The organism is Pseudomonas sp. 58 R 3, from assembly GCF_900006605.1.
Taxonomy (GTDB): domain Bacteria; phylum Pseudomonadota; class Gammaproteobacteria; order Pseudomonadales; family Pseudomonadaceae; genus Aquipseudomonas; species Aquipseudomonas salomonii.
Genome location: NZ_CVTT01000085.1, coordinates 56,977 through 253,278 on the forward strand (window position 1 = coordinate 56,977; position 196,302 = coordinate 253,278).

At 60.3% G+C, this 196,302-nt stretch carries 177 protein-coding genes and 1 pseudogene (1 of these 178 only partly in view); 89 read left to right on the forward strand and 89 right to left on the reverse strand.

Features of this window, described 5'->3' with window-relative positions:
* Positions 1-414, reverse strand: the 5' portion of a protein-coding gene (locus BFP92_RS27930; protein ID WP_065931978.1) for an SURF1 family protein. The gene continues 351 nt to the left of window position 1, outside the view; 414 of the gene's 765 nt are visible here — the first part of the coding sequence; the start codon lies at positions 412-414; the stop codon falls past the left edge of the window.
* Between the two features lie 43 nt (positions 415-457).
* Here BFP92_RS27930 and BFP92_RS27935 point away from each other — a divergent pair, with 43 nt between their 5' ends.
* Positions 458-661, forward strand: a complete 204-nt coding sequence (locus BFP92_RS27935; protein ID WP_016969525.1) for a twin transmembrane helix small protein — start codon at positions 458-460, stop codon at positions 659-661.
* Between the two features lie 6 nt (positions 662-667).
* On the opposite strand, the gene BFP92_RS27940 is transcribed toward BFP92_RS27935, so the two are convergent.
* Genes BFP92_RS27940 through coxB form a run of 4 tightly spaced genes read right to left on the reverse strand, consistent with a single transcriptional unit; the run spans position 668 to position 4,972 of the window.
* Complete coding sequence (locus BFP92_RS27940) at positions 668-1,555, reverse strand: cytochrome c oxidase subunit 3 (protein WP_065931979.1); 888 nt, start codon at positions 1,553-1,555, stop codon at positions 668-670.
* Between the two features lie 35 nt (positions 1,556-1,590).
* Positions 1,591-2,142, reverse strand: coding sequence for a cytochrome c oxidase assembly protein (locus tag BFP92_RS27945; RefSeq protein ID WP_056860996.1), 552 nt, complete (start codon positions 2,140-2,142; stop codon positions 1,591-1,593).
* A gap of 60 nt (positions 2,143-2,202) precedes the next feature.
* A complete protein-coding gene (gene ctaD, locus BFP92_RS27950; protein WP_053253655.1) occupies positions 2,203-3,786 on the reverse strand; it encodes a cytochrome c oxidase subunit I in 1,584 nt (527 codons plus the stop codon).
* A gap of 58 nt (positions 3,787-3,844) precedes the next feature.
* Entirely contained in the window at positions 3,845-4,972 is a 1,128-nt protein-coding gene (gene coxB, locus BFP92_RS27955; RefSeq protein WP_065931980.1) for a cytochrome c oxidase subunit II, read from the reverse strand.
* A gap of 368 nt (positions 4,973-5,340) precedes the next feature.
* On the opposite strand from coxB, the gene BFP92_RS27960 reads away from it, so the two are divergent.
* The gene (locus BFP92_RS27960; RefSeq protein ID WP_065931981.1) at positions 5,341-5,988 is read left to right on the forward strand and encodes a hypothetical protein; all 648 of its coding nucleotides are present in this window, start codon (positions 5,341-5,343) and stop codon (positions 5,986-5,988) included.
* Positions 5,989-6,056: 68 nt separating this feature from the next.
* Here the strand turns inward: BFP92_RS27960 and BFP92_RS27965 are convergent, their stop codons facing one another.
* From BFP92_RS27965 to BFP92_RS27990, 6 genes are all read right to left on the reverse strand, one after another.
* The gene (locus BFP92_RS27965; protein ID WP_065931982.1) at positions 6,057-7,598 is read right to left on the reverse strand and encodes a SulP family inorganic anion transporter; all 1,542 of its coding nucleotides are present in this window, start codon (positions 7,596-7,598) and stop codon (positions 6,057-6,059) included.
* Between the two features lie 85 nt (positions 7,599-7,683).
* Positions 7,684-8,415: a carbonic anhydrase gene (locus BFP92_RS27970; RefSeq protein ID WP_065931983.1), complete on the reverse strand. Its 732-nt coding sequence runs from the start codon at positions 8,413-8,415 to the stop codon at positions 7,684-7,686.
* A 226-nt stretch (positions 8,416-8,641) separates the two neighbouring features.
* Complete coding sequence (locus BFP92_RS27975) at positions 8,642-9,700, reverse strand: PA0069 family radical SAM protein (RefSeq protein WP_065931984.1); 1,059 nt, start codon at positions 9,698-9,700, stop codon at positions 8,642-8,644.
* A gap of 81 nt (positions 9,701-9,781) precedes the next feature.
* A complete protein-coding gene (locus tag BFP92_RS27980; protein WP_065931985.1) occupies positions 9,782-11,080 on the reverse strand; it encodes a cytochrome c in 1,299 nt (432 codons plus the stop codon).
* Positions 11,081-11,092: 12 nt separating this feature from the next.
* Positions 11,093-12,877 carry a GMC family oxidoreductase gene (locus BFP92_RS27985; RefSeq protein ID WP_065931986.1) on the reverse strand — a complete coding sequence of 595 codons (1,785 nt, stop codon included), beginning with the start codon at positions 12,875-12,877 and terminating at the stop codon, positions 11,093-11,095.
* Between the two features lie 2 nt (positions 12,878-12,879).
* Positions 12,880-13,632, reverse strand: a complete 753-nt coding sequence (locus BFP92_RS27990) for a gluconate 2-dehydrogenase subunit 3 family protein (protein WP_017137910.1) — start codon at positions 13,630-13,632, stop codon at positions 12,880-12,882.
* 274 nt (positions 13,633-13,906) lie between these two features.
* Here BFP92_RS27990 and BFP92_RS27995 point away from each other — a divergent pair, with 274 nt between their 5' ends.
* On the forward strand, positions 13,907-14,593 hold the full coding sequence (locus tag BFP92_RS27995; protein WP_065931987.1) for a dual specificity protein phosphatase family protein: 687 nt from the start codon (positions 13,907-13,909) through the stop codon (positions 14,591-14,593).
* Between the two features lie 7 nt (positions 14,594-14,600).
* Here BFP92_RS27995 and BFP92_RS28000 read toward each other — a convergent pair whose 3' ends face one another.
* Positions 14,601-14,876: a YheV family putative zinc ribbon protein gene (locus BFP92_RS28000; protein WP_017137912.1), complete on the reverse strand. Its 276-nt coding sequence runs from the start codon at positions 14,874-14,876 to the stop codon at positions 14,601-14,603.
* Entirely contained in the window at positions 14,873-16,924 is a 2,052-nt protein-coding gene (gene prlC, locus BFP92_RS28005) for an oligopeptidase A (protein WP_065931988.1), read from the reverse strand. Before prlC ends, BFP92_RS28000 begins: the two co-directional genes overlap by 4 nt.
* A gap of 101 nt (positions 16,925-17,025) precedes the next feature.
* Here prlC and BFP92_RS28010 point away from each other — a divergent pair, with 101 nt between their 5' ends.
* Both BFP92_RS28010 and BFP92_RS28015 read left to right on the forward strand, forming a co-directional pair.
* Positions 17,026-17,568: a gamma carbonic anhydrase family protein gene (locus BFP92_RS28010; RefSeq protein ID WP_056860985.1), complete on the forward strand. Its 543-nt coding sequence runs from the start codon at positions 17,026-17,028 to the stop codon at positions 17,566-17,568.
* Positions 17,565-18,224: an HAD family hydrolase gene (locus BFP92_RS28015; protein ID WP_065931989.1), complete on the forward strand. Its 660-nt coding sequence runs from the start codon at positions 17,565-17,567 to the stop codon at positions 18,222-18,224. Before BFP92_RS28010 ends, BFP92_RS28015 begins: the two co-directional genes overlap by 4 nt.
* Positions 18,225-18,309: 85 nt before the next feature.
* Here the strand turns inward: BFP92_RS28015 and BFP92_RS28020 are convergent, their stop codons facing one another.
* The gene (locus tag BFP92_RS28020; RefSeq protein WP_065931990.1) at positions 18,310-19,353 is read right to left on the reverse strand and encodes an aminopeptidase; all 1,044 of its coding nucleotides are present in this window, start codon (positions 19,351-19,353) and stop codon (positions 18,310-18,312) included.
* Positions 19,354-19,496: 143 nt separating this feature from the next.
* Here BFP92_RS28020 and BFP92_RS28025 point away from each other — a divergent pair, with 143 nt between their 5' ends.
* Positions 19,497-19,919, forward strand: a complete 423-nt coding sequence (locus BFP92_RS28025) for a PA0061/PA0062 family lipoprotein (RefSeq protein ID WP_065931991.1) — start codon at positions 19,497-19,499, stop codon at positions 19,917-19,919.
* Here BFP92_RS28025 and BFP92_RS28030 read toward each other — a convergent pair whose 3' ends face one another.
* Positions 19,920-20,159 (reverse strand): DUF1161 domain-containing protein, encoded by a 240-nt coding sequence (locus BFP92_RS28030; protein ID WP_056860983.1) that lies wholly within the window; start codon positions 20,157-20,159, stop codon positions 19,920-19,922.
* Positions 20,160-20,555: 396 nt separating this feature from the next.
* Positions 20,556-20,984, reverse strand: coding sequence for an OsmC family protein (locus BFP92_RS28035; protein WP_056860982.1), 429 nt, complete (start codon positions 20,982-20,984; stop codon positions 20,556-20,558).
* A 217-nt stretch (positions 20,985-21,201) separates the two neighbouring features.
* Between BFP92_RS28035 and BFP92_RS28040 the strand changes: the two genes are divergently transcribed.
* Complete coding sequence (locus BFP92_RS28040; RefSeq protein WP_058420546.1) at positions 21,202-22,203, forward strand: LLM class flavin-dependent oxidoreductase; 1,002 nt, start codon at positions 21,202-21,204, stop codon at positions 22,201-22,203.
* Positions 22,204-22,265: 62 nt separating this feature from the next.
* On the opposite strand, the gene BFP92_RS28045 is transcribed toward BFP92_RS28040, so the two are convergent.
* Positions 22,266-22,490: a DUF1161 domain-containing protein gene (locus BFP92_RS28045; RefSeq protein ID WP_017137921.1), complete on the reverse strand. Its 225-nt coding sequence runs from the start codon at positions 22,488-22,490 to the stop codon at positions 22,266-22,268.
* 115 nt (positions 22,491-22,605) lie between these two features.
* Complete coding sequence (locus BFP92_RS28050) at positions 22,606-22,821, reverse strand: dodecin (RefSeq protein ID WP_065931992.1); 216 nt, start codon at positions 22,819-22,821, stop codon at positions 22,606-22,608.
* 155 nt (positions 22,822-22,976) lie between these two features.
* Here BFP92_RS28050 and BFP92_RS28055 point away from each other — a divergent pair, with 155 nt between their 5' ends.
* Positions 22,977-23,303, forward strand: a complete 327-nt coding sequence (locus tag BFP92_RS28055) for an ElaB/YgaM/YqjD family protein (protein ID WP_003187304.1) — start codon at positions 22,977-22,979, stop codon at positions 23,301-23,303.
* Here the strand turns inward: BFP92_RS28055 and BFP92_RS28060 are convergent.
* On the reverse strand, positions 23,300-24,196 hold the full coding sequence (locus tag BFP92_RS28060) for a LysR family transcriptional regulator (RefSeq protein WP_065931993.1): 897 nt from the start codon (positions 24,194-24,196) through the stop codon (positions 23,300-23,302). The genes BFP92_RS28055 and BFP92_RS28060 overlap by 4 nt on opposite strands.
* Positions 24,197-24,305: 109 nt before the next feature.
* Here BFP92_RS28060 and trpB point away from each other — a divergent pair, with 109 nt between their 5' ends.
* The 3 genes from trpB (at position 24,306) to BFP92_RS28075 (ending at position 26,939) form a co-directional block, all read left to right on the forward strand.
* Positions 24,306-25,547 carry a tryptophan synthase subunit beta gene (trpB, locus tag BFP92_RS28065; RefSeq protein WP_058420548.1) on the forward strand — a complete coding sequence of 414 codons (1,242 nt, stop codon included), beginning with the start codon at positions 24,306-24,308 and terminating at the stop codon, positions 25,545-25,547.
* Positions 25,547-26,356, forward strand: a complete 810-nt coding sequence (gene trpA, locus BFP92_RS28070) for a tryptophan synthase subunit alpha (protein ID WP_065931994.1) — start codon at positions 25,547-25,549, stop codon at positions 26,354-26,356. The genes trpB and trpA overlap by 1 nt, the downstream gene beginning before the upstream one ends.
* Positions 26,357-26,495: 139 nt before the next feature.
* Positions 26,496-26,939 carry an anti-virulence regulator CigR family protein gene (locus tag BFP92_RS28075; RefSeq protein WP_065931995.1) on the forward strand — a complete coding sequence of 148 codons (444 nt, stop codon included), beginning with the start codon at positions 26,496-26,498 and terminating at the stop codon, positions 26,937-26,939.
* A gap of 195 nt (positions 26,940-27,134) precedes the next feature.
* On the opposite strand, the gene BFP92_RS28080 is transcribed toward BFP92_RS28075, so the two are convergent.
* The 6 genes from BFP92_RS28080 to BFP92_RS28105 form a co-directional block, all read right to left on the reverse strand.
* Positions 27,135-28,439 (reverse strand): MFS transporter, encoded by a 1,305-nt coding sequence (locus tag BFP92_RS28080; protein ID WP_065931996.1) that lies wholly within the window; start codon positions 28,437-28,439, stop codon positions 27,135-27,137.
* 181 nt (positions 28,440-28,620) lie between these two features.
* Complete coding sequence (gene dgoD / locus BFP92_RS28085; RefSeq protein ID WP_065931997.1) at positions 28,621-29,769, reverse strand: galactonate dehydratase; 1,149 nt, start codon at positions 29,767-29,769, stop codon at positions 28,621-28,623.
* Between the two features lie 48 nt (positions 29,770-29,817).
* Positions 29,818-30,438 carry a 2-dehydro-3-deoxy-6-phosphogalactonate aldolase gene (locus BFP92_RS28090; protein ID WP_065931998.1) on the reverse strand — a complete coding sequence of 207 codons (621 nt, stop codon included), beginning with the start codon at positions 30,436-30,438 and terminating at the stop codon, positions 29,818-29,820.
* Between the two features lies 1 nt (position 30,439).
* Positions 30,440-31,399: a 2-dehydro-3-deoxygalactonokinase gene (locus tag BFP92_RS28095; RefSeq protein ID WP_065931999.1), complete on the reverse strand. Its 960-nt coding sequence runs from the start codon at positions 31,397-31,399 to the stop codon at positions 30,440-30,442.
* A 162-nt stretch (positions 31,400-31,561) separates the two neighbouring features.
* Positions 31,562-31,888: a DOPA 4,5-dioxygenase family protein gene (locus BFP92_RS28100; protein ID WP_056860973.1), complete on the reverse strand. Its 327-nt coding sequence runs from the start codon at positions 31,886-31,888 to the stop codon at positions 31,562-31,564.
* Positions 31,889-31,918: 30 nt separating this feature from the next.
* A complete protein-coding gene (locus tag BFP92_RS28105; RefSeq protein WP_065932000.1) occupies positions 31,919-32,869 on the reverse strand; it encodes a choline sulfate utilization transcriptional regulator in 951 nt (316 codons plus the stop codon).
* A gap of 103 nt (positions 32,870-32,972) precedes the next feature.
* Between BFP92_RS28105 and betC the strand changes: the two genes are divergently transcribed.
* The 3 genes from betC to BFP92_RS28120 all read left to right on the forward strand — a co-directional run bounded on the left by betC (position 32,973) and on the right by BFP92_RS28120 (position 37,087).
* The gene (gene betC, locus BFP92_RS28110) at positions 32,973-34,487 is read left to right on the forward strand and encodes a choline-sulfatase (protein ID WP_065932001.1); all 1,515 of its coding nucleotides are present in this window, start codon (positions 32,973-32,975) and stop codon (positions 34,485-34,487) included.
* 18 nt (positions 34,488-34,505) lie between these two features.
* On the forward strand, positions 34,506-35,420 hold the full coding sequence (gene choX / locus BFP92_RS28115; RefSeq protein WP_065932002.1) for a choline ABC transporter substrate-binding protein: 915 nt from the start codon (positions 34,506-34,508) through the stop codon (positions 35,418-35,420).
* Between the two features lie 98 nt (positions 35,421-35,518).
* Positions 35,519-37,087: a SulP family inorganic anion transporter gene (locus BFP92_RS28120; protein ID WP_065932087.1), complete on the forward strand. Its 1,569-nt coding sequence runs from the start codon at positions 35,519-35,521 to the stop codon at positions 37,085-37,087.
* A 114-nt stretch (positions 37,088-37,201) separates the two neighbouring features.
* Here the strand turns inward: BFP92_RS28120 and aroE are convergent, their stop codons facing one another.
* Positions 37,202-38,020, reverse strand: a complete 819-nt coding sequence (gene aroE / locus BFP92_RS28125) for a shikimate dehydrogenase (RefSeq protein ID WP_065932003.1) — start codon at positions 38,018-38,020, stop codon at positions 37,202-37,204.
* Positions 38,020-38,952 (reverse strand): oxygen-dependent coproporphyrinogen oxidase, encoded by a 933-nt coding sequence (hemF, locus tag BFP92_RS28130; RefSeq protein WP_065932004.1) that lies wholly within the window; start codon positions 38,950-38,952, stop codon positions 38,020-38,022. The genes aroE and hemF overlap by 1 nt, the downstream gene beginning before the upstream one ends.
* A gap of 186 nt (positions 38,953-39,138) precedes the next feature.
* On the opposite strand from hemF, the gene BFP92_RS28135 reads away from it, so the two are divergent.
* Positions 39,139-40,116: an NADPH:quinone reductase gene (locus BFP92_RS28135; RefSeq protein WP_065932005.1), complete on the forward strand. Its 978-nt coding sequence runs from the start codon at positions 39,139-39,141 to the stop codon at positions 40,114-40,116.
* Between the two features lie 130 nt (positions 40,117-40,246).
* On the opposite strand, the gene BFP92_RS28140 is transcribed toward BFP92_RS28135, so the two are convergent.
* The 3 genes from BFP92_RS28140 to BFP92_RS28150 form a co-directional block, all read right to left on the reverse strand.
* A complete protein-coding gene (locus BFP92_RS28140; RefSeq protein ID WP_056860965.1) occupies positions 40,247-40,804 on the reverse strand; it encodes an L-threonylcarbamoyladenylate synthase type 1 TsaC in 558 nt (185 codons plus the stop codon).
* A gap of 58 nt (positions 40,805-40,862) precedes the next feature.
* Positions 40,863-41,966, reverse strand: coding sequence for a DNA-processing protein DprA (gene dprA, locus BFP92_RS28145; RefSeq protein ID WP_065932006.1), 1,104 nt, complete (start codon positions 41,964-41,966; stop codon positions 40,863-40,865).
* Positions 41,967-42,029: 63 nt separating this feature from the next.
* Positions 42,030-42,797 carry a peptidoglycan-binding protein gene (locus BFP92_RS28150; RefSeq protein WP_065932007.1) on the reverse strand — a complete coding sequence of 256 codons (768 nt, stop codon included), beginning with the start codon at positions 42,795-42,797 and terminating at the stop codon, positions 42,030-42,032.
* 135 nt (positions 42,798-42,932) lie between these two features.
* Here BFP92_RS28150 and def point away from each other — a divergent pair, with 135 nt between their 5' ends.
* The 5 genes from def to BFP92_RS28175 all read left to right on the forward strand — a co-directional run bounded on the left by def (position 42,933) and on the right by BFP92_RS28175 (position 47,515).
* A complete protein-coding gene (gene def, locus BFP92_RS28155; RefSeq protein WP_065932008.1) occupies positions 42,933-43,439 on the forward strand; it encodes a peptide deformylase in 507 nt (168 codons plus the stop codon).
* A 69-nt stretch (positions 43,440-43,508) separates the two neighbouring features.
* A complete protein-coding gene (gene fmt, locus BFP92_RS28160) occupies positions 43,509-44,462 on the forward strand; it encodes a methionyl-tRNA formyltransferase (RefSeq protein WP_065932009.1) in 954 nt (317 codons plus the stop codon).
* Entirely contained in the window at positions 44,459-45,769 is a 1,311-nt protein-coding gene (gene rsmB, locus BFP92_RS28165; protein WP_065932010.1) for a 16S rRNA (cytosine(967)-C(5))-methyltransferase RsmB, read from the forward strand. Before fmt ends, rsmB begins: the two co-directional genes overlap by 4 nt.
* Before the next feature lie 21 nt (positions 45,770-45,790).
* Entirely contained in the window at positions 45,791-47,164 is a 1,374-nt protein-coding gene (trkA, locus tag BFP92_RS28170) for a Trk system potassium transporter TrkA (RefSeq protein ID WP_056860960.1), read from the forward strand.
* A 39-nt stretch (positions 47,165-47,203) separates the two neighbouring features.
* Positions 47,204-47,515 carry a tetratricopeptide repeat protein gene (locus tag BFP92_RS28175; protein WP_065932011.1) on the forward strand — a complete coding sequence of 104 codons (312 nt, stop codon included), beginning with the start codon at positions 47,204-47,206 and terminating at the stop codon, positions 47,513-47,515.
* Between the two features lie 150 nt (positions 47,516-47,665).
* Here the strand turns inward: BFP92_RS28175 and BFP92_RS28180 are convergent, their stop codons facing one another.
* Together BFP92_RS28180 and tag are read right to left on the reverse strand one after the other, a co-directional pair.
* Positions 47,666-48,553 carry a lysophospholipid acyltransferase gene (locus BFP92_RS28180; protein ID WP_065932012.1) on the reverse strand — a complete coding sequence of 296 codons (888 nt, stop codon included), beginning with the start codon at positions 48,551-48,553 and terminating at the stop codon, positions 47,666-47,668.
* Positions 48,554-48,593: 40 nt separating this feature from the next.
* On the reverse strand, positions 48,594-49,151 hold the full coding sequence (gene tag, locus BFP92_RS28185; RefSeq protein WP_065932013.1) for a DNA-3-methyladenine glycosylase I: 558 nt from the start codon (positions 49,149-49,151) through the stop codon (positions 48,594-48,596).
* Between the two features lie 81 nt (positions 49,152-49,232).
* On the opposite strand from tag, the gene glyQ reads away from it, so the two are divergent.
* From glyQ to BFP92_RS28205, 4 genes are all read left to right on the forward strand, one after another.
* Positions 49,233-50,186 carry a glycine--tRNA ligase subunit alpha gene (gene glyQ / locus BFP92_RS28190; RefSeq protein WP_003187265.1) on the forward strand — a complete coding sequence of 318 codons (954 nt, stop codon included), beginning with the start codon at positions 49,233-49,235 and terminating at the stop codon, positions 50,184-50,186.
* Entirely contained in the window at positions 50,183-52,237 is a 2,055-nt protein-coding gene (gene glyS / locus BFP92_RS28195) for a glycine--tRNA ligase subunit beta (RefSeq protein WP_065932014.1), read from the forward strand. Before glyQ ends, glyS begins: the two co-directional genes overlap by 4 nt.
* Positions 52,237-52,776, forward strand: coding sequence for a D-glycero-beta-D-manno-heptose 1,7-bisphosphate 7-phosphatase (gene gmhB, locus BFP92_RS28200; protein WP_170875881.1), 540 nt, complete (start codon positions 52,237-52,239; stop codon positions 52,774-52,776). The genes glyS and gmhB overlap by 1 nt, the downstream gene beginning before the upstream one ends.
* A gap of 82 nt (positions 52,777-52,858) precedes the next feature.
* Positions 52,859-53,629, forward strand: coding sequence for a lysophospholipid acyltransferase family protein (locus tag BFP92_RS28205; protein ID WP_056860956.1), 771 nt, complete (start codon positions 52,859-52,861; stop codon positions 53,627-53,629).
* Between the two features lie 180 nt (positions 53,630-53,809).
* On the opposite strand, the gene BFP92_RS28210 is transcribed toward BFP92_RS28205, so the two are convergent.
* Both BFP92_RS28210 and BFP92_RS28215 read right to left on the reverse strand, forming a co-directional pair.
* Positions 53,810-56,089, reverse strand: a complete 2,280-nt coding sequence (locus tag BFP92_RS28210; protein WP_065932015.1) for a CHASE2 domain-containing protein — start codon at positions 56,087-56,089, stop codon at positions 53,810-53,812.
* 3 nt (positions 56,090-56,092) lie between these two features.
* Positions 56,093-57,055: a FecR family protein gene (locus BFP92_RS28215; protein WP_239694333.1), complete on the reverse strand. Its 963-nt coding sequence runs from the start codon at positions 57,053-57,055 to the stop codon at positions 56,093-56,095.
* Between the two features lie 260 nt (positions 57,056-57,315).
* On the opposite strand from BFP92_RS28215, the gene BFP92_RS28220 reads away from it, so the two are divergent.
* The gene (locus tag BFP92_RS28220) at positions 57,316-58,038 is read left to right on the forward strand and encodes a response regulator transcription factor (RefSeq protein WP_056860953.1); all 723 of its coding nucleotides are present in this window, start codon (positions 57,316-57,318) and stop codon (positions 58,036-58,038) included.
* A 104-nt stretch (positions 58,039-58,142) separates the two neighbouring features.
* Here the strand turns inward: BFP92_RS28220 and gyrB are convergent, their stop codons facing one another.
* Genes gyrB through dnaA form a run of 4 tightly spaced genes read right to left on the reverse strand, consistent with a single transcriptional unit; the run spans position 58,143 to position 64,345 of the window.
* Positions 58,143-60,560 (reverse strand): DNA topoisomerase (ATP-hydrolyzing) subunit B, encoded by a 2,418-nt coding sequence (gyrB, locus tag BFP92_RS28225; RefSeq protein ID WP_017135133.1) that lies wholly within the window; start codon positions 60,558-60,560, stop codon positions 58,143-58,145.
* Positions 60,561-60,564: 4 nt separating this feature from the next.
* Positions 60,565-61,668, reverse strand: coding sequence for a DNA replication/repair protein RecF (gene recF / locus BFP92_RS28230; RefSeq protein ID WP_065932017.1), 1,104 nt, complete (start codon positions 61,666-61,668; stop codon positions 60,565-60,567).
* A gap of 20 nt (positions 61,669-61,688) precedes the next feature.
* Positions 61,689-62,792, reverse strand: a complete 1,104-nt coding sequence (dnaN, locus tag BFP92_RS28235) for a DNA polymerase III subunit beta (protein WP_017135131.1) — start codon at positions 62,790-62,792, stop codon at positions 61,689-61,691.
* 38 nt (positions 62,793-62,830) lie between these two features.
* On the reverse strand, positions 62,831-64,345 hold the full coding sequence (gene dnaA / locus BFP92_RS28240; RefSeq protein WP_056860951.1) for a chromosomal replication initiator protein DnaA: 1,515 nt from the start codon (positions 64,343-64,345) through the stop codon (positions 62,831-62,833).
* A 586-nt stretch (positions 64,346-64,931) separates the two neighbouring features.
* Between dnaA and rpmH the strand changes: the two genes are divergently transcribed.
* The 5 genes from rpmH (at position 64,932) to mnmE (ending at position 68,860) form a co-directional block, all read left to right on the forward strand.
* Positions 64,932-65,066, forward strand: a complete 135-nt coding sequence (rpmH, locus tag BFP92_RS30850) for a 50S ribosomal protein L34 (protein ID WP_003213577.1) — start codon at positions 64,932-64,934, stop codon at positions 65,064-65,066.
* Positions 65,067-65,082: 16 nt separating this feature from the next.
* On the forward strand, positions 65,083-65,487 hold the full coding sequence (rnpA, locus tag BFP92_RS30855) for a ribonuclease P protein component (protein ID WP_026013533.1): 405 nt from the start codon (positions 65,083-65,085) through the stop codon (positions 65,485-65,487).
* The gene (gene yidD, locus BFP92_RS30860) at positions 65,480-65,725 is read left to right on the forward strand and encodes a membrane protein insertion efficiency factor YidD (protein WP_073636650.1); all 246 of its coding nucleotides are present in this window, start codon (positions 65,480-65,482) and stop codon (positions 65,723-65,725) included. The genes rnpA and yidD overlap by 8 nt, the downstream gene beginning before the upstream one ends.
* A 2-nt stretch (positions 65,726-65,727) precedes the next feature.
* Complete coding sequence (gene yidC, locus BFP92_RS28250; RefSeq protein WP_058420571.1) at positions 65,728-67,410, forward strand: membrane protein insertase YidC; 1,683 nt, start codon at positions 65,728-65,730, stop codon at positions 67,408-67,410.
* 79 nt (positions 67,411-67,489) lie between these two features.
* Entirely contained in the window at positions 67,490-68,860 is a 1,371-nt protein-coding gene (mnmE, locus tag BFP92_RS28255) for a tRNA uridine-5-carboxymethylaminomethyl(34) synthesis GTPase MnmE (RefSeq protein WP_065932018.1), read from the forward strand.
* Between the two features lie 19 nt (positions 68,861-68,879).
* Here the strand turns inward: mnmE and BFP92_RS28260 are convergent, their stop codons facing one another.
* The 3 genes from BFP92_RS28260 to BFP92_RS28270 all read right to left on the reverse strand — a co-directional run bounded on the left by BFP92_RS28260 (position 68,880) and on the right by BFP92_RS28270 (position 72,860).
* Positions 68,880-71,318 (reverse strand): TonB-dependent siderophore receptor, encoded by a 2,439-nt coding sequence (locus BFP92_RS28260; RefSeq protein ID WP_065932019.1) that lies wholly within the window; start codon positions 71,316-71,318, stop codon positions 68,880-68,882.
* Positions 71,319-71,409: 91 nt separating this feature from the next.
* Positions 71,410-72,354 carry a FecR domain-containing protein gene (locus tag BFP92_RS28265; protein ID WP_065932020.1) on the reverse strand — a complete coding sequence of 315 codons (945 nt, stop codon included), beginning with the start codon at positions 72,352-72,354 and terminating at the stop codon, positions 71,410-71,412.
* Positions 72,354-72,860, reverse strand: a complete 507-nt coding sequence (locus BFP92_RS28270) for a sigma-70 family RNA polymerase sigma factor (protein WP_065932021.1) — start codon at positions 72,858-72,860, stop codon at positions 72,354-72,356. The genes BFP92_RS28265 and BFP92_RS28270 overlap by 1 nt, the downstream gene beginning before the upstream one ends.
* Positions 72,861-73,414: 554 nt before the next feature.
* On the opposite strand from BFP92_RS28270, the gene mnmG reads away from it, so the two are divergent.
* The 18 genes from mnmG to BFP92_RS28360 all read left to right on the forward strand — a co-directional run bounded on the left by mnmG (position 73,415) and on the right by BFP92_RS28360 (position 91,167).
* Entirely contained in the window at positions 73,415-75,307 is a 1,893-nt protein-coding gene (mnmG, locus tag BFP92_RS28275; RefSeq protein WP_058420583.1) for a tRNA uridine-5-carboxymethylaminomethyl(34) synthesis enzyme MnmG, read from the forward strand.
* Complete coding sequence (gene rsmG / locus BFP92_RS28280) at positions 75,304-75,948, forward strand: 16S rRNA (guanine(527)-N(7))-methyltransferase RsmG (protein WP_058420576.1); 645 nt, start codon at positions 75,304-75,306, stop codon at positions 75,946-75,948. The genes mnmG and rsmG overlap by 4 nt, the downstream gene beginning before the upstream one ends.
* Before the next feature lie 18 nt (positions 75,949-75,966).
* Positions 75,967-76,764: a ParA family protein gene (locus BFP92_RS28285; protein ID WP_056860944.1), complete on the forward strand. Its 798-nt coding sequence runs from the start codon at positions 75,967-75,969 to the stop codon at positions 76,762-76,764.
* Between the two features lie 9 nt (positions 76,765-76,773).
* Positions 76,774-77,646, forward strand: coding sequence for a ParB/RepB/Spo0J family partition protein (locus BFP92_RS28290; RefSeq protein ID WP_017135124.1), 873 nt, complete (start codon positions 76,774-76,776; stop codon positions 77,644-77,646).
* A 148-nt stretch (positions 77,647-77,794) separates the two neighbouring features.
* Complete coding sequence (locus tag BFP92_RS28295) at positions 77,795-78,202, forward strand: F0F1 ATP synthase subunit I (RefSeq protein WP_010565865.1); 408 nt, start codon at positions 77,795-77,797, stop codon at positions 78,200-78,202.
* Positions 78,203-78,218: 16 nt separating this feature from the next.
* On the forward strand, positions 78,219-79,088 hold the full coding sequence (atpB, locus tag BFP92_RS28300) for a F0F1 ATP synthase subunit A (protein ID WP_017135123.1): 870 nt from the start codon (positions 78,219-78,221) through the stop codon (positions 79,086-79,088).
* A 133-nt stretch (positions 79,089-79,221) separates the two neighbouring features.
* Entirely contained in the window at positions 79,222-79,479 is a 258-nt protein-coding gene (gene atpE, locus BFP92_RS28305; protein WP_002555987.1) for a F0F1 ATP synthase subunit C, read from the forward strand.
* 56 nt (positions 79,480-79,535) lie between these two features.
* Positions 79,536-80,006, forward strand: coding sequence for a F0F1 ATP synthase subunit B (locus BFP92_RS28310; protein ID WP_056860942.1), 471 nt, complete (start codon positions 79,536-79,538; stop codon positions 80,004-80,006).
* 12 nt (positions 80,007-80,018) lie between these two features.
* Entirely contained in the window at positions 80,019-80,555 is a 537-nt protein-coding gene (locus BFP92_RS28315) for a F0F1 ATP synthase subunit delta (RefSeq protein ID WP_017135121.1), read from the forward strand.
* A gap of 21 nt (positions 80,556-80,576) precedes the next feature.
* Positions 80,577-82,121: a F0F1 ATP synthase subunit alpha gene (gene atpA, locus BFP92_RS28320; RefSeq protein WP_017135120.1), complete on the forward strand. Its 1,545-nt coding sequence runs from the start codon at positions 80,577-80,579 to the stop codon at positions 82,119-82,121.
* Between the two features lie 50 nt (positions 82,122-82,171).
* Complete coding sequence (gene atpG, locus BFP92_RS28325) at positions 82,172-83,032, forward strand: F0F1 ATP synthase subunit gamma (protein WP_010207685.1); 861 nt, start codon at positions 82,172-82,174, stop codon at positions 83,030-83,032.
* A 27-nt stretch (positions 83,033-83,059) separates the two neighbouring features.
* Positions 83,060-84,439, forward strand: a complete 1,380-nt coding sequence (gene atpD, locus BFP92_RS28330) for a F0F1 ATP synthase subunit beta (protein ID WP_056860940.1) — start codon at positions 83,060-83,062, stop codon at positions 84,437-84,439.
* A 44-nt stretch (positions 84,440-84,483) separates the two neighbouring features.
* Positions 84,484-84,900, forward strand: coding sequence for a F0F1 ATP synthase subunit epsilon (locus BFP92_RS28335; protein ID WP_032885166.1), 417 nt, complete (start codon positions 84,484-84,486; stop codon positions 84,898-84,900).
* A 123-nt stretch (positions 84,901-85,023) separates the two neighbouring features.
* Positions 85,024-86,391 (forward strand): bifunctional UDP-N-acetylglucosamine diphosphorylase/glucosamine-1-phosphate N-acetyltransferase GlmU, encoded by a 1,368-nt coding sequence (gene glmU, locus BFP92_RS28340; RefSeq protein WP_065932022.1) that lies wholly within the window; start codon positions 85,024-85,026, stop codon positions 86,389-86,391.
* A gap of 228 nt (positions 86,392-86,619) precedes the next feature.
* A complete protein-coding gene (locus tag BFP92_RS28345; RefSeq protein ID WP_056860938.1) occupies positions 86,620-87,387 on the forward strand; it encodes a DeoR/GlpR family DNA-binding transcription regulator in 768 nt (255 codons plus the stop codon).
* 10 nt (positions 87,388-87,397) lie between these two features.
* Positions 87,398-89,230 (forward strand): glutamine--fructose-6-phosphate transaminase (isomerizing), encoded by a 1,833-nt coding sequence (glmS, locus tag BFP92_RS28350; protein ID WP_056860937.1) that lies wholly within the window; start codon positions 87,398-87,400, stop codon positions 89,228-89,230.
* Positions 89,231-89,422: 192 nt separating this feature from the next.
* Positions 89,423-90,004: a LemA family protein gene (locus tag BFP92_RS28355; protein ID WP_065932023.1), complete on the forward strand. Its 582-nt coding sequence runs from the start codon at positions 89,423-89,425 to the stop codon at positions 90,002-90,004.
* Positions 90,001-91,167 (forward strand): hypothetical protein, encoded by a 1,167-nt coding sequence (locus tag BFP92_RS28360; protein WP_065932024.1) that lies wholly within the window; start codon positions 90,001-90,003, stop codon positions 91,165-91,167. Before BFP92_RS28355 ends, BFP92_RS28360 begins: the two co-directional genes overlap by 4 nt.
* Positions 91,168-91,320: 153 nt before the next feature.
* Here the strand turns inward: BFP92_RS28360 and pbpC are convergent, their stop codons facing one another.
* From pbpC to BFP92_RS28405, 9 genes are all read right to left on the reverse strand, one after another.
* The gene (gene pbpC / locus BFP92_RS28365; RefSeq protein WP_065932025.1) at positions 91,321-93,630 is read right to left on the reverse strand and encodes a penicillin-binding protein 1C; all 2,310 of its coding nucleotides are present in this window, start codon (positions 93,628-93,630) and stop codon (positions 91,321-91,323) included.
* A complete protein-coding gene (locus BFP92_RS28370) occupies positions 93,611-99,427 on the reverse strand; it encodes an alpha-2-macroglobulin (protein ID WP_065932026.1) in 5,817 nt (1,938 codons plus the stop codon). Before BFP92_RS28370 ends, pbpC begins: the two co-directional genes overlap by 20 nt.
* Positions 99,428-99,706: 279 nt before the next feature.
* Positions 99,707-99,907 (reverse strand): DUF3077 domain-containing protein, encoded by a 201-nt coding sequence (locus tag BFP92_RS28375; RefSeq protein WP_065932027.1) that lies wholly within the window; start codon positions 99,905-99,907, stop codon positions 99,707-99,709.
* Positions 99,908-100,472: 565 nt separating this feature from the next.
* Positions 100,473-101,405, reverse strand: a complete 933-nt coding sequence (locus tag BFP92_RS28380; protein WP_017135107.1) for a phosphatidate cytidylyltransferase — start codon at positions 101,403-101,405, stop codon at positions 100,473-100,475.
* 1 nt (position 101,406) lies between these two features.
* Entirely contained in the window at positions 101,407-102,027 is a 621-nt protein-coding gene (locus BFP92_RS28385; protein WP_065932028.1) for a lysophospholipid acyltransferase family protein, read from the reverse strand.
* 9 nt (positions 102,028-102,036) lie between these two features.
* Positions 102,037-102,480: a hypothetical protein gene (locus tag BFP92_RS28390; protein ID WP_065932029.1), complete on the reverse strand. Its 444-nt coding sequence runs from the start codon at positions 102,478-102,480 to the stop codon at positions 102,037-102,039.
* The gene (locus BFP92_RS28395; protein ID WP_065932030.1) at positions 102,470-103,768 is read right to left on the reverse strand and encodes a phosphatase PAP2/dual specificity phosphatase family protein; all 1,299 of its coding nucleotides are present in this window, start codon (positions 103,766-103,768) and stop codon (positions 102,470-102,472) included. The genes BFP92_RS28390 and BFP92_RS28395 overlap by 11 nt, the downstream gene beginning before the upstream one ends.
* Positions 103,769-103,770: 2 nt before the next feature.
* Complete coding sequence (locus BFP92_RS28400) at positions 103,771-105,525, reverse strand: bifunctional alpha/beta hydrolase/class I SAM-dependent methyltransferase (RefSeq protein WP_065932031.1); 1,755 nt, start codon at positions 105,523-105,525, stop codon at positions 103,771-103,773.
* Between the two features lie 11 nt (positions 105,526-105,536).
* Positions 105,537-106,160 carry a CDP-alcohol phosphatidyltransferase family protein gene (locus BFP92_RS28405; RefSeq protein ID WP_065932032.1) on the reverse strand — a complete coding sequence of 208 codons (624 nt, stop codon included), beginning with the start codon at positions 106,158-106,160 and terminating at the stop codon, positions 105,537-105,539.
* A gap of 480 nt (positions 106,161-106,640) precedes the next feature.
* On the opposite strand from BFP92_RS28405, the gene BFP92_RS28410 reads away from it, so the two are divergent.
* The 8 genes from BFP92_RS28410 to cfaB all read left to right on the forward strand — a co-directional run bounded on the left by BFP92_RS28410 (position 106,641) and on the right by cfaB (position 115,822).
* The gene (locus BFP92_RS28410; protein ID WP_065932033.1) at positions 106,641-108,566 is read left to right on the forward strand and encodes a protease modulator HflK; all 1,926 of its coding nucleotides are present in this window, start codon (positions 106,641-106,643) and stop codon (positions 108,564-108,566) included.
* Positions 108,567-108,578: 12 nt separating this feature from the next.
* Positions 108,579-109,571 carry a protease modulator HflC gene (locus BFP92_RS28415; protein ID WP_065932034.1) on the forward strand — a complete coding sequence of 331 codons (993 nt, stop codon included), beginning with the start codon at positions 108,579-108,581 and terminating at the stop codon, positions 109,569-109,571.
* Positions 109,568-110,602 carry a protease modulator HflK gene (locus BFP92_RS28420; protein ID WP_056860926.1) on the forward strand — a complete coding sequence of 345 codons (1,035 nt, stop codon included), beginning with the start codon at positions 109,568-109,570 and terminating at the stop codon, positions 110,600-110,602. Before BFP92_RS28415 ends, BFP92_RS28420 begins: the two co-directional genes overlap by 4 nt.
* Positions 110,599-112,485 (forward strand): cation-translocating P-type ATPase, encoded by a 1,887-nt coding sequence (locus BFP92_RS28425; protein WP_065932035.1) that lies wholly within the window; start codon positions 110,599-110,601, stop codon positions 112,483-112,485. Before BFP92_RS28420 ends, BFP92_RS28425 begins: the two co-directional genes overlap by 4 nt.
* Before the next feature lie 117 nt (positions 112,486-112,602).
* On the forward strand, positions 112,603-112,857 hold the full coding sequence (locus tag BFP92_RS28430) for a BufA2 family periplasmic bufferin-type metallophore (RefSeq protein ID WP_017135097.1): 255 nt from the start codon (positions 112,603-112,605) through the stop codon (positions 112,855-112,857).
* 67 nt (positions 112,858-112,924) lie between these two features.
* Positions 112,925-113,770, forward strand: coding sequence for an MNIO family bufferin maturase (locus tag BFP92_RS28435; protein ID WP_065932036.1), 846 nt, complete (start codon positions 112,925-112,927; stop codon positions 113,768-113,770).
* Complete coding sequence (locus tag BFP92_RS28440; RefSeq protein ID WP_065932037.1) at positions 113,761-114,549, forward strand: HvfC/BufC N-terminal domain-containing protein; 789 nt, start codon at positions 113,761-113,763, stop codon at positions 114,547-114,549. Before BFP92_RS28435 ends, BFP92_RS28440 begins: the two co-directional genes overlap by 10 nt.
* Positions 114,550-114,637: 88 nt before the next feature.
* Positions 114,638-115,822 (forward strand): C17 cyclopropane fatty acid synthase CfaB, encoded by a 1,185-nt coding sequence (cfaB, locus tag BFP92_RS28445; RefSeq protein ID WP_065932038.1) that lies wholly within the window; start codon positions 114,638-114,640, stop codon positions 115,820-115,822.
* A 75-nt stretch (positions 115,823-115,897) separates the two neighbouring features.
* Here the strand turns inward: cfaB and cls are convergent, their stop codons facing one another.
* Positions 115,898-117,337, reverse strand: coding sequence for a cardiolipin synthase (gene cls, locus BFP92_RS28450; RefSeq protein WP_065932039.1), 1,440 nt, complete (start codon positions 117,335-117,337; stop codon positions 115,898-115,900).
* Between the two features lie 130 nt (positions 117,338-117,467).
* Between cls and BFP92_RS28455 the strand changes: the two genes are divergently transcribed.
* The gene (locus tag BFP92_RS28455; protein ID WP_065932040.1) at positions 117,468-117,989 is read left to right on the forward strand and encodes a DUF3617 domain-containing protein; all 522 of its coding nucleotides are present in this window, start codon (positions 117,468-117,470) and stop codon (positions 117,987-117,989) included.
* Here BFP92_RS28455 and BFP92_RS28460 read toward each other — a convergent pair.
* Genes BFP92_RS28460 through folE2 form a run of 7 tightly spaced genes read right to left on the reverse strand, consistent with a single transcriptional unit; the run spans position 117,986 to position 123,611 of the window.
* Positions 117,986-119,323, reverse strand: a complete 1,338-nt coding sequence (locus BFP92_RS28460; RefSeq protein ID WP_065932041.1) for a dihydroorotase — start codon at positions 119,321-119,323, stop codon at positions 117,986-117,988. The two genes, BFP92_RS28455 and BFP92_RS28460, sit on opposite strands and share 4 nt — an antisense overlap.
* Before the next feature lie 3 nt (positions 119,324-119,326).
* Positions 119,327-119,887 carry a gamma carbonic anhydrase family protein gene (locus BFP92_RS28465; protein WP_017135756.1) on the reverse strand — a complete coding sequence of 187 codons (561 nt, stop codon included), beginning with the start codon at positions 119,885-119,887 and terminating at the stop codon, positions 119,327-119,329.
* Entirely contained in the window at positions 119,884-120,297 is a 414-nt protein-coding gene (gene hisI, locus BFP92_RS28470) for a phosphoribosyl-AMP cyclohydrolase (RefSeq protein ID WP_065932042.1), read from the reverse strand. Before hisI ends, BFP92_RS28465 begins: the two co-directional genes overlap by 4 nt.
* Complete coding sequence (locus tag BFP92_RS28475; protein WP_065932043.1) at positions 120,294-121,172, reverse strand: metal ABC transporter substrate-binding protein; 879 nt, start codon at positions 121,170-121,172, stop codon at positions 120,294-120,296. The genes hisI and BFP92_RS28475 overlap by 4 nt, the downstream gene beginning before the upstream one ends.
* Before the next feature lie 11 nt (positions 121,173-121,183).
* Entirely contained in the window at positions 121,184-122,050 is an 867-nt protein-coding gene (locus BFP92_RS28480; RefSeq protein WP_065932044.1) for a metal ABC transporter permease, read from the reverse strand.
* Positions 122,050-122,718: a metal ABC transporter ATP-binding protein gene (locus BFP92_RS28485; RefSeq protein WP_065932045.1), complete on the reverse strand. Its 669-nt coding sequence runs from the start codon at positions 122,716-122,718 to the stop codon at positions 122,050-122,052. The genes BFP92_RS28480 and BFP92_RS28485 overlap by 1 nt, the downstream gene beginning before the upstream one ends.
* Positions 122,715-123,611, reverse strand: coding sequence for a GTP cyclohydrolase FolE2 (folE2, locus tag BFP92_RS28490; RefSeq protein WP_065932046.1), 897 nt, complete (start codon positions 123,609-123,611; stop codon positions 122,715-122,717). The genes BFP92_RS28485 and folE2 overlap by 4 nt, the downstream gene beginning before the upstream one ends.
* A gap of 128 nt (positions 123,612-123,739) precedes the next feature.
* Here folE2 and BFP92_RS28495 point away from each other — a divergent pair, with 128 nt between their 5' ends.
* The gene (locus tag BFP92_RS28495) at positions 123,740-124,951 is read left to right on the forward strand and encodes an N-acetylmuramoyl-L-alanine amidase (RefSeq protein ID WP_065932047.1); all 1,212 of its coding nucleotides are present in this window, start codon (positions 123,740-123,742) and stop codon (positions 124,949-124,951) included.
* On the opposite strand, the gene BFP92_RS28500 is transcribed toward BFP92_RS28495, so the two are convergent.
* The gene (locus BFP92_RS28500; protein ID WP_065932048.1) at positions 124,948-125,316 is read right to left on the reverse strand and encodes a glutamine synthetase; all 369 of its coding nucleotides are present in this window, start codon (positions 125,314-125,316) and stop codon (positions 124,948-124,950) included. The genes BFP92_RS28495 and BFP92_RS28500 overlap by 4 nt on opposite strands.
* A gap of 126 nt (positions 125,317-125,442) precedes the next feature.
* Between BFP92_RS28500 and dksA the strand changes: the two genes are divergently transcribed.
* Genes dksA through BFP92_RS28520 form a run of 4 tightly spaced genes read left to right on the forward strand, consistent with a single transcriptional unit; the run spans position 125,443 to position 128,729 of the window.
* On the forward strand, positions 125,443-125,847 hold the full coding sequence (gene dksA, locus BFP92_RS28505; RefSeq protein WP_065932049.1) for an RNA polymerase-binding protein DksA: 405 nt from the start codon (positions 125,443-125,445) through the stop codon (positions 125,845-125,847).
* A gap of 27 nt (positions 125,848-125,874) precedes the next feature.
* Complete coding sequence (gene zigA, locus BFP92_RS28510; RefSeq protein ID WP_017135764.1) at positions 125,875-127,080, forward strand: zinc metallochaperone GTPase ZigA; 1,206 nt, start codon at positions 125,875-125,877, stop codon at positions 127,078-127,080.
* Positions 127,080-127,724 (forward strand): DUF1826 domain-containing protein, encoded by a 645-nt coding sequence (locus BFP92_RS28515; protein WP_065932050.1) that lies wholly within the window; start codon positions 127,080-127,082, stop codon positions 127,722-127,724. Before zigA ends, BFP92_RS28515 begins: the two co-directional genes overlap by 1 nt.
* A gap of 42 nt (positions 127,725-127,766) precedes the next feature.
* Entirely contained in the window at positions 127,767-128,729 is a 963-nt protein-coding gene (locus BFP92_RS28520) for a CobW family GTP-binding protein (RefSeq protein WP_065932051.1), read from the forward strand.
* Here BFP92_RS28520 and BFP92_RS28525 read toward each other — a convergent pair.
* Complete coding sequence (locus BFP92_RS28525; protein ID WP_058421086.1) at positions 128,723-129,118, reverse strand: DUF3301 domain-containing protein; 396 nt, start codon at positions 129,116-129,118, stop codon at positions 128,723-128,725. The genes BFP92_RS28520 and BFP92_RS28525 overlap by 7 nt on opposite strands.
* A 117-nt stretch (positions 129,119-129,235) precedes the next feature.
* Here BFP92_RS28525 and pdxY point away from each other — a divergent pair, with 117 nt between their 5' ends.
* Complete coding sequence (gene pdxY, locus BFP92_RS28530; protein ID WP_065932052.1) at positions 129,236-130,108, forward strand: pyridoxal kinase PdxY; 873 nt, start codon at positions 129,236-129,238, stop codon at positions 130,106-130,108.
* Positions 130,109-130,176: 68 nt separating this feature from the next.
* Here the strand turns inward: pdxY and BFP92_RS28535 are convergent, their stop codons facing one another.
* Positions 130,177-130,662, reverse strand: coding sequence for an acyl-CoA thioesterase (locus BFP92_RS28535; RefSeq protein ID WP_003213461.1), 486 nt, complete (start codon positions 130,660-130,662; stop codon positions 130,177-130,179).
* A gap of 291 nt (positions 130,663-130,953) precedes the next feature.
* Here BFP92_RS28535 and BFP92_RS28540 point away from each other — a divergent pair, with 291 nt between their 5' ends.
* Positions 130,954-132,717 (forward strand): cation:proton antiporter, encoded by a 1,764-nt coding sequence (locus BFP92_RS28540; protein WP_065932053.1) that lies wholly within the window; start codon positions 130,954-130,956, stop codon positions 132,715-132,717.
* A gap of 15 nt (positions 132,718-132,732) precedes the next feature.
* Here BFP92_RS28540 and BFP92_RS28545 read toward each other — a convergent pair whose 3' ends face one another.
* From BFP92_RS28545 to uvrD, 3 genes are all read right to left on the reverse strand, one after another.
* A complete protein-coding gene (locus BFP92_RS28545) occupies positions 132,733-133,140 on the reverse strand; it encodes an SMI1/KNR4 family protein (protein WP_017739032.1) in 408 nt (135 codons plus the stop codon).
* 135 nt (positions 133,141-133,275) lie between these two features.
* Positions 133,276-134,148, reverse strand: a complete 873-nt coding sequence (locus BFP92_RS28550; RefSeq protein WP_056860905.1) for a Tim44 domain-containing protein — start codon at positions 134,146-134,148, stop codon at positions 133,276-133,278.
* 295 nt (positions 134,149-134,443) lie between these two features.
* A complete protein-coding gene (gene uvrD, locus BFP92_RS28555) occupies positions 134,444-136,627 on the reverse strand; it encodes a DNA helicase II (protein WP_065932054.1) in 2,184 nt (727 codons plus the stop codon).
* A gap of 279 nt (positions 136,628-136,906) precedes the next feature.
* Between uvrD and BFP92_RS28560 the strand changes: the two genes are divergently transcribed.
* The 3 genes from BFP92_RS28560 (at position 136,907) to BFP92_RS32250 (ending at position 141,209) form a co-directional block, all read left to right on the forward strand.
* Positions 136,907-139,780: a putative bifunctional diguanylate cyclase/phosphodiesterase gene (locus BFP92_RS28560; RefSeq protein ID WP_065932055.1), complete on the forward strand. Its 2,874-nt coding sequence runs from the start codon at positions 136,907-136,909 to the stop codon at positions 139,778-139,780.
* 162 nt (positions 139,781-139,942) lie between these two features.
* A complete protein-coding gene (gene hexR / locus BFP92_RS28565; RefSeq protein ID WP_003177007.1) occupies positions 139,943-140,809 on the forward strand; it encodes a transcriptional regulator HexR in 867 nt (288 codons plus the stop codon).
* 205 nt (positions 140,810-141,014) lie between these two features.
* The gene (locus BFP92_RS32250) at positions 141,015-141,209 is read left to right on the forward strand and encodes a PA3496 family putative envelope integrity protein (RefSeq protein ID WP_074854535.1); all 195 of its coding nucleotides are present in this window, start codon (positions 141,015-141,017) and stop codon (positions 141,207-141,209) included.
* Here BFP92_RS32250 and BFP92_RS28575 read toward each other — a convergent pair.
* Entirely contained in the window at positions 141,139-142,113 is a 975-nt protein-coding gene (locus BFP92_RS28575; protein WP_065932057.1) for a LysR family transcriptional regulator, read from the reverse strand. The genes BFP92_RS32250 and BFP92_RS28575 overlap by 71 nt on opposite strands.
* Before the next feature lie 196 nt (positions 142,114-142,309).
* On the opposite strand from BFP92_RS28575, the gene BFP92_RS28580 reads away from it, so the two are divergent.
* Together BFP92_RS28580 and oadA are read left to right on the forward strand one after the other, a co-directional pair.
* Positions 142,310-143,725, forward strand: coding sequence for an acetyl-CoA carboxylase biotin carboxylase subunit (locus tag BFP92_RS28580; protein WP_003213442.1), 1,416 nt, complete (start codon positions 142,310-142,312; stop codon positions 143,723-143,725).
* 11 nt (positions 143,726-143,736) lie between these two features.
* Entirely contained in the window at positions 143,737-145,560 is a 1,824-nt protein-coding gene (oadA, locus tag BFP92_RS28585) for a sodium-extruding oxaloacetate decarboxylase subunit alpha (RefSeq protein ID WP_056860900.1), read from the forward strand.
* Positions 145,561-145,643: 83 nt separating this feature from the next.
* On the opposite strand, the gene BFP92_RS28590 is transcribed toward oadA, so the two are convergent.
* The 3 genes from BFP92_RS28590 to BFP92_RS28600 form a co-directional block, all read right to left on the reverse strand.
* Positions 145,644-146,915, reverse strand: coding sequence for an autotransporter outer membrane beta-barrel domain-containing protein (locus BFP92_RS28590; RefSeq protein ID WP_065932058.1), 1,272 nt, complete (start codon positions 146,913-146,915; stop codon positions 145,644-145,646).
* Between the two features lie 167 nt (positions 146,916-147,082).
* A complete protein-coding gene (locus tag BFP92_RS28595) occupies positions 147,083-147,913 on the reverse strand; it encodes an amino acid ABC transporter permease (protein ID WP_065932059.1) in 831 nt (276 codons plus the stop codon).
* A complete protein-coding gene (locus BFP92_RS28600) occupies positions 147,910-148,731 on the reverse strand; it encodes an ABC transporter substrate-binding protein (RefSeq protein WP_065932060.1) in 822 nt (273 codons plus the stop codon). Before BFP92_RS28600 ends, BFP92_RS28595 begins: the two co-directional genes overlap by 4 nt.
* A gap of 113 nt (positions 148,732-148,844) precedes the next feature.
* Here BFP92_RS28600 and BFP92_RS28605 point away from each other — a divergent pair, with 113 nt between their 5' ends.
* On the forward strand, positions 148,845-149,744 hold the full coding sequence (locus tag BFP92_RS28605) for a homocysteine S-methyltransferase family protein (RefSeq protein ID WP_065932061.1): 900 nt from the start codon (positions 148,845-148,847) through the stop codon (positions 149,742-149,744).
* Between the two features lie 3 nt (positions 149,745-149,747).
* Here BFP92_RS28605 and BFP92_RS28610 read toward each other — a convergent pair whose 3' ends face one another.
* From BFP92_RS28610 to BFP92_RS28620, 3 genes are read right to left on the reverse strand one after another with little or no spacing between them, the layout of a single operon-like run.
* Positions 149,748-150,428, reverse strand: coding sequence for a GNAT family N-acetyltransferase (locus BFP92_RS28610; RefSeq protein ID WP_065932062.1), 681 nt, complete (start codon positions 150,426-150,428; stop codon positions 149,748-149,750).
* A gap of 10 nt (positions 150,429-150,438) precedes the next feature.
* Positions 150,439-150,885 (reverse strand): GNAT family N-acetyltransferase, encoded by a 447-nt coding sequence (locus BFP92_RS28615; protein WP_065932063.1) that lies wholly within the window; start codon positions 150,883-150,885, stop codon positions 150,439-150,441.
* On the reverse strand, positions 150,882-151,520 hold the full coding sequence (locus tag BFP92_RS28620) for an FMN-binding negative transcriptional regulator (protein WP_065932064.1): 639 nt from the start codon (positions 151,518-151,520) through the stop codon (positions 150,882-150,884). Before BFP92_RS28620 ends, BFP92_RS28615 begins: the two co-directional genes overlap by 4 nt.
* Positions 151,521-151,607: 87 nt before the next feature.
* On the opposite strand from BFP92_RS28620, the gene BFP92_RS28625 reads away from it, so the two are divergent.
* Positions 151,608-153,146: a MocR-like pyridoxine biosynthesis transcription factor PdxR gene (locus tag BFP92_RS28625; RefSeq protein WP_065932065.1), complete on the forward strand. Its 1,539-nt coding sequence runs from the start codon at positions 151,608-151,610 to the stop codon at positions 153,144-153,146.
* Here the strand turns inward: BFP92_RS28625 and BFP92_RS28630 are convergent.
* The 7 genes from BFP92_RS28630 to BFP92_RS28660 form a co-directional block, all read right to left on the reverse strand.
* Positions 153,100-157,773, reverse strand: a complete 4,674-nt coding sequence (locus BFP92_RS28630) for a dermonecrotic toxin domain-containing protein (protein ID WP_065932066.1) — start codon at positions 157,771-157,773, stop codon at positions 153,100-153,102. The two genes, BFP92_RS28625 and BFP92_RS28630, sit on opposite strands and share 47 nt — an antisense overlap.
* 146 nt (positions 157,774-157,919) lie before the next feature.
* Entirely contained in the window at positions 157,920-162,518 is a 4,599-nt protein-coding gene (locus BFP92_RS28635) for a dermonecrotic toxin domain-containing protein (protein ID WP_065932067.1), read from the reverse strand.
* A 139-nt stretch (positions 162,519-162,657) separates the two neighbouring features.
* Positions 162,658-163,749: a polyamine ABC transporter substrate-binding protein gene (locus tag BFP92_RS28640; RefSeq protein WP_065932068.1), complete on the reverse strand. Its 1,092-nt coding sequence runs from the start codon at positions 163,747-163,749 to the stop codon at positions 162,658-162,660.
* Positions 163,746-164,780, reverse strand: coding sequence for a histone deacetylase family protein (locus BFP92_RS28645; protein ID WP_065932069.1), 1,035 nt, complete (start codon positions 164,778-164,780; stop codon positions 163,746-163,748). Before BFP92_RS28645 ends, BFP92_RS28640 begins: the two co-directional genes overlap by 4 nt.
* 132 nt (positions 164,781-164,912) lie before the next feature.
* A complete protein-coding gene (locus tag BFP92_RS28650) occupies positions 164,913-165,899 on the reverse strand; it encodes an AraC family transcriptional regulator (RefSeq protein WP_065932070.1) in 987 nt (328 codons plus the stop codon).
* Positions 165,900-165,949: 50 nt separating this feature from the next.
* On the reverse strand, positions 165,950-166,927 hold the full coding sequence (locus BFP92_RS28655) for an asparaginase (RefSeq protein ID WP_065932071.1): 978 nt from the start codon (positions 166,925-166,927) through the stop codon (positions 165,950-165,952).
* Between the two features lie 76 nt (positions 166,928-167,003).
* Positions 167,004-168,449, reverse strand: coding sequence for an alanine/glycine:cation symporter family protein (locus BFP92_RS28660; RefSeq protein WP_065932072.1), 1,446 nt, complete (start codon positions 168,447-168,449; stop codon positions 167,004-167,006).
* Positions 168,450-168,642: 193 nt separating this feature from the next.
* Between BFP92_RS28660 and BFP92_RS31875 the strand changes: the two genes are divergently transcribed.
* Positions 168,643-168,810, forward strand: coding sequence for a hypothetical protein (locus BFP92_RS31875; RefSeq protein WP_163005450.1), 168 nt, complete (start codon positions 168,643-168,645; stop codon positions 168,808-168,810).
* Between the two features lie 32 nt (positions 168,811-168,842).
* Here the strand turns inward: BFP92_RS31875 and aspA are convergent, their stop codons facing one another.
* Positions 168,843-170,267 carry an aspartate ammonia-lyase gene (aspA, locus tag BFP92_RS28665; RefSeq protein ID WP_017135792.1) on the reverse strand — a complete coding sequence of 475 codons (1,425 nt, stop codon included), beginning with the start codon at positions 170,265-170,267 and terminating at the stop codon, positions 168,843-168,845.
* 182 nt (positions 170,268-170,449) lie between these two features.
* Between aspA and BFP92_RS28670 the strand changes: the two genes are divergently transcribed.
* Positions 170,450-171,364 (forward strand): LysR substrate-binding domain-containing protein, encoded by a 915-nt coding sequence (locus BFP92_RS28670; protein WP_065932073.1) that lies wholly within the window; start codon positions 170,450-170,452, stop codon positions 171,362-171,364.
* A 39-nt stretch (positions 171,365-171,403) separates the two neighbouring features.
* On the opposite strand, the gene BFP92_RS28675 is transcribed toward BFP92_RS28670, so the two are convergent.
* The gene (locus BFP92_RS28675) at positions 171,404-172,033 is read right to left on the reverse strand and encodes a hypothetical protein (protein ID WP_065932074.1); all 630 of its coding nucleotides are present in this window, start codon (positions 172,031-172,033) and stop codon (positions 171,404-171,406) included.
* Between the two features lie 374 nt (positions 172,034-172,407).
* On the opposite strand from BFP92_RS28675, the gene purE reads away from it, so the two are divergent.
* The 4 genes from purE to BFP92_RS28695 all read left to right on the forward strand — a co-directional run bounded on the left by purE (position 172,408) and on the right by BFP92_RS28695 (position 174,963).
* Positions 172,408-172,899, forward strand: a complete 492-nt coding sequence (gene purE / locus BFP92_RS28680) for a 5-(carboxyamino)imidazole ribonucleotide mutase (RefSeq protein ID WP_003195648.1) — start codon at positions 172,408-172,410, stop codon at positions 172,897-172,899.
* A 12-nt stretch (positions 172,900-172,911) separates the two neighbouring features.
* Positions 172,912-173,997 carry a 5-(carboxyamino)imidazole ribonucleotide synthase gene (locus BFP92_RS28685; protein ID WP_065932075.1) on the forward strand — a complete coding sequence of 362 codons (1,086 nt, stop codon included), beginning with the start codon at positions 172,912-172,914 and terminating at the stop codon, positions 173,995-173,997.
* Positions 173,998-174,102: 105 nt separating this feature from the next.
* Positions 174,103-174,348, forward strand: coding sequence for a GlsB/YeaQ/YmgE family stress response membrane protein (locus BFP92_RS28690; RefSeq protein WP_015886585.1), 246 nt, complete (start codon positions 174,103-174,105; stop codon positions 174,346-174,348).
* Between the two features lie 78 nt (positions 174,349-174,426).
* Positions 174,427-174,963 (forward strand): DUF3299 domain-containing protein, encoded by a 537-nt coding sequence (locus BFP92_RS28695; protein WP_017135795.1) that lies wholly within the window; start codon positions 174,427-174,429, stop codon positions 174,961-174,963.
* Positions 174,964-175,093: 130 nt separating this feature from the next.
* Here BFP92_RS28695 and BFP92_RS28700 read toward each other — a convergent pair whose 3' ends face one another.
* Both BFP92_RS28700 and BFP92_RS28705 read right to left on the reverse strand, forming a co-directional pair.
* A complete protein-coding gene (locus tag BFP92_RS28700) occupies positions 175,094-175,993 on the reverse strand; it encodes a D-hexose-6-phosphate mutarotase (RefSeq protein WP_065932076.1) in 900 nt (299 codons plus the stop codon).
* Between the two features lie 57 nt (positions 175,994-176,050).
* On the reverse strand, positions 176,051-176,455 hold the full coding sequence (locus BFP92_RS28705) for an acyl-CoA thioesterase (RefSeq protein WP_003176975.1): 405 nt from the start codon (positions 176,453-176,455) through the stop codon (positions 176,051-176,053).
* A 565-nt stretch (positions 176,456-177,020) separates the two neighbouring features.
* Between BFP92_RS28705 and BFP92_RS28710 the strand changes: the two genes are divergently transcribed.
* The 8 genes and pseudogenes from BFP92_RS28710 to BFP92_RS30875 form a co-directional block, all read left to right on the forward strand.
* Positions 177,021-178,310 (forward strand): MFS transporter, encoded by a 1,290-nt coding sequence (locus BFP92_RS28710; RefSeq protein ID WP_065932077.1) that lies wholly within the window; start codon positions 177,021-177,023, stop codon positions 178,308-178,310.
* A 330-nt stretch (positions 178,311-178,640) separates the two neighbouring features.
* Positions 178,641-179,630 carry a phosphate ABC transporter substrate-binding protein PstS gene (locus BFP92_RS28715; RefSeq protein WP_003213401.1) on the forward strand — a complete coding sequence of 330 codons (990 nt, stop codon included), beginning with the start codon at positions 178,641-178,643 and terminating at the stop codon, positions 179,628-179,630.
* Between the two features lie 487 nt (positions 179,631-180,117).
* Positions 180,118-182,151: an ABC transporter permease subunit gene (locus tag BFP92_RS28720; protein WP_170875882.1), complete on the forward strand. Its 2,034-nt coding sequence runs from the start codon at positions 180,118-180,120 to the stop codon at positions 182,149-182,151.
* A 15-nt stretch (positions 182,152-182,166) separates the two neighbouring features.
* Complete coding sequence (pstA, locus tag BFP92_RS28725) at positions 182,167-183,837, forward strand: phosphate ABC transporter permease PstA (protein ID WP_017135800.1); 1,671 nt, start codon at positions 182,167-182,169, stop codon at positions 183,835-183,837.
* Positions 183,838-184,028: 191 nt separating this feature from the next.
* The gene (gene pstB, locus BFP92_RS28730) at positions 184,029-184,862 is read left to right on the forward strand and encodes a phosphate ABC transporter ATP-binding protein PstB (protein ID WP_058421111.1); all 834 of its coding nucleotides are present in this window, start codon (positions 184,029-184,031) and stop codon (positions 184,860-184,862) included.
* A gap of 71 nt (positions 184,863-184,933) precedes the next feature.
* Positions 184,934-185,695: a phosphate signaling complex protein PhoU gene (phoU, locus tag BFP92_RS28735; RefSeq protein WP_053258703.1), complete on the forward strand. Its 762-nt coding sequence runs from the start codon at positions 184,934-184,936 to the stop codon at positions 185,693-185,695.
* A gap of 168 nt (positions 185,696-185,863) precedes the next feature.
* Entirely contained in the window at positions 185,864-186,760 is an 897-nt protein-coding gene (locus BFP92_RS28740) for a response regulator (RefSeq protein ID WP_065932078.1), read from the forward strand.
* A gap of 177 nt (positions 186,761-186,937) precedes the next feature.
* Positions 186,938-187,096 (forward strand): annotated as a pseudogene (locus BFP92_RS30875) (hypothetical protein); the annotation flags it as partial.
* A 4-nt stretch (positions 187,097-187,100) separates the two neighbouring features.
* Here BFP92_RS30875 and BFP92_RS28745 read toward each other — a convergent pair.
* The 3 genes from BFP92_RS28745 to phoB all read right to left on the reverse strand — a co-directional run bounded on the left by BFP92_RS28745 (position 187,101) and on the right by phoB (position 190,767).
* Entirely contained in the window at positions 187,101-188,441 is a 1,341-nt protein-coding gene (locus BFP92_RS28745; RefSeq protein ID WP_065932079.1) for a hemolysin family protein, read from the reverse strand.
* Positions 188,442-188,709: 268 nt separating this feature from the next.
* Positions 188,710-189,996 (reverse strand): phosphate regulon sensor histidine kinase PhoR, encoded by a 1,287-nt coding sequence (gene phoR, locus BFP92_RS28750; RefSeq protein WP_218178145.1) that lies wholly within the window; start codon positions 189,994-189,996, stop codon positions 188,710-188,712.
* Positions 189,997-190,077: 81 nt separating this feature from the next.
* Positions 190,078-190,767: a phosphate regulon transcriptional regulator PhoB gene (gene phoB / locus BFP92_RS28755; protein ID WP_003195617.1), complete on the reverse strand. Its 690-nt coding sequence runs from the start codon at positions 190,765-190,767 to the stop codon at positions 190,078-190,080.
* A 154-nt stretch (positions 190,768-190,921) separates the two neighbouring features.
* On the opposite strand from phoB, the gene BFP92_RS28760 reads away from it, so the two are divergent.
* On the forward strand, positions 190,922-191,299 hold the full coding sequence (locus BFP92_RS28760; protein WP_065932081.1) for a COG4315 family predicted lipoprotein: 378 nt from the start codon (positions 190,922-190,924) through the stop codon (positions 191,297-191,299).
* A 120-nt stretch (positions 191,300-191,419) separates the two neighbouring features.
* Here the strand turns inward: BFP92_RS28760 and ubiA are convergent, their stop codons facing one another.
* Both ubiA and BFP92_RS28770 read right to left on the reverse strand, forming a co-directional pair.
* Positions 191,420-192,310, reverse strand: a complete 891-nt coding sequence (gene ubiA / locus BFP92_RS28765) for a 4-hydroxybenzoate octaprenyltransferase (protein WP_065932082.1) — start codon at positions 192,308-192,310, stop codon at positions 191,420-191,422.
* Positions 192,310-192,873: a chorismate--pyruvate lyase family protein gene (locus tag BFP92_RS28770; protein WP_056860873.1), complete on the reverse strand. Its 564-nt coding sequence runs from the start codon at positions 192,871-192,873 to the stop codon at positions 192,310-192,312. The genes ubiA and BFP92_RS28770 overlap by 1 nt, the downstream gene beginning before the upstream one ends.
* Positions 192,874-193,068: 195 nt before the next feature.
* Here BFP92_RS28770 and BFP92_RS28775 point away from each other — a divergent pair, with 195 nt between their 5' ends.
* The 3 genes from BFP92_RS28775 to BFP92_RS28785 all read left to right on the forward strand — a co-directional run bounded on the left by BFP92_RS28775 (position 193,069) and on the right by BFP92_RS28785 (position 194,888).
* Positions 193,069-193,236 (forward strand): rubredoxin, encoded by a 168-nt coding sequence (locus tag BFP92_RS28775; RefSeq protein ID WP_003213373.1) that lies wholly within the window; start codon positions 193,069-193,071, stop codon positions 193,234-193,236.
* 36 nt (positions 193,237-193,272) lie between these two features.
* The gene (locus BFP92_RS28780; protein ID WP_058421114.1) at positions 193,273-194,421 is read left to right on the forward strand and encodes an NAD(P)/FAD-dependent oxidoreductase; all 1,149 of its coding nucleotides are present in this window, start codon (positions 193,273-193,275) and stop codon (positions 194,419-194,421) included.
* A gap of 191 nt (positions 194,422-194,612) precedes the next feature.
* Complete coding sequence (locus BFP92_RS28785; RefSeq protein ID WP_003213368.1) at positions 194,613-194,888, forward strand: HU family DNA-binding protein; 276 nt, start codon at positions 194,613-194,615, stop codon at positions 194,886-194,888.
* Between the two features lie 204 nt (positions 194,889-195,092).
* On the opposite strand, the gene BFP92_RS28790 is transcribed toward BFP92_RS28785, so the two are convergent.
* The gene (locus BFP92_RS28790; protein ID WP_065932083.1) at positions 195,093-195,539 is read right to left on the reverse strand and encodes a hypothetical protein; all 447 of its coding nucleotides are present in this window, start codon (positions 195,537-195,539) and stop codon (positions 195,093-195,095) included.
* Positions 195,540-195,552: 13 nt separating this feature from the next.
* The coding region (locus BFP92_RS28795; RefSeq protein WP_177343875.1) for an RHS repeat-associated core domain-containing protein at positions 195,553-196,302 on the reverse strand (750 nt) is incomplete at its 5' end.

Here is a 196,302-nt window from a genome sequence, read left to right on the forward strand (position 1 = left end):
TTGTTCAGGCGTGGTGAACACGGGCGGCGTGCGCCGATCCGGCCAGGGCAGCCAGCCGCGATTGAGTAACAGCCATTCGCCGCTGGCCTGGTCATGAAAGGGCTGCAAGAGCTCAACACCGGGCTTGCCGTCGCGCATACGGTTGTCGAGCAGCACGCTGTGTTCGGCGTCGAATTGGCCGCGCAGGCGCACACGGCGAAAGGCCGGGTCAGCCATGCCCTGAAGCTGAACGCTGCTGACCGGCTCAGCCACGCGCCGTTCGGCATAGCTGTCCACCAGCCGCTGTTTTTCATGCCCGCGAGCCAGTTGCCAGAACCCCAAACCCACCATCAACGGCAGTAATACGAGCACCACCAGCGTGGGAACGAGCCCTGGGCGAAAGTCTTTTATGGCGCTGGCTATACTTGTTTTCATTGCCCGCCTTTTCATTGCCCGCCCATCCGAATGGAACCTGACCATGCTCAAAGCAGCCATTGCCCTGATGCTGATCGCGACTGTCGTGAGCCTGTTCAGTGGCTTGTTCTTTCTGGTCAAGGACGAGGGCAACTCCAACCGCCTCGTCACTGCCTTGACCGTGCGTGTTGTACTGGCCGCGATCACCGTGGGCTTGATCGCCTGGGGCTTTTTCAGCGGCCAGTTGGTCTCTCATGCACCGTGGTAAAACGCCTCACAGCACGTAAACGAAGAAAAACAGGCCGATCCACACCACATCCACAAAGTGCCAATACCAACTGGCCGCCTCGAAACCGAACTGGTGCTCGGCATTGAAGTGCCCCTTGAGGATGCGCATCAGCATCACGAACAGAATGAGGGTGCCAATGGTCACGTGGGCGCCGTGAAAGCCGGTGAGCATGAAGAACGTCGCGCCGTACACGCCCGAGCCGAGGGTCAGGCCCAGCTCTTTGTAAGCGTGCATGTACTCCTCGGCCTGAAAGCCCAAAAACGCCCAACCCAGCAGCACGGTCAGCGCCAGCCAGATTTTCAGCGCGCCGCGATGGCCTTTGCGCAAGGCATGGTGGGCGATGGTGATGGTCACGCTGGAGCTGACCAGCAAGATCGTATTGACCAGCGGCAAGCCCCACGGGCTGATGGTGCCTTCGGGCGGCGGGTACAGTTTTGGGTCAGGGTTGTTGAGCAGCGGCCAGGCAAATTCGAAGTTCGGCCACAGCATGTGTGCGACGCCCTTGGAGCCTTCGCCCGCCAGCCATGGCGCGGACATATGCCGCACGTAAAACAGTGCGCCGAAGAACGCGATAAAGAACATCACCTCGGAAAAGATGAACCAGGTCATGCCCCAGCGGAACGAGCGGTCCATCTGCGCGCTGTACAAACCGGCGCGGCTTTCCTTGATCACCGCGCCGAACCAGCCGAACAACATGTAGGCCAGCAACAGCCCGCCGACGAAAAAGATCCACGGGCCGTGGGATTCCGGGCGCGCCGCCTTGAGGTCGTTGAACCACACGGCCAGGCCGTACACCGTGATCAACATGCCAAACGTAGCAATTATTGGCCATTTGCTTTGCGCTGGTACGTAGTACGTATCATGAGACGACATGTATTCGCTCTCCTGATTGAGGGGGCAAACAGTAGCTAGCCGCCGGTACGGACGGCCACCGGCGGTTGGCGCGCAGTGATGTCAAACAGCGTGTATGCCAGGGTCAGATGCTTCACATCCTTGGGCATGGCGCGATCGACGATAAAGCGCACGGGCATTTCAATGCGCTGACCTGGCTGCAGCACTTGCTGGGTGAAGCAAAAACATTCGGTCTTGTGGAAATACATCGCCGCTTCGGCCGGGGAAATACTCGGTACAGCCTGGGCAGTCATGGGTTTGTCAGTGGGGTTGTAGGCCACGAACAGCATCTCGGTGACGGCGCCGGGGTTGACCACCACCTCATCGGCTTTGGAGTGGAATTCCCAGACCATGTCGATGGCATTGGTGGACATGAACTGCACGCGCACCTGACGCGTAGGGTCCACCAACTGCTCACCTTCGTACTGCCCGGCGGTCTTGCCGTTGATGCCGAACGCCTTGCACATCACGTCGTAGATCGGCACCAGGGCAAAGCCGAAGGCGAACATGGCCACGACCAGAATCAGCAGGCGAGTGACCAGGCGCTTGATGGGGACGGACTCAAGCATGGCGCTCACCCAAGGCGAATGCGGTCCCACACTGACGGTGTTCACAGCGCGATAAAGCGTTCACTTGACCTCCGGCGGCGTCGTAAACGTGTGGTACGGCGCAGGCGAGGGGACGCTCCATTCCAGGCCTTCAGCGCCATCCCACGGCTTGGCCGGCGCCGGCGGGCCGCCACGGATGCACTTGATCACGATAAACAGGAAGAAGATCTGCGTGGCGCCGAACATGAACGCGCCAATCGAGGAAACCATGTTGAAGTCAGCGAACTGCAGGTTGTAGTCCGGCACCCGGCGCGGCATGCCGGCCAGCCCCACAAAGTGCATCGGGAAGAACGCCATGTTCATGCCCACGAAAGACAGCCAGAAGTGCAGCTTGCCCAGGGTTTCGTCGTACATGTGGCCGGTCCATTTCGGCAGCCAGTAGTAGGCCGAGGCGAAGATGCCGAAGATCGCGCCGGGCACCAGTACGTAATGGAAGTGCGCCACCACAAAGTAGGTGTCGTGGTACTGGAAGTCCGCCGGGGCAATCGCCAGCATCAGCCCGGAGAAACCGCCGATGGTGAACAGAATCACGAAGGCCACCGCAAACAGCATCGGTGTCTCAAAGGTCAGCGAGCCTTGCCACATGGTGCTGACCCAGTTGAACACCTTCACGCCCGTGGGCACTGCAATCAGCAGCGTGGCGTACATGAAGAACAACTCGCCCACCAGGGGAATGCCCACCACGAACATGTGGTGCGCCCACACGATGAACGACAGGAACGCGATGCTCGCCGTGGCGTAGACCATCGAGGTGTAGCCGAACAGCGGCTTGCGCGAAAAGGTCGGGATGATCGAGCTCACGGCGCCAAACGCCGGCAGGATCATGATGTACACCTCAGGGTGGCCGAAGAACCAGAACACATGCTGGAACAACACCGGGTCACCGCCACCGGCGGCACTGAAGAAGCTGGTGCCGAAGTGAATGTCCATCAACATCATGGTCACGCAACCGGCCAGCACCGGCATCACCGCGATCAGCAGGAAGGCGGTGATCAGCCAGGTCCAGACGAACAGCGGCATCTTCATCAAGGTCATGCCCGGCGCGCGCAGGTTGAGGATGGTGGCGACCACGTTGATTGCGCCCATGATCGAGCTGATGCCCATCAGGTGAATGGCAAAGATGAAAAACGTCACGCTTTCCGGCGCGTAAGTGGTGGAGAGCGGGGCGTAGAAGGTCCAGCCGAAGTTCGGCCCGCCGCCCGGCGTAAACAACGTCGAGACCAGCAGCAGGAACGCCGCCGGCAACAGCCAGAAACTGAAGTTGTTCATGCGCGGCAAGGCCATGTCCGGGGCGCCGATCATCAGCGGGATCATCCAGTTGGCCAGGCCGACAAACGCCGGCATCACCGCGCCAAACACCATGATCAGGCCGTGCATGGTGGTCATCTGGTTGAAGAACGCCGGCTGCACAATCTGCAGACCGGGCTGGAACAACTCGGCGCGAATCACCATGGCGAATGAGCCGCCGAGCAGAAACATGGTGAAGGCGAACCAAAGGTACAGGGTGCCGATGTCTTTGTGGTTGGTGGTCAGCACCCAGCGCATCAAGCCTTTGGCGGGGCCGTGGGCATGGTCGGCATGACCATGGTCGATCACAGTGCTCATGGCCGTTCTCCTGCAAAGGAAGGGGCTGTGCGGTTCAGGGCATACGCAGTTGAGGCCGTCATTTGCTTTCCGCCTGTTTCAGAGCCAGCACGTCTTTGGGCGTGACCATGTCGCCTTTGTTGTTGCCCCAGGCGTTACGCTCGTAGGTGACCACGGCGGCGATATCGACTTCCGACAACTGTTTGCCGAACGCCGCCATGGCGGTGCCGGGCTTGCCGAAGTACACGCGGTGCAGGTGATCTTCCTTGGGCCCGATGGCAATCGGCGAGCCTTTGAGCGCCGGGAACATCGGCGGCAGGCCCTGGCCTTCGGCCTGGTGACAGGCCACGCAGGTGGTGTGGTAAACCTTGTCGCCACGCGCCACCAGTTCGTCCAGCGTCCACTCTTTGGAGGTCAGTTCCTTGAGCTTGGCGGTCTCTGCTTTGCGCTCGCCCAGCCAGGTGTCGTAGTCGGCCTTGGATTTGACCTCGACCACAATCGGCATGAAACCGTGGTCCTTGCCGCACAGCTCGGCGCACTGGCCACGGTAGATGCCGGGCTTCTCGACCCGGGTCCAGGCCTCGTTGACGAAGCCGGGGATCGCATCGCGCTTGACCGCAAAGGCCGGCACCCACCAGGAGTGGATCACGTCGGCGGCCGTCACCAGAAAGCGCACCTTGGCGCCCACCGGCAGCACCAGCGGCTGGTCGACTTCGAGTAAATAGTGCTCGCCTTTGGTGGCCTGGTTATGGATCTGCTCGGCGGGCGTGGCCAGGTTGCTGAAGAACTCCACGTCCTGGCCCAGGTATTTGTAGTGCCACTTCCACTGATAGCCGGTGACCTGGATATCGATATCCGACTCACTGCTGTCGTAGATGTTGATCAGGGTTTTGGTTGCCGGGATGGCCATGGCCACCAGGATCAGCAAGGGCACTACGGTCCAGAGGATTTCCACGGTGGTGCTCTCGTGGAACTTGGCCGCCACCTGGCCCGTGGACCGGCGGTGCAGGATCATCGACCAGAACATCGCGCCAAACACGACGATGCCGATCACCACACAGATCCAGAAAATGGTCATGTGCAGGTCAAACACGGCGTGACTGACTTCAGTAGCCCCTGGCGCCATATTCGTTGTCCAGGCGGCGTGCGCCTGGCCGAATACTGACCACAACAGTAGGCCCATCCAAACGTGTGGATGTCGCGTCATTGCGGGTTCCCCTTTATGTTTCTTGTTATCCCGCCGGTTTGCACCTGCGGCGAAGGGAGCGGCTTCCATACTGCTTACAACCGCCAAGCCTTGCCTGCGTCATGCAGTTGGGCGTCATCAGCTAATTGCGTACAAATCCGAGTATAGACAGCCGGGGCAACCCCGCAATGTGTAGGGGCAAATGAGCAGAAACAGACGGGCGGCCCCAATAAAACCGGGGGCGCAAACGTTTATCCGACGAACGATGGCATTTCGATATAACGCACACGCATAACCATGAAATAATTATGACAAATGCATCTTAGGCGCTCGTATAAACGAGCTACCTTATCCTCTCCTTTTCCTACGCCTGTTTCACTGGAGCCTTCATGAACACCGCCGCATTGCGCGAGCAGATTTCCCGTGCCCATCAACACGAAGCCACTACGGGCCAGCTTGCCCTGCAACTGGAAAAACAATTGCCGCATCTGCATTCGGCCATCTCCCTGGCTGACGGTGATAGCAACATTGTCATGTCCCGCTTTGTCACTGCCTACATCGAACTGGTTCCAGACTTGCTGGAAGCGGCCAACGATGTGGCCCGCGAAGCCGGTATCGAAAGCCAGATCAAACCGGTGCTGAAAATCGCCGAGCATTTCTTCCTGCAGCCGCCTGCAATCCTGGCCGGCCATGAAGGCCTGGACGGCCTGCTGGATGAGGCCTACCTGGCTCACCGCTTGGTTGAAGAGGTCAACGACCTGTATATCAAGCATTTCGGCCAGCCGTTGATTCCGGCAGATACCACCGTCGCCAACTTGATTGCCCATCAACTGATCGGTGAGCAATTCGCCAATCAGCTGGATGAAGCCGTGCATTTGGCGGTGGATGAGATGCTCAACGAAGAGAGCTTTGCGCTGGAGTCGGTTGAGGCGTATCGCGAAACACTCAAGAGCCCGAACACGGAAGCGGCGTGGAAGCGCTGGCCGTGCCTGTCGCGGCAACTGGGCGTTGAGTTGTCGCTGGATCAGCCAGCCTGATTTTCCGAGTGAACATAGAACCACTGTGGGAGCCGGGCAAGCCCGGCTCCCACAATTTTTTGTGGAGTTCAGACAGGCGCCGAACCTATCCCCACCGTCGTCCGCACCCGGCCTTCGAGCCTGCGCTTCAACCCCCGCGCCTCGATCACCAGCGTCGAGCCCTTGGCCGCATTCGCACGGCCCCATTCCTCCAGCAACTCCAGACACGAATGGTCGATGTAGCTCAGGTTGCTCAGCGGCACATGCAAGGTGGTCCCCGCAGGCACCGTCGACAGCACCTGAGTCAGCGCCGGCACTTTCAGGAAGGTCGCCGCACCGGTCAATCGCAGCTCCATCTCACCGTCCTGGGGCAAATCGATCAGGCTGACTTTCAATCGCGAAGCTTTAAACGCGAGCTTCAGCAACGTGAGCCCAAAGCCCACCAACACGCCGGTCAGCAGGTCGGTGAAGATGATTGCCAGTGCCGTAGCGGCGTAGGTAAACATCGGCATCCGCCCATAACGGCCCAGCGCGCGAAACGCTTTGACGTCCACCAGCTTGATCCCGGTGTACACCAGCACGCCTGCCAAACTCGCCACCGGAATGCTTTGCAGCACGCTCGACAGCAGCAACACAAAGCCCAGTAGCCACACACCGTGGAACATCGCCGACAGCCGCGTAGTGGCGCCGGCCTGCACGTTGGCCGAGCTTCGCACGATCACGCCGGTCATCGGCAAGGCGCCAACCAAACCACAGAGCATGTTGCCCACACCTTGGGCAGACAGTTCCCTGTCGAAATCAGAACGCGGGCCGCTGTGCATCCGGTCGACCGCTGCCGCAGACAGCAGGGTTTCGGCGCTGGCAATAAACGCCACGGCGAAGGCGGCGATCAGCAGTTGCGGATCGGCCAGGTTCAGCAGGTCGCTGGGGCGTAGCCAGTCGATGGCGTCGGCGAGATTTTCCGGCACCTCTACGCGCTTGACCTGCAACGCCAGCACCAGACTGGTTACCGTCGCCAGGCCCACGCCCAGCAAGGCACCCGGTACGAAACGCAGTGTTTGCGGACGGAATTTATCCCAGCAGTACATCACCAGCATGGTCGACAGGCCCAGCAAGCCCGCCTGCCAACCAAGACCGCCGCCCAGCGTCGGGATCGCTTCGGCCACGGCCGCCGGGAAGCCCGCCAGGTTATCCAGCCCCGAAGGTTTAGGCGCGCCGTCGAGCATCACATGCACCTGCGACAGCACAATCAATACGCCGATACCTGCCAGCATGCCGTACACCACCGCCGGCGCCGTGACCCGGAACCAGCAGCCCAGGCGCAAGCGCCCGGCCACCAGTTGCAGGAAACCAGCCAGCAACAGGATCGGCCCGAGCATCATCATCCCGTGTTGCCGCACCAGCTCGAACACCAACACCGCCAAACCCGCGGCAGGGCCACTGACCTGCAGCGGCGAGCCCGCCAGCCAGCCCACCACCAGGCCACCGATAATCCCGGTGATCAGCCCCTTGGCCGGCGGCATGCCGGACGCGATCGCAATACCCATGCACAAGGGCAGGGCGACCAGAAACACAACCACCGAGGCCAGCAGCTCCCGTGGCAATACAGCTTTCAATTGAGCAGCACGCATGATGGCTCTCCCGAGGGATTCGCCGGGCGCGGCAAAGCCTGGCTGCATCCATGGCAGCCACCGCTTGACCCGGCAGGGAAGTGTTTTAGAAGCGCGCTCTAGGCGTCGCGCAAGGAATCGGCTCGGTGCCGTTCAGCGGTCTGAATGCCGCCTGGTCTGCATCGTAAGCGCGGATTTCGCTGGTCTCGATGTTGTAGATCCAACCATGGATAAACAAATGACCATTGGCCATGCGCGAAGCCACGGAAGGGTGGGTACGCAGATGCTGCAACTGGGCGATGACGTTTTCTTCGGTCAGCACCTTCATGCTCTCGCCTTCATTGGCGCAGTCGCAATTGTCTTCGACCATGGACTTGGCGACTTCGGCATGACGCAACCACGCGCGTACCGTCGGCATCTTTTCCAGGCTGTCGGGGTTGAGTACTGCGCGCATGGCGCCGCAATCGGAGTGCCCGCACACGATGATGTGCTGTACGCCCAGGGCGAGTACCGCGTACTCGATGGCGGTGGAAACCCCGCCGTTCATCTGACCGTAGGGCGGCACCACGTTGCCGACGTTACGCGTCACGAACAAATCGCCGGGGGAGCTTTGGGTGATCAGCTCCGGCACGATGCGCGAGTCGGCACAGGTAATAAACATCGCCCGTGGGCTCTGGGCCGTGGCGAGTTTCTTGAAGAGTTCTTCCTGCTGCGGGAAGACGTCGTGATGGAAATGCAAAAAGCCGTCAACGATGTGCTTTAACGCTGCATCGGCAGACTCCGCCACCTGAGGGGCTGAAGCCGACGCAGCCAACGGCTGTTTATCCTTGTCACTCATGATTCATCCTCTTGATTAATGCAGGGGAGTGTTCAGGTCAGTTCGACGTCTGGCCATCGGAAAAGTTGAAAAACTAAACAACCCAAGGCGTCGACTCATCAGTCACTCGCTGAACAAGGTAACCGCCGAAACTTAACTCAAACTGAATGAACCGCTCTAGAACGCGGGTTTCAGTGATGTCAAAACGCGACTATTCCTACAGAATGACGCCATCGTTCTCTTCAGTTTACAACAATGCCATCTGCCTGCCCGGCGGGCAAAACGCCGTGCAATCCAGATTAAACCCTTCCCTTCGATTGAGCCCCAGCCGCTTGATCGCCCTGTTGAAACGCTGCGCCAGCAAATCGGCAAACGGCCCCTCACCACGCATGCGCACGCCGAAACGGCTGTCATACACCTCGCCGCCGCGCACCTGACGCACCAGGCTCATCACATGGGCCGCGCGTTGCGGGTAATGCGCCGCCAGCCATTCCTCGAACAGCGGCGCCACTTCCAGCGGCAGCCGCAGCATCATGTAGGCGGCGCTCTGCGCACCGGCAGCGTGGGCTTCGGTCAGCAGGCTTTCCAACTCGCTGTCGTTAATCATCGGAATCATCGGCGAGCACAGTACACCCACCGGGATACCTGCCTCGCGCATCACCCGAATCGCCCGTAAACGCGCCTTGGGCGCCGCCGTGCGCGGCTCCAGGATGCGCTTGAGCTCGTCGTCCAGGCTGGTGAGGCTGATCATCACCGCCACCAGCCGCTGGCGCGCCAACTCGGTGAGCAGGTCGAGGTCGCGCAAGATCAGCGAGCCCTTGGTGATGATGGTCACCGGGTGCCGATAGCGCAGCAGCACTTCGAGGGTTTGCCGGGTGATTGTGTAGTCGCGCTCGATAGGCTGGTACGGGTCGGTATTGGAGCCCAGGTTGATCGGCGCACACACATAACCAGGCTTGGACAGCTGTTGTTCCAGCACCTCGGCGGCGTTGGTCTTGGCAATCAGCTTGGTTTCGAAATCCAGGCCTGGCGACATGTCCCAATAGGCGTGGCTGGGCCGCGCATAGCAGTAGATGCAGCCATGCTCGCAGCCGCGATAGGGGTTGATGGAGCGGTCGAACGGCAAATCCGGCGAGTTGTTGCGGGTGATGATGCTCTTGGCCGTTTCGATACGCACTTCGGTGCCCTGGGTCGGCGGCACTTCCTGGAACCAGCCGTCGTCTTCGGCCACGCTGACGGTCGGCGCAAAGCGGTTGTGCAGGTTAGTGGCCGTGCCCCGGCCACGGGGCGGCAACGCAGTAGTCATGAAAACGCCTCGATACTGTTTTTATATACAGTATCGAGGCGCGAGGTTTCTGACCAGTGCCGTTTGGCGGCCAGGGCAGGATCAGTGCTTTTGCGTGACCTGCCCCAAGTCGTCACCCGACGTGCTGCGCATATCGCTCTTGCGCAGGTCGGCCACGTCACTGGCTTTGACCGGTGCGCCTTGATTGCCCCAGCTGCCACGGACGAAACTGACCACATCCGCGACTTCCTGGTCCGACAGACGCCATGCGAACGCCGGCATGGTGAAGGTCGACGGCGCTGTGTGGGTGGCCGGCAAGGTGCCGCCGTTCAACACGATGTTGATCAACGAGGTGGCGTCCGCCGTCTGCAACACCGGGTTACCTGCCAGCGCCGGGAACACCCGCGTGTAGCCATGGCCGTCGGTACGGTGGCACGCCGCGCAGTTGTCGATATACACCGACGCGCCCGGCTTGCTGTCGTCACCTTTCCACAGCGCCTCGGCCACCTGCTTGTCGTATTGATGCGGCTGGTCCTTCGGGTCCACCGCCGGCAGGCTCTTGAGGTATCGCGCAATCGCGGTGAGGTCGTCCTGAGACATGTACTGCATGCTGTGCACCACCACATCACTCATGCCGCCGAACACTGCACTGCGGTCACTGCGGCCGGTCTTGAGGAACTGCACCAACTGCTCCTCGCTCCAGCTGCCGAGGCCGTCCTTGTGGTCGCCGCGCAGGCTTTTTGCGATCCAGCCTTCCAGCGGCGCACTGCCGGACAGGAACGCGTTGCCGTCAGTAGCGCTGAGGGCTTTTTCCTGCATGGTCAGGGCACGCGGGGTGTGGCAAGCGCCGCAATGGCCGAGGCCTTCAACCAGATAGGCACCGCGAGCGACCACCGGGTCGGCTGCGGCTTGCGCCTGATGCTCCTCGACCGCCGGCGCGAACATCCAGCGCCAGGCCGCCAACGGCCAACGCATGCTCAAGGGCCAGGGAATATCGCTGTCCTTGTTCTCCTGGGCGACGGGCTCCACGCCCTTCATGAAGTATGCATACAACGCCTGCATGTCGCTGTCGCTGACACGCGCGTAGGACGGGTACGGCATCGCCGGGTAAAGCGTACTACCGTTCTTGGCGACGCCATGGCGAACGGCCTTGTCGAAGTCTTCGAAGCTGTAGTCGCCCAGGCCGGTTTTGTCCGGGGTGATGTTGGTGGAATAGATCACGCCGATCGGGGTTTCCATCGGCAGCCCACCGGCGAAGGGTTTGCCACCCTTGGCGGTGTGGCAGGCCACGCAGTCACCGGCGCGGGCCAGGTATTCGCCCTGCTTGATCAAATCGTTTTCAGCCGCGCTCACCGAGCAACTGCTGAACAGGGCAAAACTCGCGATAACAAATGCTTTCATGGTCATCGCTCCTTATGCCTGAACCAGTGGGCCGGGGTTTTTCAGGTACTGCTCACGGATCGCCCGCGCCGACCAGTAGGCCAGCGCTGCCACCAGGCCGGTAGGGTTGTAGCCCAGGCCTTGTGGGAAAGCGGATGCGCCTGGGACAAACACGTTGTGTACATCCCAGCTTTGCAGGTAACGGTTCAGCGCACTGGTTTTCGGGTCGGTGCCCATGATCGCGCCACCATTGAGGTGGGTGGTCTGGTAGGACGCGGTGTTGAATTGTTCACCGACTTTTTTGCCCAGCACAGCAATGGCCTTGGGGTTCATCGCCGCGGCGACCTTGCCCATTTTCTCCATCATGAAGCGGTTCATCTTGATGTCGTTTTCCTGCCAGTCGAACGTCATCCGCAGCAGCGGCAGGCCGTAGGAGTCGCGGTAAACCGGGTCCAGATCCAGGTAGTTGCTCCGGTAGGATTGATGCGCGCCATGGGAGTCCATCGACACTTGGTGGGTGTAGTAATCGGCGGTGGCGCGCTTCCAGGCGCTGCCCCACGCCGGCGTGCCCGGCGGGTTGGACGTACCGGCAATCGGCCGGCTGCCGGCCTGGTTGACCCACATCGGCGAGCCGCCCACGAAGCCGTGCGGGCCGTGGTCGAAGTTGTCCGCGTTGAAGTCATCGATGGCCACGCCATTGCCACCCGCACCGATGAAGTTGTTGGTGTGGGTGTCCTTGTCGAAAAAGGCCTTGATGGTGCCCATGTTCTGATAGGCAAAGTTGCGGCCCACCACGCCCTCATTGGTAATAGGGTCGTAAGGTTTGCCGATGCCCGAGAGCAACATGAGGCGCACGTTGTTGAACTGGAAGGAGGCGATGATCACCAGGTCCGCAGGCTGCTCGCATTCGCGGCCCTGGGCGTCGATATAGGTCACGCCGGTGGCCTTGCTCTTGGTGCTGTCGAGGTTGACCTTGAGCACGTGGGAATTGGCCCGCAGCTCAAAGTTCGGCACCTGACGCAGCGCCGGCAGGATGTTTACGTTCGGCGAAGCCTTGGAGTACATGTAGCACACGTAACCACTGCAGAAACCGCAGAAGTTGCACGGCCCCATCTGCGCGCCGTAAGGGTTGGTGTAGGGCCCCGAAGTATTGGCGGACGGCAGGTTGTAGGGTTTGTAGCCGACGTCGGTAGCCGCTTTCTGAAACAACTGCGCAGACACGGTGTTTTTCTGCGATTCCAGCGGGAACGGGTTGGAGCGGTCCGGCGCATAGGGGTTGCCGCCACGACCTTCGCCGACCAGTTGGCCTTTGACGGTCCAGGCCTGGCCGGAGGTGCCGAAGACTTTCTCGGCGTAGTCGAAAAACGGCTCCAGCTCTTCATAGCTCACGCCGAAGTCCTGGATGGTCATGTCTTTGGGGATGAAATTTTTGCCGTAGCGCTCTTCATAGTGGCTGCGCATGCGCAATTCGATCGGGTCGACGCGAAAATGCACGCCTGACCAGTGCAAACCCGCACCGCCCACGCCATTACCCGGCAAGAACGCACCCAACTGACGGTTGGGCAGGGCGACGTCATTCACGCTGGGGCGAATGGTCACCGTCTCCTTGGAGATGTCCTGAAAGAGTTTTTTACGCACGCTGTAGGTCAGTTCGTCGATGACCTGGGGATAGTTGCCGTCCGGGTAGGTGTCCTGCATCGGGCCGCGCTCCAGCGCTACCACGTTGAGGCCAGCTTCCGTCAGCTCCTTGGCCATGATCGCGCCGGTCCAGCCGAAACCGACGATCACCGCGTCCACTTTCTTCATGATGGTCGCCACGTTTATGCCCTCTCGCCGCGAATGGAAACAGCCGGGAAGGGGTATTGCTCGTTGCGTTCAACCCAGTCCATGAAATCGGCGCGGGCGCCGGGGAAGCCGATCATGGTCCAACCGACCATGCCTTTGTTGCCACCGTGGATCGGGTCGCAGAAGAAGCCTTCCTTGGTGTTTTGCAGCAACAGGTTGAAGAACATCTTGGCCGGTACGGCCTCGAAATGCGCGGTCATCTCGCCGCCGCCCGCCTCCATACGGCGCAGCATGTCATCCTGGGTAGCGCTGTCTTGCGCAGCAAAAGCTTTACCGTTGAACGCCTTCGACCACGCATCCGTGGCGGCAATGCCCAGGCGATAGATGTCTTTGGGCACCAATTTGCTCTGCCAGCCCATCTCTGGCGCCGCATCGGCGTTGAACGGGCCTTGCATGAACCACAGCGCGCCAGCGGCATACGGCGTGTTCATCTGGCGGTCGATGTATTCCGGCGCGCCGGCTTCCAGGGCGCCTGGGCCTTGGGCATCCGCGGGAATCAGGCGGGCGACGGCAGCGTTGATAAACGCCCACTCTTCGGCGGTGAAGTAACTCGGCTCGTAGGCTTTGTCGCTGGCGGGCGTTTTGGCGGGCGCGGCCTGCACCGGCTCCGGTGTGGCCATCAGCATCGAGCCGCCAAGGCCGGTGCTGGCAACCGTGACCACCGGGATCAAGGTCAAGGATTTGCGTAAAAAGTCACGTCGCGGGTTGTCCTGATCTTGATCAGACATAGGTGCACCTCATCATGTGGTCACGGGTTTATCCGCCGCTTCTGGGAGCAGCGTGATGGTTTGCCAGAGCATTGGATCCAAAGGGATAGCACACACTGGCAATCAATAGTTACAAATGATAGCAGCCTAAGCATTAAGAGAAATCGATTCAGCGCGAAAAACAGCGGATCAGATGGGCGGATTCACGATTCTTTGACAGCCGCCTCACACAGCATTGACCCCTCGCAGGCGACTCTGTGACCCATCAGCCCTATCCCATTCGGTCTCAACGCGCATGTTCACGATTCGATTACTGCCCGCCCTTGGCCTGGCGTTCATGGCACTGTTCACCACACTGCAGGCCCAGGCCGACGAGGCTGCGTCGATCCGCTCGCCTGAGTGGGCACAGCCTGTGGGCGACCAATTCAACCTGCACCAGATGACGCCCACGCTGTATCGCAGTGCGTTGCCGGACAGCACTGCGCTGCCTGTGCTGCAAAATCTGAAGATCGGCACGGTGATCAACTTCCTGCCGGAATCTGATGCGCCCTGGCTGAAGACGTCTGGTATCAAACAGGTGCAGCTGACGTATCGCACCAACCATGTCGACGATGCCGACGTGCTGGCGGCACTCAGGGCCATTCAGGAAGCCGAAACCCAGGGTCCGGTGCTGATGCACTGCAAACACGGCTCCGATCGCACCGGCCTGATGGCGGCGATGTATCGGGTGGTGATTCAGGGGTGGAGCAAAGAGGATGCGCTGAACGAAATGACGCTGGGCGGCTTTGGTTCAAGTAACGGCTTTAAAGACGGTGTTCGCTACATGATGAAGGCGGATATCGACAAGTTGCGTACCGCGTTGGCCAATGGCGACTGCAGCACCAGTGAGTTTGCGTTGTGCTCGATGAAAAGCTGGATCAACACGGCCGGTAGCGGCCGTGTCGACCCCAAGAAAGACACCGAATTAGTACTCACACCTTAAGCAGGTATCAGTCCTTTTTCAGCTTGGGATTAGGGAAAAACTGCACCGCCTGCACCTTCGGGTCCGCGGGCGCCTTCAACGCCGACGTATTGACCCGCGTGCCCAATTCCTTGGGCACCGAATTGCCTTGTTCATTCAGCGTGTCCGAATAGCCGCAGGCCACACATTCGCGGTGCGGCACATCGTCTTCGGTCCACATTTTCAACTTGTCCAACTCTTCGCACGCCGGGCAGACCGCCCCGGCGATAAATTGCTTTTTGGTCACCACAGGCCCATCACTCATGCTGCTGCGTCCTCACTCAGGCCGCTGTGGCGCAAGAGTGCGTCAATCGACGGCGCACGTCCGCGGAAGTCGACGAACAGCACCATCGGCGCCTGGGAGCCACCGCGCGCCAGGATCGCTTCACGGAATGCCCGACCGGTTTCGGCATTGAGCACGCCGTCTTCTTCAAACTTGGAGAAAGCGTCGGCAGACAGCACTTCGGCCCACTTGTAGCTGTAGTAACCCGCCGCGTAACCGCCGGCGAAGATGTGCGCAAAGCTGTTGGGGAAGCGATTGTAGGCTGGCGGACGCATCACCGAGACCTCATCGCGCACGCCTTCAAGCACCTGCGCTACCGTGCGGCCATCGCCGTGGGTGGCGTGCAGTTCGAAGTCGAACAGCGAGAATTCCAGCTGACGCACCATCATCAGGCCGGACTGGAAGTTCTTCGCCGCGAGCATTTTTTCCAGCAGGTCCTGGGGCAGCGGCTCGCCGCTTTCATAGTGGCCGGAGATCAGCGCCAGGCCTTCGGGCTCCCAGCACCAGTTCTCCATGAATTGGCTCGGCAGTTCCACCGCATCCCAGGCCACGCCGTTGATGCCGGACACGCCCGCGTGTTCAACACGGGTCAGCAGGTGGTGCAGGCCGTGGCCGAATTCGTGGAACAGCGTGGTCACTTCATCGTGGGTCAGCAGGGCAGGCTTGCCGCTGTCGGCCGGGGTGAAGTTGCACACCAGGTTCGCCACCGGGCTTTGCAGCACGCCGTCGACAGTGCGGCGGCGATCGCGCGCGCCGTCCATCCAGGCACCGCCCCGCTTGTTGGCGCGGGCGTACAGGTCGAAGAAGAAGCGGCCGACGTGCTGGCCGTTCTCCTTGATTTCAAACAGGCGAACATCCGGGTGCCAGGTGTCGAAGCCTTTTTGCTCGGCGATTTCGATGCCGTAGAGGCGCTGCACGATGGCAAACAGGCCGCTCAGCACTTTGTCGATCGGAAAGTAAGCGCGCAGGGCTTCCTGGGACACGCTGTAACGTTGCTCGCGGAGTTTCTCGCCGTAGAAACCGCTGTCCCAGCTTTGCAGGTCGGCGCAGCCTTGTTCAGCGGCGTAAGCCTTGAGCTGTTGCAGGTCCTGGGCGGCAAACGGCTTGCTGCGCTTGGCCAGGTCGCGCAGGAAGCTCAGCACCTGGTCGCTGGACTCGGCCATTTTGGTGGCCAGGCTCAGCTCGGAGAACGACGCGTAACCCAACAGTTTGGCCAGCTCCTGACGCAGGTCGAGGATCTGTTCCATCACCGGGCCGTTATCGTTCTTACCGGCATTCGGGCCTTGGTCCGACGCACGGGTGCAGTAGGCCGCATAGACTTCTTCACGCAGGGCGCGGTCTTGGGCGTAGGTCATTACCGCGTAGTAGCTAGGGAATTCGAGGGTGATCAACCAGCCATCAAGGCCTTTGGCCTGGGCGGCGGCGGCCATTTGCGCCTTGGCCGAATCAGTCAGGCCGACGAGGGTGGCTTCGTCGGTGACGTGCCTGGTCCACGCCTGGGTGGCGTCCAGCAGTTGGTTGGAGAATTTGCTGCCCAGCTCCGACAGCTTGCTCTGCACTTGGGCGTAGCGTTTTTGCTGCTCAGGCGGCAAATCGATACCCGACAGGCGGAAGTCGCGCAGCGAATGTTCCAGAATGGTTTTTTGCGCCACATCGAAACCGGCGGCTTCCGGGCTGTTGGCCAGGGCTTCGAAGGCCTGGAACAGTTCGCGGTTCTGGCCCATCTCGGTGGAATAGGCGCTCAACGCCGGCAGGCAAGCCTCGTAGGCTTCGCGCAGTTCAGCGCTGTTGCACACGGCGTTGAGGTGGCTGACCGGGCTCCAGGCGGCGCCCAGGCGGTCATTCAGTTCGTCCATGGCCAGTACCAGACCGGCCCACGTAGGGTTTTTGCCCTGGCTTTGCAGGATGCCTTCGATGGCAACGCGGTTGTCAGCGAGGATTTGTTCGATGGCCGGCTGCACGTGCTCGGCACGGATCGCCGAGAACGGCGGCAGGTCGTAGGACTGCAAAAGTGGGTTGTTCGCGCTCACGGTGGGTACCTTGGCTGAAGAAACTGATAAGACAAAGATGGGGCCATCTTAATTACAATCAACACCCACCGCAGCTATCAACCTATAAGAGAGAGGCTATCGTGACCCTTCGCACCTATCAGAACCACACGCCAACCCTGGGCGCCGGGGCTTTTGTCGATATTTCGGCGGTGGTGATCGGCGATGTCGAAATCGGCACCGACAGCTCGGTTTGGCCATTGACCGTGATTCGCGGCGACATGCACCGCATCCGCATCGGTGCGCGCACCAGCGTGCAGGACGGCTGTGTGCTGCACATCACCCACGCCGGGCCGTTCAACCCGGACGGCTTTCCACTGCTTATTGGCGATGATGTGACCATCGCCCACAAAGTCATGCTGCACGGCTGCACGGTCGGCAATCGCATCTTGATCGGCATGGGCAGCATCGTGATGGACGGCGCGGTGGTGGAAGATGACGTGATCATCGGCGCCGGCAGCCTGGTGCCGCCCGGCAAGAAACTGGAGAGCGGTTTTTTGTACGTGGGCAGCCCGGTTAAACAAATCCGCCCACTGACTGACAAAGAGCGTGCCTTCTTCACCTACAGCGCCGCGAACTACGTGAAGCTCAAAGATTTGCACCTGGCGGAAGGATTCGACCGATGAGCCTGAACTACTCCACCGTGCTGTTCGACCTGGACGGCACCCTGACCGACCCGCGCGAGGGCATCACCCGCTCGATCCAGTACGCCCTTGGCAAACTCGGCATCGACGAGCCGGACCTGACCAAGCTGGAACACTTTATCGGCCCGCCGTTGCTGCAAGCCTTCATGCAGTTCTATGGCTTCGATGAGGCCAGAGCCTGGGAAGCGGTGAATTTCTATCGCGAGCGCTTCAAGGTCACCGGCCTGTATGAAAACCGCGTATTCGACGGCGTGCTGCCGTTGCTTGAGGAGCTGAATGGCCAGGGCCGCCAGCTGTATGTGGCCACGTCCAAGCCGTGGGTGTTTGCCCGTGAGATCGCCCGGCATTTTGATTTTGCCAAGCACTTCAAGGTGATCTACGGCAGCGAACTGGATGGCACGCGCACCCACAAGGTTGAGCTGATTGCGCACCTGATGAGCGAAGAAGGTTTGGACCCGGCGACCACCTTGATGATTGGTGATCGCAAACATGACTTGATCGGCGCGCGCAGCAATGGGCTGGATTCGGCAGCAGTGGGGTATGGGTTTGGCAGTTTTGAGGAGTTGAATGCCGAGGCGCCGACTTGGCATTTTGAGACGCTTGAGCAGATGCATCAGGCGTTTTTGCAGCGCCCTTGAGGCCGCTATCGCAGGCAAGCCAGCTCCCACATTTGACCGTGTTCACAATTCAAACTGTGGGAGCTGGCTTGCCTGCGATGAGGCCCTAACGGCCACCACCTTCCAACTGCCGCAACGCCGCCTTACGCTGCTCCACCGGCAACCCACCCAGCTTCTCCACCGCCGCAAAGAACTTCACCCAATCCCCGCCTTGCTGCGCGAACAACGCCGCAAACGCCGGCACCCACTGGTCATACAGCCCGAACGGCAACAACCGCGCATTGTTCATCGGCTGGTTGATCCACACGTCATACCGCTTGTCACCGCCCCATTGGCTGTCGCGCATGTGCCGGTATTCACTGCGCAAACGCTCGAACTCTGCCGCCTTGGCCTGGCGCATCACATCCACCGCCAAGGGCTGTGCGTACAACGCCTCCAGGCGTTTGCGGGTATCGAGCACCAGCCGGATAAATTGGTCGCGCTGCTGCAACGCCGCATTGCTCAGCGGCGCCAGGCCCCGCGCCGCACGCCACTGACGGGTGCCTTCCTGCTCGACGAAGTTGGCGTAGGACTCGTTGAACTCAGTGTCGTCCTTTACATAAAAACGCTGGTGCGCCAGCTCGTGGAAAATCAGCGTGGCCAGGCGCTCGTCACCCCAACTCATCATCGAACTCATGATCGGGTCGTTGAACCAGCCCAGGGTGGAATAGGCTTCGACGCCGCCAATCGACACATCCATGCCTTGTTGCTGCAATAACGCCGCTTCGCCGCGTGCTGCGCCCTGGCTGTAATAGCCGCGATAGGCCACACACCCAGCGATGGGGAAGCAGTGGGTCTCAGGCGACAGGGAAAACTCCTGCGTGGCGAACACATTCCAGACCACGTAAGGCCGGCCGATGTCGGCGTACAGTCGGTAACTCTGGTTGTCAGGCAGGTGCAGGTGCTCACTGGCAAAGGTGCGGGCCTTTTGTGATTGCTCCAGGTGGTCGCGCAATGCCTGTGGACGAGCAGGGTCGGCGATGACCTCGGCAACCGGCTCCCGAGCCCGCAGCAACTGCCATTGGCCGCTGGCCAACTGGCTGTAATAACTCACACTGGAACAGCCGCTGAGCAGCAGTACCATCAACCCTGGAAGAAAACGCCTGACCATGCACCGACCGCCCCTGGGTTATTTGCCCGCCAGACTATCCTGCCTGCACGGAATTTTTCCATGCCGTGGCGTGTTTATACTGATACAGCGTCTGTTGCCACAGGCTGCCAGGTTCAATTCTTACCCACCGTTGAGTGCCCGCCATGCGCCAGCTCTTGCTACCCGTCACCGTCTTATTGCTCAGCGCCTGCGCTTCGACCCCCATCCCGCCGGTCGACCCGCACCAGGCCTGGATCGATTTCGCCACGCCGACACCCGGCGCCAAGCTGGTGATGGCCCAGCGCCTGGACGGCAAGAACCTCAACGACGGGCGTTTCTTTCAGGTGCCGCCGGGCAGCCATGAGCTGATGGTGCGCTTTGATTTCGAGGTGAACACCGGGACAGGCTTTGGCGGCCTGGACCAGACCCATGACCGAACCTGCTTCATGACCCTGCAATACGACAACTTCCAGGCAGGCCAGCGCTATGTGCTGGAGGGGCGCTCGCTGGCCTTTACGCCCAATATTCGGCTGTACAACACGGCGCGTCAGCTGTTGGCTGAGGAGCGCAGTGTTAACTGCATCTGATCAGTCGCTGTTCTTCTGATAGATGATGCGCTTGGTGCCGTTTTCGCAGGAGCCGACGATCATGGCGCTGTCATGATTCTTGGCTTCTTCGGCGGTAATGATTTCCAGGGTGTAAGACGGAATCGCCTTGGCCTGGATGTTTACCTCAATTTCTTTCCTGAGCTCTTCACAATCTTTTGGCGCGGCCACAGCCGAAGTGGCCAATACACCGCAAATGATCGCCAAGGCAAAACGTTTCATGTGTGAAGCTCCGTGAATGCACTGCGCACGGGTGTGCGCCTAGGCTATTCGACCACATTTTGGAAACGCGAGTTCTGATTTAACGCACAACAAACTGTGGGAGCGGGCCCGTGTGGGAGCTGGCTTGCCTGCGATGGCAACGTCTCGATACAACTGGCTAACCGAGGGGAACCTATCGCGGGCAAGCCCGGCTCCCACACAAGCCCGCTCCGACAGCGGATCAGATCGTTCCCACGCTCTGCGTGGGAATGCCGCCTGGGACGCTCCGCGTCCCGCCCACAGCATTCAAGTTCTGCGCAGGTGTGACGCAGAGCGTCACGGGCTGCATTCCCACGCGGGAGCGTGGGAACGATCTAAACACAAGCCCGCTCCCACATGGGGATCTTGCTGTGTGAGTTAGACCAACGTGGCATCCAGGCTGATTTTTGCGTTCAGCACTTTCGACACCGGGCAGCCTTCCTTCGCCTTTTTGCTCAGTTCCTCGAACTGCGCCTGACTTGCGCCGGGGATCTTGGCTTTCAAAATCAAATGCACGGCGGTAATCGCAAAGCCGCCCTCAACCTGATCCAGAGTCACCTCAGCCTGGGTGTCGATGCTGTCAGCCTTAAGGCCGGCATCGCCAAGAATCATGGAAAACGCCATGGAGAAACAGCCCGCGTGAGCCGCGCCGATCAATTCTTCAGGGTTGGTGCCCTTGCCGCCTTCGAAACGGGCCTTGAAGCCGTAGGGTGCTTCGCGCAGCACGCCGGTTTCCGTGGAGATGGACCCCAGGCCAGTTTTCAGATCACCTTCCCAATGCGCGGATGCTTTTTTAACGATACTCATAGCTCTCTCCTCGAACGGTGGTTTTGCGTCAGTAAGGGTTCTGAGGATAGACGGCCCGGCAAAGTTCATCTTGTCGGAGAAACCTAGCGATTCAGTAGGAAATTTCGCAGGCTGCTATTGAATCTCGGGTATATGCCCTCATTGCATAGAGCATGCACATGAAGCGGCAGGTTTTGGTTCGTCTATAAGCCTGCGCACCTAATGGAGAAGCAGGCTTATGAAATCGCTGTCCGACGTGAAGTTCTCGACCCTCGACCTCGTGCCTGTGCGCGCCAACGGCAGCATTGCGCAGTCGCTGCGCAACTCGCTGGACCTGGCCCAGCACGTGGAAAAGTTCGGCTACAACCGTTTCTGGGTGGCTGAACACCACAATATGGACGGCATCGCCAGCTCGGCCACTTCGGTGTTGCTGGGTTATTTGGCCGGTGGCACCTCGACGATTCGTGTCGGCTCCGGCGGCGTGATGCTGCCCAACCACGCGCCGTTGGTGATTGCCGAACAGTTCGGCACCCTGGAAAGCCTGTACCCCGGCCGTATCGACCTGGGCCTGGGCCGCGCACCTGGTTCCGACCAGATGACCGCCCGCGCCCTGCGCCGTGAGCGCTCCGGCAGCGCTGACGAGTTTCCGGAAGATGTGGCCGAACTGATGGCCTACCTGGGCCCGCGCACGCCCGACCAACGGATCATCGCCGTACCCGGCACAGGCACCAACGTGCCGGTCTGGTTGCTCGGTTCCAGCCTGTTCAGCGCGCAACTGGCCGGTGAGCGCGGCTTGCCCTACGCCTTCGCCTCCCATTTCGCACCCCGTTTGATGCACGAGGCGATTCGCGTGTACCGCAATCACTTCAAGCCTTCAGCCGTGCTGGACAAGCCCTACGTGATGCTCGGCATTCCGCTGGTGGCCGCCGATACCGACGAGCAGGCCGACTACCTGGCCACTTCGGTGTACCAACGTATTCTGGCGCTGATGCGCGGGCAAAGCCTGGTGCAGCGCCCGCCGGTTAAGACCATGGACGGCCTGTGGCTGCCCCATGAAAAAGACGCGGTGGGCAGCTTTTTGGGCCTGGCCATGGTCGGTAGCCCGGCGAAGATTCGCGCGAAGTTGGACGTGTTGATCGAGCAGACCGGCGCCGATGAGCTGATCTTTACCAGCGACCTGTATGAGCATGCCGACCGGATTCATTCCTACGAGCTGCTGGCGCAGGTGATGAAGGGCTGATAACCCGCAGGCGAAAAAAAACCGACGCACTCGCGTCGGTTTTTTATGTCTGCAACACGGGATTAACCGCGCTTGTAGACGATTTCCTTGGTGCCGCCTTCGCAGCTGCCAATCACTTTGCCATCGGCTGCCGCGCCTTTGTCGACAACATCCAGCGAATAATGCTGAACACCTTTAGCGTCGAGCTTCGCCGCGAGCTCACCTTTCAGCTCTTCACAAGGCTTGCCCGCCGCCAGGGCAGTGCCCGCAATGCTCAACAAACCTACCGCTAACAGGAACTTCTTCATCCGTTACTTTCCTTGCGCTGATCGAAAAGAGCGTGCCGACGCTTGTGGCGTCGGCACCCAATGGTTGTAGCGCAGGTTATGGCAATCGGCCAGTCAGCAAGTTCAACTCACGGGATCAACTACTGGCAATTCGGAATCCCACCTTGAGCGTGACCTGGAAGTGCGCGGCCTTGCCGTCCTTGATGTGACCACGGGTTTCGGTCACTTCAAACCACTCCAGGTGCTTGATGCTCTTGTGCGCTTCGGCGAGGGCATTGTTGATGGCCTCTTCGATGCTGGTGGTCGAGGAACCGACCAGTTCGACTTTCTTGTAGGTGTGATGATCAGACATAACGTTTCTCCTGAGGTCTCTAGTCAGCGTAGCAGTGAATGTTCGTACTGCTTCTGGCGACCATTCCCACTCGAAAGTTCAGAATTACTGCACTTTCTGAAAACCCAGGAGTCGGTATCTACACATGCCACTCAATCACTTCAGGAGAGTTCCACATGGCCAACACTTCTTTACGCAAAGCGTCGCTGGAAAGCATGGAAGCCGAGATTTCGAGCCTGCTCAAGTCCCTTGAGAGCCTCAAGGACGATGCGTCCGATGAGTCGCGCAAAACGCTGAAGGCCCTGAAAAGCAATGCCGAGAATGCCCTCAAGCATTCCCGCCACCTGATCAGCGATGCCTACGAAGAAAGCAAAGTCAAAATCCGCGAAACCAGCGCGGCAACCCGTGACTACGCACAAGAGCACCCATGGACTACCGCCGGCGTTGCCGTTGGCGCGCTGGGCCTGTTGGCGGCTTACCTGCTGTGCAAACGCGGTGACTAAACCGGTTGGCGCAACAGCTCAGCCTTGAGCCACTGCGCCAGCTGACCCGCGCGCCCATCTGCGGCGCGCTTGGGTAGCCACAACGCCAGGTGCGCCGGGGTTTCGCTGAAACCCCACGGCGCCACCAGGCGACCCGCGCGAAGGTCCTCTGCTACCAGCGGTTGCGGCGCGATCGCCACACCCAAACCCGCCACCGCCGCCTCCAGCAAATAATACAAATGCTCAAACCCCTGGCCGTGCTTCAACGCGCCGGGCTCAATGCCGTGTTGCTGCGCCCAACTGGGCCAGGCCTGCGGGCGCGAGGTGGTGTGTAACAAGGCTTCACCGCACAGGGCGTGGGGCGGCGCCTGGCGCAGGCGTTCATAACCGGCAAAACGCGGGCTCATGACCGGGCCAATGCGCTCGCTGGCCAGCTCATACACTTGCATGTCCGCTGGCCACGGCGGCTCGGCAAAAACCAGCAGGGCATCCAGGCCAGGGCGCCTTGGGTCGAGGTCACCATCACCCGCCGATAGATGCAAGCGCAAGTCGGGCAAGTCTGCGTTCAAGCGGCCCAGGCGCGGAATCAACCAGCGCGCCAGCAAACTGCCCGAGCAGCCGAGCACGAAGGGCGCGTCGGCGCTGGCCTGGGTCAGCTCGGCGCAAACATCCCTTAAACGCTCGAACGCTTCAGCGCTGGCGTCCCTGAGCCGGACGCCTGCATCTGTGAGTTTAATGCCGCGCCCTTCCTTGGCGAACAGGCTGACGCCCAAGTGTTCTTCCAACACCTTCAACTGGCGGCTGACCGCACCATGGGTCACATGCAGTTGCTCAGCCGCCTGGCTGACGCTGTTCAGGCGGGCGGTAGCTTCAAACGCACGCAGGGCATTGAGGGGCGGTAGGTCTCGGCTCATCTGTGAGTTTTCCTGACAGGTTGCGGCGATCTTATCGGTTTTCAGCGTCGAGCGTCAGGGGTAGAGTGGCCGTCATTGCCTCTCCTTACCTTCTTTCCTGGAGCGCCCCATGACTCAGTCCCAGACCGACCTTCGCAACGGCCCCGACGCCAACGGCCTGTTTGGCGCGTTCGGTGGCCGCTACGTCGCTGAAACCCTGATGCCGTTGATCCTCGACCTGGCCCGCGAATACGAAGCGGCCAAGATTGATCCTGCGTTCAACGAAGAACTGGCCTACTTCCAACGCGACTATGTCGGGCGTCCAAGCCCACTGTACTTCGCCGAGCGCCTGACCGAGTTCTGTGGCGGCGCCAAGATCTACCTCAAGCGCGAAGAGCTCAACCACACAGGCGCGCACAAGATCAACAACTGCATCGGCCAGATCCTGCTGGCACGGCGCATGGGCAAAAAACGCATCATTGCCGAAACCGGCGCGGGCATGCACGGCGTGGCCACCGCCACCGTGGCGGCGCGCTTTGGCCTCGATTGCGTGATTTACATGGGCACCACCGACATCGAGCGCCAGCAGGCCAACGTGTTCCGCATGAAGCTGCTGGGCGCCGAAGTGATCCCGGTCGTGGCCGGCACCGGCACCCTCAAAGACGCGATGAACGAAGCCTTGCGTGACTGGGTGACCAACGTCGACAGCACTTTCTACCTGATCGGCACCGTGGCCGGCCCACACCCGTATCCTGCGATGGTGCGCGACTTCCAGGCCGTGATCGGCAAGGAAACCCGCGACCAACTGCAAGCCCAGGAAGGCCGCCTGCCGGACAGCCTGGTGGCGTGCATCGGCGGTGGCTCCAATGCCATGGGCCTGTTCCACCCGTTCCTGGATGACACCAGCGTCGAAATCATCGGCGTTGAAGCCGCCGGCCACGGCATCGAAACCGGCAAGCACGCCGCCAGCCTCAACGGCGGCGTACCCGGCGTGCTGCACGGCAACCGCACCTTCCTGCTGCAGGACGACGATGGCCAGATCATCGACGCCCACTCGATTTCCGCCGGCCTCGACTACCCAGGTATCGGCCCTGAACACGCGTGGTTGCATGATATCGGCCGCGTCCAATACACCTCGGTGACCGACGACGAAGCCCTCGAAGCCTTCCACAAATGCTGCCGCCTGGAAGGGATTATTCCTGCACTGGAAAGCGCCCATGCCCTGGCTGAAGTGTTCAAACGTGCACCGACCTTGCCCAAAGATCACCTGATGGTGGTCAACCTGTCGGGCCGTGGCGACAAAGACATGCAGACCGTGATGCACCATATGGAACACTCTCAACAAGAGCAGTCAAAGCAGGAGAAACACTGATGAGCCGCCTGCAAACCCGTTTTGCGCAACTGAAAGAACAAAACCGCGCCGCCCTGGTGACTTTCGTCACCGCCGGCGACCCGGGTTATGACACCTCGCTGGCGATCCTCAAGGGCTTGCCCGCCGCCGGTGCCGACGTGATCGAGCTGGGCATGCCCTTCACCGACCCGATGGCCGACGGCCCGGCGATTCAACTGGCCAACATCCGTGCGCTGGAAGCCAAACAGAACCTGCTGAAAACCCTGCAGATGGTCCGCGAGTTCCGCAAAGACAACCAGGACACCCCGCTGGTGTTGATGGGTTACTTCAACCCGATCCACAAATACGGCGTGCCCACGTTTATCGCCGACGCCAAAGAAGCCGGTGTCGACGGCCTGATCGTGGTCGACATGCCGCCTGAGCATAACGGCGAGCTGTGCGACCCGGCCCAGGCCGCAGGCATCGACTTTATCCGCCTGACCACGCCGACCACCGACGACGTGCGCCTGCCAACCGTGCTCAACGGCAGCTCCGGCTTTGTGTATTACGTGTCGGTGGCCGGTGTGACCGGTGCCGGTGCCGCCACCCTGGAACACGTCGAAGAAGCCGTGACCCGCCTGCGTCGGCATACCGACCTGCCGATCAGCATCGGCTTTGGTATTCGCACCCCACAACAAGCCGCCGCTATCGCTCGCCTGGCAGACGGTGTGGTGGTCGGTTCGGCGCTGATCGATCACATCGCCACTGCGAAAAATGATCAGCAAGCAATCGATGGTGTGTTGAGCCTCTGCGCGGCGCTGTCGGAAGGTGTCCGTAACGCCCGTAAGTAAGCGGCGTGTAGCAATGGGTAAAGTTCTTGATACAGAGGAATCATCTGGGCAATCCAGTACCTAAACTGACATGACCAAGGGATTTCGAGCCTCGTTCGAAATCCCTTTTTTTGTTCGTGCAGTACTGAGGAAAGCCCCCATGAAAATGCCTAAACGCTTGATCGCAGGTCTCGGCGTGTTGATGCTCGGCGCAAGTGCTTTGGCGCAAGCCGCGCCGCCCGATCAACGCGGTGATGGCCCAGGCCGTGGCGGCCCGCAAGGCCAGTACGAGCAACACGGCGACGACCATCGCGGCCCGCAGGATAACCGTCGTGGCCCGCCGCAGGATTTCGGCCCGGTGCGCCAGATGATCCGTGACAACCACAACGACTTCCGTCGTGGCGCGCCACCGCCTCCAGGCGTGCGCCTGGTGCGGGGCCAACCGCTGCCGCGCAACTACTACGGCGAACGCCTCGACAACCGCGCCCTGGCCCATCTGCCGCAATACCCAGGGTATGAATGGCGCCGGTCCGGCGGCGATATCGTATTGATCGCCATTGGCACCAGCATCGTCTACCAGATCCTGGATGGCGCCCTCTACTAGCCCAGGAAAGCTGTTGTGGCGAGCGGGCTTGCCCCGCGTTGGGGTGCGAAGCGCCCCCAAAACCTGACAACCGGGTTTCATCTGGAAAAACCGCAGTGGCCTTATTGGGGCTGCTGCGCAGCCCAACGCGGGGCAAGCCCGCTCGCCACAACAAGCCCGCTCGCCACAGGGTTTCGGTCCACTCAACCAATGGATTTACAGTTCTATGCGCTCAACCTTGCCCACCAGCAACACGTAGGAAAGCGCCCCCAGCAACGCCAGCACCGCGATATAGGTGATCGCCGGCGCAAACGAATCCCCACTGGCCAGAAAGCCAATCACTATCGGCGTGGTAATCGCCGACAAGTTGCCGATGAAGTTAAACACCCCGCCCGTCAGCCCCAGCAACCGCGCGGGCGCCAGGGTCGACACCAATGACCAGGTGATCGATGCCAAGCCATTGCCAAAGAACGCCACCGCCAGAAACGCGATCACCCAGGCCGTCGAATCCACATAGTTGGCGCCGATAATCGCCGTGGAAATCAGCAAGCCCCCAATGATCGGCAGCTTGCGCGCAAACCCTACCGACGTGCCCCGGCGAATCAGCCAATCAGAAAAAATCCCCGAACACAGCACACCGATAAACGCAGCCAGGAACGGCAGCGAGGCCAGCAGGCCGGACTTGATGAAGTCCATGCCGCGGTACTTCACCAGGTAGGTCGGGAACCACGTCAGGAAAAACCACAGCGTCGAGTTCAGGCAGAACTGCCCCAGGTAGATGCCCCACAGCTTGCGCTTGCTCAGCACTGTCCCGAGGTCGACCCAACTGAACGGCGCCTTGACCGCTTTCGCCTGCATATCCACCAGGCCGCCGCCCTCGCGGATCAGCTCGATTTCCGCCGCATTGGCGCCTTTGAAGTCTTTCGGCTCGCGGTACACCGCGTACCAGATCAACGCCCACAGGATGCCGACGCCACCGGTGGCGACAAACACCATGTGCCAGCCGAATGCGTGCTGCAGCCAAGCCAGCACCGGCGTCAGAAACGCCAGCCCGACAAATTGCCCGGAGGTGTAAACGCCAATCGCGGTGGCACGCTCGCGCTCGGGAAACCAGGTGGTGACCACGCGGCTGTTGATTGGGTAAGCGGGTGCTTCCAGGGCACCGACGGCCATGCGCAGCACAAACAGCGCGATAAAGCTGGCCGCAAACCCCAGCATCACCGTGGCAATGGACCACAACAGCAGGGCAGCGGTATAGAGAATGCGCGGCGGCACGCGGTCCACCAGCCAGCCGCCGGGAATCTGCATGGCGGCGTAGGTCCAGCCGAACGCGGAGAAGATCAGCCCGACATGCACCGGGTCGATCCCCAGTTCGCTGGTGAGCGCCGGGGCGGCAATCGACAGGTTGCTGCGGTCGAGGTAGTTGATCACCACGGTGATAAACAGCAGCACCATGATGAAGAAACGCTTTCTGCTGGGCGTGATGAGAGAAGCCTGCCCGGTGAAGGATTCAGGGTGCATGGGGTTGCCTCTTCTTATGTTTATTGAGGACCGGAATGGGGCCTGACTGAAGAAACCGGATCAAAATGTGGGAGCGGGCTTGCTCGCGAATACGGTGTGTCATTCAACACACCTGGGACTGAACTACCGCATTCGCGAGCAAGCCCGCTCCCACACTTGACCGCATTCCTTCAGTGAGCAATCACCACTCAGCAAAGCTGCCGTCGGCATGCCGCCAGATCGGGTTGCGCCAGCGGTGGCCGATGGCGGCGCGTTCGATCACGTATTCCTCGTTGATCTCAATGCCCAGGCCCGGCCCGTTGGGGATCTTCACAAAGCCTTTGTCATAGTCGAACACGCCTGGGTCGCGCACGTAATCGAGCAGGTCATTGCTCTCGTTGTAGTGGATACCCAGGCTTTGCTCCTGAATAAACGCGTTGTAACAAACCGCGTCCAATTGCAGGCACGCCGCCAGGGCAATCGGGCCCAGCGGGCAGTGCAGGGCCAGGGCCACGTCATAGGCTTCGGCCATGTTGGCGATCTTGCGGGTTTCGGTGATGCCGCCGGCATGGGACGCGTCCGGCTGGATGATGTCGACGTAGCCTTCGCTGAGCACACGCTTGAAGTCCCAACGGGAAAACAGCCGCTCGCCCAGGGCGATCGGCGTGCTGGTCAGCGGCGCCAGCTCTTTGAGCGCTTCGTAGTTTTCGCTGAGCACCGGTTCTTCGATAAACATCAGTTTGTACGGGTCCAGCTCTTTCATCAGCACCTTGGCCATGGGCTTGTGCACGCGGCCATGGAAGTCGACGCCGATGCCGACGTTAGGCCCGACGGCATCGCGCACAGCGGCCACGTTGGCCAGCGCGAGGTCGACTTTTTCGAAACTGTCGACGAACTGCAACTCTTCGGTGCCATTCATCTTCACAGCGGTAAAGCCACGGGCCACGGCCTCTTTGGCGGCGCGGGCGGTGTCGGCGGGGCGGTCGCCGCCGATCCAGGAATACACGCGGATCTTGTCCCGCACCTGGCCACCCAGCAGGTCGCTGACCGACACGCCGAGCGCCTTGCCCTTGATGTCCCACAGTGCCTGGTCGATACCGGCGAGGGCGCTCATGTGCACCGCGCCGCCCCGGTAGAAGCCGCCACGGTAGAGCACGGTCCAGATATCTTCGATATTGCGTGGGTCTTTGCCGATCAGGTAGTCGCAGAGTTCCTCGACGGCGGCGGCCACGGTGTGGGCGCGGCCCTCCACCACAGGCTCACCCCAACCGGTCACGCCCTGGTCGGTCTCGACCTTGAGGAAGCACCAGCGCGGCGGGACGATAAAGGTGGTCAGTTTGGTGATTTTCATCTTCTTATCTCTCTTATCGATGCAGCGCCAGGGGCGCAAACCTTGAGTTCAGTTAAGCGCGTTCCAGGCCGCGACATAGGCCTGGGCATTGCTCGCCACTTGGTCAACCGACATGCCCGGTTTGAACAACCCGGAACCCAGGCCGAAACCCTTCGCGCCCGCGTCGAAATACACCTGCATGTTGCCTGGGGTTACGCCGCCCACCGGCAGCAGCAATGTGCCGGTGGGCAATACCGCCAGCCACGCCTTGATTACCGCCGGGCCCATTTGCTCGGCCGGGAACAGCTTCAATACGTCGGCGCCTTCGGCCAAGGCGGCGAAGGCTTCGGTCGGCGTTGCCACACCCGGCGACAGGAACAGCCCCGCCGCCTTGGCGGCACGCAATACCTTGGTATCGCTGTGGGGCATGACGATGACCTGGCCACCGGCAGCTTTGACCTGCTCAACCTGTTCCGGGGTCAACACGGTGCCCGCGCCGATCAGGCAATCGGCGGGCAGGGTGTCGCGCAGGGTGCGGATGCTGGTGTAAGGGTCCGGCGAATTCAGTGGCACTTCGATCACGCGAAAACCGGCCTTATAGAGCACCTGGCCAATCGCCTGGGCTTCATCCGGGCGCACGCCGCGCAAAATTGCGATCAAACCGTTGTGTGCGAGTGCTTGCTTGAGCATGTCAGGCCTCCTGTACAGGTTGAGTGAGCCCAGCGGCAACGGCCAATTGCCACAAGCCGCGCTCGGTGGCTTCCTGGGCGAGGCTGACGTGGGTAAAGCCGCTGAGGGCGAGGGCGCGTTGGTAGCAGGCGCAGAGTTTGGCAGCGCCGACCAGGACGATAGGCGTGTGTTTGGCCTGCTGCGGCAAACCGGCGACTTCGTGGCCGATCAGCAGGCCGGACAGATAATCGGGCTGTTCGTCGGGTGCCAGTTCGCCGGTCAAGCCCAGGGTACGGGCGCTGAACAAGGTCGACAGCACGCCGCGCCGGCCATCCTCCGAAAGCGCCACGCGCACGCCACGATCAAACGCCTCGACCTCAAATTGTTCGGACGGTTGCTGGGTACGCCCGAGAATGCTGTGCTTGCTGAGTACCGCAAACACCTCGCCGGTCATGAAGGTGTCGAAGTGGGTGATGCAGCCTTCAACCACCTCGACCCATTTGGAATGGCTGCCCGGCAGGCCGATCAACACGTCGGCGCCCAGGCCTTGCAGCACACCCAGCACTTGGGTTTCTTCGCCGCGCATCACATTGGGCAAGCCGACCCGCTCGATCACACCCGGCACAATATGCACCTGCACCCCGCGCAGGCTGCGCACCGGGTGCAAGGCCTGGCCGAGGCTGGCGACGTCGACGGGCGTTTGGCGATAGGCCGCTTCGCTCCAGCCTTGGGCGCTGCCGACCATGCCGCAGGCAATCACCGCCAGGCCGGGCTGCGCGTCGAGCCAGTCGCCGCAGGCCGCATCGAACGCCAACTCAAAGCCGTCACTGCACAGCACGCCGGCAATGACCCGGGGTTCACTGGGCAGGTGCATGATGCCGAACGCCAAAGCGCGCTGTTCGAGCACGCTGCCAGCCGGGCCGAGTTTGTAAGCACGAAGGGAGCTGGTCCCCCAGTCGAGCGCGATCAATTGCGCCTGCATCGCTTCACCTGAAATGAGTGGGTGCTGAAAAAGCTGATGGGCGAATATAAACCTACGGCTGGCAATATCTCAATATATAAATAACTGTCCCATATATTGGGAGTAGGTAATAAAAAATCCCATCGCCTTTGCGCAAGGTGATGGGATTGGTATTAACCGTGGTTAAAAACCAGACAGGTTCAGCTCGCGCATCGCGCCCATCCAGATCGCGTAATCGGTGTGATCCTTGAGGTCATCGCCGGTGTCCGGGTGCAGGAACACCACCAGCCCATCACGATGCAGCGCCAGCCAGGGCAACACCACGCCGATGTATTCCGGCTCGAATGCCAGCTGGCAGCTCCAGTCCGGGTGCGGGCCGACCGGCTTTTCGTGTACACGGCCCATGCTCAACGGGAACAGCTTGGCCGCGTCCTCGCAGAGCTTGCGCGCCTGGTCGATGGTGCTGGCGTCAAAGTAGATATGGGCGTGGTAGCCCTTGATACGTTGCATGGCGAAATCCGGATCCAATATGCGCCGATCCTAGACCGCAATCGACGGCAGGGCCAGCCCGGTCAACGACTGCGCGCTGCTGGCTTGCTCGGCCACCAGCCAGTCGACAAAGCGCTCGACCAATTGCCCCCGGCGTTTGCGCTGGGGCTGCACCACGTAATAACCGAAGCGCGAGATCACTGTGTCGCTGATCGGCCGGCACAGCCAGTTCTGCTCCAGCAGGTTATCCACCAAATGCCGCCAACCGATAGCCACGCCCTGGCCGGCAATCGCCGCCTGAATCAGCAGGGTGTAATTGTCGAAGCGCAATTGCCCAGGCGTAGGCGCCGTGGTGATGCCCAACTCACGAAACACGCCGCTCCAGTCGAACCACTGGCTGTTATTTTCCTGGCGCAAGTGCAGCAGTGGGTAATCGTGCAAATTTTGTACAGTCAATGGCGTGGATTGAGCCTTGAGCCACTGCGGGCTGCACACCGGAAACACCTCCTCGTTGAACAGCCACAAGCTCTCGCCCTGCTTGAAACGCCCATCGCCAAACAACACCGCCACGTCGATATCGCTGCGCAACGTGGCGTGGTTGCGCTCGCTGGTCACCAGGCTCACATCCACCTGCGGGTTGGCCTGGTGAAAGCGATGCAGGCGCGGCATCAGCCAGTAGGCGGCGAAGGCGAAGTCGGTGGCCACTTGCAGCACTTCGTGCTGGTCCTGCTGGGTGATTGCGCTGAGGCCCTGGTTGATGGTTTGCATACCTCCTTGCACATGCTCGAAGAGCAGCGCGCCCGCATCCGTCAGTTCGATGCCTCGGTAGATGCGATCGAACAAGCGAATCGCCAGTTGCTCTTCAAGGCGCTTGATCTGCTGGCTGATGGCCGGCTGCGTGGTGCCCAACTCCATCGCGGCGGCGGTAAAGCTGCGATGGCGCGCCGCTGCTTCAAAGGCACGCAGCAGGTCGAGGGACAGATCACCGAGGGATTCATACATAAGCTGTGCTTATCCTAGACATTGCTTTTCATGGGCTTTACCCCATTTTCCATGGGCCGCATGCTCATTGGCATAAACACCGCCTATGGAATGCCGACAGATCATGAAGCGCAAGAACATTCTTTTCATCATGGCCGATCAAATGGCCGCGCCGATGCTGCCGTTCTACGGACCTTCCCCGATCAAGTTGCCGAACCTGAGCCGCCTGGCTGCACAGGGCGTGGTGTTTGACGCCGCCTACTGCAACAGCCCGTTGTGCGCGCCTTCGCGTTTCACCCTGGTCAGCGGCCAGTTGCCGAGCAAGATTGGCGCCTACGACAACGCCGCCGACTTCCCCGCCGATGTACCCACTTATGCCCACTACCTGCGCCGCCTCGGCTACCGCACGGCGCTGTCGGGCAAGATGCATTTCTGCGGGCCGGATCAGTTGCACGGTTATGAAGAACGCCTGACCAGCGACATCTACCCCGCCGACTACGGCTGGGCGGTCAACTGGGATGAGCCGGACGTGCGCCCCACCTGGTACCACAACATGTCGTCGGTGCTGCAAGCCGGGCCGTGCGTGCGCACCAATCAGCTGGATTTCGACGAAGAGGTGGTGTTCAAGGCCCAGCAATACCTGTTCGACCATATCCGTGAAGACGGCAACCAGCCGTTCTGCCTCACCGTGTCGATGACGCACCCGCACGACCCGTACACCATTCCCAAGCCGTTCTGGGACCTGTACGACGACAACGACATCCCAATGCCAGCAACCCCCGCGCAAGGCGATCTCGACCCGCATTCCCAGCGCCTGCTCAAGGTTTACGACCTGTGGGGAAAGCCGCTGCCTGTGGACAAGATCCGCGATGCGCGCCGCGCGTATTTCGGTGCGTGCAGCTATATCGACAGCAATGTCGGCAAACTCCTGCAAACCCTGGAAGACACCGGCCTGGCCGACGATACGATCATCATCTTCTCCGGCGACCACGGCGACATGCTCGGCGAGCGTGGCCTCTGGTACAAAATGCACTGGTTCGAAATGGCCGCCCGCGTACCGCTGCTGGTGAGTGCGCCAGGCCAGTTTGCGGCGGGCCGCGTAGGTAACGCCGTGTCCACCGCCGACCTGCTGCCCACCCTGGTGGAACTGGCCGGCGGCGAACTGGACCCACGCCTGGCGCTGGACGGCCGCTCGCTGGTCCCGCACCTGCAAGGGCAGGGCGGGCACGACGAAGTGTTTGGCGAATACATGGCCGAAGGCACCATCAGCCCATTGATGATGATTCGGCGCGGCGCCTGCAAATTCATCTACAGCGAAGACGACCCTTGTCTACTGTTCGATGTACACAACGACCCGCACGAGCGGGAAGACCTCAGCCAGTCACCGGAACACCGGCCACTGTTCGAGGCGTTTTTGACTGAGGCGCGGGCCAAATGGGACATCCCGGCGATCCACCAGCAGGTGCTCGCCAGCCAACGCCGTCGCCGCCTGGTGTTCGAGGCGCTGACCCAAGGCAAGCTGAAGAGCTGGGATCACCAGCCACTGGTGGACGCCAGTCAGCAGTACATGCGCAACCATATCGACCTCGACGACCTGGAGCGCAAGGCACGTTATCCACAACCCTGCCAAAACCAATAAATAGATAGAGGGAAGGCCATGCAAAAGTTGACGGTAGTGCTGGGCATTTTGGCGTTGAGCAGCGCCAATGTGTATGCGGACACGAGTTGTGACACGGTGAAGATGGCCGATCCGGGCTGGAGCGACATTGCCGCGACCAATGCCATCACCGGCTTTTTGCTGACGGGCATGGGCTACAAGGCCAAGGTCGACACCCTGGCAGTGCCGATCACGTTTGGCGGGCTCAAGGATGGCCAGGTGGATGTGTTCCTGGGCAACTGGATGCCGGCGCAGCAGGGTTTCTACGACAAGTTCGTGGCCAATGGCGATGTGGTGCAACTGGCGAAAAACCTCGATGGCACCGAGTTCACCCTCGCCGTGCCGGACTATGTGTGGGACGCCGGTGTGCATGATTTTGCCGACCTGAACAAATTTGCCGACAAGTTCGACAAGAAGATCTACGGCATCGGCTCCGGCGCACCGGCGAACATTTCGCTGCAGGAGATCATCAAGAAGAACGACTTCGACCTGGGCCAGTGGAAGCTGATCGAGTCGAGCGAGCAGGCGATGCTGGCCGAAGTGTCGCGGGCGGTAAAAAAACAGAAGTTCGTGACCTTCCTCGGCTGGACGCCACACCCGATGAACGTGCAGTTGAAAATGCATTACCTCAAAGGCGGCGAGAAATATTTTGGTGACACCGGCAGCGTGTATACCTTGACCCGCAAAGGTTATGCACAGGCCTGCCCGAACGTAGGAAAGTTGCTGACTAACCTGAGTTTTACCCAGGAGATGGAGAACAGCATCATGGCCCAAGTGGTGAACAACAAGGTCAGCAACGCCGAGGCGGCGAAGGCGTGGATCAAGGCTAACCCGGCGGTGTTGGACAAGTGGCTCGACGGGGTAAAAACCGTGGATGGCAAGGATGCGCTGGCCGCAGTAAAAGCCAAACTCTAAGGTCTGATGCAATCCGAATGTGGGAGCGGGCTTGCTCGCTCCCACAGGGACCAATGTGTACTGATATTCTGGCTCAAACCTTCCAACCCGAGCTCACGATGCCCCGGCCCAACCGCCACACTCTCTTCCCCTTCCTCGCCTGGCTGCCGCGCCAAACCCGCGCCAGCGTCGGCCGGGATGCGATTGTCGGGCTCAGCGGCGCTGTGCTCGCCTTGCCGCAGTCGATTGCCTACGCGCTGATCGCCGGGCTCCCACCCGAATACGGCCTGTATGCCGCCATCATCCCAGTGTTGATCGCCTGCCTGTGGGGTTCCTCCTGGCACCTGATCTGCGGGCCGACAGCGGCGATCTCCATCGTCCTGTACGCCAGCGTCAGTCCGCTGGCCGTGCCTGGCTCGCAGGACTACATCACGTTGATCCTGTTGCTTACATTCCTGGCCGGTGTTTTCCAGTGGTTGCTGGGCATGCTGCGCTTCGGCGCGCTGGTGAATTTCGTCTCGCATTCGGTCGTGCTGGGTTTCACTCTGGGCGCCGCCGTGGTGATTGCCTTGGGGCAGTTGCCCAACTTGCTGGGGCTGGATTTACCCAGTCAGGCCACGGCGATCAATAGCTTGCTGGCACTGGTGGACCATGCCGGGGAATGGGACCACGCCTCACTGGCGCTGGGCCTGGGCACCTTGCTGGTGGGCGCGCTGCTCAAATACCGGGCCCCGCGTTGGCCGACGCTGTTGATCGCCCTGGCGCTGGGCAGCCTGGTGGCGTGGCTGTGGCCGGCGATGTTCGGGCATGTGGCGCGGGTGAGTTCGTTTATCGGCAAACTGCCGCCGTTCAGCCCGCTGCCGATGGACCTGGACATGCTCCTGCGCCTGCTGCCCAGCGCCGTGGCGGTGGGCATGCTCGGGCTGGTCACCAGCCTGTCGATTGCGCGCTCGTTGTCGGCGCGTTCGCAGCAATTGCTCGACGCCAATCAGGAAGTTCGTGCGCAGGGTTTATCCAACATCGTCGGTGGCTTTTTCTCCGGGTACTTGTCGGCCGGTTCCTTTACCCGCTCCGGCCTCAGCTATGAAGCGGGCGCCTGCTCGCCGCTGGCGGGCGTGTTTTCCGCGCTCTGGGTGGCAGTGTTTGCGTTATTTGGCGCGGCGTTGATCGCGCACATCCCGATCCCCAGCATGGCCGCAAGCATCCTGCTGATTTGCTGGGGCCTGGTGGATCATCGTGGCATTCGCGCGCTGTTCCGCGTCAGCCGCGCCGAGTTTGTGGTGATGAGCCTGACGTGCGTCGCGACCTTGCTGCTGGAGCTGCAAACGGCGATTTACGCGGGGGTGTTGGCGTCGTTGTTTTTCTACCTCAAGCGCACTTCGCAGCCGCGGGTTCAGCAATGGCGTGACGGTGATGAGGACGTGTTGCGGGTGGGCGGCTCAATCTTTTTCGGCGCCAGCCATTACCTGCAAGTGCGGTTGCAAAGTTTGCAGGGCGAGCGGGTGGTGATCGAGGCGCAGCAGATCAACTTTATCGACTATTCCGGGGTGGAGATGCTGCATCAGGAGGCGCGGCGGTTGGTGGGTTTGGGGCGTAGCCTGACGTTGCGCCGGGCCAGGCCGCAGGTCGTGGAAGAATTAAAGAAATTGGAAGGGGCCGACAACTGCCCCATCCATTTCGAAGACTGAATGCGGTTAAAACTGTGGGAGCTGGCTTGCTCGCGAATGCGGTGGCTCAGTTAAGTAATAATTGACTGACACACCGCTTTCGCGAGCAAGCCCGCTCCCACATTTAGATTTGTGTCAGGCCAGTTGTCTACGCAACTCAGCCAACACCGGTGCCGACTCCGGGCGCACGCCGCGCCACAGGAAAAAGGCTTCTGCGGCCTGCTCCACCAACATGCCCAAACCGTCCATCGCCACCGCCGCGCCTTGCTCGGTAGCCCAGCGACAGAACGCGGTCGGCTCCTTGGCGTACATCATGTCGTAGCAAAAGGTCTTGCCCGGTTCGATCAGGCTGCCCGCTATTGGCGGTACATCGCCTGACAGGCTGGCGGACGTGGCATTGATGATCACGTCCACCGGCTCACGCAGCCAATCGAAACCGCTGGCCGACACCGGTCCCAAATCGTCGAACAACTCGGCAAGCAGTTCGGCTTTTTCCACGGTGCGGTTGGCGATGATCAGCGACGCAGGCTGCTCAGCCAGCAATGGCTCCAACGCCCCGCGTACCGCACCACCGGCGCCCAGCAGCAGGATGCGCTTGCCTTGCAGGCTCAGCCCGGCATTCACCGTGAGGTCGCGCACCAGGCCGGCGCCGTCGGTGTTGTCGCCCAGCAAGGTGCCGTCGCCCAACTTGCTCAAGGTGTTCACAGCGCCTGCGCGCTGGGCGCGTTCGGTCAAGCTGTTGGCCAGGCGGTAGGCGTCTTCCTTGAACGGCACGGTGACGTTGGCGCCACGGCCTTGTGCAAAGAACTCACGGGCACAGCCGGTGAAATCCTCCAGCGGCGCGAGCAAGGTGCTGTAGTCCAGTTGCTCGCCGGTCTGCTCGGCGAACATACGGTGAATCAACGGCGATTTGCTGTGGCCGATGGGGTTGCCGAACACCACATAACGGTCCATCAAACAGCCGCCTTGGGCGCAGCAAGGCCCAGCCAGTCGCGGTCTTGCAGGTAGTAATCGGTGAGGCGCGCTTCTTCGCTGCCGGCTTCGGCTTTCCAGTCGTAGCTCCAGCGTACTTGCGGCGGCAGCGACATCAGGATCGACTCGGTACGCCCGCCCGATTGCAGGCCGAACAGGGTGCCACGGTCGTAGACCAGGTTGAATTCTACGTAGCGGCCGCGACGAAATTCCTGGAACTGGCGCTGCTGCTCGGAGTAAGCCATGGCCTTGCGGCGCTGCACGATCGGCAGGTAGGCGTCGATGTAGGCATCGCCGATGGCGCGGATGAAGGCGAAGCTGGTGTCGAAGCCCCACTCGTTCAAATCATCGAAGAACAAGCCGCCGATGCCGCGCGGTTCATTGCGGTGCTTGATATGGAAGTAGGTGTCGCACCAGGCCTTGTAGCGCGAGTACACGTCTGGGCCAAACGGCGCACAGGCCTGCTCGGCCACGCGGTGCCAGTGGATGCAGTCTTCTTCATTGCCGTAGTAGGGCGTGAGGTCGAAGCCGCCACCGAACCACCACACCGGCTCTTCGCCGTCTTTTTCGGCGATGAAAAAACGCACGTTGGCGTGGGACGTTGGCACGTGCGGGTTGTGCGGGTGGATCACCAGCGACACGCCGAGGGCTTCAAAGCCACGACCGGCCAGCTCCGGACGATGCGCGCTGGCGGACGGCGGCAAGCCGCTGCCGAATACGTGGGAAAAGTTGACGCCGCCTTTTTCGATCACCGAACCGTTTTCGATCACACGGGTGCGACCGCCGCCGCCGGCAGGCCGGGTCCAGGCGTCTTCGATAAAGCGAGTGTCCGTCTCGAAGGTTTCCAGGGCGCTGCAAATGCGGTCTTGCAGGTCGAGCAGGTAGGCCTTTACAGCCTCGGTGCGGGTAGTCATGGCATCACCTTGAATCGGGCAAAGCTACGCGAGGCCATCGGGCGTCGGCGGCAAATGGGCGCACAGGATACCACTGCGCTTACTTCCCTCTGCCATCCCTCTGCACTTAGGTGCGCCGCAGTTGACGAAGATCAAGGTTAGGAGTGGGATAGGGGGCTACGCGATTCGACCTCAGGAGAAGTGCAGATGGCCAAACGTATCCAGTTCAGCGCCCATGGCGGCCCCGAAGTACTTGAGTATGTGGACTATACCCCGGCAGAACCTGGACCCCAGCAGGTGCGTGTGCGTAACGAGGCCATCGGCCTGAACTTCATCGACACCTATTTCCGCAGTGGCCTGTATGCGCCGCCCGCGCTGCCATCGGGCCTTGGCGCAGAAGGCGCTGGCGTGGTGGATGCGGTTGGCAGCGAGGTCACTCAGTTCAAGGTCGGCGACCGCGTGGCCTACGGCAGTGGCCCACTGGGCGCGTACAGCGAGCTGCACGTGCTGCCTGCCGCCAACCTGGTGCACCTGCCGGACGGCATCAGCTTTGAGCAAGCCGCCGGCGCAATGCTCAAGGGCCTGACCGTGCAGTACCTGCTGCGACAGACCTACGAGTTGAAGGGTGGCGAAACCATTCTGTTCCACGCCGCTGCCGGTGGTGTGGGCTCCCTGGCCTGCCAATGGGCCAAGGCCCTGGGTGTGAAGCTGATCGGCACCGTGAGTTCGCCGGAAAAAGCCGCACTGGCCAAGTCCCTTGGCGCCTGGGAAACCATCGACTACAGCAAGGAAAACGTCGCACAGCGCGTACTGGAATTGACCGACGGCAAAAAAGTGCCGGTGGTGTACGACGGCGTCGGCAAAGACACCTGGCTGACCTCACTGGACAGCGTGGCGCCGCGTGGTTTGGTGGTGAGTTTCGGCAATGCGTCAGGCGCGGTGGATGGCGTGAACCTGGGGATTCTGGCGGCGAAGGGCTCGCTGTATGTCACTCGGCCCACCTTGGCGACCTACGCCAGTAACCCGAAAGACTTGCAGGCGATGGCTGATGATCTGTTCGCGATGATCAAGAGCGGCAAGGTGCGTATTGATATCAACCAGCGGTTTGCGCTGGCGGATGCGGCGAAGGCGCAGACGGAGTTGTCGGGGCGCAGGACGACCGGGTCGACCATTCTTCTGCCGTAAGGCGATCTATCTCTGGAGTCAGTGATGGCCTCTTCGCGAGCAAGCCCGCTCCCACCTTTGACCCAGTTCCAAATTTGGAATGCGATCAAAGGTGGGAGCGGGCTTGCTCGCGAATGCAGGCGCCTCGGTCTCAAGAAGGCCGCACCACCTCACCCGTCGCCAAATCACGAATCAGGCTCGGGTTCTTGCGCCCACCCAGGGCACCACCCAGCACCAAATCCACTTGGCCACGGAAATACTGCTCCACACGAAGCCGCGTGCGCGCCGCCGGGCGACCTTGCGGGTTGGCTGAGGTAGAGATCAACGGCCCCACCTGCGCGCATAAATCCCTCACCAACGGATGATCGCTGACCCGCAGCGCCACGGTGTCATGCACACCGGTCACCCATTCCGGCAGCATGCCCTGATGCGGCACCAGCCAGGTGTTCGGCCCCGGCCAGGTACTGGCCATGCGGTCGATCCAGGTGTCCGGGAAGTCTTCGAATAGAAAATCGAACTGACGGATATTGTCCGCCACCAGAATCAGCCCCTTGTCGACCGAGCGATTCTTGATCGCCAGCAGCCGGTCTACCGCGTCTTCATTCCACGGGTCGCAGCCCAGGCCCCAGACCGCTTCGGTCGGATAGGCAATCACCGCGCCTGCGCGAATTTCTCGTGCGGCTTCCAGCACACGCCACCTGTTGACCATTGCTCACTCTCCGGACTAAAGCTCTGCGCAGTTTACCGATGTTCTTTGCAAAAACTAATTACATAAGCGGGCCGCGCGCAAGCCAGCGCCCGCTTTCGCAGATCACCAGGCCCTCAAGTTCAAGCTCGGTAAGCGCCGCCAGTGTGTGGGCCAAAGGCCGCCCGCTGGCAACCGCCAAAGCCTCGCTGGTGAGGGGCGCCGCGTGCAACAGCGCCACCAACGGATGGGTGACCGGCATCGGCGCCGGGCAGGACAACGCCTGCCAGCCGCGCAAGCCGTCCAGGATGTGCTCGATGGACTCCACCAGCGTCGCGCCATCGCGAATCAACTGATGGCAGCCCTTGGCGCCCGGATGATGAATGGAGCCCGGAATCGCATACACCTCACGCCCTTGCTCGGCCGCAAGCTTGGCAGTGATCAGCGAACCGCTGGCCATGCTGGCTTCCACCACCAGCACCCCCAGCGACAGGCCGCTGATGATCCGGTTGCGTCGTGGGAAGTTGGCGGCCTGGGGCGCAGCCTCCAGCGGAAACTCGGAAACCACCGCGCTGCCTTGGTCAATCATCGCCGCTGCGAGCTGGCGGTGGCGTTGTGGATAAAAATTTTCGAGCCCGGTGCCGAGCACGCCGATTGTCTGCCCCCCGACATCTAATGCCGCTTGGTGCGCAGCACCGTCGATGCCCAAGGCCAAGCCACTGGTGATGACAAAACCGGCGCTCGCCAGGCTGCGCGAAAAGGCGGCGGCAGTGTCCATCCCGGGACGCGATGCACGGCGACTGCCAACCATGGCCAACTGCGGTTTTTCGAGGATTTTCGGCTCGCCGGCGACGAATAACAACGGCGGTGCATCGTCGATCTGCGCCAGCAACGCAGGGTACTCAGGCTGGTCCCACATCAGCAAATGCTGGGCCGGGCGCTCCAACCATGCGAGCGCAGCACTGGCGCCATCGCGGATTTCAGGGCTGCGCCTGGCATCGGCGCTAACGGCTGGCAACCCAAGGGAACGCCAGGCACTCGCCGGTGCACTGATGGCCCTGGAGGCAGAACCAAATGCCTCGATCAATACACGAAAACGCTTGGGGCCCAGTTCCGGCAGCCTGTGCAAGCGTAGTCGGGCTTCCAGTTCTGCAGGGGAAATTTCAGGGTTGTTTGTCGGATACATTTGATCGTCCTTGATCTGAACAAGCTGTGGATAACTCTGTTGGTAACTTATTTAGCAGGCTATTTATTGCGTTTGTCGGGCAGTCTCGAATCGATCCATCACCGCCAGCGAACGAGAGGCTCTGAGCACCAGGCCATAACTGAGTTTTTCGTAGGTGCGAAACACCAGCAACGTGCCGGCATCTTCATCGGGGAGTTGGGTCGGGGCGCCAGTGAGGCTGTCGCGTACGCTCACGCCGGTCTTGATTACCGTGAGCAGGTGCCCTTCGGCCAGACCGTCACGACGGCCTTTGTTCAAGGTCACGGCATCCAATACGCCGATCTGGGTAACCCCCTTGGGAATATCGATAATGTGCCCTTCGATGAAAGGCGCAGGCGCCCGGTTGGCCGATTCGACGACGGGCTCGGCACGCAGCAAGCGGTCGCCCGGGCGCACTTCCTGGGTGACCCGTTGCACAGCCAGGGTGCTGAGGTCGCCCGCCAATACAAAGCGTGCGCTGCCGATGGCGTCGGCATTGATGCCCAGCAGCTCCCGGGTTTGCGGGTCGGTGTAGGTTTTGCCGCGACGAAAGATCCCATAGTCCGGCTGGGTCGGGTCGAGGTCACCGCGGGCATACACGCGCTCACCGTTGGCGCCCAGGACTCTTCCTGCGTCGGCGGCAACAATGTAAGGCGCGTTGTCCAGGTCCTGGGGCGTATCGAAAATGCGGTTGTGCGACAAAAAGTGGCGGATAGCCTGTTGCGTGGCCTGTTCCAGGCGCGGGCCGGGCTGGGGAACCAGGGCCATGGCGAGCGGCGCCCACAACAGCAAGACGAGTAGCGATTTCCTCATGGGGTCAATCTCCTTTATTATGTGCGTTCGCGTGAAATGCCACAGCCTTCGCGGCTTTCGAGCCTTTCACACCGGCGGTCTGGGTCCATCCCAACGCCGATTTGCCTCTACCTCACATGTGCAGCAATTACGCTTATGGCTATTTTGAACATCCTCGAATTTCCCGACTCGCGCCTGCGCACGATCGCCAAACCGGTGGCCGTAGTGGACGACAAGGTTCGTCAGTTGGTCGATGACATGTTTGAAACAATGTATGAAGCCCCGGGCATTGGCCTCGCCGCCACCCAGGTCAACGTGCATCAGCGTGTCGTGGTCATGGACCTGTCGGAAGATCGCAGCGAGCCGCGGGTGTTTATCAACCCCGAGTTCGAACCGCTGACCGAAGATATGGGCGAATACCAGGAAGGCTGCCTGTCGGTGCCGGAGTTCTACGAGAACGTCGAACGCCCGCTGCGCGTGAAGATCAAGGCCCTGGACCGTGACGGCAAGCCCTACGAACTGATCGCCGAAGGCCTGCTGGCAGTGTGCATCCAGCATGAATGCGACCACCTCAACGGCAAGCTGTTTGTTGATTACCTGTCCACGCTTAAACGCGACCGGATCAAGAAGAAGCTGGAAAAAAAGCATCGCCAGCAAGCTTGATGCCCTTCTTCCAAAGGCTTGCTGCGGCAAGCCTTTTTCTTTTGTGACTGTTTTTTACCGAGAACTCCCATGACCGAGCCACTGCGCATTGTTTTTGCCGGCACTCCCGAATTTGCTGCCGAACACCTCAAGGCGCTGCTTGCCAGCCCTTATGACATCGTGGCGGTGTACACCCAGCCGGATCGCCCGGCCGGTCGCGGGCAAAAACTGATGCCAAGCCCGGTCAAGCAGCTGGCGCTTGAGCACAATATCTGTGTGCTGCAACCGCCAACCCTGCGCAACGCCGATGCCCAGGCGGAACTGGCGGCGTTGAAGCCGGATTTGCTGGTGGTGGTGGCTTACGGTTTGATCCTGCCCCAGGCCGTGCTGGATATTCCGCGCCTGGGCTGCATCAACAGCCACGCGTCGTTGCTGCCACGCTGGCGCGGTGCGGCGCCGATCCAGCGCGCCGTGCAAGCCGGTGACCTTGAAAGCGGCGTGACCGTGATGCGCATGGAGGCGGGTCTGGATACCGGCCCGATGCTGCTCAAGGTTGCCACGCCGATCACGGGCGAAGACACCGGCGGCAGCCTGCACGACCGCTTGGCCGAGCTTGGCCCACCTGCCGTTATCCAGGCCATCGCTGGCCTGGCGGCCGGTACGCTGGAAGGCGAAGTGCAGGACGACAGCCTCGCCACCTACGCGCACAAATTGAACAAAGACGAAGCCCGCATCGACTGGAGCCGCCCGGCCGTGGAGCTGGAGCGCCTGGTGCGCGCCTTCAACCCGTGGCCGATCTGCCACAGCACCCTCAATGGCGAAGCCTTGAAAGTGTTGGCCGCCACCTTGGCGGATGGCAAAGGTGCTCCGGGTGAAATCATCGGCGCCAGCAAGGACGGCCTGTTGGTCGCCTGCGGTGAACAGGCGCTGTGCCTGACCCGCCTGCAATTGCCCGGCGGCAAGGCACTGAACTTCGGCGACCTGTTCAATAGCCGTCGTGAGAAATTTGCCTTGGGCACGGTTCTCGGGGCGGTCGCTCAATGAACCCGCGTCTGGCCGCCGCCAAGGCGCTTGCTGCTGTACTCAACGGCAAGGCTTCGCTGAACAGTTCGCTGCCTACGCAAATGGACAAGGTTGAAGACCGTGATCGCGGTTTCACCCAGGACCTGGCCTTTGGCACCGCCCGCTGGCAGCCGCGCTTGTCGGCGCTGGCGGCCAAGCTGCTGCAAAAGCCATTCAAAGCGGCTGATGCCGATGTAGAAGCGCTGCTGCTGGTGGGCCTCTATCAGTTGCTCTACACCCGCGTGCCCGCGCATGCCGCCATCGGGGAAACCGTCGGTTGCGCCGACAAGCTGAAAAAACCGTGGGCCAAGGCCTTGCTCAATGCCGTACTGCGCCGTGCCCAGCGTGAAAGCGAAGCGCTGCTGGCCGAGCTGGAACACGACCCGGTGGTGCGCACGGCTCACCCGCGCTGGCTGCAAAAATCCCTGAAAGCCTTCTGGCCTGAGCAATGGGAAGCCATTTGCGCCGCCAACAATGCGCACCCGCCGATGATTTTGCGGGTCAACCGTCGCCATCACAGCCGTGATGCCTACCTGCAATTGCTGGCCGATGCCGGCATCAGTGCCACGCCGTGTGTGTACAGCGTCGACGGCATTGTGCTGGAAACCGCCACCGACGTGCGCAGCCTGCCAGGCTTTGCCGAGGGCTGGATCAGCGTGCAGGACGAAGCCGCACAACTGGCCGCCGACCTGCTCGACCTGGCCCCCGGCCAACGCGTGCTGGACGCCTGCTGCGCGCCGGGCGGTAAGACGTGTCACATTCTGGAAGTCGAAAAAGACCTTGCCGGTGTAGTCGCCGTCGACCTGGAGGCCAAGCGCCTGGTGCGTGTGCGTGAAAACCTCGCGCGCCTGGGCCTGAGCGCTGAGCTGATCGCCGCCGACGGCCGCGACACCGCCACCTGGTGGGACGGCAAACCGTTCCAGCGCATCCTGCTCGACGCGCCATGTTCCGCCACGGGCGTGATCCGCCGTCATCCGGATATCAAGCTCACCCGCCAACCCGACGACATCGCCGCCCTGGCCGTGCTGCAAGGCGAATTGCTCGACGCCCTGTGGCCGACCCTGGAAGTCGGCGGCATCCTGCTCTACGCCACGTGCTCCACGCTGCCGACAGAAAACACCGAGGTGATCCAAGCCTTCCTCGCCCGTACCAGTGGCGCGCGGGAACTGGACCTCGCCACGACGGCCGGTATCAAGCAGCCCCACGGCCGCCAGTTGCTCGTGCAGGAAGGCGGACACGATGGCTTCTACTACGCCAAACTGATCAAGATTGCTGCCGCGCGCAGCTAATGGGTTTAAGGGAGTGACCGGATGAAGATCATCATCCTTGGTGCAGGGCAGGTCGGCGGCACGCTGGCCGAACATTTGGCCAGCGAAGCCAATGACATCACCGTGGTCGATACCGACAGCGAGCGCCTGCGCAACCTGGGCGACCGCCTGGACATCCGCACCGTGCAAGGCCGTGCGTCATTCCCGACCGTGCTGCGCCAGGCCGGTGCCGACGATGCCGATATGCTGGTGGCGGTGACCAACAGTGACGAGACCAACATGGTCGCCTGCCAGGTCGCCCATACCCTGTTCCATACACCCACCAAGATCGCCCGCGTGCGCGAAGCCGCCTACCTGACCCGTGCCGGCCTGTTCGACAACGATGCGATTCCGGTGGACGTGCTGATCAGCCCCGAACAGGTGGTGACCCATTACATCAAGCGCCTGATCGAAATTCCCGGCGCCTTGCAGGTCATCGACTTTGCCGAAGGCAAGGCGCAACTGGTGGCGGTGAAGGCGTATTACGGCGGGCCGCTGGTGGGCCAACAACTGCGTCAACTGCGTGAACACATGCCGAATGTGGAAACCCGCGTGGCGGCGATTTTCCGTCGCGACCGGCCGATCCTGCCCCAGGGCGATACAGTGATCGAAGCCGACGACGAAGTGTTTTTCATCGCAGCCAAAGCGAATATTCGTGCGGTGATGAGCGAAATGCGTCGGCTCGATGAGAGCTACAAACGCATCGTCATCGCTGGCGGCGGGCAGATCGGCGAGCGCCTGGCCGAGGCCATCGAAAGCCGTTACCAGGTGAAGATCATCGAGATGAACCCGGCACGTTGCCGGCATTTATCCGACACCCTCGACAGCACCGTGGTCCTGCAAGGCAGCGCCTCGGACCGCGACCTGCTGATGGAAGAAAACATCGCCGACGCCGATATCTTCCTGGCCCTGACCAACGATGACGAGGCCAACATCATGTCCTCGTTGCTGGCCAAGCGGCTGGGGGCGAAGAAGGTGATGACCATCATCAACAACCCGGCCTATGTCGACCTGATCCAGGGCGGCGATATCGACATCGCCATCAGCCCGCAACTGGCCACCATCGGCACCTTGCTGGCCCACGTGCGCCGTGGCGATATCGTCAGCGTGCACTCCCTGCGCCGGGGCGCGGCGGAAGCCATCGAGGCGATTGCCCATGGTGATTCGAAGTCGAGCAAGGTGATCGGCAAGGCCATCCGCGATATCGGCCTGCCGCCGGGCACCACCATTGGTGCGATTATTCGTGATGAAGAAGTGATCATCGCCCATGACGATACGGTGATCGCCACGGGTGACCATGTGATTTTGTTCCTTGTGGATAAAAAGCATATTCGCGATGTGGAGAAGCTGTTTCACGTGGGGCTGAGCTTTTTCTAGGCAGCCACAACAGCCTTCTTTCACTCAAGGTGACAATAAATGCTCGAATCCCTGGAAAAAATGCTCGCCAAGGGTGTGGATAATTCATTGCTGCGCTTTGGCTTGGGCAAGGGTTATCTGGACTTGAAGGACAACGCCAAGGCGGCCGAGCATTTGCAGAAATGCGTCGAGTTCGACCCGAAGTATTCGGCGGCGTGGAAGCTGTTGGGCAAGGCTCAGCAAGGGCAGGGTGATAACGCTGCAGCACGGTTAGCGTGGGAAAAGGGCATAGAAGCAGCCCTGGCACATGGCGACAAACAGGCCGAAAAAGAGATGACGGTGTTCCTGAAGAAACTCGACCGCCTGGCCTGAATTGATCCCTGTGGGAGTTGGCTTGCCTTATGATCGTTCCCACGCTCTGCGTGGGAATGCAGCCCTGGGCGCTCTGCGCCTGCCCTTAAAACCGTGACGCGGAGCGTCACAGGCGGCGTTCCCACGCGGAGCGTGGGAACGATCACGTGGTCAGTACCAGCGATCTTCACCCGGCGGGCGTTTCTTGAAGCGCTTCATGCTCCACATGTACTGGCTCGGGTAGGCGCCGACATAACGCTCCACCACCTTGCTCATCGCCGCGCAGGACGTGGCGGTGTCGGTGCTGTACATATCTTCCGGGGCCGCTTCCAGAATCACTTTGTAACCCGAACCGTCCGGCAGCCGCAGCGCATGCAGGAACACGCCGACGGCTTTATGGCCCGCCAGCATATTCGGCACAAACTTGCTGGTCAGCGCCTGGGTGGCGAAGAACGGCACGAAGATCCCGGCAGATTCCGCCGGCTCAGGGTCCGCGGGAATGCCCACCTGGCCGCCTTTGCGCACTTCCTTGATCACGCTGAGGATGCCTTCCTTGGTGGAAGCCGCCACGCGGTTACCCAGTTGCACGCGCTGCTTTTGCAGCAACTCATCCACCGCCTTGAGCTTGGGCGGACGGTAGAAAATGATCGGTTTGCACTGGTTGCAATAGAAGTGGTTCAACACCTCCCAGTTGCCCAGGTGGCTGGTGATGCCGACCACGCCTTTGCCTGAGGCCAATGCCTCATGCAGCACTTGGAGGCCTTCGACTTCGCGCACCAGGTCGATGGAACGCTGAGCCGGCCAGATCCAGGCGCAGGCGCTTTCGGTCAGCGATTTGCCGATGTCCATCAGGCTCTGGCCCACCAGACGCTCGCGGGCGGCCGGGTCCATGTCCGGGAAGCATTTGGAGAGGTTGATCCGCACCGTGTCGCGGGAGCGGTTGGGGGTTTTCCACATGATCCAGCCAATCGCCGTGCCGACGGCCTGGACAGCGCGCCAGGGCAGCAGGGCAAACAACCGAAGAGCGCCTACCAGCAAGGCGCCTTTAAACTTTTCCACAGGTCACTCCTGATCGTGTGTGGTGCGCAAAGCGGGCATTCTAACCGGCGTTGGCCAAGTCCGCGTAACGGTCGCAGTCCTGAGTGTGGTCCATGACCATCCCCGAGGCCTGCATGAACGCGTAGCAGATGGTCGGGCCGACGAAGGTGAAACCGGCTTTTTTCAACGCTTTACTCATGGCTTCAGCTTCGGGGGTAATCGCCGGGACTTGGCTGCGATCGGTAAAGTGATTGACCTTGGGCACGCCGCCGACAAACGACCAGAGCAAGCCCACCGGGTCCTCCAGCGCCAGCCAGGCGGCGGCGTTGCGGCGAGTGGCGTTGAGCTTGAGGCGATTGCGCACGATGCCAGGGTCGAGCATCAGCGCTTCGATTTCAGCCTCGGTCAGCCTGGCCAAACGCTGCGCATCAAAGCCGAACAAGACCTTTCGATAATGCTCGCGTTTGCGTAAAACGGTGATCCAGGACAGGCCCGCCTGGAACCCTTCGAGCAAAAGCAACTCGAACAAACCCTGCGCATCGCGCAGCGGCGTTCCCCACTCCTGATCGTGATAAGCCATGTACAGCGGATCTTCAGAACACCAAAAGCAGCGTGGCATAAGGCTCCAGGGAGTGGTGGCGGGGCCGAATCGGGTATACTCCCGCTCTTTAAATCGCAGCCCAAGTAACAGGTGAATTTCGTGAGCCAGCCTACGCCAGCCGTGCGTACCTTCCAAGACTTGATCCTCGCCCTCCAGCAATACTGGGCCGAGCAAGGTTGTGTGGTACTTCAGCCCTACGATATGGAAGTAGGCGCCGGCACTTTCCACACCGCAACATTCCTGCGGGCCATCGGCCCGGAAACCTGGAACGCCGCTTATGTGCAGCCCAGTCGTCGCCCGACTGACGGCCGCTACGGCGAAAACCCGAACCGTCTGCAGCACTACTACCAGTTCCAGGTGGTATTGAAGCCGAACCCGGACAACTTTCAGGAGCTGTACCTGGGCTCGCTGAAACATGTCGGCCTGGACCCTCTGGTGCACGACATCCGTTTCGTCGAAGACAACTGGGAATCGCCAACTTTGGGCGCCTGGGGCCTGGGCTGGGAAGTCTGGCTCAATGGCATGGAAGTGACGCAGTTCACCTACTTCCAGCAAGCCGGCGGCATCGAGTGCTACCCGGTAACCGGCGAGATCACCTACGGTCTCGAGCGCTTGGCCATGTACCTGCAAGGCGTGGATTCGGTTTACGACCTGGTGTGGGCTGACGGCCCGTTCGGCAAAGTCACCTACGGCGACGTGTTCCACCAGAACGAAGTGGAGCAGTCCACTTACAACTTCGAACACGCCAACGTCGACAAACTGTTCGAACTGTTCGACTTCTATGAAAGCGAAGCCAAGCGCCTGATCGAACTCGACCAGCCGCTGCCGTTGCCGAGCTATGAAATGGTGTTGAAGGCGTCCCATACCTTCAACCTGCTGGACGCCCGCCGTGCCATCTCGGTAACTGCGCGCCAGCAATACATCCTGCGTGTACGCACCCTGGCGCGTTCCGTCGCCCAAGCCTACCTGTTGGCTCGCGCCAAGCTGGGCTTCCCGATGGCAACCCCAGACCTGCGTGATGAAGTGTTGGCTAAGCTGGAGGCTGCACAATGAGTGCTCAAGATTTCCTGGTTGAACTGGGCACCGAAGAGTTGCCACCCAAGGCACTCAACACCTTGGCCGATGCGTTCCTGGCCGGTATCGAAAAAGGCCTGCACAGCGCCGGCCTGAAATTCGCTGCGAAAAAAGTCTACGCCGCGCCACGTCGCCTGGCGGTGCTGCTGACCGCGCTGGAAACCCAGCAGCCGGACCGCAGCATCAACCTCGACGGCCCACCGCGCCAGGCAGCTTTCGACGCTGAAGGCAATCCGACTCAAGCAGCCCTTGGTTTCGCCAAGAAGTGTGGCGTCGAGCTGAGCGAGATCGACCAGAGCGGCCCGAAACTGCGTTTCAGCCAGGTCATTACCGGCAAGCCAACGGCGAGCCTGTTGCCGACTATCGTTGAAGACTCCCTGAACGACCTGCCTATTCCCAAGCGCATGCGCTGGGGTGCGCGCAAGGAAGAGTTCGTGCGCCCAACTCAGTGGCTGGTGATGTTGCTCGGTGACCACGTCATCGATTGCACCATCCTCGCCCAGAAGGCTGGCCGTGATTCCCGTGGTCACCGCTTTCATCACCCAGAAGCCGTGCGCATCACCTCGCCGGCCAACTACGCCGCCGACCTGCGTGGTGCTTACGTGCTGGCCGATGCCAACGAGCGTCGCGAGCTGATCAGCAAGCGCACCGAAGAGCTGGCCCGCCTGCAGGAAGGCACTGCCATCGTGCCGCCAAGCCTGCTCGACGAAGTGACCGCGCTGGTTGAATGGCCGGTGCCGCTGGTGTGCTCGTTCGAAGAGCGTTTCCTCGACGTGCCGCAAGAAGCCCTGATCACCACCATGCAGGACAACCAGAAGTATTTCTGCCTGCTGGATGTGGACGGTAAGTTGCTGCCGCGTTTTATCACCGTGGCCAACATCGAAAGCAAAGACCCGCAGCAGATCATCGCCGGTAACGAGAAAGTCGTGCGCCCGCGTCTGACTGACGCCGAGTTCTTCTTCAAGCAAGACAAGAAGCAGAAGCTCGAAGACTTCAACCTGCGCCTGCAAAACGTGGTGTTCCAGGAAAAGCTCGGCAGCGTCTACGACAAGGCCGTGCGCGTTTCCAAGCTGGCTGCCTACATTGCCCCACGCATTGGCGGTGACGCTGCATGGGCAGCCCGCGCCGGCTTGCTGTCCAAGTGCGACCTGGCCACCGAAATGGTCGGCGAGTTCCCGGAGATGCAAGGCGTCGCCGGTTACTACTACGCCCTCAACGACGGCGAGCCGGACGATGTGGCCCTGGCACTGAACGAGCAGTACATGCCGCGTGGTGCCGGTGCTGAGCTGCCAAGCACCCTGACCGGTGCGGCCGTGGCCATCGCTGACAAGCTGGACACCCTCGTGGGTATCTTCGGTATCGGCATGTTGCCTACCGGCAGCAAAGACCCGTATGCCCTGCGCCGTGCGGCCCTGGGCGTGCTGCGTATCCTGATCGACAAAAAGCTCGACCTCGACCTGACCCAGGCCGTGGTGTTCGCTGTCGGCCAGTTTGGCACCAAGGTCAAGCAAGCCGGCCTGGCCGAGCAAGTGCTGGAGTTTGTATTCGACCGCCTGCGTGCGCGTTACGAAGACGAAGGCGTGGACGTGTCCGTCTACCTGTCGGTACGTGCCCTGCAACCGGGTTCGGCACTGGACTTTGACCAGCGCGTCCAGGCCGTACAAGCCTTCCGCAAGCTGCCGGAGGCCGATGCCCTGGCCGCCGTGAACAAGCGTGTGTCGAACCTGCTGAGCAAGGCCGACAACCTCGGCAATGTCGAAGTCGACCCTGGCCTGTTTGCCGATGCCAAGGAGTTCTCGCTTAACTCGGCCATCGCCAAAGCGGAAAACGCCGTGAAGCCGCTGCTCGCCGAACGCAACTACGCCGAAGCACTGGCGCGCCTGGCCACCTTGCGTGAGCCGGTGGATGCGTTCTTTGAAGCGGTGATGATCAATGCCGAGGATGCGGGCGTGCGGAAAAACCGCTACGCCATGCTGGCGCGTTTGCGCGGCCTGTTCATCAACATCGCTGATATTTCCGTACTGGGCTGATCATGTTGAAACTGCTGATTCTCGATCGGGACGGAGTGATCAATTACGACTCCGACGCTTACATCAAGTCGGTGGCGGAGTGGATTCCACTGCCCGGCTCGATCGAGGCCATCGCGCAGTTGAGCAAAGCCGGCTGGACGGTGGCCATCGCCACCAACCAGTCCGGCATCGCCCGCGGTTATTACGACATCGCCACCCTGGACGCCATGCATGCGCGCTTGCGCACGCTGGTGGCCGAGCAGGGCGGTGAGGTGGGGCTGGTGGTGTACTGCCCCCACGGGCCGGATGAGGGCTGCGATTGCCGCAAACCCAAACCCGGCATGTTGAAAACCATTTCAGAACATTACAAGGTGCCGCTTGCTGGGCTATGGTTCGTCGGGGACAGCCTCGGTGACCTGGAGGCGGCCAAAGCCGTCGACTCTCAGCCAGTTTTGGTTAAAACCGGTAAAGGCGAAAAGACCCAGGCGAAAAACCTGCCGGTAGGCACTTTGATTTTTGACGATCTGGCGGCGGTTGCCGCAGAACTTATTAACAACTAGCCACCCTCGGCTTCCTGAACAAGGATTGCTCGGGAGTGCGCTTTTAGCAGGCGGGCCATGTCCCGCAACGGTAAATGCTGCCATGTCGATTTTGCAGGCCATCAGAACCTTCTTCTTTTACCTGCTGCTGGGCACCAGTTCGTTTCTGTGGTGCACCCTGAGCTTTTTTATCGCGCCGTTCCTGCCGTTCAAGGCGCGCTATCGTTTTATCAACGTCTATTGGTGCCGTTGTGCGTTGTGGCTGACCAAGGTATTCCTGGGCATTCGCTTCGAGATCAAGGGCGCTGAAAACGTCCCGGACCAGCCCTGCGTGATTCTGTCGAATCATCAGAGCACATGGGAAACATTCTTCCTTTCGGCGTACTTCTCGCCCCTGAGCCAGGTGCTTAAGCGTGAGCTGCTGTACGTGCCGTTCTTCGGCTGGGCAATGGCCATGCTGCGGCCGATCGCCATTGACCGTGACAACCCCAAGGCGGCGCTCAAGCACGTGGCCAAGAAGGGTGACGAGCTGCTCAAGGATGGCGTTTGGGTACTGATCTTCCCGGAAGGTACGCGTGTGCCGTATGGCACTGTGGGCAAGTTCTCACGCGGTGGTACTGCATTGGCGGTCAACGCCCACCTGCCGGTGCTGCCGATTGCGCATAACGCCGGCAAGTTCTGGCCGAAGACCGGTTGGGCCAAACGCGAAGGTACGATCACCGTGATTATTGGCGAGCCCATGTACGCCGAAGGTGAGGGGCCACGTGCCATTGCCGCACTTAATGACCGCGCCCAAGCGTGGAATGAAGCGCAGCAACGCGCCATGGGTTCGCTGCCTCCGGAGCCGGTTGTAGTCGAGACACCAGCGATTTGAGGATCTGTGGATAACCTGTGCACGGTTTGTTGGCGAATTGACGTTTTTTCTTCATAACAAGCTGATTTACTTACATATTTCTCAAGCTCATAAAATCGCGAAAAACGTGCATAAGTTTTTTCAGCATAAAAAAACCGGTCCTTGTGACCGGTTTTTTATGCACAGTAAAAAGTACGTTTTTCATTCGTCGAGCAGCGGCAATCGCAGGCTGAACGTCGAACCTTTACCCAGCTCGCTTTCACACAGAATGCGACCGCCATGGCGCTCCACCACAGCCTTGACCATGGTCAACCCCAACCCCAGGCCCTCACTGCCCTGAGCCGAGTCAAAGCGCCGGTATTGGCTGAACAACTCCGGTAGGTCCTCTGGCGCAATGCCAGGTCCTTGATCGCTGATGCGGCATTCCAGCCACCCTTGCGCGCTGCCGTGGCTCAAGGTGACGGTGGTGCCGGAAGGGGAATACTTGATCGCATTTTCCAGCACGTTGAACAACGCTCGGGTCAGCAGCGATTGATCCGCGCAGACCATGCCTTCATCGGCCTCGTCCAGATCATGAACCAGGTGGATGCCTTTAAGTTGGGCGATGACCGCCACTTGATCGAAAGCATCCATGACCAGCATCGCGAACAGCGTGGGTTGAAACTGGTAGCCATCGGCCTCGGCTTTGGCCAGTTGCACGAAGGATTCAGTCAGGCTCAGCGCGCGCCGGACCTGTTGTTCGATCTGAACAAACACCGGCGACTCACCGTTATGCACGTCCAGCAGCGCCAGGATCGCCGAGTGGGGCGCACGCAAGTCATGGGACAAAAAGCGCAGCATGGTTTCACGGTGCTGCTGGGCTTCGCGTTCCTTGCTCAGGTCAGTGAGACTCAGCAGCCAACCGAGGGCGACGTCACCTTCGGCCGGCAGCAAGGGGGCAAGCTCCATGCGCAGGCTACGCTGGTGGATGTCGCGAAACTCAACGAGTTCCAATGCTGAGAGAGCAGGGCGCACGCCATTGTGCAGCGGCGGATAACCCAGATCAGCGAGTTGATCGAGCAGGTTTTGGTTGACCAACTCATTACTGAACACTTCACGCGCAATCCGGTTGGCCAGCAGGATGCTGCCTCTGGGATCGGTAATCAGCGTGGCCACTGGCAGGCACTCCAGCCCGTCAGCCATAAACCGCCGGGTGTCGCGTGTACGGCTTACCGCTTGTTCCAGGGCAAAGATCCGCGCTTGCAGCACATCGCCCTTGCTCGCAGGCGCACGACGACGCTCTGGAAGCACCTTGGGTTCGTTATCCAGCCGCGCCAGCTCCCAGCCGAAGTAGGCAAGGATCACGCTGAGGCGCCGCCAATTCCAGATCAAATAACTGAGCAGCAAACCAATCAGGCACGCAGCGGGCGACCACCAGTGGCCCAGGCTCAGCAACACCCACGAAACGAACAATGCGCTCGCCATGCACCCCAGAGTCATCCACAACGCGTAGCGTGGGCGATACAACAACAGGCCCAATAACAATGCCACCCAGGTAGTCGCCATCAAGGCCGACACCGCGCCGGGTAGATCAACAATGCTACGCCCTTGCAGCAGACCATTAAGGACGTTGGCCTGAATCTCCACACCCGCCGTGGTGCCGACCGTCGAGGAGAGCGGGGTGACGAAACGATCGCCCATGCCGGACGCGGTGGCGCCCACCAGAACCAGCCGGCCACGCAGCTGTTCCGGGGCGACCTCACCGCGCAGAACGCTGGCGTAGGAGACCGTAGGAAAACGGGTGTTGGCAGCGATGAACGGGATTCGAATGGCGTGCTCCCGATGCCAGGACGGGTTGATCGGTTCCTGGGGTTCGCCTGGCATCTCAGAGGCCTGGCCGCTCACCGCATAGGCCATCCATGCCAACTGCGGCGCGGTGTCACCGGGCGGGCCTTCACGCATAAACAGGTTGCGCACCACGCCATCACTGTCTGCTTCAACATTGATATGCCCGAGACCTTTAGCGCATTTGAGCAGCGGCAGCATTTGCGCGTCGGGCGCGCTGTAGCTGGCCGCTTCCTCACGCAGCAACGGCAGTACCACGTTGCCGGCGTTGCACACAGCCGCTGTGAGGCGTTGATCATTGGCGGGGATACCGGGCTCACTGAAGATCACATCGAAGAGGATGGCCGCCGGTTGTGCGGCGCTCAGGCGGTTGATCAGGTCGGCATGCAAACTGCGCGGCCAGGGCCAGCGGCCCAGCTCTTTCAGACTGGGGTCGTCGATGGTCACCAGCAAGATTCGCGGGTCTACCGGCAAGGGCGCCAGACGCCTGAGGCTGTCATACAGCGGGTTATTCAGCGCCAGGCCCGGGCTCAACGAGAGGTAAGCCGTCATCGGCAACAACAGCAAACCTATCCACAACCACTCGCGCACCAGGCCGTGGAACAAGCGCTGGGCATGGGTGGGCTGGCGTTTTTCGGCCTTGCGCCAGAGCATCATTGGTCAACCACCGCTGGCCTGTGCCTGGGTGGCGGGTGGGTAATAGAAGATGTCATAAACCCCGGTTTCTCCCTCCAGGCCCCGCGCGTCATAGGCGGACAAACGCACGTGGTAAAACGATGCCTTGAGCCCAGTGAAGCGCATTTTCGGCTCACTGGAAAAGTATTCCTGCTTAATGTTCATAAAGGCTGAGTCGGTCGCCACTTGGGCACGATAGCGCTGTGCGCCAGGCAATGGCCGCAGGTACAGGCTCCAGACCGGCGACTGACCTTTCTGGCCGTCCTGCCCAATCAATACCGGCGCGGGCAAAAGCTCCACGGCCTTGAGTTCACCTTGTTGTTTGATCAGCAGACCTTGGCGTGCGCCCACCTTTACTTCGGCTGCGGCGCTGTCTTCTGCACGGTTAACCGCAACCTGGCCGTTGAGCACCTCCAGCACAGATTGCTCGCCGTCATTGCGCACGCGAAAGTGCGTACCGCGCACACCGAGAACACCAACCGGCGTCACGATCTGAAAACGGTCGTAGTCGCCGGCCCGCTTGATCACATAGGTCTCGACTTGGCCCTGTTCCAGAATGACCTGGGGAATCGCCTGCTTTTGCAACCAGTGCAGGCGCACCTGTGAACTGGAAGGCAGCACCACGCGGGAACCATCACCCAGGCGCAGGCTGACAAAAGCCGATGTCGACGTCTTCACGCCTTCTTGCTCATCAATGCTCATCCCTTCCAGCAGGGGCTGAGCCCGGCCTTTAGCGTCGAGCTTCCAGGCTTCACCCGTCAAATGCTGCACAACAGCCGGCAACGGTTGAGCACGGCACTGGAACGGCTCGTCAATATAAGCAGGGCGATAGGGCGGGGCAGCCTGCGCAGTATCGATGGCCCAGGCCAGCAACGCGGGCAGGACACAACATAATCGATAGGCAGAACAGGTCATGGTGCTCATCACCCGGGTAGTTTCAGACGGCATCTGACCTCAGCACGTACAGGTTTACGGCAGCGCATGTGTCGGCTGATCCTTTTCCTCAGGGGTAGGAGCCGGTATCTTTCGACTAGTAGGTACGAAAGACTTTAAACGGGTTTACGGCCCTTTGATATCAGCGTACCGATAGATCCTGTGAACAGTGAGTCTGCCCACAATTCTTCAGATTCAACCACAGGCATCTGCGCACTACCTACGCGATTGAACAGACCGTCGGCTGTCGTATTTTTTGTAGAAAGGACCCACCCATGCGTGTCGCAATACTGGACGACGAACCCGCTGAATTGCGTCGGGTTGAACAGACGCTGCGACAGATCCCCAGCACCGCAGAGCAACCCTGGTCCCTGCATTTTTTCGAGCGCGGTGAAGACCTGCTGCGCCAACTGCGCCGCGAAACCTTTGACCTGTTGATACTCGACTGGCAACTGCCCGATATCACAGGCATCGCATTGCTGCGCTGGACCCGCGAGCACATGGACTCCCCCCCAGCCGTGATCATGTTGACCAGCCGCGATGCCGAGAGCGATATCGTCACCGCGCTCAACAGTGGGGCGGACGATTACGTCAGCAAACCGTTTCGGCCAAACGAGCTCAAGGCTCGGGTCAACGCCGTGTTACGCCGCCATGGGCTGCAAAAGCCTGCAACTAATGAAGTGCAGAGCTTCAACGACCTGACCTTTGATGATGCCGAGCTGACGGTGACGCGTGCGGGTAAGCCGATCAACCTCACTGAGCGTGAATACCGCCTGGCCAGTTGCTTGTTCGCCAACCTGGCTCGGCCACTGTCTCGGGAATATCTGTATGAGCGGTTTTGGAGCCATGAAGAAATGGTTTCCTCGCGGCCACTGGATACGCATATTTATCGGCTGCGTAACAAGCTGGGGTTGACCGCCGACCGGGGTTGGCAGCTGCTGACCATCTATGGGTACGGCTATCGGTTGGAGAGTGTGGCGGCGGCTGCCCAAGGCTAAAAACAGTGATGTTCCACGTGGAGCAATTGCAAAACGCTTAAATTTCACCCAATAAAAAAGGCCAACGCTGAGCGTTGGCCTTTTTGTTTTAGGGGGCAGCCTGATCAGAAGTCCAGGTTGGACACCGCCAAGGCGTTGCTCTCGATGAAGTCACGGCGAGGCTCGACCGCATCACCCATCAGGGTGTTGAAGATCTGGTCTGCGCCAATGGCGTCTTCGATGGTCACGCGCAGCATGCGACGCTGAGCGGGATCCATGGTGGTTTCCCACAGTTGATCCGGGTTCATCTCGCCCAGACCTTTGTATCGCTGGATGGTGTGGCGCTTGGTGCTTTCGGCCATCAACCAGTCCAGGGCTTCCTTGAACTCCTTGACCGCTTTCTTACGCTCGCCACGCTGGATGTAAGCACCGTCGTCCAACAGGGTGCTCAATTGCGCGCCGAGAGTGACCACGGTTTTGTAGTCGTTGCTGCCGAAGAAGTCGCGGTTGAAGGTGACGTAGTTCGACAGGCCGTGGGAGATCAGTTCGACCTCTGGCAGCCACACGTTACGTTCACGGTCTTCACGCAGGCTGGCTTTGTACACCAGGCCAGACTTCTCGACGGTGCGCAGACGCACTTCGTACTGAGCCAGCCAATTCTGCATGTGGGCGTGATCGCCCAACTGCTCCAGGCTCACGGAAGGCAAGTAGATGAAGTGCTCGGTAAGCTCCTGAGGGTACAGGCGCGACAGACGTTTGAGGGTCTTCATTACCATGCGGAAGTCGTTAACCAAACGCTCCAGCGCCTCACCGGAAATACCCGGGGCTTCGTCGTTCAAGTGCAGGCTGGCATCTTCCAGGGCCGACTGCGTCATGTACTCTTCCATGGCGTCGTCGTCTTTGATGTATTGCTCTTGCTTGCCCTTTTTCACTTTGTACAACGGCGGCTGAGCGATGTAGATGTAGCCACGCTCGATCAGCTCCGGCAACTGACGGAAGAAGAAGGTCAGCAGCAGGGTACGGATGTGCGAACCGTCGACGTCAGCATCGGTCATGATGATGATGTTGTGGTAACGCAGCTTGTCGATGTTGTACTCGTCGCGGCCGATACCGCAGCCCAGCGCCGTGATCAAGGTGCCGACTTCCTGGGAGGAAATCATCTTGTCGAAGCGGGCCTTCTCGACGTTGAGGATCTTGCCTTTCAACGGCAGGATAGCCTGGGTGCGACGGTTACGACCCTGCTTGGCGGAACCGCCAGCAGAGTCACCTTCCACCAGGTACAGTTCGGAGAGGGCAGGGTCCTTCTCCTGGCAGTCAGCCAGTTTGCCCGGCAGGCCGGCGATATCCAGCGCGCCCTTGCGGCGGGTCATCTCGCGGGCTTTACGCGCCGCTTCACGGGCACGTGCCGCGTCGATCATCTTGCCGACAACCAGCTTGGCTTCGTTCGGGTTTTCCAGCAGGAAGTCGGAGAAGTATTTGCCCATCTCCTGTTCCACTGCGGTCTTCACTTCGGAAGACACCAGCTTGTCTTTGGTCTGGGAGCTGAACTTTGGATCCGGCACTTTTACCGAGATGATCGCTGTCAGGCCTTCACGCGCATCGTCACCGGTGGTGGCCACTTTGTGTTTCTTGGCCAAGCCTTCCGCTTCGATGTAGGTGTTCAGGTTACGCGTCAGTGCGGAACGGAAACCCACCAGGTGAGTACCGCCATCGCGCTGTGGAATGTTGTTGGTGAAGCACAACAGGTTCTCGTTGAAGCTGTCGTTCCACTGCAGGGCGATTTCAACGCCGATGCCGTCTTCACGCTGGATGTTGAAGTGGAACACCTGGTTGACCGCAGTCTTGTTGGTGTTCAGGTATTCAACGAACGCACGCAGGCCGCCTTCGTACTTGAACAGTTCTTCCTTGCCGCTGCGCTCGTCCTTGAGGACGATACCCACACCGGAGTTAAGGAACGACAGTTCACGAATACGCTTGGCCAGAATGTCCCAGCTGAAGTGAATATTCTTGAAGGTTTCTGCCGAAGGCTTGAAGTGAATCTGGGTACCGGTGGATTCACTGTCGCCCACAATTTTCATCGGCTCTTGTGGAACACCGTGGACGTAGGTCTGTTCCCAGATCTTGCCGCTACGGCGAACGGTCAGGATCAGCTCTTCGGACAGAGCGTTCACCACCGACACACCTACACCGTGCAAACCGCCGGAGACTTTATAGGAGTTGTCATCGAACTTACCGCCGGCGTGAAGCACGGTCATGATGACCTCTGCCGCCGATACGCCTTCTTCTTTGTGCACATCGACCGGAATGCCGCGACCGTTGTCGCGCACGGTGATGGACTCATCCGGGTGGATGATAATGCTGATGTCGTCGCAGTGACCGGCCAAAGCTTCGTCGATGGAGTTGTCGACCACCTCGAACACCATGTGGTGCAGACCGCTACCATCATCGGTGTCGCCGATGTACATACCAGGACGTTTGCGTACGGCATCCAAACCTTTCAGCACTTTAATGCTGGTCGAGTCGTACGTGTTTTCTTCGCTCATGCCTTCACTCCCGATGGTCGTGGGTCTGGGTGATACGGCCCTGTTCCACGTGGAACAAAGCGACTGGCGTTTCCGTCTGCCAGCCTTCCCTCAATAATTCGTGGTCTACACAGGTGATAAACACCTGGCAGCGTAAGTCTTCCAACAAGCGGCATAACGCGCGGCGGTGCTGCTCGTCGAGTTCGGACGGCAAGTCATCCACCAGATAAATACACTGACCGCGCCGGGCTTGGCTTACCAAATGCCCTTGGGCAATACGCAGTGCACACACCACCAACTTTTGCTGACCGCGGGACAAGATATCCGCGGCATTGTGTGCGCCTAATCTAAGGCGCAAGTCAGCACGTTGTGGGCCTGCCTGGGTATGGCCAATTTGCTGATCCCGCTGCAAGGACGTGGCGAGCACTGCGCTCAGCTCACGTTCTTTATCCCAACCACGGTAGTAGCTCAGCGTCAGCCCCTCGAGATCCAACAACTCACTCAAGGTCTGCTCAAAGACTGGTTTCAAGGCTTTGATATAGGCGCGGCGGTATTCATCTATTTCGTCGCTGGCCAGGCACAGTTCCCGGTCCCAGGCCGCTTGCGAAGCGGCGTCAAGTGTACCATGCCGCAGCCATGAGTTCCGCTGCCGCAGGGCCTTCTGAAGGCGCTGCCAAGTGGTCATGAAACGCGGTTCCACGTGGAACACTCCCCAATCGAGGAACTGCCTGCGAATTTTCGGCGCACCTTCCAACAGGCGGAAACTGTCTGGGTTAATCAGTTGCAACGGCAGGATTTCTGCCAGCTGTGCTGCACTGCGGGCGTTTTGCCCGTCAATGCGAATCTGGAAGTCACCGCCGCGATCGCGGGATATCCCCAGAGCACTGTGCCCCCCTTCAGCCAGTTCAACCTGGCCAAACACTGTGCAAGCCAGCTGTTCATATTGAATCACCGGCAACAAGCGAGCACTACGGAAGGAACGGGCAAGCCCAAGCAAATGAACGGCTTCCAGCACGCTGGTTTTGCCGCTGCCGTTGGCGCCGTAAAGGATATTGATGCGGGGGGAGGGAGAGAAGGTCACCGGGTGCAGATTGCGCACCGCGGTGACCGAGACGCGACTGAGGGACATCTAGCTTCTGCTGAGCATGATTACAGGCGCATCGGCATAACAACGTAAGCCGAGTCGTCGTTGTCGGATTCTTGCACCAGGGCACTGCTGTTGGAGTCCGACAGAATCAGGCGAACCTGTTCGGTGGTCATCACACCCAGTACGTCCAGCAGGTAGCTCACGTTAAAGCCGATTTCCAGCGAGCCGCCGTTGTAGTCAACGCCAACTTCTTCTTCCGCTTCTTCCTGCTCCGGGTTATTGGCCTGGATTTTCAGCTGACCGTTAGCCAGTTGCAGACGAATACCACGGTACTTCTCGTTGGACAGAATCGCAGTACGGCTGAACGCTTCACGCAGCGCCTGACGATCGCCGATCACCAGCTTGTCGCCACCTTTTGGCAGCACACGCTCGTAGTCAGGGAATTTGCCGTCAACCAGCTTGGACGTGAAGGTGAATTCGCCCGTGGTGGCACGGATGTGGTGCTGACCCAGGACGATGCTGACATTGCCATCCGGCTCGGTGAGCAGACGCGCCAGTTCCAGGATACCTTTACGCGGCACGATGACCTGGTGACGGTCCGGCTGGCCGATATCGGCACGCATCGAGCACATGGCCAGGCGGTGACCGTCGGTAGCCACTGCACGGATAACGCCTTCAGCGACCTCCAGCAGCATGCCATTGAGGTAGTAACGCACGTCCTGCTGGGCCATGGCGAAGCTGGTGCGTTCGATCAAACGGCGTAGCTTGCTCTGGTCCAGGCTGCAGGTCAGCGAGCCTGGGCCTTCTTCGACGGTAGGGAAGTCATTGGCCGGCAAGGTCGACAGCGTGAAACGGCTGCGACCGGCCTTGACCACCAATTTCTGCTCATCGACCTTGATGTCGATCAGCGCATCGTTGGGCAGGCTTTTGCAGATGTCCATCAGCTTACGTGCCGGCACAGTGATTTCGCCGGGCTCAGCCGGCTCTTCGAGCTGCACGCGACCCACCAGTTCGACTTCCAGGTCGGTACCGGTCAAAGACAATTGCTGGCCTTCGACCACCAGCAATACGTTGGAAAGCACCGGCAAGGTCTGTCGGCGCTCAACGACGCCTGCGACCAGTTGCAGGGGTTTCAACAGGGCTTCGCGTTGAATGGTGAAATGCATGGTCTAGTCCCTTGCCTTAATAAGCTGCGCTGGTGTCATCAGGTAGTCAGTGTACGCAGCAGGTTCTTGTAGTCCTCGCGAATATCCGCGTCGGATTCCTTAAGTTCATTGATCTTGCGGCACGCATGCAAGACCGTGGTGTGGTCTCGACCGCCAAACACATCACCGATTTCCGGCAGGCTGTGGTTGGTCAGCTCTTTGGAGAGCGCCATCGCCACCTGACGTGGACGTGCCACCGAGCGCGAACGGCGCTTGGACAGCAGGTCGGAAATCTTGATCTTGTAGTACTCAGCCACGGTGCGCTGAATGTTATCCACACTCACCAGCTTGTCTTGCAGAGCCAGCAAGTCTTTGAGGGATTCGCGAATCAACTCGATGGTGATGTCGCGCCCCATGAAGTGCGAGTGTGCGATAACCCGCTTGAGCGCGCCTTCGAGCTCACGCACGTTGGAACGAATGCGTTGGGCGATAAAGAAGGCTGCATCGTGGGGCAGGTCGACTTTCGCCTGGTCGGCCTTTTTCATCAGGATCGCCACGCGGGTTTCCAGCTCCGGCGGTTCTACCGCAACGGTCAGGCCCCAGCCAAAGCGTGACTTCAAGCGTTCTTCCAGGCCTTCGATTTCCTTCGGGTAACGGTCACTGGTCAAGATGACCTGTTGGCCGCCTTCGAGCAGGGCGTTGAAGGTGTGGAAAAACTCTTCCTGGGAACGCTCCTTGCGAGCGAAGAATTGAATGTCATCGATCAGCAAGGCGTCCACCGAACGGTAGAAACGCTTGAATTCGTTGATTGCGTTGAGCTGCAAGGCCTTGACCATGTCAGCCACGAAGCGCTCCGAGTGCAGGTACACAACCTTGGCATTCGGGTTCTTCTTTAATAGATGGTTACCCACAGCGTGCATCAAGTGAGTCTTACCCAAGCCAACGCCACCATAAAGGAAGAGCGGGTTGTAACCATGCTTGGGGTTATCGGCTACCTGCCAGGCGGCCGCGCGGGCCAGCTGGTTGGATTTACCTTCGACGAAGTTCTCAAAGGTAAAGGTACGGTTCAGGTAACTGGTGTGCTTGAGCGCACCTTCCACCTGCACGGTGCGCTGCTCGGCGCGAACCGGTGCTTGCTGCGAGCTGGCGCCAGCCATCGGATCAAAGCTGTCACGCGATGGCTCTTCATTTATAGGCGCGTTTTTCTGCGACGACGATTTCGACGGCGCCTGGGCAACGGGCGCCGGCGAGTTATTAACAGGTGCCGCTTGGGCTTGAGACGCAGCCGCCGCCAGCGGCGCATTCGGCGCAGCACGCGGTGCAGAACTGCGTTTGCTGCCTATTAATAAGGAAAGCACGGGCGCGATGCCGTTGCCGTGTTCATCGAGCAATTCGAGAACGCGGCTCAGATATTTCTCGTTGACCCAATCGAGAACAAAACGATTCGGCGCGTAGACACGCAACTCGTCGCCTTCGGCTTCGACCTGTAGCGGACGGATCCAGGTGTTGAATTGCTGGGCAGGCAGCTCTTCGCGCAAAAGCTCCACGCACTGCTGCCAAAGTTCCACTGACACGGATATCCCCTAAGTTGAAAGCCGGTGAGGCAAAAACAGCCGCCATTGTAGCGGCCAGACGCCCACTTATCCACATGTAGGTTGCTCACTGAACAGCCAAAATCAATGTGTTAAGTGCAAAAAAGCCGACCAATGGTCTGTGCATAAGCTCTGTGGATAAGCGCACCTAAGCTCGTTGTACAAGTGGGGTCGAAAGTCTGTGGGTAACTGGCCTGTGGATAAAAACCCATTCCACCCACAGCTTATCCGACAGCGCAGCACAGGCAGAGCACTGTTTTCCCCCGTACTTGTCATTCTCTGTACAGCAGGTGGAATATGGCCTCAAGGCAGTTATCCACAGATGATCGCCTGCCTAGCTTTTATAAGCTTTACAGAAAAGCTTTAAATAACTTCCTTCTTTATTTTTATATCTATGGCATTGCTCGTGAAAGCCAGGCGGATAGAAAAGGGCCGATTGCCTATGGAAGATCTAATTGAAGGAAAAGCTGGTTGGAAATTGACCTAGAGGCTTGCTTTCTCTAGAATCGCCGGTCTCTTAAAACGGGGGCCATTCCGGCCCGTTGTGGACGAACCAGGTAACAACGCCATGAAACGTACTTTCCAACCAAGCACCATCAAACGCGCCCGTACTCACGGCTTCCGTGCTCGCATGGCTACCAAGAACGGCCGTGCTGTCCTGTCGCGTCGCCGCGCCAAAGGTCGTGCGCGTCTGGCAGTTTGATAATCCGGTACTGGTGGTGAGTCAGGACTTCAGTCGGGAAAAGCGTCTGCTAACCCCCCGGCATTTCAAGGCAGTCTTTGACTCCCCCACCGGCAAGGTTCCGGGGAAAAATCTCCTGCTCCTTGCGCGTAACAACGATCTGGATCACCCCCGTCTCGGGTTGGTGATCGGCAAGAAGAGCGTAAAGCTCTCCGTTGAGCGCAATCGCCTCAAGCGTCTGATGCGCGAATCGTTTCGCCTCCACCAGGACACTCTGGTTGGTTGGGATATTGTTATCGTCGCGCGCAAAGGCTTGGGGGATGTAGAAAACCCCGAATTGATTCAGCATTTCGGCAAGCTCTGGAAACGTTTGGCGCGTACCAACAAGCCAGCACCAGCAGTCAGCACCGAAACTGTAGGGGTAGACAGCACCAATGCGTAAACTGGCACTCGTTCCGATCCAGTTTTACCGTTATGCCATTAGTCCTCTGATGGCCGACCACTGTCGTTTCTACCCCAGTTGTTCCTGCTACGCGTTAGAGGCCATAGAAAATCATGGTCTTCTGCGCGGTGGCTGGCTGGCCTTTCGTCGTTTAGGCCGCTGTCATCCGTGGAATCCCGGTGGTTTCGACCCGGTTCCACCTATCCCTACCTCCCGTTCTTCTTCGATGGCCGAGTAATCATGGATATTAAACGCACGATCCTGATCGTCGCCCTGGCAATCGTGTCCTACGTCATGGTTCTTAAGTGGAACCAGGACTACGGCCAAGCTGCCCTGCCGACTCAGAATGTTGCTACCAATCAGGCTGCGCCGGCTATTCCGGACACCCCGCTGGGTAACAATGCGTCCGCGAGTGCCGATGTTCCCAGCGCGAATGGCGAGACAAGCGCCCCTCTAGAAACGCCAGTGGTCACCAATAAAGACCTCATCCACGTAAAAACGGATGTGCTCGACCTGGCTATCGACCCACAAGGTGGTGATATCGCGCAGTTGAAACTGCCGCTGTATCCACGTCGCCAAGACCATCCGGATGTTCCGTTCCAACTGTTCGATAACGGTGGTGAACGTACTTATCTGGCGCAAAGCGGCCTGACCGGCACTGACGGTCCGGATGCTCGTGCTACCGGTCGTCCGGTTTATTCGACCGAACAGAAGACTTATCAACTGGCCGACGGCCAGAACCAGTTGAATGTCGACCTGAAATTCAGCCTCGACGGCGTCAACTACATCAAGCGTTTCAGCTTCACCCGTGGTCTGTACGACTTGAAGGTCACTTACCTGATCGACAACGAGAGCGCCAAGCCATGGACGGGCAACCTGTTTGCCCAGCTCAAGCGTGACAACAGCGCCGATCCTTCTTCCAGCACCGCCACCGGCACCGCGACTTACCTGGGCGCCGCCCTGTGGACAAGTAGCGAGCCGTACAAAAAAGTGTCGATGAAAGATATCGACAAGGGCTCGCTGAAAGAAACCGTCCAAGGTGGCTGGGTTGCGTGGTTGCAACACTACTTCGTGACCGCATGGATCCCGAACAAGGGTGAAGCCAACCTGGTTCAAACCCGAAAAGACAGCCAGGGCAACTACATCATTGGTTTTACTGGCCCGGCGTTGACCGTCGCTCCAGGTGCCAAAGCTGAAACCAGCACTACCCTGTACGCCGGCCCGAAAAGCCAGGCTGTGCTCAAAGAGTTGTCCCCAGGTCTGGAACTGACTGTGGATTACGGCATTCTGTGGTTCATTGCCCAGCCGATTTTCTGGCTGCTGCAACATATCCACAGCATTGTGGGTAACTGGGGCTTCTCGATCATCTTCCTGACCATGCTGATCAAAGGGCTTTTCTTCCCTCTGTCGGCAGCCAGCTACAAGTCGATGGCGCGTATGCGTGCCGTTGCGCCAAAACTGGCCGCTCTGAAAGAGCAACATGGTGACGACCGGCAGAAAATGTCGCAGGCCATGATGGAGCTGTACAAGAAAGAGAAGATCAACCCGCTGGGTGGTTGCTTGCCGATTCTGGTGCAGATGCCGGTATTCCTGTCGCTGTACTGGGTTCTCCTGGAAAGCGTCGAAATGCGCCAGGCACCGTTCATTCTGTGGATAACTGACCTGTCGATTAAAGACCCGTTCTTTATTCTGCCGATCATCATGGGCGCGACCATGTTTATCCAGCAGCGTCTGAACCCGACTCCGCCGGATCCGATGCAGGCCAAGGTAATGAAAATGATGCCAATCATCTTCACCTTCTTCTTCCTGTGGTTCCCAGCGGGTCTGGTGCTGTACTGGGTGGTCAACAACGTGTTGTCGATCTCTCAACAGTGGTACATCACACGTAAAATCGAAGCGGCTACCAAAAAAGCTGCGGCGTAATTTACTCTGTGGATAACCACTCAAGACGCCCCCTAGTGGGGCGTTTTGCTTTCCGTCACTTTTGTTCTGGAACCTGCTGATGAGCGCTCCTCGTGAAACCATCGCTGCCGTCGCTACCGCTCAAGGTCGCGGCGGCGTCGGTATCGTTCGAATTTCCGGGCCGCTGGCCAGCGTGGCAGCCCAGGCCATCAGCGGCCGTGAGTTGAAACCCCGATATGCCCATTACGGGCCGTTCCTGGATGCGGATGAAACGGTATTGGATGAGGGGTTGGCGCTGTATTTCCCCGGCCCTAACTCGTTCACCGGTGAAGACGTCCTGGAACTGCAGGGCCACGGCGGCCCGGTGGTGCTGGATATGTTGCTGCAGCGTTGCCTGCAATTAGGCTGCCGTCTGGCGCGACCAGGGGAATTCAGCGAGCGGGCATTCCTCAATGACAAACTCGACCTGGCCCAGGCCGAGGCAATTGCCGATTTGATCGAAGCCAGTTCTGCACAGGCAGCGCGCAATGCGTTGCGCTCGCTGCAGGGCGCTTTTTCCCTGCGTGTGCATAACTTGACCGAGCAGTTGATCAGCCTGCGCATCTACGTCGAGGCTGCGATTGATTTCCCGGAGGAAGAAATCGACTTCCTCGCTGATGGCCACGTCCTGGCGATGCTGGATAAAGTTCGCGATGAGTTATCCACCGTCCTGCGCGAAGCCGGGCAGGGTGCTTTGCTGCGCGACGGCATGACAGTGGTCATCGCGGGGCGGCCGAATGCCGGCAAGTCCAGCCTGCTTAATGCGCTGGCGGGTCGGGAAGCGGCGATCGTTACCGAGATTGCCGGCACCACCCGGGACATCTTGCGCGAACATATCCACATCGATGGCATGCCGCTGCACGTGGTCGACACCGCCGGCTTGCGGGATACCGACGACCAGGTGGAAAAGATCGGCGTGGAACGGGCGCTCAAGGCGATCAGTGAAGCGGACCGCGTATTGCTGGTGGTGGATGCCACTGCGCCAGAGGCTATGGATCCTTTTGCCCTGTGGCCGGAATTTCTCGAGCAACGGCCAGACCCGGCCAAAGTCACCCTGATCCGCAACAAGGCGGATTTAACCGGCGAAACCATTGCCATGCAGACCAGTGACGATGGCCACGTCACCATCAGCCTGAGCGCAAAGTCAGCTGGCGATGGGTTGGAATTGCTGCGCGACCACCTCAAGGCCTGCATGGGCTATGAACAGACCTCCGAAAGCAGCTTCAGCGCGCGCCGCAGGCACCTGGAGGCACTGCGTCACGCCAGTGCGGCGTTGGAGCACGGTCGGGCGCAGCTGACCTTGGCGGGGGCTGGCGAGCTGCTGGCTGAGGATTTACGACAGGCACAGCAGCTGCTTGGGGAAATCACCGGTGCGTTCAGCTCCGATGATTTGTTGGGAAGGATCTTTTCCAGCTTCTGTATTGGTAAGTAGCCAAGTTATCCACAGGGCCTTACCAGTTGTAGGACACCGTGCCGAGCAAGGTACGGCTGTCACCCCAGTAGCAACGCCCGGCATCGTTGCAACCGGATACATATTCCTTGTCGAAGAGGTTCTTGGCGTTCAGATCCACCGACCAGTGTGGGTTGATCTGATAACCCACGGCCGCATCCACCAACGTCACGCTTCCCGCATCCAACTTGCCGTACAGCGTAGGGGCGGTGTAGGAAAAGGTACTGTCGAAGTAACGCACACCGCCGCCCAGGGACAAACCCTTGAGCTGGCCATCGAGGAAGCGGTACTTGCTCCATACCGACGCCTGGTTGCGTGGAACCCCTGTCATCTGGCGTCCCTCGACCAGTGACGTTGCAGAATCCTTGGTAATCCTTGCGTCGGTATAGGTGTAGGCCGCGGTGATATTCAGGTTAGGCGTGAGATTGCTGTTGATCTCGACTTCTGCACCTTTGGCGCGACTTTCACCCACTTGGCGATAGCTGTTGGTGGTGGCGTCCAGGTAGGTGTCGTCTTGCTTGCGCAGGTCATACACCGACAACGTCATCGCGGTGTCCCAGCCGATCGGCTCGTATTTCACACCCACTTCGTATTGGCGGCTGGTAATCGGCTTTAACGGTGAGCCGGCATTGGAAATCTGCTGCACCGGGACAAATGCGGTGGAGTAGCTGACATACGGGGTCAGCCCGTTGTCGAACTGGTACATCACCCCGCCCTGATAGGTGAATTTCCTGTCCTCAGAGCCGGTGTTACTGGCCTTGTTTACCTTGTCGCGAAAATCACTGTTGACCCAGTCCTGGCGCCCGCCCAGCAAGAACAGCCAATGGTCGTACTTGCTCTGCACCTGTGCGTAAACCCCTTTCATCTGCTGCTCAAGCAAGGTGTTCTGTACCGCGATCGGCGTGAGTGGGTCGCGCAGATACACCGGGTTATACACATTGATAGTGCCGGCAAACCCAGCGTCCCAGTCCTGATTGAACGAGGTGCGGTCGTAGCTGGCGCCGAACAGCACAGTGTTTTGCAGGTCACCCAGTTGGAATTTACCTTCGAGCTGGTTATCCAGGGAGTACACCATCGACTTGTTGTAACGGTCGTACGCGGTCATGTTCAGTTGGGTACCAAAGCCACGATTATTCAAGGCACTGGGCCAGGTTTCATGGCGGTTGATGCGCGACTGCATGTAGCGCGAGTTCTGACGGAACTGCCAGTCGTCATTGAAGCTGTGGCTGAACTCGTAACCGGTGCTCCAGGCTTCGCGTTCAAAGGTGTTCCAATCCGGATCGCCAAGCAGGGTGTGTTTGGACAGCTTGCCGTTGGGGTTACTGAGCAAAGTACCGGCGGCAGGCAGGCCGAGTTCCAGGTTGGTGTGGTCCTTCTGGTAGTTGGCCAGCAGCGTCAGGGTGTTGTAGTCGTCGAAGTTCAGGGTCAGGGATGGCGCGATATACAGGCGATCATCGGGTACATGGTCGGTCTGGGTGTCGGACTTGCGGCCCAGCATGACCACGCGGCCCAGCACATTGGCGTTGTCATTGAGCGGCCCGGAGATATCCACACCCAATTGGCGCCGATTGTTGGAGCCATAGCCCAATTGCAACTCGCCTTGCGGCGTGGCAGTTGGGTGTTTGCTGACCAGATTAACCAAGCCACCCGGTGCGTTTTCGCCATAGAGCAGGGATGAAGGTCCACGGAAAATTTCCACGCGCTCCAGGCCATAGGGCTCACTGGTGGTGTCATACCGGTTACCTTGCACCCGTAGGCCGTCGCGCAACAGGCCGTAGCCATAATCCGTAGCGTTGAAGCCACGAATGAAGAACAGATCACCGGCCAGGCCATCGCCGGCGGCAAAGGGTGGAGCGAAAATTCCCGGTACATAACCCAAGACTTCAGTCAGCGTCTGCGACTTCTGGTCCTTGATGCGCTGACCTGTGACCACCGATACCGACCGGGGCGTTTCCGACAGCGGCGTACTGGTCTTGGTGCCGATACGGCTGTTTTGTGCCTTGTAGCCAACATCACCGGCACTATCCTGGTTGAAACCCGTTTGTTGATAAGTGCTGACGGTCGTGGCTGCCAATGTCAGCTGCCCGGTAGGCGCGGCTTGTAATACATAGCTACCAGGCGCCTGCGCCACGGCCTGCAGCCCCGAGTTTTGCAGCAGCAGTGCAAAGCCCTGATCAACCGAGTAATCACCTTCCAGCCCTGGCGTGTTTAAACGTGCGGTTTGCTCTGGGGAAAACGACAGGATCACATTGGCTCTGGCAGCAAACTGGCTGAGGGCGGCGTCCAGCGGGCCGGCAGCGATGGTGAAGTGCTGCTCGGTGCTGGCGCCCATGGCACAAGCTGGCAGCCATAAACCTGCGGCGGAGGCCGAGCACAGTAATAAACCGTAGGTCATGCCATGGTGAGAAAGGCGTTTGCGTAGTTTGGTAGGAAGGCGCATAGGTGGTGAAGCCCTGTAGGTAGCGTCGTGATTACCTGTAGGGCCGGGCCAGGTAAAAAAAAGATAACCCCCTGTGGATTATTTTTTGCTTTCAGCCCAGGCGCGTGACCGCGACCCAATAGCGGCTGAAATATTTCACCTGTATCGGCAGCGTGGCTTGCAGGTTAGCCAGTACCGCGTCGGTGGAGTCCAGGCGGAACGTCCCGGAGACTCGCAAACTTGCCGAAGCCGAATCGCATCGCAGAACGCCAGGGCGATAGCGCGCCAGGTCGGCGAGCAGATCCCCAAGGCGAGCGTCGAGAACGATGACCTGGCCATCGACCCAAGCCGCCTGGGTCCGTCGATAGAAATGATCGGGCCCCACATTTTTTCGGTCGAAGTCAGCACTTTCGCCGGCACTGAGTATTCGCTCGTGATCCGGTAGGTCGGCAGGCGAGAGGCTCACTTGGTCTTCCAGCACACCCACGCGAGTTGAGCCCGCTAATTGACGCACGGTAAACCGAGTCCCCAATGCCTGGACCCGGCCTTCGCGGGTTTCGACGTAAAAAGGCGTTTGCCCGCCCAATTTGCCGGTGTGGATAAGTATTTCGCCGTCGCGCAGGCGGACCAGACGCTGGCGTTGATCAAACACCACATCAATGGCGGTGCTGGTGTTCAGATCGATTTGAGTGCCGTCGGCCAGCTCGATGCGCCGGCGTTCACCGACGCGTGTTCGATAATCCGCCCAGAAATTGCCCAAGGGCGTGTGTTGTTGAACATTGAAGCCCAGATAACCGGTGGCGCCCAATACCAACATCCACTTGAGCACCTGGCGCCGTTGTTGCGTGGCTGACAAAGCGCGACGTGTGAAATCCTGGGGCAGGGTGCCGAGGCTGCGCTGTAATTGCTCCAACTGGTTCCATGCCGCTTGGTGAGAGGGATCGCCGTTGAGCCATTGCTGCCAGGCATGCCGTTCGGCCGGGGTAGGCACCTGCGCTTGAAACTGCACGTACCAGCTGGCAGCCGCCTCGAAAACCTTACGATCCGGCGCAGGCATTACAGGCTCGCCATGATCAATGAGCATTCGGTGAGCGCGCGGATCATGTGTTTCTTGACCGTCGTCAGCGATACCTGCAACTGCTCGGCGATCTGTTGATAAGTCAGACCTTCAATCTGCGACAGCATGAAAATATGGCGTGTCCGCCGCCCCAATTCCGACAAGGCTTTATCCACAGCCACCAGGGTTTCGATGATGATCGCCTTGTCTTCTTCACTGATGGCAGTGGCTTCAGGACGCTCGGCCAACGACTGTTTATAAGCCTGTTCAATGGCGGATCGACGATAGCGGTCAATCACCAAACCCCTGGCGATTGTGGCCAAGTAATCACGCGGTTCGAGGATTTGCCCTGCATGGCGACCGCCCAGGATACGCACGAAGGTGTCATGTGCCACATCGGCTGCATCGCAAGCGTTGTGCAACTTGCCTTTAAGCCACCCGTGCAGCCATGAATGGTGCTGCTCATAGATGTGCTGGACGACAGCCGTGTGTGAAGGAAAGGGCATAGGGCGCGACAGGATGGGTTAATGATAATCGCTATTATTAACTGCGCCGCTGAATTCTCACAATAGCTCTGCTTTTTTTAGATCCATGCACCGAATCGAAAGCTTTGGTGGCCTTGCCATGCCCTCAAGGACGGATTTCTGTGGATTAAGCCCTGTGAATAACCGCACCTGTGCCCAGTTGATAACAGGGCCTGAAACCTGAGCAAAACCCCCTCTGTGGATAACTGCCCCTTTAATCCACAGGCTTAAAGCACTTATCCAAGGGCCTCATTGGCACATGACCACAGACTTTTGAATCCCTGTACACACCATAAACATAGGCTTGTAGAGATCTATCCACAGAAAACAGGCTCAGTAGAAATAAACATAAAAACAAAGATCTTATAAATTTCTTCTTTTTTAATTTCTATTGTCTGTGATTCATCCACAGCTGGTTAAATTTTGTGCAAAGGGTTCTTTAGGAAGGGCTAAGTCCCTATACTTGCCGCCAAAGCTTGAAAACTCTTTCAACAAACAATTCCTGATTACCTACATAAGCAGGCACGAGGTGCGTGGTGGATTTCCCTTCCCGTTTTGAAGTGATCGTCATCGGCGGCGGTCATGCCGGTACCGAGGCAGCACTGGCGTCAGCACGCATGGGCGTTAAAACCCTGTTGTTGACGCACAACGTGGAAACCCTCGGTGCCATGAGTTGCAACCCCGCCATCGGCGGGATCGGTAAAAGCCATCTGGTTAAAGAAATTGATGCCCTTGGCGGCGTCATGGCCATGGCTACCGACAAAGGTGGTATTCAATTTCGCGTGCTCAACAGCCGCAAAGGCCCGGCCGTACGCGCTACTCGGGCACAGGCCGACCGTATCCTGTACAAGGCTGCGGTACGTGAAACCCTGGAAAACCAACCGAACCTGTGGATATTTCAGCAAGCTGCCGATGACCTGATCGTCGAACAGGATGTGGTGAAGGGTGTTGTCACGCAGATGGGCCTGCGTTTCTTCGCAGAATCCGTGGTGTTGACCACCGGTACATTCCTCGGCGGACTTATCCACATCGGCATGCAGAACTATTCCGGCGGTCGCGCCGGTGATCCGCCGTCGATTGCCCTGGCAAAACGCCTGCGCGAGTTGCCGCTGCGAGTCGGCCGCTTGAAAACAGGTACCCCGCCGCGTATCGATGGGCGTTCTGTGGATTTCTCGGTGATGACCGAACAAGCCGGTGATACACCGATCCCGGTCATGTCGTTCATGGGCAACAAAGAACAGCACCCCAAACAGGTGAGCTGCTGGATCACCCACACCAACGCCCGCACCCACGAAATCATTGCCGCGAACCTCGACCGTTCGCCGATGTATTCCGGGGTGATCGAGGGTATCGGCCCGCGTTATTGCCCATCGATCGAAGACAAGATTCATCGCTTTGCCGACAAGGAAAGCCACCAGGTCTTCATCGAACCGGAAGGCCTGACCACCCATGAGCTGTACCCGAACGGGATTTCCACATCCTTGCCGTTCGACGTGCAAATTCAGATCGTGCAGTCGATTCGCGGTATGGAAAACGCGCACATCGTGCGTCCGGGCTACGCCATCGAGTACGACTATTTCGACCCGCGTGACCTGAAGTACAGCCTCGAAACCAAAGTTATCGCCGGTCTGTTTTTCGCCGGCCAAATCAATGGCACCACCGGTTACGAAGAAGCCGGCGCCCAAGGTTTGCTCGCCGGGACCAACGCAGCATTGCGCGCGCAGGGCAAAGACAGCTGGTGCCCGCGTCGCGATGAAGCGTACATCGGTGTATTGGTTGATGACCTGATTACCCTGGGCACCCAGGAACCGTACCGGATGTTCACTTCCCGGGCGGAATACCGTTTGATCCTGCGCGAAGACAACGCCGACCTGCGCCTGACCGAAAAAGGTCGCGAGCTGGGCCTGGTCGATGACGCGCGTTGGGCAGCCTTCTGCAAAAAACGCGAAAGCATCACGCTCGAAGAGCAACGCCTGAAAAGTACCTGGGTACGCCCGGGCACCGAGCAGGGCGATGCGATTGCGGAAAAATTCGGCACGCCGCTGACCCACGAGTACAACTTGCTCAACCTGCTGTCCCGTCCGGAAATCGACTACGCTGGTCTGGTCGAAGTGACCGGCCAGGGCGCAGAAGACCCACAGGTTGCCGAGCAGGTCGAGATCAAGACCAAATACGCCGGTTACATTGACCGCCAACAGGACGAGATCGCTCGCCTGCGCGCCAGTGAAAACACCAAGCTGCCTGTGGATATCGATTACACCGGGATTTCCGGCTTGTCGAAAGAAATCCAAAGCAAGCTGGGGATAACTCGCCCGGAAACGCTGGGCCAGGCTTCGCGTATTCCCGGTGTCACTCCGGCAGCCATTTCGCTGTTGATGATTCATTTGAAAAAACGCGGCGCGGGCCGTCAGTTGGAGCAAAGCGCTTGAGTTCGTTGGTCACCTCGCAACACGCCGAAGAGTTATCCACAGGTGCACGCCAGTTGGGCGTGGACCTGACCGCAGCCCAGCACGAATTGCTGTTGGGCTACCTGGCCCTGTTGATCAAATGGAACAAGGCCTACAACCTGACCGCAGTGCGCAATCCCGACGAAATGGTTTCGCGGCATTTGCTCGACAGCTTGAGTGTGATGCCGTTTATCGAAAACGGCCGCTGGCTGGACGTGGGCAGTGGCGGTGGCATGCCGGGCATCCCGCTGGCCATCCTGTTTCCCGAGTCGCAAGTGACGTGCCTGGACAGCAACGGCAAGAAAACCCGCTTCCTGACCCAGGTCAAACTCGAGCTCAAGCTGGATAACCTGCAAGTTATCCACAGTCGGGTCGAAGAATTCACGCCTGAACTGCCCTTCAACGGAATTGTTTCCCGGGCCTTCAGCAGCATGGAGAACTTCAGTAACTGGACGCGCCATCTGGGCGACCTCGACACCCGCTGGCTGGCAATGAAGGGCGTTCATCCAAGCGACGAGCTGTTAGCATTGCCGACAGACTTCCACCTCGATAGCGAACACGCCTTGGCCGTACCCGGTTGCCAAGGCCAACGCCATCTGCTGATACTGCGCCGCACGGCATGATTGGGAACACAAGCAAGAATGGCTAAGGTATTCGCGATAGCGAACCAGAAAGGTGGCGTGGGCAAAACCACCACCTGCATCAACCTCGCAGCATCCCTGGTCGCCACCAAGCGCCGGGTGCTGTTGATCGATCTCGATCCACAGGGCAACGCCACCATGGGTAGCGGTGTGGATAAACACGGCCTGGAAAATTCGGTCTACGACTTGCTGATCGGCGAGTGTGACCTGGCCCAGGCCATGCACTACTCCGAGCACGGTGGTTATCAACTGCTGCCGGCGAACCGCGATTTGACCGCGGCGGAAGTGGTGCTGCTCGAAATGCAGATGAAAGAAAGCCGTCTGCGCAGCGCCTTGGCGCCGATCCGCGAGAACTACGATTACATTTTGATCGACTGCCCTCCGTCGCTGTCGATGCTGACGCTCAACGCGCTGGTTGCCGCCGATGGGGTGATTATCCCCATGCAGTGCGAGTACTACGCACTCGAAGGGTTGAGCGACCTTGTGGATAACATCAAGCGTATCGCCGAGCTGCTGAACCCCAACCTGCAGATCGAAGGCTTGCTGCGCACGATGTTCGATCCGCGCCTGAGCCTGATGAACGATGTGTCGGCGCAGCTCAAGGAACACTTTGGCGATCAGTTGTACGACACCGTGATCCCACGCAACATCCGCCTGGCCGAAGCGCCAAGCTACGGCATGCCCGCGCTGGCGTACGACAAATCATCGCGTGGTGCCATAGCCTACCTGGCACTGGCCGGCGAGATGGTTCGCCGTCAACGCCGCAACCCACGCACCGCTGCAGCCCAGCCAACTTAAGGAATCCCCATGGCCGTCAAGAAACGAGGTCTCGGACGTGGACTGGATGCACTGCTGAGTGGTCCGACTGTCACTTCGCTTGAAGAACAAGCGGTGCAGGCCGACGAGCGCGAGCTGCAACACCTGCCGCTGGACCTGATCCAGCGCGGCAAGTACCAGCCACGCCGGGACATGGACCCCCAGGCGCTGGAAGAACTGGCCAACTCGATCAAGGCCCAGGGCGTGATGCAGCCGATTGTGGTGCGCCCGATTGGCGGCGGCCGCTTTGAGATCATCGCCGGTGAACGTCGCTGGCGCGCCAGCCAGCAGGCCGGCAAGGAAACCATCCCGGCGATGGTGCGCGATGTGCCGGATGAAACCGCCATCGCCATGGCATTGATCGAGAACATCCAGCGTGAAGACCTCAACCCGGTCGAAGAAGCGATCGCATTGCAGCGTTTGCAGCAGGAATTCCAGCTGACCCAGCAACAAGTGGCCGACGCGGTGGGTAAATCCCGCGTTACCGTGTCCAACTTGCTGCGTCTGATCGCATTGCCGGAAGTCATCAAGACCATGTTGTCCCACGGCGACCTGGAAATGGGTCATGCCCGTGCTTTGCTCGGTTTGCCGGAAAATCAACAGGTTGAAGGGGCGCGACACGTTGTCGCACGGGGGCTCACGGTGCGTCAGACTGAGGCGCTGGTTCGCCAGTGGCTGAGCGGCAAACCTGCACCGGTCGAAACAGCCAAACCTGATCCGGATATCGCACGCCTCGAACAGCGCCTGGCCGAGCGGCTGGGCTCTGCGGTACAAATTCGTCACGGCAAGAAGGGCAAAGGGCAATTGGTCATCGGATATAACTCGCTTGACGAGCTTCAGGGCGTCCTTGCCCACATCCGCTGAAACATTTGCTTATGTAGCGCGTGATCGGAAAACACTACCCGACAGTTGAATAGGGGCTGAACCGCCCCTATACTCTGCGCGCATTTTGTCGGCACAAATTATGCCAAGTTATTGATTCTCGGCAGCCGACCATTGAGGAGCAAAAGTGATGGAAACCCGCACGCCAAACACGTTGCCGTTCCATCGCTTGGCCGTTTTCCCGGTTTTATTGGCTCAATTTGTCATTTTATTAATCGCCGCGTTGGCGCTTTGGTATTGGCATGGAGTCGTAGCCGGATATTCAGGACTCTGCGGAGGCCTGATAGCCTTGCTGCCCAATATGTATTTTGCTCACAGGGCCTTTCGGTTTTCCGGCGCCCGAGCAGCCCAGGCTATCGTCCGGTCATTTTATGCCGGCGAGGCGGGGAAACTGATTTTGACGGCAGTGCTGTTTGCACTGACCTTTGCAGGTGTGAAGCCATTGGCGCCGCTGGCTGTATTCGGCGTCTTCGTGTTGACCCAACTGGTCAGCTGGTTCGCTCCCCTGCTAATGAAAACAAGACTTTCGAAACCTTAGGGCGTTTGAGGCAACCATGGCAGAAACAACCGCTTCGGGCTATATCCAGCACCACTTGCAGAACCTGACCTTCGGTCAGCTTCCCAACGGCGGCTGGGGCTTCGCCCACACCGCAGCAGAAGCCAAAGAAATGGGTTTCTGGGCTTTCCACCTGGATACTCTGGGCTGGTCGGTCGCATTGGGTCTGATCTTCGTCCTGATTTTCCGCATGGCGGCAAAAAAGGCGACTTCCGGTCAGCCAGGTGCTTTGCAGAACTTCGTTGAAGTATTGGTCGAATTCGTCGATGGCAGCGTGAAAGACAGCTTCCATGGCCGTAGCCCGGTGATTGCACCGCTGGCACTGACCATCTTCGTCTGGGTGTTCCTGATGAACGCCGTCGACCTGATCCCGGTTGACTGGATTCCTCAGCTCGCCATGGCGATCAGCGGCGATCCGCATATTCCGTTCCGTGCCGTATCGACCACTGACCCTAACGCTACCCTGGGCATGGCCTTGTCGGTATTCGCGTTGATCATTTTCTACAGCATCAAGATCAAGGGCATCGGCGGCTTCATCGGCGAACTGACCCTGCACCCGTTCGGCAGCAAGAACATTTTTGTTCAAGCCCTGCTGATCCCGGTGAACTTCCTGCTGGAATTCGTCACCCTGATCGCCAAGCCGATTTCCCTGGCTCTGCGACTGTTCGGCAACATGTATGCCGGCGAGCTGGTGTTCATTCTGATCGCTGTGATGTTCGGCAGTGGTCTGCTCTGGCTTAGCGGCCTGGGCATTGTTCTGCAGTGGGCGTGGGCTGTGTTCCACATCCTGATCATCACCCTGCAGGCCTTCATCTTCATGATGCTGACCATCGTCTACCTGTCGATGGCGCACGAAGAGAACCATTAAGGCCAGTCTCGACTAGTCTGATGTCCTTCCCGGTGAAACGGGAAGGTGGCCCACCAGGGCTATGAAACGATTTGTTTTACCGCTTTAAAATCTAAAAAACCTAAACCATACGACGTAAAAGTCGGGAGGAAAGATGGAAACTGTAGTTGGTCTAACCGCTATCGCTGTTGCACTGTTGATCGGCCTGGGCGCCCTGGGTACTGCCATTGGTTTCGGCCTGCTGGGCGGCAAGTTCCTGGAAGGCGCAGCGCGTCAGCCAGAAATGGTTCCAATGCTGCAAGTTAAAATGTTCATCGTTGCCGGTCTGCTCGACGCCGTGACCATGATCGGTGTTGGTATCGCTCTGTTCTTCACCTTCGCGAACCCCTTCGTTGGTCAACTCGCCGGTTAATCACTCGTTTTTTCGAGTGATTGGTGTGTTGTGCAACGAACGAGCGAGGTATTGGCGTGAACATTAATGCAACCATTATTGGTCAGTCCTTAGCGTTCTTGATTTTTGTCGTTTTCTGCATGAAGTTCGTATGGCCTCCGGTCATCGCAGCTTTGCACGAACGTCAAAAGAAGATCGCGGATGGACTGGACGCTGCCAGCCGTGCAGCTCGCGACCTGGAGTTGGCCCAAGAGAAAGCGGGCCATCAACTGCGCGATGCTAAGGCACAGGCAGCTGAAATCATTGAGCAAGCCAAGAAACGCGGTAATCAGATTGTTGAAGAGGCTGTTGAAAAAGCCCGTATCGACGCTGACCGTGTGAAGGTTCAGGCTCAGGCCGAGATCGAGCAGGAATTGAACGGTGTCAAAGATGCGCTGCGTGCCCAACTGGGTGCTCTGGCCGTCGGCGGTGCTGAGAAGATCCTGGGTGCCACAATCGATCAAAACGCGCACGCGGAGCTGGTTAACAAACTGGCTGCTGAAATCTAAGCGAGGGCGATCATGGCAGAATTGACCACGTTGGCCCGACCTTACGCTAAGGCAGCCTTCGAGCACGCCCAGGCCCACCAGCAGCTGGCCTCTTGGTCAGCCATGCTCGGCCTGGCTGCAGCAGTGTCGCAAGACGACACCATGCAGCGCGTGCTCAAGGCCCCGCGACTGACGAGCGCAGACAAGGCCGCCACTTTTATTGAAGTGTGCGGCGACAAGTTTGATGTGAAGGTGCAGAACTTCATCCACGTCGTTGCCGAAAACGACCGTCTCCCGCTTTTGCCGGAGATCGCCGCTCTTTTCGACCTGTACAAGGCCGAAGAAGAGAAATCGGTAGACGTTGAAGTGACCAGTGCTTTTGCATTGAACCAAGAACAGCAAGACAAACTCGCCAAGGTTCTCAGTGCACGACTCAATCGGGAAGTGCGCCTGCAAGCTTCGGAGGACGCATCCCTGATTGGTGGTGTTGTTATCCGTGCCGGCGACCTGGTTATCGATGGCTCGATTCGCGGCAAAATCGCGAAACTTGCCGAAGCATTGAAATCTTGAGTTTGAAGGGGCAGCAGAGCAATGCAGCAACTCAATCCTTCCGAAATAAGTGAAATTATCAAGGGCCGCATCGACAAGCTCGATGTGACCTCCCAAGCCCGTAACGAAGGCACTGTCGTCAGCGTATCTGACGGCATCGTGCGGATTCACGGTCTGGCCGACGTAATGTACGGCGAGATGATCGAGTTTCCGGGCGGCGTCTACGGTATGGCCCTCAACCTGGAGCAAGACTCCGTAGGTGCCGTTGTATTGGGCGCGTACACCAGTCTGGCTGAAGGCATGAGCGCCAAGTGCACAGGCCGCATCCTGGAAGTTCCGGTTGGTAAGGAACTGCTGGGTCGCGTAGTCGACGCACTGGGTAACCCTGTTGACGGTAAAGGTCCACTGGGCAACACCGAGACCGACGCGGTCGAGAAAGTTGCTCCAGGCGTGATCTGGCGCAAGTCGGTAGACCAGCCTGTACAGACTGGCTACAAGGCTGTCGACGCCATGATCCCAGTCGGCCGTGGCCAGCGTGAGCTGATCATCGGTGACCGTCAGATCGGTAAAACCGCTCTGGCGATCGACGCGATCATCAACCAGAAAGACAGCGGCATTTTCTGCGTCTACGTAGCCATTGGTCAGAAGCAATCGACCATCGCCAACGTGGTTCGCAAGCTGGAAGAAAACGGCGCCCTGGCCAACACGATCATCGTGGCTGCCAGTGCTTCGGAATCTCCTGCGCTGCAATTCCTGGCACCGTACTCCGGTTGCACCATGGGTGAATTCTTCCGCGACCGCGGTGAAGACGCGCTGATCGTTTATGACGATCTGTCCAAGCAAGCAGTGGCTTACCGCCAGATTTCCCTGCTGCTGCGCCGTCCACCAGGCCGTGAAGCTTACCCAGGCGACGTGTTCTATCTCCACTCCCGTCTGCTGGAGCGCGCATCCCGCGTTTCGGAAGAATACGTAGAGAAGTTCACCAACGGCGCAGTGACCGGCAAAACCGGTTCCCTGACCGCACTGCCGATCATCGAAACCCAGGCTGGCGACGTTTCCGCGTTCGTTCCGACCAACGTGATTTCCATCACCGACGGTCAGATCTTCCTGGAATCGGCCATGTTCAACTCCGGGATCCGTCCTGCTGTGAACGCCGGTGTTTCGGTATCCCGTGTGGGTGGTGCCGCTCAGACCAAGATCATCAAGAAGCTCTCCGGTGGTATCCGTACCGCTCTGGCTCAGTACCGTGAACTGGCGGCATTCGCCCAGTTCGCTTCTGACCTGGACGAAGCGACCCGTAAGCAACTTGAGCATGGTCAGCGCGTTACCGAGCTGATGAAGCAGAAGCAATACGCCCCAATGTCGATCGCTGACATGGCGTTGTCGCTGTATGCCGCTGAGCGTGGGTTCCTGACTGACGTCGAAATCACCAAGGTCGGCAGCTTCGAACAAGCGCTGATTGCTTACTTCAACCGCGATCATGCCGACTTGTTGGCCAAGATCAACGTGAAGGGTGACTTCAATGACGAAATCGATGCTGGCATGAAAGCCGGTATCGAGAAGTTCAAGGCCACCCAAACCTGGTAAGCCGCAGCGGGAGCCGCAAGGCTCCCGCTTGCTAACCTGATAGGTGTTACATGGCAGGCGCAAAAGAGATTCGCAGTAAGATTGCGAGCATCAAAAGCACGCAAAAGATTACCAGCGCCATGGAAAAAGTGGCGGTCAGCAAAATGCGCAAGGCACAAATGCGCATGGCTGCTAGCCGTCCTTATGCGGAGCGTATCCGCCAGGTAATTGGGCATTTGGCTAACGCCAACCCGGAATACCGCCACCCGTTCATGATCGACCGCGAAGTTAAGCGTGTGGGTTATGTGGTAGTGAGCAGTGACCGTGGTTTGTGCGGTGGTCTGAATACCAACCTGTTCAAGGCCCTGGTCAAGGACATGGCGGTAAACCGCGAAAAGGGCGTCGAGATCGATCTGTGTGTAGTTGGTAGCAAGGGTGCGGCCTTTTTCCGCAACTTCGGCGGTAACGTCGTTGCAGCTATTAGCCACCTGGGTGAAGAGCCGTCGATCAATGATTTGATCGGCAGTGTGAAGGTGATGCTGGATGCGTACCTGGAAGGCCGGATTGACCGCCTGTCCGTGGTATCCAACAAGTTCATCAACACCATGACCCAGCAGCCAACCGTGGAGCAATTGATCCCACTGGTGGCGACTCCGGATCAGGAACTCAAGCACCACTGGGACTACCTCTACGAACCAGACGCCAAAGAGCTGCTTGACGGCTTGATGGTGCGCTACGTGGAGTCGCAGGTGTACCAGGCGGTGGTCGAGAACAACGCAGCTGAACAAGCGGCGCGGATGATCGCGATGAAAAACGCTACCGATAACGCCGGTGATCTGATCAGCGATTTGCAGCTGATCTACAACAAGGCGCGTCAGGCTGCGATCACCCAAGAGATCTCGGAAATCGTCGGCGGCGCTGCCGCGGTTTAACGGTTCAAATATTCAGAGGATCCAGCTATGAGTAGCGGACGTATCGTTCAAATCATCGGCGCCGTTATCGACGTGGAATTCCCACGCGACAGCGTACCGAGCATCTACAACGCTTTGAAAGTACAAAGCGATGCCGGCACCACTCTGGAAGTTCAGCAGCAGCTGGGCGACGGCGTGGTACGGACCATTGCAATGGGTTCCACCGAAGGCCTGAAACGTGGTCTGGGTGTGCTTGACACTGGCGCTGCCATCTCCGTACCGGTCGGTAAAGCGACCCTGGGCCGGATCATGGACGTACTGGGCAACCCGATTGACGAAGCTGGCCCGATCGACACCGAAGAGCGCTGGGGCATTCACCGTCCAGCACCTTCGTTTGCCGAACAAGCTGGCGGCAACGATCTGCTCGAAACCGGTATCAAGGTTATCGACCTGGTTTGCCCGTTCGCCAAAGGCGGTAAAGTCGGTCTGTTCGGTGGTGCCGGTGTAGGCAAAACCGTAAACATGATGGAACTGATCCGTAACATCGCCATCGAGCACAGCGGTTATTCCGTGTTCGCCGGTGTGGGTGAGCGTACTCGTGAGGGTAACGACTTCTACCACGAGATGAAGGACTCCAACGTTCTGGACAAAGTGGCACTGGTTTACGGTCAGATGAACGAGCCGCCGGGTAACCGTCTGCGCGTAGCACTGACCGGCCTGACCATGGCCGAGAAGTTCCGTGACGAAGGTAACGACGTTCTGCTGTTCGTCGACAACATCTACCGTTACACCTTGGCCGGTACTGAAGTATCCGCACTGCTGGGCCGTATGCCTTCCGCAGTAGGTTACCAGCCGACCCTGGCCGAAGAGATGGGCGTTCTGCAAGAACGTATCACTTCGACCAAAGAAGGTTCGATCACCTCGATCCAAGCGGTATACGTACCTGCGGATGACTTGACTGACCCGTCGCCTGCGACCACCTTCGCCCACTTGGACGCCACCGTCGTTCTGTCCCGTGACATCGCTTCCCTGGGTATCTACCCAGCGGTCGATCCACTCGACTCGACTTCGCGCCAGCTGGACCCGAACGTGATCGGCCAGGAGCACTACGACACCGCTCGCGGCGTTCAGTACGTGCTGCAGCGTTACAAAGAACTGAAGGACATCATTGCGATCCTGGGTATGGACGAGCTGTCGGAAGCCGACAAGCAGTTGGTAAACCGTGCTCGTAAGATCCAGCGTTTCTTGTCGCAGCCGTTCTTCGTGGCTGAAGTCTTCACCGGTGCTTCGGGTAAATACGTTTCCCTGAAAGACACCATTGCTGGCTTCAAAGGCATCCTCAACGGTGACTACGACCACCTGCCAGAACAAGCGTTCTACATGGTCGGCGGCATCGAAGAAGCGATCGAGAAAGCCAAGAAACTGTAATCTCGGCGCCCGGTAACGGGCGCTCATCAGGTTGAGGCAATCAGATGGCTATGACAGTCCATTGCGATATCGTCAGCGCGGAAGGGGAAATCTTCTCCGGTCTGGTAGAAATGGTGATTGCACACGGCGAACTCGGTGACCTGGGTATTGCCATGGGCCACGCGCCGTTGATCACCAGCTTGAAGCCAGGTCCGATCACTCTGACCAAGCAAGGCGGGGAACGTGAGGTGTTTTACATCTCCGGCGGTTTCCTCGAGGTTCAGCCGAACATGGTCAAGGTACTTGCCGACACCGTGCAACGTGCTGGCGACCTGGATGAAGCCTCCGCTCAGGAAGCCGTAAAGGCTGCCGAGAAGGCCCTGAACGAAAAGGGTGCGGACTTCGACTACAGCGCTGCTGCTGTACGTCTGGCCGAGGCTGCAGCTCAGCTGCGCACGCTCCAGCAGATCCGCAAGAAGTAAGTGGCCTGGCCGCAATGCTTCAAGCGCGATTGATTAAAAAGGGTAGCCTCGGCTACCCTTTTTCTTTTTCAGCAAAACACTTCTCTGGTCTGAAGCCGGACCGCCCAGGATTGGTAGCCATTCATGTCTCTTGAAATCGTCATTCTCGCCGCAGGCCAGGGCACCCGCATGCGTTCGGCCCTGCCCAAGGTGCTGCACCCGGTCGCGGGCAATTCCATGCTTGGCCATGTTATCCACAGCGCCCGACAATTGGACCCACAGCGCATTCACGTGGTGATTGGCCACGGCGCTGACGTGGTGCGTGAACGCCTGGCCGCGGATGACCTGAATTTCGTGTTGCAGGACAAGCAACTGGGCACCGGCCACGCGACAGCGCAAGCTGTGCCGTTCATTAGCGCCGACACCGTACTGATCCTCTACGGCGACGTACCGCTTATCGAAGTCGAAACCCTGCAACGCCTGCTCAAGCACGTCGTACCTGGCCAGATGGGCCTGCTCACCGTTGAGCTCGACGACCCTACCGGCTACGGCCGCATCGTGCGCGATGCGAGCGGCAAGGTCGCCGCCATCGTCGAACACAAAGACGCCAGCGAAGCCCAACGCGCGATAACTGAAGGCAACACCGGCATTCTCGCCGTACCGGCCAACAGGCTGGCGGACTGGATGAGCCGTTTGTCCAACAACAACGCCCAGGGCGAGTACTACCTCACCGACGTCATCGAAATGGCCGTCAGTGACGGCTTGCTGGTCGCCACCGAGCAGCCCCATGACCCGATGGAAGTGCAGGGCGCCAACGACCGCAAGCAGCTTGCCGAGCTGGAGCGTCACTATCAACTGCGTGAAGGTCGCCGCCTGATGGCCCAGGGCGTAACCCTGCGCGATCCGGCGCGCTTCGATGTGCGTGGTGAGGTCACTGTCGGCCGCGATGTGCTGATCGACATCAACGTGATCCTTGAAGGCCGCGTGATCATTGAAGACGACGTGGTGATTGGCCCGAACTGCGTGATCAAGGACAGCACGTTGCGCAAAGGCGTGGTGGTCAAGGCTAACAGCCATCTGGACGGTGCCGTGATGGGCGAGGGCAGTGATGCCGGTCCGTTTGCGCGCCTTCGTCCGGGCAGTGTGTTGGGGGCCCGTGCGCACGTCGGCAACTTCGTCGAACTCAAGAACGCGAAAATGGGCGACGACGCCAAGGCCGGTCACTTGGCCTACCTCGGCGATGCGGTGATCGGCGCGCGCAGCAACATCGGCGCCGGTGCGATCACCTGCAACTACGATGGCGCCAACAAGTACCAGACCACCATTGGTGAAGACGTGTTTATCGGCTCCAACAACTCGCTGATTGCGCCGGTCACCATCGGTGATGGTTCCAACACAGCGGCGGGTTCGACCATCAACCAGGATGTGGATAAGTCCCAACTGGCTGTGGCCCGGGCCCGCCAGCGCAATATCGACGGCTGGAAACGCCCGGTCAAAATCAAAAAGACCTGAGTTATCCACAACCTCAAAATCAATACAGTTCAAATGTGGGAGCGGGCTTGCTCGCGAAAGCGTTCGGTCAGGCACTGAAAAGTTGACTGACACACCGCATTCGCGAGCAAGCCCGCTCCCACATTTTGCTTAGTGCTGCGTCAAAAAACTTTTCGATCTGCTTGACGATCTTTCGCCAATAGGTTTTGATTGCCTTCGTTATCTTTCGAAACGAAACTTATCACTACCATGTCGAAACGAAATACACCCCAACGACGCCATAACATTCTGACGCTGCTCAATGAACTGGGCGAAGTCAGCGTGGACGACCTGGCCAAGCGTTTCGAAACCTCGGAAGTGACCATCCGCAAGGACCTCGCCGCCCTCGAAAGCAATGGCCTGCTGCTGCGCCGCTACGGTGGCGCTATTACCATGCCCCAGGAACTGGTTGGCGACGCCGCGCAGCCCATCTCGGCCTACAAGCGCGCCATCGCCCGTGCGGCCGTCATGCGCTTGCGTGAACATGCACGCATCATCATCGACAGCGGCAGCACCACCGCCGCCATGATCCCGGAGTTGGGCCATCAGCCCGGCCTGGTGGTGATGACCAACTCCCTGCATGTGGCCCGTGCCCTGAGCGAGCTGGAGCATGAGCCGGTGCTGTTGATGACCGGCGGCACCTGGGACCCGCATTCGGATTCGTTCCAGGGCCAGGTCGCCGAACAAGTGCTGCGTTCCTACGACTTTGATCAGTTGTTTATCGGCGCCGACGGCATCGACCTGGCACGTGGCACCACCACCTTCAACGAACTGCTGGGCCTGAGCCGTGTCATGGCCGAGGTCGCCCGTGAAGTGGTGGTGATGGTGGAATCCGACAAGATCGGCCGCAAGATTCCCAACCTGGAACTGCCCTGGAGCAGCGTCCATACCCTTATTACCGATGATCGCCTGCCGCTTGAGGCCCGCGACCAGATCCAAGCCCGCGGCATTACGCTGATATGCGCGGCAATCATCTAGGAGATACACCATGTGTGGAATTGTAGGCGCAGTCGCTGAACGCAACGTCACCGCCATCCTGCTTGAAGGCCTCAAACGTCTGGAATACCGCGGCTATGACAGCGCCGGTGTAGCCGTATTTACCAACGCCGGTAAGCTCGAGCGCATGCGCCGCCCAGGCAAAGTCAGCGAGCTGGAACAAGCTTTGCTCGGCGAGCCGCTGGTGGGCCGTCTGGGCATCGCCCACACCCGTTGGGCTACCCACGGTGCACCGTGCGAACGTAACGCTCACCCGCATTTTTCCGGCGACCTTGCCGTGGTGCACAACGGCATCATCGAAAACCACGAAGTGCTGCGCGAACAGCTCAAGGGCCTGGGCTATGAGTTCACCTCGGACACCGACACCGAAGTCATCGCCCACCTGCTCAACCACAAGCTCAAGGACCTCGGCGACCTGACCGTCGCGCTCAAGGCTACGGTCAAGGAACTGCACGGCGCCTACGGCCTGGCCGTGGTCTGCGCCAGCCAACCCGACCGCGTGGTGGCTGCGCGCAGTGGCAGCCCGTTGGTGATTGGCCTGGGCCTGGGCGAAAACTTCCTCGCCTCCGACCAACTGGCCCTGCGCCAGGTCACCGACCGCTTCATGTACCTGGAAGAAGGCGATATCGCCGACATTCGCCGTGAAAGCGTGCAGATCTGGGACGTCAACGGCGTGCCGGTCGAGCGCGAAGCCGTGCAATACCGCGACGGCGCCGAAGCTGCCGACAAGGGCGAATTCCGCCACTTCATGCTCAAGGAAATCCACGAGCAACCATCCGTGGTGCAGCGCACCCTGGAAGGCCGCCTGAGCCAGAACCAAGTGCTGGTCAACGCCTTCGGCCCACAAGCCGCCGAGCTGTTCGCCAAAGTGCGCAATGTGCAGATCGTCGCCTGTGGCACCAGCTACCACGCCGGTATGGTTGCCCGTTACTGGCTCGAAGAACTGGCCGGCATCCCGTGCCAGGTCGAAGTTGCCAGCGAGTTCCGCTACCGCAAGGTGGTGGTGCAGCCCGACACCCTGTTCGTGACCATCTCCCAGTCCGGCGAAACGGCCGACACCCTGGCCGCGCTGCGTAATGCCAAAGAACTCGGCTTCCTTGGCAGCCTGGCGATCTGCAACGTCAGCATCAGCTCGCTGGTGCGCGAGTCCGACCTGACCCTGCTGACCCAGGCCGGTCGCGAAATCGGCGTGGCGTCCACCAAAGCCTTTACCACCCAACTCGTTGGCCTGTTGCTGCTGACCCTGTCCCTGGGCCAGGTGCGCGGCAGCCTCGCCGAAGGCGTCGAAGCCACCCTGGTCGAAGAACTGCGCCGCCTGCCGACCCGCCTGGGCGAAGCCCTGGCCATGGACAGCATCGTGGAAAAAGTCGCCGAACTGTTCGCCGACAAAAACCACACCCTGTTCCTCGGCCGTGGCGCGCAATACCCGGTGGCGATGGAAGGCTCGCTCAAGCTCAAGGAAATCTCGTACATCCATGCCGAAGCCTACCCGGCCGGCGAGCTCAAACACGGCCCATTGGCCCTGGTGGATGACGACATGCCAGTGGTCACCGTCGCGCCGAACAACGAACTGCTGGAAAAGCTCAAGTCCAACCTGCAGGAAGTACGCGCGCGTGGTGGTCAGCTAATCGTGTTTGCCGATGAAAAAGCCGGCATGACCAACGCCGAAGGCACCCACGTCATCAACATGCCGCACATCCACGACACCCTGTCGCCGATCCTCTACACCATCCCGTTGCAGCTGCTGTCGTATTACGTTGCCGTGCTCAAAGGCACCGACGTTGACCAGCCGCGTAACCTGGCGAAGTCGGTGACGGTGGAGTAATACGATTCGATTGGTGGTCACCTAAAAAACCCTCGGATATCGAGGGTTTTTTATGCGCCTTGAACAGGGGGAAGCCCCATGAATAACCGATCATCGGCGTTTGTGGTTTTTGTGCACCAATACCGTATGCCGCTCTCAAGTTCCCCCTAGAATGCCTCCCTGTGGATAACTCAGCCAGGGAACGCCTTCACCATGAACATAGAACTGCTTATCGCCGGTATCGTCGTGCTGATCATTGTCGTCGGCCTGGTCGGCTGGATGGTTGGTGTCTACAACGGCCTGGTGATGCGGCGCAACGATGTGGATAAAGCCTTCGCCAACATCGACGTGCTGCTCAAGCAACGGGCCGATCAGATCCCCGACCTGATGCGCGTGGTGCAGACTGCCATGAACCATGAGAGCGCGCTGTTCACGCGTCTGAGCGATGCGCGCACTCAATACCTGAACGCCAGCAGCCTCAACGCCAAGGTCGATGCGTCCAACCAACTCAACGCGGCGCTCAAGTCGGTGATTGCGGTGGCGGAGAGTTATCCGGCGCTGATTTCGGGGCCGAACATGGTCGAGTTGCAACAGGCTATCTCGGCCGTGGAGGAGCGCATTGCTGACCGGCGTGAGTTCTTCAATGAGTCGGTGAACCTCTACAACATCGCCATTGCGGTGTTCCCCGACCTGTTTTTTGCGCGGATGCTCAGCTATCAGCGCATTCCGCTGTTGGCCATCAGCGCCGAAGAAACCCGCTACGAAGGCGTGAAGCTTGAGGTGCCGGGGGCATGAAAACCACCCAGGCAGGTGTTGTGGTGAAAAAGCCCAAGTGGAAAACCGCGCTGGCGCTGGTGTTCCTCGCCGGCTTTATCGCCTTGATGGTTTACGCGCCAAACATCCTGATCGCGCTGTTTTTCCCCGTGGGCATTCTGGTCGGTTTGCTGGTCAGCTTTGGCCCCAGTTTCTACAAAACCGAGCAGCGCCTGGCCACCAGTCAGATTCGTTCGTTGGCCATGGGCCTGGTGGAAGTGCGCGGCAAGGTGCTTGCCGACCAGACCATGCTGTCGCCGGTCTACGGCAAGCCGTGCGTGGGTTACGTGTTGATTGTCGAAGAGGGGACCAAAGACAAGGATGGCGATTGGAGTTGGAGCCGGGTGTTGGGTGAGGCGCGCTGTCATGACTTCCGGCTGCAGGATGCAAGCGGTGAGGTCCGCGTGATTGCCGAAGGGATTGACCTGTTTGGCAATAAATCGCCAGACGAGTACGAACTGCTGGGCAGTTCCCGCCGCCAGGGTGAAATCCTGTTGGTCCAGGACCTGGACGTGATGCTGATTGGCGACGCCGGTGAGCGAGAAGGCCAAACCGTTATTTCACAGGGCAAACACCCGAAGGCGGTGTTTGGCGTGGCATTGACCGAGGATGTGGAAAACCGCCGAGTGCTGGCGCCTTTATGGCGCGCCGGTGGTTTTTATGGCGCCGTGATTGCGCTGCTCGGGGTTGGCGTCATGGCCATGACCCCTGCGCATTTCGCTCAACTGCAATTGCCCGGCCCCGATACTTATCCACAGATGGCCGAACGGGGTCCGTTCTATCAGTTGCTCGCCTGGCTGTACCGCGAGGGCGGCTTTCAGATTCCGTTCATGGCCGCGTTTGGTTTCTTTCTGGCCCTTATCGTCGTCATGATGGCCACGCGGCTGGTCCTGCCCAAAGGTATTCGCCTGGCCGTGGGGCGCGTATTGGGAGCATGGATGGGCTTGGGCATGGTGATTGGCGGCGTTGTGACCCTGCTGCTGTTCGTTGCCCATGTGGATACGATGAAGCTGTTTCTGGTGTGGATGCTGATCCTGCTGGGCACCCTGGTGTTCTCGATCTTCGAGCAGAGAAAGCTCGGCGCGGCGTACAACCATTACGCTAAGCGCGTGGGCAAAGCCAGTTTCGGTGACGAAGACGCCTGATCAGGGCGATTGAAGAAGCAAGAACACAATCCTCAAAGCAGCAAAGATCCCTGTGGGAGCGGGCTTGCCCGCGAAGACGTCAGCCCAGTCATCAGTGATGTTGGCTGACCCACCGCTATCGCGGGCAAGCCCGCTCCCACAGGGGATCTGTGATCAGGGCACAAACTCCACTTTCAGCCCGCGGCTCGCACTGCGCCCCTGATCATCGCTGACCCGCAACCGATACTCGCCCGACTTGCCTGGCCGCCAATTCAACGTGGTTTGCGGCGGGCCCTGGCCGATCAGCGTCTGGTCGGCAAACCAGTACAGCGTGGTCGCATCACTGGCCGCGTTGGCATTGAGCGGGATACTTTCCTGCGGCTGGGACAGGCGCAGTTGGTAGCTCACCTGGGTCAGCGGCGAGCGAATCTGCGGCGCTTCGCTTTGGTCGCTGATGCGGTTGGGCTGGCAATTTTTCATCACGTTGGGCGGCGTGCGCCGGGGCAGGCCGGCGGCGCGGTACAGGCGCTGCACGTCGCTGGGCCAGAATTCGAAGACTTCTTCGCGGGTGTATTGCGGGTCAAACGGCGGGCACGCGGCCTTGCCGGTGCGCGTATCGATCAGCACCGGGCGGTGCAGATTGGACACGCGAATTGGCGACACGCCGGGGATGTACCAGGTCTTGCGGGTTTGCGGGCACCAGCGGTTGGGCAATTCGCCGGAGGCCGCACACACGTCGATGCGCACCAGCCCGGCGGGCGCCTTGTCGGGCTTGATCACCACGTTGGGCAAGGCCAGGGGCAGGGCGTCGGCGATACGGAAGAACAGCGGCGCAGCGGTTTTGGCACCGATAAACGTCGGGTTCGGCCGCCCATCAAAGTTGCCCACCCACACCACCAACACATACGGCCCCACCAGGCCTGCGCTCCAGGCATCGTGAAAGCCCCATGACGTGCCGGTTTTCCACGCGGTGCGCCAGTGGCGGCCGGGCAGGCCATCCGGGCGCGGGTTGCGGCGCAGCATGTCGCGCACCATAAACGCCGCTTGGGGCGTGAGCAGTTGCGCACCGGTGGTTTGCGGCTGTTCCTGCAAATAACGCAAAGGCCGCAGATGCCCGTCACCCGCCAGCATCACATACAGGTGCGCCAGTTCCTCCGGCGTCATCTCGCCGCCGCCCAAAGCCAGGGCCAGGCCGTAGTGACTTTCCCCACGCAAACCTTTGATACCGGCGCGTTGCAGCAAGCCATACAGTGAGGGCGACTGCACCTGGCTGGCGAGCCACACCGCCGGAATATTGCGACTACGGATCAACGCATCCCGTGCCGTCAGTGGCCCGACAAAACTGCCGTCGAAATTTTCCGGCTGGAAGTAGCCGAAGTTACTGGGCAAATCCTTGAGGATGCTCATGGGGTGGATAACCCCCTGATCCAGCGCCAGTCCATACAAAAACGGCTTGAGCGTCGACCCCGGCGAGCGCCGCGACAACACGCCGTTGACCTGGCCGTGGATGCTTGTGGATAAGTAATCCGCCGAACCCACCAGCGCCTTGACGCTCTGGTCGCGGCTGTCCACAAGGATGGCCGTGGCGTTTTCCACACCGGTACTGCGCCGCTCGGCAATAAAACCGGTGATCAGGCGTTCGAGCAGTTGCTGCAAAGGCAGGTTGAGGGTGGTGTTGAGTTCGTTGCCGGGCTGGGATGCCAGCAGCTGTTCGCTCAAGTGCGGTGCCAGAAACGGAATCTGCTGGCGGTTGCGCGCCTCCAGGGGCAAGTCGAGCAAACTGTCGTTACGAGCGTCCTGTGGATAAGTTTCGCGCCAGTCGGCCATCAAGCGCAGCCGCGCATGTTGCAGCGACGGCCCGAAGCGTGCGCGCCGCCCCGGTTGCTGTGGGATCACCGCCAGCGCCAGCGCTTCGGACAACGACAACTGCGCCGCCGACTTGCCAAAGTAAATCCGGCTGGCCGCTTCGGCGCCTTCGATATTGCCGCCCATGGGCGCCAGGTTCAGGTAAGCCTCAAGGATATCGTGTTTGCTGTAACGCGCTTCCAGCCATAGCGCCAGGGCCATCTGCTGCAATTTGCCCGGCACTTGGCGGGTGTTGAGGTCCCACAGCCGCCGCGCGAGTTGCATGCTCAAGGTTGAGCCGCCCTGGCGCTGGCCGCCGCTGTAGGTGGCCATGGCCGCGCGCATCAACGCCGGGGGGTTGATGCCCGGGTGCCAGTAGAAATTGCGGTCTTCCTTGAGCAGCAAGGCCTCGACCAGTGACGGCGACATGCGCGCAAGCGGCAGCCACAGGCGATATTGCCCATCCTCTGCCAGGGTCATGCGCAGCAACGCGCCGTCATCGGCCAACACCACGCGGGACGAGGTGACGGCCTGTTCCAGCGGGGCATGGGGCCACCATCGCAGCCCCACCAGCGTGCCTGTAAAGAGTACCGCCGCTGCAAGCAGCGGCGTCAGGCGTTTAAGGCTTGGTAATTTCAAGCTGGCCTACTTTGCCGCGCCCTTGCAGGGTGGTTTCGTACATGCCTTCGGCGTAGGCCGGTGGCGTATTGAACGTCCCTGCATTGGTGGCGCGCACGCGGTACACGAAAGTGCCTACATCACGCAGCGCGGTGCCGTACAACACCACCCGGTCATCGCGCACGTCCACGTAGTCCGGCTGCCAGTTGCTCAGCTCGGTCTCGCCGATCGGCGCTTGCCAGGTGTCGGCTTCATCACCGTCGGCGGTTTCCACGTACTCGGAATCGTCGCCCTCACTTTCACTTTCCTCGCTGCTGGCGGCGGCTTCCGGCTCCGGCGGCAAGTTATACACAGGCTCGACGCCACCGGGCAGTAAGTCGACCACGGCCACCTGCTGCACTTGGTCGCGGTCGGTAGCACGCAGGCGCAGGCGCACCAGGAACTCGTCGCCCACCGCGACTTTGCTCACCGGCTCGCCTTTGAGGTCGAGGTATTCGTGGATGATTTCCAGGCCATTGTTGATCGGCTTGAGCTTGGCACCCTTGTCGAAACCGGCTTCGCTGAGCATGTAGAAAGCAGCCGGGCCGTCGGTTTTTTCCATCACCAGTTTCTGGGTTTTACCCGGCACGGCGGCGCGCGGTGGCTGGCCGGCCATCTCCAGCAGTTGCTGTTGCTTGTCGCCCAGCCAGGCGGTGGCCTTGAGGGTCATGTCGCTTTGGGCGCGCTGGCCATAATTGTCCAGGGCGCGCAGCAGCAGGGCGGCCGACAGCGAGTTGTAACGCTGTTCGTTCAGGCGCTTGCCGAGTTTATCCAGCAGCGCCGTCGGTACATCGTCAAGCAACTCGGGGAAGTGGCGTGCCAGCAGGTGCAAGTGCTCGGCGTCGTGTACCAGCGGGTCGTAATACAGGCCATCGCTCTCCCACTTATCCACCAGCGAACGCCACGGGATTTTGCGGAAAAGGGTATCGGCCTGACGATCCTGCTTGAGCAGCTTGTAACTGGCCGCCAGGTAAGCGGCGCCCAAGTCGTTCTGCCAGGTGTCTTTGAAGTAGCTCTCGTAACGCTCGCGGATGTCGCTCAAGGCGCCGCTCACCAGAATCCCCTGACGGCTCAAGAGGTAACTGGCGTAGGCACGGTTGCGCAATTCCGACAGACCTTCGCTCGGGCCATTGGCCAGGTCCGTCAGGTAGGTGTTGGAGCGCGCCAGCAGGTCTTCCGGCACCGGCAGCCCGCGTTCCTTGGCTTCGATCAGGAAGTCGGTGGCATACAGGCTGGCATACGGCGCCACATCCGGGTTGGCCGCCCACAAACCAAAGCCACCGGCCGAGTTCTGGCGCTGGCGCAGCATGCGCACCGCGCCGCTGAAGGCTTGTTCGGCTTCTGGCGCCGTACCGCCCCAGATCAACGCCGGCATGGCCTTGGACACCAATTGCTCGGTGCAGGCGTAACCATAGTCATCCAGGTAATGCTTGAGGCCGTTGGCCCAAACCAGCGGCGACGCGGCCACGCCCAGTTGCACATCGCGCAATTGGCTGAACAGCTCACGCGTCGGTTTCAGCTCTTTGCTCGCGCTGTCGAAACGGCCCAGGCTCAAGGCCACGCGATGCTCGCTCAGTGGGCGGATCGAGGTGGTTTCTGCGACCTGGATACGTTTGCCGTTCGGCAGTACCGCGACAAACCGCAGATCCGCCGAGCCGAGGGTTTCGCCGACCTTGATCTTGAACTCGGCGGTGCCTTCCTTGCGCGGTTGCAGCGACAGGGTGCTGCCTTTATCGCCCTGCACGTTGAGGCCGTCGCTGGTCTGCACCTCAAATTTCACGTCCGCTGCTGCGTCGAGGTTACTGAACACCCCGGCGCTCACATTGAACACATCCCCCGGCGCCACAAAGGCCGGCACGTTCGGCGTGATCACAATCGGCCCGCGCACTTCGGTATTGGCCTCGCTGACACCCACGCTGTCACTGTCCACTGCCACCGCAAACAGGTGCAGCTTGCCGTTGAAGCTGTCCGGCACCTGGTAATGCAGCACGGTTTCACCGGCGGGCAGGTCGACCAGCCCGGACCACCAGGCCACGGGCGGCTGGTGTTTACGCTTGAACGGGTTGAGGTGGTTGGCCAGCGCGCCTTCGGTGTCACCACCCGGCGCTGCCCCACTGAGCAGGCGGCTGAATTCCGGCAGGATCAGGTCAAGAATCTGACTGGTGCCAACCTCCAGTGCGCGTTTCTGGAAGAAGAAGCCCAACGGGTCGGGCGTCTGGTAACGCGCCACTTGCAGGATGCCTTCGTCCACCGCGTAAACCACTGCGCGGCCTGGGCGGTCGGCAGTGACCTTGATATCCAGGGTCTGCCCCGGCTCGATCTTCTCCGGGCCTTCAACCTTGAGCGCCATGCGCCGCGCATCCAGGTTGATGCTGAACGGCACGACGCCGTAGGACAGCGGGCTCATATAAACCTCTGGCGAACCCATGTCGCGCACAAACTGCACGTTGACGTAGGCATTGCCCTCAAGGCCTGCAGGCACGCGGATATGTTGCACGCTGTTGGTGCTGTCGGCCTTGAACCACTGTTGGGTGTAAACCTTGTCACGCTCAATGGTGATCAAGCCGGCACCGGTGTACGGCGCGCGGATGCTGATCGCAATCTCATCGCCGGTGGCATAGCTGCGTTTATCCAGGCGCAGTTGCAGTTCGGCGTTGCGCTCCAGCGAGCGCGAGGTGTTGCCGCGCCCGGCCACGCTGTAGTCGATCTGGTTGAGCAGACGGCCATTGGCGTCTTTGACTTGCAGGGTGAAATCACCCGGCGTGCCGGTGTTGAGGGTCTGCTTGGCGCCGTCCTTGGTCATCGTCAGCGGTGAAGCCGGCTGGCTGATGTTCTTGATGCGCGACTCGTATTTGTAGGTGCCGTTGGACTGTTTCACCAGTACCGACACGTAACGGTGTTCCACCACCTCACTGGTCAGGCCATCCACGGCCATCGGCGTGAGGTCCGGCGCGACGGCCAGCCATTGCACCTGGCGCGGGGCGTCCTTGGCGACGTACGACAGCGAATCCTGACTTTTCACACCGACCAGATAAGGCGCGGACGACACCAGCAGCGCACTTTGCGCCGCCACGTTGCGGCCACCTTCGGCCTCGAATACCTGGGTCATCACCTGCAGGCGATAGGTGCTGCTGGCGAAGCGTTGCAGGTTGAGGTCGAGCACGGCCTGGCCGTTGTCGTCGACGGTGGTTTCGGCCAGGTCTTCGGTGCTGGCTTCTTCCAGGGAATCGTTGAGGCGGAAGCGGTAATCGGGGTAACGGTCAAAGGCCGCGAGCGTTGGGCTCAGGGACATTTTCGCCGTGACGCGCCGGCCGGCTGCCGGAGCGCCGAACAGATGCATCGCGGTGACTTTGGCCACCACTTGGTCCGGCGGGATCCAGCCCAACACCGGTGTGTCGTGCAGGCTCAGGCTGACCTTCATGCGGTCCGGTTCGAAGTCGCGGACCTTGAAGCTGACACTGCCCAAGTCAGTGCGGGTGTTTTTCTGGCCGATCAGCTGCAAGGTCGCGGTGTAATCCCCGGCGGGGGCGACTTCACTGCTGGGGAAATCAAAGGTTTCAAAGCCGCTGGTGGACAGCTTCAGCGGCTGGCGAATCACTTCCAGACCGCGTGGGTCGGTGATTTGCAGCTCAACCGGCAGGCCTTGCAAGGCGCCTTTCCAGTCGCCGCTGCGCACGATCATGCCCAGGTGCGCGGTCTCGCCCGGGCGGTACAGGCCACGGTCGGTGAACATATACGCGCTGAGGCGATTAATCGCGCCGTCTTCTTCCAAACCGCCGACATCGAAGCGTGAAAAGTCCAACTGCTGGGACTGACGGGCAATCGGCAGGAACGACTGGTCATTGCCGCGTGTGACCACATACATCAGTGGCGTTTTCTCACGGCGCAGTTCGTCCAGCTTGGCGAAATGCGCGTGGCCTTCGGCATCGGTGCGGCCGCTGGCGACCGGCAGACCGTTGCGACCCATGATGTCCACTTGTGCATCAGCCACTGGCGAGCCGTTGCCAATGGATTGCACAAACACATCGTGGCTGCCGTCGCTGGAGCGCTTGGCGATGATGCCAAGGTCGGTGACCACGATAAAACGCAGGTCGCTGGTGCTGTTGCGTTCGTACTCGAACGTGCGCTCGGCCGGGTCATCCTGCGGGCTCAGCTTGAGCACGAAAATGCCGCGACGGCCGCCATTGGCGGTGAGGTAGTGGCTCAGGTCCACGTTGTCGTAGACGGTTTTCGCCGGGTCATTGGACGACAGCGCAATATCCAGCGACTGACGTTCAACCATGCGGTCGAAGTATTCATTGCCGAAATTCGGCCGGGCGAAGCTGCCGCTGCTCTGGTCGACCAAATGCTGCAACTGGTTGGGCAGCAGGCGGGCGATTTCCACATGGGCGCCGGGCACGCCCCGGGCCATGAAGCCCAGGCGTTTTTCGCCGTTGAGGCTCAGCAGCGCGCCGTCCGACAGGAACTGCAAGGTGCGCGGGTACGCCGGCATGCTGATCAGCGAGGCGGTAGGGTTTTTCGCCAGGTAACCGCCAATGGCTTCCAGGTTGGCGGGCACGCGCACATACAACGCGCGGCCGGCCGGGGCCTTGAATTTGAACGCGTGCAGGGTGTTCAGCGGCTCGACGCTGGGCACGTGGGTCAGGCTGACCTTGGTACTGCGCGCGAGCATCGCGTCATCGATATCGTTGCTGGTGTAAGGGCGGGTGTCGTCTTCGGCCTTGGCCGGCAGCAACCAGGCCTGGACCTTGCCGGCGATGGTGTCATCGGCCACGGCGCTGGAGCTGCTGAACATCAACACCGGTTCCGGTTCGCCGCGCTCGTTGTCGACAAAGCTGACTTCGGCACCGGTAAACGTCAGGCGATAACGGCCGGGCACGGTGACTTCCGCCACCAGTGGCGCGTTGCTGGCATTGCCGCCGTCACGGGCCTTGATGCCTTCATCGAGCTTGGCGCTGACCGGCGTGCTTTCCAGTGGCGTGGCCAGGGCGGCGGAGCGCACGTAAGCATTGAGCTTGAGCTCGTCGAAGGTGATTTCCGGGCGGTTGGGCAGTTGGGCGTCGCGGTAGGCCAGGCCTTTGCCGAGGGTCACCGAGACACGCTTGCGCAGGTTGTCTTCATCCACCGGGTGGGAAAAGTGGAAGGTCGCCACCAGCTGTTTCAGCGTCGGGTTGGACGGGTCCTGGTACAGCTCGTTTTGCGCCAGGGTGGCGCGGAACGGTTGGGTCGAGAACTGGCTGCTGTATTGGCTCAGCAGCACGCCGTCGGCCAGCAGCTTTTTCTTGGCCAGATCGAGCGTGTAATGGGCATCCACAGGCCAGTCTTTTTCCGGCACGAACACTAACGTGCGGTCGTCGGACCAACGCCAGGCACCGGCTACAGCGGGTTTAAGGGTAATGCCTTCTGTGACCGGCTTGCCAATGGCCGCCAACGGAGCCACGGACTCGGCAAAACGCACCTGCAAGTTATCCACAACCGCAGGCTGCTGGGTGTAATCGGTCAGGTTCGGCTTATGCAGCGAATAGCCCACGGTGTGGGGCTGCGGCAAATTCGAATACCAGTGCCAGCCGTAAAAACCAGCAGCGGCCAGCAGCACCAGGCCCAAGACCCCGGCCCCCGTCTGGCGCGGATAGGCGCGGGCTTTACTGCCCAGGTTCCCCACGCCACGGCCCGTGGCTCGCAGCCAGGCTGGCGGCTGCCATTGGCCAAAGATGGCACTCACCACAGTCAGTAAAGCGCCGATAATCCGGCGGCTGATCGCTTTCAACGAATCGAACATGGTGAGCATCCCTGGCAAAGTGCGGCCTATCTTACACGCGTCTTTGATACAAAAGATGACGTGAAGTGGTCAGCGTGCTCAGGCGTGTTGCACAAAGGTGAGGCGTGCCGCAAAACCGATCGAAAGGTTGGCCGTGAAGCAAGGTTTCGGATTGAGCGGGGGCCTCCCAATACACCACAAAACCCTGTGGGAGCTGGCTTGCCTGCGATGGCGGTGGCACACCAAAAAGTGATGCTGGCTGACACTCCGCTATCGCGAGCAAGCCCGCTCATTACATTTTCATGAGTTGCTCATGCATTCCAGTGAGCGGTCCACCATCACTTTGGCCATTTCCATCAGATAACCGGCTGCCTTGGGCGACTCATCCAATGCTTCAGCGCAACGGAGCAGTTCTGAGGCATAAGCGAGGGCATCCTCAAGACTGAGTTCGGGATGGGTAATAAAAAAAGAATGGGGTGCTTTGGGTTTCACTTTGGTCATTGCAATAACTCCAATAAACCAATGTACATTCGAGCTGCTAAACCCGGTCACTGAATTGACAGTGACCAACGCAGACTAGCCATCGAAAAGGCAGCGCACAAGCGGTTGGGATTCTCTCGGAAATGTCCTGCGAAAGAAAGGGACGCAGGAGGTAGGAACGGTGGTTTCAGACTTTGCTGAGCCCTCGAAAGCACTGCAAAACCACTGTGGGAGCTGGCTTGCCTGCGATGGTCATAGGTATCTACACAACTTTTAAAGGCCGCCACTTTCTCCTGTGGCGAGCAGGCTTGCCCTGCGCTGGGCTGCGAAGCAGCCCCAAAACCAGACGCTGAATTCTTTCAGGAAGATTGCAGTGCCTGTACTGGGGCTGCTTCGCAGCCCAGCGCAGGGCAAGCCTGCTCGCCACAACAGCTCACTTGCAACAGACTTCGTGTTAACCGGTTGTGTAGATACCTATGCTGCGATGGCGGTGGCACACCCAAAAGTGATGCTGGCTGAGACTGCGCTATCGCAGGCAAGCCAGCTCCCACAATTGATCTGTGTTGGGCTTGAGAGAGTGCGTGTCTCAAGTCCACCAGTAGCGCACAAGGTGGAAGAAAATCGGCGCGGCAAAGCACACCGAATCCAGGCGGTCCAACATCCCGCCGTGGCCTTCGATCATGTGCCCCCAATCCTTCACGCCTCGGTCGCGCTTGATCGCCGACATCACGATGCCGCCGGCGAAGCCCAGCAGGTTGATCAGCAGCGCGATCAGGAATGACTGCCACGGGTTGAACGGCGTGGTCCACCACAGCGCCGCGCCGATCAGGGACGACAGCAGAATCCCGCCGACAAAGCCTTCTACGGTTTTGGACGGCGACAAATTGGGCGCGATCTTGTGTTTGCCGAACAGCTTGCCGCATACGTACTGCAGCACGTCCGACAGTTGCACCACGATCACCAGGTAAGCGATCAGCAACAGGTTGCGGCCTTCGTAGCCGGGAATGTCGAGCGTGAGCAAGGCGGGCACGAACGACACGCAGAACACCGCAATCATCAGGCCCCATTGCACCTTCGACGCACGCTCCAGAAAGTGCGTGCTGTCGCCACCCAGTGAGGCGAGGATCGGCAGCAGCAGGAACACGTACACCGGGATAAAGATCGAGAACAGCCCGTACCAGTCCGCATAAATCAGCAGGTATTGCAGCGGCAGCGCCAGGTAAAACGCCGCCACCAGCGCCGGGTAGTCGCTGCGCCGTGTCGGCGTAAGGGTAAGAAATTCGCGCAGGGCGTAGAACGACACTGCATAGAACAGCAGGATCACCGCGCCGGTGCCGAGCCAGAAGGCGATACCGATCACCACCACCATTACCCACCAGGCATTGATGCGGGCGTTGAGGTTGTCGACCACCGCATTGGGTGTGCCACGGGTGCGCAGTTTGAGGATCAGGCCGATCAGCGAGGCGAGCACCAGGATCGCGCCGATCCCGCCGAACAACATCAGGGTTTGGCTATCCATGTCAGACATGCTCCGGAGCGAGGGCAAGCAGGGCGTCGCGGGTGCGGGCAAGGAAGGCGGTTTTGTCTTCGCCTTCTTCCAATTGCAGCGGCGCGCCGAAGCTGGTGGTACACAGCAACGGCAGCGGCAGTACGCGGCCCTTGGGCATGACCCGGTTGAGGTTGGCGATCCACACCGGAATCAATTCGGCCTGTGGGTAACTTTTGGCCAGGTGATACAGGCCACTTTTGAACGGCAGCAAACCGTCCTCCAGGTTGCGCGTACCTTCGGGAAAGATGATCAAGGAATCGCCGCCTTCCAACGCGGCCAGCATCGGCTGCAAGGGGTTATCCACAGGGTCTTTGCGCTCACGGTCGATCAACACGCCGTTGAACACGCGGTTGATGATGTAGCGGCGCAGTGCGCTTTGGTTCCAGTAATCACTGCCGGCCACCGGGCGCGTGAATTTGCGCAGGTTTTGCGGCAACGACGCCCATAGCAAGACGAAATCACCGTGGCTGCTGTGGTTGGCGAAGTAGATGCGCTGCACCGGCACCGGCGCGCACCCCAGCCACAGGCTACGGGCACCGGTAACGGTGCGGGCCATCGAGGTAATCAGGGTGGCGACCACGGGTTCGAACATGGGGATTCCTTATCCGGCGAAAGGTAGCCAAGGGCTGGCGAGGATCACGGCCAGGGTCAGCAGCGCTTGCGCGGCCAGCAACCAGGCTTGTTTGCGCAGCAGTTTGAGCGCGCCGCGACGGCGTTCGGTCCAGAGCCGGCCCGCGCGTTTGGGCGATTGCAGGCCGATGCTCTGCAAGGCTTGGTCGAGATCGGCTGTGCGCTCGGTGTCGCGGGCCAGCAGGGCGAACAGGTCGGCGTCGAAGGCCACGCGCAAGGCCCAGTACTTTTGCAGCAGGCCGAGAATAATCATCCACAGGCTGAGCAGCAGGCACAGGGTCGAAACGCTGGCCAACAGCAATTGAGCAAGGCCGAACAACACACCAGCCACGGTCAGGCCTGTGGATAACTGATCCAGCGAACGGCCACGTCGCAGCAGGCTGGCAACGACCTGGAGTTCCATATCAGCGGGCATGGGGCAAACCCTCCAACGCTTTACGGTGAGCAGGATGCAGAACCACTTCGGTCCGTGCTGTACGAATAATAGCCAGTGCCTCGTCGACCGTGGCAACTCGCCCGCTGTGCAGCAGCCACGCGGCGACGGCGGTGGCGCTGCGCGAGTAGCCAAGGGCGCAGCACACCAGCAGCGGGCCGCTTGAACGCAGGCGTTCAATGGCCTCGGCAGCTTGCAGGCATTGCTCAGGCGTTGGCGCGATCAGGTCGAGTACGGGCACGCATTCATAAGCGCGGCCCTGTGGATTAATCGGCAATTCGGCGCACAGATCGACGATGGCCGTGAAGGAACCTTGCTCGCCGGTGGCAGGGATTCGACCAAGCCAGACGTTATCCACAATCTGGTCGGGCTGTGGATGTTTACGTGTCCAGAGCCGGGAATTTATCCACGCGGCCGCCAAGTAGGGTGCATACAGCCAGCGCGCCGCTGGCGTGAGCCGACCGTCTTTGCGCTTCTGGAAGCCCGCCGCGCCGAGCACAAAGTAGTTAGCCTTGATCAAACCCAAGGAAACCGCTGGCCAAAGCAGCCACAACCACCCGCCACGCAGCACCCAGGCCAGGATCACCAGCACTAAAGCGCCAAGGCCGTAGCGCATGCCCAGTCGCCATCGTTTTGTGTCCCGCGTCAGCCGTGCATTCAACAGCGGGCTCGGATGTTCCACCGGCCACAGCCACACACACAACCAACCCGCCAGCGCGCCTGTGGGTAAGTCGATAAAGTGATGTTGATAAGTGGTCAACACCGAAATACCGATCAACACAAACCAGCCATGCACCAGCCAACGCCAGAACCCTTGGGTGTGACGCTGGTACATGACCCACAAAATCACCAGCAGCGCGATATGCAGCGATGGTGCCTGGTTGAAGGGTTTATCAAAGCCGGCCAGCACCGCAAACAGCCAGCCGAATACACCATCCAGCTCCGGCCGTTCAAAGGTGAAACGCAGCGGCCAGATCAAAAAGCAGCTCACGGCAATGACTTGCGCACTGAGCAGGCGCAACGCGTGTTGTTTGAGCTCATGGCGAGTAGTGGGCAGTAGCAGCGAAAACCCGTAGAGCAGGTCGATGGACCAATAGGGCACGATGGTCCAGGCCCAGAACGGCATATGGGTTTCCCAGCCGAACACCAGCGTGCCGACGTCGCTGCGCTGGCTGGTGACCCAGGTGGCAAAGCCGTAGGTGCTGAAAAACAGCGGCGCCAACAACAGCAGCCACAGGACGGCGGGTTTCAATAAACCGGGTTCGCGCATGCTCAGATCTTCTGCGCCAGGGACACGGTGAAAATGCCCCACTCATCCACACGTTGGGTGATTTTGCGAAAGCCCGCCGCCTCGACCAATTGATCCATTTCGGCCTGGCTGCGACGGCGCATTACCCAGGCCTGGCCCTGGCGATGGCTGGTCAACGCGCGGGCGATCAGTTCCAGTTGCGGGTGCCACGGCTGGCCGGTGTAGACCAGATACCCGCCGGGCTCCACGGCTTCGGCAAGACCTGCCAGCGACCCGCCGACCATGCCGTTATCGGCAAACAGCTCATACAGCCCGGACACCACCGCCAAGGTTGGCTTGGGCTCAAGCGCCGCCAGGTCCGCACGATCAAACGCATCGCCTTTGACGAACTGCGCGATGTCCCCCAGGCCTTTCTCGCGAATCAGCGCTCCGCCGTCACGCACGTTGATGTCGCTGTAGTCGCGCAGCAGGATTGATTCCGGCAGCGGCGAAACGCCCTGCAAGGCTTCGAGAATGTAGCGCCCGTGGCCGGCGGCGATATCGACAATGCGCACTTCGCGATCATCGGCACGCAACCTGGCCATGGCCAGCCGTAGCAGTTCCTCGACGTTCAACTTGCGCTGGCGAATGCCGCGCCAGCCGATGGAGTTGAGGTAATTGGTGTCGATCATTCGCCCCAGCCCGCCCTTGCCGGTGGGCGTGTTGCGGTACACGTAGTCCAGGGTGCTGCCGGAGTCGAAGCCGGTGTCGAAACCCAGTTTCACCCCGTCCGACAGGTTCTTGCCCAGGCCCATGCTGGCGCGGGTCATGCGCCAGTACAGGTCGCGCAGGGAGTTACGCGGCAGCGGCGCGGCGAGGGCTTCGGACTCGGCGCAGGTGGCGCCCATTTTGTCGGCATCCAGCAGGGCGGCGCGGTCCAGCGGGTGTTGGAAGTTCTGCAGGATAAAGCGCCGGGCGCTGCTCACGGCCACGGCACGGTCGCGCTCGCCAAGGGTGTCGTGGAAAAAGCCGGGCAAAATGTGCAGCTCTTTTTTCAGGCTGCCCAGGCGGTCGAAAAATTGCTGCTGGGGTTTGCGGTGCACCACAAAGTCGGAGCCGGAGATGAGCAATTGCGTCGGCACCTGGATCGCCTGGGCATCGGCGACCACCCGGTCGGCGGCTTCGTACAAACCCAGCAGCACATTCACCGAAATCGCCTTGGTGATCAGCGGGTCGCTGTCATAGGACGCGACGCGCTCCGGGTCATGGCTGAGGAACTTGGCCTTGACGTAGCTGTTGACGAAAAAGTTGCCGCGAAACTTGCGCATCAACGCCAGCCCAGGCCGGGCGAAGGGCACGTACAGCTTGACCTTGAATGCCGGGGAAGCGAGCACCAGTGCGCGGATTTTTGGCGCGTAGTCGTGTACCCAAGTGGCCGCGATCACCGCGCCGACGCTCTGGGCGATGACGGCGAAGTTTTGTTCTTCTATGCCGTAAGTGGCGCCGATGTGTTCGCAGAAGGTCTGCACGTCGCGGGCGCTGGTGGCGAAGCTTGGGCTGTCACCGCGCGCGCCCGGCGATTGGCCGTGGCCACGGGCGTCCCAGGCGAAGAAATCGAATTGCGGCAGGTCGAGCTCGTCGACCAGGTGGGCAATACGGCCCGAATGCTCATGGCCGCGATGGAACAGCAGGATCGCCTTGCGCGGCGCGTCGCCCTCAGGCGCAGTGGCCGGCCAGTGCCGATAAAAAAGCTCGACGCCATCATGGGTACCGAAGGTGTGCTCTTGCTGTTCGCGCATCGCAAAAATCCTTATGCAATCGGTGAGGTTTCTTGTTGTTCTTTGAGGCCCTGACGCACCCGGTTGACCAAGGTGTAGGCGAGCAGGGCAGCGACCAGCCACATCACCGCGTCGACCCCGCCGGCGCCGAGCCAGCCCAGCGCCACGCCAGTGGCGAGCACGCCGAGTACGAACGCCCGATCACTTTTGCCCATCGGCCCGTCATAGCGGCGTGAGGCCCCCACCATCGGCCCCAGCACACCGGCGTATTCGCTGAACACGGCAAGCAACGCCACCAGCAGCACCGGCGCCAGGCTCACGCCGGGAATCAGCGCAAAGGGCAGGATCAACGCGCTGTCGGCGATCACGTCGCACAGTTCATTAAGGTACGCACCCAGGCGTGATTGCTGGCCGAATTCGCGTGCGAGCATGCCGTCGATGGCATTGAGGGCCATGCGCAGGATCATCCACAGCGGGATCAGTGCAAACAGCCAGAGGTGTTGGGCAAAGCTGGCGATCAACAGGCCGACCAGCAAGGAAACGACGCCGGCCAGCACGGTGATCTGGTTGGCGGTGGTGCCGTTGTCGTAAAGGCGCTGCACAAGAGGGCGCAGCAGGTTCTGAAAACGCGGTTTGAGCTGGTAGATCGAAATCATGACGCTTCCTTGTCCATGGGCCCGCGAAAAACTGTTTGGAGTGTGCCGATTAATCCGTGCCTGCACCAGTGATGGCTCGTGTTTCTGGGGGTTTAATCACTATTCAGGGCGCACCACAGAATAAATGTGGGGGCTGGCTTGCCTGCGATGGGCATAGGTATCTACACAGCCGGTTGACACGAAATCTGTGGCAGGTGAGCCGTTGTGGCGAGCAGGCTTGCCCTGCGTTGGGCTGCGAAGCGGCCCCAGTAAAGGCACTGCAATTTTCCTGTTAGAACTCAGCGTCTGGGTTTGGGTCTGCTTCGCAGCCCAACGCAGGGCGAGCCTGCTCGCCACAGGAAAAATTGGCTGCCCTCAAAAACTGGCAGACCGCTATCGCGGGCAAGCCCGCTCCCACAAGGGATTTACGCTGTTTTCGGACAAAAATTTCACGCTGCGTGTTATATCGTAACCAATTGTATGTAAGCGGACGTTAAGTGGATGCAAGTGGATCTGGAAGCTGACGGCGCTTCGGTTGAAGGCCTTCCGCGTTTTCAACAAGGGCTGTTTCATGCCCGCCGGTTGCGCCAGGCGGGCATCAGCCTGACGGCCCTGGCCGTGGCCGGTTGGGTGCTGGCGCTGTTTGTCGCGCTGTTCGCGCCGCTGTCGATCTGGCCGGTGGTGCTGATCAACTGCGCGTCGGCCTTGCTGGTGCTGGTGGCCGGGTTGCAATCGGCGTGGTGGGTGGCGGATTGGCGCGCCCAGGCGCTGGAAACGCCCTCGGCTGAACTGATCGAAGCGTCCGGCGAAGAGGTTGGCGCGTTCGCACGGGCGCTCAATCGGTTTGGCAGCGGCGTGCTGTCACAGGTTGGCGCGCCGGTGCTGTGGCTGTGCGGCTGGTCGTTGCTGGCGCTGATCAGCATCATCGAATTCTGGAACCTGGCCTTGCCCGCCGCCGCGCTGGGGCAATCGGCGAGCATCGGCGCGGCGCTGGCCCTGGCGTTGGCCTTTGGCTTGTTGGTGTTCGAGCGACGCTTGGCCCAGGAAACCGCTGCGCAATGGCCGGAAGCGTCACAGCTGGCGCAGTTGAGCCGCGTGGCGATTGTCAGCCTGGTGCTCAGTGCGATCTGCCTGCTGTTTGCCGGTGCCGAATCCGTGTGGCCGCTGCGCCTGGCCGTGTTGACGGGGCTGTTGCCCGCGCTGGTGGCGCTGGAGTTTCTGCTACGAGGCGTGCTGTCACTGTTCAGCCCGCGCCAGCCGCGCCTCGAGCCGCGCTTGATGGCGCAAAGTTTTATCGCGGGCCTGCTGCGTTGGCCACCCCAACCCTTGCTGGCGTTGCAGCACGAATTGCACAACCGGTTCGGCATCGACTTGCGCCAGATCTGGGCGTTTACCTACATGCGCCGGGCATTTTTGCCGGTGCTGTTGGTGGTGCTGGCGGTAGGTTGGGCGCTGACCGGCGTGCACGAAGTGCCCCTGCAAGGCCGTGGGATTTATGAGCGCTTCGGCAAACCCGTGCAGGTGTTCGGGCCGGGCTTGCATGCCGGGTTGCCTTGGCCATTGGGTCGCGTGCTGAGCGTGGAAAACGGCGTGGTGCATGAACTGGCCACCAGCGTCAGCGAGGCGGCCGCACCGGAGTTGGCCTCGGCGGAAGGCCCGGCGCCGCTAATCGCCAACCGCTTGTGGGACGCCAGCCATGTGAATGACAAGTCCCAAGTGATCGCCAGCAGCAGCGGCGACAAGCAGAGCTTCCAGATCGTCAATATGGATGTGCGTTTCGTCTACCGCATCGGCCTGACGGACAAGGCTGCGCTGGCCGCCACCTATAACAGCGCGGATGTACCGACGCTGATTCGCAGCACCGCCAGCCGCATCCTTGTGCATGATTTTGCGTCGCGCACCCTCGACGAATTGCTCGGTGAGCAACGCACCAGCCTCGCCGACGAAGTAGGCCGCGCGGTGCAGGCGGACCTGCAAAAACTCGACAGCGGCGTGGAGATTTTGGCCACGGTAGTCGAAGCGATTCACCCACCGGCCGGTGCTGCCAATGCTTATCACGGTGTGCAGGCGGCACAAATTGGCGCCCAGGCGCTGATCTCCCGCGAACGCGGGGCTGCCAGCGAGCAAACCAACCAGGCGTTGCTGCAAGCCAGCACCGCCCGCGACCAGGCGCTGGCCACTGCCCGTGAAGTAAACGCGGGCGCCCAAGCGGCCGACCTGCGTTTTACCGCCGAACAAAAAGCCTACGCCACGGCGGGTCGTGCCTTTGTGCTGGAACAGTACCTGGGCCAACTCAGCCAAGGCCTGGCCCACGCCAAGCTGCTTATTCTGGATCACCGCCTGGGCGCCGATGGCGCGCCGACGATCGATCTGCGTTCTTTTACTTTGCCGGCCGACCCGATGGCGCCGCGTAAAGCCGTTCAATAAGGAGTCTGTCTGTTGAGCGCACATTCTCACGATCACGGTCATCACCCTCATCATGGCCACCATCATCACCACCATGGCGACGAACAGGCCGCTGGCCCATTCCCTTGGCGGCGCATGGCCTGGGCGGTGTTGCTGGTGTTGTTTGCCGTCGCGGCGGCGAGCCTGGTGCAGGTGCGTTCCGGTGAAGCCACGGTGATTACCCGCTTCGGCAACCCGGCGCGGGTATTGCTGGAGCCGGGCCTGGGCTGGCGCTGGCCGGCGCCGTTCGAAGCGGCGATCCCGGTGGACCTGCGCCTGCGCACCACTTCCAGCGGTTTGCAGGATGTGGGCACCCGCGATGGCCTGCGCATTATTGTGCAGGCCTACGTGGCGTGGCAGGTGCAGGGCGATGCCGACAATGTGCAGCGCTTTATGCGGGCGGTGCAGAACCAGCCGGATGAAGCGGCGCGGCAGATTCGCACCTTTGTCGGATCGGCGCTGGAAACCACGGCGGCCAGCTTCGACCTGTCGAGCCTGATCAACACCGACGCCAGCCAGGTGCGCATCGCTGATTTTGAAGCCCAGCTGCGCCAGCAGATTGATCAACAATTGCTCACCACCTATGGCGTGCGCGTGGCGCAAGTGGGTGTCGAACGCCTGACGTTGCCTTCCGTCACCTTGACCGCCACCGTCGACCGCATGCGTGCCGAGCGCGAAACCATCGCCACTGAACGCACCGCCGTGGGCAAGCGTGAAGCGGCGCAGATTCGCTCCGCTGCCGAGCGTGATGCGCGCATCGTGCAGGCCGATGCCACGGTGAAAGCCGCTGATATCGAAGCCCAGTCGCGGGTTGAGGCGGCGCAGATTTACGGGCGTGCCTACGCCGGCAACCCGCAGTTGTACAACCTGCTGCGCTCGCTCGATACCTTGGGCACGGTGGTCACGCCGGGCACCAAGATCATCCTGCGCACCGATGCTGCGCCGTTTCGTGCATTGGTAGACGGGCCCAAGGATGTTCAGCCATGACCGAGCGTGACGGCCCGGACAGCCCGTGGATCCAGGCCGGGCGTCTGACCTTCCTGGCGCTGTACGCGGTGACGGTGTTGGCGGCGTTGGCCTGGGCGTTTTCCAATGTGCGCCAGATCGACCCGCAAAACCGCGCCGTGGTGTTGCACTTCGGCGCGCTTGACCGCATCCAGAACGCCGGGCTGTTGCTGGCATGGCCTCAGCCCTTCGAGCAAGTGGTGCTGTTGCCGGCGGCGGACCGTGTGATCGAGCGGCGTGTGGAGAACTTGTTGCGCTCCGAGGCAGCGATCCAGGCCGACCGCGTGGCCAGTTTTGCTACGCCCTTGAGCGATGCGCTGGCCGGTTCAGGCTATTTGCTGACCGGCGATGCCGGTGTGGTGCAGCTGGATGTGCGGGTGTTCTATAAGGTCACGGAACCTTACGCCTTTGTGTTGCAGGGCGAGCATGTGCTGCCGGCCCTGGATCGGCTGGTGACGCGCAGCGCGGTGGCACTGACCGCCGCGCGCGACCTGGACACGATTCTGGTGGCGCGCCCTGAACTGATCGGCACCGACAACGGCGCCGCCGAGCGCCGTGAGCGGCTGCGCGGTGACTTGGTGCAAGGTATCAATAAACGCCTGGCGGAGCTGGCTTCGACGGGGTTGGGCTTGGGCATCGAAGTCACCCGCGTGGATGTGCAATCGAGCCTGCCAGGCCCGGCAGTCAATGCCTTCAACGCCGTGCTGACGGCCAGCCAGCAAGCTGACAAAGCCGTGGCCAATGCGCGCACCGAAGCGGAAAAACTCACCCAGACCGCCAATCAGGAAGCCGATCGGCTGGTGCAGGTTGCCCACGCCCAGGCCAGCGAACGCTTGGCCAACGCCCAGGCGCAAACCGCGACTGTTACCAGCCTGGCGCAGGTGAAAGACCCGGGCTTGTTGCTGCGGCTGTACCGCGAGCGCTTGCCGAAGATTCTTGGCCAGGCAGGTTCCGTGACCACCGTCGACCCTAAAGACGACTCCCGCTTGATCATTCAGGGAGCCGAGCAATGAGCGCGCCCATGTTGACCTCCGCCGAGCAGCGCAGCGCTGCCCGGCAATTGACCCTGGCCATGTTGGCCTTGGGACTGCTGGTGCTTGGTCTGGTCTGGCGCTGGCTTGCGCCGGACCAGACCGGCGTCAGCCAATTACTGCTCGGCGTTGCGTCCCTGCTGGTGGCCGTGCCGGTGATGCGCTCGGCCTGGTACAGCCTGCGTTACCCCAGCCTGCATGGCATCACCGATCAGTTGATCGCCCTGGCGATGATGGGTGCCTGGGCGACGGGTGATCTACTGACCGCCGCGTTGTTGCCGATCATCATGATCTTCGGCCATGTGCTGGAAGAGCGCAGCGTGATCGGCTCCCAGGAAGCGATTCACGCCCTGGGCAAACTGACCCGCAGCCATGCGCGGTTGGTGCAGGCCGATGGCAGCATTATTGAAGTGGATAACGGCACGCTGAACACCGGCGATATTGTCGAAGTGCGCGCCGGTGATCGCGTGCCCGCCGACGGCGTGGTGCTGTCGGGCCAGGCGAGCCTGGACACGGCGCCCATCACGGGTGAGTCGGTGCCGTTGGAAGCCAGTGTCGGTGTGCAGGTGTTTGGCGGGGCGATCAACCTGGATGGGTTGTTGCGCTTGCAAGTGACCCGCACCGGCGATGAATCGACCTTGGGCAAGGTCATTGCGCTTATGCAAAACGCTGAACGCTCCAAGCCACCCATCACGCGGCTGCTGGAGCGTTATGCCGGCAGCTATATGGTGTTGGTGTTGCTGCTGGCGGCGGTGACCTGGTTTGTCACCAATGACGCCCAGGCGATGTTGGCGGTGCTGGTGGCGGCGTGCCCGTGTGCCTTGGTGCTGTCGGCGCCGGCCACAGCGATTGCCGGGATTGCCGTGGCCGCGCGCCATGGGATTTTGATTCGCAGCTCGGCGTTTCTGGAGGAGTTGGCGGACCTGACCTCGTTGGTGGTCGACAAGACCGGCACGCTGACCTTCGGCACGCTGCGTTTGCAGTCCATCGAAACCACGGCACCGGATCGGCAGGTGTTGTTGAATCTCGCCGCCAGCCTCGGTTCGGCCAGCAGTCACCCGGTCAGCCGTGCGCTGGCCGGTTTGGCCACGCAAGAGCAGATGCTGGTGCTGACGGATATTCACGAACGCCAGGGGCTTGGCGTCGTGGCGCAAACCGGGCAGGGCGAGGCGGCGCTGGGGCGACCGGAGTTGTTCGAGCAGTTGGGTATTGTCACGACGACAGTCCCGAACCATGACGGCCCGATTGCCGGGCTGGCGTTGAACGGGCAATTCCTGGCCTGGCTGTTGCTGGCTGACAGCGTCAAGCCGGAAGCACGCCAGGCGCTGCAAGAGCTGCGCGACCTCGGCCTGGGCCGCCAACTGCTGCTGACCGGCGACCGCCAGAGCGTGGCCGACAGCCTGGCGCTCGACGTAGGTATCAGCGACGTCGAAGCGCAGGCTTTGCCGGAGGACAAGCTCAACCGCGTGCTGGGAGAAATCAGCAGTGGCTTCCGCCCTATGGTCGTGGGTGACGGGATCAACGATTCCCTGGCACTCAAGGCGGGCGTGGTGGGTGTGGCCATGGGCGCAGGCGGTGCGGACATCGCCCTGGCGTCGGCGGACGTGGTGCTGATCGGCAGCGATTTGCGCCGCCTCGGCACCTGCGTGCGCTTGAGCCGCCAGTGCCGGCACACGTTGCAGGTCAACGTGATCATCGGCCTGGGCTGGACGCTGGCCATCGTGGTGTTCGCCGCGTTTGGCTGGCTGGGCGCTGCCGGGGCAATGATTGCGGCGGTGTTGCATAACCTCAGCACCCTGCTGGTATTGGGCAATGCCGGGCGTTTGCTGCGCTTCCAGGAGCCGCTTTTGAAGCTGGATGAATAAATTTCAGAAATATTTGCACACGGCTGTAACGCCGGTGAGGGACCTCACTCTAGTGGTATGTCGAGACTGAGCAATCCGTTCAGACCGATTCCACTACCGATCATGAGGAATACAAAAATGAACTTCAAATCCGCTGCTGCTGGTGCCGCCCTCGCAATGGCCGCCGCTACCATGTTTGCTGGTGTTGTCACTCAGGCTCAAGCCGCTGACACCGCTGTGCACTGCTACGGCATCAACGCGTGCAAAGGCCAGAACGATTGCAAAACCAAGGACCACGCCTGCAAAGGTCAAGGTTCGTGCAAAGGTCAGGGCTTTAAGGCTATGGCCAGTGCAGATGCTTGCACCAAGGCTGGCGGCAAAGTCGGCGAATAACCGGCAACTCAGTGCTCCCGCAGCGGATGCCCCCCACCGCTGCGGACACTTTGCCCAGGAGTGTGTGATGTCCGCTTCCCTTACAAGTCTGGGTTACGGCCTGGGTTTACGCAGTGAGTACTACCAGCAGATCCTTGAACAATCGCCGGCCGTGGATTGGTTCGAAGTGATCTCCGAGAATTATCTGGTCCAGGGCGGTAAAGCCTTGTATTACCTGGACGCGATAGCCGAGCGTTATCCCCTGGTGATGCACGGTGTGTCCTTGTCCATCGGCGGGCCGCATGCCCTCGATACCGATTACCTGAAACAAATCAAACAGCTTGCCGAGCGCATTCAGCCTGCGTGGATCTCCGATCACCTGTGCTGGAGCCGTGGCAGTGCCCATCAGTTGCACGACTTGCTGCCGCTGCCTTACACCGAAGAAAGCCTTTACCACGTGGCCGGCCGCGTGCGCCAAGTGCAGGATGTGTTGCAACGCCCACTGGTGCTGGAAAACGTCTCCAGCTATGTGCGCTCCAAGGCCGATGAGTTTACCGAGTGGGAATTCCTCAATGCCTTGGCTCATCTGACCGGGTGCCAGCTGCTGCTGGACGTGAACAACGTGTATGTCAGCTCGCGCAACCACGGCTTTGATGCCTGGACCTTTATCCGTAGTTTGCCGCCCGAGAGTATCCGCCAGCTGCATTTGGCCGGGCATATGGACTACGGCGACTATGTGGTCGATACCCATGACCATCCGGTGTGCGACCCGGTTTGGGCGCTTTATCAGCAGACGCTTGAGCATCTGGGGCCGGTGTCGACCTTGCTGGAACGCGATGACCATTTCCCACCGTTCGAAGAACTGCTCACCGAGTTGAGCAAGGCCCGTGAACTGGGCGCGACCGCCTTGGCCCGGAGATCGTTATGCGCCTGACCGATTGGCAGCTGGCCTTTGAGCGACACCTGTTATCTGAAAACTCAGTCGCCAACAGTGGTTTCGCCGCTACCTTGCTGGGCGGGCCGACCCTGGATGTGGACACGGGCCTGGCGATTTATCACAACGCCTACCTGTCGCGCTTGCAGGAAGTGCTGCGCCATGACTTCGGTGCCATTTGGTATTGGCTCGGCGATGATGAGTTCGCCTCACTCACACAAGCCTATTTGCGCCGTTATCCGTCCGCCCATTACAGCCTGCGTTGGCTGGGTGAGCGGTTCCCGGCGTTTATCGTCGAGCATTTGGTGGCTGAGCAGAGCGTGCCGCTGGCTGAGCTGGCGCGGTTGGAATGGGCGTTTACCCTGGCGTTTGATGCGCCGCAGGGTGAGCCGCTGGCCCTTGATGATATGGCGCAACTGGCGCCCGAAGAGTGGCCGGCGTTGCAGGTCACCCTGGCGCCGTCGGTGCAGCAGGTGCTATGTCACTTCAATACCGTGGCAATCTGGCGGGCGAGCAAGGATGAGTCGGAGTTTCCCGACAGTCATGCGCTGGAGCTGGCGCAGATTTGCCTGGTATGGCGCCACCACAACGTGTGCCATTACCGCAGCCTGGAGCCCGCTGAAGCCTGTGCCTTGGCAGGAATGGTGACCACCGGCTGGAATTTTTCAGAACTGTGCGAAGCGCTGGTAGTCACTTATGCAGAGGGTGCACCACTGCAAGCAGTGACATGGCTGAAACAGTGGATCCAGGATGGGTTGCTCGAGCGCCGAGCCCCATAGAAGAAGGCTATTAAATCGATAGCCTCCTACTTTGTCTTCGGATGGTCTACCCTCACTCCAGACGTCTGAAACAAGGGGGGGACTATTCATGCTCGCGCAACTTCCACCGGCCTTACAGAATCTTCAGCTACCGCTGCGTCTTCGACTCTGGGACGGCCATGAATTCAACTTGGGCCCCGAGCCCAGTGTGACCATCGTGGTGAAGGACCCCACGGTCGTGTCCAGGCTGACCCATCCAACGCTCGATGCTTTGGGCGAAGCCTTCGTCGAGGGCAAGTTGGAGCTGGAAGGCTCCATCTCCGAGGTTATCCGGGTATGTGACGAGTTGAGTCATGCCCTGATCGACGACGACGAGGGGAATCGTCCGGTGCGCTCGATCCACGACAAGGCCACTGACGCAGCGGCTATTTCCTACCATTACGACCTGTCCAACGAGTTCTACCAGCTATGGCTGGACCAGGACATGGCGTATTCCTGCGGTTACTTTGAAACCGGCAGCGAATCCATCGACCAGGCCCAACAAGACAAGTTTCGCCATCTGTGCCGCAAATTGCGGCTGCAGCCGGGTGAGTATTTGCTCGACGTTGGCTGTGGTTGGGGCGGGCTGGCGCGGTTTGCGGCGCGTGAGTTTGGGGTCAAAGTGTTTGGCATTACCCTGAGCAAGGAACAGCTGGCGCTGGCTCGGGAGCGGGTTAAAGCTGAAGGGCTGCAAGATCAGGTCGACCTGCAACTGCTCGACTATCGCGACCTGCCGCAAGACGGTCGCTTCGACAAAGTCGTCAGCGTGGGCATGTTCGAGCACGTCGGCCACGCCAACCTGGCGGAGTATTGCAAGACGCTGTTTGGCGCGGTGCGCGAAGGCGGCCTGGTGATGAACCATGGCATTACCGCCAAGCACACCGATGGCCGACCCGTGGGCCGTGGCGCCGGCGAGTTTATCGAGCGTTATGTCTTCCCCAACGGCGAGCTGCCGCACCTGGCGATGATGACCGCCGAAATCAGCGAAGTCGGGCTGGAAGTGGTCGACGTCGAAAGCCTGCGCCTGCACTACGCGCGCACCTTGGATCATTGGAGCGAGCGCCTGGAAGACAACCTCGAAGCGGCGGCGAAGATGGTGCCGGAGCAGGCACTGCGGATCTGGCGGTTGTACCTGGCCGGTTGCGCGTATGCGTTTGCGCGGGGCTGGATCAATTTGCACCAGATATTGGCGGTGAAACCCCATGCCGACGGCAGCCATGAATTGCCGTGGACGCGGGAAGATATCTACCGCTGAAACTCGGTTATAAAAGTGCTGAAGATCTAAATGTGGGAGCGAGCAAGCCCGCTCCCACATTTGTTCTGTGCTGTATCAAAGAATGGGTGAGATAAGCCGCGCCACCCGCATGCCCAGTTGTTGCAGGCGCCGAGTCTCGCGACTTTCTTCCTGGCTGACTTCATGGGCCAGGGCGAAGTCATCCAGCAACATCTGCTCCACCTCGCTGGCAAACGCCTCGTCCACCGTCAGCAGCATCACTTCAAAATTCAGCCGGAACGAACGGTTGTCCATGTTCGCGCTGCCGATGGCGCTGATTTCGCTGTCCACCAACACCACTTTCTGGTGCAAAAAGCCTGGCTTGTAGCGGAACACCCGCACGCCTGCGCGGACGGCTTCGATCGCATAAAGGCTGGAGGCCGCATAAACGATACGGTGATCGGGGCGCGACGGCAGCAACAGGCGTACGTCGACACCGCGCAGCACGGCCAGGCGCAAGGCCGAGAACACCGCCTCATCGGGCACGAAATACGGGCTGGTGATCCACACGCGTTCGGTCGCCGCATGAATGGCTTCGACAAAAAACAGCGAGCAGGTTTCATACGGGTCGGCCGGGCCGCTGGCGAGCAACTGGCAGAGCACGCCGTCTTCGGGGTAAGTGTCCGGCAAAATCAGCGGCGGCAGCTCGCGCGCCGCCCAGAACCAGTCTTCGGCAAATGACTCCTGCAGGCACGCCACCACCGGGCCGGTGACCTGCACATGGGTGTCGCGCCAGGGTGCCAGCGGCGGCTTTTTGCCCAGGTATTCATCACCCACGTTGTGCCCGCCGACAAAGCCGGTAATGCCGTCCACCACCACGATTTTGCGATGGTTACGAAAGTTGACCTGGAAACGGTTAAGCCAGCCGCTGCGGGTGGCGAACGCTTTGACTTTGACCCCGGCGTCGCGCAGCGATTGCACGTAACGGTGGGGCAGGGCGTGGCTGCCGATGCGGTCGTAGAGCACATGAATATCTACGCCTTCGGCAGCTTTTTCCTTCAGCAGCGCGTGCAGCTGTCTGCCAAGCTCGTCGTCATGAATGATGAAAAACTGGAACAGCACTGCAGTTTTGGCATTGCGAATGGCGTCGAAAATCGCGCTGAATGTGGCTTCACCATTGATCAGCAACCGCACTTCATTATTGGCCAGGCACGGCATGCGCCCCAGTTTGGGCATGGCGCGCAAGGAGCCGTAGGCGCTGGAGTTGCGCGCGGCCAGGGCTTCTTCGACCCATGGGCGCCAGTTCAGCTCGGTGATGGCGGTGTGCATTTCCTGGTTAGCCTGGCGACGGGCCTGGATGTACGCATCGAAGGTGCTGCGGCCGAAGATCAGGTACGGGATCAGCGTCAGGTAAGGCATGAACATCAGCGACAGGGCCCAGGCGATCGAGCCTTGGGCGGTCCTGACCGTCAGTACCGCGTGGATCGCCGCCAGCGTCCCGAGAAAGTGCAGCGTGGCAATGAAGTAGGCGAGCAGGTGCGGGCCAAAAAAATCCATGAACGACATGACTCCAGGCAATCGAGTGCCTAACAGACCATGTTCCACAGCGAATGTCGCTATTTTATTTGCCGTGCAACACTGGCGGCTTTGCGGCGTCTAACGCCCACAATTACCCAGGAGTTACCCGATGAATGCTCGTCTGCTTGGTTTGGCCATGGTTGTTGGACTGACGCTGCCCGTGGCGGCTCAGGCGCAGATGCTGGCGCCGGGCTTGTGGGAATTGACCACCAGCAATATGAAAGTCGATAACCAGGATTTGCCGGACCTTTCGCTGATCCTCGGTCAGCTCAAGCAACAGATGACCCCTGAGCAGCGTGCGATGCTGGAAAAACAAGGCATCACCATGGCCGGTAAAGGCGTGCAGGTTTGCTTGACGCCCGCCCAGGTCGCCTCTGATTCGATCCCGCTGACCGACCCGCAATCGGGCTGCAAGCAGGAAGTGACCGACAAGACCGGCAACCAATGGAAATTCCGTTTCAGCTGCCCGAAAGCCCAGGGCACTGGCGTTGCAACCTTCCAGAGCCAGCAGGAATTCACTACCAGGGTAAACGGTACTTTCAATGCCACGGGCGTCCAGCAGAAGGGCAGCCTGGACACCCACGCCCAGTGGCTGGGTAACGATTGCGGTACGGTAAAACCCCGCGCCTAACGCAAAAAATGCAGGGGCAAGCCCTGGCAGCTGTCGACCACCTGGCCGTTGTGCCACGCCAGGTGGCCGGACACCAGCGTGGTGCTCACGCTGTGGCGAAAGCTGCGTTCGGCGAACGGTGTCCAGCCGCAGCGGGCGAGGATCGGCTGGCTACTGACGGGTTTACCTTCAGGCTCGGGTTTGATCAGCACCAAGTCGGCCCAATAACCTTCGCGCAAGTAACCACGGTCCGGGATGGCGAATAAATCGGCCACCCGGTGACTGGTTTTTGCCACCAGCGTGGTCAGGGGCAAATGCCCGTCCATGACCAATTCCAATAACGCCGGCAACGCGTGCTGCACCAGCGGCAACCCGGACGGCGCTTCACGGTAGCCCAACTGTTTTTGCGCCCAGGTATGCGGCGCATGGTCGGTGCCGATCACATCCAGACGATCACTCAACAAGGCCAGGCGCAACGCGTCGCGGTCGGCGCGGCTCTTGATCGCCGGGTTGCATTTGATCTGGTGGCCGAGGCGATGATAATCACGGTCATCGAACAGCAGGTGGTGCAGGCAGACTTCGGCGGTGATGTGCTTTTCGGCCAAAGGCTTGTCTTCGAACAATGCCAGTTCGCGGGCGCTGGTCAGGTGCAGCACATGCAGGCGCGTGCCATGGCGCTTGGCCAATTCCACGGCAAAGGACGACGAGCGATAACAGGCTTCGGCATCGCGGATCAGCGGGTGGGCGACGGCAGGAATCTGTTCGCCGAAACGCTCGCGCAGGCGTTGCTCGTTGGCCAGGATGCTCGGCGTGTGTTCGCAGTGGGCCAGCAGGAGCGTCGGCACTTGCGCAAACAGCCGCTCCAGAATCCGTGGGTCGTCCACCAGCATATTGCCGGTGGAGGCGCCCATAAACACTTTAACCCCGGCCACTTCACGCGGGTCGAGGGCGGCAACCACGTCGAGGTTGTCGTTGCTCACGCCGAAGTGAAAGCCGTAGTTGGCCACCGAGTGCAACGCGGCGCGGCGCTTTTTATCGGCCAGTGTTTCGAGGTTCAGCGTGGCCGGGCTGGTGTTGGGCATGTCCATGAAGCTGGTAATGCCACCGGCCACCGCCGCGCGGGATTCGCTGTAGAAACTGCCTTTGTCCGGCGCGCCAGGTTCGCGAAAGTGCACCTGGTCGTCGATCATGCCCGGCAGCAGCCACTGGCCTTGGGCGTCGATTTCCACAGGCTCGTTGTAGCCTTTAAGGCTGGCGGCAATCTTCTCGATGCGACCATTGGCGACCAGCACATCGGCGTCGAATTCCTGGCCTTCATTGACCAGGCGGGCGTTGCGGATCAGCAGGCGGCTCATGGTTCAGAACTCGTTTTGCAGGGCTTTGTAACCACGTACCAGGTCGACGTTGGTACGCGCGACGTCTTCGGAAAACTCCGAGGCGCTGACGCTCACCGGCGGGAATTGCGACAGGTCGGTATTGGGGCCGATGCGGGTGGTGGAGGGCACGTAGAAGGCGGCGGGCAAGTCGCGCCCATCGACCACCGAGTTATGGCGCACCACGCAGCCGTCGCCGACGGCGCAGTTGAACAGCACGCTGTTGAAACCAATGAAAACGCGGTCGCCGACGGTGCAGGGGCCGTGGACGATGGAGCGGTGCGCGATAGACGTGAACTCTCCAATCGTCACCGCCGCACCGGATTTGGAGTGGATCACCACGCCGTCCTGAATGTTGGAGTTGGCGCCGATGGTGATCGGGTCCATGTCGCCGGTGGCGTCGACTTCGTCGGCGCGGATCACGGCGTAGGGGCCGACGAACACGTTCTCGCCAATGATGACCTTGCCGCAGATGATCGCGGTCTTGTCGACGTAGGCCGACTCGGCAATCACCGGCAAGTCGCCGGAAGGGTTCTTGCGAATCATGCAACAGGCTCCGTAATAATGTGAACGTGATCGCCATCTATGGCGTTGTAGAAACAGGTCGGCCGCCCGGTGTGGCAGGCCGGGCCTTGCTGGTCGACGATCAGCAGCACGGCGTCGCCATCACAATCCAGGCGCGCCTCGATCAACTGTTGCCAGTGGCCGGAACTTTCGCCTTTGCGCCACAGTTGCTGGCGCGAGCGCGACCAGTAGCAGACGTGCCCAGTGGCCAGGGTTTCGCTGAGCGCCTGGCGATTCATCCAGGCCAGCATCAGCACAACGCCGCTGCCGTGTTGCTGGGCGATGGCGGCAATCAGGCCATCGCTGTTCCACGGCAGCGCGTCGAGTACGGGTTCGAGTGGAAAGCGGCTGCCCAGGGCAGCCTCTTCCAGGTCGAGCATGCTCAGGGTCATGGCTTGCTCAGGGCGGCGCACAAGGTGTTGAGGTTGTACTCGAACAGCCCGGTGAAGGTGCTCGCCGGGCCTTCGGCGGCGAGGGCGTCGGAGTACAGCGTGCCGCCGATCTGCGCGCCGCTTTCGTCAGCGATCTGCTTGAGCAGGCGCGAGTCCTTGATGTTTTCCATGAACACGGCTTTGACCTTGTCCTTGCGGATCTGGGTGATCAGCGCAGCGACTTCAGCGGCCGAAGGTTCGCGTTCGGTCGACAGGCCTTGTGGCGCCAGGAACTGGATGCCATAGGCCTGGCCCAGGTAACCGAAGGCGTCATGGGAGGTGACGATGCGGCGGTTGCCGGCCGGCAGCGCGCCGAACTTGGTCTTGGCTTCGGCCAGCAAGCGGTAGATTTCTTTCAGGTAGGTCTGGCTGTTACGCAGATAGTCAGCCTTGTTGGCCGGGTCGGCTGCCACCAGTGCCTTGGTGATGTTGTTCACATAGATTTCGGCGTTGGCCAGGTTGTGCCAGGCGTGTGGGTCCGGAATGGTTTCACCGTCTTCTTCCATGGTGTGGGAGATCACGCCCTTGCTGGCGGTGACCACCGTGGCCTTGGTTTCGGTGCTGGTAACCAGGCGGTCCAGCCAGGGTTCGAAGCCCAGGCCGTTCTTGATGATGACCTTGGCCTTGAGCAGCGCCTTGGCATCGTCCGGCGTCGGCTCATAGGTGTGGGCGTCGGAGTCGGGGCCGACCATGTTGCTGATCTGGATATGGTCGCCACCGATCTGGTGGGTGATGTCATCGAGAATGCTGAAGCTGGTGACCACTTGGAGTTTGTCGGCGGCCTGGGCCATCGACAAGGGCAGCAGAAGACTGAACAGCACGAGTAAAGCGCGCATCGGGAAACACCTCATTGGGATGTAAGAGAGGGCGGGCGGCGCAGCAAGCCGTGCACCGGGCCGAAAACCACGGACAGCAAATACCCGCCGCCAGCCACCAGCACGATGGCCGGGCCGCTGGGCAGTGAGTAGTAGAACGACAGCAGCAAACCAAACCACACCGACAGGCATCCCAGCACCGCCGATACCGCAATCAACACCGGCAGGCGTCGGCTCCAGAAGCGTGAAGCAATCGCCGGCAACATCATCAAACCCACCACCATCAACGCGCCGATAGCCTGGAAGCCGATCACCAGGTTCAGCACCACCAGGGTCAGGAATAACCCGTGGGCGAGTGGGCCGAGACGGCTGACGGTTTGCAGGAACAGCGGATCAAGGGTGTCCAGCAGCAGCGGTTTGTAGATCAGCGCCATGGCGATCAGGCTGAAACCCGAGACCCAGAGCATGCCGGTGAGGGTGGTTTCATCCACCGCCAGGGCAGAGCCGAACAGCAGGTGCAGAAGGTCCAGGCGCTTGCCGGCGATGCCCAGGATCAGTACGCCGGCGGCGAGCGAGATCGGGTAGACGGCGGCGAGGCTGGCGTCTTCACGCAGGCCGGTGCGGCGGGTGATCCACGCCGACAAACCGGCCATGCCCAGGCCGGCGCCGAGGCCGCCGATGGTCAGGGCCGGCAGGCTGATACCGGCGAACCAAAAGCCCAGCGCGGCGCCGGGCAGGATGCCGTGGGCGACGGCGTCACCGATCAGGCTCATGCGCCGCAGGATCAGGAACACACCCAGCGGCGCAGTGCTGCACGCAAGCACCAGCCCGCCAATCAGGGCGCGGCGCATGAAGACGAAATCTTGAAACGGCATCCACAGGTGGGCGGCGAAGTGCATCAGGCCACCTGCATATGCGGTTGCGGGCGGATCAGCTCTTTGCTGGGGCCGAACACGCAGCCGGTGTTTTTGATCTGCACCACATCCTGAGTGTGGTGGCGCACGGAGGCGAGGTCATGACAAACGATCACCACCGTGCGGCCCTCATCGTGCCAGGCGTGCACATGTTTCCAGCACAGCGCCTGGCCTTCCTCGTCGAGGGCGGCGTGAGGTTCATCGAGTAGCAACACCGGTGCTTGAGCCAGGCTCATGCGCGCCAGCAGCGCGCGTTGCAGTTCGCCGCCAGACAACGCCATCAACGGTCGATGCTCCAGGCCGGTGAGGCACCAGTCTTCCAACACAGCTTGCAGACGTTGGCTGCGTTGTTCCGGGCTGAGCTTGGTGCCCCAGAAGCCGGCGGCGACCAACTCTTGCAGGCTGATCGGAAACTGCCGGTCCAGGTGTTGCTGCTGCGGCAGGAACGACAAGCCGCCACGACGTGGAACATCCAGGCTGACGTTGCCCGCCAATGGCTTTTGCAGCCCGGCAATAACTTTGAGCAGGCTGCTCTTGCCCGTACCGTTGGCGCCAATGATGCCGGTGAGGCTGCCTTTTTCCAGGCTTAGATCCAGCGCAGGGGTGAGTGGTTGCCCAGGGGCGCCCCAGCGCAAAGCGTTGCAGGTGATCATGCAGAGTCTCTCTTCCAGCGGCTTTCAGCCACGGCATCGTGCGCGTGCAGGCTTTCGGCGTGGATCACTTTCAGGTGGAAGGCTTTGACGGCATCCGAGCGTTTCAAGGCGAGGTTCAGGCGGCGGGCGGCGTCTTCGCAGAACATCAGGTTCTGCCCGTTGGCCAAGGCGAAGGCTTGTTCGTCCGCACGTTTTACAGCGGTTTGCACGGCGGTGCCGAGGGCGGCTTCGACGGTGTCGATCAAGTCTGTGAGCGGCAGGGTGTTGTGGCTGGCGTCCAGTTGGATCGACAGTTGGGCGCTGCTGCGCTGGCTGTGAGGCGTGGCGACGATGCCGTTGGCGCTGCCGAGCCAGGTCAAAACGTCCTCGTGCTGCAACGGCGTGTTGGCAAAATCCTGAAGAAATTGCTGCTGAATCAACTGCCTGGCGAGCGCGGCCGAGCAAGGGCAAGTTGAAGAATAAGTAACGTCAATTTTTAGTTCCACGTGGAACATCTGGTTTTCCAGACGCGCTTCGATGCACACCGGGTAGCCTTTCCAACCGGCCAGCGGGCTGACCAAGGCCGGGCGTTTGAGTAACAAATCCGTGTGAATGCGCAAGTAGGCGTTCTTAGATAATCCTTCATGACTCTCAAGAAAGCGCTGCAGTACATTACGCAGAAGTGCAGGTGTAAGAAGCTGCTGGTCGAGCATTTCCAAGGCCAGGTACAGGCGCGACATATGAATGCCACGGGCCTCGCCATCGTCCAGGCTTACGCCTGCATCGGCGGTGGCAGTCAGGCGTTGGCCGTCGATGACGATTGGCAGGGCGATGCCGCACATGCCCACCCAGTCGAGCGGCAAGGCTTGCCGTGAAGCCTGCGCGGCGATATCCGGCAGAGTCAGCGCATTCATGAGCAGGTCCGTCGTTGGAAATAAAAAGACATGTTATATTATAACCATTAAGTCGACGATGATTTTTCTGCTCCAGTCTTTCTTCAGTCATGTCGAGCAGGGACGCTCCTTTATTTGCGGTGTTTTTCATGCACAGACGTCAGCTTCTCAATCTGCTGCTGGTCAGCCCTCTGTTCACCTTTCCATTGGGGGCGTTTGCCACACAGATTCGTAATGCGCGCTTGTGGCGCTCCGACGACAAACTGCGGCTGGTGTTCGACCTCAGCGGCCCGGTGCAATACAAGACCTTCTCCCTGACGTCGCCGGAGCGTGTGATCATCGACCTGAGCGGCGCCGGGCTCAGTGGTGATTTTTCGCAGTTGGCGCTCAAAAACAGTGGGATTACTTCGATTCGTTCTGGGCATTTCGGCAAGAGCGATACCCGTATCGTGCTGGACCTGGCCTCGCCGATGCAGCTCAACAGCTTTCTATTGCCGCCGCAGGATGGCCAAGGCCATCGGCTGGTGCTCGACCTGACCAGCGCCACCCACGCGCCGCGCCAGATTGCTGCGCAGCCGGCGCCGCTGGTGGCTCCAGTAGATAAAGCGCACCCCAAGCGCGACATCATTGTGGTGGTCGACCCCGGCCACGGCGGCAAAGACCCTGGCGCCATCGGCTCCAAGGGCCAGCGCGAAAAAGACGTGGTGCTGTCCATCGCCCAACTGCTGGCCAAACGCTTGAAGCGCGAGAAGGGCTTTGACGTGAAGCTGGTGCGCAACGATGACTTCTTTGTGCCGCTGCGCAAGCGCGTGGATATCGCCCGTCAGCACAAGGCCGATATGTTTATCTCGGTGCATGCCGACGCCGCGCCGCGCCTTACCGCATCCGGCGCTTCGGTGTATGCGTTGTCGGAAGGCGGCGCCACCTCCGCCACCGCGCGCTTTATGGCGCAGCGCGAGAACGGCGCCGACCTGCTGGGCGCCACCACCTTGCTCAACCTCAAGGACAAGGACCCGATGCTGGCTGGGGTGATTCTCGATATGTCGATGAACGCCACCATCGCCTCCAGCCTGCAACTGGGCAGCTCGGTGCTGGGCAGCCTGCAAAGCATCACCACGCTGCACCAGAAGCGCGTGGAGCAAGCCGGGTTTGCGGTGCTCAAATCACCCGACGTGCCGTCGATCCTGGTGGAAACCGGGTTTATCTCCAACACCCAGGACGCTCAGCGGCTGGTGACGGCGCGTCATCAACAAGCCGTGGCGGATGGGCTGTTCGACGGCCTGAAAAAATACTTCGAGAAGAACCCGCCGATGAACAGCTACATGGCCTGGGTTCAGGAACAGAAGAGCGGCCAGGTCTAACAGCCGGCTATACGGCTGCAGGTGAACTTGGCGCTGGCGCCACCTGAACTGGAAAACCGGTTGATGGTGGTCCAGCCCACGCGGCGCGTGTAGCCGACCCACGCCTCACCATCGGACGCCAACCCGGTAAAGAACGTCAGTTGCCCGTAGCGACTGCTGGTCTGTGCCCAATAGCGTTTGCCGATCACTTCAAAGCCGCGCAAATACGTGGTGCTGCCAGCCGTCGCCACGCTGTAGGCGTTGCCCAGCGGGTCTACACAGGCCAGCAAGTTGGCGCTGCGCGTGCAGTTCGCCAGCAGGCTCGGCGTTTGCGCGCAGGCAGTGCCTGCCACGCCCAGTAACAGGGCACACACCAGGGTTTTCATAACACCTCTCGGGCAAGAACGTGTTCCAGCATTGCGCCCTTCGTCGTGGCGAGCAAGCGGGGATTGGCTTATTTGTATTGTTATACTATAACATTAAAAAACAGCCTGACCCGTGAACCGCTTCCCATGACTGAACAAGACCTTCTGGCCCAACCGCCCGCTGACTACATGAATGACGCTCAGCAAGGTTTCTTCCGAGCGCTGCTGCTGACCCAGCGCGACGAATTGCAGGCGCGTATCGAGGCCGAGTTTTTGCTGCTGCGTGAGCAGGAAACCAACAGCGACCTGGCGGATATCGGCAGCGCCGAAGAACAGCGCCAATGGCAACTGCGCTTGCTTGAGCGTGAAAAAAAGCTGTTGGACAAGATCGACGATGCCCTGGAACTGCTGGCCCGCGGCGAATACGGCTGGTGCCGCGAAACCGGCGAGCCTATCGGCCTGCAACGCCTGCTGCGGCGTCCTACCGCCACCCTGTGTATCGAAGCCAAAGAACGTGAAGAGCTGCGCGAACGCCATAAACGGGCGATTTGACCGGCCAACCCTGATGAGGACTACCTGATGACCAATCGCCTTCCCGTTACCGTGCTGTCCGGCTTCCTCGGCGCCGGTAAAAGCACGCTGCTCAACTACGTTCTGCGCAACCGCGAAAACCTGCGGGTGGCGGTGATCGTCAACGACATGAGTGAAATCAATATCGACGGCAGCGAGGTGCAGCGCGACGTCACCCTGAATCGCTCCGAAGAAAAACTGGTGGAGATGAGCAACGGCTGCATCTGCTGCACCTTGCGTGAGGACTTGCTGGAAGAAGTCACAAAGCTCGCCAAGGAAGGTCGCTTCGATTACCTGTTGATCGAATCCACCGGTATTTCCGAGCCGCTGCCCGTGGCCGAAACCTTCACGTTTCGTGATGAAAACGAGCAAAGCCTGGCCGACATCGCGCGCCTGGACACCATGGTCACCGTGGTCGACGGCATGAACTTCCTGCTCGATTACCAAGCTGCCGAAAGCCTGGCTTCCCGGGGTGAAACCCTGGGCGAAGACGACGAGCGTTCCATCACTGACCTGCTGATCGAGCAGATCGAATTCGCCGACGTGATTCTGATCAGCAAGATCGACCTGATCAGCAGCCGCGAACGCGAGGAGTTGATGGCCATCCTTGAGCGCCTCAATGCGCAGGCGGAAATCATTCCGATGGTGATGGGCGAAGTGCCGCTGAACAAGATTCTCAACACCGGCCGCTTCGACTTCGAACGCGCAGCGCAAGCGCCGGGCTGGTTGCAGGAGTTGCGCGGTGAACACGTGCCGGAAACCGAAGAATATGGCATCGCCTCCACCGCTTACCGCGCGCGTCGCCCGTTTCATCCGCAACGCTTCTTCGACTTTATCGACCGCCCTTGGGTGAACGGCAAATTGCTGCGCTCCAAGGGCTTTTTCTGGCTGGCGAGCAAGCATCAGGATGCGGGCAGTTGGTCCCAGGCCGGTGGCTTGATGCGCCACGGCTTTGCCGGGCGCTGGTGGCGTTTTGTGCCGAAAAGCCAGTGGCCTCAGGATGAGGAAAGCGTGGCGGCGATCATGGGCAACTGGCAATTGAGCACCGGCGACTGCCGCCAGGAACTGGTGTTTATCGGGCAGAACATCGACTTCGCGCAGATGCGCGCCGAGCTGGACGCATGCTTGCTTAATGATGAAGAAATGGCCCAGGGCGTCGAAGGTTGGCGCCAGTTGGCCGACCCCTTTGGCCCTTGGTATGAGCAGGTAGCCTGATGCTGGCCCCGGTAATTCCCTTACGCCCGGTGATCCGGCAGACCCGTGGTGAAACCCCGCTGGCGCTGTCGGACATCCTCGAAAACGACGTCAACCTGACGCTGTGGCAGCGCCAGTTGCCCCTGCATATCGCAGAATTCGGCGCCTTGCTGGTGGCGCTCAATGAGCCGTTGGCCGATTCCATGGTGATTGAGCTCGACAACGAAGACGCTGTGCCGAATTTGCAAGGTTTGGCCTCCAGCTGCCGCGATCTTGAAGGCTACGAAGGCTTTATTGCCGATGTGTCCTGGCTGGTCAGCGCGTTTGCTTGCCTGCTCGGCGCCAAAAGGATTGGCGTGCGTTTGCGGCTGCTGGACAAGGCCATGTGCCCGCGCTTTCACGTCGACCATGTGCCGGTTCGACTGATCACCACCTACGCCGGCATCGGCAGCCAGTGGCTGCGCGAAGGCGTGATGGACCGTCGTAAGCTCAGCCAGCCCGACGCGGAACCCACCGAGTGTATCGAGCAGGTCCACTGCGGTGAAGTGGCCCTGCTCAAGGGCACAAAATGGCACGGCAACGAGAACCATGGCTTGATCCATCGTTCACCCGCGCTCAAGGCCGACGAGCGCCGATTGATCCTGACGCTGGATTGGCTCGCGTAACCGCGTAGGATCAAGCGCTCTACTCGGCCTGAATGAAGCCCCATGCTGCAGAACATTCCCACCCACGTGATTGCCGGGCCTTTGGGCGCCGGCAAGACCAGCCTGATCAAACACCTGCTGGCCCAACGCCCGGCCAACGAGCGCTGGGCCGTGTTGATCAATGAGTTCGGGCAAATCGGCCTGGACGCCGCATTACTCACCCAGGACGACGACGGCATTGCCCTGGGCGAAGTGGCCGGTGGCTGCTTGTGCTGTGTGAATGGTGCACCGTTCCAGGTAGGGCTTGGCCGCCTGCTGCGTAAGGCCAAGCCGGATCGGCTGTTTATCGAGCCCTCGGGCCTGGGCCACCCGGCGCAATTGCTCAAACAGTTGCGCGAGGCGCCATGGCAGGGCGTGCTCGCGGTTCAGCCCTGTGTGTTGGTATTGGACGCCCAAGCGTTGGCAGCGGGCAAAGCATTGCCGCAGGCACAGCAGGAAGTGCTGGCCAGCGCCGGTTTGCTGGTACTGAACAAAGATGAAGCGTTGGATGGCTCACAGCGCCAGGCCATAAAACAGCAACTCCCTGCTTGCCCGATTTACTGGACCCGCCAGGCGCAATTGCCCCTGACGCAATTGCCCGGTCTGAATACACAGGCTGGCGCAGCGGTGGATAACTTCGAGGTGCACAAAGGCCTGGCACAGATGCCGGCGATCTGGACGGAGCCTGCGTTGCCCATTTGCTTGAGCCAGTCTCAGGAAGGCGGCTGGAGTATCGGTTGGCGCTGGCATCCGAGCCAGTCGTTCGACATTGCGCGCCTGCACAGCTGGCTGTCAGGCCTTGATTGGCGCCGGGCCAAGCTGGTTATCCACAGCGGCGCTACCTGGGTATCGGCTAACGCTGTGGATAATAGTCCACTCACCTGGCAACCCAGCGAGTGGCGCCGCGATTCACGTATCGAATTGATTTTCAGCCAGCCACAGGACGTGGCTGGGCTACAGAGCGCGCTGGCCGCCTGCCGTCAGTGACGGGTCTTGCTGGCGTGGTCCTGGCGCCATTGGCTCAGCTCGATGACTTCGGCACTGGGCAGCGGCGTTTTGATTTCGAACGGGTAGGGCGCCAATTCGATCTGCGCGCTGTGGGCGCCGAACTGAGTGATAGTCCCAGGATGACGGGCTTCGCCGGTCACAGTGAACTCAAAGTTATAAATGCGCGCCAAGCGGCGCCGACCATTGGCATCTTTCACAAACCCGATGCGTTTGAGCGCCACTGCACCGTCAAGCAGTTCGATATCGAGCTTGGCGCAATGCTGCTTGACCCGCTCCAGCGCCTTTTCGCGCAGGCCGTGGTTGTGCCATACCCAGGCGGCACCGGTCGCCAACAGCATCAATACGAAGATGTTTCCCAGGGTCAGCATGCGATGAACTCCAACAAAGTGAGAGCAGCTTAACTGTGTCGTTGGTCTGTCGTACAGGCTGCGTTTAGTCGCATACTGCGCGGCCAGAATTCTAACGGCTTTACGGAAATCTCCCGCATGAAACGCACACCTCATCTGCTTGCGATCCAGTCTCATGTGGTCTTTGGCCACGCCGGAAACAGCGCCGCCGTGTTCCCCATGCAGCGGGTCGGGGTGAACGTCTGGCCGCTGAACACCGTGCAGTTCTCCAATCACACTCAGTATGGCCAGTGGGCGGGCGAAGTGCTGGCGCCGCAGCAAATTCCGGCGCTGGTAGAAGGCATAGCCGCGATTGGCGAGCTGGGTAACTGCGACGCGGTGCTGTCCGGCTACTTGGGCAGTGCCGATCAGGGCCGCGCGATTTTGACCGGCGTGGCACGTATCAAGGCCATTAACCCTAAAGCCCTGTACCTGTGCGACCCCGTCATGGGCCATCCGGAAAAGGGCTGCATCGTGCCTCAGGACGTGAGCGATTTCCTGTTGGACGAGGCGGCGGCCATGGCGGATTTCCTGTGCCCCAACCAACTGGAGCTGGATAGCTTTGCCGGGCGCAAGCCGCAATCGCTGTTCGATTGCCTGGCGATGGCCAAGGCGCTGCTGGCCCGTGGGCCGAAGGCGGTATTGGTCAAACACCTGGATTATCCGGGCAAGCTGCCGGAGGGTTTCGAAATGCTGCTGGTCACAGCAGAAGGCAGCTGGCACTTGCGCCGGCCGTTGCTGGCGTTTCCGCGTCAGCCGGTGGGCGTGGGCGACCTGACGTCGGGGTTGTTCCTGGCGCGTGTGCTGTTGGGCGACAGCCTGCTGGCGGCCTTCGAATTCACCGCCGCAGCGGTGCATGAAGTGCTGCTGGAAACCCAGGCCTGCGCCAGTTACGAACTGGAGCTGGTGCGGGCTCAGGATCGTATCGCGCATCCGCGTGTGCGCTTTGAAGCAACACCCATCGGCCTGTAAGCACACAAAACCCAATGTGGGAGCAGGCAAGCCGGCTCCCACATTCGATTGGGTTTACAGCTCGGGATTTATGGCCCGTCGGCCTTGATTTCCTGGTAACGCTTCTCCAGCTCCTGACGGATCTGCCGACGCTGCTGCGCCTGTACAAACCGGCGCTTGTCTTCGCTGTTCTGCGGCTGCAGCGGCGGTACGGCGGCGGGTTTGCGCTGGTCGTCCACGGCCACCATGGTGAAGAAGCAGCTGTTGGTATGGCGCACCGAGCGCTCGCGGATGTTTTCGGTCACCACCTTGATGCCCACTTCCATTGATGTGTTGCCGGTGTAGTTGACCGAGGCCAGGAAGGTCACCAGCTCGCCGACATGAATCGGCTCGCGAAAAATCACCTGGTCGACCGACAGCGTGACCACATAACGGCCCGCGTAACGGCTCGCGCAGGCGTAGGCCACTTCGTCGAGGTACTTGAGCAGGGTGCCGCCGTGCACATTGCCTGAGAAGTTGGCCATGTCAGGGGTCATCAATACCGTCATCGACAGCTGGGCGTTTCCGGGTTCCATAGCACACTCACGGGTTGTAGGCATTGGTTGGGGGACACCTCTACGGGTGCTGGAATCTTTACAGCGCTCTCCCTAACGGGACGCCGATGGGCGGCTTGCCGTCACGCGAATGCCGATCTGTTTCCATATATTGCACCGGCTTTCTGCCGGAAGTCCCGGTGTTAACCTTCAAAAGCCCATCTCAGGGCATTTCTTACGATCAAGGCAGACTTTTCCTTCCGCGCTTCGCGACTGTCCAAGGGCGCCTGCGGAAGTGGGAAAAGCGCCAGTACCCTCAAGGAGCCCCTCGCCATGCACGCCATCAGCTTTATCCAGGACTTGGCCGTGATCATGTTGGTGGCAGGGGTTGTCACCATCCTGTTTCACCGCCTCAAGCAGCCGGTGGTGCTGGGGTATATCGTCGCCGGGTTCATCATCGGTCCTCACACGCCACCGTTCGGCCTGATCCACGACGAAGACACCATCAAGACCCTGGCTGAGCTCGGAGTGATCTTCCTGATGTTTTGCCTCGGCCTGGAGTTCAGCCTGCGCAAGTTGTTCAAGGTCGGCGCCACGGCGTTTATCGCGGCCTTCCTGGAAATCATCCTGATGATCTGGATCGGCTACGAGATCGGCCGCTGGTTCGACTGGAACACCATGGATTCGCTGTTCCTCGGCGCGATCCTGGCGATTTCTTCGACCACCATCATCGTCAAGGCCCTCAATGACCTGAAGATGAAGAACCAGCGTTTTGCCCAGCTGATTTTTGGTGTGCTGATCGTCGAGGACATCCTGGGCATCGGCATCATTGCCCTGCTGTCGAGCATCGCCGTCAGCGGCACGGTGAGTTCCGGCGAGGTGTTCTCCACGGTCGGCAAGCTGTCGCTGTTCATGATTGTGGCGTTGGTGATCGGCATTTTGCTGGTGCCGCGCCTGCTGGCCTATGTGGCCAGGTTTGAAAGTAACGAGATGCTGCTGATTACCGTGTTGGGCCTGTGTTTCGGCTTCTGCCTGCTGGTGGTCAAGCTCGAATACAGCATGGTGCTGGGCGCGTTCCTGATCGGCGCGATCATGGCCGAATCCCGCCAGTTAATTAAAATTGAGCGCCTGATCGAACCGGTTCGCGACATGTTCAGCGCGATCTTCTTTGTCGCCATCGGCTTGATGATCGACCCGCAGATCCTGCTGCAGTACGCCTGGCCAATCGCGGTGATTACCGTGGCGGTGGTGCTGGGCAAGATGCTGTCCTGCGGCCTCGGGGCGTTTATTGCCGGCAATGATGGCCGCACCTCACTGCGCGTGGGCATGGGGCTGTCACAGATTGGCGAGTTCTCCTTCATCATCGCAGCGCTGGGGATGACCTTGCAGGTGACCAGCGACTTTCTCTATCCGGTGGCGGTGGCGGTTTCGGCGATTACCACACTGCTCACGCCGTACCTGATTCGTGGCGCTGACCCGTTGTCGTTGAAGATTGCCGCGGTAATGCCCAAGCGCATGAGCCGGGTGTTCGGTCTGTATGGCGAATGGTTGCGCAGCATTCAGCCTCAAGGTGAGGGCGCGATGCTGGCGTCGATGATTCGCAAGATCATCCTGCAAGTGGGCGTGAACCTGGCATTGGTGATCGCGATCTTCTTTGCCGGCAGCTTCTTCGCGGCGCGCATTGGCGGGTATCTGGAAGGCTGGGTCAATGATCCGAGCTGGCAGAAGGCATTGATCTGGGGTGGGGCGTTGCTGCTGTCGCTGCCGTTTCTGATTGCGGCGTACCGCAAGCTCAAGGCGCTGTCGATGCTGCTGGCGGAGATGAGTGTGAAACCGGAGATGGCCGGGCGGCATACTCAGCGTGTGCGACGGGTGATCGCGGAGCTGATTCCGATCCTGTCGCTGCTGGTGATCTTCCTGCTATTGGCAGCCTTGTCGGCCAGTATATTGCCGACCAACAAGTTGCTGGTACTGATTGCCGTGGTCACGGCGGCGGTGGCGGCGGTGCTCTGGCGGTGGTTCATCCGCGTGCATACGCGGATGCAGGTCGCCTTGCTGGAGACCCTGGATAACCACAAAGATACGCCTGAGCACTAGAGGCCGGAGCGGGGCTCAGCTTTCCAGCCAGACGTCCCGCGCCCAGTGCCACACCGACTCCCAGGTTTCTTCGGTGACCAGTTCCTCTTCGCCCGACCACAGCACCACGGTGCCGTCTTCTTCGACGCAGTAGTAGTCATCGCCGTCCTGGCAGATCGGGATCATGCTGCGGTCTACACCGGCGTCCCAGGCGTTGGCGGCAACGTCCGGCAGGTAGGTGTGGGACTGCGGGTCGGTGACGGTCACCGGTTCCAGGCTGCCGTACACCACGTCGCTGACGGTCAACAGGAATTCACGGAAGACAAACGGGATGTCGATGAACAGTTGTTCCTCGATTTCCACCAGTTGGTCTTCGTCAGGCAGCTCCAGAGGAACCGGGACCGGTTCGTTGGCTTCACGCAATTGTTCGATGATTTCTTCCACGGCCGGAATCCTCTTGCTAGTTGGCGCGGTTAATAGGGCGTTTTATACAGTAGCTCGCTATAAGTGCAACCGCGAAATAGAAAACCCCGGAACATGTCCGGGGTTTTTATTACCAAGTGCTCAAGCGTGCGGCTATCAGCCGTTCTGGCGGATACCGGCGACCAGCCAAGGCTGGTTCTCGCCTTGCGGGCGTTCCATGTTCCAGCTTTCGCTGAACACTTCGCCCTGGTCGAAGCGCGAGGTCTTCGACACACCGCTGAAGGTCAGGGTGGCGATGGTCTTGTCGGCGCGATCATCCACACCATCCAGCTGCACGCGCAGGTCGTCGATGTAAGTCGACTGGAACGCATCGCCGATTTCGGCCCGTTCGCGCTTGAGGAACTCCAGCAGTTGCGGGGTCACGAACTCGGCGATCTTGTCCATTTCGTTGGCGTCCCAGTGCTGCTGCAGGGACTGGAAGTGGCTGCGGGCCGCTTCGACGAAACGCTCTTCGTTGAACCAGGCCGGCGCATTGATCACCGGACGGGCGGCGGCAGGTGCTGCCGAACCACCGAAGATCGAGCCCATGGCTGGTTTTTGCTCGAACACTTCACGCTGCATCGGCGCGCCGGCGGGAGCCAGGTGCTCCTGCTGCTTGCGTCGACGGGCGGCGATAAAGCGGAAAATCACAAAGGCGATGACCGCCAGGATCAGGATGTCGAAGATCTGCATGCCCTGGAAGCCGCCGCCCATGAACATGGAAGCGAGCAGGCCACCGGCGGCGATACCGGCCAGAGGGCCTAACCAGCGCGAAGCACCGCCGGCCTTGGCAGCAGCGCCAGCGGCACCGGCTGCACCAGCGGTCGCCGCTGCGCCGCCCATGCCACCGGCGGATGGAGCCATTTGGCTGGTCTGGTGAGTCGGAGCCGAGCCCATGCTTTTGCCGCCACCGAAGCGCTTGGCGTTGGCGTCGAGGCTCATCGTCAGGCCGATGCACAACGCCATGGCGATGCTAAGAAAACGTTTCATAAAGGGAATTCCCATTTGTGGATTGCACGCGCGCCATGTTGCACAGGTGTCGTGACAGTGGCTAGCGACATAATGTTTCGGGCTTTTGCGTAAGACCGATTCAGAATGGCCTGTAGGACTTATCTCAGATATTGGCCCGCGCTGCTTAAAAACAAGGGCACCACCGCAGATCGTTCCCACGCTCTGCGTGGGAACGCCGCCTGCGACGCTCCGCGTCCCGCTTTGAAGGTGTGACGCAGAGCGTCACTTGATGCATTCCCACGCGGAGCGTGGGAACGATCATGAAGCGCCCTCGTCAGACAGCTTCGAGCTTCGCGTAACCCATCATCAGCCACTTGCTGCCTTCGGCGAAGTTCACCTGCACCCGTGCCTGGGCGCCGGCGCCTTCGAAGTTAAGGATTACACCTTCACCGAAGATCGCATGCTTGACCTGCTGGCCAAGGCTGAACGGAGTTTCCGGTATTTCGGAACCGGTGAACATGCTGCTGGAGTTCTGCTGCTGGCCGCCGCCGAACGGTCGGCTGACGCTGTTGGACAAGCGCACTTCCTGGATCAGACCTTTCGGCACTTCACGTACGAAGCGCGACACCTTGTTGTAGGTTTCGCTGCCGTACAGGCGTCGGGTCTCGGCGTAGGTCATCACAAGGTTCTGCATGGCGCGGGTGATGCCCACGTAGGCCAGGCGGCGTTCTTCCTCAAGGCGGCCGGGCTCTTCCAGGCTCATCTTGTGCGGGAACAGACCTTCTTCCATGCCCACCAGGAACACATACGGAAATTCCAGGCCCTTGGCGCTGTGCAAGGTCATCAGCTGAATGCTGTCCTCATGCTCATCGGCCTGGGTATCACCGGCTTCGAGCGACGCATGGCCGAGGAAGGCGGCGAGCGGCGTCAGCTCTTCATCTTCCTCGGTGTTTTCGAAGGCGCGGGCGGCGCTGACCAGTTCCTCAAGGTTTTCTACCCGGGCCTGGCCTTTTTCGCCTTTTTCCGCTTCGTGATAGGCGATCAGGCCGGACTGCTCGATGACGGTCTGGGTCATCAAGTGCAGCGGCATTTCTGCGCACTTGGCCGCCAGGTTCTCGATAAGCTCGACAAACACGCCCAGCGCCCCGGCAGCACGCCCGGTCAGGCCCTTGTTGGCGATCAGCAGGCGCATGGATTCCCACATCGACACATCGGCGTGGCGGGCGTGGTCGCGAATCGCTTCAACGGTTTTCTCACCGATGCCACGCGCCGGGATATTGATCACCCGCTCCAGCGCCGCATCGTTGCCACGGCCTTCCAGCAAGCGCAGGTAAGCCATGGCGTTCTTGATTTCGGCACGCTCGAAGAAGCGCTGGCCGCCATAGATGCGGTACGGAATGCGCTCGCGCAGCAAGGCTTCTTCCAGCACCCGCGATTGGGCGTTGGAGCGGTACAGAATCGCGATATCACTGCGCGCCAGGCCGGTTTTCAACGCGCTTTCGATGGTTTCCACCACGTAGCGCGCTTCGTCGTGTTCATTGAACGCGGCGTACAGGTTGATCGCTTCGCCTTCGCCGCCGTCGGTCCACAGTTCTTTGCCCATGCGCCCGGTGTTGTTGGCGATCAAGGCGTTGGCGGCCTTGAGGATGCCGGCGGTGGAGCGATAGTTCTGTTCCAGACGGATGGTGACCGCGTCCGGGAAGTCGTCGGAATACTGGTAGATGTTCTCGATTTTCGCGCCGCGCCAGCCGTAGATCGACTGGTCGTCGTCGCCTACGACCATCAGGCTGTCGCCGCCTTTGGCCAGCAGGCGCAACCAGGCGTACTGCACGGCGTTGGTGTCCTGGAACTCGTCCACCAGAATGTGCCGGAAGCGTTTCTGGTAATGGGCCAGCAAGCCTGGGTTGTCGCGCCACAGGTCGAGGGCGCGCAGCAGCAGCTCGGAGAAGTCGATCACGCCGGCGCGCACGCAGGCGGCCTCGTAGGCTTCATAAATGCTGCGCATGGTGGCCAGGAACAAATCGCCGCTGGCCTGGATATGTTGCGGGCGCAGGCCTTCGTCTTTCTGGCCGTTGATAAACCATTGCGCCTGACGCGCCGGCCAGCGTTGCTCGTCCAGGCCCAGCTCGCGGATCACCCGCTTGACCAGGCGTTGCTGGTCATCGCTGTCGAGAATCTGGAAGGTCTGGGCCAGGCCTGCTTCCTGCCAGTGCGCCCGCAACAGACGATGCGCCAGGCCGTGGAAGGTGCCTACCCACATGCCGGCCGGGCTGATGCCCATCAACTGTTCGATGCGATGGCGCATCTCGGCAGCAGCCTTGTTGGTAAAGGTCACCGACAAGATGGAATGCGGGGACGCGTTCTCGACCTGGATCAACCAGGCGATACGGTGCACCAGCACTCGGGTTTTACCGGAGCCAGCACCGGCCAGGACCAACTGACGGCCAACGGGGGCTGCGACAGCCTGGCGTTGGGCATCGTTGAGAGAGTTCAGCAAAAGGGAGAGATCATCGCGCATCGGCGCATTCTAGGGTGCTGCGGGGAGTCGGGCAAATCCCAATGCCGGGTGGTCGATACAAAACATTCCGGGCGATCCTGGCCGCGCAAACATTCTGCTGGCGGTGATGACCGGTTGGTCATGGCCCACAGCCCGCGCACTGTCTAGCTCAAGCGCTTTGGCCGCGAAGTTTGCGGGTAAAAACCGTGGGGTTTTTATGACTTGGAGCAGTTTGGCCCAAGCGTTTGCTTGTGTATGCTCCGTCCACGTTTCGGGCTCACCATTATAAGAACACTGCCTATGACCCTCAGTCCCGATCTGTTTGGCCCCTCGGTGGCGCCCGCGCAGGTCATCCGTAAACATTACGCAACCGAGATGGCGGTCGAACGCACTCGCCTGTTGTATCAAGGCTCCTTGCTGCCGACGTTATTGATGCTGGTCAACGGCCTGGTCTGCGCCTGGTTGCTGTGGAACCCCAAGCAATACCTGTTGGACAGCATCTGGCTGGTCTGGCTGCTCGCCCTGGTGGCCCTGCGTGTGATCCAGGTGGCGGCGTTCGATTCGGCGATGCCCAGCCGCCAGGCCCTGCCGATCTGGCGGCGCATGTTCATGCTCGGCTCGGCGGTCAGTGGCTTGACCCTGGCCACCGCCGCCATCGCCCTGGTGCCGGCGGACAGCTTTATGCAGCAGGCCTGGGTGTTCGGCCTGATCGGCGCCGCGACGCTATCGGCCAGCGTGGCCTATGCCGTGAGTTTGCCGGCGTTCCTGTCCTTTGCCGTGCCGTGTCTGGTGCCGGCGATTGTCTATCTGTTCTGGAACGGCACTGCGCAGCAACAAGGCTGGGGCGTGCTTGGCCTGATCCTGCTGGCCTCGTTGAGCCTGGTGGCCTGGCAGGTCAACCGCCTGATCCAGCGCGGCTTGTTGCGACGTTTTCAGAACCAGGCGCTGATCGAGCATCTTCAGCAGGCGCAGCAACGCAGCGAGCAGTTGAATCAGGCACTGGTGCGCGAAGTCGGCCAACGTCGCCAGGCCGAACAGGAATTACGCGACGCCCAAATCGGCCTGCAAGACCGCGTGACGCAACGCAGCCAGGAGCTGGACGCTGCCAGCCTGGCCCTGAATAAAAGTGAAGCGCGCCTGGCCATGGCCCTGCAAGCCAGTGAGTTGGGCCTGTGGGACTGGAACCTGCAAACCGACGAGGTGCATCACACCCAGCTCAAAGAGTTGTTTGGCCTGGAGCCCGAGTACGTCACGGCGATGCTCAGCCACCTCAAGCCGCGCCTGCACCCCGAAGACCTGCCGCTGCTCAAGCGCGCGCTGGTGGAGCACCTCAAGGGGCGCAGCGAGGATTACCAGGTGGAATACCGCGTGCGCCATGGCGACGGCCATTGGGTGTGGATCGAAGACCGTGGCCGCGCCGTGGAGCGCACGCCCGGCGGCCGCGTTACGCGCATGCTCGGCACGCGCCGCGACATCAGCGCCGACAAGGCCCTGGAGGAGCAGCAACGCCTAGCCTCGACGGTGTTCGAAGCGGCCAGCGAAGGCATCGTAATTCTGGACCCCCAGTACGTGCTGATCGCCGTCAACCAGGCCTTCAGCCGTGTCACCGGCTTTGAAATCGACGACATGATCGGCCGCAATGTTGTCGAACTGCCCAGCAGTCGCGACGCCCGCCGCCACTTCCCGGTGATCCGCCAGGCCCTGCTCAGCCATGGCACCTGGCAGGGCGAGTTGGTGGAAACGCGCAAGAACGGCGAGCTGTACCCGCAGTGGCTGCAATTGAATGTAGTGCGCGATGCTCGGGGAAAAGTGAGCCATATTGTGGGCTTCTTCGCCGATTTGTCGGCGCGGCGTGAATCCGAGGAGCGCATGCGCTACCTCACTCACTATGACGAGCTGACGGGCCTGGCCAACCGTTCGCTGTTTCGCGAACGCCTGCGTGAGGCGCATGCGCGGGTGCGGCAGGGCGGGCGCAGCCTGGCGCTGCTGCATATCAACCTGGACCGCTTCAAGCTGCTCAACGACAGCCTCGGCCATGAAGTCGCCGACCAACTGTTGCAGAAAATGGCCCGCCGTCTGATCAATGCCTTGCCCGAAGCCGACACCATCGCACGCCTGTCCGGTGATGAGTTTGCCGTGCTGTTCGATGCCTACGGCAGCCTGTCGAGCCTGGCACGGGTGGCCACGCGGCTGCTCGCCAAGTTGCGGGTGCCGGTGACGGTGGAGGGGCATGAGCTGGTGGTCAGCGCCTCAATGGGCGTCAGCTTGCTGCCGGACAATGCGCGGGAAATTTCTGCGCTGGTCAGCCAATCGAACATGGCCATGCAGCACGCCAAGCATTTGGGCGGCAACAATTTCCAGTTCTACACCGACAGTCTGCAAGCCAGCACGCTGGAACGTTTGCAGCTGGAAAACCACCTGCGCAAGGCCATCGACGAACGCCAGCTCACGGTGTTCTATCAACCGAAACTGTGCCTGGCCACGGGCAAGCTGAACGCCGCCGAGGCGCTGGTGCGTTGGGAGCACCCGCAGTGGGGCATGGTGCCGCCGGGGGACTTTATCGGTTTGGCCGAGGAAACCGGCCTGATCGTGCCGCTGGGCGAATTCGTGCTGCGCCAGGCTTGCTGGCAGGCGTGCGAGTGGCAGCGCCAGGGGCTGGCGCCGATCCGCGTGTCGGTAAACCTTTCCGTGCACCAACTGCGTCAGGGCAAGTTGGTCAGCCTGGTGCGCCAAGTGCTCGAAGAAACCGGCCTGGACCCGCAATACCTGGAGCTGGAGCTGACCGAAAGCCAATTGCTCGACAGCGTTGAGCACATTATTGCGACCTTCCAGCAATTGCGCGATTTGGGCGTGAAGTTGGCCATCGATGACTTCGGCACCGGGTATTCGTCCCTCAGCTACCTCAAGCGCATCCCCGTGGATTACGTGAAGATCGACCAGACGTTTATCCGTGGGCTTGGCCAGGGCCGGGAAGATGCGGCCATCACTCGTGCAATCATCGCCATGGCCCACGGGCTGGCGCTCAAGGTGGTGGCCGAAGGTGTGGAAGACCAGCAGCAGCTGGATTTCCTGCGCGGCGAACGCTGCGATGAAGTACAGGGTTACCTGATCAGCCGGCCGATGGCCGCTGAAGGGTTGGCAGATTTATTACGAAAAAATGCAGACGTTCCTTAAAGACCGCCACGCCGCCCCTGTGGCTACAAGGCGGCTGCCCGCTGATTCAAAGGGCATCAGGGCGATTTAGTGATGCATCGGGCGGGCAAAACGGTAATTCTTGTAGTATAACTACAAGCTTGCTACATCCCTGGCGTCTGCCAATAACAAGAGTCCTGCCCTTTGAACCTGTTGCAACATATCGCCCAGTCGCGCCACCTGTTACGCAAATCGGAACTCAAGGTTGCCGATCACGTGCTGCTTGACCCTGCGGCCGTGATGCACAGTTCCATGGCCGACCTGGCCCACAGCGTGGGCATCAGTGAGCCGACCATCGTGCGCTTTTGCCGTGCCATCGGTTGTTCCGGGTTCCAGGACTTGAAACTCAAGCTGGCGCAAAGCCTGGCGGCCGGTGCGAGCTTCGGGCAGTTTGCGATCCATGAAGACGACTCCGTCGCCGACTACAGCCTGAAAATCTTCGACACCACCTTGCACACGCTGATGGAAGTGCGCGAGAAACTCGATCCGGTTGAGCTGCAAAAGGCCGTGACCGCCATGTCCCAGGCCCAGCGCGTAGAGTTTTATGGTTTTGGTGCTTCGGGTGCCGTCGCCGCTGATGCCCAGCACAAATTCTTCCGCCTGCTGCTCACCGCTGCGGCCTATAGCGACCCGCACATGCAGGCGATGTCGGCGGTGACCTTGAAGCCGACCGACGTGGCCATCTGCATTTCCCAGTCCGGGCGCTCCAAAGACCTGCTGATCACCGCCAACCTGGTGCGTGAAAGCGGCGCTTCGTTGATCACCCTGTGCCCGAGCCAGACGCCGTTGGCGGAGCTGTCCACGGTCAACCTGGCGATCGACGTGCACGAAGACACCGAGATCTACACGCCGCTGACCTCGCGTATTGCGCATCTGGTGGTGATCGACGTGCTGGCGATGGGCGTGGCCATGGCGCGCGGGCCGAGCCTGGTCAACCACCTCAAGAGCGTGAAGCGCAGCTTGCGCAGCCTGCGGTTGTCGCCCAAGTCCGTCAAAGCCCTCGACGATTAGTGGGTTTGTCGCTCCCACGCTCTGCGTGGGGGTGTCTCTTGCGACGCTCTGCGTCGCGGGACGCGGAGCGTCCAAGGCTGCATTCCCACGCAGAGCGTGGGAACGATCAGTTCAGAAGATTCATCGTCCTGTAACCCTCGCGCCGCCAAAACGTCATCCCTTGCCCCCATTCTGTACTCCCCGTACTCGCATTGGGAGACTCGAAATGGCCCGGCACTACGAAGACAGCAGCACCGTCAAAACCCGTCGTCAGCAAGAAGATCAGCGCCGCATGGCGTTCCGTCGCGCAATCGAAGACCGCTGTGAGGAGCGCCAACTGCTCCAGAGCATCAGTGACTACCCGGAACTCCACTGGCAGGCACCCGCGGCTGCCCAGCGAAGCGCTCAGCCAGCGCGCTGATCTGTACGCGTTCGCTGCGAATAAAGCCCAGGAACGCATGGGCCACCGGTGACAGGCGTTTGGCTTTGGCCTGCACCAGGCACCAACTGCGGTACAGCGGCAGTTCTTCCACCGGCAGCTCCTTGAGCCCGCCGGTGGCCAGCTCCAGGTTGACTGCGTGGCGCGTCAGCAACGCCACGCCCAACCCTGCGCTGACGCATTCGCGCTGCGCCTCGGCCGAGGCTACTTCCACCGTCTGGGTGAAGTGCACGCGTTTTTCCTTGAAGTACTCCTCGCAGGCCAGCCGCGTGCCGGAGCCTGGTTCGCGGATGAGCAGCGTGTAGGGTTCCAGATCTTGAAGGCGCAGCGGCCCTTTCAGGCTCAGCGGGTGGTCGAGCGGCGCCACGGCGACAATCGGGTTGTTCAGGAACGGCAGGAATTCCAGGCCCATGTCCTGAGGCACCATGGACATGATCACCAAGTCATCACGGTTGTCCGAAAGCCTGCGAATCACCTGGGTGCGGTTAACCACCGTGAGGTGCAACTGCACCTCCGGGTGCTGGCGTTTAAAGGCTGCGAACAGGTGCGGCACGAAGTACTTGGCGCTGGATTCCACCGCCAGTTTCAGTTGGCCTTGCAGTGAGCCCTGCATGTCCGACAGCTGCATATCGAGGTTTTCCAGGCGCCCGAAAATGTCCCGGCTGGCGCGCTGCAAGGCCTCGGCGGCTTCAGTCATGTAGAGCTTTTTGCCGACGTAATCGAACAGCGGCTGGCCGATCAGCTCTTCAAGCTGGCGAATTTGCAGGCTTACGGCGGGTTGGGTGAGAGACATTTCCTCGGCGGCGCGGCTGTAGGATCGTAAATCACACACTTCATTGAAGATCTGCAATTGACGCAATGTCATACGCATCAATGACTTACGCATTATTTAAATCCTCTCGCCCTGGGCCGTTCGGCCAACTATAAGTCTTTACTTATACACAACCCAATAATTATTGATTTTTGTTAATCCTTCGGTGCGCATAGTGTGTGTCTCGCGACTGTCATGAAACATTTGGTCACGCGCCGACTCGGATCCAACGGGTCGTAGAACGCAGCAATCGGCTCAAGGGAATTTCCAAGTGATAAAAAAGATCCTGATCGCCAACCGTGGTGAAATTGCCGTACGAATCGTGCGTGCCTGCGCCGAGATGGGCATTCGCTCGGTCGCGGTTTACTCGGACGCCGACCGCCACGCGTTGCACGTTAAACGTGCCGACGAAGCCCACAGCATTGGTGCCGAACCGCTGGCCGGTTACCTGAACCCGCGCAAGCTGGTGAACCTGGCCGTGGAAACCGGTTGTGACGCCTTGCACCCAGGCTATGGTTTCCTGTCGGAAAACGCCGAATTGGCAGATATCTGCGCCGAGCGCGGGATCAAGTTCATCGGCCCGTCGGCCGAAGTGATCCGCCGCATGGGCGACAAGACCGAAGCGCGCCGCAGCATGATCAAGGCCGGTGTGCCGGTCACGCCGGGCACCGAAGGCAACGTCGCCGATATCGCCGAAGCCCTCACCGAAGGCGACCGCATTGGTTACCCGGTGATGCTCAAGGCTACCTCCGGTGGTGGCGGCCGCGGTATCCGTCGCTGCAACAGTCGCGAAGAACTTGAACAAGCCTTCCCCCGTGTTATTTCCGAGGCCACCAAGGCGTTCGGTTCGGCGGAAGTGTTCCTGGAAAAATGCATCGTCAATCCCAAGCACATCGAGGCGCAGATCCTCGGTGACAGCTTTGGCAATGTGGTGCATCTGTTCGAGCGCGATTGCTCGATCCAACGGCGTAACCAGAAGCTGATTGAAATTGCTCCCAGCCCGCAACTGACCCCGGAACAGCGCGCCTACATCGGTGACCTGTCGGTGCGCGCCGCCAAGGCGGTGGGTTACGAGAACGCCGGCACCGTGGAGTTCCTGCTCGCCGAGGGCGAGGTGTACTTCATGGAGATGAACACCCGCGTGCAGGTAGAGCACACCATCACCGAAGAAATCACCGGCATCGACATCGTGCGCGAGCAGATCCGCATCGCATCGGGGCTGCCGCTGTCGGTGAAACAGGAAGACATTCAGCACCGTGGTTTCGCGTTGCAGTTCCGCATCAACGCCGAAGACCCGAAGAACAACTTCCTGCCAAGTTTCGGCAAGATCACCCGTTACTACGCGCCCGGCGGTCCCGGCGTGCGCACCGACACGGCGATCTACACCGGCTACACCATCCCGCCGTTCTACGATTCCATGTGCCTGAAACTGGTGGTGTGGGCGTTGACCTGGGAAGAAGCCATGGACCGCGGCCTGCGTGCCCTGGACGACATGCGCCTGCAAGGCGTGAAGACCACGGCCGCCTACTACCAGGAAATCCTGCGCAACCCGGAATTCCGCAGCGGCCAGTTCAACACCAGTTTCGTGGAAAGCCACCCTGAGCTGACCAACTACTCGATCAAGCGCAAACCCGAAGAGCTGGCCCTGGCCATCGCCGCCGCCATCGCCGCCCACGCAGGCCTGTGAGGAATACAACAATGTCCAAGACTCCTGTTTCCAAAAAAATATTCGTAACCGATACCATCCTGCGCGACGCCCACCAATCGCTGCTGGCGACCCGCATGCGCACCGATGACATGCTGCCGATCTGCGACAAGCTCGACAAAGTCGGCTACTGGTCCCTGGAAGTCTGGGGCGGCGCGACCTTCGATGCCTGCGTGCGTTTCCTCAAGGAAGACCCGTGGGAGCGCCTGCGCAAGCTGCGCGCCGCGCTGCCTAACACACGCCTGCAAATGCTGCTGCGTGGCCAGAACCTGCTGGGCTACCGCCACTACAGCGACGACGTGGTCAAAGCCTTCGTCGCCAAGGCTGCTGTGAATGGCATCGACGTGTTCCGCATCTTCGACGCCATGAATGACGTGCGTAACCTGCGTGTGGCTATCGAAGCGGTCAAAGCTGCCGGCAAACATGCCCAAGGCACCATCGCCTACACCACCAGCCCGGTGCACACCATCGAGGCATTCGTGGCCCAGGCCAAGCAAATGGAAGCCATGGGTTGTGACTCGGTGGCGATCAAGGACATGGCCGGCTTGCTGACCCCGTACGCCACCGGCGAACTGGTCAAGGCGTTGAAGGCAGAGCAAAGCCTGCCGATCTTCATCCATTCGCATGACACCGCTGGCCTGGCTGCGATGTGCCAACTCAAGGCGATCGAAAACGGTGCCGACCATATCGACACCGCCATTTCCAGCTTCGCCTGGGGCACCAGCCACCCCGGCACCGAGTCGATGGTTGCCGCCCTTAAAGGCAGCGAATTCGACACTGGCCTGAGCCTGGAACTGCTGCAGGAAATTGGCCTGTACTTCTACGCCGTGCGCAAGAAGTACCACCAGTTCGAAAGCGAATTCACCGCCGTCGACACCCGCGTGCAAGTCAACCAGGTGCCGGGCGGGATGATTTCCAACCTGGCCAACCAGTTGAAAGAGCAGGGCGCACTCAACCGCATGAGCGAAGTGCTGGCCGAAATCCCGCGCGTGCGTGAAGACCTTGGCTTCCCGCCGCTGGTCACGCCGACCTCGCAGATCGTCGGCACCCAGGCGTTCTTCAACGTGCTGGCCGGCGAGCGCTACAAAACCATCACCAACGAAGTGAAGCTCTACCTGCAAGGCGGCTACGGCAAGGCGCCGGGCACCGTGAACGAGAAGCTGCGTCGCCAGGCTATTGGTAGCGAAGAGGTGATCGACCATCGCCCGGCCGACCTGCTCAAGCCGGAGATGACCAAGCTGCGCGGCGAAATCGGCGCATTGGCCAAGTCCGAAGAAGACGTGCTGACCTACGCCATGTTCCCGGACATCGGGCGCAAGTTCCTCGAAGAACGTGACGCCGGCACCCTCACACCTGAAGTGCTGTTGCCGATCCCCGAAGCCGGCGGTGTAGCCCGTGCCGGTGGCGAAGGCGTGCCGACCGAGTTCGTCATCGACGTGCACGGCGAAAGCTACCGTGTGGACATCACCGGTGTCGGCGTGAAAGCCGAAGGCAAGCGGCACTTCTACCTGTCCATCGACGGCATGCCCGAAGAAGTGGTGTTCGAACCGCTCAACGAGTTTGTCAGCAGCGGCGGCAGCAAGCGCAAGCATGCAACCGAGCCGGGCCATGTCAGCACGGCGATGCCGGGCAACATCGTCGACGTGTTGGTCAAGGAAGGCGACGTGGTCAAAGCCGGCCAGGCGGTGCTGATTACCGAGGCCATGAAGATGGAAACCGAAGTGCAGGCAGCGATTGCCGGTAAGGTAACCGCCGTTCATGTGGCCAAGGGCGACCGGGTCAACCCTGGCGAAATCCTGATTGAAATCGAAGGCTGATACAGCCTTCGACACTACCGCTTAATCCTCGGGGGGGCAGGTGCCCCCCTTTTTTTTGCCTGAAATTTACCGATCAGCGCGGTTTAAAAATTCATCTTCCACTCGCCCGTCAGGCCCTGGCTGCGGCTCTGGGTACCGGCTTGGGCGCTGTAGGTCAGGCCGACACTGTGTTCGGTCGACAAGGCGAGGTCGAGGCCGGCTTGCATGCCGAGGCTATTGCGATCCAGCGAGGAGCCGGTGACGGTGAAGCTGTCGATGACCCCCGGTGCGGCGCGAGAGGATTGGCGCACTTGGCTGTCAACTTCTCCGTAGAGGTGCTTCCAATGGGTACTCAGGTGGGGTGTGAGGCTCATCCGATTGTCGAACCGGTACACCGTGGCCAGCCGCAGGCCAACGGTGCTGTTCAGGTTTTGCTGGGTCTGTGAGCCGACGTTCAGCGCGGTCAAACCGCCCTTTTCTTTGAACCTGTCGCGGTGATAGCGCTGATAGCCCAGGCCTGCAAAGGGCTCTACGTGTAGGTCGGCACTGCCCAATTGGTAACCCAGCTCTGAAAACACCGTTTGGCTTTGAGCGTTATAGTTGCCCTGGAGTTGCTCCTTGAAGCCGAGCAAGTTGACGTCACGTTTGTTCTTGCCCGCGTGATCGCTGTAGAACGCCCCCAGCCGCAGGGCCAATGGGCCGTCCTGACGCACGGCATAGCCGCCCAGGTGCAAGCTGTCGAGCTCGCCTTTGAAACGTTGAGCTTGCAGCTCGCTGGTGGACCTGGCACCCATTACACCGACTCGCCAGGCGTCACCCACGGCCCAATCGGCGCCCAGCATCAAGCCTTTGGTGTCGTGCTTGAGACCGTCACCGCCGCCTTGTTTATCGAGCTTGCCGCCGTTGCCCAGGCCTTGCATCCAAAAGTGGCCGTCGCCATCGTTGGGCAGCGTGCGCAGGGTTGAGAGCAATGAGTGGCTGATGTGCGCGGTGGCGTTTTGGGTCGCGCCCGCCAAGTTGGCATTCTGGCTGCCTGCCAACTGCTCGAACGTCGCACCCAGGCCGCCTGGTTGTTGGGACAGGGCGTCAGCGGCTTTTTGCAGGCTTTTGATTTCTTCCGAGGTCAGGTCGCCGGCTTGCAGTGCACGTTGCAATGCAGGTTTAAGCACCGCGGCCAGTTGCTGGCCGTTATGAGTCGTCGCCTGGTTGAAGTAGCTGTCGAGGGGGACGATCTCGGCCGGAGGCTCGTAATGCCACGGGTCATTGGCCGCGTCGAGTTCGAACTTGAAGGGAGTGGCTGCCAAGGTAAAGGGCGAACTGGCTACGCCAACAGCAAGGGCAATAGCGCGTGCAAGGTTCAGGGCGGAAAAGGGCATGAAGTCGTGACCTCTGATGAATGAGGCCGGGAATTTAGCGAGATCGCGAGGTGATAACTGTCGGGCTATCGACCCCTGGCTTGCGGGAGTTGTCTCTACTGCGGTGCGATTAAAACCGCATTTGCCTTTGGCTTGTCAGCGTGTGGTTGTGGCTGTTGCCTTGAGCGTCACCCCCGCCGCACATGGCCTTTGCCGTAGTGCCGCTCCAGGCGCGCCTGGATCAGTTCCAGCCCGAGGGACATCACCCAGTAAATGATCGCGGCGGTCGTGAGCATTTCGATGTATCGATAGCTTGATCGCCCGTAAGACTGCGCCAGGAACATCACTTCCCACACGCCCATCACCGAGATCAGGGACGAGTCCTTGAGCATGGAGATGAACTGGTTGGTGGCGGGCGGCACGATGGTGCGCATGGCCTGGGGCAGGGTGACGTGCCAGAAGATCGCGCTGTCACGCATGCCCAGGGCCAGGGCGGCTTCCCGTTGGCCGTGGGGAACACCGAGGATGCCGGCGCGGAATATTTCGCTCAGGTAAGCGCCGTAATTCAGTGAGAGCGCGATGATCCCGGCGACGAGGGCGCCTGGCACCAGGCCCAGTTGGGGCAGGCCCAGATAAATCAGCAGGATCTGGATCAACAGCGGCGTGCCGCGAAAGAACGATGCGTAAAAACTCGCAATGCCAAAGGCCACGGCGCTTTTCGACAGGCGCCCCAGCGCGGTGATAAAACCCAGCACCGACGAGGCGACTATCGAGCATAGGCACAGAAACAGCGTCAGCGCTGCGCCTTGCAAAAACCCGTTGGGCGCCAGGTGCACGCCGACCAGGTTGGGCAGCTTGTCGAGGATGATCGAGAACTTCAGGTCAAAGCTCAGGAAGAAGCTGGCGAACAGGCAAAACAGCGCTGCCCACGTCAGGTACAACCGCGTACGAAAGCCAAAGAGTCGCTGTAGCCGCGATGCGTTCACCGGCGGCTTGGGAGGTGTCGGGAAGGCGGTCATTTGCTGATATCGGCGCCGATCCATTTTTGCGACAGCTTGCTCAAGGTGCCGTCCTGTTTCAACTGTGCGAACACTTCGCGCACCTTGGCGTCCCACTGCGGGTCACCTTTCTCGATGGCCACCGAATTGGGCTCGGCATACAGCGATTCACCGGCGAGCTTGAGGCGCTTATCCTGGTTCAGGCGCGGTTGGGCCGTGACCAGGTTGGTGAGGATCGCATCCAGGCGTACACCGGCGCCCAGACCCAGGTCCTGGAAGGCGACGTTATCGGTGTCGTACGGGGCGATCTGCACATCCTCGAACGGGTACTGAAGTTGCGTTTCTTCGGCGCCTTCGATCACCAGGTTCTTGTTCAGGTAGCTTTCATAGCTGGACGCGCTGGTGAGGCCGACTTTCTTGCCGCTGAGGTCTTTGGCGCCGTGGATGCGCTCATCCTTGGCATTGACAACGATCACCGCAGGCGAGGCGTAGTACTCCACCGGGAAATCAAACACCTCGGCGCGGGCCTTGCTCGGGGTCATGGAGCAGATGCAAATATCGTAGCGCCCGCCCCATCGACCTGCGGCAATCACATCCCAGGACGGCGTTTCCAGACGCAGCTTCACGCCTAATTTCTGCGCCACTGCCTTGGCCACGTCGACGTCAAAACCATCGAGTTGGTTCTGCTCGTTGAGAAACGAGAACGGTGGGTAGCTTTCCATCAGCACGCCCACCAGTTCTTTTTTCTGCTCAACCCGGTCAAGGGTTGCACCGCCAAAGGCTTGGGTAGAGGCAGCCAGCATCGTCAGGCCCAGGGCCAACAGCGGTTTAAGTTTCACAATCGACACCTGAATAAGAAAAGGGTTGTTATTAACCGGACGGTACGCATTAAATAGTTATAAGAACGACTCTCATAGTGAGTTATTTTCATAAGCATATGAGTAAAAAGCATATGGGCGCAGCAAACGCAATAATTCTCGATGGTGGCATGGGCCGTGAACTGCAACGCCGGGGCGCGCCGTTTCGGCAGCCGGAGTGGTCGGCATTGGCGTTGAGCGAAGCGCCGCAGGCCGTTGAGGCGGTGCACACGGCTTATATCCAGAGCGGTGCCAACGTGATCACCACCAACAGCTACGCGGTTGTGCCGTTTCATATTGGCCAAGCGCGGTTTGCTGCCGAAGGCCAGGCCCTTGCGGCGTTGGCCGGTGAATTGGCCCGACGTGCGGTACAGGCTTCAGGCCAGACGGTGCGCGTGGCAGGCTCATTGCCGCCGCTGTTCGGCTCCTACCGGCCTGATTTGTTCGAGGCCGGCCGAGTCAGCGAACTGCTGACGCCACTGGTGAATGGCCTGGCGCCCCATGTCGACCTATGGCTGGCGGAAACCCAGAGTTCGATCGTTGAGGCCCGGGCTATTCATGCCGGCCTGCCGCAGGACGGAAAACCGTTCTGGCTGTCGTTTACCTTGAAGGATGAAGACACCGATGAGGTGCCACGCCTGCGTTCTGGCGAACCGGTGGCAGACGCGGCTGAAGCGGCCGCGCAACTGGGTGTGGCGGTGCTGCTGTTCAATTGCAGCCAGCCGGAGGTGATTGGCGCAGCCATTGATACCGCGCGCCAAACGTTTGAGCGCCTGGGGGTGAGCATTCAGATCGGCGCGTACGCTAACGCCTTCCCGCCGCAACCCAAGGAGGCCACCGCGAACGATGGCCTCGACCCCCTGCGTGACGATCTCGACCCGCCCGGCTACTTGCACTGGGCCGCCGACTGGCAGGCACGCGGTGCCAGCCATTTGGGCGGTTGCTGCGGGATTGGGCCGGAACACATTGCCGTGCTCGCCCAGAAGCTGGCCTAAGGCTTAGATCGCCTGGCGGCGACACTCCGCCAGGCCTTTGAGCTGACCAGAGCCGGCCTGGTTCGCTTCTGACAGCCACTCTTCAAAGCCTGCGCCCACGGTGGGCCATTCCGAATCCAGAATCGAATACCACGCGGTATCGCGATTCTGCCCCTTCACCACCATATGCTGGCGGAACACCCCTTCAAAGCTGAAGCCCAGGCGTTCGGCCGCGTATTTTGAGCGGGCGTTGCCGTTGTTGCACTTCCATTCCAGACGGCGGTAGCCCTGCTCGAACGCGTATTTGGCCAGCAGGTACACGGCCTCGGTGCTTTTCGGCGAGCGTTGCATCGGGGCGCCGAAGGTGACGTGGCCGATTTCAATGCGGCCCTGGGCCGGGACGATGGACATCAGGCTGAGGATGCCTTGCACATCGCCGCTGGCGCGGTCGATCACGCTGAGGAAATACGGGTCGCTGTTGGTGGCATGGTTGTTGAGCCAGGCATCGAACGCGGCGCGCTCGGGGAAGGGGCCGTAAGGCAGATAGTCCCAGAGTTTCGGGTCGGCGCCCGGGCCTTCGAGGGCGCGGAACAGGCCGTCGGCATGCCGCGCCGGGTCGAGTTTTTCCAGACGGATAAAACGCCCTTCCAGCAGTTGAGCCGTGGGCGCCGGGACGCCTTTCCAGTCGGCGGGTGAGATAGGCATGCTGCGCTCCTTAAAGACCTTTGCGAAATTGAATAAAACCTGGGCGTTCGGCGATGCGTTCGTACAGCGCAATCGCGGTGGCGTTGGTCTCGTGGGTCAACCAGTGCACCTTGGCACAGTTATCGGCCTTGGCGGTGGCGTAGACGAATTCGATCAATTTGCGGCCCACGCCGGTGCCGCGTTGGGCCGGATCCACCAGCAGGTCCTGCAGGTAGCAGGAATTCTCGATGCTCCAGTTGGAGCGATGATAGATAAAGTTGACCATGCCCACCGCTTTGCCGTCCTGCCAGGCGAGCGCCGAATGGGTCGGCTCGGTGGCATCGATCAGGCGTTGCCAGGTGCTTTGGCTGACGGCGTCCGGCAGTTCGGTTTCGTAGAACTTCAAGTACGCCTGCCACAGCGGCAGCCACGCGGCGTGGTCGGCGGCCGTGACCTGGCGGATGTCGATCTGACTCATTCTGAAACTCCTTGGGGAATAAAGCGCGCGAGGGTCTGGTCGCGTACATCAATGCTGGCAGCCAGGCCTTCGCGCACGCCGGCAATATCGGCTGCGCTGCGGTTTTGGCTGAGTTTGCGCTTGCCGATCAGGCGCTCGATGGGCAGGGCGAAGCCGACGATGGCCTTGAGCATGCCGTCAATGTAGTCGGCCGGGGCGTCGCTGACTTTCCATGGCTGGGCGCGGTTGCCTTCGTGGCGATCGGTGAGGGCGGTAACCACCGCGAGCAGCCGCTCGGCGTCGGTAAATACCTCAGCCTTGCCGTAGGCATGCACGGCGATGTAATTCCAGGTGGGCACCACTTTGCCGTGCTCGGCCTTGGCCGGGTAAAACGCCGGGCTGATATAAGCGTCGGCACCGGCAAAGATCACCAGTGCTTCGCTGCCATTTTGCAGCTCACGCCATTGTGGATTGGCCTTGGCCAAGTGCCCGTACAGCGTGCCATTGGGGCCTTCATCGGGGTTAAGCAGCAGCGGCAAATGGCTGGCCTGCAGGCCTTGCTCACCAACGGTCACCAACTGCGCCAGGCGGGTGTGCTGGATCAGTTGCTGCAGTTCAGGCAAATCATCGAGGGCAAAGGCACGTGGTGTGTACATGGAAATTTTCCTTGGCGAATGCCTGCATCCTAGGCAGGCTAATGGTTCGTTGTAAGAGCCATCTGGCACCAATTTCATAGGTCCAATATGTCGCCCATCACGCCGCCGCTGTCGTTCAACCCCGCAGGTATCGAGTTGGATCGTCGCCAGGGGCTTACTCGGCAACTCTACGAAGCCCTGCGCCAGCGGGTGCTGGACGGACGGCTGGTGAGCGGCACGCGATTACCCGCCACGCGTGACCTGGCGGCGGCCCTGTCGATCTCGCGCAACAGCGTGGTGCGCGCCTACGATCAGCTGTACGCAGAAGGGTTTATCGAAAGCCGAGTGGGTGACGGCACCTATGTGGCCCAACTGCCCACGGCAAAAAAACTATCCACAAAAGTATCCACAGGGTTTTCAACAGGGTTATCCCCAGCCTTATCCACAAAATGGGCGGATTTACCGGAAGATCTGGACAACGAAGTTATCCACAGTGCGGGCCTGGCGCGGGTAAAAAACAACCACCTGGCTCACCCTCCAGCCGGGCCGCCGCGGGCTTTTCGTGTGGGTGTGCCGGCCTTCGACCTGTTCCCGTTTGATATATGGGCCAAGCTGAATGGGGCGTTCTGGCGCAAGCCGAACCTGGAACTGCTGTGCTATGGCGACCCGGCCGGTGACGATCGTTTGCGCGGTCTGATCGCGGCGTATTTGCGCAGTTCACGTGGCATGCAATGCACGGCTGAACAAATTGTGATCACCAGTGGCGCACAGCAAGCGATTAGCCTTTGTGCACAGTTGCTGGTAGAGCCAGGGGACGGCGTGGCGGTGGAAAATCCCGGTTACCGCGCCGCCGGCCACGCGTTCGCCCTGGCCGGCGCGCGATTGCATGGCGTGCCGGTAGACAGCGAGGGCATGGATAGCCAGGTGCTTAACACCCTGGATGACTGTCGTGTGGCCTATGTCACGCCGTCCCACCAATACCCGTTGGGCGTGGTGATGAGCCTGGCGCGGCGCCTGGAGCTGCTGGCCTGGGCCGAGCGTAGCGGCGGTTGGATCATCGAGGACGACTACGACGGAGAGTATCGCTACAGCGGCGCGCCCCTGTCGCCGTTGGCGGCGCTGGATCGCAGTGGGCGCGTGTTGTATGTCGGCACCTTCGGCAAGGTGGCGTTCCCGGCGTTGCGCCTGGGTTACCTGGTGTTGCCACCGGGGCTGGTGCAAGCCTTCACTCGCCGCCGTGCGGTGGATATGCGCCATTCCGAAGTCAGTACCCAGGCGGTGATGGCCGAATTCATGGCGGCCGGGCATTTCCAGCGGCACATCCGCCGGATGCGTCGCGCCGCGCTCAGCCGACGCAATGCGTTGTTGGCCGGATGGCCCGCCGGGTTGCCCGGGGTCGGTGCTTTGCCCAATGTCGCGGCGGGGTTGCACATCACGGTGCGGGTGGACAGCCTGGCCCGCGAGCAGGTATTGCTGGCTCAGGCCCATGCAGTGGATGTCGAGATCAATGGCTTGAGTAGCTATTGGCTGGCTGGCACACGCCCGCCACCGGACCAGCATGCTGGTCTGGTAATGGGGTTTGCCGCCGTGCCCGAGGCAGCTATCGCGAAGGCGCTGATGCGCTTGCGCCAGGCGTGGAAGGCATAGCTGCTCTGCGGTTGAAGAACAGCGACTCGGCCAGTTGCTCGCTGATCCTGCTGCGATGGATCTCTATCAACTCCCAATCACTGGGTCCGGTGCGTTGGTGGGACCCACCGAGCCGTTGTTGTTCGCGGGTCTTGAGATGGCCCTTGGTGAAATTCTCCGGCTCGGCATCCTTGGTTTCATAATGGAAGTGCGCGAACCACAGCACAGCGCCGTTCTCCTTATCGCGAATCTCGTACTCGTCCAGGTAGTCCTTCCAGGGCCCCTTGAGGGGGCGGCGCTTGCCGACCCTGGCAATGGTGATCAGCCCTTCGCTATGCAGCCAATTCACCCGTTCGGCGGTGGGGAGCTGACGCTTGATCATGTCGATATAGGTTTTTTTACCCAACCGGTAGAAACGCTGTGCCGCGTCGTTCAGATTGCGGTTGGTCACTGCAGCGGAAGCATGATCGCTCTCCGTGAGATTGCGCTGGGTCAGCGCTTCTTCGATGTTCTTCGACGCGGCTTCCAGCGTCCTCGCATAATCATCGAACATATCTTGAACATCTTGCGCAGCGTGCCAGGGCTTCGTTGAGAAACCCTGGTATTTGCGAACTTCAGCCTTCTCGGCCTCCAACAGCGTTTTACCGGCGTTGATGCTGGTGTCCAGGTCCACGGAAACAGGGGCGGGTGGATGCAGTGGAGTTCTGTGCCGTGTGACCCAGACGCCTGGTGACTTCTCATGGAATGTGGCGATCACCTTGCCGGTCATGCTGGCCTTGACATCGACCAGGGAGCTGTCGGTTTCGCGCGGTTCACCCATGACCAAGCCGTGATGGCGTGTTTTGATTACTTTGCGCCGCGGGCGGGGCTCGGTCTTCGAGCCGCCGGGCTTGGGCTCCAGGGCTTTCTTCGCGCGCAGCAATTGCGCCAGGTCGCGCACAGCCCGCTGGCTGAACTCGCCAATCTGTTGGCGGAAACTTTCCAGGCGGCTTTTGTGCAAGTGTTGCGGGTAATCGGCGTGAAGATCGAGCAGGCGCTGGTCGGCACTGGAAAATTGCTCTACCAGGCTGTTGAGTACATCGATGCGCTCATCCAGCGATGCGCCATTACCGCGTTCCACAATCTCATTGAAACTCTCGACGTTCAGTTCGGCGCTATCGACGATCTGGCCCATCCGCTCGCGCAGCGTGGCGGGGATCTGGCGTTGCTCTTCATCGATACACAAGTAGCGGCCCAGGATGATCTCCAGGGATTTGAGTTCAGTGAGGGTTAGCTGTGGCAACTCCCCGATGGTTTTACGAATGACGGCTGCACCCTCATCTCCCAATGCTCTGAGATCGTTGAAACGGTCGTTGATGAACTGCAGGCGCTTGATGATTGCCTGGTTCAGGGTGGACAGGTCCTGGGCGCTGCGAACCTGGTTTTTATAGTCGATGTCCACCTCGGCATCGAGGATTGGGGCCGACGACTTCAGGGCCTCTCTATAACTCACCACTTGTTGATCCAAAGCGATCTGAGTCAGTTGCAATTGCTGTTTCAGGTAACCGCTCATATTGCTCTGGTAGGTGGGCACCGTGTCGATGATGCTCAAGGACTTCAGTTGGCTGATCGCTTCGTCGTACGCCGCCAGCCGGCCGTCGACTTTACTGATGAACGTTGTACGCCGCAGGTCTGTGGAAGGGCCGGGGGCAGCGTCCAGCGCAGGCTCTGCCTCAAGCACGTCCAGCTGTTGGCGGGCGGCGACCGCGTCGAAGGCGTTGAGTTGAGTCATAAGTGCCGCAATGCGCGCCGGCTGATCGATCTTGACCGCACGCCGCCGGTTTCGAAGACCGCCGCCGCGTAGCCGCAAACGGACATCGACAAACCATTGCCCCGCGAGGTTGCCGATCAGCGGGGGGCCGGTACGCGAAGGTTCTTTCGGGTCGATGATGACGACGCTGTCGTTGTCATCCACCGTGACCTCGAACCAACGCTCGCTGACCGGTGCGTACCACTTGTCTGCAAGCGGATAGAGATTGAGGTGGTGACCGGGGTTTTTATTTTGTTCACCGAGTTTTTCGGGCTTGGCGACCTTGAAACTGTCGAGCGTCTTGGCCAGTCCGAGGCGGCTGTGACTGAGGGCTCCGCGAGTGTGCACGGGGCCTTGATGCTTGGCTGAAAGTTGGCTGTCGGAAATAGTGGCCTGTTGCACTGAGGTAAGTGTCTTCTCGTTAACGGACGGCCTGCCTACCGTTTCAATCGTCGTTTTCTTTGGTTCAGTTCGGACTCTGGGGGGAGCGGATCGCTTGGGCGCTCCAGGGTGGCGCAGGGCGATGTGCAGCGTCAGTGCCATGCCGAGGTTGAGAAAGACATCCACCAACGCTGTCCAGGAGGCAGGTTGATCACTCTTGTTCACGGCCTCCTCGGCGGCCTGCAGGTCGTCCATGATTTGCCAGACCCAGGCGGCGATGCCAAGGGTGCGGCCCATGAAGGGCAGGGCGGCGTTGAAAATTTGCCAGCCGGCCTGCCGAAAGGTCGCCCAGCGTTTCTGCACGTTGGACACCGACTGGCGTGTCGCCAACTCGACCATGGCATTGGCGTTGGCCTTGAACAGCGTGGCAAAGATGTCATTGCCCATTTCTTCATCGCTCAACGTTACCGGGCCGCTCATGTACAGCACGGTCAGCGGTTCGACCAGTGCGCGCACCACGGTCCAGGGCGAAGGAAGGGTGTCGGGGAAAACGTATTGGGCGTAGTTGAATCTTTGCGCTTCAGGTAGCCAGGCCAACACCGACTCGCGCAAGGAGCGGTCATGTTTGATGGCATAGAGCAGGTTTTGCCGCGACGCAAATTGCATCAGGGCCGGCTCCAGCAATGGCCGATAGAGTACGCAGGGACCGTTGTCGGAATGCTTCGGGCCAATCACGAACATATTGGTGACCACGTCATGCTCAGGCCCGGGGCGCAGGCTGGGCACGAAGGCCAGGCAACGCATGACGATAGGGTGCCCGTCTACATGGCGCGCATGTTCATCGGTATGCATAACGGCGGCGACGTAGCGATAACCCAGCTCATCGAAGCCGCTCTGGCTTCGGATTTTCATCTGCAGGGCCAGCAACGGCAGTTGAATCTGCAGGTGGCCGATGTAGAGCTGTTGTCGGTGACTCGATTGGGTGGGGTCATCGAGCAGCTGCTGTTTGACCAGTGCGGGGTAGCGCTGGCCGATATCGATGTCCTCGATCACGTCTTTCAGGTAGCTGTAGGTCAGCCAGGCGGGGGTGTCACTGCCCCTGCCGTTGTAGTGCACTGTCACGTTGCCGGTGGGCAGGCCGGTGAGGTTTTCCAAGGCCAGGTCGATCAGGCTGCGGCGTGTGGTGTCCACGGCTCCGGGGACGATAAACGTGCCCCACAGCACTGGGCTCTCAATGACGATCTCGATGTTGTCCAGGTTCAGGCGCGCGCCCTCTTCGGGGGAGCGGATAAGGTTTTGCAGCTGCGTCCGTGCGTAGTCACGAATGGCTGGAATGCCGTCCTGAAACGTTTCGCCGTGGTAATGGCTGTGCAGTTGGGCCAGGTTGATCATATAGCGGCCGTAGGCGGCGATATCGGAGTCCGTTGCCGACGCCAGCCAGCCTGGAAGTTGTCGGTGAATATCGCGGATATTCGACAGTTGGTGATCGCTCATTTCTTCGATACTGGGCACGATGCGGGCGACCGTTGTCGCGGGCGCCTGTGCTTCGACCGGGTCCTCCAGGCCGGATTCGCCGTAACTGCCTATGGCGTCGATTTGCAACGAGATCAGATTGCAGGCCAGCGTATCGAAGAAGTTGCCGTCGGGTTCATACAAGCGCCATTGCAAGGTGGCGTCCCTGCCGGGCGCACTCATTCGTGCAGGCAGCGCGGCACCAAATTGTGCCAGTGACTCGAACGTCTCATACCCGCTCACCAACGAGTGCGTCAGGATCATCGGGCGATTGGCGTGCTCGCCCACCAATACGGTGATATCCAAGAAGCTGACATGGGTGGACAGGCCGGCGTCAAGAATGTCCACGTCGACCAGGTACGCGTGGGTCTTGTAAGGGTCTTTCAGCGAACGTCTGGCCAGGTCGGGTTCCTGGAAAAATCCACGTGCCATCGCGCTTTCGTGCTCACTCAGGCCTTGCTCTACGGTGATGTTCCACACCTTCCTCAGTGTGCTGGAAAAGGCTTGCCAGCGCGGACCGGTGGCGCCATTGGACGCGTTCCAGAAGTCCAGTTGCTGTTCCTGGAACGCAGTGAACAGCAGGTCGGACAGCTCGTTAATCAAGCGTGCGATAGCATCGATTTTCACTGCCAGGTGCACAGGAATCAGAGCGTATGGTTGCAAGGTGAGGAAGTGTTGGCCGTCGATATAGGTCACTCTCTCGCTGGACAGTGCCTGCCGGGCCAGCACGGACGTGAGCGGTTCGACAGTGGCCGGCGCACGCACGACGTCGTTGCCGACCACCTCCCATTGAGGGCTGACGACCATGGCCAGGTCGGGTTCGATATCCAGCGTGGGATATAACGCTTTGATGGCTGAGCGCAATGCCGTTGCGGCCACTTCGCGGATAGTGGGGCCACTGGTTAACTGGGTCAGCAGTTCATAGGTAGTAGGTGGACGGTGATTGTTGACAGTGTCATTGGGCATGCGCAGCTCCGTTGCATTCAATGGCCCGTACGGGCTTTAAGGAACGCGCAAGGTAGCGAGCGACGTTACCGCAGGGGCGGTAGATACGTCGCGCTGCGGCTGGCTGCGATCATGAATCGAGGGCGCGAACGCCCTCGCCTCAGGGGTTATTTCACCGTGAAAAACAACCGCCGGGCCTGGTCCAGATTGATTTCGCTGAGATACACAGCGGTTTTATGCTTCTCGCCAAGGCCGTTGAGGGTGTCGGATTGCGCGCCACCGGCGTGCTCCTGCGGGGTTTTCAGGCGCGCCCGCAGGAATGCCTTGGCGGGCACCCAGTCGGTTGAATAATGAAAGTGCGCATACCACAGCACGCTATGGTCTTCACGGTTGTGGATGGTGTACTCGTCCAGATAGTCCCTCTCCGGGCCTTTGAGCCGGCGACGCGTGACGGTTTTTTTGATGACGATTTCCTGGTGTTTCAGCAACCATTCCAGGGCATGCACCGTGGGTGGATGTTTTTTGAACAACAACGACTTGCAGCGTGAAGCCTCCTTGTAGAGGGCTTGGGCCGCCTCGTTGAGTTTTTTGTCGACAAGGGCCGCCGAGGTTTGGTGACTTTCGGTTGCATTGCCTTGGGTAAGGGCCTCTTCAATATTCGAAGACGCCTGTTCCAGTTCCAGTGCGTGCTGGTGATACAGCGCTTCTATGCCGGTAGCAGTGCGCTCCGGCTTGGCGGCTTGTTCGGTAGCACGCTGCTTGAAAGCCTCCAGTGCGTCCAACAGGTCCTGGGCTTGATTGATGCGGGTAGCGATATCGACGGCGGTGCTGGACGTTGTTTCGACCGGGTTCACGCGCTGCACCCAGACGCCTGCGGGCTTTTCGTGGAAGGTCGCCATGACCTCCTGGGTAAGCGGAGACCTGATATCCACCAGCCCGGTTTCCTCGCCCATCGCCGATAGGCGTGGGTCACCTACGAGCACACCGTTGTAACGCGTATAAATGACTTTCTTCCGGGCTTTTGGCGGGGTTGGGGGCGGGGTTGGTCGGTTTCTGAGGGCCTCGCGTTCATTGTGCAGCAGTTCCAGGTGGCCAACGGTTTCGTTGTAGAAACTGCGGATTTTTTCACGCAGGCGCGTTAGGGGAGTGGTCAGTGCAACGTTGGTAAATTCAGCCGGAAAGTCCTGCAGGCGTTCATCGAGGACATTGAACTGTTCGACCAGGCTGCCCAAGGTTTCGATGCGTTCGTCCAGGCGCGACTCGCTGCGTTCGAACAGGGTTTCACGCAAGGTCTGAATCGACAGATTGGCGCTGTCGACAATACGGTCGATGGCGTTCCAGGCATCCGGAGCCGTGGTTATGCTGTTTTCGTCCACGCACAGATTGCGCGCCAGGGTCACTTGCAGGAACCTGAGGTCGCGAGCCGTGTAAATCGGCAAGCGTTTGCGATGTTGGCTCATCGCCTTGAAGCCGGATCGCCCCATCGCCCTAAGCTGAGCGAACCGCGATTCTGTGTAGTTCAGGCGTTCGATCATGTCCTGGCTCATCTCGGTCAAGGTTTGGGCGTCCTCGATATGGCGCTCCTCGGGATGGCTGGCCTGGCGCTCAATCTGGTCCAGCACGGTTTTAAGCTTCGGCGTGAACGTGACTTGAGCTTCGCGTATGCCGGTTTCCGTCAGGTCCAACTGGGCGCCGACGTAGCGCACGACTTGCTCTTGATAGTTCGCAGTCGGGGCAAACACATTCAAGACCTTGAGTTGTTGCAGCGCCGTTTCGTAGTTATTTCGCTGGGCCTCGAGCTTTTGCAGGTAGATCTCACGGCGGGCATCGGCCGAAGTGCCGGCCTCGGGATCCTCCATCTCAGCGCGGGCCGCCTGTATCTCGAATTGCGTGGTGCTCTTGTCTTGCTCAAATGCTGACAACCGCCGCTGGGCTTCCACCGCCTTGACATCCGCTTCGGATCTGGACCTTTCCTGTTGTTTTTTCGGGCCGCCGCCGCGCAGACGCAGACGCGTGTCGATGAACCATTGGCCCTGGGCGTTGTGAATCAACGTCGGGCCCGTGCGCTCCGGTTGCCTGGGGTCGATGATGACCACCGTTTCATCTTCATCCGTGTTCACCTCAAACCAGCGCTCCCCCACGGGGGCGTAGTAGTGCTGTGCGTGCCGGAATAGGTGCTGGTGCTGGCCTGCCGCGCTTTCAGCGGTGCCCAGGCCATCGGGCTTAGTGACTTTGAAGCTGTCGAGCAGGCTGGCGAGTTCACCAGGGGCGCGCTTGATTGCGCCACTGATGTGCAAGTGAGGTGAATGTTTGGACGCCAACGCCTGGGTCAGGGACGGTTGTTGTTTGACGGTGACGTCTGTGGCGCTCGTCGGCTGCGGCAGGGTTGGCTGGGCCTTGCGTGGGTAGCCGGGACGGTGGCTGCGGCTGGCGACGTGCAAGGTGATGGCCATCCCCAGGTTGAGCAGAACATCGGTGAGCGCCGACCACTCGGCTTGCTGCTCACCGTGCTCCCGGGCCTCGATAAAGTTCTGCAGTTGATCGACCACCTGCCAGATCCACGCCGCCGTGCCCACGGTACGGCCGAGAAAGGGCAGCACGGCATTGAACATCAGCCAGCCGGCTTGCTTGAACGTGGCCCAACGGTTTTCGGCATTGGAAACCGATTGCCGATCCGACAGTTCGATCAAGGCATCGGCGTTGGCTTTGAACAGTGTGGAAAAACGATCGCCGTTAAGCACTTGTTCACCTAACTCCATGGGGCCGCTCATGGTCCATAGTTTGTCGGGCTCGATCAGGTAGTCGGCCACTTGCCAGGGCGTAGGCAGTGCGCCGGGGAATACGTAATTGGCGTAGTCGTTACGCACCGCATCCGGTAGCCAGGCCAGTACCGACTCGCGCAGGGTGCTCGATTGCGAAATCCCATAGATCAGATTGGCCGGGGTCGGGAACTGTATCAGGGGCGGTGTGAACATCGGTCGATACAACAGGCATGGGCCGGCCGTCTGGTCCTCGGGGCCGATCACGTACATGTTGGCAACGGTGTCCAATGTCGCTTTCGCGCGCCGCAGGGGCCGGAACGCCAATGGCCTGAGCACAATGGTTTGCCCGTCAATCTGGCGGTCAGTGGCCTGGTCTTGTAACACCGCCGCCACATAACGGTAGCCTCGCTCGTCAATGCCTTCTTGCTGGCGAATCTTGGCTTGCAAGGCCTGCATAGGCAGCTGGATACGCAGGTGTTGGCTATAGAGGGTTTTACGGCGTAACGACTCCTGCGGGTCGTCCAACAGTTTTTGTTTGATCAACGCGGGATAGGCACTGCCGATATCGGCATGGGTGACCAAGTCTACAAAATAGTTGGAGTTCATCCACCCAGGCAGTTTGAAACCACTATCGGTCTCGACGGATCGGCTGCCGGTCGGCAGCGCAATCAGGTTTTGCAAGGCCAGTTCTACCACGCTCAAAGAGGTGGTTTCGAACTGCCCCGGCACCACAAAGGTGCCCCAGATGACCGGGCTTTTCACCGTCAGGCGGATTCTATCCAAGGGAACGTTGGCGCTGGCAGGATGATCCTTGATCATTTGCGCCTTGATCACCTTCAATGCGTAGTCCCCGATGGAAGGGACGTCGTCGAGGTAGGAACGGCCGGCGTTCTGGTTGTGCAGGGCGGCGAGGTCCTTCAAGTGCCGAGCAAAGAAGTTCTGGTCGGCGATGGACGCCTTGGTCAGCCACTCGGGCAACTGGTTCTGATACCAGGCAAGCCCCGGGCCTTTTTCAGGGGCAAGGGGGGCGATGGCTGGCGGCGTGCCGAGGACGACATCGGCGTTATGGGTTTGGCGCAGGTCCGAGAAGTCGATTGCACCCACGGCCTCGATCAGCACGGACACCATCGCGCAGGCCTGATGATCGAAAAAGTCGCCATCAGGCTCGAACAGACGCCAATGAATTTCCTGGTTCGAGGCAGAGGCTGGCAGGTGCAATGACAATGAATTGCCCAGGTGCTCCAGCGAGGGAAATTTTTCATAGCCCTTGAGCAGTGAATACATGAGGATCGACTGCTGCCCTTCATGTTCGCCGAGCAGTACCGCGATCACGACTTCATTCTGGTGGGTCATGTGGTCAGCGTCGACGCGGTCGATATCGATCAGGCAGGCCTTGAGGTTGTATGGGTCTTTGCCCTTCCTGTCGGCTTTATCGGGGTGGGTGAACAGGGTGCGCGCCATGGCGCACTCGGTGGTGCTCCAGTCGTCTGCAGTCTCGACATTCCAGACCTCCCGCAACATGCTCGACAACTCGTGCCAATGGGGGCCGCTACTGTTGGTTTGATTCCAGTAGGCGACCAACTGTTGCTGGAAGGCCCGCAGCATGACGGGGGCCAGCAGGTTGAGGGTTTTGGCGATTTCACAGATACGCACGGGCAAGTGAACTGTCGGCTCGACGATCGGTTGCTGGGTGAGAAAATGTTCGCCCTCGATGTACAACGCCGGCACTGACAGAACTGCCTGTTTGGCGAGGATGTCGCTGAGGGCCTTGTACTCCGTGGGCCCGGCGACAATCTCGTCGTCAATCAGTTGCCAGGTCGGCGTACCGACCATGGCGATGTCCGGGTCGATATCCAGCGTTGGGTACAGTTCCCGCAGTGACTGGCGCAACAAGGCCGATGCGGTTTCCCTGAATGAAGGGCCGACATAGAGTTGGGTGAACAGCGCTGAGCGCTCATCCAGCCGTTTAGCGTTCGTGTGGTTATTTGCAGCGGGTGAGGTCATGGTATGGCTTCCCTGTCTGGCCGGTTGATGGAGATAGCCCGAGGTACAGGCTCGGGATTTCCATGCTAGGGCTCGGCCAGCCAGGGAGGCGGTGCTTACATAGGCCTGCTGTTAAAGGCAGGTGCGCCTGTAGAGCGCTTTACCTTCCGGACTTTATCTTGGTCCAGGCCCTTGTCCTGGCGCGTTCGGCTTTGCTGTCCAGGGGTTTGAGGGTATAGAGCGTCGTCATCGCCGCCTCGGTCGGGTACAGGTTGGGGTTGTGGCGAATGGCCGGGTCGACCAGCTCGGTGGCGTCCTTGTTCGGGTTGGGGTAGCCGACAAAATCGCTGACCGGCGCGATCACATTGGGTTGCAGCAGGTAGTTGATAAAGGTGTAGGCGTCGTCCGGGTTTTTTGCGCCTTTGGGGATGGCCAGCATGTCGAACCAGATCGGCGCGCCTTCTTTGGGCAGGCGCATGTCCACCGTCACCCCATTCTTGGCTTCTTTGGCGCGGTTGGCGGCCTGGGAGAAGCTGCCGGAATAGCCCACGGCCACGCAGATATCACCGTTGGCGATGTCGGCCATGTATTTGGAGGAGTGAAAGTAGGTGATGTACGGGCGGATTTTCATCAGCAGCGCTTCGGCTTTGTCATAATCCTTGGGGTTGCTGCTGTTGGGGTCCAGGCCCAGGTGCTGCAAAGCCAGCGGCAGGATTTCTGATGGCGAGTCCAGCAACGCCACGCCGCACTGCTTGAGCTTGCTGATGTTCTCTTCCTTGAAGATCAGATCCCAGCTGTCCACCGGCGCATTGTCACCCAACGCCGCCTTGACCTTGGCCGGGTTGAAGCCAATGAGGATGGTGCCGTACATGTAGGGCACCGCGAACTTGTTGCCCGGATCGTTAGCCTCAATCAACTTCATCAGCTTGGGATCGAGGTGGTTCCAGTTTGGCAGCTTGCTGCGGTCCAGCGGCTGGAACACGCCGGCTTCGATCTGCTTGGCCAGGAACACATTGGACGGTACCACCACGTCATAGCCGGAATTGCCGGTGAGCAGCTTGGCTTCCAGCGCTTCGTTGGTGTCGAAGATGTCGTAGACCAATTTGATAGCGGGGTTCTGCGCCTTGAAGTCTTCCAGGGCTTTGGGCGTGATGTAGTCGAACCAGTTGTAGACCTTGAGGGTTTTCTCTTCGGCGTGAGCCGCGCCGCTGAGGACGGCGGCACAGAGGACGAGCGACTTGAGCCTGTTCATTGGGCTGCTCCTTCAAAACCTTCGAGGACGTTGACGGCGTTGATGCCGATTTCTTCCACCGCGTAGCCGCCTTCCATCACAAACAGCGTGGGCTTGCCCAACCGGGCAATGCGCGCGCCCATGGCCAGGTAGTCCGGGCTGTCGAGCTTGAACTGCGAGATAGGGTCGTCCTTGAACGTGTCCACGCCCAGGGACACGACGATGATGTCGGCGCCATAGCGTTGGATCTCGGTGCAGGCTTGTTCCAGTGCAGCACTCCAGGCTGCCCAACCGGAACCGGCCGGCAGTGGGTAGTTGAAATTGAAGCCTGCGCCGTCACCTTCGCCCAGCTCGTCGGCATAGCCGAGGAAAAACGGAAACTCCGCTTCCGGGTGGCCATGAATCGAGGTGAACAACACGTCGCTGCGGGCGTAAAAAATCGACTGGGTGCCGTTGCCGTGGTGGTAATCCACATCCAGGATCGCGACGCGTTTGTGGCCCTGGTCGAGGAAGGCCTGGGCGGCAATGGCGGCGTTGTTGAGGTAGCAGTAACCCCCCATCAAATCACCTGCGGCGTGGTGCCCGGGCGGGCGGCACAGGGCGAAGGCACTGTGGGCGCCGTTCTGGATGGCCTGTTGCGCCGTGAGGGCAACTTGCGCCGCGCTGTAGGCCGCTTGCCAGGTGCCGGCAGTAATCGGCGCGCCGCCGTCGAAACTGTAATAGCCGAGCTGGCCATGCAGGCTTGTGGGGATCACCCGGCGCAGCGTGCGCGCGGGCCAGGTGTAGGGCAGCAAATCGCCGTCCTGGCCGAATTCGGTCCAGCGCTGCCAGGCGCCCTGGAAGAAGTCGAGGTAGTCGTGGCTATGGATACGCTGCAGCGGCGCCAGGCCGAAATCCTGCGGTGCGTGCACCGGGCCCAGTTCGCGGTCTTTGACCCGTTGCAACACGTGGTCGGCGCGCGAGGGCATTTCAAAGCAGGGCATCAGTTGCCCGTCCATCAACTCACAGCGGCCATGGTGCAGGTGGTGATCGTCCGAGTAGATCGTCAGCATTTGTTGTTCTCCGCAGGCTGTATCGGTGGATCCAGTCTTGCGGCGGGCGTGCTTTAAGAGAACGGCAGGAGCGGCCAAAAGGGGATAATTATGGCCAAATTATCTGTCCTGAATTCGCCCCTCAATGAAGCATCATGCGCGAAACTGGCTCGGTGCCACGCCACTCCAACGCACAAAGGCATGCCTGAAACTCGCCGTTTCGCTGAAGCCCAGTGCCTCGGCAATCCGGTAGATCGGCCACTGGTCCTCAGCCAGCAGTTGCTTGGCGCGTTCGAAGCGCAACTCGTCCAGCAGCTCCTGGTAGCTGCAGCCCAGGTCATGCAGGTGTCGGCGCAGGGTGCGCGCTGAACAGTTCATCTGCTCGGCCAAACCCTCCAGGCCGGGCGCGGCGTTGAGCTGTGCGATGAGCAGTTGGCGAATTCTGCCGAGCCAGGCCTGGCGCCCGGTGAACTCCAGGTTTTGTTTACGGCAACGCTCGGCCATGGCCTGGTGGGTGATGGCGTCGGCCAGGGGCAGAGGTTGGTCCAGCCAGTGTTTGTCGAAGGCAAAGGCATTGGCGGTGGCCTGAAATTGCAGCGTGCAGGGGAAACGTTCGGCGTAGCGCGTGCGGTAGTCGGGGGCGTCATGTTCGAAGCGCGCAGCCAGTAAGGGCAAAGGCTGGCCGAGCAGGTCGTCGCAGATCACTTTCAATGACGCCAGGCACAGCTCGACGTTGAACATTTCCAGGCTGGGGGTTTCCCGGTAGTCGCCGGCGGTGAACCAGATGCGCTCGCCGTCCTCTTCAAGGCTCAGCTCGAACAGTGTTCCCAACAGCGCCGGATACCGCAGGGCCAAGCGTAACGCGTCACCAAAGGTGGCACTGGTGAGCAGGGCGTAACCGAGCATGCCGTAGGCCGACACATGCATTTGTGCGCCCAGCTCCAGGCCGACATCGCGACGCAGGGCCACGGCATTGGCGCACACGCGCATTTCCTGATTGGTGGTGATGCGCGTGTCGGCCCGGCTCAAGTCCGCCGCACAGATGCCGCTGCCGGCCAGCAGTGCCTCATGGGGCAAACCTTTGAAGGTATTGAGCACCAGCGAAACAGCATTGAGGGTGGTGAGGTGGGAGTGCAGCATGGGAACTTCCAGCCAGGGGATGGCTGGAAGGGCAGCAAGTTACATGCCGGTCAGCTCAGTTCGCCGCACAGGTCCAGTTCCACCAGACGGCGCACTTCGCTGGCCTCAAGCCCGGCGCCGAGCAGCGCATTGAGCTTGCCGAACGCCGCTTCGCGGGTCATGCCGCCACCGGACAGCACGCCCACGCCACGCAAGCGGCTGCCGGCTTCGTATACGTCCAGCTCCACGCCGCCTTCATGGCATTGGGTGATTGCCACGACGGTCACGCCCAGCGCCTGCGCACGTTTGAGGCTGGCGAGGAAATCAGGGTTATCGCTCGGCCCGGTGCCGCTGCCGAAGCATTCCAGCACCAGCGCCTGGATGCCGCTGTCGATCAACGCATCCAGTTGCGCGGCGGCGATGCCTGGCACTAGCGGCAACACGCCCACATTGGCCAAGGCTTTGGGCTGGCGGTAATGCAGGGCGGCCGGGATCATGTCGGCCTGGGCGACGCCGCCATTGCGCTGCAAGGCTGCGAACGGATGGCGACCGAAGCTGCGGATTTTCGCGCAACGGGTCGGTGCCATCAGCGCGCCGTGGAAGTACAGCTGCACACCCGGCGCCAGGCCTTCGCCCAAGGCCGTCAATGCACCGCTGACGTTTTCCCAGGCATCGCTGTCGGGCACGCCGGCCGGCAACATGGAGCCGGTGAAGACTACCGGCGCCGGCAGGCCCAGCAGTTGAAAGCTCATGGCTGCCGCGCTGTAGGCCAGGGTGTCGGTGCCGTGCAGGATCAGCACCGCATCGCAGCCTGCGTCCACGGCTTCAACCACGGCGCTGCGCAGATGCTGCCAATAGGTGGGCGTCATGTTGGCGCTGTCGATCAGTGGCGACATCTCTTGAAAGCGCCAGGTGGGCACTGCTGCATCGGCGAGCTGTTCGCGCATGCGCGCCTCAAAACCCGACGCCGGTGCCAGGCCGTTGGCGCTGGCTTGCATGCCAATGGTGCCGCCGGTGTAGAGCACCATCACGTTGTTAGCTGGTTGCATGAAAAATCTCCTGAACGAAAAACGCCGCCGGGCCCAGAGCATGCCCAAGGCCGGGCGGCGTGTCATCTAGCGGTGATTAACGTTGCGCTTGAGCGCTCAGTTCAGCCGAGGCGACTGCTTGCGGCTTTGCCGGGTTGGCCGGCCAGGCCTTGCGGTCCAGGTCCAGGTCGGGGAACTGGCTGGAGTCGAACACCGGCGTCTTGATGCCCGCAGCGCGCTGGTTGTCGTAGTCATTGAGGATGCGCATGGCAATCTTGAACAGGAACGCCAGGGCGAACAGGTTCACGAACGCGAGCAGGGTCATGGTGATGTCGGCAAAGGCGAACACGGTGCTCAGGTTCTCGATCGAACCCCAGAAAATCAGCACCAGCACCAGCGCGCGGTAGCCCATCAGCACCTTGCGGTTGTTGCCCACCAGGAAGCGCAGGTTGCTCTCGCCCAGGTAGTAGTTGTACATGATCGAGGTGAACACGAACAACGCCAGGGCCACCGAGATAAACATGCGGCCCCAGTCACCGACTACCGCCGCCAGGGAGTTCTGGGTCAGGGCAATGCCGTCGCCTTCAAAGCCCGGGGTGTAGAAGCCGGAGAGCAGGATCAGCAACGCGGTGCAGGTACAGATCACGAACGTGTCGAGGAACACGCTGAACGCCTGGACCACGCCTTGGGCGATCGGGTGTTCTACCGAGGCCACCGCGGCCACGTTAGGCGCACTGCCTAAACCTGCTTCGTTGGCGAACACGCCGCGCTTCACACCCATGATGATCGCGCTGCCCACCAGGCCACCGAAGGCTTGGTCGAGGCCGAACGCGCTCTTGACGATGGTCGCGAGCATGGCCGGTACGTGGTCGAATTGCAGCACGATCACGTACAGGGTCACAGCGATGTAGACCAGGGTCTTGACCGGCACCAGCAGGTCGGCAATCGAAGCGATGCGCTTGATCCCGCCGATGAATACCAGGCCCAGCAATACCGCCAGCGCCAGGCCGGTGTAGGTGGTGTCCAGGCCGAAGGCGTTGTTCAGCGAGTGAGTCACGGCGTGGGCTTGCAGGCCGTTGAAGGCGAAACCGAAAGTCACCAGCAACAGGAACGCCATGACCATACCCAGCCAGCGCTTCTGCAAACCGTGCTGGATGTAATACGCCGGGCCGCCGCGGTAGGTGCCTTCGGCATCGGTGCGCTTGTACAACTGGCCGAGGGAGCACTCGATAAAGCTCGAGGACATGCCCACCAGCGCGGTGACCCACATCCAGAACACGGCGCCCGGGCCACCCAGGGTCACGGCAATGCCGACACCGGCGATGTTACCGGCACCCACGCGGCCGGCCAGGCTGAGCATCAATGCCTGGAAGGAACTGAGCTGGCCGGAGCTGCTCTTCAGGCTGTCTTTGAACACCGAGAACATGTGGAAAAAGTGACGCAACTGTACGAAACGCGAGCGGATCGTGAAATAACCGCCGAGCCCGACAATGAGCACGATCAGTACTTTCCCTGAGAGGAAGTCGTTGATGACTTCGAGCATGGAGTGTTCCTCGCTGATTTTTCTAATGGCAAACGCAGGACGGTGCGAGCCCTCGCATAGCACCAGGCAGTGCGCGACGGTTCGACCCCAATCCTTTTGCGGGTGTTGTTATTCATGCGCTTTCGCGATGTCTGCGGGCCTCGTTACCGACGGCCGCAGACGCGAAGAGGGGCGGCACTATACCTAGGCGAGCGTGATCCGTCTGCACGGGGCGATTAAAGGTTTCAGCCAGGCGGTTGCAGGCAAGGAGGGTTTGCAGGGCGATATTGGATTTTTTATGGGCTTCATTTCACAACCTTGGGGCAAAAAAAAGGGCCTGAAGAACGAGCCTTCAGGCCCTCAAAAGGTGAGAGGTGTCTAGTCCCTCAACCTGGTGAGCGGTGCATCAAACGCTTAGGCCTTCAGCGGGACCAAACGTGGGGCAATCATGTTTTCGGGGCGCAGGATGTCGTCGAGCATGGCGTCGTCGAGCAAACCTTCTTCGCGCACCAGTTCCAGCACGCCGCGGCCGCTTTCGAGGGCGATACGCGCAATGCGGGTGGCGTTTTCATAGCCGATGTACGGGTTCAGCGCGGTGACCAGGCCGATGGAGTGTTCCACCAGCTCGCGGCAACGGGCTTCGTTGGCGGTGATGCCGACGATGCAGTGCTCGCGCAGCATGTCCATGGCGCGTTGCAGCAGGCGGATCGAGTCGAAGATCTTGAAAGCGATCAGCGGCTCCATCACGTTCAACTGCAGTTGGCCGCCTTCGGCTGCCATGGTCAGCGCCAGGTCGTTACCGATAACCTGGAACGCTACCTGGTTCACGGCTTCCGGGATCACCGGGTTAACCTTGCCGGGCATGATCGAGCTGCCTGGCTGGCGTGCCGGCAGATTGATCTCGTTGATGCCGGTGCGTGGGCCGCTGGACAGCAGGCGCAGGTCGTTGCAGATCTTCGACAGCTTCACCGCAGTACGCTTGAGCATGCCGGAGAACAGCACGAAAGCGCCCATGTCGGAGGTGGCTTCGATCAAGTCGGCAGCCGGAACCAGCGGCTGGCCGCTGATCAGCGCCAGGCGTTGTACGGCCAGGGCTTGGTAACGTGGGTCGGCGTTGATGCCGGTGCCGATGGCGGTGCCGCCCAGGTTCACTTCGGTCAGCAGCTCTGGCGCCAGGGTTTTCAGGCGTGCCAGGTCTTCACCCAGGGTGGTGGCGAAGGCGCGGAATTCCTGGCCGAGGGTCATCGGCACGGCGTCTTGCAATTGGGTGCGGCCCATTTTCAGCACGTGGCCGAACTCGACACCTTTGGCGGCGAATGCCTGGATCAGGCTGTCGAGGCTGGCCAGCAGCGCGTCATGGCCCAGCAGCAGACCCAGGCGGATCGCGGTTGGGTAGGCGTCGTTGGTCGACTGCGCCATGTTCACGTCGTTGTTAGGGTGCAGGTACTGGTACTCGCCCTTGTTGTGGCCCATGGCCTCCAACGCGATGTTGGCGATGACTTCGTTGGCATTCATATTGGTTGAAGTGCCGGCGCCGCCTTGAATCATGTCCACCACGAACTCTTCGTGGAAATCGCCGCGGATCAGACGGGCACAAGCTTCGCTGATGGCAGCGTGCTTGGCTTCGCTGAGCTGGCCCAACTCGCGGTTGGCGTCAGCGGCTGCTTGCTTGACCATTGCCAGGCCGACCACCAATTTCGGGTAATGCGAAATCGGAACGCCCGAGAGGCGGAAGTTGTTCACCGCTCGCAGGGTCTGGATGCCGTAATACGCTTGAGCCGGTACTTCGAGTACGCCAAGCAGGTCTTTTTCGGTACGGAAAGATGCAGCGGAGGACATGACGGAAATCATCTCGATATGGACCCGGAACAGGCCGGAACGCTGCGAATGCTAGGCTTGTAGAAGTTTTTGGGCCAATGCTGTTAAGCACTGGCCTATGCACAAACGGCATAATGTAGGTGTGACCCGGTTATCATGGCGGGCGTGTGTGCCAAAATGGTGCATACCCGTGGGAGGAAGTGATGAACCTTGAGAGCAAATGGCTGGAAGACTTCAGCGCCCTGGCGGCCACCCGCAGCTTTTCCCAGGCGGCGGAGCGGCGCTTTGTTACCCAGCCGGCGTTCAGCCGACGGATCCGCAGCCTTGAAGCTGCGTTGGGCCTGACGCTGGTCAACCGTTCGCGCACGCCCGTCGAGCTGACGGCGGCGGGGCAGTTGTTCCTGGTGACGGCGCGTACCGTGGTCGAGCAGCTCGGTGAAGTGCTGCGCCATTTGCATCATCTGGAAGGCGGGCAGGGCGAAGTCATGCAAGTGGCCGCTGCCCACTCCCTGGCATTGGGTTTCTTCCCGCGCTGGATCGCGCAACTGCGCAATGAGGGCTTGAATATCGCCACCCGGCTGGTCGCCACCAACGTTGGCGATGCGGTGCACGCCCTGCGCGAAGGCGGCTGCGACTTGATGCTGGCGTTCTACGACCCGGATGCGGCCATGCAGATGGACGCGGAAATCTTCCCGTCGCTGCACCTGGGTAACACCGAAATGCTCCCGGTGTGCGCCGCCGATGCCGACGGCAAACCGATGTTCGACCTGGAAGGTGAGGGCAGTGTGCCGTTGCTGGCCTACAGTGCCGGCGCCTTTCTCGGTCGCTCGGTAAATTTGCTGCTGCGTCAGCGCGCCCTGCGTTTCACCACCATTTACGAAACTGCCATGGCAGACAGTCTCAAGAGCATGGCCCTTGAAGGCTTGGGTATCGCCTGGGTGCCGCAGTTGAGCGTGCGTGCCGAACTGGCGCGGGGCGAACTGGTGGTGTGCGGCGGCCCGCAGTGGCACGTGCCGCTGGAGATTCGCCTGTATCGCTGCGCGTTGGTGCGCAAGGCGAACGTGCGGTTGTTGTGGCGTAAACTTGAAGGTGGTGCTGCGGGGGCGACTTCTGGATGAGCAAGTGAAGTCGCCGACGTCTGATGTAAATATGGTGTGTCAGCTGAACTTGTTTAGATAGGTGCGGATGTTTGTTCGGTTCTTATCGCTGAAGCGGTAATCGTTTGCGTGCATTGTTGAAACACTACTATCGTTCATAACAGTTTCATACCACCAAGGGAAATGATAGTTAACTTCGGCGTCGCTTGGTTTGGCGCCGAACATAAGCCCTACGGCGTGGGCAATTCCCCTGTCGTCATTCAATGCAGCAATGCCGGCGTCCAAGCCCGGAGCGCCTGATCCAGGGTGACCGTCTTCACTTTTTGGCGTAATAAACAAATATTTTTTGAGTCCTTCCGAGTTGTCGGTGGCCTGTTGCTTCTGTTGGCGCTTCAAATAGTCGACCTGTGAGTTCAGGTCGCTGAGCTTGTCGCCGCCTTTGCTGAAGCCACGCAGATGTGAGTAATGATCGACGTTGAACTTGACCTCGCGCCCGGCATATTTTTTAAATTCAGACTGGATCAGGTTGAAGTTTTTTTGCATTCGGTCTTTCTGCGACTGAGTGAGCCTGATGCTCTCATGCAAGATAACTTGTATTTCAACAGGTTTTTTTTCAGTGCTGGCAAGTAGGGGGCCGCCGGGTTTTGCAACGTGCCAGAAGTCAAAGGGTGATCTGTTAATGGATTGCATGACTAGCGCTCTCTATCGGCTTAAAGGCTTATTTAATAAAGCAATCACGCCGGGCATGTAAAACGCTTACTTGTTAACATCTGTGTTCAAGTGTTTATTTCCTACAAAGTGTTGCTCAATAACTCTGTTCGATCTTTCAAGCACATTCGGAGCGTCGTCAGCGCCTGCCTGACTTTTAAGTCAGTTTGTGCGATTGGTCAGGCCTGTGACGGGCGGTCTTCCAAGGGGCTGTTTATCTGGATTATTACGGTATACTGCGCGGCCTTCGGCCGGTCTAACCGGCCTTAATTCGTACACCAAGCCACGCCGGATTTCCCGCGTGGCTTGTTGTTTTTTGACGCGCCTGCGGGCGCCCAGAGAGAAGAGGCACGACGATGAGTGCATTGGTTGGCGTGATCATGGGCTCCAAGTCCGATTGGTCCACCCTTAGCCACACCGCCGATATGCTGGAAAAACTCGGCATTCCGTATGAAGTGAAGGTGGTCTCTGCCCACCGCACCCCGGATTTGCTGTTCCAGTATGCCGATGAAGCAGAATCCCGTGGCATCGAGGTGATCATCGCCGGTGCCGGCGGTGCGGCGCACCTGCCAGGCATGTGTGCGGCCAAGACCCACCTGCCAGTGCTCGGCGTGCCGGTGCAGTCGTCGATGCTCTCGGGCGTGGATTCGCTGCTGTCCATCGTGCAGATGCCGGCCGGTATTCCGGTGGCGACCCTGGCAATCGGCAAGGCCGGCGCGATCAACGCCGCGTTGCTGTCCGCCAGCATCCTGGGCGCCAAGCACCCGCAGTTCCATGCGGTGCTGAAAAAATTCCGTGCTGAGCAGACAGACAGCGTGTTGGACAACCCAGACCCACGTATCGCCTGAAGGTATTGATTGATGAAAATCGGTGTAATCGGTGGCGGCCAACTGGGTCGCATGCTGGCCTTGGCGGGCACCCCGCTGGGGATGAACTTCGCTTTCCTGGACCCGGCGCCGGACGCCTGCGCGGCGGCCCTGGGTGAACACCTGCGCGCTGACTACAGCGACCCGGACCATCTGCGCCAACTGGCCGATGAAGTCGACCTGGTGACCTTCGAATTCGAAAGCGTCCCGGCCGAAACCGTGGCCTTCCTGTCGCAATTCGTGCCGGTGTACCCGAGCGCCGAAGCCTTGCGCATCGCTCGCGACCGCTGGTTCGAGAAGAGCATGTTCAAGGACCTGGGCATCCCGACCCCGGCCTTCGCCGATATCCAGTCCCAGGCGGACCTGGACGCCGCCGTCGCCAGCATCGGCCTGCCAGCCGTGCTCAAGACCCGCACCCTGGGTTATGACGGCAAGGGCCAGAAAGTCCTGCGCACCGCTGCCGATGTGGTTGGCACCTTTGCCGAACTGGGCAGTGTCGCCTGCCTGCTGGAAGGCTTTGTGCCGTTCACCGGTGAAGTGTCGCTGATCGCCGTGCGTGCCCGTGACGGCGAGACCCGCTTTTACCCGTTGGTGCACAACACCCACGACAGCGGCATCCTCAAGCTGTCCGTGGCCAGCACCGACCACCCGTTGCAGGCCTTGGCCGAAGACTATTCCAGCCGCGTACTCAAGCAGCTGGATTACGTCGGCGTGATGGCGTTTGAGTTCTTTGAAGTCGACGGCGGCCTCAAGGCCAACGAAATCGCCCCGCGCGTGCACAACTCCGGGCACTGGACCACCGAAGGCGCCGAGTGCAGCCAGTTCGAAAACCACCTGCGGGCGGTGGCGGGCTTGCCGTTGGGTTCCACGGCCAAGGTCGGCGAGAGCGCCATGCTCAACTTTATCGGTGCAGTGCCACCGGTAGAAAAAGTCATCGCCATTGATGACTGCCACCTGCACCACTACGGCAAGGCTTTCAAAGTCGGGCGTAAAGTTGGCCACGCCAACCTGCGCTGCAAGGACCGTGCGACCCTTGAGGCGCAGATTCTCAAGGTCGAAGCGCTGATCGCCGAGCAATAACCTTGAGGGCGGCGGGAACCATTGGTTATCGCCGCCTCTCTGATTGCAGGACGCTAAAGTCTGACTAGGCTTTCGTGTAGTTCACTTCATTCAGAGGGAAATGCCATGGGTATCATTGGAACCATTTTTATCGGCTTGATCGTCGGCCTGCTGGCGCGTTTCCTCAAGCCTGGCGACGACAGCATGGGCTGGATCATGACCATCCTGCTGGGTATTGCAGGTTCCCTGGTCGCCACCTACGGTGGTCAAGCCCTGGGCATCTACCAGGCGGGTCAAGGCGCGGGCTTCCTCGGCGCGCTGATCGGCGCCATCGTGTTGCTGGTGATCTACGGCCTGCTGAGAAAGAAATGATCTAAGCGACAAAGCCCTCTGCGCTGCGCAGGCGCAGAGGGCTAGAATGCTCGGCATCTGAACTTGCCGAGCTTATTCATGCGCCGTCTTTTATTCACACTCCTCCTGCTGGGCTCAGGCCTGGCGCACGCCGGTGAACTGCCGGAAACCGACTGGCTCGACCTGATGCCGCTTTCAGACCAGAAAGCCCTCGAAGCCATGCCCGAGATCGACCACAACTCCCCCGAAGCCCAAGGCACGTTCACCGACAAAGGTGGCTTGAAGCAGAGCAAAGGCCTGCCGGCGGTGATGTACTCGACCAAGACCGTGGCCGCCATGAACGGCAAGAACATCCGCATCGGCGGTTACCCGGTACCGTTGGAAACCGATGCCAAGGGCCGCAGCACCCTGTTTTTCCTGGTGCCGTACCCAGGCGCCTGCATCCACGTACCGCCACCGCCGCCTAACCAGTTGGTGCTGGTGCGTTATCCCAAGGGGCTGAAGCTGGATGATATCTACACGCCGCTGTGGGTGACGGGCACGTTGAAGGTGGAGAAGGTCAACAATGACCTGGCAGATGCGGCGTATGCGCTGGATGCGGGGAAGGTCAGGGTAGTCAAAGAATCCGATCTCTAGATCATGACGCAGAACCCAATGTGGGGGCGGGCTTGCCTGCGATTCAGGCACCTCGGTGTATCAGTGAAACCGAGGTGATGCTATCGCAGGCAAGCCAGCTCCCACACAAGCCCCACATTTTTGATTGGGTTTACAGGCCGATACTGGTGATGCTTACGCCCAAAGTATGGCTTTGACCCGGCGCCAAGCTCACCACATCATCCAGCACATTGGCCGTCTCGATGCACAGCATGCCCTGCCAGCCATCATCGGCCATGTCGTCAAACGCCTTGGCGCGTTCGGTCCATGGGTTCCAGATCACGGTGGAGTTCGAACCCTCGGCGGTCAGTTGGATGCGACGCTGCCAATCTGTATCGACGATATCGAGCTGCGCCGGAGTATCCAGGTAGATACGGTCAGTCTCGGCACTGAAGTGCAGCAGACCGGACTGCTTCTTCTCGGCCCAGCCATCGGCAGTGTCGATATACGCCAGCCCATCCAGCCCTTCGACCTGCACCTTGCGCACGTCACTCACGGCGAAATACGTGTGCAGCGCCTGGCTGAGCGTCACGATGTCGGTGCCACGGTTGTGGCTGGTCAGGTGGATGTGCAGTTGATCGTCCAACAGCAGGCTCAGTGTCAGGTCGACCTGATGCGGCCAGCCGGGGAAGCCGCCCTCGGGAACCGGCAGCACCAAATCCACCCGCAGCGCTTGGCCTTCGAGTTCGCTCGCAGCCAGCTCCCACTGTGCCGTGCGCACAAAACCATGGGCGCCGGCCGGTTGCTCGCTCTGGCGCATCGCCTTGACGCTCTGCGGGTTGCGGTCAAACACACCAAACCATGGCCAGCACACCGGCACGCCGGTACGGATGCCCTTGCCTTGCTTGTACACCGCCGCAGGGTTCGGCCAGATCAGCGGCTGTTCGCCCTGGCGCTGGTAACTGAAGAGGTGCGCGCCCTGTTGGGCCACCATCAATTCAGCGCCATTGTGGCGAATGCGCCAGCAGTCCAACTCGTCGATTTTTACGCTTTCAACGTGGGGCACAGGCATACAAAGCACTCTTTATGGCAGGCAATGGGGCAATTGACCGTCAAAACCCGGTGAGGTTTAACGCGCGCGCGACGGTACCGAACGTGTGCGGCCGCTGCCATCGATGGCGACGAACACAAACACCGCCTCGGTGACTTTGCGCCATTCACTCGACAGCGGGTCGTCGCTCCACACTTCGACCATCATCTGGATCGAGCTGCGGCCGATTTCCAGGGCCTGCGTGTAGAAAGACAACTGCGCGCCGACGGCCACCGGCACCAGGAACGCCATGCGATCAATCGCTACGGTGGCCACGCGGCCGCCGGCGACCTTGCTGGCCATGGCCGTGCCGGCCAGGTCCATCTGCGCGACCAGCCAGCCGCCGAAGATATCGCCAAAACCGTTTGTTTCACGCGGCAGCGCGGTGATTTGCAAGGCGAGATCGCCTTGCGGGATAGGATCTTCTTGTTCGAGTTCAATCATGCCGAGGGTGCCTCTGACCCGTAACGCTTCATGGGTGTTTCAAGTGGATAGCCGTCTTCTGGAAAAACGTTTCAGCACCAACCTACACCGCTCGATACGTTTCTCGTAAGGCGCACTAAAGGGAAACTCTGCCAAAGCGGCTGGAACCTAACCTGAGGGTCATCCAACAACGTTTTGGCACAGCAGCCCCTCAAGACAGCGGGTTTGGCGCTCGCACGGGCCGAGTATATCGAGACCCTGTGGCGACGACGACCTCCGCAAGCTCATTTGGTCGGCAAATCTGCGCTGTATCGCGGCTTTTTGCAGAAACTGTGCCTATCGCCGGGATTATTTACGGCGTCCGGGCTGTTAGTCGGGTCAGCACCTTTGGAAGAGAAGCCCGACATGCCCACCGTTCCCGCGAGCGCCGTGCACGCTGGCACGGCCTGCTATCGGGGACTGCCTTTGGAAACGCGGGCGTCAAGCAACGCTGTGCTTTTGCGGGCGATTTGTTATCGTGCCGAACCGACCCCGGCGCCTGCCGGGGTCTCGCGTTCGCCGTCCTGACAATAAGAGAAGCCTTGCCATGTCCTCCGTGCCTGCAAGCAGCGCGCAACCTTCGCGCCCGCTGACCCGCAACGACTACAAAACCCTGTCGCTGTCTGCCTTGGGCGGGGCGCTGGAATTCTACGATTTCATTATCTTTGTATTTTTCGCCACCGTGGTCGGGAAGCTGTTTTTCCCCGTCGACATGCCCGAATGGCTGCGCATGATGCAGACCTTCGGCATCTTCGCCGCCGGCTACCTGGCACGCCCGCTGGGCGGCATCATCATGGCGCACTTCGGTGACCTGCTGGGCCGCAAAAAAATGTTCACCCTGAGCATCTTCATGATGGCCGTGCCGACCCTGATCATGGGCCTGCTGCCGACCTACGCACAGATCGGCCTGTGGGCGCCGCTATTGCTGCTGCTGATGCGCGTCATCCAGGGCGCCGCCATTGGCGGCGAAGTACCGGGCGCCTGGGTGTTTGTTTCCGAACACGTGCCGCCGCGCCACATCGGCTATGCCTGCGGCACCCTGACCAGCGGCCTCACCGCCGGTATTTTGCTGGGTTCGCTGGTGGCGACCGCCATCAACTCCCTTTATACCCCGGAGCAGGTCTCGGATTACGCGTGGCGTATCCCGTTCCTGCTGGGCGGTGTGTTCGGCCTGCTGTCGGTGTACTTGCGCCGTTGGCTGCATGAAACACCGATCTTCGCTGAGATGCAGCAGCGCAAAACCCTGGCTGCCGAGCTGCCGTTGCGCGCGGTACTGCGTGACCACCGTGGCGCCATTGTGCTGTCGATGCTGCTGACGTGGTTGCTGTCGGCGGGTGTGGTTGTGGTCATCCTGATGACCCCGACCGTGCTGCAAACCGTTTACCACTTCAGCCCGACGGTAGCGCTGCAAGCCAACAGCCTGGCGATCGTTACGCTGAGCCTGGGCTGTATCGCTTCCGGCGCGCTGGCTGACCGTTTTGGTGCCGGTCGCGTTTTGGTCACCGGTTGCGCGTTGTTGCTGGCCACCTCCTGGACGCTGTATCACAGCCTGATGGCCCACCCGGACTGGTTGTTCCCGCTGTACGCGTTGACCGGCCTGTTTGTGGGCACCATCGGTGTAGTGCCTTACGTGATGGTGAAAGCATTCCCGCCGGTGGTGCGTTTCAGCGGCTTATCGTTCTCCTACAACGTCGCCTACGCCGTATTCGGCGGCCTGACGCCATTGGCGGTATCGCTGCTGATGAAGGAAAGTCCGATGGGTCCTGCTTATTACGTGGCTGTCCTGTGCGTGATGGGGATAGCGGTCGGTGGCTACCTGTGGAAGCGCGGGCGCTGAATGATCGTTCCCACGCTCTGCGTGGGAATGCCGGCCTGGACGCTCTGCGTCCGCTTTTGAAGGTCGTGACGCAGAGCGTCACTGGATGCGTTCCCACGCAGAGCGTGGGAATGATCAATTCCAGCATAGATTACAGAGTGTTTCTGAAACATCGCTCCAAGCGCCTGAACCTCCTCGCAAGCCCCGGATTTATTGCACTTTCCCCTTCCTGTCAGGATTTTCACAAATACTGGCCTTTCATCTAATTGTCATATTCCAGACATAGAGTGTTCACACGGCCTACCGATACTTGGCCCCGATCCAACTATCCCTATCTGCTAGGAGCAAGGCATGAAACTGAAACGTTTGATGGCGGCAATGACTTTTGTCGCTGCTGGCGTTGCGACCGCCAACGCGGTGGCCGCTGGTGTTGATCCGGCAATCCCGGCTTACGTTAAGACCACTGGTGTGTCGGGCAACTTGTCCAGCGTCGGTTCCGATACCCTGGCTAACCTGATGACCCTGTGGGCTGAGGGTTACAAAAAGGAATACCCGAACGTCAACATCCAGATTCAGGCTGCCGGCTCCGCCACTGCACCTCCTGCGCTGACTGAAGGCACCTCCAACCTGGGCCCGATGAGCCGCAAGATGAAGGACACCGAACTGGCGGCCTTCGAGCAGAAGTACGGTTACAAGCCAACCGCTATCCCGGTTGCCGTGGATGCCCTGGCCGTGTTCGTACACAAGGACAACCCGATCCAGCACCTGACCATGGAACAAGTCGACGCGATCTTCTCCTCGACGCGTCTGTGCGGTGCTAAAGCCGACGTTAAAACCTGGGGCGACCTGGGTGTGACCGGCGACCTGGCCAACAAGCCGGTTCAGCTGTTTGGTCGTAACTCGGTGTCCGGCACCTACGGCTACTTCAAAGAAGAAGCCCTGTGCAAAGGCGACTACAAGCCAAACGTCAACGAACAACCCGGCTCGGCTTCGGTCGTGCAGTCGATCAGCTCCTCGCTGAACGGCATCGGTTACTCGGGCATCGGCTACAAAACCGCTAGCGTGAAGACCGTGGCTCTGGCCAAAAAAGGCAGCACTGACTTCATCGAAGACAGCGAAGAAAACGCCCTGAACGGCAAATACCCGCTGTCGCGTTTCCTCTACGTGTACGTCAACAAAGCCCCGAACAAGCCTCTGGCCCCGCTGGAAGCTGAGTTCGTGAAGCTGGTTCTGTCCAAACAGGGCCAGGAAGTGGTCGTCAAAGACGGTTACATCCCGCTGCCGGCTAAAGTGGCTGCCAAGGCCCTGGCTGACCTGGGTTTGAAAGAAGGCGGCAAGTAAGCCTGCAATACCTGATGTAGCAGCGGGCCCTGTGGGAGCGGGCTTGCTCGCGAAGACGGTGTGTCGTTCAACTCATCTGGCGACTGACACACCGCCTTCGCGAGCAAGCCCGCTCCCACAAAAAGCCCGCCGGCATCTCTAATTTTTTAATCCGCTGCCAGCCCTGCTACGCGGCGGATTTCTTGCGTCACTGCATTGTCATTTTTCTGTCATACAGGATCGCTAGGGTGTGCGCATGAATGATCTGGCCAATTCCACCATGACGACGACTTCTCCCCCCAAGCGTATTGATTTCAATACGCCTGAGCTGCAACGCAAGCGCCGCATTCGCGCGCTCAAGGATCGCCTGACCCGCTGGTACGTGTTGATCGGCGGCCTCGCCGTGCTCGGCGCCATCACCCTGATCTTCTTCTTCCTGGCTTACGTAGTTGCGCCTTTGTTCCAGGGTGCCTCGCTGACCAAGGAAGACGCGCTGACACCCGCCTGGATGCAGGACGCCGGCAAGCCGTTGATGATCTCCCTCGAAGAACAGAACCAAGTCGCCATGCGGGTTTCCGACAAGGGCCAGGCGCTGTTCTTTGATGTGAGCACCGGTGCCGAGCTCAAGCGCGTCGACCTGCCATTGCCTGCGGGCGCCACTGTGGCCTCGATCGGCAAAGACCAGCCCGGCAGCCCGTTGGTGATCCTCGGTTTGTCCAATGGCCAGTCCCTGGTGTTCCGCCACACTTATAAAGTGTCGTACCCGGATGGCAAAAAGACCATTACGCCGGCCATTGAATACCCTTACGGCGAAACGCCCATCGTCCTTGACGAGCAGGGCCGCCCGCTGGAGCACGTCGCGCTCAACGCCACCGATTCATCGCTGGTGGTTGCTGGCTCCGCGGGTTCGTTCTTGAACGTACTGAGCCTGAGCCGCGAAGAAAACATGATGACCGGTGAAGTCACCAGCGAGCAGAAGCGTATCGAGCTGCCGCAAATGACCGAACCGGTGAAGGCGATTTTCGTCGACCCACGCCAGCAGTGGCTGTATGTGGTCAACGGCCGCGCCCTCGCCGACGTCTTCAACTTGCGCGATAACAGCCTCAACGGTCGCTACAAACTGCTGGAAGACGGCAACGCCGAAATCACTGCCAGCACTCAGTTGGTGGGCGGTATCTCGCTGATCGTCGGTAACTCCAAGGGTGGCCTGGCCCAGTGGTTCATGGCCCGTGACCCGGACGGCGAGCAACGCCTGAAGCAAATCCGCACCTTCCAGATGGGCACTGCGCCTATCGTGGAAATCACCGCCGAGGAACGTCGCAAAGGCTTCACCGCGCTGGACGCGTCCGGCAAGTTCGGCGTGTTCCACAGTACCGCGCATCGCACCCTGCTGGTCGACCCTGTGGTGGATGGCCAAGGCCTGTTCGGCATGTCGCCACGCGCCAACCGCGTGATCGTCGAAGCCGGCGGCAAGCTGCAACCGCTGCTGCTCGACAACCCCCACCCGGAAGTGTCCTGGAGCGCGCTGTGGAGCAAGGTCTGGTACGAAAACTACGACGAACCTAAGTACGTCTGGCAATCGACCGCCGCCAACACCGACTTCGAACCCAAAATGAGTTTGGCCCCGCTGACCTTCGGTACCCTGAAGGCTGCGTTCTACGCCATGTTGCTGGCGGCGCCACTGGCGGTGGCTGCGGCCATCTACACCGCTTACTTCATGGCCCCGAGCCTGCGCCGCAAGGTCAAGCCGGTGATCGAACTGATGGAAGCGATGCCGACGGTGATCCTCGGCTTCTTCGCCGGCCTGTTCCTGGCGCCGTATGTAGAAGGGCACCTACCGGGGATTTTCAGCCTGCTGATGTTGCTGCCGATTGGCATCCTGGTCGCCGGTTTTGTCTTCAGCCGTTTGCCTGAGTCGATCCGCCTGCGTGTACCGGATGGCTGGGAAAGCGCGATCCTGATTCCGGTGATCCTGTTTGTGGGCTGGCTCTCGCTGTACATGAGCCCGTACCTGGAAACCTGGTTCTTCGGCGGCGACATGCGCATGTGGATCTCCCACGATCTGGGCATCACTTACGACCAGCGCAACGCACTGGTAGTCGGTCTGGCCATGGGTTTTGCGGTAATCCCGAACATCTACTCCATCGCCGAAGACGCCGTGTTCAGCGTGCCGCGCGGCCTCACCCTGGGCTCGTTGGCCCTGGGTGCCACGCCGTGGCAGACCATGACCCGCGTGGTGATCCTGACCGCCAGCCCAGGCATCTTCTCCGCACTGATGATCGGCATGGGCCGCGCAGTGGGTGAAACCATGATCGTGCTGATGGCCACCGGTAACACGCCGGTGATGGAGATGAACCTGTTCGAAGGCCTGCGCACATTGGCGGCCAACGTTGCGGTGGAGATGCCCGAGTCGGAAGTCGGTGGCAGTCACTACCGCGTGCTGTTCCTCTCGGCGCTGGTGCTGCTGCTGTTCACCTTCATCATGAACACCCTCGCCGAGCTGATCCGTCAGCGTCTGCGCAAGAAATACTCGTCGCTTTAAGAAAGGTAGAAGTCTGTGAAACAGAACTCCCTGAATGGATGGTTCAAGAGCGGCGCCCCCGGCGTCTGGATCAGCGGTGGCGCGGTGTCCATCGCGGTCATCATGACCATTGGTTTGCTGGCCGTGATTGCCGTGCGTGGTCTGGGCCACTTCTGGCCGGCCGACCTGATCCAGGCCAACTACAGCGTGCCTGGCCAGGAAAACCATATCGTCATCGGCGAAGTGGTGCAGAAGGAAGAAGTGCCGCGCGAGCGCCTCAAAAGCGCGGGCCTGCCGGTGCCGGACCAAGGCCCGGAATTCATGACCCGCGAGCTGATCAAGGTCGGTAACCGCGACTTGAATGGCAACGACTTCACCTGGATCGTCGGCGAGTGGTTGAAAGACCAGACCACACCGAAGAACCTGATGGCGATCGAACGTCGTGAGTGGGGCAACTTCTATGGCACCCTGGTCAACGTCAAGCAGGACGGCAAGGTGATCGCCGAAGGCGAAGCCGCATGGCCGGAGCTGCAAGCCCGCGTCGACCGTGTGAACAAGTTGGCGGCCCAGCTCAAGAGCCTTGAGAAAACCGACATCGGCGCGATCAACGCAGGCCTGGAACGCATCCGCCTGCACGGCCGCAAGCTGGAGCTGGAAGGCAAGCTCGACGCTGCCGCCCAGGCCGACATGGACTCCGGCCGCGCCGAATTGAATGCCCGTTACCAGGACATCGAAGCACGCCTGGCCGACCTGCACACCCAGTTCAACCGCGACAGCCTCACGGCCCGCGACGGCAACGGCAAAGAAATCGAAATCGGTATCGGCAAAGTGGTGCACGCCTACCAGCCGAACGCCATGGGCACCCTGACCAAGGTGGGGTTCTACTTCAGCAAGGTCTGGGAGTTCTTGAGCGACGACCCACGGGAAGCCAACACTGAAGGCGGGATTTTCCCGGCTATTTTCGGCACCGTGATGATGACCCTGATCATGGCGATGATCGTGACCCCGTTCGGCGTGCTGGCGGCGGTGTACCTGCGTGAATACGCCAAGCAGAACACCCTGACCCGCATTATCCGGATCGCGGTGAACAACCTGGCCGGTGTGCCGGCTATCGTTTACGGCGTGTTCGGCCTGGGCTTCTTTGTGTATGTACTGGGTGGCTCGGTTGACCGCCTGTTCTTCGCCGAAGCCTTGCCGGCGCCGACCTTCGGTACACCGGGCCTGTTGTGGGCCTCGCTGACCCTGGCGCTGCTGGCGGTGCCGGTGGTGATCGTGGCTACCGAAGAAGGCTTGGCGCGGATTCCCCGCACCGTGCGTGAAGGTTCCCTGGCACTCGGCGCAACCAAGGCGGAAACGCTGTGGAAGATCGTGCTGCCGATGGCCAGCCCGGCGATGATGACCGGCATGATCCTCGCCGTGGCCCGCGCCGCCGGTGAAGTGGCGCCGCTGATGCTGGTGGGTGTGGTCAAGCTGGCACCGTCGCTGCCGCTGGACGGCAACTACCCGTACTTGCACCTGGACCAGAAGATCATGCACTTGGGCTTCCATATTTATGACGTCGGTTTCCAAAGCCCCAACGTCGAAGCGGCACGCCCGCTGGTGTACGCCACCGCACTGCTGCTGGTGCTGGTGATCGCCACGCTGAACTTGTCGGCCGTGTGGATCCGTAACCACCTGCGCGAAAAATACAAGGCGCTGGACAGCTAATTGAAGTGAACGCGGACTAAATGTGGGAGCGGGCTTGCTCGCGAATGCGGTGTATCAGAAACATATTTGCTGGCTGAACCACCGCTTTCGCGAGCAAGCCCGCTCCCACACTGGACCGCGTAACACACAGATTTTTGAGTAAACCGCCCCGGCGGTTCAACCAAACGAATTGGTAGCACAGGGAGCATCCCATGCAACATGAAACCCACACCCACGGCATCAACATGTCGGCCCTGGGTCGCGACAAGCAGAGCCTGAGCCTGGCCCAGGAAACCGTGGCCATCGAAGTGCCCGGCCTGAGCCTGTACTACGGTGAAAAGCAGGCGCTGTTCGATGTCAGCATGAACATTCCCAAGCAGCGCGTGACCGCCTTTATCGGCCCGTCCGGCTGCGGCAAGTCCACACTGCTGCGCACCTTCAACCGCATGAACGACTTGGTGGACGGTTGCCGCGTAGAAGGCGCGATCAACCTTTACGGCAGCAACATCTACCGCAAGGGCGAGGACGTGGCCGAGCTGCGCCGCCGCGTGGGCATGGTGTTCCAGAAGCCGAACCCGTTCCCCAAGACCATCTACGAAAACGTGGTGTATGGCCTGCGCATCCAGGGCATCAACAAAAAACGCATCCTCGACGAAGCCGTTGAGTGGGCCTTGAAAGGCGCGGCGCTGTGGGATGAAGTCAAAGACCGACTGCATGAATCGGCACTCGGCCTGTCCGGCGGCCAGCAGCAGCGACTGGTGATCGCCCGCACCATCGCCGTGGAGCCGGAAGTGTTGCTGCTCGACGAACCGTGCTCGGCACTCGATCCGATCTCGACTCTTAAGGTTGAAGAGCTGATCTACGAGCTGAAATCCAAGTTCACCATCGTCATCGTGACCCACAACATGCAACAGGCGGCGCGGGTTTCGGACTACACCGCGTTCATGTACATGGGCAAGCTGGTGGAGTTCGGCGACACCGACACCTTGTTCACCAACCCGGCGAAGAAGCAGACCGAAGACTACATCACCGGTCGTTACGGCTAGTACGCGGTGGTTCTGATTGCACTGAATGCTGCGGTTCTCCGCACCTTACCGGACGTTCCAAGGACGCCAACATGATTAGCAAAGAAGGCCTTACCCACCACATCTCCGCGCAGTTCAACGCCGAGCTTGAGGAAGTGCGCAGCCACCTCCTGGCGATGGGCGGGCTGGTGGAGAAGCAAGTCAACGATGCGGTCACCGCGCTGATCGAGGCCGACTCGGGCCTGGCCCAGCAAGTGCGCGAGATCGATGACCAGATCAACCAGATGGAACGCAACATCGACGAAGAGTGCCTGCGCATTCTGGCCCGCCGCCAGCCGGCGGCCTCCGACCTGCGTTTGATCATCAGCATCTCCAAGTCGGTGATCGACCTGGAGCGCATCGGCGACGAAGCCACCAAAATCGCCCGCCGCGCTATCCAGTTGTGCGAAGAAGGCGAAGCGCCACGGGGTTACGTGGAAGTGCGCCACATCGGCGACCAGGTGCGCAACATGGTGCGCGATGCGCTGGACGCGTTCGCCCGCTTCGACGCCGAATTGGCGTTGTCGGTGGCGCAATACGACAAGACCATCGACCGCGAATACAAGACCGCACTGCGCGAGCTGGCCACCTACATGATGGAAGACCCGCGCTCTATCTCGCGGGTCTTGAACATCATCTGGGTGTTGCGTTCCCTGGAACGCATCGGCGACCACGCCCGTAATATCTCGGAACTGGTGATTTATCTGGTGCGCGGCACCGACGTGCGGCACATGGGCCTCAAGCGCATGAAAGCCGAAGTTGAAGGCACGGCTGATCAAATCCCTAATGTTCCGGGCGAATCTGACGATAAGTAAGGTTGCCCGAGACATTAACGCCCGGCCTTTGGTCGGGCGTTTTCGTTTGCGGCATCTGAATTTTTTGCGCAGCAGGAGCAATAAAGTCCTTCTGTGACCCGTGAGTTTTGGCAAAATGCCATCAGTCAGGCGTTTTGCGTGCCGAAGTGTTAATAGGATGAAGGGTCGATGAGTAAAGTCAGTGTATTGGTGGTGGACGACGCCTCGTTTATCCGTGATTTGGTGAAGAAGTGCCTGCGCAACTACTTCCCAGGCATCAAGATTGAAGACGCGGTGAACGGCAAAAAGGCGCAATCCATCCTGATGCGCGAGACCTTCGACCTGGTGCTGTGCGACTGGGAAATGCCCGAAATGTCCGGCCTTGAGCTGTTGACCTGGTGCCGTGAGCAGGCGCACCTGAAGGCCATGCCGTTCGTGATGGTGACCAGCCGTGGCGACAAGGAAAACGTGGTGCAGGCGATTCAGGCCGGGGTTTCCGGTTATGTCAGCAAGCCATTCACCAACGAGCAGTTGCTGAACAAGGTCAAACAGGCTTTGCACAAGATCGGCCGCCTCGATGCCCTGATCGCCAGCGCGCCGACCAAGATGAACTCGGCCTTCGGCAACGACTCCCTCAATGCCCTGACCGGCGGCAAACCCGAGGCGGCCAAACCGGCGCCGGTAGCTGCGCCGAGCAAAGGCCTGCTCAACAGCCAACCGATGCAAGCGCCTGCAGCCTCGCCTGCCGGCGGTCGCGGCCAGGGCCAACTGCGGCTGTCCAGCGGCAACCAGCAATGCGTGATCAAGGCGCTGAGCATCAAGGAAGCGCTGCTGGTGGTCCGTCGCGGTGAAGTGCTGCCCCAGGTGCTGGAAAGCGCCGTGCTCGACCTTGAGCAAGGCGAGAACGCCGAAGTCGCGCGCCTCAACGGCTACCTGCACGCCATCGTCGCCTATGAGCCACGGCCTGACAGCGACTGGCTGCAACTGACCTTCCGGTTTATCGATCAGGATGCGCAGAAGCTCGACTATATCTCCCGCCTGATCGCGCGCGGTACGGCGCAGAAGCACTTCGTGCCGGGTGCGTGATCTACAGAGCAACACTTAACCCATGTGGGAGCGGGCTTGCCCGCGATAGCGATACATCAGCCACTTGATCTGCGCCTGACACACCGTCATCGCGGGCAAGCCCGCTCCCACAGTTGATCTTCTGTGCTTCACGCAGTGTTGTCATCAACCCTGGCGAGCCTGCCGCTCAGCCATCCCGGCAGGTACGCCATGGACATCGCCATGCCCGAGGGCACGCCGATCATTGCGGCACGCAGCGGTACGGTGGTGAAGGCTTCCGAGGTCGGGCTGGTTTCGATTCCCTATGAGTTCAACCAGCCGCTTGGCAAATTGCCCAACTTTGCGTTGGGCAATTGAGGCGTCAATCCAGCAACAACACCTTGGCCAGCACGATCTTAGGCCCTTTCATTTTCTTGATGATGATGCGCAAGCCTTCAACTTCCAGCACTTCTTCCTCTTCCGGCACGCGTTTGAGCGTGTCGTAGATCAAGCCCGCCAGGGTTTCGGCTTCGATGTGGTCCAGGTCCACGCCCAACAGGCGTTCCACCTTGAACAGCGGCGTGTCGCCACGCACCAGCAGTTTACCTGGCTGATAGGCGAGGATGCCGCGCTCGGCCTTGCGGTGTTCGTCCTGAATATCACCGACCAGCACTTCCAGCACGTCCTCCATGGTCAGGTAGCCGATGACTTTGCCGTCGGCTTCTTCCACCAGGGCGAAGTGCGCACCGCCTTTGCGGAACTGCTCCAGCAGCTGCGACAGCGGCATGTGCCGCGATACGCGCTCCAGCGGGCGGGTCAGCTCGGCCAGGTTGAACGACTCGGGGATGTGGTCCAGGGCTGCCAGCTCCAGCAGCAGGTCCTTGATGTGCAGCAGGCCGACAAACTCATTGCGATCGGCGTCATACACCGGGTAGCGGCTGAATTTGTGGCGGCGGAACAGCGCGAGGATTTCCTTGAGCGGGGCGTTGAAGTCCAGGGTGACCAGGTCTTCGCGGGAGTTGGCCCAGTCCACCACTTCCAGCTCGCCCATTTCCACGGCCGAAGCCAGTACGCGCATGCCTTGGTCGCTTGGGTCCTGGCCACGGCTGGAGTGCAGGATCAGCTTGAGTTCTTCGCGGCTGTAATGGTGTTCGTGGTGCGGGCCAGGCTCGCCTTGGCCGGCGATACGCAAGATGGCGTTGGCGCTGGCGTTGAGCAGGTAGATCGCCGGGTACATGGCCCAGTAGAACAGGTACAGCGGCACCGCCGTCCACAGCGACAGCAGCTCGGGTTTGCGAATCGCCCAGGATTTGGGGGCCAATTCACCGACCACGATGTGCAGGTAGGAAATCACGAAGAAGGCGGCAAAGAACGACACGCCCTTGATCACTTCAGGCGATTGCACGCCGATGGCGCCCAGCAATGGCTCGAGGATATGCGCGAAGGCCGGTTCACCGACCCAGCCCAGGCCCAGAGAGGCGAGGGTGATACCCAATTGGCAGGCCGACAGGTAGGCATCGAGCTGGCTGTGAACGGTGCGCAGGATCTGCCCGCGCCAGCCGTTCTTGTGGGCGATGGCCTCGACCCGAGTGGCACGCAGTTTGACCATGGCAAATTCCGCCGCAACGAAGAAACCGTTGAGCATTACCAGGATCAGTGCAAAAAGAATCATGCCGAAATCGGCGAAGAGTGTAGCGAGGGTGATGCCAGGGGAAGGGTCCATGATGGGGTTTTGCAGGTTCCGTGTGTTCAATAAGGGGTGACAGACAGGCCTGAAAGGCAGGCGCAAGTCGGCCAATGTAGCGGCTGACGGGGCGCTTGCCTAGTGCCCGCTGCCGGGCGGGGCCTGAAAGGCTTCGTCAACACGCTGCATGACCAATGTGGGAGCGGGCTTGCTCGCGAAAGCGGTGGGTCAGTCAACACATTCATAGCTGACCCACCGCCTTCGCGAGCAAGCCCGCTCCCACACTTAGTCCAGCGTCGTTTTCGGGTTATTCATCTGTGCCGATTACCCGCGAACGGGTCACCTGCGCCGGTGGAAAATGGCAGGTAAAGGTACTGCCATGCCCCAGCACGCTGCTGATCTCCAACCGGGCGCGGTGGCGCAACAGCACGTGTTTGACGATCGCCAGGCCCAGCCCGGTGCCGCCGGTGTTGGAGTTGCGGCTGGAATCGACGCGGTAGAAGCGTTCGGTCAGGCGCGGCAGGTGCTTGGCGTCGATACCGATGCCTGAGTCTTGCACGCTCAAGTGCGCGCCGTGCTCGTCGCTCCACCAGCGGATGCGGATATTGCCCTTGTCCTGGGTGTACTTAACAGCGTTGAACACCAGGTTGGAAAACGCGCTGCGCAACTCACCTTCGCTGCCTTTGAGCAATACCTGCGGGTCAGCTTCCAGGGTGATCTGTTGCCCGCGCTCGCCGGACAGCGCCTGGGCGTCATTCTTGATGGTCTGCAGCAGGCTTTGCACCGCCACCGGGTGGTTGTCCGAGGGGTAATCAGTGGCTTCCAGCTTGGCCAGCAACAGCAGGTCGTTGAGCAGGGTTTGCATGCGTGAACCCTGCTGCTGCATCTGCTGCAGGGCACGGCTCCAGCGCGGGTTGATCTCGTCGACGTTGTCCAGCAGCGTCTCCAGGTAGCCGCAGATCACCGTCAGCGGCGTGCGCAGCTCGTGGGAGACGTTGGCGACGAAGTCTTTGCGCATCTGTTCCAACTGGTGAATGCGCGTTACGTCGCGCACCAGCATCAGGTGTTCGTTGTTGCCGTAACGCGTCAGGTACAGCTGGATGCGCACGCGGTCATTGGTGGGCGAAGGGATTTCCAGCGCTTCTTCGTAGTTGTCCTGCTCGAAGTACTCCTTGAAGCGCGGGTGGCGCACCAGGTTGGTCACCGGCTGGCCGCTGTCCTGGGGCGTCTTTAGGCCCAGCAGGGTCTCGGCGGCGCGGTTCCACCATTCCAGGTTGCCGTCGCTGTCGAGCATGATCACCGCGTCTTTGAGCGCGGCGGTGGATTCCTGTACCCGGTCGATCACCGCCTGCAGGCGCCCGCGAACCCGTTGGTCGCGGCGTTGCAGGTGGTAGATGCTGTCGAACACCTCGCCCCACAGGCCATAGCCGTCGGGCGGTGCTTCGTCGGGTTTGTGCTGGCGCAGCCATTCATGCAGGCGCAGCAATTGTTTGAGGGTCCAGCCCAGATACAGGCCGATACCGACGGCCAGGCTCCAGCCGTAATAGCCGCTGATCAAGCCCACCACCAAGCAACCGGTGATCAACAGAAGCATGTGGCGAATCAGGGTGCCATGCCAGTTCTGGTTCACTTAAACATGCGTCCTTGTCAGCGGTTAAGGAAGGGAGGGGCCGGCTCAGCCTTTGGTGGAAAAGCGATAGCCGGTGCCGCGCACGGTTTGTACCAGATTCTCGTAGGCATCGCCCAAGGCTTTGCGCAGGCGGCGGATATGCACGTCAACCGTGCGCTCCTCCACATACACGTTGCCGCCCCACACCTGGTCGAGCAATTGGCCACGGGTGTAGGCGCGCTCCTGGTGGGTCATGAAAAATTGCAGCAGGCGGTATTCGGTCGGGCCCATCTCGGCCGGCTTGCCGTCGATGGTCACGCGGTGGCTGATCGGGTCCAGGATCAGCCCGTCGACTTCGATCGGTGCTTCGCCATCAGTCGGGCCGGCACGGCGCAGTACGGCCTTCAGGCGCGCTACCAGCTCACGTGGGGAAAACGGCTTGGTGATGTAGTCATCAGCGCCGACTTCCAGGCCCTGGATCTTGTTGTCCTCTTCACCCTTGGCGGTGAGCATGATGATCGGGATATCCCCGGTCAGCTCATCCCGCTTGAGGCGGCGGGCCAGTTCGATGCCGGAGGTGCCGGGCAGCATCCAGTCCAGCAGGATCAGGTCCGGCTTGCGGTCGACGATAATGGCATGGGCCTGCTGGGAGTTCTCCGCCTCCAGGCAGTCATAGCCGGCCATTTCCAACGCAACGGCGATCATCTCGCGAATGGGCGCTTCGTCGTCAACGATCAGAATGCTCCTGCCAACCATGCTCAAAATCCTCTTGTCATTTAACTGTCTTGCGCCGCATTAGATAACGGAATTATTGCAGTCGTGTGACAGTAATTTAGTCGATCGGGCAATTCACGGCACTCTGGACTACCCTTTGGGTCCGAATCCTGACAACCACAAAAGGAAGGTTCCGATGACTCAAAGTACTTTTTCCTGGAAAGCCCTGTTGGCAACGGCGGCGTTGACCCTGCCGGGCCTGGCGTTTGCGGCGGAGCCGGCGATGACTCACGACGGAATGCTGGTGGATCACAAGGGGCTGACCCTCTACACCTTCGACAAGGATGCCGACGGCAAGTCGGTGTGCAAAGACCAGTGTGCAAGCAACTGGCCGCCGCTGAAGGCTGAGTCTACTGACAAGTCGATGGGTGATTGGACAGTCATTACCCGCGACGACCAGACCAGTCAGTGGGCTTACAAAGGCAAGCCGGTCTACACCTACAAGGATGACCACAAGGCTGGTGACAAAACCGGTGATGGTAAGGGTGGGGCATGGCACGTCATCAAACCTTGACTACTCGGCGCCACTGAGACCTTCGCGAGCAAGCCCGCTCCCACATTTTGATTTGTGAATACAGTTCAAATGTGGGAGCGGGCTTGCTCGCGAAAGCGTCCGAACAGCCACCGCAAAATCTCAGCGAAAAGCGTAATCCGCCACAATCCCCACAAATATCGCCAACCCCGCCCAGTGGTTGTGCAAAAACGCCTTGAAGCATTTCATCCGATCCTTGTCCCGGGTGTACCAGAACTCCCAGGCAAAACAGCCCGCCGCCGCCAGCAACCCCAAGTGGAACCAGCCACCCAGCTCAAACCGCTGCCCCGCCAATAGCAGGCACACCAGTGACAAACCTTGCAGGGTCAGAATGATCACGCGGTCCGCATCGCCGAACAGAATAGCGGTGGATTTCACTCCGATCTTCAAGTCGTCATCGCGGTCGGTCATCGCGTAATACGTGTCGTAACCCACTGTCCACAGCAAATTGGCGATGTACAGCAGCCACGCCGTGGCCGGCAAATGCCCGGTCTCGGCAGTGAACGCCATCGGCATGCCCCATGAAAACGCCGCGCCCAGCACCACCTGCGGGTAGTAGGTGTAGCGCTTCATGAACGGGTAGCTCGCCGCCAGCGCCAGGCCGCCCAGGGACAGCAGGATGGTGGTCGCGTTGGTCAGCAGCACCAGCAGAAAACTGATGCCCATCAACACCGCAAAAAAAACCAAGGCCTCTTTGGCGCTGATCTTGCCGCTCACCAGCGGCCGTTGCTCGGTACGCTTCACATGGCCGTCGACCTTGCGGTCGGCCCAGTCATTGATCACACAGCCGCCGGCACGGGTCAGCACCACACCGAGCACGAAAATCACGATATTGAGCAACGACGGCGAGCCCTTGCCCGCAATCCATAGCGCCCACAGCGTCGGCCACAACAGCAGGTAAATGCCGATGGGTTTGTCCATGCGAGTCAACTGAATGAAATCCCAGGCCCTGGGGTTCAGGTGGTTCAAGGAATTGAGCAGACGTTGATACATCAGCAGTTCTCCGGGTGGTCATGCAGCGCATGCCAGAAGCTGGGCAGGAAAATTTCCGCGACCAGCACGCTCAGCGGCCCACGATCAAAGCGTGAGCGGCGCGCCCACAGGCCATCGGCCTGGTCGGCGGTTGGCAGCCATTGCCGTGGGTAATGGCATACCTCGATTGCCTGGCGGGTGAACGCATGGTCGCAGAACAGCAATTCGCCCAGCGAGCGGCTGCCCAGTTCGTCCATGTGTAAGCCATCGCCCTGCAAGGCACTGCGGGCCGCCACGCTGCGGGCAAACACCCATGGTTGGCCATGCCCGCGCAAATACACTTCGCGTACCCAGCCGACCGTGGCCGGGGCCATACCCAGCGCCACGCATTCATCCTCGCGCAGTGGCTGCCAGCCTTCGAACAGTGGCGTCACGCTGAAGCCGTCGTTGGACAGCCACGTGAGCCTGCGCGTCAGCGAGCCTTCGTCGAACAACCAGTTGAGGGTCAAAGGCCCAGGCATTGGGTTCAGAAGGCTCTGGGTCAGCCATTGGCAAGCATCGGGACGGGCGATTGAGTGCGGCACGGTGAGTCAGTTTTGGCAGCAAAAGAGGCGGCGAGCTTACCATGGCGTCCTGAGCTTTTGCCGGGCCGAACCGGCCGTTTGCGCCGAACATGCTTGCATCTGCCGGCCCTGATCAGTACAAAACGCCCTGAGCCGTACGGCAACGTTGGTCTATCGACCGTTGGCCAAGATGCCTGGACCCTGAGGAAGCAAGTAATGAAGAAGTGGCAATGTGTAGTCTGTGGCTTGATCTATGACGAAAAAGACGGCTGGCCGGATGACGGTATCGCACCGGGCACCCTGTGGCAGGACGTCCCGGAAGACTGGCTGTGCCCGGACTGCGGCGTAGGCAAAATGGATTTCGAAATGATCGAAATCGGCTAATCATCGGTTTAAGAAACGTACTACAAGGAGAAAGGAATGAACGCACCTGTCGTGATCATCGGCACAGGATTGGCCGGATACAACGTGGCACGGGAGTTTCGCAAGCTCGACAGCGAGACCCCGTTGCTGCTGATCACCGCGGATGACGGGCGCTCCTACTCCAAGCCCATGCTCTCCACCGGCTTTGGCAAGAACAAGGAAGCCGATGGCCTGAGCATGGCTGAGCCGGGCGCCATGGCCGAGCAGCTCAAGGCCGAAGTGCGTACCCATACGCGCATCAGCGGCATCGATCCGGGCCACAAACGCCTGTGGATCGGCGAGGAAGCGGTGGCTTACCGCGATCTGATCCTGGCCTGGGGCGCAGAAACCGTGCGCGTGCCGGTCGAGGGCGATGCGGCAGAGCTGATTTTCCCCATCAACGATCTTGAAGATTACGCACGCTTTCGTGCCGCCGCGGCCGGGAAGCGCCGTGTGCTGCTGCTCGGCGCGGGCCTGATCGGCTGCGAGTTCGCCAACGACCTTATTCTTGGCGGCTACGAAATCGACTTGGTTGCACCGTGCGAGCAAGTCATGCCGACCCTGCTGCACCCGGCAGCAGCTGCCGCTGTACAGGCCGGGCTGGAAGGCCTGGGCGCGCGCTTCCACCTGGGCCCGGTGCTCAACCGCCTGCAGCGCACGGCGGATGGCCTGGAAGCGCACCTGTCCGATGGTGAAGTGATCCACTGCGACCTGGTGGTCTCGGCCATCGGCCTGCGCCCGCGCGTGGACCTGGCTGCCGCCGCCGGCCTGCAGATCAACCGTGGAATCATGGTGGACCGTCACCTCAAGACCTCCCACGCCAACATCTACGCCCTGGGCGACTGCGCCGAGGTCGATGGCCTGAACCTGCTCTACGTGATGCCATTGATGAGCTGCGCCCGCGCCCTGGCCCAAACCTTGGCCGGCAACGCCACGGCCGTCAGCTATGGGCCGATGCCGATCACCGTGAAAACGCCGATCTGCCCGCTGGTGGTATCGCCACCGCCACGCGGCACCGAAGGCGTGTGGAGCGTCGAAGGCCAGGGCGCCGACATCAAGGCCTTGTGCCGCGACGCCAGCGGCCGCCTGCTGGGTTATGCGCTGACCGGCAGCGCCGTCATGGAAAAACTCGCCCTTAACAAAGAGCTTCCGCCTTTGCTGGCGTAAATACCGGTCGTTCTGTCGGAATCAGCACCTTCTTAGCCCCAGAAAGGTCACCGCGAGACTGGCGGAGCGTGCGAGGGCATGCCATCCTCACTCCCGTCTGCCGCAGAGTAGAGCCTGCGGCGCCTTGGGCGCTGCTCCACCAGAGAGCAGCACGGACATAACAACAAAAAACCGTCAAAGAGGCTTCACTTATGCGTAAACCAGAACTCGCAGCCGCTATTGCAGAAAAAGCAGACCTGACCAAAGAACAGGCCAACCGTGTTCTCAACGCCGTCCTCGAAGAAATCACCGGCGCGCTGCACCGCAAAGACAGCGTCACCCTGGTGGGCTTCGGCACCTTCCTGCAACGCCATCGCGGCGCCCGCACCGGCAAAAACCCGCAAACCGGCGAGCCAGTGAAAATCAAGGCGAGCAACACCGTTGCATTCAAGCCGGGCAAGTCGCTCAAAGACAGCGTCAACCCGTAAGAGCAGGACCGTCTGAAGGGAGGCGGGTGGGTAAGAAAATGGGCACGCCGACTGGGTTGGGTGCCCATTTTTTGTTGGGCTGCGGATAATGCTTATGCGCTGACTGCGATCTTTATAAAAGGGTTCCGAGATGAGGGGACAGATTTATTTAATTTTGCTGGCCTTAATAAATCTGTTCCCTTTTCCGTTGCCGATATCAGATGTTCAGTCGGGGTTCTTCAGTTGCTCGGGTGATAATTTTCGCACTTCAATGCGTATAAACTTGTAAATGTTTGCGATCGATTCCGATACTTGAATTTGTAATTCGCCAAAAACTTCCGTCACCGCTCTTTCGTGATATTCAAGGTATTTTTCATAACCGGTAGGATCCATGTTGATAGGGCTGCTGGGCATTCTCAAAGAATAGCTAACCGCTTTGTTTCTCTTAGATACCTCTGGGCCTGTTACATTCAGGTCAAGTAGCCCGGACACGCTTGAGTCCTTAAGGCTCAGCCAATAGCTATCGCCGTATTTCTCATCGAACTGTTCGGTTCCTGTTATGTGACGTTCAAGTTGTTCTCGAATAATTCGACTAACATGATACGATACATAAAAAACCGCAGCTGGATCAGGAAAGAGTCCGCCTATGGCGATGGGGTACGGGTTGCGCATTATTTATCCTCTTTTATTTGCCACACAGCGACTTAGGACCTTTATAGCTCTTTTTGTTTCCTTCCGGTATCAGCCCGCCAGTTTTTTTGTAATGCGCATCCAATTTTGCAGTTTCGATAGTTTTGGCCGCTTCTGTCGTACTTATGCCACTTTGCAGAATTGTACCCTTAATCGTTTTTCCGGGATTCAATCGTTCTAATTTTTCTACTTGTTGATGAAGCCTGGTCGGGTTGCCACTGGATTTAGTTACGCGATTCATATCGGCTTTACCGTACTTATGCAGCTCGCCATCTATTCGAATTTCATACACGCCGAAGTTACCTTGAGCGCCGTTGGTGTTGAGATTTAGAAGCCCCCATGGATCAATCCATGAGATGGGATTTGGTGCGTATTTGTAGAGGTTGATTCCTCCCGCCAACCCAATCGGATCCGGCGTGGTAAACCGCCCCACATCCGGATCATAAAACCTGAACGTATTAAAATGCAGCCCCGTCTCCCGGTCCAGATATTGCCCCTGAAACCTTAGGTTCTGCTCTTCAATGTAATAAGGCTCACGCACCTCCTCCAGCGTGTTGCCCCACACCCGATAAGTCGCCTGCCAGAGCATGTGGCCATCAGCCTCGGTCAACTGCTCCGGCAATCCATTCAGGTCGTTATGGTAGTAACGAGTCTTCTGCAACGGCCCGGCACCATCGACACGAGCCAAGGGTTGGTAGCCTTCATCTTCATAGACGTACAGGCTTGTCTGACTGTGCTTATGCTC

Excerpts from the sequence above, each read along its gene's own strand:
- BFP92_RS28605 (WP_065932061.1), top strand. The coding sequence starts at position 148,845 with ATGGGCGCAGCAAACGCAATAATTCTCGATGGTGGCATGGGCCGTGAA.
- BFP92_RS28015 (WP_065931989.1), top strand. The coding sequence starts at position 17,565 with ATGAGCCTGAACTACTCCACCGTGCTGTTCGACCTGGACGGCACCCTG.
- BFP92_RS28655 (WP_065932071.1), bottom strand. The coding sequence starts at position 166,927 with ATGCAACCAGCTAACAACGTGATGGTGCTCTACACCGGCGGCACCATT.
- BFP92_RS28635 (WP_065932067.1), bottom strand. The coding sequence starts at position 162,518 with ATGACCTCACCCGCTGCAAATAACCACACGAACGCTAAACGGCTGGAT.
- fmt (WP_065932009.1), top strand. The coding sequence starts at position 43,509 with ATGACCGAGCCACTGCGCATTGTTTTTGCCGGCACTCCCGAATTTGCT.
- BFP92_RS27940 (WP_065931979.1), bottom strand. The coding sequence starts at position 1,555 with ATGTCGTCTCATGATACGTACTACGTACCAGCGCAAAGCAAATGGCCA.
- BFP92_RS28780 (WP_058421114.1), top strand. The coding sequence starts at position 193,273 with ATGAACGCACCTGTCGTGATCATCGGCACAGGATTGGCCGGATACAAC.
- cfaB (WP_065932038.1), top strand. The coding sequence starts at position 114,638 with ATGCTCGCGCAACTTCCACCGGCCTTACAGAATCTTCAGCTACCGCTG.
- BFP92_RS28525 (WP_058421086.1), bottom strand. The coding sequence starts at position 129,118 with ATGCTGACCCTGGGAAACATCTTCGTATTGATGCTGTTGGCGACCGGT.
- atpA (WP_017135120.1), top strand. The coding sequence starts at position 80,577 with ATGCAGCAACTCAATCCTTCCGAAATAAGTGAAATTATCAAGGGCCGC.
- trkA (WP_056860960.1), top strand. The coding sequence starts at position 45,791 with ATGAAGATCATCATCCTTGGTGCAGGGCAGGTCGGCGGCACGCTGGCC.
- BFP92_RS28095 (WP_065931999.1), bottom strand. The coding sequence starts at position 31,399 with ATGCAGGCGCAATTGATCGCGCTCGACTGGGGGACCAGCTCCCTTCGT.
- BFP92_RS28460 (WP_065932041.1), bottom strand. The coding sequence starts at position 119,323 with ATGAGCCGCCTGCTGATCCGCAACGCCCGCCTGGTCAATGAAGGCCAG.
- atpG (WP_010207685.1), top strand. The coding sequence starts at position 82,172 with ATGGCAGGCGCAAAAGAGATTCGCAGTAAGATTGCGAGCATCAAAAGC.
- BFP92_RS28435 (WP_065932036.1), top strand. The coding sequence starts at position 112,925 with ATGTCCGCTTCCCTTACAAGTCTGGGTTACGGCCTGGGTTTACGCAGT.
- atpE (WP_002555987.1), top strand. The coding sequence starts at position 79,222 with ATGGAAACTGTAGTTGGTCTAACCGCTATCGCTGTTGCACTGTTGATC.
- BFP92_RS28205 (WP_056860956.1), top strand. The coding sequence starts at position 52,859 with ATGTCGATTTTGCAGGCCATCAGAACCTTCTTCTTTTACCTGCTGCTG.
- zigA (WP_017135764.1), top strand. The coding sequence starts at position 125,875 with ATGACCAATCGCCTTCCCGTTACCGTGCTGTCCGGCTTCCTCGGCGCC.
- BFP92_RS28670 (WP_065932073.1), top strand. The coding sequence starts at position 170,450 with ATGAACCTTGAGAGCAAATGGCTGGAAGACTTCAGCGCCCTGGCGGCC.
- BFP92_RS28210 (WP_065932015.1), bottom strand. The coding sequence starts at position 56,089 with ATGATGCTCTGGCGCAAGGCCGAAAAACGCCAGCCCACCCATGCCCAG.
- BFP92_RS28610 (WP_065932062.1), bottom strand. The coding sequence starts at position 150,428 with ATGCCTATCTCACCCGCCGACTGGAAAGGCGTCCCGGCGCCCACGGCT.
- BFP92_RS28535 (WP_003213461.1), bottom strand. The coding sequence starts at position 130,662 with ATGGAACCCGGAAACGCCCAGCTGTCGATGACGGTATTGATGACCCCT.
- BFP92_RS28150 (WP_065932007.1), bottom strand. The coding sequence starts at position 42,797 with ATGAGGAAATCGCTACTCGTCTTGCTGTTGTGGGCGCCGCTCGCCATG.
- BFP92_RS28035 (WP_056860982.1), bottom strand. The coding sequence starts at position 20,984 with ATGAGTATCGTTAAAAAAGCATCCGCGCATTGGGAAGGTGATCTGAAA.
- BFP92_RS28480 (WP_065932044.1), bottom strand. The coding sequence starts at position 122,050 with ATGCACTTCGCCGCCCACCTGTGGATGCCGTTTCAAGATTTCGTCTTC.
- atpB (WP_017135123.1), top strand. The coding sequence starts at position 78,219 with ATGGCAGAAACAACCGCTTCGGGCTATATCCAGCACCACTTGCAGAAC.
- uvrD (WP_065932054.1), bottom strand. The coding sequence starts at position 136,627 with ATGCGCGATGATCTCTCCCTTTTGCTGAACTCTCTCAACGATGCCCAA.
- mnmE (WP_065932018.1), top strand. The coding sequence starts at position 67,490 with ATGAGCGCTCCTCGTGAAACCATCGCTGCCGTCGCTACCGCTCAAGGT.
- trpA (WP_065931994.1), top strand. The coding sequence starts at position 25,547 with ATGAGCCGCCTGCAAACCCGTTTTGCGCAACTGAAAGAACAAAACCGC.
- BFP92_RS28440 (WP_065932037.1), top strand. The coding sequence starts at position 113,761 with ATGCGCCTGACCGATTGGCAGCTGGCCTTTGAGCGACACCTGTTATCT.
- rpmH (WP_003213577.1), top strand. The coding sequence starts at position 64,932 with ATGAAACGTACTTTCCAACCAAGCACCATCAAACGCGCCCGTACTCAC.
- BFP92_RS27990 (WP_017137910.1), bottom strand. The coding sequence starts at position 13,632 with ATGTCTGATCAAGATCAGGACAACCCGCGACGTGACTTTTTACGCAAA.
- atpD (WP_056860940.1), top strand. The coding sequence starts at position 83,060 with ATGAGTAGCGGACGTATCGTTCAAATCATCGGCGCCGTTATCGACGTG.
- BFP92_RS28380 (WP_017135107.1), bottom strand. The coding sequence starts at position 101,405 with ATGGATAGCCAAACCCTGATGTTGTTCGGCGGGATCGGCGCGATCCTG.
- BFP92_RS28575 (WP_065932057.1), bottom strand. The coding sequence starts at position 142,113 with ATGCGTAAGTCATTGATGCGTATGACATTGCGTCAATTGCAGATCTTC.
- BFP92_RS28595 (WP_065932059.1), bottom strand. The coding sequence starts at position 147,913 with ATGACCGCCTTCCCGACACCTCCCAAGCCGCCGGTGAACGCATCGCGG.
- BFP92_RS28410 (WP_065932033.1), top strand. The coding sequence starts at position 106,641 with ATGCAAGTGGATCTGGAAGCTGACGGCGCTTCGGTTGAAGGCCTTCCG.
- aspA (WP_017135792.1), bottom strand. The coding sequence starts at position 170,267 with ATGTCCTCCGCTGCATCTTTCCGTACCGAAAAAGACCTGCTTGGCGTA.
- BFP92_RS28030 (WP_056860983.1), bottom strand. The coding sequence starts at position 20,159 with ATGAAACGTTTTGCCTTGGCGATCATTTGCGGTGTATTGGCCACTTCG.
- pdxY (WP_065932052.1), top strand. The coding sequence starts at position 129,236 with ATGAAACGCACACCTCATCTGCTTGCGATCCAGTCTCATGTGGTCTTT.
- BFP92_RS27970 (WP_065931983.1), bottom strand. The coding sequence starts at position 8,415 with ATGAGTGACAAGGATAAACAGCCGTTGGCTGCGTCGGCTTCAGCCCCT.
- BFP92_RS28385 (WP_065932028.1), bottom strand. The coding sequence starts at position 102,027 with ATGTTCGAACCCGTGGTCGCCACCCTGATTACCTCGATGGCCCGCACC.
- BFP92_RS28355 (WP_065932023.1), top strand. The coding sequence starts at position 89,423 with ATGAACATAGAACTGCTTATCGCCGGTATCGTCGTGCTGATCATTGTC.
- BFP92_RS27960 (WP_065931981.1), top strand. The coding sequence starts at position 5,341 with ATGAACACCGCCGCATTGCGCGAGCAGATTTCCCGTGCCCATCAACAC.
- BFP92_RS28775 (WP_003213373.1), top strand. The coding sequence starts at position 193,069 with ATGAAGAAGTGGCAATGTGTAGTCTGTGGCTTGATCTATGACGAAAAA.
- BFP92_RS28370 (WP_065932026.1), bottom strand. The coding sequence starts at position 99,427 with ATGTTCGATTCGTTGAAAGCGATCAGCCGCCGGATTATCGGCGCTTTA.
- BFP92_RS28335 (WP_032885166.1), top strand. The coding sequence starts at position 84,484 with ATGGCTATGACAGTCCATTGCGATATCGTCAGCGCGGAAGGGGAAATC.
- BFP92_RS28685 (WP_065932075.1), top strand. The coding sequence starts at position 172,912 with ATGAAAATCGGTGTAATCGGTGGCGGCCAACTGGGTCGCATGCTGGCC.
- BFP92_RS27980 (WP_065931985.1), bottom strand. The coding sequence starts at position 11,080 with ATGAAAGCATTTGTTATCGCGAGTTTTGCCCTGTTCAGCAGTTGCTCG.
- BFP92_RS28360 (WP_065932024.1), top strand. The coding sequence starts at position 90,001 with ATGAAAACCACCCAGGCAGGTGTTGTGGTGAAAAAGCCCAAGTGGAAA.
- BFP92_RS28135 (WP_065932005.1), top strand. The coding sequence starts at position 39,139 with ATGGCCAAACGTATCCAGTTCAGCGCCCATGGCGGCCCCGAAGTACTT.
- aroE (WP_065932003.1), bottom strand. The coding sequence starts at position 38,020 with ATGGACCGTTATGTGGTGTTCGGCAACCCCATCGGCCACAGCAAATCG.
- yidC (WP_058420571.1), top strand. The coding sequence starts at position 65,728 with ATGGATATTAAACGCACGATCCTGATCGTCGCCCTGGCAATCGTGTCC.
- BFP92_RS32250 (WP_074854535.1), top strand. The coding sequence starts at position 141,015 with ATGGCCCGGCACTACGAAGACAGCAGCACCGTCAAAACCCGTCGTCAG.
- purE (WP_003195648.1), top strand. The coding sequence starts at position 172,408 with ATGAGTGCATTGGTTGGCGTGATCATGGGCTCCAAGTCCGATTGGTCC.
- BFP92_RS28550 (WP_056860905.1), bottom strand. The coding sequence starts at position 134,148 with ATGAAACGTTTTCTTAGCATCGCCATGGCGTTGTGCATCGGCCTGACG.
- glmU (WP_065932022.1), top strand. The coding sequence starts at position 85,024 with ATGTCTCTTGAAATCGTCATTCTCGCCGCAGGCCAGGGCACCCGCATG.
- BFP92_RS28625 (WP_065932065.1), top strand. The coding sequence starts at position 151,608 with ATGTCGCCCATCACGCCGCCGCTGTCGTTCAACCCCGCAGGTATCGAG.
- BFP92_RS28080 (WP_065931996.1), bottom strand. The coding sequence starts at position 28,439 with ATGCACCCTGAATCCTTCACCGGGCAGGCTTCTCTCATCACGCCCAGC.
- BFP92_RS28215 (WP_239694333.1), bottom strand. The coding sequence starts at position 57,055 with ATGCCGTCTGAAACTACCCGGGTGATGAGCACCATGACCTGTTCTGCC.
- BFP92_RS28630 (WP_065932066.1), bottom strand. The coding sequence starts at position 157,773 with ATGCCCAATGACACTGTCAACAATCACCGTCCACCTACTACCTATGAA.
- BFP92_RS28705 (WP_003176975.1), bottom strand. The coding sequence starts at position 176,455 with ATGATTGAACTCGAACAAGAAGATCCTATCCCGCAAGGCGATCTCGCC.
- BFP92_RS28295 (WP_010565865.1), top strand. The coding sequence starts at position 77,795 with ATGGAAACCCGCACGCCAAACACGTTGCCGTTCCATCGCTTGGCCGTT.
- gyrB (WP_017135133.1), bottom strand. The coding sequence starts at position 60,560 with ATGAGCGAAGAAAACACGTACGACTCGACCAGCATTAAAGTGCTGAAA.
- yidD (WP_073636650.1), top strand. The coding sequence starts at position 65,480 with ATGCGTAAACTGGCACTCGTTCCGATCCAGTTTTACCGTTATGCCATT.
- BFP92_RS28710 (WP_065932077.1), top strand. The coding sequence starts at position 177,021 with ATGTCCTCCGTGCCTGCAAGCAGCGCGCAACCTTCGCGCCCGCTGACC.
- BFP92_RS28740 (WP_065932078.1), top strand. The coding sequence starts at position 185,864 with ATGAGTAAAGTCAGTGTATTGGTGGTGGACGACGCCTCGTTTATCCGT.
- BFP92_RS28105 (WP_065932000.1), bottom strand. The coding sequence starts at position 32,869 with ATGTATGAATCCCTCGGTGATCTGTCCCTCGACCTGCTGCGTGCCTTT.
- BFP92_RS28100 (WP_056860973.1), bottom strand. The coding sequence starts at position 31,888 with ATGCAACGTATCAAGGGCTACCACGCCCATATCTACTTTGACGCCAGC.
- BFP92_RS28020 (WP_065931990.1), bottom strand. The coding sequence starts at position 19,353 with ATGGTCAGGCGTTTTCTTCCAGGGTTGATGGTACTGCTGCTCAGCGGC.
- BFP92_RS28045 (WP_017137921.1), bottom strand. The coding sequence starts at position 22,490 with ATGAAGAAGTTCCTGTTAGCGGTAGGTTTGTTGAGCATTGCGGGCACT.
- BFP92_RS28715 (WP_003213401.1), top strand. The coding sequence starts at position 178,641 with ATGAAACTGAAACGTTTGATGGCGGCAATGACTTTTGTCGCTGCTGGC.
- phoB (WP_003195617.1), bottom strand. The coding sequence starts at position 190,767 with ATGGTTGGCAGGAGCATTCTGATCGTTGACGACGAAGCGCCCATTCGC.
- BFP92_RS28345 (WP_056860938.1), top strand. The coding sequence starts at position 86,620 with ATGTCGAAACGAAATACACCCCAACGACGCCATAACATTCTGACGCTG.
- rsmB (WP_065932010.1), top strand. The coding sequence starts at position 44,459 with ATGAACCCGCGTCTGGCCGCCGCCAAGGCGCTTGCTGCTGTACTCAAC.
- BFP92_RS28465 (WP_017135756.1), bottom strand. The coding sequence starts at position 119,887 with ATGATTCGCAAGAACCCTTCCGGCGACTTGCCGGTGATTGCCGAGTCG.
- BFP92_RS27945 (WP_056860996.1), bottom strand. The coding sequence starts at position 2,142 with ATGCTTGAGTCCGTCCCCATCAAGCGCCTGGTCACTCGCCTGCTGATT.
- BFP92_RS28270 (WP_065932021.1), bottom strand. The coding sequence starts at position 72,860 with ATGCCCTTTCCTTCACACACGGCTGTCGTCCAGCACATCTATGAGCAG.
- BFP92_RS28590 (WP_065932058.1), bottom strand. The coding sequence starts at position 146,915 with ATGCCCTTTTCCGCCCTGAACCTTGCACGCGCTATTGCCCTTGCTGTT.
- cls (WP_065932039.1), bottom strand. The coding sequence starts at position 117,337 with ATGGATTTTTTTGGCCCGCACCTGCTCGCCTACTTCATTGCCACGCTG.
- BFP92_RS28700 (WP_065932076.1), bottom strand. The coding sequence starts at position 175,993 with ATGCCTGTGCCCCACGTTGAAAGCGTAAAAATCGACGAGTTGGACTGC.
- pstB (WP_058421111.1), top strand. The coding sequence starts at position 184,029 with ATGCAACATGAAACCCACACCCACGGCATCAACATGTCGGCCCTGGGT.
- choX (WP_065932002.1), top strand. The coding sequence starts at position 34,506 with ATGCAAAAGTTGACGGTAGTGCTGGGCATTTTGGCGTTGAGCAGCGCC.
- BFP92_RS28520 (WP_065932051.1), top strand. The coding sequence starts at position 127,767 with ATGCTGCAGAACATTCCCACCCACGTGATTGCCGGGCCTTTGGGCGCC.
- recF (WP_065932017.1), bottom strand. The coding sequence starts at position 61,668 with ATGTCCCTCAGTCGCGTCTCGGTCACCGCGGTGCGCAATCTGCACCCG.
- BFP92_RS28540 (WP_065932053.1), top strand. The coding sequence starts at position 130,954 with ATGCACGCCATCAGCTTTATCCAGGACTTGGCCGTGATCATGTTGGTG.
- hemF (WP_065932004.1), bottom strand. The coding sequence starts at position 38,952 with ATGACTACCCGCACCGAGGCTGTAAAGGCCTACCTGCTCGACCTGCAA.
- dksA (WP_065932049.1), top strand. The coding sequence starts at position 125,443 with ATGACTGAACAAGACCTTCTGGCCCAACCGCCCGCTGACTACATGAAT.
- BFP92_RS28475 (WP_065932043.1), bottom strand. The coding sequence starts at position 121,172 with ATGCGCGCTTTACTCGTGCTGTTCAGTCTTCTGCTGCCCTTGTCGATG.
- tag (WP_065932013.1), bottom strand. The coding sequence starts at position 49,151 with ATGCCACGCTGCTTTTGGTGTTCTGAAGATCCGCTGTACATGGCTTAT.
- BFP92_RS28175 (WP_065932011.1), top strand. The coding sequence starts at position 47,204 with ATGCTCGAATCCCTGGAAAAAATGCTCGCCAAGGGTGTGGATAATTCA.
- BFP92_RS28060 (WP_065931993.1), bottom strand. The coding sequence starts at position 24,196 with ATGAGCCGAGACCTACCGCCCCTCAATGCCCTGCGTGCGTTTGAAGCT.
- BFP92_RS28220 (WP_056860953.1), top strand. The coding sequence starts at position 57,316 with ATGCGTGTCGCAATACTGGACGACGAACCCGCTGAATTGCGTCGGGTT.
- BFP92_RS28025 (WP_065931991.1), top strand. The coding sequence starts at position 19,497 with ATGCGCCAGCTCTTGCTACCCGTCACCGTCTTATTGCTCAGCGCCTGC.
- BFP92_RS28040 (WP_058420546.1), top strand. The coding sequence starts at position 21,202 with ATGAAATCGCTGTCCGACGTGAAGTTCTCGACCCTCGACCTCGTGCCT.
- BFP92_RS28620 (WP_065932064.1), bottom strand. The coding sequence starts at position 151,520 with ATGTACACACCACGTGCCTTTGCCCTCGATGATTTGCCTGAACTGCAG.
- BFP92_RS27935 (WP_016969525.1), top strand. The coding sequence starts at position 458 with ATGCTCAAAGCAGCCATTGCCCTGATGCTGATCGCGACTGTCGTGAGC.
- coxB (WP_065931980.1), bottom strand. The coding sequence starts at position 4,972 with ATGACGCGACATCCACACGTTTGGATGGGCCTACTGTTGTGGTCAGTA.
- BFP92_RS28745 (WP_065932079.1), bottom strand. The coding sequence starts at position 188,441 with ATGGACCCTTCCCCTGGCATCACCCTCGCTACACTCTTCGCCGATTTC.
- dnaN (WP_017135131.1), bottom strand. The coding sequence starts at position 62,792 with ATGCATTTCACCATTCAACGCGAAGCCCTGTTGAAACCCCTGCAACTG.
- trpB (WP_058420548.1), top strand. The coding sequence starts at position 24,306 with ATGACTCAGTCCCAGACCGACCTTCGCAACGGCCCCGACGCCAACGGC.
- BFP92_RS28000 (WP_017137912.1), bottom strand. The coding sequence starts at position 14,876 with ATGAGTGATGGGCCTGTGGTGACCAAAAAGCAATTTATCGCCGGGGCG.
- BFP92_RS28395 (WP_065932030.1), bottom strand. The coding sequence starts at position 103,768 with ATGCGCGAACCCGGTTTATTGAAACCCGCCGTCCTGTGGCTGCTGTTG.
- BFP92_RS28785 (WP_003213368.1), top strand. The coding sequence starts at position 194,613 with ATGCGTAAACCAGAACTCGCAGCCGCTATTGCAGAAAAAGCAGACCTG.
- BFP92_RS28495 (WP_065932047.1), top strand. The coding sequence starts at position 123,740 with ATGCACAGACGTCAGCTTCTCAATCTGCTGCTGGTCAGCCCTCTGTTC.
- def (WP_065932008.1), top strand. The coding sequence starts at position 42,933 with ATGGCTATTTTGAACATCCTCGAATTTCCCGACTCGCGCCTGCGCACG.
- BFP92_RS28140 (WP_056860965.1), bottom strand. The coding sequence starts at position 40,804 with ATGGTCAACAGGTGGCGTGTGCTGGAAGCCGCACGAGAAATTCGCGCA.
- BFP92_RS28660 (WP_065932072.1), bottom strand. The coding sequence starts at position 168,449 with ATGCTCGAAGTCATCAACGACTTCCTCTCAGGGAAAGTACTGATCGTG.
- BFP92_RS28055 (WP_003187304.1), top strand. The coding sequence starts at position 22,977 with ATGGCCAACACTTCTTTACGCAAAGCGTCGCTGGAAAGCATGGAAGCC.
- BFP92_RS28375 (WP_065932027.1), bottom strand. The coding sequence starts at position 99,907 with ATGACCAAAGTGAAACCCAAAGCACCCCATTCTTTTTTTATTACCCAT.
- BFP92_RS28285 (WP_056860944.1), top strand. The coding sequence starts at position 75,967 with ATGGCTAAGGTATTCGCGATAGCGAACCAGAAAGGTGGCGTGGGCAAA.
- BFP92_RS28405 (WP_065932032.1), bottom strand. The coding sequence starts at position 106,160 with ATGATTTCGATCTACCAGCTCAAACCGCGTTTTCAGAACCTGCTGCGC.
- ubiA (WP_065932082.1), bottom strand. The coding sequence starts at position 192,310 with ATGTATCAACGTCTGCTCAATTCCTTGAACCACCTGAACCCCAGGGCC.
- BFP92_RS28500 (WP_065932048.1), bottom strand. The coding sequence starts at position 125,316 with ATGAAAACCCTGGTGTGTGCCCTGTTACTGGGCGTGGCAGGCACTGCC.
- BFP92_RS28560 (WP_065932055.1), top strand. The coding sequence starts at position 136,907 with ATGACCCTCAGTCCCGATCTGTTTGGCCCCTCGGTGGCGCCCGCGCAG.
- BFP92_RS28485 (WP_065932045.1), bottom strand. The coding sequence starts at position 122,718 with ATGATCACCTGCAACGCTTTGCGCTGGGGCGCCCCTGGGCAACCACTC.
- hisI (WP_065932042.1), bottom strand. The coding sequence starts at position 120,297 with ATGACCCTGAGCATGCTCGACCTGGAAGAGGCTGCCCTGGGCAGCCGC.
- BFP92_RS28120 (WP_065932087.1), top strand. The coding sequence starts at position 35,519 with ATGCCCCGGCCCAACCGCCACACTCTCTTCCCCTTCCTCGCCTGGCTG.
- betC (WP_065932001.1), top strand. The coding sequence starts at position 32,973 with ATGAAGCGCAAGAACATTCTTTTCATCATGGCCGATCAAATGGCCGCG.
- oadA (WP_056860900.1), top strand. The coding sequence starts at position 143,737 with ATGTCCAAGACTCCTGTTTCCAAAAAAATATTCGTAACCGATACCATC.
- BFP92_RS28420 (WP_056860926.1), top strand. The coding sequence starts at position 109,568 with ATGACCGAGCGTGACGGCCCGGACAGCCCGTGGATCCAGGCCGGGCGT.
- dgoD (WP_065931997.1), bottom strand. The coding sequence starts at position 29,769 with ATGAAAATCACCAAACTGACCACCTTTATCGTCCCGCCGCGCTGGTGC.
- BFP92_RS28790 (WP_065932083.1), bottom strand. The coding sequence starts at position 195,539 with ATGCGCAACCCGTACCCCATCGCCATAGGCGGACTCTTTCCTGATCCA.
- BFP92_RS28260 (WP_065932019.1), bottom strand. The coding sequence starts at position 71,318 with ATGCGCCTTCCTACCAAACTACGCAAACGCCTTTCTCACCATGGCATG.
- BFP92_RS28515 (WP_065932050.1), top strand. The coding sequence starts at position 127,080 with ATGCTGGCCCCGGTAATTCCCTTACGCCCGGTGATCCGGCAGACCCGT.
- BFP92_RS28315 (WP_017135121.1), top strand. The coding sequence starts at position 80,019 with ATGGCAGAATTGACCACGTTGGCCCGACCTTACGCTAAGGCAGCCTTC.
- BFP92_RS27995 (WP_065931987.1), top strand. The coding sequence starts at position 13,907 with ATGTTCACGATTCGATTACTGCCCGCCCTTGGCCTGGCGTTCATGGCA.
- glmS (WP_056860937.1), top strand. The coding sequence starts at position 87,398 with ATGTGTGGAATTGTAGGCGCAGTCGCTGAACGCAACGTCACCGCCATC.
- BFP92_RS28675 (WP_065932074.1), bottom strand. The coding sequence starts at position 172,033 with ATGCAATCCATTAACAGATCACCCTTTGACTTCTGGCACGTTGCAAAA.
- phoU (WP_053258703.1), top strand. The coding sequence starts at position 184,934 with ATGATTAGCAAAGAAGGCCTTACCCACCACATCTCCGCGCAGTTCAAC.
- BFP92_RS28090 (WP_065931998.1), bottom strand. The coding sequence starts at position 30,438 with ATGCTCAAGCAAGCACTCGCACACAACGGTTTGATCGCAATTTTGCGC.
- BFP92_RS27965 (WP_065931982.1), bottom strand. The coding sequence starts at position 7,598 with ATGCGTGCTGCTCAATTGAAAGCTGTATTGCCACGGGAGCTGCTGGCC.
- BFP92_RS28695 (WP_017135795.1), top strand. The coding sequence starts at position 174,427 with ATGCGCCGTCTTTTATTCACACTCCTCCTGCTGGGCTCAGGCCTGGCG.
- BFP92_RS27975 (WP_065931984.1), bottom strand. The coding sequence starts at position 9,700 with ATGACTACTGCGTTGCCGCCCCGTGGCCGGGGCACGGCCACTAACCTG.
- ctaD (WP_053253655.1), bottom strand. The coding sequence starts at position 3,786 with ATGAGCACTGTGATCGACCATGGTCATGCCGACCATGCCCACGGCCCC.
- BFP92_RS28645 (WP_065932069.1), bottom strand. The coding sequence starts at position 164,780 with ATGCTGACGATCTACTCGGACGATCACCACCTGCACCATGGCCGCTGT.
- BFP92_RS28690 (WP_015886585.1), top strand. The coding sequence starts at position 174,103 with ATGGGTATCATTGGAACCATTTTTATCGGCTTGATCGTCGGCCTGCTG.
- BFP92_RS28425 (WP_065932035.1), top strand. The coding sequence starts at position 110,599 with ATGAGCGCGCCCATGTTGACCTCCGCCGAGCAGCGCAGCGCTGCCCGG.
- BFP92_RS28760 (WP_065932081.1), top strand. The coding sequence starts at position 190,922 with ATGACTCAAAGTACTTTTTCCTGGAAAGCCCTGTTGGCAACGGCGGCG.
- BFP92_RS28430 (WP_017135097.1), top strand. The coding sequence starts at position 112,603 with ATGAACTTCAAATCCGCTGCTGCTGGTGCCGCCCTCGCAATGGCCGCC.
- BFP92_RS28265 (WP_065932020.1), bottom strand. The coding sequence starts at position 72,354 with ATGCCTGCGCCGGATCGTAAGGTTTTCGAGGCGGCTGCCAGCTGGTAC.
- BFP92_RS28400 (WP_065932031.1), bottom strand. The coding sequence starts at position 105,525 with ATGCGCGAACAGCAAGAGCACACCTTCGGTACCCATGATGGCGTCGAG.
- BFP92_RS28290 (WP_017135124.1), top strand. The coding sequence starts at position 76,774 with ATGGCCGTCAAGAAACGAGGTCTCGGACGTGGACTGGATGCACTGCTG.
- glyS (WP_065932014.1), top strand. The coding sequence starts at position 50,183 with ATGAGTGCTCAAGATTTCCTGGTTGAACTGGGCACCGAAGAGTTGCCA.
- BFP92_RS28650 (WP_065932070.1), bottom strand. The coding sequence starts at position 165,899 with ATGCTGCACTCCCACCTCACCACCCTCAATGCTGTTTCGCTGGTGCTC.
- BFP92_RS28075 (WP_065931995.1), top strand. The coding sequence starts at position 26,496 with ATGAAAATGCCTAAACGCTTGATCGCAGGTCTCGGCGTGTTGATGCTC.
- BFP92_RS28390 (WP_065932029.1), bottom strand. The coding sequence starts at position 102,480 with ATGCCCGCTGATATGGAACTCCAGGTCGTTGCCAGCCTGCTGCGACGT.
- BFP92_RS28640 (WP_065932068.1), bottom strand. The coding sequence starts at position 163,749 with ATGAACAGGCTCAAGTCGCTCGTCCTCTGTGCCGCCGTCCTCAGCGGC.
- phoR (WP_218178145.1), bottom strand. The coding sequence starts at position 189,996 with ATGCTTCTGTTGATCACCGGTTGCTTGGTGGTGGGCTTGATCAGCGGC.
- BFP92_RS28050 (WP_065931992.1), bottom strand. The coding sequence starts at position 22,821 with ATGTCTGATCATCACACCTACAAGAAAGTCGAACTGGTCGGTTCCTCG.
- BFP92_RS28455 (WP_065932040.1), top strand. The coding sequence starts at position 117,468 with ATGAATGCTCGTCTGCTTGGTTTGGCCATGGTTGTTGGACTGACGCTG.
- folE2 (WP_065932046.1), bottom strand. The coding sequence starts at position 123,611 with ATGAATGCGCTGACTCTGCCGGATATCGCCGCGCAGGCTTCACGGCAA.
- BFP92_RS28615 (WP_065932063.1), bottom strand. The coding sequence starts at position 150,885 with ATGAGTCAGATCGACATCCGCCAGGTCACGGCCGCCGACCACGCCGCG.
- BFP92_RS28720 (WP_170875882.1), top strand. The coding sequence starts at position 180,118 with ATGCAGGACGCCGGCAAGCCGTTGATGATCTCCCTCGAAGAACAGAAC.
- dprA (WP_065932006.1), bottom strand. The coding sequence starts at position 41,966 with ATGTATCCGACAAACAACCCTGAAATTTCCCCTGCAGAACTGGAAGCC.